Source organism: Marinoscillum sp., assembly GCF_040222955.1.
GTDB lineage: Bacteria > Bacteroidota > Bacteroidia > Cytophagales > Cyclobacteriaceae > Marinoscillum.
Genome location: NZ_JAVKCA010000011.1, coordinates 1 through 230,686, shown reverse-complemented (window position 1 = coordinate 230,686; position 230,686 = coordinate 1). Strand labels below are relative to the sequence as shown.

The 230,686-nt window shown below is 46.1% G+C and carries 177 protein-coding genes and 2 tRNA genes (1 of these 179 cut by a window edge); 93 read left to right on the top strand and 86 right to left on the bottom strand.

Going from position 1 to position 230,686, the window contains the following annotated elements; translation table 11 throughout:
* A protein-coding gene (locus RIH33_RS10845) for an aldehyde dehydrogenase family protein (protein ID WP_406654757.1) crosses the window boundary here: on the bottom strand, nucleotides 1-342 show its start. The gene continues 1,062 nt to the left of window position 1, outside the view; only the first 342 of its 1,404 coding nucleotides appear in the window; the start codon lies at nucleotides 340-342; its stop codon lies off the left edge, out of view.
* A 121-nt stretch (nucleotides 343-463) separates the two neighbouring features.
* Here RIH33_RS10845 and RIH33_RS10840 point away from each other — a divergent pair, with 121 nt between their 5' ends.
* Complete coding sequence (locus RIH33_RS10840) at nucleotides 464-1,243, top strand: hypothetical protein (RefSeq protein WP_406654756.1); 780 nt, start codon at nucleotides 464-466, stop codon at nucleotides 1,241-1,243.
* Nucleotides 1,244-1,245: 2 nt separating this feature from the next.
* On the opposite strand, the gene RIH33_RS10835 is transcribed toward RIH33_RS10840, so the two are convergent.
* From RIH33_RS10835 to uvrA, 9 genes are all read right to left on the bottom strand, one after another.
* Nucleotides 1,246-3,306: an OmpA family protein gene (locus tag RIH33_RS10835; RefSeq protein ID WP_406654755.1), complete on the bottom strand. Its 2,061-nt coding sequence runs from the start codon at nucleotides 3,304-3,306 to the stop codon at nucleotides 1,246-1,248.
* Nucleotides 3,307-3,317: 11 nt separating this feature from the next.
* Nucleotides 3,318-4,007: an OmpA family protein gene (locus tag RIH33_RS10830; RefSeq protein ID WP_406654754.1), complete on the bottom strand. Its 690-nt coding sequence runs from the start codon at nucleotides 4,005-4,007 to the stop codon at nucleotides 3,318-3,320.
* 71 nt (nucleotides 4,008-4,078) lie between these two features.
* Nucleotides 4,079-5,377, bottom strand: a complete 1,299-nt coding sequence (locus tag RIH33_RS10825; RefSeq protein ID WP_406654753.1) for a peptidoglycan DD-metalloendopeptidase family protein — start codon at nucleotides 5,375-5,377, stop codon at nucleotides 4,079-4,081.
* A 20-nt stretch (nucleotides 5,378-5,397) separates the two neighbouring features.
* A complete protein-coding gene (locus RIH33_RS10820; protein WP_406654752.1) occupies nucleotides 5,398-7,350 on the bottom strand; it encodes a protein-disulfide reductase DsbD family protein in 1,953 nt (650 codons plus the stop codon).
* A 34-nt stretch (nucleotides 7,351-7,384) separates the two neighbouring features.
* Nucleotides 7,385-8,752 (bottom strand): dipeptidase, encoded by a 1,368-nt coding sequence (locus RIH33_RS10815; RefSeq protein ID WP_406654751.1) that lies wholly within the window; start codon nucleotides 8,750-8,752, stop codon nucleotides 7,385-7,387.
* Between the two features lie 50 nt (nucleotides 8,753-8,802).
* Nucleotides 8,803-13,704 (bottom strand): hypothetical protein, encoded by a 4,902-nt coding sequence (locus RIH33_RS10810; RefSeq protein WP_406654750.1) that lies wholly within the window; start codon nucleotides 13,702-13,704, stop codon nucleotides 8,803-8,805.
* A gap of 30 nt (nucleotides 13,705-13,734) precedes the next feature.
* Nucleotides 13,735-14,553, bottom strand: coding sequence for a 50S ribosomal protein L11 methyltransferase (gene prmA / locus RIH33_RS10805; RefSeq protein ID WP_406654749.1), 819 nt, complete (start codon nucleotides 14,551-14,553; stop codon nucleotides 13,735-13,737).
* Entirely contained in the window at nucleotides 14,553-15,314 is a 762-nt protein-coding gene (gene tpiA, locus RIH33_RS10800) for a triose-phosphate isomerase (RefSeq protein WP_406654748.1), read from the bottom strand. Before tpiA ends, prmA begins: the two co-directional genes overlap by 1 nt.
* 57 nt (nucleotides 15,315-15,371) lie before the next feature.
* The gene (gene uvrA, locus RIH33_RS10795) at nucleotides 15,372-18,167 is read right to left on the bottom strand and encodes an excinuclease ABC subunit UvrA (RefSeq protein ID WP_406654747.1); all 2,796 of its coding nucleotides are present in this window, start codon (nucleotides 18,165-18,167) and stop codon (nucleotides 15,372-15,374) included.
* Nucleotides 18,168-18,370: 203 nt separating this feature from the next.
* Between uvrA and RIH33_RS10790 the strand changes: the two genes are divergently transcribed.
* From RIH33_RS10790 to RIH33_RS10775, 4 genes are all read left to right on the top strand, one after another.
* Entirely contained in the window at nucleotides 18,371-18,970 is a 600-nt protein-coding gene (locus tag RIH33_RS10790) for an RNA polymerase sigma factor (RefSeq protein WP_406654746.1), read from the top strand.
* On the top strand, nucleotides 18,945-19,178 hold the full coding sequence (locus tag RIH33_RS10785) for a hypothetical protein (protein WP_406654745.1): 234 nt from the start codon (nucleotides 18,945-18,947) through the stop codon (nucleotides 19,176-19,178). Before RIH33_RS10790 ends, RIH33_RS10785 begins: the two co-directional genes overlap by 26 nt.
* A 43-nt stretch (nucleotides 19,179-19,221) precedes the next feature.
* Nucleotides 19,222-19,878 (top strand): endonuclease III, encoded by a 657-nt coding sequence (gene nth, locus RIH33_RS10780; RefSeq protein WP_406654744.1) that lies wholly within the window; start codon nucleotides 19,222-19,224, stop codon nucleotides 19,876-19,878.
* Between the two features lie 144 nt (nucleotides 19,879-20,022).
* A complete protein-coding gene (locus RIH33_RS10775; protein ID WP_159582505.1) occupies nucleotides 20,023-20,196 on the top strand; it encodes a hypothetical protein in 174 nt (57 codons plus the stop codon).
* A 97-nt stretch (nucleotides 20,197-20,293) separates the two neighbouring features.
* Here the strand turns inward: RIH33_RS10775 and RIH33_RS10770 are convergent, their stop codons facing one another.
* On the bottom strand, nucleotides 20,294-21,847 hold the full coding sequence (locus RIH33_RS10770; protein ID WP_406654743.1) for a hypothetical protein: 1,554 nt from the start codon (nucleotides 21,845-21,847) through the stop codon (nucleotides 20,294-20,296).
* Between the two features lie 83 nt (nucleotides 21,848-21,930).
* Here RIH33_RS10770 and RIH33_RS10765 point away from each other — a divergent pair, with 83 nt between their 5' ends.
* Nucleotides 21,931-23,136, top strand: a complete 1,206-nt coding sequence (locus tag RIH33_RS10765; protein WP_406654742.1) for a glycosyltransferase family 4 protein — start codon at nucleotides 21,931-21,933, stop codon at nucleotides 23,134-23,136.
* Here RIH33_RS10765 and RIH33_RS10760 read toward each other — a convergent pair.
* On the bottom strand, nucleotides 23,102-24,085 hold the full coding sequence (locus RIH33_RS10760) for a hypothetical protein (protein ID WP_406654741.1): 984 nt from the start codon (nucleotides 24,083-24,085) through the stop codon (nucleotides 23,102-23,104). The two genes, RIH33_RS10765 and RIH33_RS10760, sit on opposite strands and share 35 nt — an antisense overlap.
* Nucleotides 24,086-24,131: 46 nt before the next feature.
* Between RIH33_RS10760 and RIH33_RS10755 the strand changes: the two genes are divergently transcribed.
* On the top strand, nucleotides 24,132-24,794 hold the full coding sequence (locus RIH33_RS10755; RefSeq protein ID WP_406654740.1) for a porin family protein: 663 nt from the start codon (nucleotides 24,132-24,134) through the stop codon (nucleotides 24,792-24,794).
* Here the strand turns inward: RIH33_RS10755 and RIH33_RS10750 are convergent.
* The 3 genes from RIH33_RS10750 to RIH33_RS10740 form a co-directional block, all read right to left on the bottom strand.
* Entirely contained in the window at nucleotides 24,791-26,341 is a 1,551-nt protein-coding gene (locus tag RIH33_RS10750; protein WP_406654739.1) for a ribonuclease E/G, read from the bottom strand. The genes RIH33_RS10755 and RIH33_RS10750 overlap by 4 nt on opposite strands.
* A gap of 147 nt (nucleotides 26,342-26,488) precedes the next feature.
* Nucleotides 26,489-27,271, bottom strand: coding sequence for a tetratricopeptide repeat protein (locus RIH33_RS10745; RefSeq protein WP_406654738.1), 783 nt, complete (start codon nucleotides 27,269-27,271; stop codon nucleotides 26,489-26,491).
* A gap of 6 nt (nucleotides 27,272-27,277) precedes the next feature.
* On the bottom strand, nucleotides 27,278-27,568 hold the full coding sequence (locus tag RIH33_RS10740; RefSeq protein WP_159582498.1) for an HU family DNA-binding protein: 291 nt from the start codon (nucleotides 27,566-27,568) through the stop codon (nucleotides 27,278-27,280).
* Between the two features lie 104 nt (nucleotides 27,569-27,672).
* Between RIH33_RS10740 and mutY the strand changes: the two genes are divergently transcribed.
* Genes mutY through RIH33_RS10710 form a run of 6 tightly spaced genes read left to right on the top strand, consistent with a single transcriptional unit; the run spans nucleotide 27,673 to nucleotide 33,799 of the window.
* Nucleotides 27,673-28,728 (top strand): A/G-specific adenine glycosylase, encoded by a 1,056-nt coding sequence (mutY, locus tag RIH33_RS10735; protein ID WP_406654972.1) that lies wholly within the window; start codon nucleotides 27,673-27,675, stop codon nucleotides 28,726-28,728.
* Nucleotides 28,729-28,742: 14 nt separating this feature from the next.
* Nucleotides 28,743-29,198, top strand: a complete 456-nt coding sequence (locus RIH33_RS10730) for a single-stranded DNA-binding protein (RefSeq protein WP_406654737.1) — start codon at nucleotides 28,743-28,745, stop codon at nucleotides 29,196-29,198.
* A 22-nt stretch (nucleotides 29,199-29,220) separates the two neighbouring features.
* A complete protein-coding gene (gldE, locus tag RIH33_RS10725) occupies nucleotides 29,221-30,582 on the top strand; it encodes a gliding motility-associated protein GldE (protein ID WP_406654736.1) in 1,362 nt (453 codons plus the stop codon).
* A 2-nt stretch (nucleotides 30,583-30,584) separates the two neighbouring features.
* The gene (gene gldD / locus RIH33_RS10720; protein ID WP_406654735.1) at nucleotides 30,585-31,166 is read left to right on the top strand and encodes a gliding motility lipoprotein GldD; all 582 of its coding nucleotides are present in this window, start codon (nucleotides 30,585-30,587) and stop codon (nucleotides 31,164-31,166) included.
* A gap of 51 nt (nucleotides 31,167-31,217) precedes the next feature.
* Nucleotides 31,218-33,311, top strand: coding sequence for an ATP-dependent DNA helicase RecG (recG, locus tag RIH33_RS10715; protein ID WP_406654734.1), 2,094 nt, complete (start codon nucleotides 31,218-31,220; stop codon nucleotides 33,309-33,311).
* Between the two features lie 53 nt (nucleotides 33,312-33,364).
* The gene (locus RIH33_RS10710; protein ID WP_406654733.1) at nucleotides 33,365-33,799 is read left to right on the top strand and encodes a hypothetical protein; all 435 of its coding nucleotides are present in this window, start codon (nucleotides 33,365-33,367) and stop codon (nucleotides 33,797-33,799) included.
* 30 nt (nucleotides 33,800-33,829) lie between these two features.
* Here RIH33_RS10710 and RIH33_RS10705 read toward each other — a convergent pair whose 3' ends face one another.
* On the bottom strand, nucleotides 33,830-34,216 hold the full coding sequence (locus RIH33_RS10705; protein ID WP_406654732.1) for an Hsp20/alpha crystallin family protein: 387 nt from the start codon (nucleotides 34,214-34,216) through the stop codon (nucleotides 33,830-33,832).
* 197 nt (nucleotides 34,217-34,413) lie between these two features.
* On the opposite strand from RIH33_RS10705, the gene RIH33_RS10700 reads away from it, so the two are divergent.
* Nucleotides 34,414-35,070, top strand: a complete 657-nt coding sequence (locus tag RIH33_RS10700; protein WP_406654731.1) for a LiaF transmembrane domain-containing protein — start codon at nucleotides 34,414-34,416, stop codon at nucleotides 35,068-35,070.
* A 1-nt stretch (nucleotide 35,071) separates the two neighbouring features.
* On the opposite strand, the gene RIH33_RS10695 is transcribed toward RIH33_RS10700, so the two are convergent.
* The 4 genes from RIH33_RS10695 to RIH33_RS10680 form a co-directional block, all read right to left on the bottom strand.
* Nucleotides 35,072-35,353 (bottom strand): DUF427 domain-containing protein, encoded by a 282-nt coding sequence (locus RIH33_RS10695; RefSeq protein ID WP_406654730.1) that lies wholly within the window; start codon nucleotides 35,351-35,353, stop codon nucleotides 35,072-35,074.
* Between the two features lie 71 nt (nucleotides 35,354-35,424).
* Nucleotides 35,425-36,129, bottom strand: a complete 705-nt coding sequence (locus RIH33_RS10690; protein ID WP_406654729.1) for a hypothetical protein — start codon at nucleotides 36,127-36,129, stop codon at nucleotides 35,425-35,427.
* 72 nt (nucleotides 36,130-36,201) lie between these two features.
* Nucleotides 36,202-37,101, bottom strand: coding sequence for a hypothetical protein (locus RIH33_RS10685; RefSeq protein WP_406654728.1), 900 nt, complete (start codon nucleotides 37,099-37,101; stop codon nucleotides 36,202-36,204).
* Between the two features lie 100 nt (nucleotides 37,102-37,201).
* Complete coding sequence (locus tag RIH33_RS10680; protein ID WP_406654727.1) at nucleotides 37,202-37,816, bottom strand: HupE/UreJ family protein; 615 nt, start codon at nucleotides 37,814-37,816, stop codon at nucleotides 37,202-37,204.
* A gap of 103 nt (nucleotides 37,817-37,919) precedes the next feature.
* Here RIH33_RS10680 and RIH33_RS10675 point away from each other — a divergent pair, with 103 nt between their 5' ends.
* Nucleotides 37,920-38,384, top strand: a complete 465-nt coding sequence (locus tag RIH33_RS10675; RefSeq protein WP_406654726.1) for a DUF6702 family protein — start codon at nucleotides 37,920-37,922, stop codon at nucleotides 38,382-38,384.
* A 34-nt stretch (nucleotides 38,385-38,418) separates the two neighbouring features.
* Here the strand turns inward: RIH33_RS10675 and RIH33_RS10670 are convergent, their stop codons facing one another.
* The 7 genes from RIH33_RS10670 to RIH33_RS10640 form a co-directional block, all read right to left on the bottom strand.
* A complete protein-coding gene (locus tag RIH33_RS10670; protein WP_406654725.1) occupies nucleotides 38,419-41,007 on the bottom strand; it encodes a two-component regulator propeller domain-containing protein in 2,589 nt (862 codons plus the stop codon).
* Nucleotides 41,008-41,012: 5 nt separating this feature from the next.
* The gene (locus RIH33_RS10665; protein WP_406654724.1) at nucleotides 41,013-41,981 is read right to left on the bottom strand and encodes a hypothetical protein; all 969 of its coding nucleotides are present in this window, start codon (nucleotides 41,979-41,981) and stop codon (nucleotides 41,013-41,015) included.
* On the bottom strand, nucleotides 41,978-43,243 hold the full coding sequence (locus tag RIH33_RS10660; protein WP_406654723.1) for a PKD domain-containing protein: 1,266 nt from the start codon (nucleotides 43,241-43,243) through the stop codon (nucleotides 41,978-41,980). Before RIH33_RS10660 ends, RIH33_RS10665 begins: the two co-directional genes overlap by 4 nt.
* A 5-nt stretch (nucleotides 43,244-43,248) precedes the next feature.
* Nucleotides 43,249-45,357 carry an OmpA family protein gene (locus RIH33_RS10655; RefSeq protein ID WP_406654722.1) on the bottom strand — a complete coding sequence of 703 codons (2,109 nt, stop codon included), beginning with the start codon at nucleotides 45,355-45,357 and terminating at the stop codon, nucleotides 43,249-43,251.
* Between the two features lie 31 nt (nucleotides 45,358-45,388).
* Nucleotides 45,389-46,300 (bottom strand): type IX secretion system membrane protein PorP/SprF, encoded by a 912-nt coding sequence (locus RIH33_RS10650; RefSeq protein ID WP_406654721.1) that lies wholly within the window; start codon nucleotides 46,298-46,300, stop codon nucleotides 45,389-45,391.
* The gene (locus RIH33_RS10645) at nucleotides 46,297-55,707 is read right to left on the bottom strand and encodes a gliding motility-associated C-terminal domain-containing protein (RefSeq protein WP_406658709.1); all 9,411 of its coding nucleotides are present in this window, start codon (nucleotides 55,705-55,707) and stop codon (nucleotides 46,297-46,299) included. Before RIH33_RS10645 ends, RIH33_RS10650 begins: the two co-directional genes overlap by 4 nt.
* A gap of 293 nt (nucleotides 55,708-56,000) precedes the next feature.
* Complete coding sequence (locus RIH33_RS10640; protein ID WP_406652186.1) at nucleotides 56,001-56,561, bottom strand: 2'-5' RNA ligase family protein; 561 nt, start codon at nucleotides 56,559-56,561, stop codon at nucleotides 56,001-56,003.
* A gap of 71 nt (nucleotides 56,562-56,632) precedes the next feature.
* Here RIH33_RS10640 and RIH33_RS10635 point away from each other — a divergent pair, with 71 nt between their 5' ends.
* Together RIH33_RS10635 and RIH33_RS10630 are read left to right on the top strand one after the other, a co-directional pair.
* A complete protein-coding gene (locus tag RIH33_RS10635) occupies nucleotides 56,633-57,100 on the top strand; it encodes a hypothetical protein (RefSeq protein ID WP_406652184.1) in 468 nt (155 codons plus the stop codon).
* Between the two features lie 184 nt (nucleotides 57,101-57,284).
* Nucleotides 57,285-59,723, top strand: a complete 2,439-nt coding sequence (locus tag RIH33_RS10630; RefSeq protein WP_406652182.1) for a zinc-dependent metalloprotease — start codon at nucleotides 57,285-57,287, stop codon at nucleotides 59,721-59,723.
* A gap of 58 nt (nucleotides 59,724-59,781) precedes the next feature.
* On the opposite strand, the gene RIH33_RS10625 is transcribed toward RIH33_RS10630, so the two are convergent.
* Entirely contained in the window at nucleotides 59,782-61,326 is a 1,545-nt protein-coding gene (locus RIH33_RS10625; RefSeq protein ID WP_406652181.1) for a DUF4301 family protein, read from the bottom strand.
* 122 nt (nucleotides 61,327-61,448) lie between these two features.
* Here RIH33_RS10625 and RIH33_RS10620 point away from each other — a divergent pair, with 122 nt between their 5' ends.
* On the top strand, nucleotides 61,449-61,907 hold the full coding sequence (locus RIH33_RS10620; protein ID WP_406652179.1) for a hypothetical protein: 459 nt from the start codon (nucleotides 61,449-61,451) through the stop codon (nucleotides 61,905-61,907).
* On the opposite strand, the gene RIH33_RS10615 is transcribed toward RIH33_RS10620, so the two are convergent.
* A complete protein-coding gene (locus RIH33_RS10615) occupies nucleotides 61,904-62,668 on the bottom strand; it encodes a S1/P1 nuclease (RefSeq protein WP_406652177.1) in 765 nt (254 codons plus the stop codon). The two genes, RIH33_RS10620 and RIH33_RS10615, sit on opposite strands and share 4 nt — an antisense overlap.
* Nucleotides 62,669-63,018: 350 nt before the next feature.
* Here RIH33_RS10615 and mfd point away from each other — a divergent pair, with 350 nt between their 5' ends.
* On the top strand, nucleotides 63,019-66,378 hold the full coding sequence (gene mfd, locus RIH33_RS10610) for a transcription-repair coupling factor (RefSeq protein WP_406652175.1): 3,360 nt from the start codon (nucleotides 63,019-63,021) through the stop codon (nucleotides 66,376-66,378).
* 142 nt (nucleotides 66,379-66,520) lie between these two features.
* Nucleotides 66,521-67,843, top strand: coding sequence for a gliding motility lipoprotein GldJ (gldJ, locus tag RIH33_RS10605; protein ID WP_406652173.1), 1,323 nt, complete (start codon nucleotides 66,521-66,523; stop codon nucleotides 67,841-67,843).
* 50 nt (nucleotides 67,844-67,893) lie between these two features.
* Here gldJ and RIH33_RS10600 read toward each other — a convergent pair whose 3' ends face one another.
* Nucleotides 67,894-68,442: a ComF family protein gene (locus tag RIH33_RS10600; protein WP_406652171.1), complete on the bottom strand. Its 549-nt coding sequence runs from the start codon at nucleotides 68,440-68,442 to the stop codon at nucleotides 67,894-67,896.
* A gap of 177 nt (nucleotides 68,443-68,619) precedes the next feature.
* Here RIH33_RS10600 and RIH33_RS10595 point away from each other — a divergent pair, with 177 nt between their 5' ends.
* From RIH33_RS10595 to RIH33_RS10560, 8 genes are all read left to right on the top strand, one after another.
* On the top strand, nucleotides 68,620-68,982 hold the full coding sequence (locus RIH33_RS10595) for a hypothetical protein (protein ID WP_406652170.1): 363 nt from the start codon (nucleotides 68,620-68,622) through the stop codon (nucleotides 68,980-68,982).
* Between the two features lie 30 nt (nucleotides 68,983-69,012).
* Nucleotides 69,013-72,387: a DUF4175 family protein gene (locus RIH33_RS10590; protein WP_406652169.1), complete on the top strand. Its 3,375-nt coding sequence runs from the start codon at nucleotides 69,013-69,015 to the stop codon at nucleotides 72,385-72,387.
* On the top strand, nucleotides 72,384-72,785 hold the full coding sequence (locus RIH33_RS10585; protein ID WP_406652168.1) for an ATP-binding protein: 402 nt from the start codon (nucleotides 72,384-72,386) through the stop codon (nucleotides 72,783-72,785). The genes RIH33_RS10590 and RIH33_RS10585 overlap by 4 nt, the downstream gene beginning before the upstream one ends.
* Before the next feature lie 4 nt (nucleotides 72,786-72,789).
* Nucleotides 72,790-73,215 (top strand): rRNA maturation RNase YbeY, encoded by a 426-nt coding sequence (gene ybeY / locus RIH33_RS10580; protein ID WP_406652166.1) that lies wholly within the window; start codon nucleotides 72,790-72,792, stop codon nucleotides 73,213-73,215.
* A 72-nt stretch (nucleotides 73,216-73,287) separates the two neighbouring features.
* Entirely contained in the window at nucleotides 73,288-75,153 is a 1,866-nt protein-coding gene (mnmG, locus tag RIH33_RS10575) for a tRNA uridine-5-carboxymethylaminomethyl(34) synthesis enzyme MnmG (RefSeq protein ID WP_406652164.1), read from the top strand.
* 2 nt (nucleotides 75,154-75,155) lie between these two features.
* A complete protein-coding gene (locus RIH33_RS10570) occupies nucleotides 75,156-76,034 on the top strand; it encodes a class I SAM-dependent methyltransferase (protein ID WP_406652163.1) in 879 nt (292 codons plus the stop codon).
* Nucleotides 76,031-77,737 carry an Ig-like domain-containing domain gene (locus tag RIH33_RS10565; RefSeq protein WP_406652162.1) on the top strand — a complete coding sequence of 569 codons (1,707 nt, stop codon included), beginning with the start codon at nucleotides 76,031-76,033 and terminating at the stop codon, nucleotides 77,735-77,737. Before RIH33_RS10570 ends, RIH33_RS10565 begins: the two co-directional genes overlap by 4 nt.
* Nucleotides 77,738-78,143: 406 nt before the next feature.
* Entirely contained in the window at nucleotides 78,144-79,964 is a 1,821-nt protein-coding gene (locus RIH33_RS10560) for a tetratricopeptide repeat protein (RefSeq protein ID WP_406652161.1), read from the top strand.
* Here RIH33_RS10560 and RIH33_RS10555 read toward each other — a convergent pair.
* Nucleotides 79,961-80,527 (bottom strand): hypothetical protein, encoded by a 567-nt coding sequence (locus RIH33_RS10555; RefSeq protein ID WP_406652159.1) that lies wholly within the window; start codon nucleotides 80,525-80,527, stop codon nucleotides 79,961-79,963. The two genes, RIH33_RS10560 and RIH33_RS10555, sit on opposite strands and share 4 nt — an antisense overlap.
* 93 nt (nucleotides 80,528-80,620) lie before the next feature.
* Here RIH33_RS10555 and RIH33_RS10550 point away from each other — a divergent pair, with 93 nt between their 5' ends.
* From RIH33_RS10550 to RIH33_RS10540, 3 genes are read left to right on the top strand one after another with little or no spacing between them, the layout of a single operon-like run.
* Entirely contained in the window at nucleotides 80,621-81,094 is a 474-nt protein-coding gene (locus tag RIH33_RS10550) for a MarR family winged helix-turn-helix transcriptional regulator (RefSeq protein ID WP_406652158.1), read from the top strand.
* Nucleotides 81,078-83,477, top strand: a complete 2,400-nt coding sequence (locus RIH33_RS10545; RefSeq protein WP_406652157.1) for a 3-hydroxyacyl-CoA dehydrogenase NAD-binding domain-containing protein — start codon at nucleotides 81,078-81,080, stop codon at nucleotides 83,475-83,477. Before RIH33_RS10550 ends, RIH33_RS10545 begins: the two co-directional genes overlap by 17 nt.
* A 39-nt stretch (nucleotides 83,478-83,516) precedes the next feature.
* Entirely contained in the window at nucleotides 83,517-84,689 is a 1,173-nt protein-coding gene (locus RIH33_RS10540; RefSeq protein WP_406652155.1) for a thiolase family protein, read from the top strand.
* Nucleotides 84,690-84,717: 28 nt separating this feature from the next.
* On the opposite strand, the gene RIH33_RS10535 is transcribed toward RIH33_RS10540, so the two are convergent.
* Both RIH33_RS10535 and RIH33_RS10530 read right to left on the bottom strand, forming a co-directional pair.
* Nucleotides 84,718-85,119 (bottom strand): hypothetical protein, encoded by a 402-nt coding sequence (locus RIH33_RS10535; protein WP_406652153.1) that lies wholly within the window; start codon nucleotides 85,117-85,119, stop codon nucleotides 84,718-84,720.
* Between the two features lie 444 nt (nucleotides 85,120-85,563).
* Complete coding sequence (locus RIH33_RS10530; RefSeq protein ID WP_406652152.1) at nucleotides 85,564-86,223, bottom strand: response regulator; 660 nt, start codon at nucleotides 86,221-86,223, stop codon at nucleotides 85,564-85,566.
* Nucleotides 86,224-86,673: 450 nt separating this feature from the next.
* Between RIH33_RS10530 and RIH33_RS10525 the strand changes: the two genes are divergently transcribed.
* Nucleotides 86,674-88,575, top strand: coding sequence for a CASTOR/POLLUX-related putative ion channel (locus RIH33_RS10525; protein WP_406652151.1), 1,902 nt, complete (start codon nucleotides 86,674-86,676; stop codon nucleotides 88,573-88,575).
* An 11-nt stretch (nucleotides 88,576-88,586) separates the two neighbouring features.
* Here RIH33_RS10525 and RIH33_RS10520 read toward each other — a convergent pair whose 3' ends face one another.
* Entirely contained in the window at nucleotides 88,587-88,763 is a 177-nt protein-coding gene (locus RIH33_RS10520; protein WP_406652150.1) for a hypothetical protein, read from the bottom strand.
* A gap of 187 nt (nucleotides 88,764-88,950) precedes the next feature.
* Between RIH33_RS10520 and gdhA the strand changes: the two genes are divergently transcribed.
* The gene (gene gdhA / locus RIH33_RS10515; protein WP_406652149.1) at nucleotides 88,951-90,303 is read left to right on the top strand and encodes an NADP-specific glutamate dehydrogenase; all 1,353 of its coding nucleotides are present in this window, start codon (nucleotides 88,951-88,953) and stop codon (nucleotides 90,301-90,303) included.
* 332 nt (nucleotides 90,304-90,635) lie between these two features.
* On the opposite strand, the gene RIH33_RS10510 is transcribed toward gdhA, so the two are convergent.
* Nucleotides 90,636-90,764 (bottom strand): hypothetical protein, encoded by a 129-nt coding sequence (locus RIH33_RS10510; protein WP_255465342.1) that lies wholly within the window; start codon nucleotides 90,762-90,764, stop codon nucleotides 90,636-90,638.
* Nucleotides 90,765-90,809: 45 nt separating this feature from the next.
* Between RIH33_RS10510 and RIH33_RS10505 the strand changes: the two genes are divergently transcribed.
* On the top strand, nucleotides 90,810-91,136 hold the full coding sequence (locus RIH33_RS10505; RefSeq protein ID WP_406652148.1) for a Rieske (2Fe-2S) protein: 327 nt from the start codon (nucleotides 90,810-90,812) through the stop codon (nucleotides 91,134-91,136).
* On the opposite strand, the gene RIH33_RS10500 is transcribed toward RIH33_RS10505, so the two are convergent.
* Nucleotides 91,133-92,329 carry a sodium:calcium antiporter gene (locus tag RIH33_RS10500; protein WP_406652147.1) on the bottom strand — a complete coding sequence of 399 codons (1,197 nt, stop codon included), beginning with the start codon at nucleotides 92,327-92,329 and terminating at the stop codon, nucleotides 91,133-91,135. The genes RIH33_RS10505 and RIH33_RS10500 overlap by 4 nt on opposite strands.
* Before the next feature lie 114 nt (nucleotides 92,330-92,443).
* On the opposite strand from RIH33_RS10500, the gene RIH33_RS10495 reads away from it, so the two are divergent.
* From RIH33_RS10495 to RIH33_RS10475, 5 genes are all read left to right on the top strand, one after another.
* Nucleotides 92,444-92,878, top strand: a complete 435-nt coding sequence (locus RIH33_RS10495; protein WP_406652145.1) for an ABA4-like family protein — start codon at nucleotides 92,444-92,446, stop codon at nucleotides 92,876-92,878.
* A 65-nt stretch (nucleotides 92,879-92,943) separates the two neighbouring features.
* Entirely contained in the window at nucleotides 92,944-93,705 is a 762-nt protein-coding gene (locus RIH33_RS10490; RefSeq protein WP_406652143.1) for an SDR family NAD(P)-dependent oxidoreductase, read from the top strand.
* Nucleotides 93,706-93,769: 64 nt separating this feature from the next.
* The gene (locus RIH33_RS10485; protein ID WP_406652141.1) at nucleotides 93,770-94,183 is read left to right on the top strand and encodes a TerB family tellurite resistance protein; all 414 of its coding nucleotides are present in this window, start codon (nucleotides 93,770-93,772) and stop codon (nucleotides 94,181-94,183) included.
* 67 nt (nucleotides 94,184-94,250) lie between these two features.
* Nucleotides 94,251-94,646, top strand: coding sequence for a TerB family tellurite resistance protein (locus tag RIH33_RS10480; RefSeq protein WP_406652140.1), 396 nt, complete (start codon nucleotides 94,251-94,253; stop codon nucleotides 94,644-94,646).
* Nucleotides 94,647-94,729: 83 nt separating this feature from the next.
* Complete coding sequence (locus tag RIH33_RS10475) at nucleotides 94,730-95,545, top strand: hypothetical protein (RefSeq protein WP_406652139.1); 816 nt, start codon at nucleotides 94,730-94,732, stop codon at nucleotides 95,543-95,545.
* On the opposite strand, the gene RIH33_RS10470 is transcribed toward RIH33_RS10475, so the two are convergent.
* Both RIH33_RS10470 and RIH33_RS10465 read right to left on the bottom strand, forming a co-directional pair.
* Nucleotides 95,522-96,343 carry an arylamine N-acetyltransferase gene (locus tag RIH33_RS10470; protein WP_406652138.1) on the bottom strand — a complete coding sequence of 274 codons (822 nt, stop codon included), beginning with the start codon at nucleotides 96,341-96,343 and terminating at the stop codon, nucleotides 95,522-95,524. The genes RIH33_RS10475 and RIH33_RS10470 overlap by 24 nt on opposite strands.
* On the bottom strand, nucleotides 96,343-97,446 hold the full coding sequence (locus RIH33_RS10465; protein ID WP_406652136.1) for a hypothetical protein: 1,104 nt from the start codon (nucleotides 97,444-97,446) through the stop codon (nucleotides 96,343-96,345). The genes RIH33_RS10470 and RIH33_RS10465 overlap by 1 nt, the downstream gene beginning before the upstream one ends.
* Nucleotides 97,447-97,504: 58 nt before the next feature.
* Here RIH33_RS10465 and RIH33_RS10460 point away from each other — a divergent pair, with 58 nt between their 5' ends.
* Both RIH33_RS10460 and RIH33_RS10455 read left to right on the top strand, forming a co-directional pair.
* On the top strand, nucleotides 97,505-98,074 hold the full coding sequence (locus RIH33_RS10460) for a DNA-3-methyladenine glycosylase I (RefSeq protein ID WP_406652134.1): 570 nt from the start codon (nucleotides 97,505-97,507) through the stop codon (nucleotides 98,072-98,074).
* Nucleotides 98,071-98,277 carry a Kazal-type serine protease inhibitor domain-containing protein gene (locus RIH33_RS10455; protein WP_406652132.1) on the top strand — a complete coding sequence of 69 codons (207 nt, stop codon included), beginning with the start codon at nucleotides 98,071-98,073 and terminating at the stop codon, nucleotides 98,275-98,277. The genes RIH33_RS10460 and RIH33_RS10455 overlap by 4 nt, the downstream gene beginning before the upstream one ends.
* On the opposite strand, the gene RIH33_RS10450 is transcribed toward RIH33_RS10455, so the two are convergent.
* Entirely contained in the window at nucleotides 98,278-98,928 is a 651-nt protein-coding gene (locus tag RIH33_RS10450) for a DUF3365 domain-containing protein (RefSeq protein ID WP_406652130.1), read from the bottom strand.
* A gap of 47 nt (nucleotides 98,929-98,975) precedes the next feature.
* Between RIH33_RS10450 and prfA the strand changes: the two genes are divergently transcribed.
* From prfA to RIH33_RS10435, 3 genes are read left to right on the top strand one after another with little or no spacing between them, the layout of a single operon-like run.
* Complete coding sequence (prfA, locus tag RIH33_RS10445; RefSeq protein ID WP_406652128.1) at nucleotides 98,976-100,049, top strand: peptide chain release factor 1; 1,074 nt, start codon at nucleotides 98,976-98,978, stop codon at nucleotides 100,047-100,049.
* A 27-nt stretch (nucleotides 100,050-100,076) separates the two neighbouring features.
* The gene (locus RIH33_RS10440; RefSeq protein ID WP_406652127.1) at nucleotides 100,077-101,453 is read left to right on the top strand and encodes a right-handed parallel beta-helix repeat-containing protein; all 1,377 of its coding nucleotides are present in this window, start codon (nucleotides 100,077-100,079) and stop codon (nucleotides 101,451-101,453) included.
* Complete coding sequence (locus tag RIH33_RS10435; protein ID WP_406652126.1) at nucleotides 101,450-101,872, top strand: secondary thiamine-phosphate synthase enzyme YjbQ; 423 nt, start codon at nucleotides 101,450-101,452, stop codon at nucleotides 101,870-101,872. The genes RIH33_RS10440 and RIH33_RS10435 overlap by 4 nt, the downstream gene beginning before the upstream one ends.
* A gap of 1 nt (nucleotide 101,873) precedes the next feature.
* Here the strand turns inward: RIH33_RS10435 and RIH33_RS10430 are convergent, their stop codons facing one another.
* On the bottom strand, nucleotides 101,874-102,872 hold the full coding sequence (locus RIH33_RS10430; protein ID WP_406652125.1) for a glycoside hydrolase family 5 protein: 999 nt from the start codon (nucleotides 102,870-102,872) through the stop codon (nucleotides 101,874-101,876).
* 107 nt (nucleotides 102,873-102,979) lie between these two features.
* The gene (locus tag RIH33_RS10425) at nucleotides 102,980-103,873 is read right to left on the bottom strand and encodes a YitT family protein (RefSeq protein ID WP_406652124.1); all 894 of its coding nucleotides are present in this window, start codon (nucleotides 103,871-103,873) and stop codon (nucleotides 102,980-102,982) included.
* 153 nt (nucleotides 103,874-104,026) lie between these two features.
* On the opposite strand from RIH33_RS10425, the gene RIH33_RS10420 reads away from it, so the two are divergent.
* The 8 genes from RIH33_RS10420 (at nucleotide 104,027) to RIH33_RS10385 (ending at nucleotide 110,333) form a co-directional block, all read left to right on the top strand.
* The gene (locus tag RIH33_RS10420; protein WP_406652123.1) at nucleotides 104,027-104,422 is read left to right on the top strand and encodes a hypothetical protein; all 396 of its coding nucleotides are present in this window, start codon (nucleotides 104,027-104,029) and stop codon (nucleotides 104,420-104,422) included.
* A gap of 144 nt (nucleotides 104,423-104,566) precedes the next feature.
* The gene (locus tag RIH33_RS10415; RefSeq protein ID WP_406652122.1) at nucleotides 104,567-106,132 is read left to right on the top strand and encodes a SulP family inorganic anion transporter; all 1,566 of its coding nucleotides are present in this window, start codon (nucleotides 104,567-104,569) and stop codon (nucleotides 106,130-106,132) included.
* Nucleotides 106,133-106,138: 6 nt separating this feature from the next.
* Nucleotides 106,139-106,759: a carbonate dehydratase gene (gene can, locus RIH33_RS10410; RefSeq protein ID WP_406652121.1), complete on the top strand. Its 621-nt coding sequence runs from the start codon at nucleotides 106,139-106,141 to the stop codon at nucleotides 106,757-106,759.
* Between the two features lie 105 nt (nucleotides 106,760-106,864).
* A complete protein-coding gene (locus RIH33_RS10405) occupies nucleotides 106,865-107,308 on the top strand; it encodes a DoxX family protein (protein ID WP_406652119.1) in 444 nt (147 codons plus the stop codon).
* A 185-nt stretch (nucleotides 107,309-107,493) separates the two neighbouring features.
* Nucleotides 107,494-108,033 carry an RNA polymerase sigma factor gene (locus RIH33_RS10400; protein WP_406652118.1) on the top strand — a complete coding sequence of 180 codons (540 nt, stop codon included), beginning with the start codon at nucleotides 107,494-107,496 and terminating at the stop codon, nucleotides 108,031-108,033.
* Between the two features lie 4 nt (nucleotides 108,034-108,037).
* Entirely contained in the window at nucleotides 108,038-108,781 is a 744-nt protein-coding gene (locus RIH33_RS10395) for a hypothetical protein (protein WP_406652117.1), read from the top strand.
* Between the two features lie 91 nt (nucleotides 108,782-108,872).
* The gene (locus tag RIH33_RS10390) at nucleotides 108,873-109,652 is read left to right on the top strand and encodes a DUF4097 family beta strand repeat-containing protein (RefSeq protein ID WP_406652115.1); all 780 of its coding nucleotides are present in this window, start codon (nucleotides 108,873-108,875) and stop codon (nucleotides 109,650-109,652) included.
* 27 nt (nucleotides 109,653-109,679) lie between these two features.
* Nucleotides 109,680-110,333, top strand: a complete 654-nt coding sequence (locus RIH33_RS10385) for a DUF4097 family beta strand repeat-containing protein (RefSeq protein ID WP_406652114.1) — start codon at nucleotides 109,680-109,682, stop codon at nucleotides 110,331-110,333.
* Nucleotides 110,334-110,411: 78 nt separating this feature from the next.
* Here RIH33_RS10385 and RIH33_RS10380 read toward each other — a convergent pair whose 3' ends face one another.
* The gene (locus RIH33_RS10380; protein WP_406652113.1) at nucleotides 110,412-111,458 is read right to left on the bottom strand and encodes an SMP-30/gluconolactonase/LRE family protein; all 1,047 of its coding nucleotides are present in this window, start codon (nucleotides 111,456-111,458) and stop codon (nucleotides 110,412-110,414) included.
* A 112-nt stretch (nucleotides 111,459-111,570) separates the two neighbouring features.
* Between RIH33_RS10380 and RIH33_RS10375 the strand changes: the two genes are divergently transcribed.
* Entirely contained in the window at nucleotides 111,571-112,020 is a 450-nt protein-coding gene (locus RIH33_RS10375) for a MarR family winged helix-turn-helix transcriptional regulator (protein ID WP_406652111.1), read from the top strand.
* Nucleotide 112,021: 1 nt separating this feature from the next.
* A complete protein-coding gene (locus RIH33_RS10370; protein ID WP_406652110.1) occupies nucleotides 112,022-112,993 on the top strand; it encodes a zinc-binding alcohol dehydrogenase family protein in 972 nt (323 codons plus the stop codon).
* Between the two features lie 81 nt (nucleotides 112,994-113,074).
* Here RIH33_RS10370 and RIH33_RS10365 read toward each other — a convergent pair whose 3' ends face one another.
* The 4 genes from RIH33_RS10365 to RIH33_RS10350 all read right to left on the bottom strand — a co-directional run bounded on the left by RIH33_RS10365 (nucleotide 113,075) and on the right by RIH33_RS10350 (nucleotide 118,059).
* Entirely contained in the window at nucleotides 113,075-115,147 is a 2,073-nt protein-coding gene (locus RIH33_RS10365; protein ID WP_406652109.1) for a glycoside hydrolase family 97 protein, read from the bottom strand.
* 161 nt (nucleotides 115,148-115,308) lie between these two features.
* The gene (locus RIH33_RS10360) at nucleotides 115,309-116,142 is read right to left on the bottom strand and encodes a universal stress protein (RefSeq protein ID WP_406652108.1); all 834 of its coding nucleotides are present in this window, start codon (nucleotides 116,140-116,142) and stop codon (nucleotides 115,309-115,311) included.
* A 105-nt stretch (nucleotides 116,143-116,247) separates the two neighbouring features.
* A complete protein-coding gene (locus RIH33_RS10355) occupies nucleotides 116,248-117,078 on the bottom strand; it encodes a universal stress protein (protein WP_406652107.1) in 831 nt (276 codons plus the stop codon).
* A 96-nt stretch (nucleotides 117,079-117,174) separates the two neighbouring features.
* The gene (locus RIH33_RS10350) at nucleotides 117,175-118,059 is read right to left on the bottom strand and encodes an MBL fold metallo-hydrolase (protein ID WP_406652105.1); all 885 of its coding nucleotides are present in this window, start codon (nucleotides 118,057-118,059) and stop codon (nucleotides 117,175-117,177) included.
* A gap of 110 nt (nucleotides 118,060-118,169) precedes the next feature.
* Between RIH33_RS10350 and RIH33_RS10345 the strand changes: the two genes are divergently transcribed.
* Together RIH33_RS10345 and lgt are read left to right on the top strand one after the other, a co-directional pair.
* A complete protein-coding gene (locus tag RIH33_RS10345) occupies nucleotides 118,170-118,652 on the top strand; it encodes a PaaI family thioesterase (RefSeq protein ID WP_406652102.1) in 483 nt (160 codons plus the stop codon).
* Nucleotides 118,653-118,686: 34 nt separating this feature from the next.
* Nucleotides 118,687-119,460, top strand: a complete 774-nt coding sequence (gene lgt / locus RIH33_RS10340) for a prolipoprotein diacylglyceryl transferase (RefSeq protein ID WP_406652101.1) — start codon at nucleotides 118,687-118,689, stop codon at nucleotides 119,458-119,460.
* A 7-nt stretch (nucleotides 119,461-119,467) separates the two neighbouring features.
* Here the strand turns inward: lgt and RIH33_RS10335 are convergent, their stop codons facing one another.
* From RIH33_RS10335 to RIH33_RS10310, 6 genes are all read right to left on the bottom strand, one after another.
* On the bottom strand, nucleotides 119,468-120,346 hold the full coding sequence (locus RIH33_RS10335) for a diacylglycerol/lipid kinase family protein (RefSeq protein WP_406652099.1): 879 nt from the start codon (nucleotides 120,344-120,346) through the stop codon (nucleotides 119,468-119,470).
* A gap of 31 nt (nucleotides 120,347-120,377) precedes the next feature.
* The gene (locus RIH33_RS10330) at nucleotides 120,378-121,325 is read right to left on the bottom strand and encodes a threonine/serine dehydratase (protein ID WP_406652097.1); all 948 of its coding nucleotides are present in this window, start codon (nucleotides 121,323-121,325) and stop codon (nucleotides 120,378-120,380) included.
* A gap of 21 nt (nucleotides 121,326-121,346) precedes the next feature.
* Nucleotides 121,347-124,106, bottom strand: coding sequence for a DNA polymerase I (gene polA, locus RIH33_RS10325; RefSeq protein ID WP_406652096.1), 2,760 nt, complete (start codon nucleotides 124,104-124,106; stop codon nucleotides 121,347-121,349).
* 44 nt (nucleotides 124,107-124,150) lie between these two features.
* Nucleotides 124,151-125,023: a dienelactone hydrolase family protein gene (locus RIH33_RS10320; protein WP_406652095.1), complete on the bottom strand. Its 873-nt coding sequence runs from the start codon at nucleotides 125,021-125,023 to the stop codon at nucleotides 124,151-124,153.
* A gap of 72 nt (nucleotides 125,024-125,095) precedes the next feature.
* Nucleotides 125,096-126,460: an ATP-binding protein gene (locus tag RIH33_RS10315; RefSeq protein ID WP_406652093.1), complete on the bottom strand. Its 1,365-nt coding sequence runs from the start codon at nucleotides 126,458-126,460 to the stop codon at nucleotides 125,096-125,098.
* A 69-nt stretch (nucleotides 126,461-126,529) separates the two neighbouring features.
* A complete protein-coding gene (locus tag RIH33_RS10310) occupies nucleotides 126,530-129,703 on the bottom strand; it encodes a CHAT domain-containing protein (RefSeq protein WP_406652092.1) in 3,174 nt (1,057 codons plus the stop codon).
* 270 nt (nucleotides 129,704-129,973) lie between these two features.
* Here RIH33_RS10310 and RIH33_RS10305 point away from each other — a divergent pair, with 270 nt between their 5' ends.
* Nucleotides 129,974-151,690: a LamG-like jellyroll fold domain-containing protein gene (locus tag RIH33_RS10305; RefSeq protein ID WP_406652091.1), complete on the top strand. Its 21,717-nt coding sequence runs from the start codon at nucleotides 129,974-129,976 to the stop codon at nucleotides 151,688-151,690.
* Between the two features lie 84 nt (nucleotides 151,691-151,774).
* Complete coding sequence (locus RIH33_RS10300) at nucleotides 151,775-152,200, top strand: hypothetical protein (protein ID WP_406652090.1); 426 nt, start codon at nucleotides 151,775-151,777, stop codon at nucleotides 152,198-152,200.
* 69 nt (nucleotides 152,201-152,269) lie between these two features.
* Here RIH33_RS10300 and RIH33_RS10295 read toward each other — a convergent pair whose 3' ends face one another.
* Together RIH33_RS10295 and RIH33_RS10290 are read right to left on the bottom strand one after the other, a co-directional pair.
* Entirely contained in the window at nucleotides 152,270-153,754 is a 1,485-nt protein-coding gene (locus RIH33_RS10295) for a RagB/SusD family nutrient uptake outer membrane protein (RefSeq protein WP_406652089.1), read from the bottom strand.
* Between the two features lie 32 nt (nucleotides 153,755-153,786).
* On the bottom strand, nucleotides 153,787-156,795 hold the full coding sequence (locus RIH33_RS10290; RefSeq protein ID WP_406652087.1) for a SusC/RagA family TonB-linked outer membrane protein: 3,009 nt from the start codon (nucleotides 156,793-156,795) through the stop codon (nucleotides 153,787-153,789).
* Between the two features lie 225 nt (nucleotides 156,796-157,020).
* Between RIH33_RS10290 and RIH33_RS10285 the strand changes: the two genes are divergently transcribed.
* Nucleotides 157,021-163,689 (top strand): LamG-like jellyroll fold domain-containing protein, encoded by a 6,669-nt coding sequence (locus RIH33_RS10285; RefSeq protein ID WP_406652086.1) that lies wholly within the window; start codon nucleotides 157,021-157,023, stop codon nucleotides 163,687-163,689.
* 17 nt (nucleotides 163,690-163,706) lie between these two features.
* On the opposite strand, the gene RIH33_RS10280 is transcribed toward RIH33_RS10285, so the two are convergent.
* Together RIH33_RS10280 and RIH33_RS10275 are read right to left on the bottom strand one after the other, a co-directional pair.
* Nucleotides 163,707-164,432, bottom strand: a complete 726-nt coding sequence (locus RIH33_RS10280) for a methyltransferase domain-containing protein (protein WP_406652085.1) — start codon at nucleotides 164,430-164,432, stop codon at nucleotides 163,707-163,709.
* Complete coding sequence (locus tag RIH33_RS10275; protein WP_406652083.1) at nucleotides 164,429-165,529, bottom strand: type III polyketide synthase; 1,101 nt, start codon at nucleotides 165,527-165,529, stop codon at nucleotides 164,429-164,431. The genes RIH33_RS10280 and RIH33_RS10275 overlap by 4 nt, the downstream gene beginning before the upstream one ends.
* Before the next feature lie 50 nt (nucleotides 165,530-165,579).
* Between RIH33_RS10275 and RIH33_RS10270 the strand changes: the two genes are divergently transcribed.
* A complete protein-coding gene (locus tag RIH33_RS10270; RefSeq protein WP_406652082.1) occupies nucleotides 165,580-166,434 on the top strand; it encodes a UbiA family prenyltransferase in 855 nt (284 codons plus the stop codon).
* Here the strand turns inward: RIH33_RS10270 and RIH33_RS10265 are convergent.
* The 5 genes from RIH33_RS10265 to rbfA all read right to left on the bottom strand — a co-directional run bounded on the left by RIH33_RS10265 (nucleotide 166,427) and on the right by rbfA (nucleotide 173,639).
* Nucleotides 166,427-167,545 carry an NAD(P)/FAD-dependent oxidoreductase gene (locus RIH33_RS10265; protein ID WP_406652081.1) on the bottom strand — a complete coding sequence of 373 codons (1,119 nt, stop codon included), beginning with the start codon at nucleotides 167,543-167,545 and terminating at the stop codon, nucleotides 166,427-166,429. The two genes, RIH33_RS10270 and RIH33_RS10265, sit on opposite strands and share 8 nt — an antisense overlap.
* Before the next feature lie 35 nt (nucleotides 167,546-167,580).
* Entirely contained in the window at nucleotides 167,581-168,894 is a 1,314-nt protein-coding gene (locus RIH33_RS10260; protein ID WP_406652079.1) for an aspartyl protease family protein, read from the bottom strand.
* Nucleotides 168,895-168,967: 73 nt separating this feature from the next.
* Nucleotides 168,968-171,898, bottom strand: a complete 2,931-nt coding sequence (locus RIH33_RS10255) for a DEAD/DEAH box helicase (protein ID WP_406652078.1) — start codon at nucleotides 171,896-171,898, stop codon at nucleotides 168,968-168,970.
* Between the two features lie 137 nt (nucleotides 171,899-172,035).
* On the bottom strand, nucleotides 172,036-173,262 hold the full coding sequence (locus RIH33_RS10250; RefSeq protein WP_406652077.1) for an ABC transporter permease: 1,227 nt from the start codon (nucleotides 173,260-173,262) through the stop codon (nucleotides 172,036-172,038).
* Complete coding sequence (gene rbfA, locus RIH33_RS10245) at nucleotides 173,259-173,639, bottom strand: 30S ribosome-binding factor RbfA (RefSeq protein ID WP_406652076.1); 381 nt, start codon at nucleotides 173,637-173,639, stop codon at nucleotides 173,259-173,261. The genes RIH33_RS10250 and rbfA overlap by 4 nt, the downstream gene beginning before the upstream one ends.
* Before the next feature lie 194 nt (nucleotides 173,640-173,833).
* Between rbfA and RIH33_RS10240 the strand changes: the two genes are divergently transcribed.
* The gene (locus RIH33_RS10240; RefSeq protein WP_406652075.1) at nucleotides 173,834-175,177 is read left to right on the top strand and encodes a hypothetical protein; all 1,344 of its coding nucleotides are present in this window, start codon (nucleotides 173,834-173,836) and stop codon (nucleotides 175,175-175,177) included.
* A 9-nt stretch (nucleotides 175,178-175,186) separates the two neighbouring features.
* Here the strand turns inward: RIH33_RS10240 and rpiB are convergent, their stop codons facing one another.
* Genes rpiB through glyA form a run of 3 tightly spaced genes read right to left on the bottom strand, consistent with a single transcriptional unit; the run spans nucleotide 175,187 to nucleotide 177,736 of the window.
* Nucleotides 175,187-175,621, bottom strand: coding sequence for a ribose 5-phosphate isomerase B (gene rpiB / locus RIH33_RS10235; RefSeq protein ID WP_406652074.1), 435 nt, complete (start codon nucleotides 175,619-175,621; stop codon nucleotides 175,187-175,189).
* Nucleotides 175,614-176,459, bottom strand: a complete 846-nt coding sequence (gene tatC, locus RIH33_RS10230) for a twin-arginine translocase subunit TatC (RefSeq protein WP_406652073.1) — start codon at nucleotides 176,457-176,459, stop codon at nucleotides 175,614-175,616. Before tatC ends, rpiB begins: the two co-directional genes overlap by 8 nt.
* A gap of 5 nt (nucleotides 176,460-176,464) precedes the next feature.
* Complete coding sequence (glyA, locus tag RIH33_RS10225; protein ID WP_406652071.1) at nucleotides 176,465-177,736, bottom strand: serine hydroxymethyltransferase; 1,272 nt, start codon at nucleotides 177,734-177,736, stop codon at nucleotides 176,465-176,467.
* A 159-nt stretch (nucleotides 177,737-177,895) separates the two neighbouring features.
* On the opposite strand from glyA, the gene pheA reads away from it, so the two are divergent.
* A complete protein-coding gene (gene pheA / locus RIH33_RS10220) occupies nucleotides 177,896-178,957 on the top strand; it encodes a prephenate dehydratase (RefSeq protein WP_406652069.1) in 1,062 nt (353 codons plus the stop codon).
* A 6-nt stretch (nucleotides 178,958-178,963) separates the two neighbouring features.
* On the opposite strand, the gene RIH33_RS10215 is transcribed toward pheA, so the two are convergent.
* Complete coding sequence (locus RIH33_RS10215; RefSeq protein ID WP_406652068.1) at nucleotides 178,964-179,560, bottom strand: porin family protein; 597 nt, start codon at nucleotides 179,558-179,560, stop codon at nucleotides 178,964-178,966.
* An 88-nt stretch (nucleotides 179,561-179,648) separates the two neighbouring features.
* Here RIH33_RS10215 and radA point away from each other — a divergent pair, with 88 nt between their 5' ends.
* Nucleotides 179,649-181,022: a DNA repair protein RadA gene (gene radA, locus RIH33_RS10210; protein ID WP_406652067.1), complete on the top strand. Its 1,374-nt coding sequence runs from the start codon at nucleotides 179,649-179,651 to the stop codon at nucleotides 181,020-181,022.
* Here the strand turns inward: radA and RIH33_RS10205 are convergent.
* The 3 genes from RIH33_RS10205 to RIH33_RS10195 are packed head-to-tail and all read right to left on the bottom strand — an operon-like array spanning nucleotide 181,019 to nucleotide 185,079.
* A complete protein-coding gene (locus RIH33_RS10205) occupies nucleotides 181,019-182,560 on the bottom strand; it encodes a DUF5723 family protein (RefSeq protein WP_406652066.1) in 1,542 nt (513 codons plus the stop codon). The genes radA and RIH33_RS10205 overlap by 4 nt on opposite strands.
* Nucleotides 182,557-184,149 (bottom strand): hypothetical protein, encoded by a 1,593-nt coding sequence (locus RIH33_RS10200; RefSeq protein WP_406652064.1) that lies wholly within the window; start codon nucleotides 184,147-184,149, stop codon nucleotides 182,557-182,559. The genes RIH33_RS10205 and RIH33_RS10200 overlap by 4 nt, the downstream gene beginning before the upstream one ends.
* A gap of 24 nt (nucleotides 184,150-184,173) precedes the next feature.
* Nucleotides 184,174-185,079 (bottom strand): 1-aminocyclopropane-1-carboxylate deaminase/D-cysteine desulfhydrase, encoded by a 906-nt coding sequence (locus tag RIH33_RS10195; protein ID WP_406652063.1) that lies wholly within the window; start codon nucleotides 185,077-185,079, stop codon nucleotides 184,174-184,176.
* 26 nt (nucleotides 185,080-185,105) lie between these two features.
* Between RIH33_RS10195 and RIH33_RS10190 the strand changes: the two genes are divergently transcribed.
* Nucleotides 185,106-186,143: an RluA family pseudouridine synthase gene (locus tag RIH33_RS10190; RefSeq protein ID WP_406652062.1), complete on the top strand. Its 1,038-nt coding sequence runs from the start codon at nucleotides 185,106-185,108 to the stop codon at nucleotides 186,141-186,143.
* Between the two features lie 219 nt (nucleotides 186,144-186,362).
* Nucleotides 186,363-187,571, top strand: a complete 1,209-nt coding sequence (locus RIH33_RS10185) for a hypothetical protein (protein WP_406652060.1) — start codon at nucleotides 186,363-186,365, stop codon at nucleotides 187,569-187,571.
* Nucleotides 187,572-187,575: 4 nt separating this feature from the next.
* Here RIH33_RS10185 and RIH33_RS10180 read toward each other — a convergent pair whose 3' ends face one another.
* Genes RIH33_RS10180 through RIH33_RS10165 form a run of 4 tightly spaced genes read right to left on the bottom strand, consistent with a single transcriptional unit; the run spans nucleotide 187,576 to nucleotide 191,819 of the window.
* Entirely contained in the window at nucleotides 187,576-189,066 is a 1,491-nt protein-coding gene (locus tag RIH33_RS10180; protein WP_406652059.1) for a GH3 auxin-responsive promoter family protein, read from the bottom strand.
* Between the two features lie 32 nt (nucleotides 189,067-189,098).
* Nucleotides 189,099-189,830: an LPS export ABC transporter ATP-binding protein gene (lptB, locus tag RIH33_RS10175; protein WP_406652057.1), complete on the bottom strand. Its 732-nt coding sequence runs from the start codon at nucleotides 189,828-189,830 to the stop codon at nucleotides 189,099-189,101.
* 21 nt (nucleotides 189,831-189,851) lie between these two features.
* Nucleotides 189,852-191,555 carry a single-stranded-DNA-specific exonuclease RecJ gene (recJ, locus tag RIH33_RS10170; protein WP_406652056.1) on the bottom strand — a complete coding sequence of 568 codons (1,704 nt, stop codon included), beginning with the start codon at nucleotides 191,553-191,555 and terminating at the stop codon, nucleotides 189,852-189,854.
* Between the two features lie 42 nt (nucleotides 191,556-191,597).
* The gene (locus RIH33_RS10165; protein WP_159585312.1) at nucleotides 191,598-191,819 is read right to left on the bottom strand and encodes a hypothetical protein; all 222 of its coding nucleotides are present in this window, start codon (nucleotides 191,817-191,819) and stop codon (nucleotides 191,598-191,600) included.
* Nucleotides 191,820-191,976: 157 nt separating this feature from the next.
* Between RIH33_RS10165 and RIH33_RS10160 the strand changes: the two genes are divergently transcribed.
* From RIH33_RS10160 to hemH, 3 genes are all read left to right on the top strand, one after another.
* Nucleotides 191,977-192,621 (top strand): hypothetical protein, encoded by a 645-nt coding sequence (locus RIH33_RS10160; protein ID WP_406652054.1) that lies wholly within the window; start codon nucleotides 191,977-191,979, stop codon nucleotides 192,619-192,621.
* Nucleotides 192,622-192,706: 85 nt separating this feature from the next.
* The gene (locus RIH33_RS10155; protein WP_406652053.1) at nucleotides 192,707-193,300 is read left to right on the top strand and encodes a YqaA family protein; all 594 of its coding nucleotides are present in this window, start codon (nucleotides 192,707-192,709) and stop codon (nucleotides 193,298-193,300) included.
* Nucleotides 193,301-193,320: 20 nt separating this feature from the next.
* Nucleotides 193,321-194,331: a ferrochelatase gene (hemH, locus tag RIH33_RS10150; protein WP_406652052.1), complete on the top strand. Its 1,011-nt coding sequence runs from the start codon at nucleotides 193,321-193,323 to the stop codon at nucleotides 194,329-194,331.
* Between the two features lies 1 nt (nucleotide 194,332).
* Here hemH and RIH33_RS10145 read toward each other — a convergent pair whose 3' ends face one another.
* Both RIH33_RS10145 and RIH33_RS10140 read right to left on the bottom strand, forming a co-directional pair.
* Nucleotides 194,333-195,757 (bottom strand): N-acetylmuramoyl-L-alanine amidase, encoded by a 1,425-nt coding sequence (locus RIH33_RS10145; protein WP_406652050.1) that lies wholly within the window; start codon nucleotides 195,755-195,757, stop codon nucleotides 194,333-194,335.
* Complete coding sequence (locus tag RIH33_RS10140) at nucleotides 195,750-196,892, bottom strand: cysteine desulfurase family protein (protein ID WP_406652048.1); 1,143 nt, start codon at nucleotides 196,890-196,892, stop codon at nucleotides 195,750-195,752. Before RIH33_RS10140 ends, RIH33_RS10145 begins: the two co-directional genes overlap by 8 nt.
* Nucleotides 196,893-196,966: 74 nt before the next feature.
* On the opposite strand from RIH33_RS10140, the gene RIH33_RS10135 reads away from it, so the two are divergent.
* The gene (locus RIH33_RS10135) at nucleotides 196,967-197,578 is read left to right on the top strand and encodes an NUDIX hydrolase (RefSeq protein WP_406652047.1); all 612 of its coding nucleotides are present in this window, start codon (nucleotides 196,967-196,969) and stop codon (nucleotides 197,576-197,578) included.
* Here the strand turns inward: RIH33_RS10135 and glmM are convergent.
* On the bottom strand, nucleotides 197,575-198,957 hold the full coding sequence (gene glmM, locus RIH33_RS10130; RefSeq protein WP_406652046.1) for a phosphoglucosamine mutase: 1,383 nt from the start codon (nucleotides 198,955-198,957) through the stop codon (nucleotides 197,575-197,577). The two genes, RIH33_RS10135 and glmM, sit on opposite strands and share 4 nt — an antisense overlap.
* A gap of 99 nt (nucleotides 198,958-199,056) precedes the next feature.
* Nucleotides 199,057-199,287 (bottom strand): hypothetical protein, encoded by a 231-nt coding sequence (locus tag RIH33_RS10125; protein ID WP_406652044.1) that lies wholly within the window; start codon nucleotides 199,285-199,287, stop codon nucleotides 199,057-199,059.
* 82 nt (nucleotides 199,288-199,369) lie between these two features.
* Between RIH33_RS10125 and mazG the strand changes: the two genes are divergently transcribed.
* The 3 genes from mazG (at nucleotide 199,370) to RIH33_RS10110 (ending at nucleotide 201,165) form a co-directional block, all read left to right on the top strand.
* Entirely contained in the window at nucleotides 199,370-200,185 is an 816-nt protein-coding gene (mazG, locus tag RIH33_RS10120; protein ID WP_406652043.1) for a nucleoside triphosphate pyrophosphohydrolase, read from the top strand.
* Nucleotides 200,186-200,260: 75 nt separating this feature from the next.
* On the top strand, nucleotides 200,261-200,680 hold the full coding sequence (locus tag RIH33_RS10115; protein ID WP_406652042.1) for a DUF1761 domain-containing protein: 420 nt from the start codon (nucleotides 200,261-200,263) through the stop codon (nucleotides 200,678-200,680).
* A 38-nt stretch (nucleotides 200,681-200,718) separates the two neighbouring features.
* Complete coding sequence (locus RIH33_RS10110) at nucleotides 200,719-201,165, top strand: hypothetical protein (RefSeq protein WP_406652041.1); 447 nt, start codon at nucleotides 200,719-200,721, stop codon at nucleotides 201,163-201,165.
* Nucleotides 201,166-201,208: 43 nt separating this feature from the next.
* Here the strand turns inward: RIH33_RS10110 and RIH33_RS10105 are convergent, their stop codons facing one another.
* The 3 genes from RIH33_RS10105 to RIH33_RS10095 all read right to left on the bottom strand — a co-directional run bounded on the left by RIH33_RS10105 (nucleotide 201,209) and on the right by RIH33_RS10095 (nucleotide 204,516).
* Nucleotides 201,209-201,838: a thioredoxin family protein gene (locus RIH33_RS10105; protein WP_406652040.1), complete on the bottom strand. Its 630-nt coding sequence runs from the start codon at nucleotides 201,836-201,838 to the stop codon at nucleotides 201,209-201,211.
* 8 nt (nucleotides 201,839-201,846) lie between these two features.
* Nucleotides 201,847-202,314, bottom strand: a complete 468-nt coding sequence (locus RIH33_RS10100) for a TlpA family protein disulfide reductase (RefSeq protein WP_406652038.1) — start codon at nucleotides 202,312-202,314, stop codon at nucleotides 201,847-201,849.
* 441 nt (nucleotides 202,315-202,755) lie between these two features.
* Nucleotides 202,756-204,516, bottom strand: a complete 1,761-nt coding sequence (locus RIH33_RS10095; RefSeq protein ID WP_406652037.1) for a chloride channel protein — start codon at nucleotides 204,514-204,516, stop codon at nucleotides 202,756-202,758.
* 93 nt (nucleotides 204,517-204,609) lie between these two features.
* Here RIH33_RS10095 and RIH33_RS10090 point away from each other — a divergent pair, with 93 nt between their 5' ends.
* Nucleotides 204,610-204,999: a VOC family protein gene (locus tag RIH33_RS10090; protein WP_406652036.1), complete on the top strand. Its 390-nt coding sequence runs from the start codon at nucleotides 204,610-204,612 to the stop codon at nucleotides 204,997-204,999.
* 5 nt (nucleotides 205,000-205,004) lie between these two features.
* Here the strand turns inward: RIH33_RS10090 and map are convergent, their stop codons facing one another.
* The 3 genes from map to fumC all read right to left on the bottom strand — a co-directional run bounded on the left by map (nucleotide 205,005) and on the right by fumC (nucleotide 207,979).
* Nucleotides 205,005-205,796: a type I methionyl aminopeptidase gene (gene map / locus RIH33_RS10085; RefSeq protein ID WP_406652034.1), complete on the bottom strand. Its 792-nt coding sequence runs from the start codon at nucleotides 205,794-205,796 to the stop codon at nucleotides 205,005-205,007.
* A 100-nt stretch (nucleotides 205,797-205,896) separates the two neighbouring features.
* Nucleotides 205,897-206,499, bottom strand: coding sequence for an Ezrin/radixin/moesin family protein (locus RIH33_RS10080; RefSeq protein WP_406652033.1), 603 nt, complete (start codon nucleotides 206,497-206,499; stop codon nucleotides 205,897-205,899).
* Between the two features lie 76 nt (nucleotides 206,500-206,575).
* Complete coding sequence (gene fumC, locus RIH33_RS10075; protein ID WP_406652188.1) at nucleotides 206,576-207,979, bottom strand: class II fumarate hydratase; 1,404 nt, start codon at nucleotides 207,977-207,979, stop codon at nucleotides 206,576-206,578.
* Nucleotides 207,980-208,117: 138 nt separating this feature from the next.
* Between fumC and RIH33_RS10070 the strand changes: the two genes are divergently transcribed.
* The 17 genes from RIH33_RS10070 (at nucleotide 208,118) to RIH33_RS09990 (ending at nucleotide 225,764) form a co-directional block, all read left to right on the top strand.
* Complete coding sequence (locus RIH33_RS10070; RefSeq protein WP_406652032.1) at nucleotides 208,118-208,759, top strand: LuxR C-terminal-related transcriptional regulator; 642 nt, start codon at nucleotides 208,118-208,120, stop codon at nucleotides 208,757-208,759.
* Nucleotides 208,760-208,833: 74 nt separating this feature from the next.
* Nucleotides 208,834-209,052: a FeoA family protein gene (locus RIH33_RS10065; RefSeq protein ID WP_159585352.1), complete on the top strand. Its 219-nt coding sequence runs from the start codon at nucleotides 208,834-208,836 to the stop codon at nucleotides 209,050-209,052.
* A gap of 1 nt (nucleotide 209,053) precedes the next feature.
* The gene (gene feoB / locus RIH33_RS10060; protein WP_406652031.1) at nucleotides 209,054-211,027 is read left to right on the top strand and encodes a ferrous iron transport protein B; all 1,974 of its coding nucleotides are present in this window, start codon (nucleotides 209,054-209,056) and stop codon (nucleotides 211,025-211,027) included.
* Complete coding sequence (locus tag RIH33_RS10055) at nucleotides 211,024-211,161, top strand: hypothetical protein (protein ID WP_406652030.1); 138 nt, start codon at nucleotides 211,024-211,026, stop codon at nucleotides 211,159-211,161. Before feoB ends, RIH33_RS10055 begins: the two co-directional genes overlap by 4 nt.
* A 243-nt stretch (nucleotides 211,162-211,404) precedes the next feature.
* Nucleotides 211,405-211,755 carry a hypothetical protein gene (locus tag RIH33_RS10050; RefSeq protein WP_406652028.1) on the top strand — a complete coding sequence of 117 codons (351 nt, stop codon included), beginning with the start codon at nucleotides 211,405-211,407 and terminating at the stop codon, nucleotides 211,753-211,755.
* Nucleotides 211,756-211,835: 80 nt separating this feature from the next.
* Nucleotides 211,836-212,366 carry a ferritin gene (locus RIH33_RS10045; protein ID WP_406652027.1) on the top strand — a complete coding sequence of 177 codons (531 nt, stop codon included), beginning with the start codon at nucleotides 211,836-211,838 and terminating at the stop codon, nucleotides 212,364-212,366.
* A gap of 218 nt (nucleotides 212,367-212,584) precedes the next feature.
* A complete protein-coding gene (locus RIH33_RS10040; protein ID WP_406652026.1) occupies nucleotides 212,585-214,912 on the top strand; it encodes a TonB-dependent receptor in 2,328 nt (775 codons plus the stop codon).
* Between the two features lie 28 nt (nucleotides 214,913-214,940).
* The gene (locus RIH33_RS10035) at nucleotides 214,941-216,200 is read left to right on the top strand and encodes a DUF4374 domain-containing protein (RefSeq protein WP_406652025.1); all 1,260 of its coding nucleotides are present in this window, start codon (nucleotides 214,941-214,943) and stop codon (nucleotides 216,198-216,200) included.
* Nucleotides 216,201-216,272: 72 nt separating this feature from the next.
* Nucleotides 216,273-217,010, top strand: a complete 738-nt coding sequence (locus RIH33_RS10030; RefSeq protein ID WP_406652024.1) for a DUF4198 domain-containing protein — start codon at nucleotides 216,273-216,275, stop codon at nucleotides 217,008-217,010.
* Between the two features lie 4 nt (nucleotides 217,011-217,014).
* Entirely contained in the window at nucleotides 217,015-217,344 is a 330-nt protein-coding gene (locus RIH33_RS10025; protein ID WP_406652022.1) for a hypothetical protein, read from the top strand.
* A complete protein-coding gene (locus RIH33_RS10020) occupies nucleotides 217,344-217,640 on the top strand; it encodes a hypothetical protein (protein WP_406652021.1) in 297 nt (98 codons plus the stop codon). The genes RIH33_RS10025 and RIH33_RS10020 overlap by 1 nt, the downstream gene beginning before the upstream one ends.
* Nucleotides 217,637-219,256, top strand: coding sequence for a PepSY-associated TM helix domain-containing protein (locus RIH33_RS10015; RefSeq protein WP_406652020.1), 1,620 nt, complete (start codon nucleotides 217,637-217,639; stop codon nucleotides 219,254-219,256). The genes RIH33_RS10020 and RIH33_RS10015 overlap by 4 nt, the downstream gene beginning before the upstream one ends.
* A gap of 2 nt (nucleotides 219,257-219,258) precedes the next feature.
* A complete protein-coding gene (locus RIH33_RS10010; RefSeq protein ID WP_406652019.1) occupies nucleotides 219,259-219,429 on the top strand; it encodes a hypothetical protein in 171 nt (56 codons plus the stop codon).
* A 111-nt stretch (nucleotides 219,430-219,540) separates the two neighbouring features.
* Nucleotides 219,541-220,662 (top strand): DUF4856 domain-containing protein, encoded by a 1,122-nt coding sequence (locus RIH33_RS10005; RefSeq protein WP_406652018.1) that lies wholly within the window; start codon nucleotides 219,541-219,543, stop codon nucleotides 220,660-220,662.
* 49 nt (nucleotides 220,663-220,711) lie between these two features.
* Nucleotides 220,712-221,806, top strand: a complete 1,095-nt coding sequence (locus RIH33_RS10000; RefSeq protein ID WP_406652016.1) for an imelysin family protein — start codon at nucleotides 220,712-220,714, stop codon at nucleotides 221,804-221,806.
* Nucleotides 221,806-223,143: an HTTM domain-containing protein gene (locus RIH33_RS09995; protein ID WP_406652014.1), complete on the top strand. Its 1,338-nt coding sequence runs from the start codon at nucleotides 221,806-221,808 to the stop codon at nucleotides 223,141-223,143. The genes RIH33_RS10000 and RIH33_RS09995 overlap by 1 nt, the downstream gene beginning before the upstream one ends.
* A 161-nt stretch (nucleotides 223,144-223,304) precedes the next feature.
* Entirely contained in the window at nucleotides 223,305-225,764 is a 2,460-nt protein-coding gene (locus tag RIH33_RS09990; protein ID WP_406652013.1) for a TonB-dependent receptor domain-containing protein, read from the top strand.
* Here the strand turns inward: RIH33_RS09990 and RIH33_RS09985 are convergent.
* The 3 genes from RIH33_RS09985 to RIH33_RS09975 are packed head-to-tail and all read right to left on the bottom strand — an operon-like array spanning nucleotide 225,761 to nucleotide 226,997.
* Nucleotides 225,761-226,108 (bottom strand): DUF86 domain-containing protein, encoded by a 348-nt coding sequence (locus RIH33_RS09985; protein ID WP_406652012.1) that lies wholly within the window; start codon nucleotides 226,106-226,108, stop codon nucleotides 225,761-225,763. The two genes, RIH33_RS09990 and RIH33_RS09985, sit on opposite strands and share 4 nt — an antisense overlap.
* Nucleotides 226,101-226,400: a nucleotidyltransferase family protein gene (locus RIH33_RS09980; protein WP_406652011.1), complete on the bottom strand. Its 300-nt coding sequence runs from the start codon at nucleotides 226,398-226,400 to the stop codon at nucleotides 226,101-226,103. The genes RIH33_RS09985 and RIH33_RS09980 overlap by 8 nt, the downstream gene beginning before the upstream one ends.
* 60 nt (nucleotides 226,401-226,460) lie before the next feature.
* On the bottom strand, nucleotides 226,461-226,997 hold the full coding sequence (locus RIH33_RS09975) for an RNA methyltransferase (RefSeq protein WP_406652010.1): 537 nt from the start codon (nucleotides 226,995-226,997) through the stop codon (nucleotides 226,461-226,463).
* A gap of 99 nt (nucleotides 226,998-227,096) precedes the next feature.
* Here RIH33_RS09975 and mutS point away from each other — a divergent pair, with 99 nt between their 5' ends.
* On the top strand, nucleotides 227,097-229,676 hold the full coding sequence (gene mutS, locus RIH33_RS09970) for a DNA mismatch repair protein MutS (protein WP_406658542.1): 2,580 nt from the start codon (nucleotides 227,097-227,099) through the stop codon (nucleotides 229,674-229,676).
* A gap of 9 nt (nucleotides 229,677-229,685) precedes the next feature.
* Here mutS and RIH33_RS09965 read toward each other — a convergent pair whose 3' ends face one another.
* A complete protein-coding gene (locus tag RIH33_RS09965; RefSeq protein WP_406652008.1) occupies nucleotides 229,686-229,910 on the bottom strand; it encodes a hypothetical protein in 225 nt (74 codons plus the stop codon).
* Between the two features lie 428 nt (nucleotides 229,911-230,338).
* Here RIH33_RS09965 and RIH33_RS09960 point away from each other — a divergent pair.
* Nucleotides 230,339-230,411: transfer RNA gene (locus tag RIH33_RS09960), tRNA-Gly, on the top strand.
* 67 nt (nucleotides 230,412-230,478) lie between these two features.
* A tRNA-Leu gene (locus RIH33_RS09955) sits at nucleotides 230,479-230,564 on the top strand.
* Nucleotides 230,565-230,686 lie beyond the last annotated feature (122 nt).

Here is a 230,686-nt window from a genome sequence, read left to right as displayed (position 1 = left end):
AGAGGTGCCCTTGGGCTCATACTGAACGTACGCTGATGTCCCCAGAAACGAAAGACTCCCGTCTATGGGCTCCGGAGCTGTCCATCTCTTCAGGTTGCTGATGGCATGACGGCACTCCGTCAATACAGGATATACCTCCGTAATGTCCACCTCAGATGCAGGTTTCCCAAGGTCCTCAAACTCTGCCCTGTGTATTTCATCACGATGCTCCAATACCCATTTTTTCAACTGGTGGAGCCTCCCTCGCCGATCCTTCCAATCGCTTGTTCTGTTCAGTAAAGCTGTCCTTTTCTGGCGCTCAAAGAGTGTGGCGACGTGTGAATTTTTTGTTGTGGGGTTCATTGGGCTGACGTGGTTTATTAATGATTTGTTAACATATTAACATTTTGTTAACTTTAGCGTAATATTAAAGCAAACAAACCCTAACACTACCAACCAAAAGTGCGACATCAAAAGCTTACGAATGAAAGGTTTTATCGGCATATTGTTAATTTCATTTCTGGCAGCGGGCATAGCCCATGGTCAGGATACGCCGTTATTTCATTCCGCCTTTGAAGAAAGTGCATTCACCTCAGGCGACCCCATTCAGATTCTGCTCGCCTCAGACCACCAGGTAGATCACAATAAATATAGTGCTTATAGGGATGAAATAGAGCAGCTGGTTCTCAAGCTAAAGAATAAACAGCGAGGCAAAAAAAACATCGCCCTGATTGAAAAGGCCTTCTACTACACACACCGAAAAAACCTGGACTGGTATGAAAACTATGTGACCTTGAGTGATCTACTCCAAAAAGGGAAATACGACTGCCTCACGGGTACAGCACTTTACGCCATTATTTTGACAGAGTTGGATGTGGAGTACTCAATCTATGAATTTGACTTTCACGTTTTTCTGGTGGCAAAAGTCAATGAGGACAGTGTGTTGTTGGAATCTACCGATCCTTATTATGGCTTTGTGAAACGATCAGACGAAATATCAGAACATATCGCCCAATACCTTACCGGAGACCAGTCTCCGGAAAACTCAAAGGCTCCTGTGGGTAGCAATGCCAGCCAATATTCCAGCCATATCAATAATAGGATTACCCTGAACGAGCTCGCAGGTTTGCAATACTTCAACCTCGCCATCAATGCTTTCAATCAGGGCCAGGTTGAGTTGGCCACCAGCCTCCTGAATAAAGCAAATCTCCTTTACCCAAGTCATAGGATAAAGGAGATTCAAAAGGTCTTCGCAGATCGTTAAAGCTATTCTGCAATCTTAAATTCTACCCTTCTGTTCTTTTGCCTGCCCGCACTTGTGTCATTGGTATCTATGGGTTTGGTCTCGCCATATCCCATCGTCACGATCCGATCGGCTGTGATCCCGTTTTGTCTCAGGTAGTCGGTCACTGCCTGAGCCCTTCGTTGTGACAGTTTCTGGTTATAGTCTGCCTCTCCTCTGGAATCAGTATGTCCGGAGACTTCCACTTTCTGGATTTCTCCACTCTGCATGTATTCCAAAAGCCTGCTGAGTTCAGGGTAAGACGAGGTTTTAAGCACAGCCTGGTCGAAATCAAAGAAAATATTCTTGAGTACGATGCTCGCTCCCTTCTTAATCTGTGACAGATAGATATCCACCACGATTGAGTCATTGGAGGCCAGTTTGTTCAGGTCAAAGTTTTCGTTGGTGGAAATATAGCCCGGGTGCTTTGCCAGCAACCCGTATCGGGCGCCTCCGCGCACCGTCATTTCAAAAATTCCATTTTCATCGGACCTTACCTGGCCAATGTCAACACCATCGGGTAAACGCTCCAGCACCATGTGCACTCCCGGCATCAGCATGTTGGTTCCCTGCTCCATCACACGACCCTTGATGGTCGCAAAATAGGCATCCGGCTGATCTGTGGTGAGGTGTCCCACGCTTTCCATGAGGGCACTGCCCTTATCCAAAAAGATGTCATCAGCCTTGAACCTGAAGATATCGGTATCATCATCGATCGTACCCCTTGAAAAATAGATGTGCTTTCCTGAAGAGGGGATACTAAAATACTGATCGTCCCCTTTTGAGTTTACACTGGACCCCAGGTTTTCCGGTTCAGACCAGCGCTCCCAGGTTTTATCCAAACGAATGGTCACGTAGATATCAGACCCGCCATATCCACTCAGGCCTGAAGTAGAATAATAGAGGGTTTTCTCATCAATTCCCAAAAAAGGAGAGAAATCATCCGCCGCGGTATTGATCTCATTTCCAAGGTTCTTGGGCTCGGACCAGGTACCTCCCTGATCAAAAGAAACGTATAAATCTCGCCCGCCATAGGAATCATCTCTTTCCGCAGCTATCACCATGGCTTTGCCTGAGGCAGCCAGAAAATAATCCACCTTTGGTGAATAGTTATAGTCATTAGTGACTTCCACGGCCGCAGGATCCTCAAACCCATTGCCCTTGCGCTTTGACACAGATACTCCCGTGTACATTCTGCCCTTCTTACCATACCGGTTACCCAATACCAGCACTTCCTCTCCACCCACCATGGTAATGGAAGAAATAAAGTTTGGCCCTTCTGTATTGAGTGGCGGGCCCACATTTTTAGCTGGCAACCATTCGCCAGTCTTAGGGTCCAGATCAGAAACCCAGATATCTTCTACATCATCCACCCCGCCCACATTGTCCGGATGGTACCTTCGACTAAAATAGAGGTGCTTCCCGTCAGGTGAAATAATGGGGCTGTGCTCGATGTATTGACTGTTTACATTGGTAGAGAGTTTGTCTGCCTCCTTATTCTGTGCCATCCCCGGAACCAGGTTGATCAGCACTGAAATAGGCAAATTGGAAGCTGAGATTCCTATGGCATCGATGGCATTGTAGCCTGGCACCGCCTCTCCGTCAATAAATACCTTAATGGCGTAAATTTCATACGGGGTATCATCGAAGAAAAGATTCAGCAAGCGACTGTCAATAGGAATAGACCGTGGGCTAAGCTCAAACAGGGTGTATTCGTTGTATTCATTATCATAGGCATAGACCCTGGTTACTGCACCAGGATTTTCTGATTCTGCAATGGCCACCTGCTTGGCCCTTATCGGTTTGTCGAAAGAAACCATGATGAACTCCTCCCCATTCTCAGACTTTGGTCTCCAGGCATTAGGGTTATCCCCACCGGAAGGCATCACATTAGGCTTGTGCAGGGCCTGAATGGCGGAGTATTCCAATGGCGAATACTCACTGGAGACATCCACCACTTGTGATCCCCACACCACTGTTTCCTGAGCGAAGGTAGAAAGTGTAACAAAACATGCAAAAAGGTAAACGGCGATTGATTTTTTCATAAGGCTAGGCATTATCTACTGATGACACGAACTTCAACCCGGCGATTCTTGGTCTTCGCTTCATCTGTCCTTTCAGTATAAAGTGGCTGGCTACCACCAAAGGCTTTAGTTAAAACCCTGTTCTTTTTTACTCCCTTGCTCACAAGGTATTCTTTTACAGCCACTACTCTGGCTTCTGATAGTGACATGTTGGCTTCCGGATTTCCCGCAAAATCCGTATGCCCTTCCAGCTGTATAATCAGAGAGGGCCTGCTCTCCAGGTAATTCACCAGGTTATCCAGTTCCTCAAAAGAACTCTCGGTGATCACGTCACTACCTCTGGCAAAGATCAGGTTATTCAATGCGATAAGGTCGGGCTCCTCTTCCGGCTCCAGATAAAAATCCAGATTCATAGAGCCATCACCATTCGCATTGGTGATCGCTAATTCACGGGTGAGCTCTAAATACCCACTGAGGGTAATCCGAAAATTGTATTTATCCCCATTGATCAAATAGAATTCATAGTTGCCTTGTGGTCCACTCTTGGCGGTACCCATGTCATCGTAGTACGGGAGTTTTTCATAGTAAATGGATGCTGAGATGCCTGAGGAATCCTTTTGGCTAAGCACTTTCCCATTAAACCTTACATATTTATCGATGGCCTGACCCTGCGATGTGAATACTGCGGTGATCAAAATCAGACTCAGTAAAGCTTTGTACATGATTTTAGGTTTGGTTTTTAACCAAATTAACGGAAATAAATCTAAATATTAAAATCTAGTCGCCGCAATGGTTACTTCTGAGAAAGGGGAATCTGAGCAAGCATTGGCTTTGCCGAGTCCTCTTTGATCTTCATCAGTTTGTTGATCATCACATTTTTTACGTGCAGGAAGTCTTTTAATTTCTTGGGATCAATAGGCTCTGAGGGTGGTAAATCCACCTTTAAGGCATCTACCTGAATGCCGTTTTTCCAGAATCTGAAACACAAATGAGGCCCGTTGGCCAGTCCGGTACTGCCTACATATCCGATGGTTTGACCCTGCTTCACTGTCACTCCAGGTCGTATGCCTTTGGCTATTTTGGACATGTGCAAATACTGTGTAGTATAGTTACTGTTATGCTTCACCTTGACATAGTTTCCATTGTACTGACCATACTTTGCCTCCAGGATAACGCCATCACCCACACTGCGTATTTCTGTCCCTACTGGTGCAGCGTAATCCGTTCCCAGATGCGCCTTGTAGCGCTTTTGCACAGGGTGGTATCTGCGGGGGCTGTACCGTGAGCTGATTCTGGAGTAATTGAGCGGGGCTCTCAGGAATGTCTTTCTCAGACTGTTGCCATCTTCATCAAAATAGTCCTCCTGACCATCCTGATTATAGTAGACTGCAAAGTACTCTTTGTCAAAATGCTTAAAGTAGGCACCTAATATCCTGTCAACGCTTATCACCTCCCCGTCTACACTTTTCTGGTCATAAATGACCCTGAACTCATCTCCCTTTTGGATTCGGAAAAAGTCGACCTGCCAGGCAAAAATATCCACCAGCTTATTGACCAAAAGTGGAGAAGCGCCTTCAGCAAGAACAGCCTCATACACACTTGACTCGATTTTTGCGGTGAGCACACGCTCATCGTGAGTCACAGGTTTGGCCACACTCTGCACAAAAATGGAGTCCGAAAGATTAAAAATAACATACTGGGTCGGGTCCGGTTCAAAGATGAACTGACGGGCTGTCTTCAACTCGTCCCGCTCATGTATAATGGTAAATGGATACCCGGCCTTAAGCTTCCGTACGTCAAATACACCTTTTGAAGCATTCGCCAGGGCGTAGATGTCTTCCCGGGAGATGTTGAAGTTGGAAAGAATTTCTGAAATGTTCTGACTCCATTTTACTTTCCCTTCAAACACATCAAAAGAGTCAATAGCAATGCCGTATAAGAGGGTTGGCTCAGGCAGGATTTCCTGAAATAAAGAATCCGGCTCCTCTAGTGAAATAGTTTCCACATCAATGGCAGATGTGCTACTCCCATAGAAGTATACCAACATCACGGCCAACACCACACCAATTCCAAATACAATTTTCTTCAACATATCAGCTCAAACGCTCAGTATCACATTGCAGTCTTTCCCTGCTCCAAAAACTCCACAAAGTTATCAACATTTAGATCATATGCCTTCGGTTCGGTAAGAATCGTACCATCCGGAGAAAGAATGAGATAGTAAGGCTGGGCATTGTTGCCATACCTGGTTATCTGAAAATCCGCGTTTTGCTTACCAATGGTTTTCTTAATCTTGCCATCATACTCAGACTTATACCACTGGTTTTCCGGTAGCTCCGTCTTGTCGTCTACATAAAGGGCCAGCAATACAAAATCATCTCTTAGTCGATTCAACACGGCCGGTTCTGACCAGACTCGGGCCTCCATTTCACGGCAGTTTACACACCCATGCCCGGTGAAGTCCACAAACACGGGTTTATTCACCTTTTGGGCACAGGCCAACGCCTGATCGTAATCGAAATAGCCCCGAAGGCCATGTGGCCAGTGAAGAAAATCATCATAAAGGGGATCTTCGCAGCCCTTCGGGGTATCCAGGGCCAAACCAGAATCCCGTATTTCGCTTACCAGATCAAAATCGTGTGTAGAAACCGGGGGCAGGTAGCCTGCCAGTGCTTTCAGCGGCGCGCCAAACATACCTGGGATGAGGTACGCCACAAACGTAAAAGTGGCCATGCTCAGCATGAGCCTGGACACCGATACCGTCTTTAGCTCAGTGTCTCCGGGAAGCTTAATTTTTCCCAAAAGGTAAAAAGCCAACATGGTGAAGATAACAATCCAGATGGCCAGGTAAATCTCTCTATCCAAAATCCCCCAATGGTAGGCCTGGTCGGCAATGCTGAGAAACTTAAAAGCCAATGCAAGCTCCAGAAACCCTAACACCACCTTGACCGAATTCAGCCAGCCACCCGACTTGGGGAGCGACTTGAGCCAATTGGGAAAAAGCGCAAATAGTGAAAATGGAATAGCAAACGCGGCGGAGAAGGCAAACATGCCCAGTACGGGTTTGAGGGAAAGACCTCCGGCGGATTCCACCAAAATGCTCCCCACGATAGGACCCGTACAGGAAAAAGAAACCAACACGAGGGTAAGGGCCATAAAGAATATGCCAATCAATCCACCCTTGTCTCCCAGCTGATCCACATTGTTCACCCACCTGTGTGGCAGGGTGATCTCAAACAATCCAAAAAAGGAAAGTGCAAAAACCACAAAAACGACAAAAAACAATACATTAGGAAGCCAGCCTGTCGCCAGGTCGTTGGCAGTCTCAGGCCCCATAAAGGGAGACAAAACTGCCCCAATGAGGGAGTAAATCAGTATAATGCAGAACCCATAAAAGAAACTGTTAATAAGACGCCCCTTTTTGTGGTTGTCCTTACCCGTGAAGTAGGTCACCGTCATAGGAATCATGGGAAAGACGCATGGTGTGAGCAATGCCGCCAATCCGGCCAAAAAAGCCACCAGCATAAACGAAAGCAGTGAATAAGGGTCTGTAGAGTCACGCTTCTGCAGCAACCCGGCAGATTCTTTTTCCCCTTTGGTCACTTCTTTCCTTCCCCGGAATTCAAACTCACCATCGCCGGGAATACATTTTCCAGTAGCATCGGTACACACCTGATATTCGTAACTACCTCTGATCACATAACCGGGATCCAGGATTTTGAGCTTTTGCGTAAACCTCGCTTTTTCATAAAAGATGCTTACTTCTCCCTCCCAAAGAGAGTCATATTTACGCTTCGGGTTGATGGGGAGTGTTTCTCCCACCAGCTCATATCCTGCATGAGGCTCAAAAATAAACTCTGCCAACATCGGCCCAAGATCCGGGTCAAAATCATTGGAATAGAGGTACCATTTCTCATCAATTTTCACATCAAAAGAAATGATCACCTCTTCTCCGGCTTGGGGAGCTGATGGTGACATTGAGACTTGCCAGGTAGCTGGGTGAAGGACCTGCGCCTGAGAAAAACTCCCCCAGAGCACAGCGGTCAAAAACAATATTTTCCTCATTGAGTGTTCATTTTACAAAATCGGTGGGTCTGTCCTATTTTTCTAATTCACTGAAAAACCGATAAAAATGCGAAATCGTTTCTATGCCTTTGTAAAAATTGAACAGCCCGTAGCTTTCATTGGGTGAATGAATGGCATCTGAGTCCAGTCCGAAGCCCATAAGAATCGGATCAAGCTCCAGTTCTTTTTGAAATAAAGCCACAATGGGAATACTCCCACCCTCCCTTGTAGGGATTGGCTTTTTTCCCCAGGCCTCCTCAAAAGCCCTGCTGGCTGCCTGGTAGGCCGGAGACGTGGTAGAAATGACCGCTGGCTCTCCGCCATGGTGGGGCGTCACTTTCACCCTCACAGATTTTGGAGCTATTGATTCAAAGTATTTGGTGAAAATCTCCGTAATTTCATCACTGTCCTGATGTGGCACCAACCTCATAGAAATCTTGGCATTGGCCCTGGACGGCAATACGGTCTTGGCGCCCTCGCCAATGTATCCGCCCCAGATGCCATTTACATCCAGCGTAGGTCTGATCCCTGTGCGCTCAATGGTAGAAAACCCTTTTTCTCCTTTCACATCAGCGATTTTCAAATCTTTCTTGTAGGCCTCCAGGTCAAAGGGGGCCTTGGCCATTTCGGCTCTCTGCGCCGCACTTAGTTCCTCTACTTTATCGTAAAAACCAGGAATGGTGATGTGGCCATCTGCGTCCTGCATACTGGCAATCATATCACAGAGTATATTGATCGGGTTGGCCACCGCTCCACCATACACCCCAGAGTGCAAATCCCTGTTTGGGCCGGTCACCTCCACTTCCAGGTAGCTGAGCCCTCGCAGGCCAACTGTAATAGAGGGTGTGTCGTTGCTGATAATTGACGTGTCGGAGATCAAAATCACATCCGCAGCCAGTTTCTTTTTATTCTCTTTGACGAAAGTCTCCAGATGAGACGAGCCCACTTCCTCCTCACCTTCTATCATAAACTTGGCATTGCACGGCAATGACCCGGACTTCACCAAAGATTCAAAGGCCTTCACATGCATATACATCTGGCCTTTATCATCACAGGCACCACGTGCATATATGCGATCATTTTTAATCACCGGCTCGAAAGGAGGAGAATCCCATAGCTCATAAGGATCCGCAGGCTGCACGTCGTAGTGGCCATAAACCAGTACAGTAGGTAGTTTTGGATCCAGTATTTTTTCGGCATATACGATGGGGTGGCCCGGGGTTTCTACCAGCTCCACCGTATCTGCGCCGGCTTCTTCAAATTTGGTTTTGATAAACTCTGCGGCCTTTCGCACATCGCCCTTAAACTTAGAGTCTGCACTCACAGAGGGGATTCTGAGCAGGTCGAGCAATTCTTCCAGGTATCTTTCTTTATTGGATTGAAAATGTTGGATTGCGTCCATTAGGGTTTTCTGTTTTGTTGATTATTTGAGCTGCAAATATAGGCCTTGTCTCAAAAGCCAAAGCCATCGTCATCAGACTCTTCTATGGTATCGAAGGTTTCGTCATCCAGATTTACCTCGTCCGGAGATACCAGGTCGTAAGGATCAGTGATACCAAAGTATTTCTCGCGGAAATCATTGATGAATGAAAGGGTCTCATTCTCATCTCCCAGTACCAACACCAGCTCTCCGGGTTTTGATTTTCCAAAATTTGACTTGGCGGTCACCTCATCATTAAACTTACTGTTGGATGAGTACATCAACAGGTTGTTGGAAGCATAACTTATAAAATACCAGGTGCCGGGTGCCGCCTGAATGAAAATGTTCATCGCATCATTATTGGAATCATCTTTTTTGATTTCAATGAACCCGTCGAGCTTGGCATTTACATCATTGTCGTAAATATTGGAGATGGCCAGCTTGGTCGTATTGTAAAAAGACTTGTGTGCCTGTGACCATTTCATTTTCACTCCGGAAATGACCAAGGATTTCTGAAGGTTGTCTGCGGAAGTATACAGAGGTTTATAATCCTTCAAACTCGCTTTCTCATAAGCCTTAGCCACTTTATCTGAGGTAAAGTTGGCCAGCTTGTAAAGCAGCTCCAGTGAAATATCATTCGCCAGAGGAGGGCCCAGCCTTTCAATGATGTCCAGCAGATCTTCTGACATCAGATCCATGAAAGTCTGAGAATTTTCGAGTGAAATGGCCAAAAAGGCGTCTATGTTATACTCATTGGTTTCCGAGTTTCCGTTTCCTAAAACACTGGCATCTATTGTCACTTTTCGGCCAAATGGACTAAAAAAACTTACAGGGCCTTCAAAAATGATGTTTTTTGTTTGATCATTATAAATCAGAGTATGCCCATCATAGCTTTCTCCAAACGTCTTGGAAGGTTTCTCAATCCGGTAACTCAATGATGCCGTATCATAAGTAAGCACTCCTTTGGCCTTGAAAAAGTCTTCATCCGAATCATTTCTCTTATCTGCCAAGAAAGTCGAATATAAACTTCCCCTGAGGTCATACTGGAGACCTGCCACGACCGGATCTTCATTGTCGTACAGCGCGGTTTCTATATCTACAGCTACCTCCGGATTGTTATCCTTGCGCTCATACAGGATCCAATAATCATAACCCGGGTCAGAAAGTATCAGTTTCACAGCACCATTGAGTTCAAGGGCCTTTTTGTTGGCATACATTTTTGCAGCGCCCTTATAATAAAAACCCGGCGCAATGATGAGGTTCTCCTTGGCCAGGACCTCTCCACCGGATGTGGTCATGAGTTTTGGCTTGCCATCCACGAATACCTCTTCGAGCACAAACCGATCAAACTTAATAGCGAATGTGTCTGATCCAGACACCAACCGGTACATGGCCGTACCAACAAATTCATTTCTCGAAAGGATTTTTATCTCCCCGCTATAGAGATAATGGTACTCATTGAGCGTGTCAATAATCAACTCCGCATTGTTGAAAGATTGCAGCTCAAAATTTTCGAGTATCGTAGTTTCGTTGTTTTCAGGAATGATTTTGGCATCCGCCACAATGATGTAGGGGATTCCCTTCACGTTCAGCTCCCTGCTGTTGAAATCATAGGTGGCCTGCTCGGCATTGAATGCCAGAGAATCCAGCTCTTTCCTGGTGGTATAGAAGTAAGAGCTTGCTATAGGCACATTCTTGGGCTTGGTCATCGTCACAGTAGAGTCATCCAAATTCCAAATGGCATTGGTAATAGAGGTTCTCATCTGGGCATACGGAAAAGAGAGGGCCGCCACCCCGGCTTTCTCCGGTTGAATGAGGGCTGTGCGGTTTTTGAGATCAAAGTTGAGGCGGATGTCATCTCCGGCCATGGCAGGCTTATCCGGGTTATTGGTGAGCACGGCAAACTTGGCATGCCTGGCGCTGTATGAAAATTCTTTGAAGGTAAGCTCCTGCGACACGGCTCTGGATCCACGGGTAAGCATAGTGCCCACTCCGAACACTCCCCTTGAAGTGATGTTTACCGCCCCATCCAGTTCTGCGGTAGCGTTGTAAAACTTGAAAGGTTTACGAATATTTCTCAGAAACATGCTGTCAATTCGAGGTTCCCAGTGCATACGGTAAGGGCCCAGTACAGCTTCCGGGTAACTGGAGCCGTTGGCCTCACCGGGGCGAATCACCCCTCCTGTGCCGTAAGCTGCCACAGAATCTGGATAATAAACAAAGTCCTTGGAATAAATGGTGGAGGTAATAAAATCGATCTTCCCCTGCCCTCGCATCCCCTGATTACTCAATCGGATGTTTTCATAAGTACGGGCCGCAGTGCCGTAGAGGGTGTACCCTTCCGGGGGGATCTGATGGATAAAGCCCAGTGATTGATCTGGCTGTAATTTCAGTGTCTCTTCAAAATTGGGGAAAATCCCACCTGAATTGAATGTCCCATCGAATTTGATTGCTTCCTGGCTGCTCAGACTGTCTGAATCAAAGGGTGGGATAATAAACTTCACAGACCTGTCGTACGCTCCATTGAGTACCTCGGGGCCATCAAAGTACACGATGGCATCAGACTCAGACACAAAATCAGGAAAGGCAGGTGAAGATTTCAATCCCGACTTATTTCTCGGATCATCCAGATAGAGGGTGCCGGAGGTCTCATTGAGGTGATTTTGTAAAGAAACTTTTTCCTGGCCCGCCTGCTTCAGCGAATCTGGTAATTCCACCTGAATCCGGATGGAATCCACCTCCTGGAGATTGATCAAAAACTGATCATAGTCAAAGAGGTAATTTTTCCCTTTGTATTGAAAATCCCCCGCATTCACCATACCATCCATTTCAATATTTCGGCCCCTCAGCAGGGTCATTACCTGATCCTTTGGTTCGGCATATACCTTGAAATCCGAGGTGTAATAAAAACGACCGACTCCAGTCACCTTCATATCTCCGGAGTCCAACCTCCAGGTGGCATTGGCCTGATTCGGAGACAGGGATGGGATCAGCAGGTTATCATAATCCACTTTCTGGCCAGAGGCATCGTGGTAGTGAAATGCTTTATCGTTCAACTGTACCAGACCAGTCTCCGGATTGTACTTTGCAAAACCATATTGCTTTAAAACTTTCATGGCGCCCTTTACCTGCTTAATGGGGACATTAAAGTGGTTGGCGATTTCCTCATCCGCAAATTCCCGGGTGTTGAATTTATTGGCGTAAAACACACTGGTAATCACCGGGTGGAACTGGAAACCAGCGCTGAGCCTGCTGAAGCGCTCCTGGTTAAAAAAGTCCCTGGACTCTATAGTGACAGGAATCAGATCTTTCCCATTGAGAATGGAAAAGTTGACAGAGTCGGTTTTCATGTCCCAATTGATGATCTGGGCATTTACATTCACTTGAAAATAACTACTCACAAATGGGGTGACGTTGTATTCCTTGGTTCGGAGCACTGCCAGCTCTCTTGTTTTGGTATTGTAGAAAACCTCTACTGATGGGTGAATAAGGGAGTCACTTCCATGCTTGATGGTGAGTCGGGCATTGGCTGAAGTGATGACACTATCTTCTCTAAATTCAAACCGCTCACTCCGGAGTATGGCCTGATTACCCTTGCCATCCAATAGTGTCAGTTTTCCTGGCTTTCTGGAAACAGAAGCTCCGGACAATCTATTTCCGCTGATTTCGATCCCTCCTCTGTACCTGACATTGGTCATTGGGAGGATCAGGTCAATATTGGATTCGTTGGAGGTGAACTTCGGGAAGTTACTAAGCTGGTTGGGCTTGCGGGTCTGGCTTTTGAACTCATAAGCTCCACTTACCGTTCCCTGAAATAGTTTCGGGAATGTCAGGGTGGCATTTGGTGACCAAAAATCTGCCCGATCAGCACGGATATAAAATTTTCCAAGGTTTACCACGGCTCCTTTGAAGTTTCTGTTGTCTGCCGGCCAGTTGATCACTGCATTCTCTCCGGCGTATACACGGTTCTTCAGTAAAAATGTACCGTCTGTCTCTTTGATCCTTACGGAATCATAAGGAGTGACGATGAGCATGCTGTTATTCTCCAGTTGAATAGCCGGCCCTTCCAAAACCGGATGTCGGTACTTCGCCTGCAGCCCCGCGACGTAATCCTGTGCAATGGTTTCCACAAATTGCCTGTCTGCCTTCTCTTCAAATACTTCTCCCGAGTCGTCATAGCCCCAGACATTTTCACTATCCACCCAGTTGTCATCATAGGAAGACTTCCCGTCGTCTGCCCAGGGGTCAGAATCATCCGCCCAGGGGTCATCCTTCTGGTCTCCCCACGGATCTGCATCCTCTGCCCAGGGGTCATTTTGTCCTGAATTCCAGTCATCATTCTGTGGCCCGCTCCATAGACTTCCTTTGTTATCAGGAGGGTTTATGGGTTCCTTTTCCTCTATCGGTTCTTCTATTTGCTCCACTGGTACGATGTATTCGTCCAACAGTTTAAACTGGAAAGTGCCATTCTCTGTGAGGGCAAGCACGTTTTTGGATTTGCCAATGATCCGTCTTGCCATGAACATATTCAACCCCAGAAGAAAATTGCGATACTCCTCCCTGTTCATGGTCTTCACCATCTGGTCATTAATTTTGAGAACCTGAGCAATGTCGCTGGAGGGCAGTTTTGCCTGAGCATCCGCAAAGGCCAGGTAACTAAAGTAGTACCAGAAAAACGGATCGAACCCATAACCCTTCTTGTCCATTTGAAGGGCAATGGAATGAATCATGTCCTGATTGGCTGAGGTAAAAGCGCCAGTCCAGGCGTTGTTAAAATCGAACGCGACTTTTCGGGCAGGCTCGGTATCCAAAGCCCTCAACCGGGTCATGGCCTGGTTGAAGAATGTAGCTTTGTCATCCGAGAACGATCGCTGTGCCTGAACCTGCAAAAAGAGGATCATTCCAATAAAAACAAACAGGCACAAGCGCTTCATGATGATAAATTTAGAGAAATGCTCAGAGAATTATTCTTTTTTCAATGCCAACATGGCCCAGCGGTTCCGCTCTGTCTGCTCCTGATCCTCCAACCCAAATTTCCTGGCCTCGGCCATCAGGTCTGCAATGTCTTCTGAATAAAAACCACTCAACACCAAAATGCCCTTGCTTTTCAATCGCTGACTATAGGCCCCAATCTGATCCAGCAGTACATTTTTGTTAATATTTGCCAGAATAATGTCATAAGGATCTTCCTCCTGCACCGTTTCTATTCCCCCGAGAGAGAGCTTCACATGAGCACATCCATTTAACGAGAAATTCTCCTCACTATTTTCAATGCACCACTCATCTATGTCCACCGCGGTAATATCCGTTGCGCCACGCTTATGAGCCATGATGGCCAGTGCTCCTGTGCCACAGCCTACATCCAATACCTTTTTGCCCTTGTGATCCAGGTTCAGCTGGTGTTTCAACACCTGATAGGTGGTGGCATGGTGACCAGTACCGAATGACATTTTGGGGGTAATGATGATTTCGTACGGGAAGTCCGGCCTGGGCTCATGAAATGTCGCCCGAACGATACACTGGTCTTCCACGATGACAGGATCATAATTTTTCTCCCACTCTTCATTCCAGTTCACTTTCTCCACTTTCTCCACCCTGCATTCCACCTCATACCTGGTCAGCACTGCCCAAACCGGCTCCTCGTCCCAATCGGTCTCCTCGCAGGATACCAGCAATCCGGTCTCCGTTTCTTCGAAAGCATCAAAAGGAAAAAGAGAGAGCTCTGCAATCAGAAGCTCTCTCTTTTCTTCACTACATGTGATATTGAGGGTAATAAAACTCATTAAAATGATTTGATAATGTCAGTAAAATCTCTTGACTTCAAGCTGGCCCCGCCGACAAGACCCCCATCCACATCCGCCTGAGAGAATAGTTCTTTGGCATTGTCTGGCTTCACGCTTCCTCCATAAAGGATCGAAATACTGTCCGCCGTTTCCTGGTCATACTTTTCAGCTATGAGCCCACGGATAAACTGATGCATCTCTTGCGCCTGTGCTGAAGAAGCAGTAACACCGGTGCCAATGGCCCATACAGGCTCATAGGCTATGACCACTTTCTTAATGTCTTCTTTTGAGAGGTCAAACAAGCCCTCTTCTATTTGCACTTTGTTCAGTTCAAAATGCTGATTGGCTTCTCTGGTTTCAAGTTTCTCACCACAGCAGTAAATCGGCTTAAGGCCCTGAGCTAAAACCGCTTTGGTCTTGGCTGCCAGTAAGGCATTGTCCTCTCCAAAAATCTCTCTTCGCTCACTGTGACCTACGACTACATATTCTACCCCCACAGAATGCAACATTTCGGTAGATATCTCCCCCGTAAAAGCCCCTCCTTTTTGATCGCTACAGTTCTGCGCTCCCAGATGCACGTTGGTCGATGACCCGATCAGTTGCTTGACCACCGTAAGGTGGGTAAATGGCGGGATCAAAATCACCTCCGCATCATTTCGAACCTCATCATTAACCATGTTGATGACTTCTGAGGCCAGTTTCTTACCACTGGCAATGTCTAAATTCATTTTCCAGTTTCCCGCTGCAATGTTCTTTCTCATTTCAGTTTAATCTTTTGTTTTTAAATGCTTACAAGTCATCTCTGGGTTGGGGTGCATTTAAGATGGTAGTTTCTCTTTCAGATACCTCGCGGTATGATTTTCGGCTAATTTAACCATATCCTCCGGCAAACCAGCAAAACAGACATTTCCTCCGTTTTCGCCACCTTCCGGTCCCAGGTCTATGATCCAGTCAGCGTTTTTCACAATTTCCATATTGTGCTCTATGATCAGTACGGAGTTCCCGTCGTTCACCAGGGCATTAAGGGCATCCAGCAACTTTTTGATGTCATGGAAATGCAACCCTGTTGTGGGTTCATCAAAGATGAACATCACATGGTCTTTTTTGATGTTCCCGCCTTTGCCCAAAAAGGAGGCCAGCTTTACACGCTGCGCTTCGCCGCCACTGAGGGAGCTGGAAGACTGACCAAGCTTCACATAGCCCAGTCCCACATCAAAAAGGGGTTTGATTTTATTCACGATGCCCGCTTTGTCATCAAAAAACTCAATGGCCTCCTCCACTGTCAGGTCAAGTATTTCGGAGATGTCTTTCTCCTTATATTTGACCTCCAGTATTTCTTTCTTGAACCGCTTTCCTTTACAGTTTTCACATTCCAGGTTCAGGTCGGCCATGAACTGCATCTCTATTTTCACAGTGCCTTCTCCCTCACATACCTCACATCGCCCGCCATCCACATTGAATGAAAAGTGCGCCGGCTTGAATCCATTGTTTTTGGACTGCGGCAGCTCACTGAACAACTGACGGATGGCATCATAGGCTTTCACATAAGTGACCGGGTTAGACCGGGAGCTCTTGCCGATCGGGTTTTGATCTACAAATTCTATCTGATCAATTCGCTTGTAGTCACCGGAGATTTTATCATGCTTACCAGTAGCTTCGCCGGTTATTCCCAGCATTTTACCAATGGCAGGGTATAAGATTTTCTTCACCAAAGTAGACTTTCCTGAACCGCTCACTCCCGTAATCACCGTCATCACCCCAAGTGGAATTTCCACACTGATATTTCGGAGGTTATTTTCGCGAGCCTTCTCTATGGTAAAGGACTGATTCCATTTTCTTCTTCTGGTCGGCAGCTCTATTTTCTCCTCTCCGCGCAGGTATTTAGCGGTATATGAATTCGTTTGCCCATTCATCTGGTCTATTCTTCCCTGATAGACCAGCTCTCCTCCATGTACCCCAGCAGCGGGGCCAATGTCAATAATCTGATCGGCGGCTTCCATTACCTTTTCCTCATGCTCTACCACTATGACAGAGTTGCCCAGTTTTTTGAGCGAGCGCAACACTTCAATGAGCCTGTCGGTGTCTCTTGGGTGGAGGCCTATGCTCGGCTCATCCAAAATATACATGGATCCCACAAGCGCGCTCCCTAATGAGGTGGCCAGTTTGATTCGCTGAAATTCACCACCCGATAAGGTATTGGTAAGCCTGTTGAGCGAGAGGTAACCCAAACCTACTTTCTCCAGGTAGGAAAGCCTGTTGGTGATCTCACTCAGTATTCGTTTGGCTACTGCTTGCTGGTGATCCGTCAACTCAAGGGTTTCAAAAAAACCGGACAGTTGGTCTACTGGCTTTAAGACCAGGTCCGTCAGAGAGGAACCATTGATTTTCACATAGCCGGCATCTTTTCGCAGGCGAGTGCCCCGACAGTCTGGGCAGACCGTCCTCCCCCGATACCTGGAAAGCATGACCCGGTATTGAATTTTGTGGGTTTTGGACTCCAGGTGCCTAAAAAACTCATTGAGTCCCTCGAAGTATTCATTGCCTGTCCACAACAGCTCATATTCGGCGTCTGTGAGCTCATTCACCGCCCGGTGAATGGGAAAATCGAACCGAATGCCATTCTTCACCAGGGGTTCGTTCCATTTTTGCATGGTCTCTCCACGCCAGGGAGCTATGGCCCCTTCATATATTGAAAGGTTCGGGTCGGGGATGACCATCTCCGGGTCAATGCCCAAAATCTTACCAAACCCCTCACAGCGTCTGCAAGCCCCATACGGGTTGTTGAAAGAAAAAAGATTGATGGTTGGCTCTTCAAATCGAATGCCGTCCAGCTCAAAAATGTCAGAAAATTCCCTGGTTTCCTTGCCTACGATATTCACTTTGCAGCGGCCCTCTCCCTCAAAAAACGCAGTTTGCACAGAATCTGCCAGGCGAAACTGGTTCTCCTCATCATTCTTCACCACTGCCCGATCTATCAATATCTCAAATGCATGCTTCTTATTGAGCCTGGTTTGCAGAAGGTCTTCTATATAAGCTGTTTCATCATCCAGCAAAATTCTTGTATACCCTTTGCTGAGTAAGATTTTCAACTCCTCTTCTACGGTACGGTCTTTTTTAATATTTAAGGGAGCGGAGATGATCAGTTTTTCACCCTCTTCATGACTCAGCATGAAATCCACCACATCCGTGACACTGTCTTTCTTTACCGCCGTTCCGCTTACAGGGGAGTAGGTGATCCCAATACGGGCAAATAGCAGCTTCATGTAATCATAAATCTCCGTGGTGGTGCCCACCGTAGACCTGGGGTTCCGGCTGGATACCTTCTGCTCAATGGCGATGGCCGGCGCCACTCCTTTGATATAATCCACCTCCGGTTTCTCCATGCGGCCCAGAAACTGGCGGGCATAGGAGCTGAGGCTTTCCACATACTTTCGCTGGCCCTCCGCAAAAAGCGTATCAAAAGCCAGGGACGATTTGCCTGATCCGGACAGGCCCGTGATGACCACCAGCTGATCCCGAGGGATGGCCACATCCAGATTTTTAAGGTTATTCACCCGGGCTCCTTTGATAATGATGAATTTCTTGGGATCGTACTGATCGATAGATTTGGCCATGCTGAATGCTTCGTGTTCGCAGGTACAACTAATGTCTTTGCGCTTTGATTATAAAAGAATGCAAAATTAGAAATTCGAATGGAGATTTGTTTGTAAAATAATATTCATATAGTTTTGATTGTACACGAGTAAAAAATTTAACCTACACATCAAACCCTGACAATATGTAATAGACCTCTACGTTAACTAAACAGGTGACTTTAATGCACAAGACTAAATTGACCGACGGCCAATTGCTGTCTCAGTACAAAACCGGTAACGAAGAGGCGTTTGCAGTTTTACTCGAGCGACACAAGGACAGGGTGTTTACCACTATTTATTTGATTGTAAAAGATCGCTATCAGGCAGAAGACCTGATGCAGGATGCTTTTATCAAAGCGATCAAGACAATTAAAGCTGGGAAGTACAACGAGGAGGGGAAGTTTCTTCCATGGATGTTGCGCATTGCTCACAATCTGGCGATTGATCATTTCAGAAAAGCCAAGCGCAATCCTGAAATCGTGATGGAAGATGGTAGCAATGTGTTTAACACACTGGATTTTTCTGAGGCATCAATTGAGGATGAACATATAAAACGAGATACTTACAATCTGCTAAAGCAGTATATACAGGAGCTCCCTGACGCTCAGAAGGAGGTATTAGTGATGAGGCATTATATGCAAATGAGTTTTCAGGAAATCGCGGACACCACCGGGGTGAGCATCAATACCGCTTTAGGCAGAATGAGGTATGCTTTAATCAATTTGAGGAAAAAGCTACAACATACAAATATTGCCTATGATCAAAACTTTTACAGAAAATGACCTGGTAAGGTTTCTTTATGACGAACTAAATGAAAACGAACGAGAGGTGCTCGAAAAAGCACTTTTAACTGACAGCTACTTACGGTCCGAACTGGACAAGTTGCAGGCAGTGAAGAAAGATCTTGGTAAGGTGTCTTTCTCTCCTTCGAAAAGCTCCATTGATAAAATCCTTAATTTCTCTAAGGGATATCACAAACAGTCTGTATAGTTTTAGGTTCGGTTTTTGACTTGCCCGAACTTTAAAATCAAACATGACCAAAAAGGAGCGCTTCGAAGCGTTTGTATCATACTTCAAGGAAGCATTTCCCGAGCCTCAGACCGAGCTCAACTACAACAGCCCTTTCGAATTGGTGGTGGCAGTGGTATTGAGTGCGCAGTGCACGGATGTGCGAATCAATAAAGTAACTCCCGCCTTATTCAAAGCATTTCCCACACCGGAGCATATGGCCACCGGCACTTTTGATGAAATCTTTGAACTCATCAGGAGTGTGTCCTACCCAAACAACAAAAGCAAACACCTGATGGGTCTGAGTAAGATGATCATGGAGGACTTTGGCGGAGAAGTCCCTCACAGGCACGAAGATCTTCAAAAACTCCCGGGTGTTGGAAGAAAAACAGCCAATGTAGTAGTATCAGTCCTTTATAACCAGCCTGCCATGGCGGTAGATACCCATGTGTTCCGTGTATCGAAGCGGCTGGGACTGGTTACTCAAACCGCAAAAACTCCACTTGAAGTGGAGAAGCAACTGGTCAGACACATTCCCAGTGAATATGTACACAAGGCGCACCATTGGCTGATTCTTCACGGACGATATGTCTGTCTGGCACGTAAGCCTAAATGCGAGGAGTGCAAGATCACCCACTTTTGTAAATATTGGGAAAAGGAAATCCGTCGAAACATAGTTTGATCACAACGGATCGTATAATAGAGAAAATTGCTGCTTAAGGCATCATTTGCTCTGACTCGTCGAAGAATTGGGCCGTTTCTCCGAATAATACTATTGTATAACAAATGCTTTATATACTGTTGTCTAACCAAATAGCTAAAGTCTATGACAGCATTAGACACATTGATACAGGAAGCGAAACATTTACCCCTAGACCAAAAGAGCTCGCTCATCAAATATCTCTCACACGCGCTGATCGAAGAGCAGATCCTGGATTTGCAGAAAAGACGCGGAATGGAACAAATCCGAACAGCGCTCAGACGAGGATATTCCTTCTAATTTCAAGATTTCTTATAAGTGGTTCATTAAGTATTCCCGGCAGATTCTCGTCGGGATTACTTTTTTAGAGCCTTTCTAAAATAAGCCTTCCACGGAATCACCTCAACCGCACAAAACCTGAAGGCTCGCGTTTATAGCTGATCCCTTCTATTCTTATTATTTCTTTTTGCAGGTCCAAGATATCTGTCTGGAGCGTATGGAGGCTAAATCCATATTTTCTGGCCAGGTCCAGGTACTGAGTATTTAGGCCCTTTTCTGTGTGACACAAAATGATTTTGAGTTTTCCTGAATACCTCGCCAGCAATTGTTCATCCCTGGGATACGAGTAATTATCAGCAATCATCACCACCTCTCCAGTGGGTTTGGCTACTTTTTCCCCGTATAGTAATGCTTCAAAATTATTCTCCGGCAAGTCACCCCCTCCTCCGGCACGCATGGCCTCAAACATTTTCTCTTTTGCCACACCAAGATCATTCGTCTTGATATGATAAAGCCCTCCCGTTTTCCCCATCACTTTCTGGTTGGTCGGCAAATCATTTCCATCATTGAAAAAAACAAAGTCTGTTTCCTTTTGCAGCGAGGAGAGTTTGATCCACTTCAGTAAATCTGCAGTGAAAGGGTACATACTCCCTGTCACATCCACAATCACCAGGTCAGGACTCCACCGATTTCTGAAAAGGACCTTTGAAACGACTTTCTGGTTGACTTTGGGAAGAATATCGACATAGCTGGTATCGGTTTCATAAGCCACACACTGGGAATACTGCTGTAGCATTTTATACTGCTCCACCAGGTTCTTTGAGATCTCAAAACTGGTAATGTTCACACTTTCCTTTTTTATGGGAAAACTCACATAGCCTTTAGCCAGCACATTATATTGTCTTCGCCCGATCACCAGTCCCCGCTTCCATTTCAGGATATACTTCAGTGCAAATGCCAACCTCTCCTTGCAGGGAAACAGGTTCCCATTGACGGTCACTTCCTGAGGTCGTCCGTTATAGTCCAACTCCACCTCAAAAAACACCCTTCCCTTGTAACTCTCCGCACAATCATAAATTTTCTCCAACTGTTCCCCCAGATATTCCGCAGAATACACTGACTCTGGATATTCACAGTCAATGCGCCGATAGTCTACTTTAAGTAATTTTTGGAGCTCCCCAATGCGCTGATCCAGAGCTGAGAGATCTGACCGAACACTATCAATCTCTGCCAGAGCGGTTTTTTTGGTAAAATATTCCTCATAGTAAATTACAAAACCATGAAAAAACTCCAGACAGGCTGGAGATGAAGCACATCCGGTCTGACCAATGATGTTCCAGTCAAAGAATTTGTTAACGACAATCTGAGGGTTGATCGCTATGAGCTTATCCAGTCGGGCCAGATCCAGCTGCTTTTGATCAAACTCTTTCGACTCACGAAAGGTCGTATATACAAGGTCTATTTTGAGGATTCGCCGATCTGTAAACGGAAGCCTGCGAATGTCATCTTTGGAAAAGCTGGATGGCAAAACCAAATACTCATAGCGGCTATCGAAAGTGTACTGAGGCAGCGTGGTGTGCCGTGCCGTTTCATAGACATTGAGCGCCTCCGGGCTCTGTGCCCGGAGCCCATTAACCAGTACTATCAAAATTAATGTGATGAGATACCTCAAAGTATGGATAATTCTATAGATACGTCGAAAATCATTAACGAAATTATAAAACCTAAAATTCTATTTTCATCTTTATATAAGAAATGAAGATTTTATACATCCATCAGTATTTCAAAACACCCGCAGAAGGTGGATGTGTTCGCTCCTACCATTTAGCCCGAGGCCTGATCAGCCAGGGCCATGAGGTCACTATGATCACTGCGCACAATGAATGGTCAGGTCTTCACGAGATAGACGGCCTCCATGTACACTACCTACCTATTCCCTACGCGAATCACTTTGGGTTTATGCGGCGTGTCTGGTCGTTCCTGAAGTATGTGTCCATGACTAAAAGGAAGGTAGCTTCCCTACACGCCAGATTTGATCTTGCGTATGTGATGACCACTCCGCTCACCACAGGGCTGATTGCACTTCATCTCAAAGAAAAATATAATCTCCCCTTCTATTTTGAGGTGGGAGACCTTTGGCCGGAGGCCCCCATCAAAATGGGTGCCGTTAAAAACGGGCTGATCAAAAACCTGCTTTATCGCTTTGAGAAAAAATGCTATTTCGAGGCGCAAAAAGTGATTGCCCTCTCTCCAGCCATCAGGAATTACATTGAATCCAACTCACCAGAAACCAAGGTGCATGTGGTTCCGAATTTTTCGGATGTCACCTTTTTTGAAGCTCATTACAAAATCCAGCGATTTTCCTCTGAGAACCCTCTCAAGGTCGGATACATTGGCACCTTTGGGGCTGCCAATCACCTGGACTATCTGTTGGATGCCGCCAGGCTGTGTGAAGAGCGGAAGCTTCCGGTAGTATTTAACCTCATGGGAGATGGGGCTCACTTCAACCGGATAAAAAAGATAAGCCGACAAATGAAAAACCTGACGGTACATCCATTTGGCACTACCCACGCCGTGAAAAGTCTGCTGGAAAGTCAGGATGCTGTATACGTGTCATTCAAAAACCTGGAGATACTCAATACAGGCAGCCCCAATAAGTTTTTCGATGGTTTGGCTGCCGGGAAACTCATTATTATCAATTTCGGGGGTTGGATCAGACACATCATTGAAGAGAAAAAATGTGGGTTTTACCACGATCCGCTTGACCCTGGCGAACTGACCAGAAAACTTTCCGTTTTTCTGAAAGAACCTGAAATGCTCTATCAGTATCAAAGAAATGCCCGCGCCCTGGCGGAAAAATATTACAGCAAGGACCTACAGGTGCAAAAACTGGGCAAAATTCTGACCAATCAAAAACATCTGAGCGTCAGCGACTCTGAGGTTTATATCCTGACAGCCTGAATATTTTTTCATTGTCCGTGTCCGCCAGCAATGCCTCAATACTCACCTCATTATTCTTCATATAGCTTTCCACTATTCTCCAGCCCACCCATGCGCCTATCCTGCCGGGACACTCCTGGCTGATTTCGTATACATTGGGTCGCTCTCCCAGGAAGCGTCTTTTGGTGATGTGATTGGTCTCATAGAGTACCTCATTCTCCAGCAGATTTGCCCAGATCACCGCCTCATTTTCATCAATTACCTCCATGTCCCGGGAGGTATACCCCAACCAAACAGAGTCCTGAGTACACGGAACGAGTCTGCTCGCCAGATAATAAGTCTTACCAAAATCCACCATTTCTGAAAGAAGACTTGAGCTCTTGCCCTTATAGACCTGATTGCCAGCAAGGAACTTCACAATGATACTCGCCAGATGTTCCTTATTATACCTTTTGAGGACATAACCGGGTATTTCCAGCGGCTTGTAAGTCGCCTTGTTGCCAATAAAAAAATCCAGCCCAATCAGGATAAGAGAGTCGGAAATAAAGAGGTCCTTATAAAGTCCGGAGACGGTTGTCTGCACTTTGGGTACCCGGGTTTCAGGGAAAAGTGTTTTCATTTTTCCTATGGCCATTTCGAGATCCTCCCGAATCGGGTCAAAGTCTGAATATTCAGCTTTGGCCTCATTGTACAAGGTATCAATGGACGGATTTTGGATCAACCGGAAAATCTTTGCTGCCAGAATAGAATCTGTAGGATACTGATCCGAATCGAGAAACAGACGAGCGAATTCCCGGTGTTCATTCAGCAGGTTCTCAATGCCTTCCGGTGAGCTTTGACCAAAAAATGCTGGCTCCAACCGCTCGACCTCTATACTGACAGGAGTGGATACAATGACATTTTCGTTTTTACATTCGGGCCCGCAGGCAAAAAATAAAAGAAAAGGAATCGTTATGATAACTGTGCGCATACACCTTAATTTTAAGCTGATAAATTTAGACATTTAAGTACTCCGCATGAGAAAGATTAAACTATTAGTTATACTTCTTACCATCTCTTCCATGAGCGCTTTCGCTCAGTCAAAACTGGGACTGAAGTTTTCTCCTTCAGTATCTTCTAATAGAATTTCTTTGATAGACAGTCTTTATGATGTGGAACCAGACGGTTCTGTGTTTAAGTTTTCGATGGGATTGATTTATGATCATGAGCTTACCGAGACTTACTACTTCAGTACAGGGCTGATTTTCGTGCCGAAGCAAGTGGCTTTTACGGTGAGTCCAGAGGATGACCAGCCCACAGCCAACTACACCAAAAAATCGCCGTATGAATCTTACCGGCTGAACTACCTGCAAATACCAGTGAGTCTCAAGCTTTTTACCAACGAGGTTCAACCTGATACACGGGTTTTCTTTCAGGTAGGCATGGCTCCTGAAATTAAAGTGTTCAGTGAGCCTACCGAAGAAGATTATGATTTGATTGAGGAATTCAAAGGGTTTGATGCGACGATACTTTTTGGTGGGGGAGTGGAATACCGTGCCGGTATAAACACAACCCTCTTTGCCAGTGTGACCTACCAAAGAGGGTTGAATAATGTGATCAAAACAGAAACCTGGGGATTTCAGGAAGAGCTATACATCCGCAATACCCTGGTCTCTTTTGATTTAGGAATTAAATTTTAAGTCTCTATGGCTTCACCCCTATTATTCAGCACGCTGAATTCGGTGAGGGCCAATGAAGAATCTTCGATCAGGTGTACCCATTTTAGGTATTTCAGGAACCATTTCACTCTTCGGGAGAAAATCCCTCTGGTGAAGTAGGCATGAATGTATGGGTGCAAACTTACGGTGATCTTCTTCTCGTTCTGAGCCGTAAGGATGTGATCCAGAGTCTTCTCGATCTGATCCGCAATAGAGATTGCCGCAGTGATCTGACCGGTACCATTACATGTAGGGCAAACTTCCCTGGTAGCAATGTTCAGTTCAGGTCTGACCCGTTGTCTGGTGATCTGCAATAAGCCAAACTTGGACAGTGGAAGTACCGTGTGTTTAGAGCGGTCGTCCTTCATCACTTCCTTGATCCGATCATAGACTTTCTTTCTATTCTCAGATTTCCGCATATCGATGAAATCCACCACAATGATACCGCCCATGTCCCTCAGCCTCAACTGACGAGCCACTTCTGAGGCCGCTTCCAGATTAACCTTCAGAGCTGTTGTCTCCTGATTATCTTCCTGATTGGATTTATTCCCACTGTTCACGTCAATGACGTGCAACGCCTCTGTGTGCTCAATGATCAGATAGCCACCGTTGGCAATACTGACTGATTTGCCGAAAGAAGTTTTGAGTTGCTTCTCAATATTGAAAGACTCGAAAACCTTGACCCGGTTTTGATAAAGCTTTAAGATTTTCTCTTTGTCAGGAGCAATCTTATTGACATAGCTCCTTACTTCTTCGTAAAGCTCTTTGTCATCTACCACGATGCTATCAAAGGATTCGTTGAGCACGTCCCGCAAAATTGAATTTGCGCGGTTCATCTCACCGATCACTTTATCTCTAGTGTTGGCTGTTTTGAGATTTTTTACTCCGTCGATCCAGATTTGTAGAAGGTTTTTAAGGTCTTTGTCAAGCTCCTTTACGTCTTTTCCCTCTGCTACTGTCCTGATGATAACGCCAAAATTTTCTGGTTTTATTGAGCTTATTAGCCTGCTCAATCTTTTCCTTTCGTTGGCGTCTGCTATACGTTTAGATACATTTACCGCATTTGAAAACGGTACCAATACCAGGTATCTCCCGGCTAATGACAACTCGCAAGAAAGTCGAGGCCCTTTTGTGGATATAGGTTCTTTTACGACCTGAACCAATATTTTCTGGTTCTTGGTCAAAACCTGGCTGATTTTACCAAGCTTATTGATGTCCGGTTCATGCTTGAACCCACTCAATTTGGCACTCATCCCATTTTTAGAGAGTGCGAGTTTGGTAAATTTATTGAGAGACTGAACCTGCGGGCCCAAATCAAGGTAATGTAAAAAAGCATCCTTTTCGTACCCAATGTCGATAAATGCGGCATTGAGTCCCTGAACGACCTTTTTTACAGTACCCAGATATATATCTCCAACGTTGAACCTGTTTCCATCAGACTCCTGATGGAATTCAACCAGTTGTTTGTTCTTAAGAAGGGCAATTCGACATCCATTTTGAGTTGAGTTGATGATTAGTTCATTACTCACTATATACTCAATTTAGATGTGTACTAATTACTTCTTCTTATGTCTGTTTTTTCTAAGTCTCTTCTTCCTTTTGTGAGTAGCGATCTTATGTCTTTTTCTTTTCTTACCGCAAGGCATAATCTTTAATTTTTTAGTTACTTAAATATTCTAAAGTTCTTCTATATAAGAAGATGCGGTGGCTTTCAACGCCGGATCTGCATCTGCTTTATTCATTAGTTTTCCGAAAACGGCCTTCGCTGCTTCCGTGTCTCCTGACTCAGACAGAACCACGCCGTAATAAAACAACGATTCATCATCTGTCGAATCCATTTCCAGGAGCTTTTCAAAACGCTCCTTTGCCCGATCAAACTGACCTGACCTGATCGCGAGCAAACCGAGATTAAGAATGGTTTCCCTGTTATCCGGTTCGTCTTCCAGCACTTCTCTGAGTAGTTGCACTCCCGCCATGGGCGTTTCTGTGACCATCAGGGTCATTGCCAACTTATTCTTCAAAGTACTGTTTTGCGGGTCTTCTACCAGCAAATCCTGAAACAACTCCTGAGCCTTCTGAGCGTGCACCATTGCCTTTTCCGGTTCGGTGCTCATCTGAAAAGCCTGATAATAAATCATCGCAGCCTTCAGTCTGGAGCTTTTCCCTGTATCCAAAGTAAGAATTAGTGCTGCATAACTGTCAGCACTGTCTACCATCTGATACTTCAGGTACAGCTTAGCCAAAGAGTCCGCAAAGTTAACACTTTTTTTTATTTCTGAAACAGCGTTAAGTTGCTGTCTGAGAGACATAAGCAGGCTTTGATCTTCAGTGGAGATCGAAAAGTCGTGAGGCTTCACCTCCACCCCTGTCTCATTCTCCACCACCACCCTTGGCAGTTGATAAATCAGCACAACAGCCAACACCCCCGCCGCAATCAAAAATATCTGCTGTCGGTTCATTTAGCGCTATTTCAACTTTTTGCTGCTCTTGATTTTCTCGGTGAAAATCTTAGAAGGCTTGAAGCTGGGTACGTGATGCTCATCTATGACGATGGCGGTGTTTTTGGAAATATTTCTGGCAATCTTTTTTGCCCTTTTCTTATTCACAAAGCTCCCAAAGCCTCTTACGTATATATTTTCCCCTTCTGCCATAGAGTTTTTCACCACGGTGAAAAATGCTTCTACTGTCACCTGAACATCAGCTTTATCAATTCCTGTTTTGTCAGATATTTCGTTTATAACATCGGCTTTAGTCACTATAATTGTCGTTTAATTGATGTTTCGATCATTTTTGAGCGGTCAAATTTAATTTTGGTCCCCGTAAATAAAAAACTAAAATCCATATTTAAACCAAATACTTTATCAACACTCCTCACAGTTTTACCAAATCGCTAATTAGTTGGTACTCAATAGTTAAGCGAGACCTCCCCTGGAGGAGGAGCAATGATCCGTATAAAATTTGGCTATCCGAAATTATCCTTCAACAAACTCGCATTGACCAGGGTCTTCCATACTACAATCGTTTCGTTTCTTTGTTTCCCACAGTGCGAGACCTGGCGGAAGCCCCGAGTCAAACCGTTATGAAAACCTGGGAGGGTCTTGGCTACTACTCCCGCGCCCGAAATCTTCATGAAACCGCTCAACGCATCAATGCTGATCTCGCGGGGAACTTTCCCTCCACCTATTCTGAACTGCTAAAGCTCAAGGGAGTGGGTCCATACACCGCCGCGGCCATTGCCTCCATGGCGTTTGGTGAGGCTACTCCGGTCGTTGATGGAAACGTCTTCCGGTTTGTTTCGCGATACTTTGGGGTGGAAAAAGATATTGCCGACCAAAAAAACCGCAGGTTTTTTATGGAAATCCTTGAAGACCTGATTTCCGTGGAGGATCCGGGTACCTTCAATCAGGCAATGATGGAGTATGGCGCTACAGTGTGCAAACCCAGCCCTGACTGTGAAAGCTGTCTTTTCAGGCTTTCATGCTATGCCTACAAGCACCAAAAACAGCAAGTGCTGCCCGTCAAAACCAAAAAAGTGAAATCCAGGGAGGTGTTTTTTTCCTACCTCATCTTTCAGCACGAGGGGGCCACACTCATGCGACAAAGAACTGAAAGTATCTGGACCGGCCTTTTTGAGTTTCATAACATCACCCATGAGCAGGATCAGGGAGAGGAAAAAATCACACGTTTTTTATCTAAGTACCCCCACGTAAGGGTTCAACAAAAGTTTGAGCCCGTTCAGCATATTCTCACCCACAGAAAGCTGTGGGTCACTTTTTACCACATTGAGGTAACGATGAATGAGACATTCCGTATGCTCAGTAAAGATTTAGGTTTAAATCTGTATAGCTGGGAAGAAGTGTTAACTTTGCCCCGACCAAAAGTGATCGTCAACCACTTGCAACAAGCGGGTTTTTAAGTTATTTTTATTTTATGGCTGGAGTAAACAAAGTAATTCTTGTAGGAAATTTGGGCAAAGACCCTGAGGTGAGACATCTGGAAAGTGGTGCTGTGGTAGCGAGCTTTTCCATTGCCACTTCCGAGACCTACAAGGATCGAACTACAGGAGAAAGACGCGAACAAACCGAATGGCATAACATTGTGCTTTGGAGAGGTTTGGCTGAAGTAGCGGAAAAGTACCTGAAAAAAGGTGATCAGGTCTATGTAGAAGGCAAACTAAGAACCCGATCATGGGAAAAAGACGGAGTAACCCGTTACACCACAGAAGTGGTGGGTGACAATATGACCATGCTGGGTAGCAGGTCTGGTGGATCTACCGGTGGATCGGGGAACACTTCGCAGCAATATGAGGAGCAGCCATCAGCGTCTACCCAAAGCACTGGCGGCAGCCCCATGGAAGAGGGTGTTACAGATGACCTCCCCTTCTAATGTTTAACTTAAAGACATCTCCTTGGAGACTGCATTAGACGACCCTTATCCCTCGGCACTTTTTCTGGCAATCACACAGCTCCCTCTTTCGTTCTTTTTGATCAACGGAATTGGGATATTGTTGCTCCTTCTTCTTTCGGGGTTGATCTCCGGATCTGAAGTGGCCTTTTTTTCACTCAGCCACGATCAAATCCAGGATGCCAAGACATCCGGCAACAAGAACGATAAGTACATTTCCAATCTGGTACTGGATCCCAAGCGCCTACTCGCCACTATTCTTATCCTGAATAACCTGGCAAATATTTTCATCGTCACCATTTCCACTTTTGCCACCTGGAAGATTGTGGGCAGTAAAGATGCCGGCGGTATCATCATCGTGGTACTCACTGTGAGCATTACTGTGATGATCATCTTTTTTGGGGAGATCGTGCCCAAAGTATATGCCAACCACAACAACCTGAGTTTTGCGAGAATGACGGCCCCCTTGCTGACATTCGCAGACAAAATCCTGCGTCCGATTTCCTGGTTTTTGATGGCCCTTAGCAACATCATTGAAAGCCGGATTCAAAAGAAAGGTTACAACCTGTCCGTAGACCAAATCAACCAGGCCCTGGAAATCACGGCAGACAAAGAAGTGAGTGATGAGGAAAAAGGCATACTTAAGGGTATTGTAAACTTCAGTACTCTTTCGGTGCGGCAGATCATGAAATCCAGGATTGACATCACCGCGCTGGATGTCGACACCGACTTCCATGACCTTATGGATAAGGTGAATAAAACGGGCTATTCGCGGATTCCCGTCTATGCCGAAACGGTCGATAAGATTGAAGGAATTCTCTATATCAAAGACCTGCTCCCTCATTTGGATAAAAAAGAAGAGTTCAAATGGCAAACACTCCTCAGGCCGGGGTTTTTTGTACCTGAGAGCAAAAAAATAGATGACCTGTTCCGGGATTTTCAGGAGAAGCAAGTGCATATGGCCATCATCGTAGATGAGTATGGTGGCACCTCCGGGCTCATCACCCTGGAAGATGTAATCGAAGAAATAGTGGGCGAGATCAATGATGAGTTTGATGAGGAAAATGAAATAGCCTACAATAAACTTGACGCCAATACGTACATTTTTGAAGGTAAAACATCGCTCAACGACTTTTGTAAGATTGCCGGTGTGGATTCCGACGTATTTGAGAAAGTGAAGCGAGAAAGTGAGTCACTCGGTGGCCTTCTCCTCGAACTCAATACCAAGTTGCCTCCGGCCGGTGAAAAAATTACGTTTCAGCAGTTTCTGTTTACCGTAGTGGCGGTGGATCAGAAGCGAATAAAGCGAGTGCGGGTGTACATCAACCCCGAACATTCCGATCAGATCAAAGATTTTGAGGACTGAGCATGATAATTAGAATTCCTATTTTACTTCTTGTTCCCATTTTGATATGGTCCTGCGGACAGAACCCCTATCTGCCTAAACCAAAGGGATATAACCGCATCGATCTGCCAGCTCATGAGTACACGGCACTTGCCGATAGTTTTCCCTATCAGTTTGAGTACTCGAAACACGCCAAAATCCTGAAGGACAGTTCATGGATTACTGAGCGCTATTGGATTGATATATTCTATCCGGCCATGGATGCCAATATCCAGCTCACCTACAAGCCGATCAAAAATAAAGCAGAACTGATGCAGGAGTATCTGAGCGATTCGTACAAGCTCACTTCTCAGCACAATGTAAAGGCCTACGCCATAGATGAAAAAGTGCTCGAATTACCCAATGGAGACTTTGCTTCCTTTACGGAGCTGGAAGGCGAAGTACCTACCCAGTTGCAGTTTCACGTTTCTGACAGCACCGCGCACTTCCTGCGGGGAGCACTCTACTTCAAGACGGCCACCAAGAACGATTCCCTGGCTCCGGTTATCCGTTATTTGAAGGAAGATGCTCTGCACCTGCTGGAGACGCTGGAGTGGAATGATTAATCCATACCGATTCTTAACCCTTCTTTTATAAATTAGCGGAAACCTCTGCCAATGACCTCTTTTTTTGAGCGAAGTATTGAATTTCTGAAAGGCGTGGGCCCCCAAAAGGCCGAGCTACTCAAAAAAGAACTGGAAATTTTCACCTTTGCCGACCTCCTCCAGTATTACCCGTTTCGGTATGAAGACCGGACACAGTTTTACAAAATCAATCAGGTACGTGAAGACCAGGCATACATTCAGATCATCGGCAAGTTTGTTTCTTTCCAAACAGTGGGTGTAGGCAGTAAACAACGTCTGGTGGGTCAGTTTGCCGACGAAACCGGCATCATCGAGCTGGTTTGGTTTCAGGGAGTCAAATGGGTCAAAAGCCGGGTAGGGGTAGGGATCCCCTACATTGTATTCGGAAAGCCCACTCGCTTTGGAAGTAAGTACAATATCGCCCACCCCGAAGTGGAGCCCCTGACTGAAAAAAGCAAACAGGGCAGTTACCTCCATCCGGTGTACACCACCACAGAAAAACTTAAACGCCGGTTCATAGACAGCAAGGCCATCAGCAAAATGATGAAAATGCTGCTTATAGAGGCGGTGAATCACATCAACGAAACGCTGCCTCCGAGTATCATCCAACAGTATCGGCTGATGGATAAAAAATCAGCGCTGGTGCAAATACACTTTCCCAGAAACACCCAGGAACTTCAGAAAGCGCAATATCGGCTGAAGTTTGAGGAGCTCTTTTACATCCAGCTACGCCTCCTCAAGCTCAAGATCACCCGAATTGAAAGTTTTCCGGGCATTCGGTTTGACAATAGCGAATTGCTTAATGAGTATTACAAAAATCATTTGCCCTTTGAGCTCACGGGAGCCCAGAAGAAAGTGGTGAAAGAAATTTATCAGGACTTCCGCTCCGGTAAGCAAATGAACAGGCTGGTGCAGGGAGATGTGGGCAGCGGAAAAACCATGGTGGCCTTTCTAAGCATCTTGATTGCGATCAGCAATGGTACGCAGACCGCATTCATGGCACCCACGGAAATTCTGGCGGAGCAGCACTACAACGGACTGAAGGAATATGCTGACCTTTTGGGTATTCACATTGGGCGACTGACCGGCTCCAGTAAAAAATCTGAACGAAGGGTAATCGATGAAATGCTTCAATCCGGAGATTTGCCCATTATCGTGGGGACTCACGCTTTGCTGGAAGACAAAGTGAAATTCAAAAACCTCGGGCTGGCAGTGATCGATGAGCAGCATCGCTTTGGGGTGGCTCAGCGTGCTCAGCTCTGGAAAAAGGGTCAAAAAGCTTATCCACACGTGCTGGTGATGACTGCCACACCTATCCCACGCACCTTGGCCATGACCCTGTATGGTGATCTGGACATTTCGGTGATTGATGAGTTACCCGCTGGCAGAAAGCCTATCCAAACACACCACATGCGGGACAGCCACCGGCTGAAGATGTTCAGCTTTATGGAAAAAGAGATCCAGAAAGGTCGCCAGGTCTATGTGGTATATCCCCTAATAGAAGAATCGGCTACTCTGGATTATAAAGACCTGATGGACGGCTATGAAAGCGTAAGTCGGCGGTTTCCGGACTATCCCATTTCTATCGTACATGGCAAAATGAAGGCTGACGACAAGGAGTGGGAAATGCAACGCTTCGTAAAGGGAGAAACCAAAATTATGGTGGCCACCACTGTGATCGAAGTAGGTGTGAATGTGCCCAATGCCTCTGTGATGGTAATCGAAAATGCCGAGCGTTTCGGGCTCTCCCAGCTTCATCAGCTCAGGGGACGGGTGGGTCGGGGAGCTGACCAGTCGTATTGTATCCTAATGACCGGCAACAAGCTCACCTCAGAGGCCAAGTTGAGGGTACAAACCATGGTGGACACGACGGACGGTTTTAAAATAGCCGAAGTGGATTTAAAAATTCGTGGGCCGGGTGACCTGATGGGCACACAACAAAGCGGGCTCATGGACCTGATGATTGCTGATTTGGGGAAGGATACGGAGATCCTGAAACTGGCCAGGTCCGTGGCAACAGAGGTACTCAATGCCGATCCGGATCTGAAAGATCCCAAAAACGCGCTGATCAGAAAACAGGTGGCAGCTCAGAGAAAAAGCACCGTTAACTGGAGTAGAATTAGCTAAAGCGGCATGAGGTGAGTGGATTACTAAGGAAATCAGTAACTTCCATATCAGCCATGAAAACAAAATACATTCAATTACTTAAAAGTCAGGTTGAAAAACTGGACGTTTCCGATTTTGATTTGGAAGCATGGAAAAGTTCGGCAATCTCTGCCCTGGAGCGGGTGTTTGGAAAATCCGACTCCAGAATAGCCCATATTGAGGGCCTGAAAATTGACTATAGCAGCTGGGCACTGCGTGACTCCAATTCCCAGTATAAGCCGGTAGAGTCCTGTAAGCGCAAAGGCAAAGAAATCTTTAACTCTGCTATTGAGGAGCTTGAAATATTCGGAATGCCCACCGGCAAGGAATCTATCCTGGAAGTTTACTTTGGACCCGAGGACCTGAAAATCCTCCTCTCTGAATCGGACAAGAAAAAGGAGGTCATCAAAAAACTCAAAAAGGAGGAGCTATTACTGCTGACACTCAGACTCATTGAAGGCTCCCCCTGAAGCTACCTAACCATTAAATGCGGCCAGCTTCTATTTTTTAAAAATCTCAATGTCCCGCTCGTAACCGCTGGCTGTTTCATCCAGAGGCAAGTGGATAAAGAGCTCTCCTGCCGCATACTCAGCCATGATCCTATCAAAATCTACCTGATTTGTGAGCTTTATCGCTGAGAGCAAATAGGGTAACTCTATATCGGCCGTTGTCTCCTCAGAAATGATATGAAACAAAAACATCTCATAATCGCGCACCTCAATTTTTAAGTGCTCGGCACTCACACCAGGCACCTTTACCTTCACGGTCCATTCGGTTTCTTTCTTATCAATTTTGATTCTAGGCTCTGTCATCCCACCATTGATGGTATTGATGATCTCTGCTGTATGCGCCAGGTTTTTAATTAACATTCTATCTTCTACTCGCATAATCTGTCTCCGTTTGCCCTGGTTTTAGCAATAGCCATACCAGGCGTGTTTCATTCTAATAACTATGTCAGTTTGACTATGTTGTGTTCTAAACAGTCATTTTGTCATTCCTAGGTCAGGGGATCAACGTGAATTTCATTCCCTTTCACTATTTTTCTACTTAAAAAAACCCCTCTTTTGTCTAAACAATGGCAAAAATGAATTCGCAAAAACGTCCTCTTTTCGGGTTGCTCCTGGTGCTGATCGGGCTGGTTTTACTTCTGAACAACCTTGGTGTGATCAGCGGGCTACCGGGTTACGTTTTTTCCTGGATCAACATTTTCCTGCTTCTGGCCATTGCCAACTTATTCTCTGGGAATTTTCGTGGCGCATTATTATTTGGCGTGCTTTGGAGCTTCTTTATGCTCCAGCAGTATACCGATATACGCCTGAGAGATTACTGGCCATTGATTTTGGTGGTTATTGGCCTCTCCATGCTGCTGCGTAAACGACTCCAACCACAGGTCACTGCCACATCCGATGATTCCTTTGATGAAATCAACATTTTTGGCGGAAGCACAAAAAAGTATACCAGCTCGTCCCTCAAAGGAGGGAAAATCACCAACATCTTTGGCGGATCAGAAATCGACCTGCGCGATTGCCAACCCGAAAGTGTGGTGGTTATTGAAGTTTTAACTCTTTTTGGCGGATGCGACCTGATTGTGCCCAAAGAATGGAACATTTCCGTAGATACTACGGCCATTTTTGGTGGGTTCGACGACAAACGAGAGGCTTCATCACACAAAGACCCCGCTATGGTCTATATCAAAGGGATCACGATCTTTGGTGGGGGTACTCTCAAAAGCTCCAAGTAGTTTACTCCTTTACTTCCACTCCTTTCCAGAAAGCCACATAGCCTTTAATGTGCTTTGCCAGTTCGCTCGTTTCCGGATAATACCAGGCCGCATCCGTATTTGTCTTTCCATCTACCTCCAGTGTGTAATAGCTGGCAGTACCTTTCCATGGACATACTGTGTGGGTATTGCTTGGCTTGAAAAACGTCTGTTTAATGGCCGATGAAGGAAAGTAGTGATTATTCTCTACCACCACTGTTTCGTTGCTCTCAGCAATGAGCTGCCCGTTCCAAAATGCTTTCATCTTTTAGTCCTTTTCATGAGTTAACCCCGGACGCTCAAACAAGGTTTGCACAAGCAGTCACAGATGTCGCGTCATTGACCATTGGGCATTTCGAACAAATCATCATTGGCGCCCATTCCTACATAGATCTCGTCAAATACCAGCTCCCTTTCGAAATCCTCTCCCTTAAAATAAACTGCTGTGGGGACAAGGAGCCCATTGTACAGTTTATACTTCTCGATGGTTTTTAATATACTCACGGGTGTGCCATCAAATTTCGATTCTATTTTTTCATAATAGAGCCTATAGTTCTTCTGGTCGATATAAAATGTCCGCCGATAAGAGGCCTCGTCCATGAGAAATGTAAAATAGAGCACCCCTTCTATATCCGAAAGACCCAAAAAGCTGAGGTGATCTCTGAGTGGATCGAGGGGGCTGCCCCTGGAAAAACTGTTTTTAATAACGATCTCCTCTGACGTGCCCATCTGCTGCACTTCGTAGCGTGACTTCCATGGTGCAACGATCCAGGAGAGCTCGCCATTGGTAGCCTCTGCGTAGCGTTTGTTTTCGTAAGTTCCCTCCAGGCGGATTTTACCTGGATATTTATAGGTGAGCTTCATCGGATACGAGTGATAATCCTCATCTACCCACTTGCCATCCACAATCACACTATTCATTTCCTTCCACAGGTCCTGACCATGAGCCTTGAAGTGCTTTCGTAAAATTTCCCTGGCCTCCTGGGCCATTGAAGCCTGAGAAACAAGTAGCAGAATAAAGATGAAAAACTGTCTGATCATTTTATGATTCCTGATGAAACAAAGGGCCGTCAATGATGACCACCCCTATGAACGAAATGTTTTGGCAATTATTTACAGTGTCAGTGGGTCCGGGTTGTCAAAAGCTCCTTTGGGTACTGTCTTTAACACTTTGATCTCCGTAAGGTCCCTGTCTCCGCGCTCGCCTGATAGCAACAGTCCGTCATAGTCTTTATAGTCAGTCCACGGCAGCACAAAATTAGGTTCTTCCTGTGTGGCCTCTTTGTAATATGCCCACTGCTGAATCAGGCGGGTATCAAAGTCGACCCACACGTCATAGGCATTGTCTGGCGTAACGCCCACATTTTTGAAAGTGAGTCTCAGTACATCTGCCCGAGCTCCCTGCCGGGTGGTGTCTTCACCCACATAGGTGAGTGTCACGCCGGAATCCTTTAATTTGAAAGGCATCACCAACCAATATGAATCATTGATCCACATTTTGCGGCCCTGCTCCAGGTACTTACTGATGGAATCCGGTTGCATGTACTTGACTTTATCCTTCCATACACTCCCAGTCATGTCATTCAAATCCAGTGCAATCACCATTTTACTGGAGGGGATATCTATACGAACCTTGTTATTGGCCTTGTCCCAAAGCAAAGTTCTTACTCCCAGAAAATTCCAGGATATCACATTGGTCTGATCCCATTTCTCCCGACCACCCATGGCATTCATGATCTGATCGGCCATGACAATGGCATGAGGAGTAGAACCCTCAATATCGAAACCGTCCGCAGGAGGATTATTGTAGACCACAATCTCCGTGGGCTCCCCGCTGGCATCATCACCAAAACCTGCTTTATCAGCAGGTTTGCATGATACCAATATAGCCAGGGAGATAATAAAGGCATAGAAAAGCCTGCTTGCCTGTCTTTTCTTCGAAATTTTTAACTCGTGACCGTACGCTGATTCGAGGGAAGGAATTGTTATTGATCTCCACATCTGCTGTTTCATTAAATGGGTTATACTTCAAGCTAACAACTTTTTTTCTTTAGTAAAGCGCTTTGTCTCATCTGTTTCGCTCAGGCTCCAAATTTTGGCAGGAATTTCTCAACTATAAATAATTCGATTCTATAATAAGCACCAGAGAGATGCCGGCCACTGCTGCACTAATGACCATCTTCCAATCTCTCCTGCTCACCCCGGCCATGCTCACCAGCACAAAGCCAACTACCAATAGCGATGCTACAATAATTAATTGCCCAACCTCTAAACCAATGTTGAATGCAAAAAGTTGGGTGATGATGCTTTCATCCTTTCCCAACAGGGTTTTGAGGTAGTTAGAAAATCCCAGACCGTGAATCAGTCCGAAAAAACCCGCGAAAAAATAATTCCGGATGCTCACGTGTGTGTTTTCTGAGCGGGTAAACAAGTTGAAAACTGCCGTAATGAAAATGGTGATCGGGATCAGAAATTCGATCAGGTCGGGATCTACCTCCACAATGGAAAAAGTGGCCAGTGCCAGTGTAATGGAGTGACCAAGCGTAAAGGATGTGACGAGCGTAAGGACACTCTTCCAATCGTCGGCCTGGTAAAGCGCACAAAGGGCAATCACAAAAATGATGTGATCGTATCCATTTTTATCCAAAATGTGATGCAGCCCTAAGTCGTAATAAATCTGAAACTCTGACATATGAAATGCGAAAGTATTGAACATGGCAGATTTCATCAGGTCTGGCCTTCGAAAATTTGATGAATGGTTACTGTCAAATGCATTTTCATTTACTTTGATGAAAGAAACCCTGCTTTTTTAAAACTGACCAATTCCAAAAATGTACCTGATCCTTTGGCTCCTGCTCCACCCTTATCATGTCAGCGTTTGTGAAATAGTGGTAGATCCAGAGGCTACCACCATTCAAATCACACACCGCCTGTTTGCTGAGGACCTGGAGTTGGCCTTGAGAGCACATACAGCAAACCCGTCACTCAATGTATTTGAGGACTCATTGCCGGTGATGAGTGGGTTGAAATCCTATTTTCTCAAAAACCTCTCTCTCCGTGTGAATGGAGAGAATATGAACTGTACATTCCTTCGCTTCGAGGTAGAAGACGATCTGATCTGGTGCTATCTGGAGGTTACCTATCTAAAGGGCCCCGGGCTGCTGGACGTGCATAACTCTGTCCTTCTTGATCAATTTGACGATCAAAAAAACCTGGTTCATATCAAATCAGGTGACCTGAAAAAAAGCTTCCTGCTCGACGCTGACACCCGATCAGCAAGTTTCAACTTAGAATAACCCGTCAGCCAGAGGCAAGTCAATCCTCTTTTTTTTATACCTCTTCCTCACCTTGCACAGCTCCACTGCGCTTATAGATAAACTTGGAAACAATGGTTTCCACTGGAAACAAAATAAGACCCAATATGGTGTGCATCAGTACCTGAAAAATGGGTGCCCCACCAGCATAATGCTCCAGATATGGCTCCAGCTGAGTGTGAATATATTCAAAGGTGATAAAGAGGCTTACGTAGATCATAAACTTGATCAAAAATCGATTGCTGGTATTTTTACTAAAGACGAATGTCATCGCAACGAGCAGCACCAGAAAGGCGATTTCTCCAGAGGAAAACCACCAGGTTTCCCAGTATGGCAGGTTCACTATAAATGAGGCTGAATATATATTGTCTTCACTCCAGAATTCCCGGTGATTAGAATGTCTTACCTCAAATGTATATTCTCCCGGATCGAGGTTGGTATAGGTCATATTGGTCTGTGACGTGGGTGGTGACCACTCTGAATCATAACCAATCAGTCTATATTCATACAGGTTTTCAGCAGGCTCTCGCAGGTTGATCGCGATGTAGTCAAATGTCAGTTCATTTTGATCATAATTGAACTCCAGCCCGTCTGGAATAGTTGTGCTATTAATTGGTTCTGAGGTGAATGACGCCATGTCTATTTCCTCATAGAACAGCCGGATGTTGGTAATCTCAGTCTTCAGCTGCCTGTAAGTGAACTTCTTATGAGGGAGCGATAGAAAAGTGACGCCATTCAGGTTCCCAATCCACAAGTTATGGTCCCAATCAGCAAAAGCGCTGCCCATCAGGAAATCAACCTCCTGAAGCCCTTGCTTCTTAGTGATCTGAGAGATCGAAAGGTCAGACTCGTCCACTCGGCTCATCCCTTTTCGATGACCTACCCAGATATGATCATCCTGATCTGCGATAACTGAGCTACAATAATCAGACATCAGGCCGTTGTCCTGGTTAAATCTCACAAAATTTTCTCCATCATACTCAAACAACCCGTTTCCATAGGTAGCAATCCAGATATTTCCGGAGCGATCCATGGTGATGTCATTGATCTCCCGCGATGGGAAAATCTTTTCCTTAGTTAGGAGATCAACAGACCCATTGACCTTGATCACAGCGAGTCCGGAAGAATGTGCACCAGTCCAGACATTTCCTTCTCTATCCGCCAGAAGTGCATAGACTTCATTGTGGTAGAAACCGGTGGTCGTTGCATACTGGATCTGAAAAATCCCCTTTTTATCAAACTTGAATATTCCATTTCCTGAAATGGACACCCATATATTCCCAAACAAGTCCACCTCTATGGCCCTTATGGGTGAGCTAGCATAGTTCACGTCGATTGGTAAGGGACGGATATTTTTCATTTCTTCGTCGGCCAGAAAAACACCCTTGTTTTTTGTGCCAATAATGAAGGAGCTGTCCTGCGCATACGACAGAGAAGTAATAGGAGTATTGGCCATCTCTCCACCCAGCATTTGGAATCTCAGGCTATCGGACTGTCCACCGTAGTAGCCTTTGACCATCCCCTGATCTGTTCCAAAAAACATTTCATGCTTTCTGTTTTGGATCGTCGCATTCACACTGGTTACACCAAGTTGCTTGAAAGAAAAATAATGTAGTGACTTTTCCACCAACTGAGCCATGCCATCACCCAGGGTTCCGGCCCAGGCTGTTTCTTCATTGTCCACCAGTATCGCTCCTATCTGATTTCCGGGAAATCGTGTCTTGGTATTGAAATGGCTATATAGTGCCGGCAGGGAGTTCTCGTAGTTGAAGTTAATTTTGTAGAGTCCCCGATAAGATGTGCCAAGCCACAAATCACGCTCCTCTGTTTCCCCAATGGCCACTATGCTCTCGGTCTGCAGAATCTGGGTTCTGATACAAATATCCTTATGCTTTCCACTTCTGTCTCCTGAGGCATTGAGCAAATACAGGCCATTTCCTTCGGTCCCTACCCAGAATCCCTTTGAAAACCTTCTGGGCTGTATTGAGCGTACAGTGACATAGTCCAACTCCTCAACAGATCCAATGGCCTGCGGGGTTCCGCTGGCAATGTCGAATTTAAAAAGCCCATCAGAGGTTCCGATGTATAGAATATCATTGAAAATGGTCATTGAGTATGCAATGAGGCCGGCTAATTCAGGATTAGTGTGAACGGTGACTTCATCCCCATTAGACTTCTTACTGATCAACCCATTGTTTTGAGTGAGAAACCACATGGTCAGATCAGATGCTTCGCAAATCGCCTTGATTCCGCTAGCAGTATTACTCGCGGGTGCCACCTCTATAAAAGATCTGCCATCCCATTTGATTATAGCCCCCTTACTTTGTCCGAAATAGAGATAACCATCGTTTGGACTGACATAAGAAGCCGTATACGCATCTGGCAGAGAATCCTTTTCCAGATACCCTTTGAATTCCTGACCGTCGTACCGATAAATACCGTTCTCTGTGCCGATCCACAAAAATCCATCACGATCCTGAGTCAAAGAATAAATATAAGCGCCAGATAAGCCGTCCTCGGCTGAAAAAACGCGGGTGTCGAAAAAATTGGCAATAGCATTGGTACTCACAAGAAGTGAGAATAGCAGTAAAAAAACTTGTCTCATAGTAGCTAGTCTTTGATGTAGGAAAGGTTGACTTTGTATCTGTATTTTGGAGCTCCTCCAATTGGTATGGTAAAGAAAGGAATGGCCTTGTCGTACTGATTTCTGAGATAAAAAACCATGTCATTGTTCACCCGGCCATGCTTAAGGATCTGGATATCGATGGTGGTGTTTTGTTCCTCCTTAGAAATATCGTGGGTGCTGTGGGCCCACCCCAGGTTGGGTGATCTCGCCATTTTGTGCCTGTTTTTGGCCACCGAATACAATACGATCTCACCATCATAGTCAAAATCAAAATTGTGCTGGGTAATTGAAATAACATCCTCGTCCACAAAAGGATAAATATGAGCAATGATTCGCTCCTCCTGTGGGAGCCTGAAAGAATACTCATAAGTAAAGGCATTCGCACCTTCCACCGGGATATTCTCCGTGGGACTCAGACTAAAAAAGTAGCGGTAAAGGTTTCCGTCATCTCCTTTGGCTCCTTCACAGATCACTTTAAATACGCGCCCGTTCATAGCAGGATCATTCTCTCCCTGGGTAGGATTGAATGGCCCGAAAGTATACCAGTCTGCATCATATCGTACCTCATTCCTAAAAGACTTGGTAGCCAGCAGGGTGCCACTTTTGAAGTTTCCAATGGGGTCGATTTCCTGAGCATCCGGTTCGGTATGCGCCCGCTCACCCCCATAAATTGAAAATTTAGTGATGGAGTTAAAAGCCCCTTTGGGCTCATCGAATTTACCTCCCACATCCGGGTCAAACACCCTCAGGTAAACAGGCTCCGTAAAAGTATAAGGCACCACAAAGAAAAATGTCTGTGTGTAGTCGTCGTCTCCCCAGGACAGGGGCGATTCTTTGCTAAACGTAACCAAAAAGTCGACCTTCTCTACTTCATTGGGCACGCGCTGCGCCTGAAGATCAAAGCATGAAGTGATCCCCAGTAAAAACAATACATATACATAGCCGCTCTTCATTCTCCTTCCACGTTTAAACCCATAATTTTAAAATCTGTCCTTCTGTTGAGTGATTCATCTTCATAGTCGCATCCCTTGGTCACGCAGGTGTTGATCAGCGCGCGTTGGTCTGATGGGTCTGCCGGAATGAGTCTGGAAGCCTCGATGCCTGCTTCTACCATATAATCTCTAACCTCCCCGGTTCTATTATTAGAGAGAGTGATGTTGCGCGAATAGCTTCCGCCGGTATGGGTGTATGACCCTATGAGCACCTGAAGGAATGAATACTTCTGTAGAAGGAGGACATTAGCGTTGATAGATTTTTTTACCTTTTTGGAGAATTCCGTGGCGTTGAGTTCAAAAATAACCGGCTTGAACATCGTAGGCTTTTTGCTTAAAATGGTTTGGGCGGCTGCCTTCAGGGCTTCGTACTTCTGCAAGTTGGTATCACTGCTTCCTACCCTGAACGGGTCCGACTCTATCAGGAAGTTTCCCTTGAAGACCAGCAGGCTGTAAACAGGACCCACTTTCATTGAATCCATCGCATTTACCTGATTGTAGACCCCATTGAGGTTCTCCAGTATTTGATATTTCGAACTGCCCTGCAGAAACCTTGAACTCACTTTTAACTGATCAAAGTAGGCTTCCAGATCGCCTCCCGTGGGGTCGGGAAGTTTCACATCCAGAAGCTTCTGAGCGCACATGTATACAGTATCTGTTTTGTCCACCAATTCAACATTTAAAATCAGGGGAAATCTGTTCGCCGAATAATAGACAACTTCTGGCTGCGTTCCACATTCAAAACGCCCGTCTCCGAGCGACCAGAAATAATTTGTCGGTGTAAAGTTGTCTGGAAAACTCAAGGTATAATCCGGTACAAATGCCGCTCCAGCCTTTGGTTCCATCTCATTGAAGCCCAATGAGAACTCTCCCCGAATGAAAACATCCACCTGCAATTCATCCTCCATCACCACCTTTGTCACCAAATCAGTCACTGTGAGAGAAGCCTCGTATTTCCCAGGCTTTTGGTAGCAATGCTTAATTTCCAGTCCCTCCTGGGTTTGCCCGTCGCCCATTTTCCACATGAACTCCATCTCCAACCCATCAAAGTCATATGATTGCGTAATGTCCAGGTTAATGCATTTGAGAGGCTCGATATAATCCGTGCACGCCTTTCCACCTGAAATATAAAACCGCTCTGCTCCACAGTCCTGTGCTGAGGTATTCATCACCATGATCATCATGGTTAAAAATATTACACTTAGTATCCTGAGTCGTTTCATACTTATCACCTTATAATCACGTTAAACTCTGCTCTCCTATTGACGGCATGCTCTACCTCAGAGCATTTGGTATTGTTGTCGCAGCCATTTAAAATTCCCTGCTCGCCGTAGCCATTGATAAAAAATCTGGAGCCCTGTACCCCTTTGGACATGAAATAGCGAGCCACCATCTGAGCCCTCTTAAAAGTAAGTTCGTTATTTTCTGCGATTGTGCCACGACTATCCGAAAAGGCATTAATTTCTAGTTTGATTCTGGGAGAGGCTTTCAAAATAGCGACGGCCTGATCCAACTGCGGTTTGTACTTTTCCATAAAACTCTCGTCATCCCTATCAAAGTAAATATTGCTCAGCTCAAAAGTCTCACCCACCTGCATGCCCGAGGCGGTAACCACTTCAATGGCCCGCTCCTTCATTGACATCTCAGCATCCATCGCTATTTTATCAAGCATGATTTTCTCCTCTCCGGCCACAAGGTATTTATAATCACCTAGCTCACGGTATTCATAAACCTGATCTCCCACGGTCAGCACGAGCCTTTCTTTGTTATAGTATTTGGAGTAACGTTTGAAATCTGTGGTGTCTTCTTCTGCCTCCTTGAGCACAGACCTGTCCCTTTTCAAAACTACATCGACCTCCTTGAGCGTGCCTGCATCCTGAAGCACCGTGCCAAGGCGATATTTATGAGATTCATAACCCTTCTTGATCACCTCAAATTCATACTTCTCTCCCGGCATAGCCACAAAATCCATTATTCCGTTCTCATTGGTCGCTCTGGTATCGGTGAGCCTGCCTTCCTTAAACACCTTTATCTCTGCCTCCTTTATTAAGCTTCCTGTTTCATCATCGACCACCACGAACTCAATCGCCACCCAGATCACCCTAAATTTGTAGATATCATCGTCTTCTCCACCTCTCTTTCTATTGGAAGTCAAAAACCCCTCACTCCCCAGCTCATTACTGGTATAACCAAAATCATCCTTGGAAGAATTGAAAGGGAAGCCGAGGTTCTCAAGCACAAGGTTTTCCTGAGACAGGTCCACCCTGAAAAGGTCCCGTCCACCAAGTCCTCCATGGCCATCAGATGAGAATACCAACTCATCCTCATTCATCACGTATGGAAAGGACTCGTTCCCCTCCGAGTTAATCACTGGTCCCAGGTTGATCGGTTTACCCCAACCTTTGCTGGTCCACTCCGATTTATAGAGGTCACTATTTCCATAGCCTCCCTTAAGGTTTGAGGCAAAGTATAACACCTGACCATCCGGAGAGATCGCCGGATGTGCATAGGAGGTAGTTCCCTTACAAAAGGATAATTTTCTCAGGTTTTCAAATTCGTTGGTTTCAGGGTCGAGTTTGGCGCTATACAGCACCAGGTGTCCGCCATCTCCCTTATGTCCATCAGATTCATTCTGGGTGAAGATAATATTATGATCCCCGTAAAAAACCATTGGCCCCTCATGAAACTTTGAGTTCAAATCCGGGTGAAATTTCTCGGGCTCAGTCATTGTACCGTCTTCGTTTTCATGGGTAATGTACATATCAGTATAGCTCTCCACTTTCCAGTTAAGCACATTCTTGAACTTATCACTATTGCCCCGCCCCGAAAGAAACACCAGCTTATTGCCATATCGCGCAGGTGCCCAATCTGCGTGATCTGAGTTTATGTTGACTGGTGTTAGTACCACAGCCTGAGAGTCCTTAAAATGAAAGTGTAGCTGATCCAGGGTCGCTATTTTCTTTTGGGCTCGGGTATCATGAGCCTTCATTTCAGAATACTTGTGAAACCAGATTTTTGCTTCATCATAATGCTCATTATTGGTGAGCGCCTGTGCATAGTGCAGTAGATAAATCGGGTCCACATCTTCATTCTGGCCTATTCCGGTATTGTACCACACTTCAGCATCCAGATAATCATTGATCATTCGGTAACACTCAGCCGTCTTAAGTGCTATCTCCTTGCGCGTCGTATCCCTGCGATAGACCTCACTGAAAAGTTCCGAGGCTTCGCGGTACTTGTATTGTGCAAAGTAATTCTCGGCTCGCTGCTCCTTGTCAGAGAAATTATCTAATAGTTTGACCTTCTGACCAGTAGCTACTACTGAGCAGAATATCATCAATACCAATATTTTGCTTTTCATTGAATTGCTAAAAATGTCGCGGGTTTAAGAGTCTCTTTGCTCCTTTATTGAATCTATAATTTAACACCAGTTCGTGGCTTCCTGAGTTAGTCGACCGCAGGTTGGTAGTGCCCATATCGTAGGAGTATCCCAAACGCAGGTGATGGGAAACCTGCAGTTCAAAAATCAGGTCTATAGACTCCAGGGCTCTGTAGGAGACGCCCAGCCAGATAATGTCGTTGAATAGAAAGCTCGAATTGATATCGACACTAGGCTTACTCCGATCAGCTAACCTCAGCATCATGTTGGGTTTCCACTTGATGGAGTGATTGAGTGTGATCACGCCTCCAGCAGTGAAGAAGTAATGCCTGATCTGACGAGCTCCGTCAGCGTACTCCTGCGAACTGTATGGATTGGTGATGAGCTCAGGAATACTGGCTCCCACGTACAAAGCAGGAAGATAAAAATACGCTCCTACTCCCACATTGGGTAAAAACGACGTAACGTCATTGGCGAGAAAACGCTGATCATTGCTGTTGGTGAGTCTCAACTCCGAAAGGTTAGTGTCATAAACTGAAAAACCACCCTGAATTCCGAAAGACAGGTGATAATCACGGTGATCAATTTTATAGGCATAGGAGCCATAAACGGTATGGTTAGTGGTCACACCTATTTTATCTCTGACAATCAGTCCTCCTATCGCAATGTGTTCTTTGTGAATGGGGGAATGTATTGCCAGTGTCTGAGTATTAGGCGCACCTTCCATGCCCACCCATTGGTGTCTTGTAAACATCGTGAGGCTCAATGCCTCATGGCTTCCTGCATACGCAGGGTTAATAGCCAATCCATTGAACATGTATTGCGTGAACATGAATTGCTGCTGTGCAAGTGCGAATGTGGACCAAATCATCAGCCCAGATATCATTAAAAATTTTCTCATCTGCTGATTACTATAAAGCCCTGAATTCTATTTTCACTTCCTATTGGTCCGGAATGATGTCCGAAACTCACGATATAGAAGTATGTGCCATCTGGAACTCCTTTTTTGGAGTGGTTGTCACCCTTCCAGGCGTTGTCCCCGTTGTTATATCCGGTAGATTCCCAAACAATCATTCCCCACCTGTTAAAGATTTGAACTACGTTGTCCGGGTATTCGTCAATGCCCTCTATGATCCACTCATCGTTGATCCCATCCCCATTGGGAGAAAAGCCCTGAGCTGCCAAAATCCGCTCACAAAGCTCATCCGCATCGATATAGTTGGCAATTCCGTCATTGTCACAATCATCAAACCCTTCTATATGATCAGGTCTGGTGTCATCGTCAGAATCCAGGTCACGATAGTCCGGTAATCCATCTCCATCGGTGTCCACTGGTTCAGTCGGATCATCACCTGCTTCTAGCTGATCCGATAAACCGTCATTGTCAGAGTCTGTATCCTGATAATCAGGAGTGCCATCTTCATCGGTATCCCCAGCTCCAATTTCTACATCATCCGGGATGCCATCACCATCGAAATCCTCCCCAACTACAGTGATAATGATCATGCCCTCAGCACACATAGAAGGTGCCCCTTTGTCACATACGGTATAAAACTGAACATACTCCCCTATGACATCATTGGATCTGAAAATAAAGTTGCCATCCTCTGAGAGTTCAAACTCCGAATGGGTGGTGTTATTCTGGTTAAGTTGAGTGGTAAGCTCATCAGACTCTATGTCAGCGTCGTTCTCTAAAACATTGGCTGTCAAAGTCTCGCCAAGGGCCACTTCAAAAGTATCAGCCATCGTTATTGGTGCGTCATTGACCGGGGTAACCTGAATCATGAATTGAAAAACTTCACTTAATTCTTCTCCGTCATTGACGACTATATTCACAGCTAAGAGGCCGTTGAAGTTCTCGTGAGGTGTGATTGTGAGTCCATCAAACTGATATAAATTTCCCTGCTGAATTTCAATGCTCAACTCATCCTCACTTGAATCCTCATCCTCAATGATCAAATCAGCTTTGGTAAGTGCATAGAAGGAATCTTCCACAATGGTCACAGCCTCTTGCGACCGAATGCTAGGTGGAACATTATCGAGTACCTCTGTATTGACTGTGTATGGATAAGGCTCACTTTCAAGCTCACCATCCGAAACTTTCACCATGACATCCAATGCTCCGGTATATCCTGCATCGATGATGACGGATTTTCCAGTAAAGGAATAGTGGTCACCTTCCAAAACAAAAAGTTTAAATTCTTCCGGGAAGTTGTTGTCAGGGTCTGCCACTACCAGGCTGGTCAATTCTATATCGAAAACCACTCCCGAAAAAACCTCTGGTGCAGTATGTTTGATAATGGTTGGCTGATCATTGATAGGTAGTATTTCCAGGTTAAACACCTGTGGCTCGCTCGTATCAACACCTCCATTGAGTGTGCCTCCGTCATCCTTCAGGATCACGGTTATTTCGGCTGTTCCAAAGGCATTCCATTTGCTCTCAAATGTAAGGTCACCTGACTCATTCATAGATGGCCCTGATTCAAACAAGCCATCGTTAGTAGTAGAAAAAACAAAGCTCAATGTCTGGTTAGACTCATTATTGGCTCCCCAGCTCAACGAGTTTGCCCATCCATCGAGACTTTGTTTTCCTGTATCTTCATCTATGCTAATATCATTTCCTTTTACAAAACTTGGAGCATCGTTTACATCGCTCACGGTTATTTCCAGATCAAATACCTCAGAATCTAACCCTCCATCATTAACAGCTACAGGTACAGTCAGAATACCATTATAGTTTGCCGCAGGGGTGATGGTATTGCCACTGATCGAATAATTACTTCCATTAAAGATGATCAGTTCAAAATCTGTAGGGTATTCATTGTCCACATCACTCACCATCAGGTCCGACAGATCGATGGAGATCGGTGTGTCTTCTGTAGTTTCCAAAAGTACCTGACCAGTGATCTCTGGCTGATTGTTGATGGACACTACGGTAAGATCCACTGTTTGATCCGGCGCATCCAGGTAGAGCGCATCATCAGAAGTGCTTACTGAAATGGTCGATGTTTCTTTTAAATCCTCTAATACACCTGTTTCGGATGCGTTTACTATGATCTCCTGAGCAAGATTCCAGTTGGCCGTGGTAAAGGTGATCTGAACAGGATTGATTTCGAGTGTGGCATCATTAGATAGTGTGATGCTCAAAACAACATCTGAAAGCGGTTCGTGGCTCAGCCTAACGTCGAATATTTCTGACGAGTTTTCATCAACGGATAGACTTTGAGGACTCACAACCAATCCAGCTGTGTCATCATCAGCGATAGAAACACTTACGTCCTGCGCAGACAATCCCACAAATTCCGGGTCGGATGTTGCAGCAACACTCGCCGTTATGATCAGTGCTTCTGACCGAAGATCCATATCCTCTATGCCTGTAACGGTAATCACTCTTGGGCTCTCCCAATTGCCCGCGTCAAAACTGATTCGGCTATAATCGGTTATGCCTGCCGCTGGGTCACTGCTCTCAAAATCTATAAATACCGGAGATGTTGGTTCAATGTTGAGTACCACGTTGAATGTGGCACTACTTCCCTCTGTGGTTGAAATATCTTTCGGTGTAACCGTAAATGCCGCTTCATCAGGATCAGAAACGTTCACCTCCACGTCTTTTGCTGTCAGCGCTGTAAATGACGCATCGGCTGAAGCAGAAACACTTACGGTGATTGTGGCCGTTTCAGATACCATGTTATCGTCTTCAAGAGCAGTAACTATGACCGATTGAGGGGTGTCCCAATTACCAGCAGTAAAGGTTAGTTCAAGCTGATCAAGTGAAATGATTGATTCGTGGCTATTGGCCATGGAGATCGTTACTTCCGCTGATGGTGCTGAGCTAAGTACAACACTCAATGATCCTGCTTCACCTTCTTCCAGGTTGATCAAATCTGGAGTCACTATAAAACCTGCTTCATCATTGTCCGTCAGTGTGATATTGACCTCCTCGTTCGCCAAGGTGTCAAAAGCATCGTCGCTTGAAGCATCCACACTTAAGGTGATAACTGGCGTCTCTGATACCAAATTCGCATCTTCCACCCCAGACACGGTTACCGTTTTGGAAATGTTCCAGTTAGTCGCATCAAAACTCATTCGACTATAATCGGTAATGGCCGCCGTGTGATCGCTGCTGGTGAAATCTATGAATACTTCGTCTGCTGGCTCGGCATCCAGCACCACGGTGAAAGTATTGGTGCTGCCCTCATTCACTGACAGGCTTAATGGCGTGACAGTAAATCCGGCCAAATCATTATCAGCCAGCGTGACATTCACGACCTGATTGTTCAGGGTATCAAAGGCATCGTCACTTGATGCATCCACACTTAAGGTGATAGTTGGTGTCTCTGATACCAAATTCGCATCTTCCACCCCAGACACGGTTACCGTTTTGGAAATGTTCCAGTTAGTCGCATCAAAACTCATTCGACTATAATCGGTAATGGCTGCAGAGTGATCGCTGCTGGTGAAATCTATGAATACTTCGTCTGCTGGCTCGGCATCCAGTACTACCGTGAAGGTGTTAGTTCCGCCTTCATTCACTGAAAGGCTCAGTGGCGTAAGAGTAAATCCAGCCTCATCATTGTCTGCCAAAGTCACATTCACGACCTGATTGTTCAGGGTGTCAAAAGCATCATCGCTGCTTGCGTCTACAATGCTGGCGGTGATGGTCGGGGTTTCTGAGATAACATTGGCATCTTCCACCCCCGTGATGGTCACGGTCCGGGCTACACTCCAGTCGGTATTGTCAAATACTACACTTGAAAGGTCTACGGTCGCAGCGGCAGTATTGCTGCTGGTTAATGATATCGTGACATCACTCGATGGCTCGGCATCCAGTACTACTGTAAAAGTATTTGTGCTGCCTTCACTTACTGAAAGGGTTAATGGTGTGACCGTAAATCCAGCCAAATCATTGTCTGCCAAAGTCACATTCACGACCTGATTGTTCAGGGTGTCAAAAGCATCGTCACTGCTCGCATCTACTACACTGGCGGTAATGGTCGGGGTTTCGGAAATAACATTGGCATCTTCTACTCCGGTTACTGTCACGGTCTGGGCTACACTCCAGTCGGTATTGTCAAACACTACACTTGATAAGTCTACGGTCGCAGCGGCGGTGTTGCTACTGGTCAATGATATCATCACATCACTCGATGGCTCTGCATCAAGCACCACGGTGAAAGTGTTTGTGCTGCCTTCATTCACTGACAGGCTTAATGGCGTGACGGTAAATCCGGCCAAATCATTATCAGCCAGCGTGACATTCACGACCTGATTGTTCAGGGTATCAAAAGCATCGTCACTTGATGCGTCTACACTTATCGTAATAGAAGGTGATTCGGAAATCAGGTTGGCGTCCTCTTCTCCGGTTACTGTTACTGTTTGAGCCACACTCCAGTTGGAGTTGTCAAACGAAAGGTTCGTGAAATCTATGCTTGCTTGCGCGCTGTTGCTGCTCGACAATGTCAGGTTAACTGTTCCTTGTGGTTCATCCCCCAATACAACATCAAAAGTTCCCGTAGTACCTTCATTCATTGAGAGGCTCGTAGGGGTGACAATAAACCTGGCCGTATCATCGTCCTGAATGGTTGCGGCCACATCATCAGGGTTCATCCCGCTATATTTTGAATCTGTTGAAGTAGCAGTAGCCACAAGAATAGTCACCGACGAATTACCATCAACCTGAGTATCGTCCTGGCCGGTCACTGCCACCTGCTTAGGCGTATTCCAAGTTCCAGGAGTAAAAGTCACAGACGAGACATTCACCGTCGCTTCACCCGTATTGCTGCTGGACACACTTATTGATACATTTTGCGTTGGCTGGCTATTGAGCACAATAGAGAAGTTTTCCGGAGCCCCGGATTCCGACATGGTAAGTGAAGTCGGTGAAACCAAAATGCCTGCCACGTCATCATTTTGATTGGTCACACTTACCAATTGATTAGGAACGGCATCATAAACATCGTCAGATGCGGCATCATCAACAGCCAGCACCAGGTTGTACGTGACATCTCCGTCATCCACATTATCATTAACCCCTGTTACGATGATCAGCTGAGCCACATTCCAGTCTGTATCTGTAAACGTGAGCTGAGCGGGGCTCACAGTGCCCTCACTCAAATTCGCAGAAGTCACATCGATGACTACATCGGAGGATGGTTCTGTGTTTAATTGAACCCAGACGGTATCCGTTGTTCCTGTTTCAGAAGTGACTGTTGACCCTCCGGATAGCGTAACCTGGATACCCGAAACATCATTGTCTGCTGTGGTCACAGTAACATCTGCCGGATCCATGTTGTCATAAGTTGGATCACCTGAAACTGCAGGATCCAAGACGATCAGGTAATTAATGTCTCCATCCTCAACAAGGTCATCAGCTCCCGTCACTGTGAAGCTGTTGGCAGCATTCCAGTTCAAATTGGTAAAGCTGAAAGTCTTGGGGTTGACATCCCCTTCCGTCAGGTCATTACTCCACAAGGTAACATCCACAGCGGCGGATGGGCTACTTTGAAGACTAATGGTAAAGTTGGCTGTGGTGCCTGATTCATTCACTGTAATTCCAGAAAGGGGTGTAATCGTAAAACCCGGATCATCGTTGTCTACGTTGAGCGCTGCAATCACCTGATCAGTCATCAGATCAAAGTCGTCATCGGAAGCTCCTGTATTGACAGAAAAGGTAATGGTATATGGATCGTCACCATCCACAGGAGTGGCATCGTCCTGGCCTGTAATGGTAATAACTTGAGGAGTATCCCAGTTGGTGTTGTCAAAAGTCACTGACGCGACATTGACACTCGCCACAGAGGTCGGTGAAATGACGAGATCCAACTGCACATCGGTGGTAGGTTGAACATCCAGCACAATCGAAATAAAATCAGTTCCGCCAGCTTCTGAAGTCACGGTAGTTCCGCCGGATTCAGTGACACTAAAGCCCACCACTTTGATATTGACAGGGATATCCGTGACCGAGTTTGATCCTTCGGAATCCAGCGCCACTATGTCAAATGCAGAAGTAAAGCCCGTAGAAGATGGAGTCCAGTAAGCATTAATAGAAGCATTGATCGTATCATTCGATCCCGCAGCATACGGAGTGGCCACTCCTGAAGAGGTCCCCAGTGAAAGGGTTCCGCCATTTAAGTTGGTTACCAAATACCCCGCAATAGGACCTTCTACGTCAGACGCGTCAGACGCTGCTTCCAGTTCCGCGAAAGTAATTTCGAATTCATCGGTTAGAATTCCCGCTTCCAACGGGGAAGTCAAACTCGTGAAAGTAGGTGTTTCGTTTGGTGTCATAGTCACACTGACCGATTCGAAAGTTTGTCTTCCATTGCTGTCAGTGATGGTGACGGTAATGATACAAGTGGTGACGGTAACCACCGACGGTGAAGTATAAGTAGGTGTGGAAGAGGTGGGATCGTCAAAAGATCCACCACAACCCGAAGACCAGTAATAACTGGGTGTAGAACCATCGCGGGTGGTGGCAGAAATTGACAGGTCGTAATCCTGTGCCTTATCCATGTATGCCGGTACACTGATCGAATCAACAATTGGCACTTTACCCACTGGTGCTAATATGGAGAAATTGAAGAATGCACGCTGAGCCGCAATATTGGCTATGTTTCCACCATCCAGGTCATGACCGCCCTGATACAATACTTTACCATTTCTCGGATCGCCAAATGAGTGACCAAATGCCAATACCGCGGCTTCTCCATCGGTAATAATTCCATTCACCACATCACTCTGATCGGGATCCCATACTGCAATTTTTGTGCTTGATAACCATGAGCTACCCTGGGCCTTGCTGGGAAGATAAACCTGCTCAGAGCCATTGACAGAAGCTGCATCTAGGTCTTGCATAAACTGCATGAATGGATGGGCTGGATAATCATAAGAATAAGGTACACTCCCATCGTCATGAGCCAGATAACTCACCAGTGAATTAGTGGTCAAAAAATTCATCTGTTCAGTAACGTCTGCAGGGTTCACCAGGCTTTCAAGCACACTCACGGCGTGACATCCCGCCCAGATCCATCCACCTTCTCCACCTTCATCTACCGACTTGTTCCAGTTGTAGAGGTTGCCATGATTGGCCCACGACGGATCAGCATGTGGCAAAATGAAAATATCATCCGTACCATCGAGTGCAGATGGGGGCTTGACGGTATAGGATGTCAATGGTATCCCGGCATTGTCAAAGTAATTGGCCGCAATGGCTTCATTGTCCTGATCGACCGTCCAGGTAGTATAGGCAGTAAACGTGACATAAATGGGTACATTCAATGCCTCCGTGGTAGTGGTATATCCTTCTACCCCCTGCAGCTCCCATTCATCCAGCACTGCATTGACAGAATCGGTACGGTATTCGGCAGAAATAATGAACGGTGCTCCACGATAATCTCTACCCTCGTGGCTAAAGTCAATTTCATCCTTTTCCTTGTCCATACGGATGGCAATTTTGACCGGCACCTGGTAATTGCTGGTCAGATCAAAGATTAAGCCATAAGGTTTCAGGGAGTTGCCAATGGTGGGAGACAGAGAGCCCATATCCACGATGTAGGAGCCCGCAGGAATGGTCTCGAGTTTGGACTGGGGCTCATCAAAAACATTGATCTTGAAAGTTTTGGTCGTTTCATCCAAGCCGCCATTGACCGTGCCACCATCATCGGTTACAGTTACGGTAATGTTGGCTACGACGGATACCTTATTGGCCAGTGTAAATGTTAATTCACCCGTACCAAAGTCAATACTCGGAAGAACCGAAAAAATAGACGGATCATCCGTAGAAATTTGGTAAGTCAGATTCTGCGTTAATTCCGGATCACCATCACCCGCACCACTGAAAAAATTGAGATAAGAATAAGAGGCCTGGTTGTCATCTACATTGAGGTCTCCGGTAAGGGTAAATACCGGGCTATCATTGACCGCAACAATGTCAAAAGTAATAGTCGCTGAAGCATCCGAATAAACCTCTCCATCGTTCACATAAAAATCAAATGACGCGTACGAGTTTCCCACTTCCTGACTATCGGGAATATAATTGAACTCATTGTTATCAATTTCTGCCTTTGTAATTGTATCATTCACGCTGAGCTCCTCGCCAACATCATAAGCATTGTTTTGAGGTGCATTATCTTGAAACAGGATCCCCTTCACTGGCAAAGTGCTCACTTGCAGCTTGTCAATATCATCTCCATCATCATCAGCAAAGCCCAAATCAGCAACAGTGATGACGGCCACCGAATCTTCTTTGGACGTAATCGTGCTACCATCCGCTGTAGGGGCAAAAATATTGTAGGTATTTGTACCGTTTAATCCATTGTCTCTATTCAGAACCACAACATCAGGAACTATCATTCCATTGTACTGTAAATCACCTGAAACAGCATTGGATGTAATCAATTCATAAACCCTGGTTCTCTCAGCTACATTGTCATCGGTACCCGTAATGGTAATGACCTGAGGTGTATCCCAATTAAGGGAAGTAAAAGTTATACTTATGGGAGATACCGTACCTTCCGCCACATCGCTGGAGAAAAGGGTAATGGTGACAGGAAGGGTCGGTGAAGCGCCTAGTACGACAGACACATAATCTGAAGGGCCGTTTTCGGCCGTGATGGTATTTCCGTTGGTTTCGGAAACTATAATTCTTTTGGATTGCGTCGGGGGTATATCTGAATAGGTAGGTCCAGAGCCCAGGAAATCTCCCTTTAACCCCTGAAAATCAATTGTATAGAGTGTATTACCACTTTCGTCCAGTTGGATGTTTGAATTATTTCCTTTGTTATCAAATTTACCCAGGTCCTGGGTAACAGAGCTGAAGTCATTCATGATAAACATGGCCGATCCGCCATCTAGGGCTATATCGCCGGCTGGTGAAAGGTGAAGTTGCGCCCCTGTCATTTGGAACACACCAGGATCATTGATGGTCACTTTTCCTTCTGAGGTCACCGACCCAAACATTTCTATGGTTCCCTCATCGGCTATTATGTCATTGGACATACCAGCAATGTCTCCGTAAATAAACAGTTGGCCTCCTGTGTGAACATGGATCTTTCCATCGATGTAGTCTATATTTCCATAGATGTAGAGGGTGGCATTGTTCTCAACAATGATGCTTCCATCTATGAATCCGATATTGACATCTATGATGGCACACTCACCTGATGGTACGTCAAATCCGTCTTCGATAATGATATTGGGATTGAACACTACACCGGAGCAGTCAGTGAGGTCGGTGGCGAGGAGCTGAGACGAGAATGTAGCAGCCCACAAAACCACAGATAAAAGATATGTGCTTATAATTCTTAGCATTAGGGGAGCGTAATGCTTCGAGCCAGTGATGACCCGAATCATCACATTTCTTTTTTCCTGGACTACGAAATTGCTCATTTTCGTCCCCTGGTCGCTCGTAATTTCGTTTCGAGGATTGTTAAACTCGGTGAGTGGGTATAAATTCTCGTTGAGTGATTTGGCCTTTTAAAGAAAAGTTTGCGTTTTCTGTCCGTTATGTTTGAATTGCTGGTGCCAAATGTGACCATGCTGATCCTTGGGGGTGAACAGAATTCTGATCAGTCTCATGCTAACAATCCGCCTGGTCTTTGATCCTAAAAAGCAATCTCCCCCAGTACCGCCCAGTCTTTGCCAGTATGTTTCAGCAAACAAACAGAGGCACATTCCCAGCTTGCATGATAGGCTCTTTGTTCATACTCAGGCCACACCTCCTGAAATATTGGTTTTTTCAGGTCTCTGAAGGCAATGGTCATGTGCGGATGAAACGGCAGGTTTTTATAATCTGCGTTTTGAAGTTTTAGATCCAATCGCATTTGTTTGACCACCTTTTTTTTGAGCTCGTCCAGAGGCGAAGTTTTTTCAACATTTATATAAATCACACGGGGGTCAAAGCATCCAAACCCATTAAGGTTAATTTCTATCGGTGTGGTATTCCTAACGGCTGCCGTCAGACAGGTGATGATTTGATCTTCACGATCTACCCTGAAGGTGAAAGGCATATGAAGTGTAATGTGGGCCGGTGACTTCAATGCCGCCTTAGGTCCATATTTTGTCTTTACTTCTTCCTTCATTTGCCACACCTCAGATTTGACGGGCTCTGGAGGGATTAGTGCCACAAAGTAAAGTCGCTGGATTTTGCTCATAGGTTCTCCCATTCATTCAAAGGTTGGCAAACTGTTTAAATAAAAGTGTTCTATCTTCATCAATTGATAAAACTTTGTTCCTATTGATCAACAAATTCATCATTTCAGGCTTGTATGGCGTCCTTCTCCTTTCGTTGGTGGAGCCTGTCAGTGCTCAGGAAGAACAATGGCAACTGGCCAATCTGACTAATTATACATCATATCCCGAACCAGGAAGTCCCGAATGTCTCGAATACAATGGATGCCAATGGGCCGGGTATTTCGCTTTTGTAGACGGTCAGCAACCCGAAGAATGGGTCAAAAGTCACAATATCATTGCCATACACTCCAAAGACGGAGCCCGCTATCGATTGAAGACTTTTCTACTTAAGCAGGGAAAGCTGCAAATTGAGGCCACCGTGTATGACGTCTGCGCCGATTCTGACTGCAATGGCTGCTGTACGCAAAACAGCAGCGAAACCGGTTTCCTGATTGATATCGAAAAGTACACCATGGAACGATTTGGGTCTGGAGCAGGGGTCGTGCAGTGGCGGTGTCTCGATTGTGAATAAGTCCATGCTTTATGGTTCCACCACTCAACGAGTCATATATCCGAAAATATAATTCTTACTCAAGCTGGTCAATATTAAGCCGGTAGATCTCCTTGAATCTCCCGAATGACTGCTAACTTATCCTGGCCGCAAGGTCATCTTCATGATGTCCTGATTGTTAGTCGACCTCAAAACACAATAACTTATGAAATACCTGACCCTCGCCCTGATTACTGTTGCCGCTTTCGCTTGCTCTCCTAAATCCACTCCCTCCAGCAGCACGGATACATATGAAAGTACAGTATCCAAGCACAAGAAATACGAAGGCTTCTTTGATTTTTATTGGGATGCTGAGAAAGGAAAGGTCTTTTTGGAAGTAGAAAACCTGGGTGAGGAGTTTCTCTACGTCAACTACCTGGCCGCAGGCATAGGATCTAATGACATTGGGCTGGACAGAGGACAGGTGGGAGATAACCGAATCGTGAAGTTTGAGCGAAGCGGACCAAAGGTGTTACTCATCCAACCCAACTATGGATACCGGGCGGTCAGTGAAAATAAAGAAGAAGTACGATCCGTCAACGAAGCTTTTGCACAGAGTGTTCTGTGGGGATTCAAGGTGGAAAAAGAACAAAACGGTAAGGTATTGATTGACATGACGGATTTCCTCCTGGCCGATGCTCACGGCGTGAGCGAAACCCTTAAAAAATCCAAGGAGGGCAGTTACACGCTGGATGCCAGCAGATCTGCCATTTATCTGGAGATGACCAAAAATTTCAAGGACAATTCAGAGTTTGAATCCACCATCACATTCAAGGGTACGCCTACCGGAAGTAACATCAGGTCAGTGGCCCCAACTGCCGAATCCATTACCGTGAGAATGCACCACTCCTTCGTTCGCTTACCTGACAATCAGTATAACCCGCGAAAATTCGACCCACGAAGTGGTTTCTATGCGTCCTCCTATCAGGATTACGCCACGCCCATCGAAGAACCGCTGGTGAAGCAGCTCATTTTTCGCCATCGACTGGAAAAGAAAAATCCAGAAGCCGAATTGAGTGAAGCCGTCGAGCCAATCATTTATTACGTGGATAAAGGTGCCCCTGAACCCGTAAAATCCGCACTGATAGAAGGTGCCAGCTGGTGGAATCAGGCTTTTGAAAAAGCCGGGTTCATTAATGCTTTTCAGGTATATGTATTGCCGGATAGTATTGATCCATTAGACATCAATTACAATGTCATCCAGTGGGTGCACAGATCTACCCGCGGCTGGTCTTATGGCTCGTGGATAGCCGACCCACGAACAGGAGAAATACTCAAAGGTCATGTTTCGCTGGGTTCATTGCGGATCCGTCAGGATTTTCTGATTGCTACTGGTCTGCTACAGCCCTATGAAGAAGGTAAAGAACCCAGTGGAGAAATGCTTGAGATGGCTCTCGCCCGACTCAGACAGCTTGCTGCTCATGAAGTGGGGCATACGCTTGGCCTTTATCACAACTTCGCGGCCAGTGCAGACAATCGGGCGTCAGTCATGGACTATCCGCATCCTTATATTCAAATCAATGAAAATGGTGAAATAGATCTTTCTGATGCCTATGATGTGGGTATTGGGGCATGGGATGAATTTGCGATTCGTTATGGCTACTCTGTTTCAAATGAAAATGATGATTCCCATTTACAAAGCATCATTGATGAGTGGATTTCCGGTGGCTATCACTTTATCATGGATTCGGATGCCCGGCCCAAAGGCGGTGCTCACGCCACGGCACACCTCTGGGACAACGGTGAAAATGCAGTGGACGAACTGGTTCGCCTGGCAGCCATTAGGACAAAGGTACTTTCTACTTTTTCTGAAAAAGCCATCAAAACGGGGCAGCCCATCTCCGCACTGGAAGAGGTATTGGTGCCTATGTACTTCCTCCACAGGTATCAGATAGAAGCCGCCGCCAAACTAGTGGGTGGCCAGCACTATGCCTATAAAACCAAAGGCGACAAATTGCCACTGCCAGAAATGGTGGACCCAGCAACTCAACTAGCCGCCATAGACGCGCTGGTCGGCACTCTTTCTACCGGCTTCCTAAGCGTTCCGCCACATTTACTCCAGCTTTTAAGCCCCAAAGTCCCCGGACATGCCAGAACCCGGGAGAGTTTTAAGTCAAATACCGGGGTCACCTTCGACCCGGTAGCCGCAGCGGAGATGTCAGCAGAAATGACGCTGGAGATGCTCTTTCAGCCTGAGCGAATCGAACGACTCACTCAACAGAACCTTCAAAAAAGCTCATTTCCCGGATGGAAGGAGCTCATTCGTAAAATCAATGATCAGACATGGAGTGCTCCTTATCCGGATGGCTTGGCCAAAGAAATTAAAATGGTGGTGGAAAAACGAGTTCTATACCATCTGATGAACCTATCCACAAGCTCAGGGACAGAGATGACGAAAGCCTTGGCCAACTTTGAGCTGGAGCAATTGATGAAAATGGTCTCCATCAAAAAGAAGACTGCAGTTGATCCCCTGGTAAGTGCGCACTATGCCCATTGCATCCGCCTATATCAGCAGTTTCTGGAGGAACCCGAAGATTTCAAAATCCCCGCAACATTGTCCCCACCGGATGGAAGTCCCATAGGCATGGATTGCATGACGGAATAACTTGATGATGTGTCATCGAGTTTGAATAAACACCTACTGAGATAATGATGGGTAGGTTTTATCCGCCCTGATGCTGCGGCTTCAACAGGTCATTGACAGATTTCACGGGATTGAATGTGATGGCTGGCACTTCCACGAAGACCGTATTCCAATCTGCCATGGAGCCATTCCATAAGCCCGGGAGTTCCTGTGCTTTCAGGTCCTTGCCATCTTTGGATTTTTCGGTAATAAACCCCGTATCCATATCCCGATAGTCCAGGAGGTTATATTTTTTACCTGCTTTGTTTTTCACTCCGCAGACCACATCCACCGGGTTAAAGTGGGTGGATTTGTTGAATATTTCCTTCTGTTTTTCATTGGAGAGGTCGATCTGTGCGGTCTCTACCACCTGTAGTGACACTGATCCATCCTTGGCGGCCACCCAAAAAGGGCCACCGCCAGTGTCACCATCACTTTTCACCATCCCGCAGATTCGAAGTGGTCGGTCAAGTTTCTGAGCCAGAAAGTCTCTTTTTTGAGCATCCGGCAGACCACCAAAGTCCTTTCCAGGCCTGTAGCCAAGGTGATTCTCCAAAAGATTCAGTGCTTCCTCTATGCCTTCACCTTTGTCGAGATCCGTCAGGGCAAGCCTGATTCGTTGCTGATAGTCCAATAATATTCCGGCAATGACCTTTTTGTACCGAATGGTTTCGGTTTTGATTTTATCCGGAACCACATTGTCAATGTTTTTCAGAAAGATCACATCTGCATCTATGTCATTAAGGTTCTCGAGTAAAGCACCATGTCCAGCGGGCCTGAAAAGCAAAGAACCATCGTCTTCACGAAAAGGCTCATTGGCCATGTCTACTGCTATGGTATCTGTAGAAGGTTTCTGTATGCTGTAGCTCACCTCGATCTTCACCCCAAAAAGTGATTCATATCCTGATTGTATTTCAGAAACATGTGCCATGAACTTCTCCATATGGTCGGGGGAAACCGTAAAATGGATTTTTACATTGCCATTCCCATCCTGAGCATATTGGGCGCCTTCCACCATGTGCTCTTCTACCGGTGTTCTTGGTCCTTCCGGGTACTGGTGAAATTTCAGGAGCCCCTTGGGAAGCCCTCCATAGTTCATGCCCGGCTCATTGAGCAATACATCCAGGATTTGAGTGTATTCCCGCTTCAATTGTGCCTCTTCCAGACTGGTCCCGGTAGCCTTTTGATAGGCAGCTTTCAGGTCTTCATAAAAAGCAAACTGATCCAGCTTCTTGAAAAATGTGAAAATGGAACCAGAACCCTGGTCGGAAGTCATCTTTTCATATTCAGCTTCGGTCCCTTTGTAGTCCATCAGGAAAGCAAACAGCGACTTGAACATTCGTGAAGCTGCTCCGGAAGCGGGGACAAATTTGACAATTTCCAGGCCCTCAAGGTGATTCTCATAGAATGTGATCATCTTTTCTGCTTCTTCAGCCGTGAGCTGTTTCAGTCCTTTTCCCATCTGAATGTTCTCTGATAAATCTGAGGGAGGAAAACCAGATTTGAATTTTTCTATCTGAGCAGTGATGCCCTCTTGGGTCAGCTGATGATCTGAAATTTGCTTGAGGTCTGATGCGCTAAACATGAATCTTGCGTTTTGTAGTGATTGGTATGGCTCCCCTGTAAAAATCTCAAAGGATACCAATTATAAAGTTGTACTTTTCTCTTTCAATATTAGTGATTAATTTGAAGTGTAAAAACAATTCTATGAATTCAGATTTAACCAATATCTCTCCCACATTTTACGGGATCAGCATGGTGCCTAAAAACAAATGGCGGGAATACGGCTTTGCTTTATTGACAATTGCGGGTTCCGATGGAATTGTTTCTGACCCTGAACTAGAATGGCTCACCCTGGATATGGCCAAGGAAGTAGGGGTAGATGAGGAAATCGTAGCGGATTGGGAAGAGTTTGATTTTGAAGCTGCCGAACTAGACGACATCTTTTCTTCTTTCAATTCTTCAGCATTGGCAGGATTCAGCAAACTTCTGATTTATGATGCCATACGGATGAGCTCGGCGGACGGAGACTATGCCCTGGAAGAGAAAGAACAGGTATATGATGCAGCCAGAATTCTGAGGGTTCCTCAGGAAGTGGTGATCGCGATTGAGGCGCTGGTAGATTTGGAACAAGCTGCCAACAAACTACGCCTTACTATTCTTTAACCGTATATCTCATTTAAAACACCTGCAAGTCTAATTCCAGCCTGCAAAAGTCTCTTATTCAATAATTCCAGGTTTTCATAATCATACCGATAGCTGATCTTTTTGCTCTCCGGCAGGTTATAGATTTGTGGCCTGAAACTGACAGATTCTGCTGCCCAGTCCCGAATCCCTGCAGTCTGCCATTCACTGATTTCCTTGTCCGTGGCATGGTCCAGCAATTCCACGTATTCGGTATAGCTGTAAACCTGGCCATCGATGATGCCGCTATCCCAAACCCTGTGCAAGTTGGAAGACGACCAGAAATACTCCAGTTTTACGTCATTGCCTCCCTTGTCTTCACCATTACCTACATGCAGTGGCTGGTGGATATCTCCTATCAGATGAACCAGACACTTCAGTGCAAAAGCTTCATCTTCATCTGTGAACTGCTTGGTCTTTAACTCCGAAATGAGGCGATTGAGTGTTTGGATGATGTCTCCTTCTTCCGGTGTGCCGGCCTGCTCATAAGTCATACCGTCCGGAATGGTAGCATAGTGCCAGGGTGACATATGATCGTAAGCATCATTGGATTTGATGAAATCCATATAGTTACTCACCTCCGCCAATGTCTCCGTCTTCAGAATTTTTTCAATATTCTTCCTGGCCTTTTTGGAGAGGTGCTTTTCTGCAATGAGACCCACTATTCTGTGCCCCGTTAAGCCCCAAGGTAGTGCTCGAAATGAAAATGAAATCAGCAAGAGAAGGAGTACAGTCTTTTTCATAGCTCGAATATAATTGATCTCAGGGTTTTGCGTGACGGCTGTAGATTAAGGAATTACAAAAAAAAGGCGCCGTGCATTTCTACACCAGCGCCTTTTACCAACCTAACCTAAAAAAGGATTACTCTTTAAACGAGTAAATCCGCAATTATTGTACGCAACTAAGAATATGTATACTCCTTTGAAAACAAAAATGTTTCAATTTTTTCTCAAAATAATATAATTAATTGCCTGGATTGTGTGTCCTATCTATTCTCGTGGAAGCGAAAAAACACTCCCGCCCCCTTTTTGGTTTCTCCCCCTTGGAGATGGTTGGAGATTATTCAGCTATTTTTGCGGTCTAATTAAGCATTGTGGAAGCAAAGGAAATTTTAAGTTTTTATATCAAGAGCGAACTGATCAAAAGCATATCTGAAGCGGTCAGTACCCAAAAAACGATACGCCTAAAGGGAATGGCAGGGAGTTATGATGCCCTGCTTGGTGCAGCCACCTCATCTATCCACCAGAAAACCAACATTTATATCCTCCATGATAAAGAGGAAGCTGCTTATTTCATCAATGACCTGAGAAATTTCCTCCCGGAAGATCAGCTGCTTCTGTTTCCCAGCTCCTACAAAAAGCCCTATCAATTTGAAGAAACGGAGAATGCGAACATTCTTCAAAGGGCGGAAGTATTGAATAGAATTAATTCCAACAAGCATAAAGGACTCCAGGTAATCACCTACCCGGATGCACTTTATGAAAAGGTGATCAATAAAAGATCCCTTTTGGAAAACACTTTCAAAGCGTCTGTTGGTGAAAAAGTGGATGTAGAATTTCTGACTGAGCTTCTTTCAAGCTATGATTTTGAGCGAAGTGATTTTGTGTATGAACCTGGTCAGTTTTCTGTGCGCGGAGGAATTATAGATGTCTTTTCATTTGCCCACGACTACCCATACCGTCTGGAGCTGTTTGGAGATGAGATAGAAAGTATCAGGGAGTTTGACCCGGAGAACCAGCTTTCGACCCATAGCCTGGATGAAGTCACACTGATCCCCAACGTACAAACCAAATTGCTCAAGGAAGAGCGACAGCCCTTTTTCGATTTCATTCCCAAAGATTCCATTATCTGGATGAAAGACTACCGGGAAACCCTTGACCTGGTGGAAAAGGGGTTCAACAAAGCCGTTGAATCTTTTCAGGGAATCATGAAGTCCGGTGGGTATACTCAAGTGGTCTTCAGCCCGGAGGATCTTTTCGACTCTGAAAAGTCTTTTGACAAACTCCTGGATAACTTTAATCGGGTAGAGTTTGGTAATCGTTTCTACCTGAAGCCAGACAAGGAATTTGACCTGGGCATCAAGCCACAACCGCATTTTCATAAAAACTTTAATCTGCTCGCCGAAGACCTTTTTTCCTTCCAGCTTAAAAATTATCAAAAAGTCATCACTGCAGAATCGCCCAAGCAGTTGGAGCGGCTGGAAACGATTTTTCATGAAATAAACAGTGACCTGACATTCAGTGGTGTGGGAGCCTCGCTGAAAGAGGGATTCATTGATGATTACCATGAGTTTGTTTGTTATACCGATCATCAGATCTTCGACCGGTTTCATCAGTATCGGGCCAAGGAAAAATTTTCCAAAAGTAAGTCCCTTACCCTCAGAGAGTTGAAAACCCTCCAGGCGGGTGACTATGTTGTCCACATTGATTATGGAGTTGGGCGATTTGCTGGCCTGGACACTGTGGATGTGGGTGGAAATAAGCAGGAAGCGCTGAGGTTGGTTTATAGGGATGACGATCTGCTTTATGTGAGCATTCACTCGCTTCACAAAATCTCCAAGTACTCGAGTAAAGACAGTGCGCCTCCTTCCATTAACAAACTGGGTACTCAGGACTGGGAAAACAAGAAAAAGAAAGTCAAAAAGAAGGTCAAGGACATTGCCAAGGACCTCATTGAGCTTTATGCCAAAAGAAAAGCCGCTCCCGGATTTGCTTATCCCGACGATGATTACCTACAGGCAGAGCTGGAATCTTCATTTTTATATCAGGATACACCGGATCAGGCGCTATCTACAGCAGATGTAAAAAAAGACATGGAGCAAAATCACCCCATGGATCGACTGGTTTGTGGGGATGTCGGCTTTGGGAAAACAGAGATTGCCATACGGGCAGCATTCAAAGCTGTCAATTCCGGAAAACAGGTGGCTGTGCTGGTGCCAACCACAATACTCGCCATGCAGCACTATCATACATTTTCCGGTCGACTGGAGGACTTCCCCGTGACGGTAGATTATATCAACCGCTTCAAAAGCACCAAAGAAATCAATGATATCAAGAAAAAACTGAAAGCAGGTCAAATTGATATTCTGATAGGAACTCATCGCATTGTGAACAAGGACATGGACTTCAAGGATCTGGGGCTCATGATTATTGACGAAGAGCAGAAATTTGGGGTGAAAGTAAAAGAGCGCCTGAAAGAAATGCGCGTCAATGTAGATGCACTAACGCTGACCGCTACTCCTATTCCCAGAACGCTCCATTTTTCATTGATGGGCGCACGCGACCTGTCGATTATCTCCACACCTCCACCTAACCGACGACCTGTTACTACTGAAATCCATGAATTTGATGAAGAAATTATACGGGACGCAGTAAGTCACGAGCTGCGCAGAGGCGGGCAGGTATTTCTGGTGCACAACCGGGTAAGTGACATTGAGCATATTGGCAACATTGTATATCGGCTGGTGCCCGAAGCCCGGATTGGGATCGCCCATGGTCAAATGGAAGGAAAACACCTCGAAAAAGTCATGCTCAAGTTCATCAATGCTGAATATGACGTACTCGTATCCACCAATATCATCGAATCAGGCTTAGATATACCAAACGCCAATACCATTATCATTAATCGCGCCCATATGTTCGGCTTGTCAGACCTTCATCAGATGCGGGGGAGAGTAGGCCGATCCAATACGAAAGCCTATTGTTTTCTACTGACGCCCCCTACCTCCACCTTGTCTTCAGATGCACGAAAACGCCTGACCACACTTGAGGAATTCTCCGAATTAGGGGATGGTTTCAAAGTAGCCATGCGCGACCTGGACATCAGAGGAGCAGGAAACCTACTTGGTAGTGAACAAAGTGGGTTTATTAATGATATGGGGTTTGAAGTGTATCACAAAATACTCGATGAAGCCGTGGCTGAATTGAAGGAAACAGACTTCAAAAGCCTCTTTGAAAATGAGCCCGATAGAAAGAAACTACAAGCCATTAAGGAGGACTGCACCATTGAAACGGATTTGGAAATTCTGATTCCCGATCAGTATGTTTCCAATATCTCCGAAAGGCTCAATCTGTATTCCAGAGTGGACAGCATTCGCAGTGAAGACGAACTCACTGAATTTGTGAACACCTTAAACGACAGATTCGGCCCACTGCCAGAACAGGTTACTAACCTCATCACCTCTATTGAGGTACGCTGGAATGCCATTGGGCTCGGTTTTGAGAAAGTGACTGTAAAGAATGAAATCATGAAGTGTGTGGTTTCGGAAAACAAAGATGAATCCTACTTCCAATCAGACCTCTTTGGGCATGTTCTGAGTTTCATCCAGTCCCAACCACGCAGGTGTAGTATGAAGGATCACAAGAAAAAACTGATCATCAGCATCAGGAATGTGGTAGACATAAACGAGGCCCTTAAGGTGCTGAATCACATGAAATCTCCCGTGATCGCCTAAATAATGCTGTGTTTTATACAATAAATCCTTAATTTTCCTATTAATTGACTACTATAGGTGTGAAAGATTGTCAATAAAGGGTATTTTTGAAATATTTGTATTTATTACTATTTTGAAGCGTTTCAATTAAAGTAAACAGGTTATGAAAAAGTTTGTGAGTGTTGTTGCTGGCTCAGCTTCTGTGTTAGCAATGGCTATAGTCCTGAGTTCCTGTGGTTCAGGAACCCCCACGAGTACCAATCCCGGGGCTATTAGTAAGACTACAGGGTTGGAGTTTAACGAAGAAGGGGGATTTCAGGTCAATGATTTCAACGGACAGCCTGAAGGACCAAACCTTATTTTTATAGAAGGTGGTAGAACTGTCCTCGGAACATTCGAGGAAGATGTTCTCAATACCAACGATCATGTGGAAAGAGCCGTTACGGTTGCTTCTTTCTACATGGATGAAACTGAAGTGGCCAACATCAACTGGCTGGAGTACGAGTTTTACATCAAGCAGGACTCTGACGAGTATTATTGGAAAAATAACCTTCCTGATACAACTGTTTGGGCGAAGGATCTTGCCTACAATGACCCTTATGTGGATCATTACTACAGATATCCTGGTTTCAGGTATTTCCCTGTAGTGGGAGTGAACTGGAGACAGGCTGTAAACTATTGCAAATGGAGAACAACCGTGGTAAACGTATCACTGGCAGAAAAGGCGGGACTATACGATGACCTGGGTGGTGGCGGAGATGCTGCGTTTGCCGGAGCTGAAGGTGAGCCTGCAGCAGCTGGAGCTTTCCCAAGAATCCCTCTTGAATCAGGCGTAGTACTTCCAAACTATCGTCTCCCAACTGAGGCAGAGTGGGAATATGCTGCACAAGCTCTCATCGGTACTCAGTGGTTAGATGAAAATCAGACTCACAGAAGACTATACCCTTGGGATGGCCATGCGCTTAGAAATCCGTACGGAAAAAGCATGGGTTACTTCCTTGCCAACTTTAAAAGAGGAAAAGGTGATTATGCGGGTATAGCAGGAAAGCTTAATGACGGAGCCATGATTCCTACCTATGTATATGATTATCCTCCGAATGATTTTGGTCTTTACAACATGGCTGGAAACGTGAACGAATGGGTACAGGATGTATACAGACCGCTTTCTTATCAGGACATGGAAGATATGAACCCTGTGAGAAGAGATGGTACATTGGATTCAGAAACTGGCTATGATGGTGCTTACAATTTCATAGGAAGTGAAACTTCTTATACTGAAGAAGAATGGATAAGCAAAACCGGTTTACAGAAATCTTACAACTCTGATAATCCTCCGATGAAGCGATTGAGGGTGTACAAAGGTGGTTCCTGGGCAGATGTGGCCTATTGGATGTCACCAGGAACACGTCGTTTCTTGTTTGAAGACTCAGCCACTTCTACCATTGGGTTTAGATGTGCCATGATCCGAGCAGGAACCAATTACTAAGAGATAACCTGTTTCTAAAAATACAAAGCCGGCCAAATTGGTCGGCTTTTTTATTTCCCCGCAGCGATGGTCGCTATATAAATGGCTGCAGCGCCACTTTCCGACAAAACCTCCATCAATTCTCCCAGGGTCGCTCCGGTGGTCAGCACATCATCCACCACCAGCAGATTCTTATTCTGTAATTCTGCTGAATTGGTCACCCGGTATATCTCATTCACATTTTCCCATCGCTCTACTTTTGATTTGCGGGTCTGGCTTACTGTACTTTTCTTTCGCTCCACCAAATCAGTCCTTACGGGGATGTTCATACTGCTGGATAAGCCTTCTGCGAAGCAATCAGCCTGATTGTAACCTCGTTTTCTCAGCTTTGACTTATGAATTGGCACAGGAATAATCAGGTCAATCGCCCAACCCGACTTGATCAGATCAGAACCATACCACTCACCCAACATAATACCTACCTCCTGCTGTCCTCTGTACTTTAGTTCATGCACAAGTTTCTGCGCAACACCGCCTTTATTGAAATGTAAATAGGCCACCACATTCATTACCCTGGGCTCGTAAACAAACTTTGGTTTCAGGGGGTTAGCATTTAGCAAGTGATAATTCGTTTTTGGAAGAGAAAGTCTGCATTTGATACAAATGTGTTCTTCCTGATAAACTAATATTGTATTACAGTTAATACATATTCTTGGAAAAATAAGACTCACAAAGTCCTGGAGGTATTCCTTTATAATGCCAACAACATTCATATCACAATATAAGATTTTCGAACAATGGTTTATCAAAAAGATTTGGAGGTTGAAAAAAAATGGAATGCACTGCTCAATTCTCTGGAGAAGGGTATGGGTAAGCGACCAAAGGACCTCAATGCGGTTTTATTTTTGATTGGCGTACAGGAGCTTGGTCTGGGCGCCCGAACCTTTGAAAAAGAGGAGAAGCAGGACTTAATGCACATCGCCATTTGTAAACTTCTTTCGTTTTCCGGGTTTTACGAATTAGAAGGTATAGATGCCCAGGGCTGGCCTCATTGGAATTTACTGAAGCCTTTGCCTCATTTCGACCTGCTGGAACAAGAAAAATTACTTAAAATGCATGCATTAGAGTATTTTAATGAAGAGCTTGGCCTTAGCCTATGATCGTCGCGGTAGAAATTTCGTACTATTGATATGTCTGTAGACCTTCTTAAGAATAATTTAGACAGATTTAAGAGAAAGTATTTTGTGAACAAGCTACTCAAGGGTTCACTTGTTACCGGTGTGCTTTTTGGGTCTATCCTATTGATTATCAGTTTATTAGAGGATTATTTTTGGTTTAGTGAAACCATCCGGCTAGTTCTATTCTCCCTTTTTATCCTCTTGATAGGCTACGGTCTGGTTTTTTGGATCCTATCTCCTTTACTTTCTCTCGTAAGGCTGCGAAAGGGAATAAGCGATAAGCAAGCTGCGGAGGAAATCGGACGGTACTTTCCGGAAATACAAGATAAACTTATCAACTACCTCCAACTTTCAGAGCTTTCTGCTTCAGACTCTTCACTACTGGCTGCAGCGCTTCATCAAAAAACCAGTGAATTAACCATTTTCTCCTTCAAAGAGGCCATTAACTTCAGGGTAAACCTCAAATACGCGTATTACCTCTCAGCCGTAGCGGTTTTTATGTTGCTCGTCTCGTTTATCAACCCCAACCTTTTCATTGACAGCACCACGCGCATCATACACTTCAACCAACCCTTCGAAAAACCAGCACCATTCTCATTTCATGTGCTGAGTGATTTGGTTGGTTACCAAAATGACAGTTACGAACTGAAAGTAGCCATCAAGGGCAATAGTCTTCCGGAAGATGTCTATCTGGTTGAAAACGGGCGTCGGTTCAGGCTGTCTGGAAACGGAGAAGAACTGACGTTCAACTTTCCTGCGCTTTCACAGGACAAACAGTTTAGGCTGGAAGCAGCCGGATATTTTTCCTCTCCTTATGAGATAAAAGTATACCCCCGTCCCGAAATACGGGATTTGAACATTCAGATAAAGTATCCCAAATACACAGGACTCAATGATCAAAAAACTTCCAATGTCGGCAGTCTGATTGTACCTGAGGGGAGTGAATTACTTTTTACCCTGAAATCCTCCGATGCTGATAAGGTGTTTTTCATTACCGGGGGCGATTCCACTAAAATGACATCCAGGGACAATCAAGTATACTCCCTCTCACGTACGGCTCTCAATTCCTTTAACTATGAGCTTGCCCTCAAGAATACCCACGCACGAAACAAGTCAAAAATTGCCTATGAAATAGCGGTTACCAAAGATCAAGCCCCCGAAATTGAAGCCAGCTTCTTTCCCGACACGGTCACCTACCAATCCCTCCTTATTACGGGTAGCATCATGGATGATTATGGTTTCAGTCATCTTAATCTGCACTATCAACGGGGAAATTCAGGGTCTAAAGGCAGAGTAGCCATACCCTATGACCGATCATTGAATAGTCAGCAGTTTATTTATCAGTGGAATTTTGATTCCCTACGACTCACAGATAAAGAATCTTTAGTGGTCTATGTCAGTGTTGGAGACAATGATGCCATCAATGGAACAAAATCTGCACATTCGGCACGTTTCACATTGAGAATGCCGAGTCATGAGGAAATCAAGACCCTTATTGAAAGCAAAAGCGAGAATTCGCAAAACGAGCTGGAGAAATCACTCCAGAATTCCGAAGCCCTGAATGAACAACTCAAGGAACTGGAATCAAGACTGAAAAACAAAAAGGAAATAGGCTGGCAGGATCAAAAAATGCTTGAGGAACTCATCAAGGACAAAAAGAAGTTAGAAAAAAATATTGAAGACCTAAAGCTGAAACATCAGCAACTTCTTGAAAGTCAAAAGGAATTTGGCAAACAAAGCAAAAAGCTTCAGGAAAAGTCTGAGCAACTTCAAAACCTTATCAACGAAGTGCTGGATGAAGAAACCAAAAAGTTATATGACGAACTTCAGAAGCTCCTGAAGGAAGAAAGCAATTCGGAGGAAGTTCTTAAGCAATTGTCCAAAATTCAAAACAAAGAACAAAACCTTGAAAAAGAGCTGGAAAGAGCGCTGGAGTTGTTTAAGCGTATGAAACTTGAAACGCAATTGGAGCAAGCTGCTCAGGAACTTAAGGATTTGGGCGAGAAACAGGAAAAGCTGGGCGAACAAACTCAAAATAAAAAATCAGACGAAAACTCCCAAAGCCTCCAAGAACAGGAAGAAATCAACAAAACATTTGAAGAAATACAAAAAGAACTGGAAGAGGCAGAGCAACTGAATGAAGAGCTCAAAAGTCCGGAACCCCTGGATGACCTGAACAAGGACAGGGAGGAGATTTCCGAGAAACTGGACGAAATCACAGATCAACTATCTCCCGAGGAGCCATCAGACTCCGAAGAAGAGAACAATGAAACAGAAAGTCCAAAAAATGAGCAGGAAAGCAAGGAAAAGATGAACAGCACTGGTCAAAAAATGAAGAATACCGGGCAAAAGATGAAAGCCGCTGCTCAAAAGCTGGAGGACATGCAGGCAGGGGCCGAAATGGTGATGATGCAAGAAAACCTCGATAATCTGCGGGACATTTTGGACAACCTTATCAAACTTTCCTTCGAACAGGAGCGCATTCTCAAAGACATTCAGGAGGTAGATCAGGTGGATCCTCGTTTCATAGAACTCTCTCAGGAGCAGTTAAAGCTCATCGCCAATATAGAAGTCATCGAAGACAGTCTGCTCTCTTTAGCCAGCCGGGTGGCGCAGATCAGCAATTTTGTGACCCGGGAAGTAAGCGAAATCAACAGAAATCTAGAAACAGCCATGTTCGAGCTCCGTGAGCGTAATAAAGGCAAAGCGGCCAGTAATCAGCAATATGCCATGACCTCCATGAACAACCTCGCCCTGCTATTGGATGATGTGCTCAGTCAGATGCAGATGTCAATGGCAGAAGCCATGGGTAAGCCACAAAGTAAAGGGCAGCAAAAGCAGTCTATGCCCAGCATGTCGGAAATGCAGAAACAGCTCAGTGAACAAATCCAGCAATTAAAACAAAGCGGAAAGTCCGGCCGGCAGCTCTCCGAAGAACTGGCCAGACTCGCTGCTGAACAGGCACAACTCCGTCAAGCTCTGGAAGAGATGCAGCAGAACCTGGCCGGACAACCAGGTCAGGAGGGTGAAGAGGGCAAAGATGGCACCGGCAACAAATTGAAAGAGGCCATTCAAAAGATGGAAGAAAACGAAACAGATCTGGTGAACAAAAGAATCACCCAACAGCTTATTAATCGACAGCAGGAAATTATCACCCGAATGCTTGAAGCGGAGGAGTCCATGCGAGAGCAACAAAAATCCCCTGAAAGAGAAGGTGAAACCGCATCTGATATTACACGTAATATCCCTCCTGCCGTAGAAGAGTATTTGAAAGCACGCCGACAGGAAATAGATTTGTTAAAAACAATTCCTTTAGATTTAAATCCTTTTTATAAAAAGGAAGTAAACGATTACTTTAGACGTTTAAGTGGACAACAGCACGAATGAACAGCATACAGATACAAATTCCTTCCTTATCTGAGAACATAAGGATCGTGGAAAGCTTTATTGACAATGCCAAAGAGAAGTTCTCTTTGAATGACGACATCTACGGCAATATTATGATTGCCGTAACGGAATCTGTGAATAATGCCATTGTCCATGGCAACAGGAAGGACTCCAGCAAGAACGTCACATTGCAACTTAAAGTAGACGACAACATTCTGAATTTCACCATCACCGATGAAGGTGAAGGCTTCAACTTCAACCAATTGCCAGATCCCACTTCGCCGGAGAACCTGGACAAACCTGGAGGCAGGGGCATTTTCCTCATGAAACACCTTTGCGATGAGGTGAGCTTCCAGGACGAGGGAAGAGCCGTCATTCTCACCTTCTACCTGAATTAATTCAATGTCCTGCATCAACTACTTCACTGAGGATGTGGACTTCACACTTCAACATGAAGGAACAATAAGCCGCTGGTTGGAGGACATTGCCCTATCCCATGAATATAGCATAGAAACTATCAACTATATTTTTTGCTCCGACGACTACCTTCTTGACATTAACAAGACTTATCTGGAGCATGATTACTACACGGATATCATCACCTTTGACAACTCCACGGAGCCTCTTCGTATCGAGTCGGACATCTTCATTAGTATTGACAGGGTAAAAGACAATGCCCATGAGATGAGTCTCCCATTTGAAGAAGAACTGCACCGGGTGCTTGTACATGGTTTGCTCCACCTTATTGGTTTTGAGGACAAGGGTGACGATCATAAAATGTTAATGAGGCAAAAAGAAGATGCCTGCTTATCTTTGCTCAAAATATAGTTCCACGTGGAACACTCACAACTCCTTGTGTGTTGATGATTGACTGTTCCACGTGAAACACTTACCGATATTATGTTTCCAGAATACGATGTAATTGTTGTTGGTGCGGGCCATGCTGGCTGTGAGGCCGCTGCTGCTGCTGCCAACTTAGGTTCCAAGGTGCTTTTGGCCACCATGAACATGAACACCATTGCCCAAATGTCCTGCAACCCTGCGATGGGTGGTGTGGCTAAAGGCCAGATTGTTCGTGAAATAGACGCGCTGGGTGGGTACTCCGGTGTTATCACCGACAAGTCCATGATCCAGTTCCGCATGCTCAATAAGAGCAAAGGCCCTGCTATGTGGAGTCCACGGGCGCAATCAGACCGGATGCGGTTCGCCGAAGAATGGAGAATGGCATTAGAGAATACACCGAACGTTGACTTCTGGCAAGAAATGATCTCAGGAATCCTCGTGAAGGACAATAGGGCTATAGGTGTCAGAACCAGTCTCGGCATAGAAATCCGATCAAAAGCGGTTGTCCTCACGAACGGTACATTTCTCAATGGATTGATCCATATAGGGGAAAAACAATTTGGCGGTGGGCGCGCCGGTGAACGAAAAGCCACCGGCATTACGGAGCAACTTGTGTCTTTGGGTTTTGAATCCGGACGTATGAAAACCGGAACGCCCCCACGAGTGGATGGCAGAAGCCTGGACTATAGCCGCATGGATGAACAGGAAGGCGATGAAGCGCCTGAGAAATTCTCCTACCTCGACACCACCCAACCCCTTCAAAAGCAACGAAGCTGCTACATCACCTATACCAACCCCGAGGTTCATGCCTCATTGCAGACAGGCTTTGATAAGTCCCCCATGTTCAATGGTCGCATTCAGGGACTCGGCCCAAGGTATTGTCCTTCAATAGAAGATAAAATTAACCGATTCGCAGAGCGTGATCGCCACCAGATATTTGTTGAGCCAGAAGGTTGGGATACCGTTGAGGTTTACGTGAACGGCTTCTCCACCTCACTACCAGAAGATGTACAATACAAGGCCCTCAGGCTCATTCCTGGTTTCGAGCAAGCCAAAATGTTCCGGCCAGGCTATGCCATAGAATATGACTTCTTCCCTCCTACTCAGCTCTCTCAAACCCTGGAGACCAAACTCATCGGCAATCTCTTCTTTGCTGGTCAGATCAACGGCACCACAGGATACGAAGAAGCTGCCTGTCAGGGATTAATGGCCGGAATCAATGCCCATCAAAAAGTACAGGAAAAGGATCCATTTATACTCAGCAGATCCCAGGCCTATATAGGCGTACTCATTGACGACCTCATTAATAAAGGCACCAATGAACCCTATCGCATGTTTACCTCCAGAGCAGAATATCGCCTGCTCCTTAGGCAGGATAATGCTGATCTAAGGCTTACACCCTTATCACACAAATTAGGACTTGCCACCGAGCATAGAAATCAACTCACTTCAGACAAATTGCAAGCCACCAAACAGCTCATCAATAATCTGAAGCAAAAGAAATTTAAACCACTGGAAATCAACCCGACACTGGCAGAACTCAACATGGCACCCATCAAGGACACTTCCTCTCTTTATCAACTCCTCAAAAGACCAGATATAGAGATCAGTACCTTTGCTTCATTCAATGAGTCCACAAGAACGTTCGTTGCTTCTCTTGACAAAGACATTGCTGAACAAGCCTCCATACAAATCAAGTATGAAACCTATATCGTACGTGAACAGGAGAATGCTGAAAAGATGTCCTCATTAGACGAGAAAAAGATTAATCCCGATTTCGACTACCTCAAGATCAGTTCACTCTCCTCAGAAGCCAGAGAGAAACTGCTCAAAATTAAACCAACCACTCTCGGTCAAGCATCACGTATCAGTGGTGTTTCTCCTTCAGATGTATCAGTATTAATGGTTTACCTCACTAAATAATTATGTATCAGAAATTGGACGAATGTCCTGCCTGCAAACACACTTTGCTAACCAACTACCTCATTTGCGAAGATCACGCTGCTTCCGGGGAAAGCTTTGCCCTTGTACAGTGCAAAAAATGTAGTCTTGTCATTACCAATCCCCGTCCGGATCAGGATCACATTGGCGCCTACTACCAGCACAACGACTACATTTCTCATACCAATCAAGCCAATAATCCTGTCAACTGGCTCTATAAACAAGTCAGAACCATAACACTCGCCCAAAAGACTACACTCATCAAATCACACAGTGATCAAAAAAGAATACTGGATTTTGGTTGCGGTACAGGCTTGTTCATTCAGCATTTAAAGAAAAACGGCTTTCTTCCAACCGGTTTTGAGCCGTCTCCCAATGCACGCACAATGGCAGAAAACATCACTGGCCTGCCCATTTTGAATGACCTCAAACAACTGGAACAACAAAAACCATTTGACATCATCACCGCCTGGCACGTCCTAGAGCACGTTCATGATTTAAGACCTACCCTCAAGGCGCTGCGCAAATCACTCACCGAAGACGGGCTCATGTTCATTGCATTACCTAACCACCTATCATATGATGCCAAACACTATGGTAGCCATTGGGCAGCCTATGATGTACCCAGACACCTCTCACATTTCAATCAACAATCACTTGAAAAACTAGCCAAAGAATGCAAACTGAACCTCATCAAAACCTATCCGATGAAGTTTGATGCCTATTACGTTAGCCTTCTCAGTGAGAAATACAAAACTGGTAAAACCAATTACTTAAAGGCGCTTCGAGTTGGACTCAAGTCTAACCAACAGGCACGCCAGACATCAGAATATTCCAGCCTCATTTACGTTCTAACCAAATGAAACAGCTTTTCTTCACCCTTATCCTCATCATCCTTCTGGATCTGTTTCTACACAGCTGTGCCAATCCCATCACCCCAACAGGTGGACCCAAAGACACCATCCCGCCAACATTGATATCGTCAACACCTGTTGATCAATCATTACGCTTCCAGGACCTGTCTATAGAAATGACATTCGATGAATTCATCAATGCTGATAAATTGAAACAAAATCTGGTCATCACACCCATTACAGAAATCAAGTACAAAACCCTCGTCAAGAAAGAAAGTATATCCATCAGATTTGAACAGCCCTTTGAAGACAGCACTACCTACACCCTCAACTTCTTTGATGGCATCACCGACATCACCGAAAAAAATCCTGTAGAAAATCTTGTTCTCGCATTTAGCACAGGAGATTACATCGACTCTCTGGCCATCTTTGGAGCCGTCTCTAATCTCTTCACAGGTGCCATCCCAAAGAAAATAACCATCGGACTTTATAAGCCATCCGATACACTGGATTTCAAATCCATCAAACCTACCTACTTCACTACCTCCACCGACGAAGGAAGCTTCCAAATACAAAATATAAAAGCCAATCCTTACAGGCTCATGGCCTTTGAAGACAAGAACAAAAATCTGCTCTTTGATCCTGCTTCAGAACAATACGCTTTCCTAAAGGACACACTTTATCTCAAAGAAACGATTCTGGACAGTCTTAGGCTACCCATGGTCAACATCAATGCAGCAACGCTCAAACTGATTTCTGCAAGACCCTCCGGCAGGTACTTCGAAATCAGATATACCAAACCAATCAACCAATATTCATTGCTCACGATAGATTCTACCTACCTTCCCAGTACCATAGTGGGAGACAAGGAAACCGTAAGAATTTATCCAACTCCTACAGTAGCCGACAGCCTTCAAACAATCATTACTGCCATTGACAGTCTCAAGAATATGCGAAAAGATACGCTATATGTAAAATTCAGAGAGTCCTCGCGGAAAGCAGATGAATACAAGGTATCATTAAGCCCTAAGCCCAACACCTCTGTGTTTCCCGATCAGAGATACACCATCGAATTTAACAAGCCCAGCAAGCTTCTATCGGACAATTTCATTTCAATACCCGTAGACACTATCATGAATCTTGATTTCCGGCCCAAAGGCGTCCAGTTCAATCACAATTCTACCAAACTCTCATTCAGTCTTGACATCACAGCTGCGCACTATAGGGACAGTCTAAACTCCTATCTAAGCAACCACCCACTCGACAGTACAGCCATGGACTCAGCACAGGCATCCCTCAATCAGAGAATTACCAACCTCAGCAAAGATTCATACACCTTATCAATCAATCCACAATGCTTTATATCATGCGAGAACGACACATCCCAGGTCCTCTCACAGACCTATAAATTTGCCAAAAGTGAAAACTTCGGCATCATCAGAGTTCTCATGACCGCATCAGCACCTTCCTACTTCGTTCAGCTTATCAACAAAGAAACCCCGGTTAAATCACTCAAGTCCTGCACAACCTGTGTTTTCACAGAAATCCCTCCAGGAAATTATTGGGTCAGGATACTGATAGACTCCAACAACGACGGGGAATGGTCACCAGGAAACATACTTACTAACACCGAACCGGAATCAGTTATTTACTTCAAAGAAGAGACTACCCTTCGTGCCAACTGGGACATTGAACTCAATTATTCCTTCTGAATAACCCACAAACCATGTGGACAATTCTGTGTTTAACATTTAAACATTAACATCTATTCACAACCACTTTATCCTTCATCCAGAACCCCAACAATTACTCAGACAAACCCCAGGTTATCAACTTCTATTCCCACAGCTCACTCTCCCAATCTTGTCAACACCCGCGGATCCCAACTTATCTACATATCAAACCTAATCTCCTATAATCCAATCATTTACCCTCACCACCAGCTGTGGAAAGACTCGCCAATTTCTCCAACTTATAAACAAAATGCACCCTCCTAAATAAATCCACTTTTTTTCCCCACATTTCCACAGCCCTAATAATAGAAATAGTCTTTTATTTAAAACTTATATAATACTTATTAAGTACATAACTTAACGTGGATAACCGGTACGTCATCAAATGAAGAAACATACCCTCAAGAATTTTTTAATCATCATACTCTTCTTCCTGCAGGCTACGGGGCATGCTCAAAGCAGCGACGCGAAATTGGCCAATGAGTACTTTCAGGAAGGAGAATACGACAAGGCCAAATTGATGTATGAAGGCCTGGAGAAATCAAAACAGGCCATTCCACTTATTCACGCCAATTATATGCAGCTGCTGTTGGATGCCAATGAATTAAAAGATGCCGAAAGGTATTTGCAGCGTGTGCTAAAATTTTTCCCGTCGAACCTGCAGTATCAGGTCGATTTCGTTTTCTATTATCACTATGCAGGCGAGCTGGACAAAAAAGATAAATTTCTGAACGAGCTAATCAAATCCTACGCAGACAACCAGTATCAACTTAGCACGATCGCTCAAAATCTGGCCACCAGGCAACTTTATGCAGATGCCATCCAGTTCTACGAAAAAGCAAGGGCAGCAAATGGTCGACCGTCCTCTTTTGCGCTGGATATGGCGGCCATCCACCGCCTTACTAACAATAAGCCGGACATGACCAGCGAATACATTAACTATGCGGAGGGTAATCCGGCCAATTTGACGTATGTCAAAAATCTATTTCAAAATATCCTCACAGAGGAAGAGGATCAGAATTTTCTGGAACAAACGCTCATTCAAAAGACACAACGAAATCCCAATGAGACACTCTATTCCGATTTGCTTATTTGGCTCCTACTTCAACGGAAGGATTTCTATTCCGCGTTCATTCAGGGCCGCGCTTTAGACAAGCGAAACCAACAACCCGGAAATGAGTGCATGCGGATAGCGCAAATTGCTTACGACAATAAATCCTGGCAGGATGCTATAGACATTTACCAGTATGTGATTAATACCTATCCCAACTCATATAACTATCCACCGGCTCGTCGCCTTTTGATCAGGTCTAAGGAAAACAAAGTCAAAAATGAATATCCGGTGGATCGACTAGCCATTAGAAATCTGGCCGACGAATACGCCAGACTATACGATGAAATGGGCCCTAACCCAACCACCCTGGAAGCTTTAAGAAACAAGGCCTTGCTACATGCTTTTTATCTCAATGAATTACCACAGGCCATCACCCTTCTGAACACCATCATTCACAATAATCGTAGTCCGGCCTCACTGATCTCCGAGTCAAAACTGGATCTTGGGGACATCTATCTTCTTACCGATCAGCCATGGGAATCCACACTGCTTTATTCTCAGGTGGAAAAGGCCAATAAGGAATCACCATTAGGCTATGAGGCGAAATTGAGAAATGCACGACTTAATTATTTCACAGGAAACTTTGCTTTGGCCAAGAGCCATCTGGACATTCTTAAACTTGCTACCACCCGTACCATTGCCAATGATGCCATTGCTTTGAGTCTACTCATTTCCGATAACACGGTTTTTGACACTACAGATCAGGTCATGAAAGATTTTGCCTCCGTGGAGTTGATGATTTTCATGAATAAGTCAGAAGAAGCCAAAAGAAGACTGAATCAAATTTTGGAGCAGCATCCGGGCCACAGTATTACGGATGAAATCTACTGGCTCCAGGCCAGACTGGAACTCGAGGCTGGTGATTACATGGCGGCCATTCAACAACTCGATAAAATCATTAGTCAGTACAACTATGATATTCTAAGCGACGATGCGTTTTTTAGGAAAGCAATAATCCTGCAGGACCACCTCCACAAGGACCAGGAGGCCATGTCCATCTACCAGGAATTTTTAAAGAAATATCCCGGAAGCAGACACGCAGCTGAAGCCAGAACGCGAATACGAAAACTTAGGGGTGATTTAACCAATTAGATGAGGACCAGTCGCGGATTAGGCTCCATCAGACCTGGGTCGGGAGCAAAGTGCTTATTGAAAAATCCGTCGAGCTCATCTCTTGTTTCCGGAGAAAGCAATTCCGAAATTTCATCAAGCACCTGACCGGAAATCATGTAGGGTGGCATTTGTAAATTGACTTTACTCCCACGACAATACGCGAATATCTGGAACTCTTCACATTCGCTCACTGCACGATTACTCACCAGGCAATGATCCGTATACGACTCTAGAGAAGCTGATTCCCTGGTTCTCATTTTTTGCTGCAGGTGTTCCTGCATGAATTCCTGAATCTTAGTCATCGACTCAGTCGAAAGCCCCTTTTGTACCTCCATGGCACAATCCATGCAGATGGCATAATCAAAAATGACGTCACTCGCTTTGAACCCAGGATAATTGCGAACGGCTTTCTCTATCACATAGTCGCAAGACTCATCCAGAAGAAATCGGTCACACTCTACGCAATGCTGAAAAGGGCCTTCTTCTTTGAATGAATAAAATGAGCTGGGAATATTGACCAGGTGCTTGTTCTCTTGATCCATGTAATCAAATCTAAATATTGCTGCATCACAATCCTAAAAATAGTATGCATGCATAACATATTTTACCTATCTTTGGTTATTACCCTAACGAGAATGAAAAGAGAAGATACCGTAGATTATAATATAAAAGTAGCCTGGCACGCCATTTCCAGGATGTACAATCAATACGGAGCACCTTTTGATGTTACCGCATCCACCGGGTTTGTATTGCTCAATATAGATGCGGAACTGGGAACACCGGCTACCAAAATCGCTCCACTTATGGGACTCGAAGCGCGATCGCTCACGAGAATGCTCAAAACCATGGAGGAGAAAAAGTGGATCTATCGCGAACAGGATCCGAACGATGGCCGCTCTGTCCGAATTTTTCTTACCGCCCTGGGCAAGGAGAAGCGAGAATTTTCCAGGAGAGCCGTAAAAGAATTTAACTCAAAATTAAGAGAACTGGTACCTGAGCAGGACATCCGAACGTTCATAGAAGTGACCCGCTCGGTCACCCAGCTCATAGACGACAAAAACCTATTTGATAAACTAGCAGAAGCCTTCATTTATGAAACGAACCATTAAGAAAGCAGTAGTACTAGGCTCGGGAATTATGGGATCCCGAATTGCCTGCCATTTTGCTAACATCGGTCTGGAAGTCTTGCTTTTGGATATTGCCCCAAAAGAACTTTCGGATGCCGAAAAGGCAAAAGGACTCACGCTTGATTCACCCCACGTAAAGAACCGAATCGTAAATTCATCTTTACAAACAGCAATTGGCTCAAAGCCCTCACCCCTTTATCATCAGGAAAAGGCAAGCCTCATCACTACAGGAAACTTTGATGACGATTTGTCGAAGATCAAGGATTACGACTGGGTACTTGAAGCCGTGGTGGAAAACCTGGAAATCAAGAAATCACTTTTCGAAAAAGTAGAACAATACAGAAAACCAGGGACACTCATTTCCTCCAATACGTCAGGTATTCCGATCGGCTTCATGCTGGAGGGGCGAAGTGAAGATTTTCAGAAGCATTTCTGTGGAACACACTTTTTTAATCCGCCGAGGTATTTGAAACTCCTCGAAATTATTCCTACCAGGAAAACAGACCCTGAAATCGTAGACTTCTTTTTACATTATGGAGATCTGTTCCTGGGCAAGGAAACGGTGTTGTGTAAGGACACGCCTGCATTTATAGCCAACAGAATCGGCATTTACGCGATTATGTCGGGTATGCATACCATTCAGAAAATGGGCCTTACTGTCAATGAGGTAGATAAACTAAGTGGTCCGGTCATCGGTCGGGCCAAGTCGGCTACCTTCCGAACCATGGACGTGGTAGGCCTGGATACTGCCGTGAAAGTGGCAGCAGGTTTGTATGAGGGCCTACCCCATGACGAATCCAGGGAAATGTTTAAACTGCCCAGGATTGTACAGGAACTTTACGATCGCAAATGGTGGGGAGATAAAACCAAACAAGGCTATTATAAAAAAGTAGTCCAAAATGGAAATAAAGAAATCCTGGAACTGAACCTTGAAACGTTTGAATACGAGCAGAAGGCCAAGGTGAAACTGGATGTGCTGGATAAAACCAAGAACGAGGAAGATCTCAAGAAAAGACTCAAAATCGTCATTAATGAAGAAGGTCGGGAAGGAGACTTCTACAGAGCTACATTTTTCGATCTTTTCAGATACTGCACGGTGCGTATACCGGAGGTTGCGGATGAACTCTATCGAATTGATCAGGCCGTAGCGGCAGGCTTTGGCTGGGAGCTCGGCCCATTCGAATCATGGGATGCTATGGGGCTGCAGGCGTGTGTTGATCAAATGAAAAAAATGAATCTGGCACCGGCTCCCTGGGTGGATGAAATGCTGGCTGCAGGTCATCAGTCTTTTTATAAATACCAAAATGGTAAAAAGCACTACTACGACATTCCTTCGAAATCCTACAAAGTGGTTCCCGGTACGGAAGGATTTATTTATTTGGATGCTTTCAAAGAAAACAATGTGGTCTGGTCGAATGACGGTGCCACCATTTATGACATTGGGGACGGCGTCCTGAACGTGGAGTTTCATACAAAAATGAACTCGATAGGTGCGGAGGTTATTGAAGGCATCAACACGGCCATTTCCATGGCTGAAAAAGATTACCGGGGAGTGGTAGTAGGCAACGAAGGCCAGAATTTTTCTGCCGGGGCCAACCTCGCCATGTTGTTCATGTTTGCGGTGGATCAGGAGTTTGATGAGATTGACATGATGATTCGCCAGTTTCAGACTACCATGACCCGAGCCAGGTTCTCGTCAGTTCCTGTGGTGTCAGCCACTTCGGGTCTTGCGCTTGGTGGTGGTTGCGAGCTATCCCTTCATTGTGATGCCATTCAGGCGCACGCCGAAACCTATATTGGTTTGGTGGAAGTGGGAGTTGGTTTAATACCCGGTGGAGGAGGTACCAAAGAGCTCACCCTTCGGGCATCGGACAAGTATATGCCCAACGATCCTGAGTTAAATATTTTGCAGGAGTACTTTATGAACATCGCTACGGCTAAGGTGGCTACTTCGGCACATGAAGCCAGAGGCATGGACATATTGACTGCTTCAGATCGCATTACCCTGAACAGAGCCCGGTTGCTGGCCGACGCAAAAGAGCGGGTACTGGAGTTGGCTGATGCCGGCTATACTCAGCCTAAAGAAAGAACAGATATCAAAGTACATGGGCGTACCAGTATGGCGATGTTTGATGCGGGCATCACGGGTATGAAGTACGGAGCCTATATTTCGGAGCACGATGCCAAGATTGCTAAAAAGCTTGCCTGGGTGATGAGTGGCGGGGACCTTTCGGCACCCACGCTTGTTTCAGAGAAGTATCTCCTTGATCTGGAGCGCGAAGCTTTTCTGAGTTTGTGTGGAGAGCAAAAGACTTTGGAGCGGATTCAGAGCATCTTGTTCAAGGGGAAACCACTTCGTAATTAAAAAAAGACAACATTATTCAAGACCAAAAACAGAAATAAAATGGATGCATATATAGTAGCAGGATATAGATCAGCCGTAGGACGAGCCAAAAAAGGAGGCTTCAGGTTTTACAGACCCGATGACCTGGCCGCTGATGTGATCAAACACCTGGTCAACTCCATTGAGGGCTTTGATGCCAAAAGGGTGGATGACCTGATTGTGGGAAATGCGATTCCGGAGGCAGAGCAAGGCATGCAAATGGGACGGATGATTTCATTGTTATCCCTTCCCATTGAAGTACCAGGTATGATTATCAACAGATATTGTGGTTCCGGACTGGAGGCCATTCACCTCGCTTGTGCGAGGGTGCACTCCGGTACGGCCGATTGTATCATTGCCGGAGGTACCGAATCCATGTCTCTGGTACCTATGCTGGGGTATAAAACCGCCCTTAACTGGAAAATCGCAGAAAACAACCCGGAGTATTATCTGAGCATGGGCCTCACCGCAGAGGAAGTAGCCATTGACTATAACATTTCAAGGGATGATGCCAATGAGTTTGCGATGAAATCACATCAGAAAGCAGCAAAGGCTATCGCAGATGGAAAGTTTAAGGATGAAATCGTTCCGGTAAATGTGGAAGAGATTTACCTCGAGGGGGATAAACGCAAAAAGAGATCTTATGTGGTGGACACAGATGAGTGTGTCCGTGCGGATACCAACATGGATTCATTGAACGGCCTTCGACCGGCATTTAAACAAGGGGGTCAGGTGACTGCAGGCAACTCTTCGCCTACCTCGGACGGTGCTGCTTTTGTAATGGTCATGTCAGAGAAGATGGTGAAGGAATACAACCTTCAGCCGATAGCAAGGATGGTAAGCTATGCTGCTGCGGGAGTTAACCCACGGATTATGGGCATAGGTCCTGTAGCCGCTGTGCCGAAAGCGCTGAAGCAGGCAGGTCTGAAACAAAATGACATTGACCTGATAGAACTCAACGAAGCATTTGCAGCACAATCATTGGCAGTTATTCGTGGGTTGGATCTGAATACCGAAATTCTGAATGTGAATGGGGGTGCCATCGCATTGGGTCATCCCCTCGGGTGCACCGGAGCCAAGCTATCCATTACCTTATTCAACGAGATGAAGCGGAGACAAGGAAAATATGGAATGGTAACTGCCTGCGTTGGTGGAGGCCAGGGTGTGGCTGGTATCTACGAATACCTGAATTAAAATGACACAAGAAAGGGTAGCACGAAGGCTACCCTTTCTTGTGATACTTTCTTTTGATTTTTTGTATTTCAGATTTGAGTTTCACGTTCGCATGAACCTGACTGTACAAGTCCATTACGGCTTCCATTGGGTAGCCTAGTTTCTTGGCCATGTTCATACAGTAACCGATCTCCTCGTCGAAAATTTTTCCATCAACTTTCATCAGATGGACCAAATTGTAAAGCGTATCGAAAGATTCGTCCTCGCTGAGTGTACTGAAGTCAATTTTTTCAGGCGGGTTGTCAAAATATTCCTTCAGCTCCTCTTCAGACAAACCATGCGCCATGCCAATCCTGGAAATCAACCCTTTTTCTGTGTCATCAATGGCTCCATCCATGGAAGCCAGATGGATCAATATTGAGATTTGACTCTTATCCAATTTTTTACTCATTGACCTAAAATAAGAAAGTCTCTCATTATGTGAACCACAAACAAGAGACTTTTCAGTAATCCTCTTCAGATTACGTTTTGACCTGCAACAAGGAAAAGACTTTGGTAAGGCTTCCTTATGACTATGCTTAAGTACCAGTGAAAGACGAAATGGTTGGAATGCGGAGAAAAAATTTTTGAAATAAAAGAAAGAGAGAAAGCTAAAGACCTGAAGAGGTTTGGCATACCAACAGATTAAGCGAAATATCTAGAGCCTCTCTCTTTCTTTCAACCATCAACCTATTGCAGACGAAACTGCGACACTAAAGTATTTCATTTAACAATAACAAAATCGGGTAAAAGGCAGGCATCAATTCATAATCGCGCTTTCAAGGAAATTTGGAGGCTTTTTGCGGGAGACAACCTATAGAAAAGGTGTAAAAAAATACCCAAAATGTGGTAGATGTTAAAAGCTGACAATTTGCTGCTGGATCGCAAATTTTACCAACCCAACGGCATTCTTGGCTTCTGTTTTTCGCATGAGGTTTTTGCGATGCGTATGTATAGTTTGTTCGCTAATGAATAGTCGATCGCCAATTTCCTTCATGGTGAGTTCCTGGCAAATGAGCTCGAGAATTTCAACTTCACGTTTGGTTAGCTGGCTCCTTTCATTGAACAAGGGCTTGTTGATGGCTCCTTTTTGCACTTTCTGATGCAGTGCCCGGGCTACGAGTTGGTTGTAATAAAAATCATTATTCATGACCGAGCTGATGGCTTTCTGCACTTCTTCGGGCTCTGCACTTTTGAGGAGATAGCTATGCACACCTATTTCTATCAAATCGGAAATCAATTTGAGGGAATCATGCATGGAAATCATGATGATGTGAGTATCCGGAAATTTGGTTACCACTTTTTTGGCTGTTTCCCACCCATCAAGCACAGGCATTTCCAGGTCCAAAAGAAGAATGTCGAACTTCTCGGTAGCGAGTAAATCGAGTGCCTTTTGACCATTTTCTACATCCTTTACAGATGTGATGCCAGGGAAAGTTTTGACCATCATGGACATACCTTTTCTAAATAAGGTATGGTCATCCGCCATTAAAATGCTGATTGATTGTTGCTCCATTCTATTCACCGATCTTCCAAATTTAGTTAATAACTAATGGAAACAGAAAATCAGCACTAAATGGATTAAAAAGTGGCCTGCCAGGCCCTTGGTAGCATTATTGGATGGCCTCAGAACGCAATAAACTGCAAGAACAGGCCATCCTAAAGACGAAAATAGGACCGAAGTGAATGAAAATGGTCAAAATTTAAGAGGACATGCACCAACAAGAGATATGACGTATCTGGGAAGGAGCCAAAAAAGATGAGCTCAACACCACAAAGACCACTCCCTCTTTAGTCAGGCCGGCTTCCTGCCGTTTTGGACAAAACAGGTTTTCAGTACACCAGGGAAACGAGCCATAAACCCCTGAATAGTTTGTGCAAACGCATCTTCATCTAGGGTGATTAATTTATATTTTGGTTTAGTTTTGCGTATCTTTTCAAGTCATATTCAATACCGACACTCCAAATGAGTAAATTCCCGCTTAAAACCAGGTTAAACTATAAGTTTGACAACTATTTATCTAAAGGCACGGCGGCCATGATCTATGGCTTGGGGATATTGTCAATGATCATCATTATCGTTTTTGGCTTACTTCTCCTGGTATTCGGGCTGCACCCCGATCACGACAGGGATTTTACCATTTTCGAATCTTTGTGGGTGAACCTCACACACGTACTGGACCCAGGAGTTTTGGGCAATCACGAGGACAATTGGCCATTCAGGATTTTCATGCTGTTCACTACTTTTCTTGGTCTGGTGATCATTTCCACGCTGATAGGTTTGGTTTCCAATGGTATCCTTACCAAGATGGATGAGCTGAGGAAGGGCCGCTCTTTTGTGATAGAAAAAGACCATGTGCTGATTCTGGGTTGGTCATCAAAAATTTTCACGATCATTTCAGAGATAGTGATCGCCAATGAAAACCAACGCCGTGGGGTCATTGTGATTCTGGCAGATATGGATAAGGTGCTCATGGAAGATGAGATCCGGGATAAAGTGGGCAGTACGGCCAATACCGTGGTGATCTGTAGAACAGGAAACCCAATTGATGTCCATGATTTGTACATCGCTAACCCTTTTGACACCAAGTCCATTATTATTCTGGATAAGGATAACGAGAATTCGGATTCCCAAATCATCAAAACCATCGTGGCGATCGTCACCAACCCTGAACGAAGAGAGGCGCCGTACCACATCACTGCGGAGATGGAGGATAAGAAGAACTTTGAAGTAGCCAAGATGGTGGGCAAGGATGAAGTTGAGCTTATTCTTTCAGATGAAATTATTTCCCGGATCATGGTGCAGACTTCTCGTCAGTCCGGATTGAGTGTTGTCTACATTGAGCTGATGGATTTTGGAGGGGATGAAATTTACTTCATGGAAGAAGAGTCCCTGATCGGTAAAACCTTTCGGGAGATATTGTTTGCATATGAAGACTCTGCGATCATGGGCATTCAGTATGCTGACGGATCTGTGGAGATTAACCCTACAATGGATACCATATTCAGAGAGGGCGACAGTGTGATTGGTATTACGGAAGATGATGACACGCTGGTTCCGAACTCCCCGGATGTTATCGAATTACTTGAAGACAAGATTGTCTACACTGAGCCGGAAGTAAAAGACGAAGAAAAAATATTGATTTTGGGCTGGAACAACAGGGCCAGACACATCATCCGCGAACTGGACTATTATGTGCCTCCGGGCTCCCATGTCAAGGTGATGTCTAAATTTGATGATGCAGCCAAGGCAATCAATAAGCTTTCCAACCTGGTGGAGAACATTCACCTGAGTTTTGAAGTGACCGATACCACAGACAGAGAGACCCTACAGAATATGGATTTGGGTCAGTATGATTACATCATGCTACTCTGTTACCAAAATTATTTCCCGATTCAGGAAGCGGATGCTCAGACCCTGATTACCCTGCTTCACCTGAGAAACTTCACCGAGAAGAACGGGCAGAAATACAAGATCGTATCGGAGATGCTGGATATCCGAAACCGACAATTGGCGGACATCACCAGTGCGGATGACTTCATCGTGAGCGATAAATTGATCAGCTTACTGATGAGCCAGGTTTCAGAAAACAAGTTTTTGATGCGTGTATTTGAAGACCTCTTTGATGCGGATGGATCAGAAATCTATATCAAGCCGGCAAAAGAATATGTAAAAGTGGGTGAGCCCATGAACTTCTATACCATCCTCGAATCTGCTGCCAGAAAGAATGAAGTGGCAATCGGCTATCGCGTGATCAAAGAAGCCAAAGAAGCCAACAAAGGATACGGTGTATATGTGAATCCCCGTAAGTCAGATATGTTTACGCTCTCCGATAAGGATATGGTGATTGTACTATCGGAAGATTAATTGAAACCAAATTACTTCTGTCCGCTGAGTGCCTCCCTAATTTGTTTCATGGCCTTTCTTCGGTACATTCTTGTACTATGACTCATTTTTGGAATTTTTTCCAGGTAGTTGAGCATAGCATTTTTTTGATTTCCGTTGAGTCCCTTCATTTTTGAAATGATCTCCGTTTCAAGCTCTGTGTGGTACATGATTTTGGTGGTTTGTTTATCTCCCTAATATAACGTGGAGATGTTATCGAGTGTTTAGATCAGAATCATGATATCATTATGATCTGGTCGCTTCCGTTACCTAAGTTTGACGGAATGGGTCTATGTTTTTCTCCAAAAAAAATTCTATCTTGAATCATCAATTTACCCAAAATACACCCGCAATAATATGGCCAATCGTTCGCAAAAAGTTGATGAGTTCATCCAAAGAGTAAGTCAGCGCAATCCACATGAAAAGGAATTTATTCAGGCAGTAAAGGAGGTTTCTGAAACGATTATCCCATTCATAGAGGATAATCCTAAATATAAACAAACCAATGTATTGGATACCATGTGTGAACCTGAGCGTGTGGTGATGTTCAGAGTTCCCTGGGTGAATGATCAAAATCAGGTTCAAATCAACCGGGGATATCGTGTACAGATGAACTCGGCCATAGGTCCATACAAAGGGGGGCTGAGGTTTCACCCTTCGGTGAACTTATCCATTTTGAAGTTTTTGGCATTTGAGCAAGTCTTTAAAAACAGCCTTACCACCCTCCCACTCGGAGGAGGAAAGGGAGGAAGCGACTTTGATCCAAAAGGAAAATCCAATGGTGAAGTCATGAGGTTTTGTCAGAGCTTTATGACAGAGCTATCCAAACACATAGGAGGTTTTACAGACATCCCTGCAGGGGATATTGGAGTGGGTGGTCGCGAGATTGGCTATTTGTTTGGTCAGTACAAGCGACTCAGAAATGAATTTACAGGAGTGCTCACAGGAAAAGGCCTACAGTATGGAGGGAGCCTGATTCGTACCGAAGCAACGGGATATGGGGTGGTCTATTTTAGTAAAGAGGTGTTGGAAACGCATGGAAATAGTCTGGAGGGCAAGGTTTGTGCCGTTTCTGGAAGCGGAAATGTTGCCCAATACACGATTGAGAAATTATTGGAACTTGGAGCCAAACCGGTTACCGTTTCGGATTCGGGAGGGTGTATATATGATAAAGAGGGCTTCAATGAAGATAAGCTCGCATTCATCAAAGAACTTAAGAATGAGAAAAGAGGTCGTATCAGTGAATATGCGGATCATTTCAAAGGGTCCGAATTTCATGCGGATGTCACACCCTGGAACTTTAAGGTAGATCTGGCGTATCCCTGCGCCACCCAAAATGAGCTTCCGCTGGAAGATGCTCAGCTGTTGGTGAAGAATGGGTGTATCGGCGTTTTTGAAGGGGCCAATATGCCCACAACGGATGAGGCACTCACTTTCATTAGGGAGAAGAAGATTTTCTTCAGCCCGGGCAAGGCATCCAATGCGGGCGGGGTAGCCACCTCTGGTCTGGAAATGTCACAAAATTCACAGCGTCTGTATTGGACACGGGATGAAGTAGATTATCGCCTCAAAATGATCATGAAGAGCATCCACAATAATTGTGAAGAGTATGGTCGTGAGAGCAAAGACTATGTTGATTATGTGAAGGGGGCCAACATTGCCGGCTTTGTGAAGGTCGCCGATGCGATGATTGCTCAGGGAGTGGTTTAAAGTTTGGGGGAATGTTGTGATAAACCTGTCAGTCCGGTTATCTTTACACAAAAAAATAGCGCGCTATGGCCATGTTAGTTTTCATTCTTGTGTTGTTTGTATTGGCGATTATCTGCCCAACTATTTTGCCTAATAGAAAGGTGAGCAACCACGCAAAGGATGACGTATAAATTTCCCCGATTAACGCTTTGAAAAAATATGGGCGTGAGCTTACTGAGAATGTTTCTCAGTGAACTGACGTTCTGCTCATCTCAAAATGAGTATAGGCTTGCCATAGGTAGGTTGTTCTCAGAAACCGGGCGGTTTCTTTCCTGGGAGTACGGCCACAAAAATTAGTCTTTCTTCTGACTTTCCTTTCTCATATCTACCAGAGAAAGAGCTGCCCCAAAAGCGACAAGAAAAATAACGATATTCACGAATAGATTTACACCGTCGGTTACTGCAGGGTTAGTAATGTCCATGATTGTAATTTTTATTATGCGAATATAGAAAACGGTGAAGCCAAAATGAAAGAGGAGGTCATATTATTCCAATCCATTTCCGCTCTCGATGCAGTGTTGAAGGAGCGCAAAATTATCCAGATAAGTTACAACGATCAAAAGTATGCGTTGACCAGGTTCGGGTCAAGGGTTTTTGTGTTTGAAACGAAGTGTCCACACTTTGATTATCCTTTGGTGCAGGCAAACGTCAATAGTGACTGCAGGGTAGTTTGCCCATGGCATGGCTACCAGTTTGACCTGACATCAGGACAAGAATTAATAGACCGGTGCCGCCCGCTCTCTGTTCAGGAGGCCAGATGGAACGCTGAGGGGCAGCTCGTGGCCCTCCTCTAAGAAAAACTAAAATGTCTGACAATAGAAACCAGCCAATCTGCGATGGACTGGGCATATTCGCTACCGGCACCCCTGCCTACCACATAAAGGACGAACAGGAAATATAAAGCCAGCAGCAGGCTGGCCTTAAAGCGACCAATGTATCCACCCACTACGAAAATAATAAGCACAACAGCCGTCAGTAACCAGAGTAGAAACCGTAGTTCGCCGCTGAGATCCACCATTTCCTGAGACATGGCAATAGGGCCGTGTATCAAGGTGAAAACAAACAACGGGAAACCTAGGGCAAAACAGATATCAAAAATATTGCTACCCAGGGCATTAGAGATGGCGTCATCATATTGTCCCCTTTGGGCATCTTTAATGGAGATGATCGTGTCCGGGAAACTGGAGGCGGCCGAGGCCAAAATCAAGGCGACAAACATTACCGGAATCCCGAGCCCTTCAAATTCCCCCAAAAATGGAACCGTGTAGGTATCATCACCAATCCACTCACAGGCGAGCACCAAAAGGTAACAGACCGCAGCAATACACACGGTGGCCGAAACAAGTAATGACCAGGCATTAAGGTTGTTGATTTTTTTCCTGCCAATAAACACTCTGTGGAGATCCAGTGTAAACAATGCGACCAGAAAAGGTTTTTGTTTCGATTCATCCACTTCAAAATCCTCTTCACTGATGTGGCTTTCTTCGAGCATAACTTCCCGCTCTTTTTTGTCCATAGACCAAAACATATAGACGATATAGGCCACATATACGAGCATCAGTAATAAACCATGGTACCAGTCCAAAGAAGAACCACTAATAAGTACTATGAATAGCAACTCCGCGATGAGCAAACTCAGACCATCTCGTAGCATCACTTTTTTAGAAGCCCTTACTTTGTTGGTAAGCCCCATACCGATGACCGCCAGTACTGCCACCGCAGGGATCACCATACTGTTGAAAATGGCGGAACCCGCCGTGGTACCGATCCCTCCAGAAAACCCTTCTGCATCCTGCATGATAAACAGGAAAAAGAATGATGTGAAGACTTCAGGCATGGAGCTGGCGATGGCGTTGATGGTTGCTCCCCTTACCCCGTCAGACAGGTTTCTGCCAATGTACTCTGATGCAGTCATGAAGCCATCACCTGCCCGCCATATAACAGCGCAACAAATGGCTATGAGAATTAAAGGTATGATGATGCCCATTTTTGACGGTTAACTTGATGGAAAATTGTAATATACAGCTGGAGGAGTGACTAATATAGTAATTTTATTTCTCCCGAAAGTACCGCGCGGGGATTAATGACAAAGATATTGAATATGGATTCAAACACTCTTTTTGATCTGGCAAGTGCCATTGCGGCGAGTGCATGGGCGCTTATGATCTTTACGCCGAAATGGAAGTATACCCAGAGGGCCATTCAAACCATGGCGGTTCCTGCTGTATTATCCATTTTCTATTTAGGCATTGTTATCACTCATTTTTCCGGTGGCCTTCCGGATTTCTCATCCCTGGAGGAGATCAGGGCTCTTTTTTCCAATGACTACATGCTTTTGGCAGGTTGGATTCACTACCTGAGCTTTGATCTGCTACTTGGCTCATGGATACTGGCCCGGTCTCAGGCTCAAAACTTTTCACACTGGTTGGTCGCCCCTGTTTTGCTGCTTACCTTCATGATGGGTCCCGTTGGGCTGTTGGCTTTTTTCACGCTCCATTATCTAAAAGTGAGGAAATGGCCTTTGTTAACAAAATGAGCAATGAAGTCTTTATTTGCCAATGTTTGACTAATTTTCGTTCGAGTAATTTTTAGGGATCAGATATGTACATCAACCTTTCAGGTCTAAATATATTGGTGACCGGCGCTAGTCGGGGTATAGGAAAGGCCGTGGCTACCAAGCTGGCGGAAGCGGGCGCTACCATTGCTATTCATTATAATAAAAATGTACGCGAAGCGGAGAATCTCGCTCATATTTTAGGCAATGAGTCAAAGGCTTTTCAGGCGGACCTTTCTCTGCCTGATGAGGCATCCAAGCTTTTCGACCGGATTGCGCTGGAGATGGGAAGTATAGAAATTGTCATCAATAACGCAGGAGTTGCCATTTCAGCACCTCTCAATGCATCAGAGGACGATTGGCAAAAGGCGTGGAATGACACCATGATGGTGAACCTCACTTCTCCGGCAGTCATCTGCAGAAAGGCGATCGATCATTTTCTGAAGCGAAAAGCCGCGGGGCGGATTATCAACATTAGTTCGCGGGCCGCTTTTCGAGGAGATCAGGCAGAATACATGGCCTACGCGGCATCCAAAGCCGGGCTTGTTTCCTTAACTAAGTCTATTGCCCGGGCATATGGCAAAGATGGGATTAAAGCATTTGTGATTGCACCGGGCTTTGTACGAACGGATATGGCTAAAGAATTTATGGATATGTACGGCGAAGAGCACACCAAAGGAGATGTGGCGCTGGAGCGACTGACAGAACCGAAAGACCTGGCACCACTGATCACATTTATTGCCAGTGGTATGGCTGATCATTCTACCGGATCCACTTTTGATATCAATGCGGGGAGCTATATGCATTGAGGTGGCCTTGAGTTACGAGTTTTAATTTTTATATTTAAAACATAACGAGCCAACTTACTTAGCCATGGATAATTTTAAAAGCCACCTGCAATCCCTCATTCAGCTAGCGGTATCTGATCAAAACTTCAATGAGGCCGAAAAACAGCTGATTTACAGCATAGGAAAAGCAAATAAAGTGGAAGAAGCAGAGATAGATGCTTTGATCCATGAAAACATCTCCAGGAAGGGAGAGGTTGATATTTCTTTCTCAGCGCTATCCTTTGATGAGAAATTCCAGTTTTTGTATAACATCATACAGCTGATGAAGATTGATAGCAAAGTTTTCCTCAGCGAGATCAAATACTGTGAGGATCTCGCCCAAAGGCTGGGCTTTGATAAAAAAGTGGTCAAAAAACTATCCTCACAGATATATTCTAACCCTTCTATCACTGGAAACAGGGAGAAACTGATTAAAGAAGCACGTAAATTTGAATTATAGGAATACTTGTTTCTAATCGTGCGTAAATCTATCTTTAAAGTTAATTGATAACTGACCTTACTTAATTATGAGTATACAATCCCAACTAAGTACACTTATTCAGCTTGCTAAGATAGATGGAGAGTTTGCAGGAGAGGAAAGAAGCTTGATAATGATGCTGGGTAAAGCAAATGGTGTTTCGGAGGCAGAAATACTGAATCTCGTGGAAAACCCCCAGCCCCTTCCCCCTTTGTCGACGATGACAGATGAGGATAGGTTCGAGTATCTGTACAACATTGTTCAGTTGATGAAAATCGACAGCCAGGTATATTTGAGTGAGATCAAATATTGCGAGGAGCTGGCTGAAAAGCTCGGCTTCAAGAAAGGAGTGATCTCCAAGCTGAGTTCCAAAGTGTTTACAGACCCTAGCATTACCTCTAACAGAGATGCGTTGAAAAGGGAAGTAATGAAGTATTTGAACTAAATAACAAAAGGCCTTTAAAGGCCTTTTTTGATTTCCGGCCACTATCCACCATGCAAACATTCGAATGGCGACCACTTCAAAAGATGGATCCAGATCATCTTCGTACGGCCAGAGAACAGCTACATCAGGCGATCCAAAATGTGGCCGCTGTTGGCAGAAAATTTTCGCCGAAATCCAGATATGACGAGCATGCGGTGCTCACATGGGTGCCTGGCCTTTCACGACTGGCTGGCCAGTGGGTATCAGGGTCTGTCACATTCAGAAGCTCACTCAGTCTGGAATCGTTTACCATCTATCTTGTAGATCAAAAAGTAAACGTACTGGACTCATATCAGGTGGAGGGTCAGACACAGGTGCAAATGATGATTTGGTTGGAGGAACAAATCGGGAAGCTTGGCCTGAATGCTGCCAACCTGACCATGAACCTACCCTACGAATTGCCGGAATACCCCACTCAGTCGGGAGAACCATTCCACATGGAATATCCGGCAGCTGCCCAGGAGCTGGCCAGGTACTTTCACAACTCATATGTTTCCTTGCGAGAAGTAAAACAGAGGATGGGCATCGAAAACAACATTCAGGTATGGCCCCACCACTTTGATCAGGCGTTGGAAGTGGTACTGAAAAACTCCGGTGACCCGGAAACGGATACCCACATTCTGCTTGGGATGTCACCCGGAGATCAGCTTTTTAGCAGTCCATACTTCTATGTAAGTACCTGGCCATTTACCGATACCTCAAAGTGTGGCCGTCTGAGTAACAATGCCATTTGGGTGAGCGAAGAATGGACCGGGGCGGTGTTGCTGTCAAAACATCTTTTTGAAGGAGATCAAAAGGCAATTCTTGATCTTTTCTATGAGGAAGCCTCAGCCCAACTAATTAAACTTTTGACGGAGTAGCGCCCTCACATTGAGCTTAAAAACCTCTTGAAGCTGTGCCAAAAACTCGTCTTCATTTAGTATTTCGCGTTCCTTCTGCTCTCCGTAAAGAGACCGTTTTATTTTTCGATCGGTAAGTGTGATTCGCCCCTCACTAAAGAGCTGGGTGATCAGTTTTTGTTTGGTAAAGTGTGACTGATCAGATTCCTGGTGAAAATTACATCGTGGGAGGAACTCAATCATCTGTCGTGGTTTCAGCGTGAATACGTAAATGGATTCGTATTGACTGTTGTCATTTGATTTTCTAAGTAGCCACTCTCCATCGACGTTATGCTCAAATTTGAAATAGCGCGTATAGTCTAGCTGGACTTCACCAGTGACCAGCCGCTTTGGTTCGGTGAATAGCTCACCAAAGCCAACATCGCAGAGAAAATCACCCTCTTCCAGAGAAACAAAAACCATCATGTGGTCAAACTCGGGAGAAATGGATACTGCCTGAAAAACCCTGGCCGATCCCAAAAAGACCCGGAACCCAAGACGTGCCAGCAGGTGATAGAGTAGCCCATTCAACTCATAACAAAAACCCCCTCTGCGGTGGCGGATGATTTTGTCATAGATGGAATTGATGTCCAGAACGATTTTTCGATGGTAATGAATATCCAGGTTTTCAAATGGGATCTGGAGGAGATGGGCTCTGTGGATTTTTTTAAGGAAAGCCAGTGAGGGCTGGTCTTTTTGCACCCCAATTCTTTTGAGATACAGATCGGCATCTATTGGAGGCACTTTGGGCCGGGTCTGAAAATAATTGAGGTCTGCCATTACCTAAAGGCCTGATTCAGGTTATAAATGAAGTTTTGAAGGCCCAGCTCCCAGCTCACATCAGCATCCCACACCTTGCCCGGATGGATATCCTTTACGATGGTTTGTTTGATATAGTACTTGGTGACATTAGCGCTGATTGGAATCCGCTTGAGCGCGGGCCGGTTTTGAACGTCAAAAGTACTGGTCATGTAATGCGTTTCGGTGGCTGTGGTTGGGTAGTTGAGTACTTTTTTCACAGAGAGTCCAGTTCTGGACAATGGCATCAGGGCATATTGATAACCAGCTTTGTAGAGTGCGTCCTCGTCGGTTTCGGTGACAATGTCGTATTTGAAAGGATACGCCGCCATGATGGCATCGAGCTGATTGTTTTTCTCTTCTATTTGCTGGTTGTATTCTGCAATTTTTGAGGCTAAGTCGGGATCTTCAACATTGTCACTTGGTACTTTCTGAAATGCCACCACCGCCAGCTTCAGACTTTTCAGGCGACTGGGATAATTTTCAAGCCTTGTTCCCTCAAAGATCACCAGGTGCTGAAGGTATTCTGGCTGTTCAGGTATGAGCAGATTGCTGCGCTCAATTTTCTGTCTGAGAACCTGTCTTCCCAGTCTTACCATCACCTGGTTCAGTTCCTGATCACTTTCTTTCCAGCCGGTCTGGCCATTTTTGATATAATTTTCGGCACCAAACCCGGTGATCACTACCGTATAAGCCTCTTCCGGGAATTCGCCCACTTGATTGATGATAATCAGGTTTTTCACCTTCCGCTTCTGAAAAAGCGATAAATAAGCATTATTCACCTCCGGGCCAGCGTTGAGGTCGTCCAGATAGACGTAGGCGATAGGATCTACTCCTATTTTTCTAAAGGTCTTGTGGGCATTGGCAGCCAGTTTTTTCCAGTCACCTCTTGCTTCAAAACCATCCTTCAATTGGGTAGGAATATCCAGAATCACAACAGATCGCTCAGAAGTGAGGTCTTCCGGGAGTTGCTTGGTAATATTAATAATGGCAGCCCCGCCCACGTTTACCAACTCCGCCTGGGCGTGGGCCTGTTTGATAAGAAAGAAAGAAATGAAAAGAATTATTCCCCGTTTGATTACCATATGCTACTTATGAAATCTAAATTTATATATTAACCAACAAAGCGCAAGCGTATTATCTATGGACAAGAAAAGATGCGAGTGGGCAGAGGGCACTTTTGACCAATACATTCAATACCATGATCAGGAATGGGGAGTGCCGAACCATGACGACCAGGTTCATTTTGAGTTTTTGGTGCTGGAAAGTGCGCAGGCCGGTTTGAGCTGGAGTACTATTCTGAAAAGGCGAGAAGGTTACCATAAGGCGTTTGCCAATTTTGAAGCAGAGCGGGTTGCTGCATTTGATGCCCGGAAGATTAATGAGCTGGTGGAAAATACGGACATCATTAGAAACAGAGCCAAAATAGAGGCTGCGGTAAATAATGCTAAAAGGTTTCTGGAGGTTCAGCGGGAGTTTGGTTCGTTTGATGAATACCTCTGGGGCTTTGTGGGCCACCAGGTCAAAACAGGTTACTGGGAGCAAAAAGGAGCTGTTCCGGCTACTACGGTTGAGTCAGATCTTTTAGCTAAGGATTTAAAAAAGCGCGGCTTCAAGTTTTTGGGGTCGACGACCATTTATGCGCATATGCAGGCCGTAGGGTTGGTCAATGACCATACGGTGGATTGTTTTCGATTCAAAGAACTAACATGAAAGCAGTTTTCTTTTTTCTGGCCCTGGTGGCTGGTTGTGCCAAAACCCCCAACGTGTGCATTGATGAAGACAAAATCAATGAGCAGGCCATTTGTACTATGGAATACAATCCTGTGTGTGGTTGTGACGGACAGACTTACAGTAATGCCTGCCATGCTGAAGCCCGTGGTGTGACCAGTTATGATCAGGGTGCTTGCGAGTAGCTACATCTTGCTTACCACGGCTTTTTTAGGAAGGAGAATTCGCCACATCCCCCTGAAATCCCCTACTTCATAATTGATGGCCTGGTCATCAGGATACTGACTTTTGATCAGGCTGTAATTTTCAGGTGTGATATCGGAGCCTGCTCGTCCATGGCAGTTGAGACACAGGGTGGACCCAATCGTTATGGGCTTGGTGTAAATGAGGTTTTCCGTGTCATACTCCTGAATCTGCCCGTCCAGATTTTCCGGTACATACTCATAGGCTTCCCATATGGCTTTGTCTGATGCTGAAAGCGTATTTACAGGGTTTCTGGGCTTGTCAGTCACGCGGCTGATCGTCACTCCCAGACTATCTTGCAGGTCAGATGCAATCCCTGATGCACTCAGCTGGCAGAAACCAATAGCGCCACTGATCCCATTTTCGACGATCGCTCTTTTGAGTGTATTCAGGTAGGCGCTTGCTGTGGCAGATAAAATTTCTTCACCCAGCTGCTCACCTTTTTGCATCAGATCGGCAGGGGCAATCCGTTTCAATTCGCGTGCAGCTTTTTCCTGGCGAAAGCCCTCTCTGTCTACCGGTTTTTTGGGTGTGCAGGAGTAAATGCAGAGGAAACCAAACACAAGAAGCAAGGTGTTTTTAGTAGGTCGCATAAAAGTCTTTTTGCTTTATATAATTTTGCAGACTAAAGTTAAAGGAGATGATTGATAAACTTGAGGCAATCAAGAAAAGGTTTGAGGAGGTGAGTCAGCTGATTGTGCAGCCGGATGCAATGGCTGATATGGGTAATTACGCCAAGTTGAATAAAGAATATAGTGACCTGGGGAAGGTGGTGAAAAAATACGACGAGTACACACTTCTGGTAGGTAACCTCAAAAGCGCCAAAGAGGTACTGGAGACGGAAAAGGATGAGGAGTTTCGGGAAATGGCCAAAATGGAGCTGGATGAACTGGCACCTAAAAAGGAAGAACTCGAGGAGGAATTGAAGATGATGCTCATTCCTAAGGATCCGAATGACAGCAAAAATGTGATTTTGGAAATACGTGCCGGTACTGGCGGTGACGAAGCGGCCATCTTTGCCGGTGACCTATTTAAGATGTACGAGCAGTTTGCGGCGGATCAGGGGTGGAAGTTTTCCGTCATGAGTCTTACAGAGGGCACAGCCGGGGGCTTCAAGGAAATTGTAACCAGTGTAGAGGGAGAAGATGTCTATGCTAAGCTGAAATTTGAGTCCGGCGCTCATCGGGTGCAGCGGGTACCCCAGACAGAATCCCAGGGGCGGGTGCACACATCGGCTGCTACTGTGGCAGTGCTCCCGGAAGCCGAAGAGGTGGATGTGGAATTGAACATGGGCGATATCAGAAAAGATACTTTTAGGGCTTCAGGAGCCGGAGGTCAGCACATTAACAAAACAGAGTCTGCCGTTCGGCTGACCCACGCACCGTCTGGTCTCGTGGTGGAGTGTCAGGATGGTCGTTCTCAGCACGCCAACTATGATAAGGCCTTGAAAGTACTACGATCAAGACTCTATGAAATAGAACTTAAAAAGCACAATGACGCCATCAGTTCCCAGCGCAAGACCATGGTGGGTTCGGGAGATCGATCGGATAAAATCAGAACCTATAACTATCCGCAAGGGCGTGTCACAGATCATCGCATCAACCATACCGTTTACAACCTACCCACCATTATGAGTGGCGAAATAGGAGAGTTTATAGAGAAGCTGAGAATAGCAGAAAACTCAGAGTTACTAAAGGCCGAAGGTCAGGAATAAAGCCAGCGGTTTTCCGTTGATCTACCAATGAAGAATTTTTTACCCGTTTTATTTATCCTTTTAATAGGTGTACTTGCCTGCGAGCCGGAGGAAGAGAAAATCACGACTTCCCTTGACGTAAAGCTGACGTTTAGTACCGATACCGTACTATTCGACACACTCCTGACCGAGCGCCTGAGTGTGACCAAACGCCTGAGGATTTACAACCCCAATGATAAGGCGGTGAAAATTCATGACATCAGGCTGGGCAAAGGCCGGACGTCTGATTACTCCATGATTGTGAATGGGCAGTCGGGAACCACTATCAAAGATCAGGTGCTGTTCGGAGGCGATAGCCTGCTGATTTTGGTAAGTGTGGAAATAGACCAGCAGAATAAGGACCTGCCTTATCTGGTCAAAGACTCCATCACGGTTTCGTGGGGTAAGTACCTTGCCCATGTAAAGCTGGTGGCCTATGGTCAGGACGCTAATTTTGTGAATAGCCGCCTGATCTGTGATGAGGTGTGGACTGCAGACAGACCCTATGTCATTTACAATTTCGCCCTGCTGGATAGCTTGTGTACACTCACGGTGCAGCCGGGCACTAAAATATACCTCGATAACGGGGCCTCATTTTTCATTCAGGGAAGTCTCAAAGTGCTGGGAGATTCCGGTCAGCATGTTACCATCAGGAATACCCGGTTCGACGCGGATTATCTGGAAGCTCCCGGGCAGTGGGGAGGAATCTACTTTTTGGAGGGCAGCAAAGACAATGAAATCCGGTATGCTGATATAGAGAATGGTGAGATTGGTCTGAGGGTCGGCACTCCTGACGATGACGATAAGTTTGACCTGGAGATTTCTCATACCACCATTCGTCATATGTCGGTGGCCGGTATTCTGGCGTTTTCGTCGGACGTTTATGCATACAATACCCTCATCCACAATGCGGGAGGTTTTCTGGTAGGCAACCTCGCTGGCGGTAACTATAAATATGAGCATTGTACATTTACCAATGTGCCGAGTTTTTTCATCTCAGATGATCCAATGGTCCAGTTTTCGGACAATGTGATTCTGGCTGATGATGAGGTGCTGGTCGGTGACTTGTCTGTGGAGATTACCAACTCTATCATTTGGGGAGAAGGGGTCAATCAGCTCTTTGTGGGAGATGGAGGTGGGGCCACAGTGGTCACCAATATCCAGTCAAATATTATCAAATCAAAAGAAGATTGGCCGGACAACTACGTATCGCAGGAGCGAAACTACCCCGGCTTCAAAGATCCGTTCACGTTCAGTTATGAATTGGATTCACTGGCCTTTGCCAGGGACAAAGGGGTTGATATCGGTATACCGGATGACATCACGGGTCACCCTCGCGATGGAAAACCAGACATTGGAGCATTTGAACGAATCGATCCGAAATGAAGACTTTCCAACAAACGCTTCATCTGACCCCATTCAGTCGTGGTTTTCATTTGATTACGCGCGAAGTACTAAATGCGATACCAGAAATCCGAGAACTGAAAACCGGGATGCTGCAGGTTTTCATACAGCATACATCGGCCTCCCTCACGATCAATGAAAATGCGGACCCAACCGTAAGGATGGACTTTGAGAGCCACTTCAACAAAATGGTTCCGGAAAATGCGCCCTATTATAAGCACAACTATGAAGGCCCGGATGATATGCCAGCCCATATCAAAGCCAGTCTTTTGGGCCCTTCGGTGTTAATTCCTGTAACAAACGGAAGACTCAATCTGGGTACCTGGCAGGGAATTTACCTTTGTGAGCACAGAGATTATGGAGGCTCTCGTCATTTAGTACTCACCGCCTGGGGAACATGACTTAGTCGTATTGGTAGGTATTTAGCTTTGCTTTGAAGTATTTTCCATGGCGCGTGAGTTCCTGAAACTCCCAGTCTCTGAACAGGCTCGGTGCCCATCGGGCATCAAAAACCCACACCACATAAGAGATGTCTTTTTCGTCACAGTATTTGGTGATCGCTTCTCCATAACTTTCATCACTGATTACCGGTACGTGAGCACCTCGTTCTTCTGCCCCTGAGAACCCGATCTCTGTCAAAATCACTGGGTACTTTTCCTTCATCCGACCCCAGTCCTGGGTCCACTGACCTTCCCATGGCTGATTTCGCTTTTGAGGGTAGGGATGACTCACATAGCCGATCCCTACCGCCTCAATAGGACGCTCAAAAGCAGCGGATAAGTCGTATGCCCAGTTGAAGCCGGCAACCAGGGGGATGCCTTTGCCCCCGCAAGCCCGAATAATGGTAATCATTTCTTCATTGATGGATTTCCACTCTTCCCAGAAGCACACCCCTAGCTGTCCGTTGTTAGTGGTGGGCTCATTGAAGAGTTCGTAAAAAGCTACGGTTGGGTTATCGCCATATTTTCTGGCCATGGTTTGCCAAAAGGAAAAGGTTTCTTTCAGGGTGGTTTCATACCCAGGCCTGAAAAAGAGTTCGGATTTGAGGTTGCCTATGCTGTGCCAATCGAGGATTACATACATGCCTTGTTCTGCGGCCCAGTGAATACCACTATCCAGTAACTCAAGGTATGCAGATTCACCTCTTTCACGCCATGCCCTTGGGTGTATGGGGAAGCGCACTACGTTTGAGCCCCAGGCTTTCATTTCCTGAAAGTAGGCTTGTCCCCACTGTCCTTGTTTTTCGAGGTTGTCCGGGTCGCTGGAGTTGTACCCTCTTAGAACCACTTTTTTGCCGGATTCACTAACAAACTGATTTCCACTGACCGTAATTCTTTCCAGGGAATGTTGTGCCACGGCAGTGTTCACTATCAAAAGCAAGGAGCAAACCAAAAGTTTCATATCGTAGCAGGAGTTTATGAAACCAAATGTAAACCGGGCTAAGTTGTGGCCGGGTACTCAAATGTTCAGCAGATAGGGCCAAAAAAGATATACCGGCCTGATGCTGGTTATTTCAACTTCTTGAGTGGAAGTTTTTTGATCATCCCGCCACGTATGTCCTTCACCTTTGACATCACCAAAAAGGCTCCCGGGTCAATTTTTTCAATCTCCCCCTCCAGCTTGGAGACTTCCAAACGGGTAATAACCGTGTAAAGAATGTTGGTTTTGGCTTCTTCTTTTTGCTGTAGGCTGAATCCCTTGCTTCCGTGATAAATGGTAGCCCCCCGCCTGAGTTTAGTGAGGATCATTTCACGGATCTCGGCATGTTGGTCGGAGATGATCGTCACACCAATGTACTCATCAAAGCCCTCCAGCACAAAATCGACTGTGCGGGATGCTGCGAAATAAGTGATAATGGAGTAGAGGGCAGTGTCTATGGACAAGAGGTAAGCAGCCACTGAAAAAATCAAAATGTTAAAGATCAGAATGAGCTCCCCTACAGAGAAGCCTGTTTTTTTGCCCAGGTAGATGGCCAAAACCTCCGTACCATCTATGATAGCACCCCCTCTGATGGAGAAGCCAATGCCCAGCCCTAAAAAGAAACCACCGAATATCGCAATAAGCAAAGGGTCGTCCGTAATGACCGGGAAATCGAAAAAGTAAAGAATCAACGCAAGAAGAGAAATACTTGCAAAACTTTTGATGGCAAACCCGCGACCTATCTGCAACCACCCGAGCGCCAAAAAGGGAATGTTGATCAGGAAAATGAAGACGGAAGGCCGACCGTCTGTTATAATGGCCAGTAAAAGTGAGATACCCGTGACGCCACCGTCGAGGACATCGTTGGGGAGCAGAAAACTTTCCAGTCCGAAGACGGCACACATGACGCCTATAAACATTAGGAAGGCTTGTCTCAGGTAGTGACGCACGGTTATTTTCAGCGAGGAATGGCTTTCTGGCATAGCTTCCAAAAATACTCCCAAACCCTGACATAATCAGGGGAATCAATTTTCCATTTTACCAAAACGGCTATTTTTTCGTGAGGGTTTTTACATCAGAAAACAGACCATTTTAATAAGAAGGCATCAATGGAGGTTATTTTATACATTTGCGAAATGGGGACTAGACAAATCTGTCTGAAAAGTAAAATACTTACGATGATCCTGGTGGTTCTCATTTTTCACGAGGGGCATCACTTTACCGAACTATCCTATAAAGGGGTTGATTTCTCGAGTCACCCGGTGGAGTCATTGGCTGGCATGGTCTGGTCATTTATTACCGGGGATTATGACCAACACTCCCCAGCAGAGCCATTATCGGATACTAGTCACGAACAAAATGAAGAATCTCAGGAAGAATCACCTGAGCAGGACGAGACGAAGAAATTATTTGAATCCAGTGGAGACGGTTTGCTGGATGGTCTTCTGACTGTGAAAAACAAAGATTATTACCATGTTTTGGAGCTAATTAACCATCCAAGGCAGATTCCAACGCCCCCTCCCGAGGGCTAAAATCCTCTTTTCCACCCCTGTTGATTGTCACCAGGGAATTATTCCATTTTCGAGATCCGTGTTTATAGCCTATCAGGAGAGGTGTGCTTTGTAAGTATGCTATGTCCGGGCTATGGGAGGGTTCATTTTTTTTTGCCAACATACATGAATATTAAACAAGATCTATTTAAAGACATAGAAAGAGACATGCTGTCCGGCGTGGTGGTTTTTCTCGTTGCATTACCCCTTTGCCTGGGGATTGCCCTTGCTTCAGGAGCACCGCTGTTTGCCGGAATTATATCAGGTGTCGTAGGGGGGTTGGTGGTAAGCCTTCTCAGCAAATCCCAACTGAGTGTGACTGGCCCTGCTGCAGGGCTGGTGGTGATTGTACTTGGGGCCATAGAAACATTAGGAAGTTATGAGGCATTTCTGACAGCCATCGTGCTGGCAGGTATTCTGCAGTTCTTTCTCGGTCAGATGAAGGCCGGTATTGTAGGAATGTATTTTCCTTCGTCCATTATCAAAGGAATGCTTGCTGCCATTGGGCTCATATTGATCCTGAAGCAGATTCCGCATTTAGTGGGTTTTGATTCTGATGCCTTCGGGGAGATGGAATTTATCCAAAAAGATGGCAGCAACACGATCAGCTCGCTCTTTGCTTCCTTTGAGCATTTAGTACCAGGAAGTGTAACTGTCGGCCTTTTTTCTTTGCTCCTGCTTATACTCTGGGAGCGTCCTTTTATCAAACAGAACAAACTTTTGAAGCATGTGCCCAGTGGTTTACTGGTAGTAGTCTGTGGTATTGCGATCAATCAATTCTTTAAATTTTCGGGCTCTGACCTGGTGATCAATAGCAGCCATATGGTCAATATACCGGTCATCGAGGGGCTGGACTCTTTGAGTACAGTATTCAGGGGACCAGATCTTGGAGTGCTCAGTAATGTGAACGTTTACATCACAGCAGCCACATTGGCCATTGTGGCCAGCCTGGAAACCCTACTGAGCATTGAAGCAATAGATAAGCTAGACCCTCAGAAGCGACGGACGCCGCATAATGCAGAGCTGAAGGCTCAGGGAATAGGGAACGTAATATGTGGTTTGATTGGAGGACTGCCAGTTACCGCAGTTATAGTGCGAGGTTCTGCTAACATAGATGCGGGAGCCAGGACTAAAAAATCAGCGTTTATCCATGGGATGCTTCTGCTGATTTTTGTGGCATTTCTGCCTCAGGTGATCAACGAAATACCTCTGGCGTCATTGGCAGCCATTTTGGTAATGGTTGGATTCAAACTGACCAAGCCGGCACTTTACCGACAGCAATTCGGGCTGGGGCGCGAGCAATTCATTCCATTTATTGTCACCATCATTGCCATCCTCTTCACAGACTTGCTAATTGGCATTCTGATCGGAATGGGAGTGGGCGTGTTTTACATCCTGAGGGCCAACTACCGCGTGGCCTATCATTATGAGGAAAAGGAACAAGACGGTCAACCCCAAATACACCTGCGGTTGAGTGAGCACGTCTCTTTTCTAAACAAGGTGGGGCTACAACTGTCGTTGGATTACCTACCGGAAAACAGTCAGGTGATCATAGATGGGTCACAGTCGCGCCAAATAGATCATGATGCGCTGGAGCTCATTCATAACTTCAAAAAAACAGCGCTGGAGCGCAATATCAATTTTACACTAAAAAATGTCCCGGAGTTATTTCCCGGGGTGATACTTAAATAACAAATCATGGAACGATACTATAGTACTTTATTAGAAAACAACAAGAAATGGGTAGCAAGTAAACTCCAGGAAGATGCGGAGTTTTTTAACAAACTGGCCAAAGGCCAGAAGCCACCAGTATTATGGATAGGATGTGCAGACAGTCGGGTGCCAGCCAATGAAATCACCGGCACAGCGCCGGGGGAAGTGTTTGTACACAGAAACATTGCCAACATGGTAGTGCACACGGACATGAATATGCTGAGCGTACTGGATTACGCAGTGAATGTCCTGGAAGTAAAGCATGTAATTGTTTGCGGTCACTACGGCTGTGGAGGTGTGATGGCAGCCATGGGTACAGAAGAGTATGGAATTATTGACAACTGGATTCGTCATATTAAGGATGTATACAGACTGCATAAAACAGAGCTGGACCAGATCACGGATAACAAAGCCCGAACCAACAGGTTTGTGGAGTTGAATGTACTCGAACAGGTGAAAGACCTGCATGAAACATCTATTGTAAGAAATGCCATCAAATCAGGTAAGGACCTGCAGGTGCATGGCTGGGTTTATGACATAGCCAATGGGCTGGTCAAAGACCTGGAGTATGATTCAGCAGAAAATCAGGCACTGTTGTTTCAATAGTTAAACAGAAGGGATCTAAAAATCCGGAGCGGAAAGGGCTCATCCCTGTGATGAACTTTTCGCTTCTGGTTTTCTTTGTATGGATATGACCAAACATAGATTCCTATGAGCACTATCTTTTCAGAAATTGAGCATTGGGGCGACGCCCATCGGGCCAACTGGCTCGTTGTTTTGCGAGTAGCATTGGGCGGTTTTATTGTTTTTAAAGGGGCATATTTTGCGCTGCACATTGACCAGCTGCAGGAGATGTCTTTGAGCGTGGCTTACCTTTCAGTGGGGTTGGCACATTATGTACTTTTTGCCCACCTCATCGGTGGGCCATTGATTCTTCTGGGGTACTACACCCGCACGGCCAGTATCCTTCAGCTGCCGGTTTTGTTGGGGGCGGTGATATTTGTAAATGCACCCAAGGGACTGGCTTCATTGGGAGGCAACTCTGAGCTGTGGGTATCCGTCATCACCCTATTGCTATTGATTGCTTTCAGCATCTTTGGAGCGGGCAAATACTCGCTGGATGAGATGCGGAGAAAAGAGGAAATGAGGCACTGAAAGTTTCCAGACACAGTGAAACAGAAACCCGGCTTATGGTCGGGTTTTTTTGATTCCGGGAACACTTTTTTGGGATCAAAGAGGGCTGTCTAACCAAAGCCACTCCCCTTTTTTATTTTTCAGTGTAACCTTCCTTCTCTTTTCAGGTAACTTATCCGAATCAACAAAACCTAAACCGATCGATCTTGAGTCAGGAAAGTGATGAGCAGCTAATGTTGGCGGTGCAGACCGGGGCGCTGGAGAAGCTCAATGAGCTTTGTGAGCGCTATCAAAAGCGGATATATAACTACTGCCTCAAGTCGGTATTGGATGCAGATGATAGTGCTGATCTCACGCAGAATATTTTCATCCGGGTATTGAAGTACCGGAAGTCGTACAAGGCAGGAAGCAACTTTGAATTCTGGCTTTTTCAGATCGCCCGCAATCAGGTGAAAGATCATTTTAGAAAAATGAAAATTCACCGGGATCAGTTTCAGGCGGCAGATGTGCTGCCAGACCATGTGGATGATTTGGATGAGGAGCAGCGGGAGAGAGAACAGAGGCTGATGCAGGCCCTGAGCATGCTGCCCGAAGAGAAACGGGAAATACTGGTGCTGAGCAAATTTGAAGGGATGAAATACGAACAAATCGCTGCGCTGAAATCTATCTCTGTATCTGCGGTGAAAGTACAGGTGCATCGCACCATCAAGCAATTGAAGGAATTATACTTTGAGATTAAAAACTGAAGATATGGCACATTTGACGGACGAAGACCTGGTGACCTATTTGGAAGGGGAGCGATCAGCAGAAAGTGAAGAACACCTCCGCTTATGCGATTCATGTCAAAGTCGCTTAAAGGAAATGGAGGAGGTACTCTCGTTAATGGAGAATACACGGCAAGTAGACCCGCCTGCGTCTATTGCCTGGAATGTGGCGGCGGCCGTGAGGCAAGAGAGAACGAAGCAGGCTCCCGCAAGGACCATTGCTTTTTGGCAAATAGCAGCTGCCGTGGCATTGCTGGTTGTGGGTTTTGCGGTGGGCCAGTGGTCAGTGACTGATCACAGAGAGGAAGTAATCGCCCTGCGCTCGCAGGTGGACCTACTCAAGGAGATGTCCATGATCAATGCGCTACAGACCTCTACGGCAAGTCAGCGGCTACAGGTGGTCAACCGGATAGAGGAGGAAAAGTCCGGAGCGAGTGACCAGTTAGTGGCTACTCTGATGAAAACATTAAATACCGACGAGAGCCCCAATGTGCGCTATGCTGCGGCACAGGCCCTGGCCCGATTTACCGACCAGGAGCAGGTGCGCCTGGAGCTGTCTAAATCACTGGAGTACCAGTCTGATCCGCTGATACAAATCGCACTCATCAGCATTCTCATGGAAGCACAGGAAAGAAATGCCGTGCGGCCGCTCAGGAAACTCCTGGATGCCGAGGGGACATCCCCGGAAGTGAAGCAGCAAGCCAAAGTGGCATTGGAAATATTAAGTTGAGCACCGTAGGTGCATATAGAAAGCATTCAAAATGGCCAATTGAATATAGATTAATCATAAAACAAATTGGAAACTAAACATTGAAAAAGAAATGAAACGAGTTTATACACTAACCCTGCTGATGAGCCTGATGGCCCTGGCGTCACACGCCCAGCAGTACAAGTACACACCCAAGGGAAATATTGCTGAGACCATTGTGGTGATACAGAATCTTTATGCAGACATTTCCATAGAGGGAGTATCCAGCAATGAAATCACCATAGAGACCGATGAGTACGAAGGAATACCTGAAAAAGCCAAAGGCCTCAAGCCACTTTCTGCTACAGGCCCCGAAAATACGGGCATTGGCCTTAGCGTAGTCCAGGAGGGAAACAAGATCACCATCAGTGGAGCCAGTAGAAAAGCGGATGGAGAGTACAGAATCAAGTTGCCCAAAAACATCATGCTGAAGGCAGACCTGAATACCTGGCAGGCAGGAGATTTTTTTGCCAAAGGGTTAACGAACGAAGTAGAAGTAAAAAGTCAAAATGGAGACTTGATTTTCGAGGACATCACAGGTCCACTGGTTGCCTATTCTCTGAGCTCCGATATTTCAGTGCGCTTTTCGTCTCTGAATCAGGCCACTCCTACTTCTATCTCTTCCACCAGTGGTGATTTGGACATCACTTTGCCGGCTAGTTCCAAGGGCAACTTCAAACTGTCCTCAGTGTCGGGAGAAATATACACCGATGTGGACTTCCAGTTTGGGGAAGAAAAGGACCTCAAAAGATGGGGAGGCGGGATGTCTGCCAATGCTACCCTGAATGGTGGCGGTGTGGAAATCTCTCTTAAAAGCATCAGTGGGGATGTCTACATCCGCAAAGCCAAGTAAGGCGACTCAGACTTAAACCAAACCGACATGAAAACATTAATGACTGTGCTGCTCTGGGCAGCTTCCTGGGCGGGCTATGCCCAGACCCAGGTGACCGAATCAGCGAATGTGGGAAAACAACAGCTTCTGCAACTCAATTTTGATTTTGCAGATGAGATCACCATCCAGACATGGGATAAAAATGAGGTATATGTAGAAGTGAGGGTTTCCATCAATGATGGTGAATATGATCACATCTTCACCCTGGAGAAGGCTGTGACGGAGGGAACCATTACCATCTCCATGGATAAAGACATGTGGAAGAAAGTGGAGCGAACAGGTAATAACTGTAGTTTTCAGTCCGAAATTGTCTATCAGGTTTTTCTGCCTGGTCAGCTCCGGGTCAAAGCCAATACGATCAACGGAAATTTTATCACCACCCCCATGGCACAGGAGGTGGAATTGAAAACCATTTCAGGGGACATTGACATCACTGTTGCTCCGGAAAAAGGGCTGGACTTCAAAGCAAAAACCATCTCCGGAGAAATTTACTCCGACCTGAAGATCGATTTCCCAGAGGGAAAGGAGGGCCTGCGCCAGGTGGTAGGGATGAACGTAAGAGGTAAGATAAACAGCGGCGGCTCCCCCATGGAGTTGGAAACCATCAGTGGCAATATCTACCTGAGGGGAGGATTAAATTGACGGCTATTAGGAGGAGAATGATAATTAGGGAATGAATACTTAAAACCCCAACCTGCAAAGGGCGGGGTTTTTTTGAAATCATCGCTTCCAGACTACCAGTTCATTATCCATCACATTGCCAATGAAAATCAGGTTCGTAAAGGGAACAGCCACAGTGGACGCAGAGATGATGGCCCCATCATCCAAAAAGACGGAGCTAACCTGATAATCCCCGATACCACGGTAAGTCACTTGAATGACTTCTGAGGGGGCCTTTTCCGATTTCCCTGCGGCGTAGCTGGCAAACTTCATCAGATTTGGATGAGCTCCTATCCACAGGTTTCCGGAATCGTCAAATTCAATGTTATCCACTCCCGTGCCTGCCTGAATATCTTCTATGAATGTGAGGTCCCCCTGCGAATTCACCGAGTAGACCTTGATTAAAAAATCTCTTGGGGATGCCACAAAGAGCAGATTTCGCGTCGGATCGTAGTTGATGCCATTGGCATATGCTATGCCATGATCCACTTCACGGTAAGAGCTGCCGCTGGCGTATACCACATTGGACTGGCGGAGGCCCAGATAATCCTCCATCAAGCGCCAGGTGCCGGAGGTATGCCTGTGATCATTGGTAAAATAAAAAGCATTTTCGGAGATGGCCACCACATCATTGGGGCTGATCATTGATTCGTCAGCCAGGGTTTTTTCGTACACCAGACTATCACCATAGAGGAGAAATACTTCAATAGTATGCCCGCCATTTGCGTGATTAATCGCCAGGATCTGATGCACGGCGGAATCCAGGCGCAGGAGGGAAATCCCGTGAGGGTAGAAAGGGCTGTCGAAAGCTCCCGTGAGGAGTTTCGGTGTGAAAGATTCCGCTGAAAGGTCAATCATGAAAAGGCCTCCTTGCCTGGGCTTACCTTTGCCCCATCGGCTGGCTCGGTCATCTGATGACACAATCAAAAAACGATCTTCTCTACTGATGGCAATGTCTTCAGCACCGGGGAGGTTGATTTTTTGAATGATATTCCCCTCAAAGCCGGGGACAACTTTTCTGAAGAAACCACCCGAGTGAAGGATTTGTAAGACAAATGCTGCCAATAAAATAAGCAGAATCAGGAGTATGCGCAGGAATCTTTTCATGGTAGGTGAATATAAGAGAAAGATAATTCTTTCCGCGCAAAGGTCTCTTTATTCACTTCTTGACAGATCATCAATGATTCATCATAAATTGCATAGAGAATGATCACATTTTATGAAAATTGAAGACGAAATTAAAGGAGAGGACTTTGTGTCTGTTCAGCATAAGCTCAGGGTTAATCTGAATTTCACCTATCTCTGGACCCAGGACCAATTGCAGCATTTTTTTGCCGGGTACGGCCTTACGGCTCAGCAATACAATGTACTCAGAATATTACGTGGTGCTTTTCCACATTCCTACACCACCTCTCAGATTCTGGATCGTATGTTGGAAAAGAATGCCGGCGTTTCCCGAATGGTGGATCGGCTTCTGAAGAAGGAATTGGTGATCAAGGAGGTGTCAGCTAAAGACAAAAGGTTGGTGGATGTCACCATCTCATACAAGGGCCACGCACTGTGTGAGCGCATGGATGAAGAGATGAAGCAGGTGGACAGTATTTACAACAACCTGGACCTTGAGGAGATGGATCAGCTCAATCATTTATTGGATAAACTAAGGGGATAATATGAAAGCAGCCATAACGACCAGGCCCGGTCCGCCATCAGTCATTGAAATAAAGGAAGTGCCGGCTCCTAAGGTGAAAAATGGATGGGTCAAGATCAAAGTGAAGGCTTTCGGCCTGAACAGGTCAGAGATGTTTACCAGAAAAGGAGACTCACCCGGAGTGGAGTTCCCGCGAATACAGGGGATCGAGTGTGTGGGCGTGGTGGAGGAAGACCCTTCCGGAAAAATGACTAATGGCCAACAGGTAGCGGCCCTCATGGGAGGGATGGGCCGTTTCTTCGACGGTGGCTATGCGGAATATGCACTGGTGCCCGAATCAATCGTTTTCCCATTTCAGAGCACCTTACCATGGGAGGTGATTGGGGCGCTTCCTGAAATGTTTCAGACGGTATGGGGCTCACTTCATCTGGCACTGGAAATAGAAAGAAATGAAACTTTGTTGATTCGAGGCGGGACATCCTCCATTGGTATGACTGCTTGTCAAATGGCACGCCATCAAGGACTCACTGTTATAGCCACTACGCGAAATCCGGCTAAGGAGGCCTCGCTGAAAGATAATGGTGCGGATCACGTGATCATAGACGATGGCACGGTGGCAGGGAAACTTCGTGACCTTTTCCCTTACGGTGTGGATAAGGTGCTTGAACTTGTTGGAACCGCGACCCTAAAAGACTCACTGAAGTGTATCCGCCCAAAGGGCGTGGTATGTATGACCGGAATACTTGGCAACGAGTGGACAATGGCAGATTTTACACCCATGGGAGACATTCCTTCGCTTGGCCGGCTCACCGTGTATATGGGTGAAGCCGCCAATCTGCCGGCCAGTGCATTTCAGCAATACCTTGACCTGGTGGAGGTTGGAGAGGTAAAACCCAACATTGATCGGGTGTTTAGGCTCTCAGAGGTAGAGGAGGCTCACTCCTACATGGAGAGCAATCAGGCCACAGGTAAGCTGGTGGTATTGTTGGATTAAAAAAAAACCCAACCGGAGATCGAAGTACAGGCGATTTTGCCAGACCATCCGGTTGGGTTTTTTGGGCAGGTAAAGTATGGTTTATTTGGCCAGAAGGCTCACGGCAAACCCACCAGCTGCTACCATGTTCACAGGGATTTCATCTCCTTTTTTCACCTCCAGCTCCACAATGTCGATGGCCGTAGGGTTAGTGACATAGTCTGTATCTTCAGCGTCTCTGTATACCCTGGCGGTATAAGCTTTTCCTGCTTCAAGAAAATCCAGCTTCAACGTATAAGGTTTTGGATTCTCATCTGTAAGACCGCCTACAAACCAATCATCTGTACCCTTGGCTTGTCTGGCAGTCACCACAAAATCCCCGATCTCTCCATCCAGTACTTTGCTTTGCTCCCAGTCCACCGCCACATCGCGTATAAACTGAAAAGCCGGGTTGCCCTGATAGTACTCTATGAGATCGGCTGCCATCTGAATAGGGCTGTAAATGACCACATACAGTGAGAGCTGCTGTGCTAGTGTCGATTTGATTGGGTGGTCTTCTTTGTAAGGCTTCAGGGTAAGGTTGAAAATACCCGGGGTATAGTCAATGGGCCCGGCCAGCATTCGGGTAAAGGCCACGATAGGCAAGTGCTCGGGAGGACTTGCTCCTTCCCCTGCCCAGGCATTGTATTCCTGCCCTCTGAGCCCCTCACGAGCGATTTCGTTGGGGAAAGTTCTTCGCTTTCCGGTTGCTTTGATCGGCTCGTGCATGTTGATAGCCACCTGGTATTTGGCTCCGGTTTCTACTGTTTTTTGGTAATGGTTGACCATCCATTGTCCATGGTGATATTCTCCATCAGGAATGATCGTACCAACATATCCTGTCTTGACCGAATGGATTCCGAGTCTATTCATGAGTTGATAGGCCGGCTCCATGCGCTCCTCATACCTGGCCACGGCTCCACTGGTTTCGTGGTGCATGATGATTTGCACTCCTTTTTCCTTTCCATATCGGGCCAGCTCCTCCAGGTCATAGTCGGGATATGGCGTGGTAAAGTCGAAAATAGTATCCCGCATGTTCGGATCAGTCCATGTTTCCCATCCGGTATTCCAGCCTTCCACCAGCACCCCACCGATTCCATTCTCTGCAGCAAAATCCATGAGTTCCTTAGTGTACTCAGTAGTTGCTCCGTGGTTGCCGCTGGCGTAATCCCAGGTCTTTCTGCCCAGGTGCATGTCCCACCAGATGCCCACATATTTCATAGGCGTGAACCACGACACATCCCCTACCTGATTGGGATCATTGAGGTTTACAATCATTTTGGATTCAATCAAGTCCCCGGCACGGTCTGCAATCTGCACTGTTCTCCACGGAGTGATAAATGGCGCTGTTACTTTGGCCTTGATCCCACTTTTGTTACCTACCAGTTCACTCACCATGCTGAGGTTGGTGGTGTCTACTTTCAGGGTCATTCCCGGGTAGTTGGTCAAATCTGCCTCGTGAAAGCTGAGGTACACGCCCGCATCACTTTTCATGGTGACTGGGGTGTTAACAGCGTTACTGTGCAGGTAAACCTGACCCAGGTGATCACCCGGGATGAATACGGAGTACGCATTGATTTCGGAAAATCTGGTGGTATTGTAGAGGTACTCATAGATATCCCAGTCGCCGGGAATCCACCATACCTGATGGTCGCCAGTGAGGTTAAACTCTGAGCGTTCTTCCAAAATAATGGTTTCTCCCTCCATAGCAGGTTGTTTGGGAAACTCATACCTAAATCCCACACCATCGTTGAACGCCCTGAAAACCACATCGAATTTACGATGGGGCGCGGAGGTTTCCTCCAGGGATAGTTTCAGTTCATTGTAGCGGTTTTCTACCTGCCGCTGCTCTCCCCAGGGCATTTCCCAGGATTCATTAAAACTACTGGTGACGCCTGAAGTGACTTTCAGGTTTTCTTTTAGGGCTGGCTGATCCTGAAAAACAAAACCAAGGAATGAAGTGTCAATCTGGTTTTGCCCTTTATAAGACACCGCGTAGGCTGGTTGTCCGGCCAGGGTAAAAAAATTCACTTCTATTTGTTTGTCTGGTGAGCTTACCGTCCAGGCCTTTTCTGCTTTACCTCCACAGCCGATCATTATCAGACCGATCAGCGAGAGGCCAAAAAACTTTTTCATACTTACTTCTTTATACTTAAAAATGATTTTACGTGCCGCTAAGCTAATAAAACCAATATGAATTCAGACTTGATGGAGCCGCATGAAAATCACCTGTTTATCCCGGAAGGAAATAGAATGTTCCTTTTGCTGCGAGAGCCTGAACCGGGAGAAAGTTGAGTTTATGTGAGTATAGGAAAACTGACCACCGGTACTTTTACGTGATTGACCACCGTTTCAGTGAGGCTACCAAGAAACGCCCTTGACAATCCTTTGCGATGGTGAGTGGCAATGGCCAACAGCCCTGTTTGGTTTATTTCACAATACTTTTCGACCCCCTCACCAAAGGTATGGCTGTCGACTATTTCTACTTTTTCCAGATTATCGGAGGCCAGCGCAATGAATCCCTCCATGCGTTCTTTTATGACCCAGGAGCGCTGAAACTCCGATGGAGTATTCACAAAGAGCAAATGAATTTTGGCACCGAGTAATTCTGCGAAATCTACGACATCTTCGAATGGGCGCATCATTTCAGCTTCGAAATCAGAGACAAACAGTATGGTGGGGAATGTTGCTCTTTTGAATTTGTGTTTGACAACTAATACGGGTACTTCCGCATGTCGAACTACAGTTTGCGCATTGGATCCGATAAAGAATTCTTTAACACCCCGGGCACCATGTGACCCCATTACGATCATAGAGATGTCGTTGGATCGGGCATACCTGGTGACCGCATCGGTGCTATTGTCAAAGTCCATATAGCCAATGCTTTTTAAGCCATCTGCTTCTGCATCTTTTACAGCGGCATCCAGCAGCTTCTTTACCCGATTAACTTCCTGTGTCACATCCGGATAAATGGTGTGCTGGGCAAAATCAAGGTGTACCCAATCCACGGGGACGGATACAAAGTGATAAAAATGCAGTTCACCATGATAGCGCCTGGCGATTTCCTTGGCCAGGGCAGTTGCATTTTTGGCGCATTCCGAAAAATCAGTAGGGACGAGAATCTTTTTCATTGGGGTAGTATTTTAAGGGTGAAACCATAAAGTATAAAACGCAATACCAGTCCCGACAGCCCAAAAGCACCATATGATTTTGGTCACTTCAGTTACTTGAGACCACTAGGAAATCGGGATACTCACTACCGGGATACCTATGTGATTGACCACCTGCTCTGTGATGCTTCCCATAAACATTCGTGGCAGGCCTTTTCGGTGGTGAGTAGCCATTGCCAGGAGTTCGATTTCGTGTTCCTCGCAATAGTTTTGTAGGCCCTCTTCCAAAAACAGACAATCAACTATTTCCGCCTGGGCCAGGCGATCAGATGCAATGTCGATGAACTGATCCATTCGGTCCCGGATCACCCAGGAGCGCTTGAAATCTGCCGGAGTATTGAGGTACACCAGGTGTATTTTCGAACCCAGTTTTTGGGCATATTTCGCCACCAGCCTGAATGGGACAAGAGCCTCCGAGTGAAAATCTGAGGCAAAGAGTATGACCGGAGCGTCCCGAAATACGGGCTTTTCCTTGATGATGAGCACTGGGATCTTGGCATGTTTTACCACATTCTGAGCATTGGAGCCTATGAAGAATTCTTTGATGCCTTTGGCACCATGAGACCCCATCACTATGAGTGAAATATCGTGTGCAGATGCATACCTGGTAATGGACTCAGAGCTGGTGTCAAAGTCCAGGTGAGAGACACATTTTATCCCCTGGCTAAAGGCTTCACTTTCGAGAATTTTGAGCTGTTCTATAACACCCTTTTCCTCTTCAGAGATGTCGGGCAGGGAGCTACCTTGACCAAAGTCTACAACCACCCAGTCCACGGGGACGAAAAGGTGGTGGTAAAAATGCAACTCGGCGCCAGCGCGTTTGGCTATTTGCATGGCCGTGTCGGTGGCATATCTGGCACATTCCGAAAAATCAGTGGGGACAAGTATTTTTTTCATGACCTTGAAGCTTTATCTGGTAGAAAGCTACTACAAGTCAGGAGTAGAAATATTGACCCTACTCAACCAGCATTATGATTTTGGTCAGGCTGGAGCCTAGGAGACTTTCTTCTTCCAGTACCTGATAAGTCCGGCTACACTCATCCAGCTGGGATTGGCGGCCTCATATTGCCTGACACCATGCGGAGATACGCCTAAAGCGCGGAGCTGGTCTCCGGTATAGTTGGAAAATAGTGGGGTCATTTCATCTGCACCCATCCCGGATTCCCATTGGATTTTTATCCAGTTGGCCCAATCTGTGAGCATCCCCCTGAGCTCCTGAATATGTGATTCGATCTCAGTGATCTGCCCGTAGTGGGTCAGGTACAAGGTTTTGGCTTTTCGCTCCAGGAGGATATCTAACGATCTGTTCCAATCTTCGAGATTGATATCGGGAGGCGGGCAAGGCGGCACCACGGGACCAGCACCTATTTTGACACCTGCCACATCTCCGGTGAAAATGACCTCATCAAGCTCCCAGGCAATGTGATGTTGGGCATGGCCCGGTGTGTGCAGGGCTGTGAAGGTATGGTCACCGATGGTGAGTGCTTCGCAATGCCCGAGCGTGATCAGTTGATCACCGGGAATTTTTTCCATAGCCCCCCAAAGTGGGTCCATCTGATCGCCGTAGATTCTGGCAGCAGATTCGTACAGTCTCGTCGGGTCCTCCATGTGCGTGGCACCAAATGGGTGTAAGTAGATTTTTGCCCCTGTTTTGGCGAATGCCCAGGCCGCTCCGGCATGATCAAAATGGATGTGCGTGAGCAGGACATGCTGAATGTCTGATGGCTGGTATCCATGCCGACCTAGTGCTTTTTGCATGGCCGAAAAGGTGGAATATGGACCCGACTCTATGAGCACCGGTCCGGCGCTGGTCTCTATTAGGAATGAGGCAATGGCGTGATCTATGCCCTGAAATTCAAGATCTAAAACGTGAATCATAAGGAGTACTTTTTGAATATAAAAAGGAGGTGGTCAGTAAATCTAAAGTGATATTTTAATGGTTAAATTTAACGCATCGAAAACGAGCAGACATCTTGAAATCCAGATAAATGAGAAAAGACTATTTTCAACAGCATATGCCGGAAAACGTTTGCTTCGGTTGTGGAGTGAGCAATGAGGATGGCTTGCATGTACAGAGCTATTGGGAAGGGGAAGAAGCGGTGTGTACATGGCATTCTCAGGAAAAGTATCATGGGTGGGCCAATTTGCTGAACGGAGGTATTCTTGCTACCATCATTGATTGCCACTGTATGGGTACTGCTATGGCGGATGCTTATAGAAGAGAGGATCGGCCATTAGATTCGGCGCCCACCTACCGATATGCTACGGGTACCATTACCGTGAAATATCTCAAGCCCACACCCAACGAACACCCGATAGAGCTGCGAGCTCAGGTGACCGAGGTGAAAGGAAAGAAGACAGTAATGACCTGTACGGCTCGGGTGAATGGTGAAGTGACTGCCTCGGCGGATGTCATAGCCATTCGTGTGTTTGACAGCAGTACGCATGACGGTGCCAACCCATTTAAATAACAGAATAACTTAGCTACTTTATCTGACGACCCATATGTACCCAGAACTAGTTACCATTGGCGATTTTACCATTCATACTTACGGCTTCATGATTATGCTGGGAGCTATTGCCGGCTACTTTTATGTGTCCACGGTGGCGAAGCGTGAGCTTGGCATTGCTCCCGAAAAGATCCAAACTCTGGCTATCCTCGTTATTGTAGCTGCATTTGTAGGGGGTAAGTTTTTCTTTTATCTGGAGAAACCGGATTATTATTTCCACCCGATTTCCAATATGTTCAAAGGACTCAGGACAGGTTTTGTGTTTTACGGATCCCTGTTGTTTGTCATTCCCGTTACCGTTTGGTATTTCAGAAAGCAAAAGTGGCCGGTTTGGTCTTTGATGGATCGGATGGCCATCGCAGGCTGTATTATTCACTTATTTGGTCGGATGGGATGTTTTTTTGCGGGGTGCTGTCACGGATTGCCAACAGAGAGTGTTTTTGGAATCACTTTTACAGACCCCGAGAGCCAGGCAGAGCCCTTAAATACGGCCCTGCACCCCACTCAACTTTATGAAGTAGCCTGGATCAGTACTACGCTTGTTATCCTGTGGATGTTCAAGCGATATAAGCGTTTTGAGGGGCGGCTATTTCTGGTTTATATTGTGCTATATGCGATCGGGCGGTCTGTTATAGAAATTTTTCGGGGCGATATCAGACGAGGCTTCATCATTGAGGGCGTGCTCTCACACTCTCAATTCATTTCACTGTTGATCATTGCGGGTGCAGTAGGCACCTATTACTACCTTCGGAAAACTAAAAAAGCATAGCCCCGTACTATCTGAGCATTCGGAGTCTCAAGGCATTGGGGAGCACACCAAACTCGAAGGGTGGATGACCAAAATATTCGCCATCGATGTGGGCTTCCAAAAGAGGGTTTTCCTCTATGCTGAGGTGTTTGCAGCGGGATAGTTTGACTTCAGGTAGTCGATTGTGGGTACCTTCTTTGAGTCTGTGGATATTTAGAAACCTGCGGAGTCCACTGATTTTCCCGATTTCACATACATCCAGGATGGTGTCGTTGATTTCCGCATCCGGGGTGAGTTTAAAACTTCCACCAAAGGTGGTGCCGTTGGCTACACAGAGTAGGATCAGATCTTTTTCCCAGGCAGATTTATCCTGAACAAACTTAAAGCTTCGTGCCTTGTAGGTAGCCAGAATTCTCAGCACATAATAGTAATATTTGGTAGGCCCCTTGAGGAAACTTTTTTTGCGGAGCATGTCGGCCACAATCTGACCATCAAAGCCTACGCCCACGCCATTGACAAACTTTCGTCCATTGCACAGGCCAAGATCTATGGTGTGAATGACTCCTGTCTCCAGTACTTTCAAATAATCATCTATCGAATGGCCGACTGGATAATTTTTCACAAAATCATTACCCGTTCCATTGGGGATAATACTTACAGGCACGTCGTATTGGAGTCCGTTCACTGCCTCATTGATGGTGCCGTCCCCCCCAATAATCAGCAGATCAGTAAATGATGGATCGAAATTCTTCTCCACGATCTTCCAGGCATTGTGCTTTTTGGAGGTTAGGAATACCTCGTATTTGTACTTTCTATCATTCAGAAAATCGATGACATCATTGAGAATATCCTCGAGCCTGGTGCTCCCGGAAGCCGGGTTGGCCACCACGAAAAATTGTCGCTTCACATCCTAAGGTTAGTAGTAATTAAATATAGACTTAGAAAGGCAGATTCCCTAAGTCTACGTTTCCTCCGGTGAGGATTATGCCTACGTTTTTTCCGGCAAACGTATCTTTTCTTTTTAGGAGGGCCGCAAAAGGTACCGCGCAGGAAGGCTCCACGATGATTTTCATTCGTTCCCAGATGATCCGCATGGCAGTGATAATTTCTGCTTCGGAGACTGTAATTACCTCTTTCACTTCTTTTTGAATGATTTCAAAGTTGCGCTTGCCCACAGTAACCTTGAGCCCGTCGGCAATGGTGTTGGGGTTTTTCACAGGCATAATTTTCCCGGCCTTCATGGATTGGTACGTGTCGTCAGCTTTCTCGGGCTCTCCCAGGATCACCTCAATGTTAGGGTCCAGGTATTTGGCAGCGAGGGCGGTGCCAGCAGCCAGTCCACCACCACCCACGGGGGTCATAATGACCTCCAGGGACTCTTCCGCTTCGATGAATTCCTTGGCTACAGTGGCTTGCCCGGCAATTACCCGGTAGTCATCGAAGGGGGGCACAAAAATGGCCCCGGTTTTGGCGATGATCTCATTGCAGGTTTTGATCCGCGATTTTTCGTTGGCTTCACAAAGAATGACCTCAGCTCCATATTCTTTGGTGGCTTTTATTTTCACCTCGGCGCTGTTTTCGGGCATTACCACATAGGCTTTCGTCCCGGACAACTTCGCTGCCAGAGCCACAGCCTGTGCATGATTACCCGAGGAGTGTGTGGCAAACCCATTGACACGCTCCTCCGGCCGAAAGCCCAGGATCATATTGGCAGCACCGCGCATTTTGAATGCTCCGACTTTCTGAAAATTTTCACATTTGAAGAAAACCGTACAACCAGTCATCTCATCAATAGAGTTGGAGGTCATCACGGGGGTTTCCAGTATGATTTTGGAGATGCGCTGATGGGCTCTCTTAATATCGCTTAAGCTTGGTATGCTTTCCATTTATTCGTTGGGATTTTAAAATTAGTGCGCCTCCAGCCAGTTATTGCCTCGGCCAAGCCCTATTTCCATAGGTACCTCCAGCTGGATGGCAGTTTTCATAAACTCATCTACTTTGGTGGTGAGCAGGTCAATTTCACTTTTGTGGGCGTCAAATACGAGTTCATCATGCACCTGCATGATCATTTTGGATTTGAGTTTTTCTTGCTTCATCCAGTTGTGCACATTGATCATGGCCACTTTGATCATGTCTGCAGCACTGCCCTGAATGGGTGCATTGATGGCGTTGCGTTCTGCAAAGCCCCGCATGGTGAAATTTTTAGTGTTGATGTTTCTCAAATATCTCCTTCTGCCCAGAATGGTTTCTACATACTCTTGTTTACGGGCCTTTTCGATAACGTCGTCCATGTAGCCCTTTACTTTGGGAAATTCTGTGAAGTAGGCTTCAATGATTTCACCGGCTTCAGAGCGTGAGATGTTGAGGTTTTGGGAGAGGCCGAAAGCGGAAATTCCGTAGATAATTCCAAAATTCACTTCCTTGGCTTTTCGGCGCATGGCAGACTCCACCTGATCTAAGGGTACTTTGAATACTTTGCTGGCGGTATTGGCATGGATGTCCACACCCTCTTTGAAGGCCTGGGTCATACTTTCATCACCGGAGAAGGAGGCCATAATGCGCAGCTCTATCTGCGAGTAATCCGCTGAGAGTATTTCATATTCTTCACTCCGCGGGATAAATGCTTTTCTGATCTCCCTTCCCTTTTCGGTTCTGATTGGAATATTCTGCAGGTTGGGGTTGTTGGAACTGAGCCGCCCCGTAGCCGCGATGGTCTGACGGTAGTCTGTGTGTACCCGGCCATCGATTTTACTCACCATTTTAGGCAGGGCATCCACATAGGTGGATTTCAACTTTTGGTACTCCCGGAATTCCAGAATTTTGGAGGCAATTTCGTGTTCGTTGGCCAGCCGTGAGAGTATGTCTTCGCCGGTAGCATACTGCCCGGTCTTTGTTTTTTTCGGGTCTTCAATGAGCTTAAGTTTGTCAAAGAGAATCTCGCCGAGTTGTTTAGGAGACCCGATGTTAAACTCCTGACCGGCGATTTCAAAGATTTCCGTCTGAGCTCTGAGGCTCTCCTGCTCCAGTTCTTTGGACATAACAGACAGTGCCTGCTCATCAATTTTCACCCCTTCGTATTCCATGTCTGCCAGCACATAAGACAGTGGTTCTTCCACCTCATGCAGGAGCTTGCCCAGGTTAAACTCCTTGATTTCAGGTTCCAGCTTTTCCATCAGCTGAAAGGTGATGTCTGCATCCTCGCAGGCGTAGTCTTTCACCAGGTTGAGGTCTATGTCGCGAATGTTTTTTTCTTTCTTGCCTTTGCCCACCAGTTCGGAAAATGAAATGGGGGTATAGTTGAGGTAATTCTCAGCCAACACGTCCATGTTGTGTGCAGTTTCCGGGTCTATCAGATAGTGAGCGAGCATGGTATCAAAAATGGCTCCTTTCAGCATGACGCCATAGTTGCGAAGAATCTGCATGTCATACTTCAGGTTCTGCCCGATTTTGGTGGTTTTCTCATTTTCAAAAAGCACCTTGAACTCCTCTACAATGGTCCGAGCCTCTTTCTGATCTTCGGGAATCGTCACATAGAAGGCCTCACCCTTTTTGAAGCAAAACGAAATGCCCACGAGCTCTGCTTCGATAGACTCCAGACTGGTGGTTTCCGTATCAAAGCAAAAGGCATCAAGTTTAGTCAGCTGAGACAAAAGAGATTTTCTGCCATCAGGGCTGTCTACCAGCTGATAGGATACTTTTTTCTCTTCAAAGTTGTCTTTGCTGGAGGCAGGCGGTGCACTGATGGCACCTCCAAAAAGGCCCAGCTGGCCCGACTCTTTCTCAGCAGTAGTGTCACCGAATACCCGCTTGGCAATGGTTCGAAATTCCAGCTCTTCGAAAAGTGGTTTTAAAGCCTCTGGGTTGGGGTCGGAGAGCAGCAGGCCTTCTTCATCAAATTCAATCGGTGAATCCACATTAATGGTGGCCAGCTTCTTGGAAAAAATCCCCTGATCTCCGTGCGTTTCTATTTTGGTTTTCAGCGCACCTTTGAGTTGGTCTACATTGGCAACTATATTCTCAACGGTCCCAAATTCTTTCAAAAGTTTGGAGGCCGTCTTGTCCCCGATGCCAGGGACACCCGGAATGTTGTCTACAGAATCTCCCTTCAGGCCCAATACATCACGTACCTGATCCACATTGTCAATGTCAAATTTTTGCAGTACTTCGGGGATACCGAGTACATCCACGGCATTGCCCATGTAGGCTGGTTTGTAGAGGAAGATGTGGTCTTCTACGAGCTGTGCAAAGTCCTTATCGGGGGTCATCATGTACACCTCGAAGTTTTCACGGGCCGCTTTTTTGGCCAATGTGCCTATGAGGTCATCTGCTTCGAAACCATCCAGTTCGAGAATGGGAATATTGAAGCCGGCAATTATTTTTTTGCAATACGGGATGGCCACACCAATTTCTTCAGGCTGAGACTGGCGTGTGGCCTTATATTCTGCAAACTCTACGTGACGAAAGGTGGGTGCGTGGGTATCAAACGCAACAGCAATGTGGCTTGGTTTTTCCTTGGTGATGATCTCCAAAAGGGAATTGGTAAAGCCCAAAATAGCCCCGGTATCAACGCCTTTGGAGTTGACAATGGGGTTTTTACTAAGGGCAAAGTGAGCGCGATAAATGAGCGCCATGGCATCCAACAGAAACAGTTTTTTCTTTTCACTCATGCGAGTAAAGGTAGTCCAACCGTCACTGAAATGAAATGTGTTTTCTACCGGCGGGCAGTGATAAAATCATACAAATGTTTATAGGCATCCGTTGCTGCCGCCTCGTTGTACACCGGGTTGCTGGGATTGGCAAAACCATGACCAGCATCGTATGACTTGAGGATGAGCTCGTTATCCGTCTTACTCATGTTTTCTTTGAAAGTCGCTGCTACCTCCGGGGTGATCCACTGGTCTTGTTTGGCGAAGATTCCCAGCACATCGCAACTTAACCCCCTAAGGCGTTCTATGTCCGTTTCGGGCATGCCATAAAACATTATGGCCGCTTTGGCCTGAGGGCCTATCTCGATGGCCGCCTGCAAGGACCAGCCCCCGCCAAAGCACCAGCCCACCGTGTAGATTTTAGCATCCTTACCCGTGTAGGTTGTAGCGGCATTGATGATGGCCTGTGCCCGTTCTGTTTGTACAGACTGCATATAGGTTCTCGCATCTTCACTGTTGTCAGCCACTTTACCGTCATAAAGATCGAGGGCGATGACATTCATGTTCTCGAATTTTGAAGCAAACTTATCTGATTCGGTTTTTACGTAGCTATTCAGCCCGTACCACTCGTGAATCACCAGCAGGTATTCTTTTGAGGGCTTTTTGGAGGCAACAAAATAGGCGTTTGCGTCTTCACCGCCAGGTACCTGATAAGTAATCATTTTTCCGGTGAAATCCTGATCAGTATTGGGTAACGGATCCAAGTGAATGTTGAGAAATCCTACATCATTGGCCAGCGAAGCAAAACGCTGCGTGGTAGTGTGGCATGCTGTCATATCAGCATCCAGGCGTGCTGTCGTCGGATGATCACTTATGCTCAGATTCCAAAACATAAGGATCACCGCCAGTACGGGGAGTGTAGTTACTTTGATTTTCATGGTTTTTAAACGTTTAGGACAAGGATGGCACTGAATAAGATAAGTTTAAAAGGAAAAAGAGAAGAATTTTGTTCAGGGTTCCTGAAAAGAAGGGAAATAAACTTTGAAGCATGTACCAGGATCGAGCGGGGTATGTTCGATTTTCCCACCATGCTTTTTGATAATGCCATGGGAAATATACAAACCCAGTCCTGTGCCTTTACCCTCTTCTTTGGTGGTGAAGAAGGGTTCGAATATTTTGGAGAGGTTGGCTGGTGGAATGCCGGTGCCATTGTCTTTTATTTTCACAATACTCTGATCGTTTTCCCAGTAGACCTCCACAATGATTTTCCCTTTTTTACGAGGCTGAACGGCATCAATGGCATTTTTGAGGAGGTTGAGGAGGACCTGATTGATTTCTGTGGTGTTGCCAAGGATGACCAGTTTTTCATTGCGGGCAATCCAGAAGTGGATCTCTGGGTGGGCATTTTGTAACAATATGCACGTGCGACCAACGAGCTCGTTCAGGGAAATCTTAGTCACCTGATTTTCAATGGCCTTGGGAGAGATCTTGAGCAGGTTATCGATCACATCCGATGCACGTTGTGATCCTTCGATGATGTTGAACAGCAAGTTGTGAATCTCCGTGAAAGTTTGCTGTGTCTGCGCCAGTTGTCTATATGTCATGGCCTGTTTGATGTCTTCAAGGTCCTGGATGATGGGCTGCACATTCCCTCCGATATAATTCAGGGGGTTGTTTAACTCATGGGCCAGGCCGGCAGTGAGCCGTCCAATAGAAGCCATTTTTTCGGACTCTATCAGCTGGTCTCTGGTTTGACCCAGCTCATTGATGTACTGCTCTTTCTGGGTGATGGTTTCTAACAGTTTTTCATTCAGGGCCTGGAGCCTGATGTTTTGCTTCACTGCTTTGCGTCGCTCTTTGTCAAACTCAGACTTGACCATATAAGTAATGATCAAAATGGCCATTGAGAAGATGATATAGTTAACCGGGAACACAGAAGTGTCTACGGTACTGTCAATCCAGCTGGTTTGCAGCTGTATGATGACCAGGGTAATGATAAAGGCAGCTGAGAAAAGGAAGAAAAAGATTTTCTTACGGGAAGGAGAAATAACTATGGCCACCAGCCCAACGGAAATACCTGCTGTGGCCGTAGTGCCATAAAAGCCCCCGAGCCGATACCAAAAAAAGACCGATGCAGCAAAGAGGAACCCAATTAGCGGGATTCGGAGGAGGTTGAAATACCCTTTGTATTTGGAGAGCAGGTAAAAGACGATTCCGATCAATGCAACAACGAGATCCATCAATGCCAACGGAGTCCATCCGAAATTCAGCAATGCCCTGCTCATCAGGTAGGTCATAATGACAAACTGAATCAGACAGATATACTCGAAAAGGCGCTTTTCGAGGGCATTTGATTGAGGAAGATGGTCTAGCAAGGTTGAACGGAGTTTCCCGATCAGAAAGAAAAACAAAAAAACCGGACTAAGCCGGTTTTTTGTGAAAAATTAAATTCCTACCATCACGAAGGCTCCCCAGTAATAAGGAGATTTCCATTTGGCCTTAAGTCTTTTCTGAGCGATGATGAATGCGTCCTGTTTGGTTTTACCTCCCAGCCATTCTTCATAAAAGATGGTCATGAGCTCCTGTGTGGCGTCATCATCCACTGTCCACATGGACATGATAATGGCATCTGCACCTGCTACCTGAAAGGCCCGCTGAAGCCCGTACACGCCTTCACCATTTTTGATTTCACCAAGACCTGTTTCGCAGGCAGAAAGTACTACCAACTCTGTTTGATCCAGGTTGAGGTTCATGGCCTCAAAGGCTGTCAGGATTCCGTCTTCATGGTGATACACCTCGTCTGAAATTTTCCCTTCACTGATATAGCTGTTGGCTCCAGCCAAAATGAGTCCGGATCGCAGCAGTGGGTTTTGTACATATTTGTCCTGACCTTCCATTTCTTCTTCTTCACTTTCCAGGAAGAAGCCGTGGGTAGCAATGTGTAATGTACGTGGGCTCTTCATGTTTTTAATGCTGTCTTCCAGTGCGTCATTGCTGAGGTAGGTGGTTACACTGGCATTTTTCAGCTGATAAAGGCTATCAATCAGGTTAACTTCCTTTTTAGTACCAGGCAGCAAGGCCAGCATTTGGTTAGATCGCATGTACCGGAGCATGTTACCTCTGATACCCCTTGGTAAAGACCCGCCCCTGCTCAGCGAAGCAATGTCGGTATCATCCCCTCCGCGGCTTCCTCTTACGCCCCGGCTCATTCCACGTCCTTCACTGGCAGCATCTACAATACCTTTGGCAGTAGATCCACCTTCTTCCTTTTTACTGTCAAGTACACCCATGTTGTAGTTGGGATAACCAAACAGATAGGACTTGTTATCGGTATTAGGATCAGCATTCAGAGCGACCAGATCCTTGGTGTTGGTCACCAGTTGAATTTCTAGCTCATCCAGTGTGAAATTGCCGGTAGCGGGGTTTCTCAGGGTGTAAATACTGATTTGATTGAATACTCCGTCCGGAGAGAAATACACTTTTTTGATCCCTTCTAACTTATTGGCTATGGGTCTCCAAAAGAGTTTGTAAGAAAAGTCCTCATCGATCTTGTACTTAATGGCGTTGCGGTAGTTGGAAAGGTATTTCGTCTCCATGAGTTTACCATTTCTCATCAGTACCATTTCCGGATAGTCCTTGGTTTGATCTGTAATGATCAGTGCAGCATAATAAACCTCATCGGTAAATACACCGGCAGAATCTGGCGTGAAATCCCTAAAACGGATGACTTCCACTGCTGCTTCTCCCGGCTTCAGTTTGGTTTGGATGTCTTTCCAGGTGAGGTTGCGGCTGGCCACGGTCTGTGCGAAAACGGAAGATGCTTTGCTCAGCTCCTTTTCCAATGCATTGGAAGAAGCATTCAGGGAGTCAATTTTCTGATTTCGGATGTTGGCCGGGATCTCAGAGGCACTAAAAAGTTTTGCCAATTGCTCTTTTTGCTCAATCCAGGTCTCGTATTTGCTGATGAGTGCCGGGTCATTACTATTGACGATGGCATCTTTTACCTTGTTGGTAGCATAGAGAATCAAGCCTTTGGTCGCGAGCTGGTAATTATACATTTCGCTGATCAGCTCTTTTTCTTCCCGACTGGTTTCTACGATGAATGAATTATACTGCTCGAAGGCAGGCTTTAGGTTGTTGTAATAAAACTTTGATTTTTCATCTTCACTCAGGATGGGGAAGATCATATTGATCTGGTCGAAGTAGTTTTTGAAGGTTTCTTTGTAAAACCCAAGAGCCGCATCCAATTTGTTTTTGTTCCAGTTCAGGATGGCCATTTTGTTCGTGCTCTTGGCATAGTCTGAGTGACCCGTGCCCACACCTTTTTTTCTCAACTCAAGGGCCTGAGCATGGTATTTTTCAGCCAATGTCACATCACCATCTGTGAAGTAAGCATCACCGAGGTTATAGTATGCAAATGAAACCTGATACAAATTGTCTCCTGCTGCTTTTTCCACCAGTTCAATGGCTTTGAGGCCATTTTCTTTGGCTTTGTCCAGTTGGCGTGTTTGGGTATAGAGGTAAGTGAGGTTTTGCAGTACCCGGGCATAGTAGAGATTTTCCTGGCCCATATCAGCTTTGAATACACCTGCGGCGATCATGAAGTACTTTTCTGCCTTGGCGTATTTTTGTGCATACATGTAGTTGGAGGCAAGGTTGTAGGCTTCCATGCCATAGACAAAGGATTCGGTTCCATAAAACTCCTCATCAGCGGCAAGGTTCTCCAGGTATATTTCTTCAGCTTCGTCATAGTTGCCAAGGAGTTGCAGGATAAGGGCGAGGTTGCCCTTGAGTGCCAGCTGATAATCAGAATAATCTCCCTGAAGTCTGTCCATGATAGAAAGTGCTTCCTGGTACACCTCCTCGGCCACCGGGATTTTGCCGATGATGGTATAGAGACCCCCCATACTGTTGAGGACAGAAACATACTCTACCGAGGCATAAAGTCCATTTTCCTTTAGGATATCCAATGATTCCAGCAATGCTTTTTCGCTCTTGCGATTTGACCCGGACATCTGATAGAAATCACCTGTAAACTTCAAAAGCATGGCTTCTTCGAAGCTTTTGCGATCCACATTCTTTTTGAGGTCTTTGATGAGCTCCAGGCCTTTGTTGAACTCTTCTGTGAATACATAATGATCCAAAAGTGAGGTGGCAGAGATGAAATAGTCTTCACTTTTCACGCCGGAGGCAGCTTCTTCCAGACGTAGGAGCTCCAGGTACAGGCTTTCGGTCTTGCCGTAGAAGCCAAGCTCATCCTGAATGTAACCCAAATTAAAAATCAGGTTTTTGATGTCGCCGCCTTCCGTACCGAGTGCAGATCGCAACTCATATTCTTTCTGGTAAAACCCCAAACTCTTGTTGAGGTCATTTTCCCAGTAGAGATAAGCCTCTCCCAGAAAGCCGTGCATCAAGGCCCCGAGGGTGTCTTGCTTATTCAGAAAGAGGTCTGTGATCTGGCCCTCACTTTTTAGAATTCCCTCATAATCACCTTCAGCGTAATACTGCTCAAGCTTTTCGTAGAGCTTTTCGGCCTTCTTATTTTCAAACTGATACTGTGCTAGGGCAGACCCGAAACAGGTCAACACCAATAAAGCGAAAATGTATAATCGAGTCATGGCGGAATTAAATTTTTTTTATAAGAAATATAAAATAACTAATATTTTTTGAAGCAAACAAATATTGACAGGTTGGTAAAAATAAATAAATACAATGGTTTAAATCAGGAAATCATTCTATCCCACCCAAGACCATGTTGATCGAAAGTTATTAGCAATTCAGCAGAGATGAGGTATCCTTTGGTAGTTATTTGATATTGTAGACCGTGATTGACGGGGAAGGTTTCCAAGGAAAGGGTTATTTTTCCGTTTTTCACTCAACGCCACGCCATGATGACCAAACGCCTAGTCGCCTCTAGATCGGAATCCAGAACTATCTTTCCGCTGCCATTTCTATTGAATTTTTTTACCGTCTCCGGACTCAATGCATTTCTGCGATCCTTGGTCAATAAAAGACCAAATTCTACTATTGGTAAAGCGGTTGGTTTAGTTTTTTTTATTTTAGTTTCATTTCAACTTTTAAGTCAGTCTTCGTCTCAAGACGGAACAACTAATAAAGCTTATGCGATACCCACAAATTCCAATCTTGAAATAAGTGGAGACATAACTTTGGAAGCTTGGTTAAGACCCAATGCTCCACAAACCAACATTGGGAATGTGCTAATGAAGGGGTCTTATGGATATGCTTTCGGCATAATGAATGATGGCACCATTGCCTTCTGGCAAAGTGGAAGTCAAAACTCAGGTCCTGAATCTACAGCAAGTATTGTTCAAGATGGTGTAACGTGGACGCACGTGGCAATTGTTAACCAGGGTGGAGTAGGTACTACATTTTATATTAATGGAGTGGCAGTTGGATCTAATGCCACAGGAGGATCTTTTCAAACACAAGCAGGTGATCTTTATATTGGCCGTCAAGGAGCAGGCTGCAATTGTAATTTTTTCAATGGGTTAATTGATGAGCTTAGAGTTTGGAATGATGTAAGAACCGCTGGAGAAATATCGGCAAATTATGATCAGGTGGTGTCTGAAACTGAACAAGGGTTGGCCGCTTATTATAGATTCAATGAAGGCTCGGGAACAACGATATATGACGAAGTAACCGAAACAGCATATACACCATCGGTAAACGCAATCAGCTGGAATGCTGAAAACGCGCTATCAGGTGCCTCTTATTTTGTTGATGAAACTGCTTCTGGATCAGATGATGGCACTTCATGGGTTGATGCTTTTCCTTACTTACAATCAGCATTGGACATAGCCATTTCGGGAGATAAAATCTTTGTAGCTGACGGAGATTACAAACCATCAACCCAAGTAGCATTAAATGGCACAGGAAATGAGCAAACGTTTTTGATACCGAGCGGAGTTCAACTCTATGGAGGATTTGCCGGAGGTGAGGACATTACTTTACAGTCTAGTTTTGATAATAGAGATTTCCTAGTCAATGAGACCATATTAAATGGAGACATTAACGGTGATGACACTGCGCCGGTTGTGAATACATCCGTTCAACCGCTCACTCTTGATTATGGCACCAACAGATCAGACAATGCACTTCATGTTGTAGCAGTTCAAGACGCAACGACTCAAGTAATTATCGACGGTTTTACTATTCAAAATGGTCACAATGATGGTACTCCGACACAATATGGTGGCGGACTTTATGTAGATGCCAGTGCTGGGGTTAGTTCTGAGGTGAGAGTGGAAAATTGTGTATTTAGATGGAACAGGGCAGATAGAGGAGCAGCCATTGGCGCTTATGAACCTGATGCCGGAGCGATCATTAACTTGACGGTATTGAACTCAGAAGTATATCAAAATAGTGGATATAACTACGGGGCAGTTCATTTTCAGACCAGTGGAACAGCGGTTTCAAATAATTATTTTGTTAATACGATCTTTCGCGAAAACAGAACGGATTATGATGGGGCTGCCATTATGATGATAACACCCGGAGGAGATTTAGATATAATCAACTCACTTTTTTATGAAAATGATGCAAATAGGTTTTACGGCGGTATTTCTGCCGCGAATGTGAAAGACCTAAGAGTAATAAATTCGACCTTTGCTAATAATTACTCTCATACGAATACTTCAGGGGGATTGCACCTGGGAACACATACTAGTAATCTGGTTAGAAACTCGATCTTCTGGGGTAATACAATTAATATTGCAACGGACTATCAAATTACAGTTTCAAGTGGTTCTTTGAATATCGGCTATTCACTTGTTGAAGGGGGAGCTACAAATATTAATGGTACCAACACCTTTAACAGTGGATCTAACTTAACTTCAGATCCGCTTTTTGCAGATGCAGCAAATGGAGATTTTACTCTACAGGTAAGTTCGCCAGCATCGGAAATGGGAGATGCAGCTTCTCTACCTACGGATATCTACGATCTTGATGGTGATGCAGATACTGGGGAGGTATTATCCCTTGATTTAGCAGGAGGCGTGAGAGTGCAAGGTACGGTAGACATGGGTGCGTTTGAAACATTGGGAACGACACCAAACTACGCGCTTGATTTTGATGGAGTCAATGATTATGTAAACACGGATCTGGCCTTTTCAGGGCAGGTTTTTACAGCAGAATTCTGGGTCAACCCTGGGTCAACTCAGGTGAATTACGCTTCAATCCTAGACAACAATCACAATGGTTCTCAAGGATGGACATTTATTCAGAACAATTCAAATCTCAACGAGTATTGGTTTTTTACTCCAAGCAGTGTGAACGCTTATGTAACACTACCTGCTGATACTTGGTCGCATGTTGCACTCGTTCACAACAATGTTTCGCTGGAAAAGAAAATTTACCTCAATGGCGTTTTGGTGGCGAATGTGGCTGTAACAGGGGACATTAATTACGTAACGCCTGACCTCTACATTGGAGATTGGGTTTCAAACACCGGAACAAGACCTTTCAATGGTCAAATTGATGAAGTCCGTATTTGGAACACAGCAAGATCAACTTCTGAAATAGTCGAATATAAGGATGTTAAATTAAGCGGTACAGAACCAAATTTGGTTGCGTATTATGATTTTTCAGATGGTCCTTCTTCTAGTACTTTGACAGATCAATCACTTAATAGCAACAATGGCACATTAAATAACATGGATCCTGCTAATGATTGGATAGATGCAGGTTTTAGTCTTGGAGATCCATACCCTTTTACCATTTATAATTTGGTTGTAACTCCGGACAATAATGATGCACTGGTAGATATTACTACAAGTACTAACGTAGATCTTTATTATGTAATTACAACAACCAATGATGTGCCTTCGCCTGCTCAAATTCAAGCAGGTCTTAATCAGGCTGGTGCCCAAGCGTTCAACTACAGTAATTACGGAGGTGTAACTGGTGCGGCTAACTTTGGTGTAGGAGATACAAATCACACAAGTGGTAATGATTTAATTTCAGGTAACACCTATTTCATCCATTGGGTAGGAGAGAACGCTGGGCAATATTCGAATATTTTATCTGCAGAGTTCACTACAACAACACCTCCACCTCCTTCAGATATCACCATTACCACCATCTCAGTTTCAGGTGGAAATCTTCCTCAAGGAAGTACTGACAATTTGGTATACAGCTTCCAAATGGATGTAGCCACTTCCAATGCAGCGGCTCAAGGATTCCAGTTTAATCTAGCAGGGACAAGTGTAGATGCCGATTTTGAGGTGAATGGTGTTACGCTGGAGGTGAGTACAGTTTCAGATTTCAGTAGTGGAGTAACTTCCCTTCCGGGAACCTATGATCCAACAACCAATTTTGGTGGAGCAGACATTCAAGCATTGGATGCTACAGAATATGTTGCAGGCACTACCTATTACTTCAGGTTGAGTCTGGACATAGCTCCTGGAGCTACTGCCGGAAACACGTTCAATGTGATTGCTCCAGTAGAAGGAAATTTCTTTTTCAGTAATGGAATTGGAACTTTCAATGACGGAGCCATAACCGCTGGAAACACCTTCACAATAGGCACTCCAAACTACACATTGAATTTTGATGGAGTAAGCCACGCCGTTACTACTATTGGTAATGCTCCTATTAGTGGAGCAAGCCCAAGAACACTGGAGTTCCTGTATAAACCACTTAGTAATTCTGGGCTTCAATTCCCCATTTCTTATGGAACAAAGGCAGGAGGAACATACTTTGGCGTTCAGAACAATTCTGGGCAACTGGTCTTTAACGGCTATGCTGCAGACCTTGCTACCGGATTTACATTTACTACTGGCACGTGGTACCATATTGCCATCACTTTTGATGGTACTACTGTAAAGACGTTTGTAGATGGAAACCCAACTCCTACCCCAAGCGCGAATCTCACGTTGAATACTACCGCCACTGCCATAGTCTTTGGAGGGACCACAGATGGTGAGCGAATTACCGGACAACTCGATGAAGTGAGGCTTTGGGATTATGCCAAGTCACAGGCTCAGGTTGCGGCTTTCATGGCTCAGGAATTGGATACAGCAAGCCCGCCACCTGGATTGCTTTCTTATTACGATTTTTCTGATGGACCAAACTCCTCCATTTTGACTGATCAGGTTAGCGGCAACAATGCCAACCTGAATGGTATGGATGCAGCCAATGATTGGGTCATTGCTGATCATGGCATTAGCGGATCAGGAACTACTGATAGCACTAACCCTTCAGTATTAATTACCAGTTCAGAATCCGGCACTACGACTTTAGCCACTATCCCCATCACAATAACTTTCAGTGAGAAAGTAGTCAATTTCGATTTAGCTGATATAACAGTGGGAAATGGGTTGGCATCCAATTTTGCAACAAGTGACACTATTGTTTTCACAGTAGATGTGGCTCCGTCAGTTGGAGGTATTGTTACTGTTGATATTCTTTCATCAGTAACCACCGATCTTACTGGAAACGGCAATGATGCATCAGCACAGTTCAGCATTGATTACATCGCTCCGGAAAATGCATTGGACTTTGATGGTGTTGATGATAACATATTGGGATCAGGAATTAATCTGGCAAATTCTGATTTTACCATAGAAGTTTGGTTTAATACATCATCACCCACAAGTAGCCAAACAATCATTAGTGTAGGAGACAGTGAAACGGCCAATGAGACGCTACATATTAGACTTGAAAATTCAGATGTTAGAATAGGATTGGCGTTTGATGATGTGGTAGTGCCCTGGACGGTAACCACAGGTTGGCATCATCTGGCTGTGATTCATAACACATCCACACTATTTTCAGAACTTTACATTGATGGAGTATCAATTGGTTCAGGAACCCATAGTAATCCTTTTATAGGAAATACGAATTTCAAAATGGGAAGCAATGGGTGGTCAGTATCTGCGCTATTTGAGGGTGAAATGGACGACATCAGAATTTGGAATGTAGCCAGGACTCCAACTCAAATCCTTGGAAATTTAACGACACAGCTCTCTTCAGCATCAGGCTTAGTGGCTTCTTATGGTTTTAATCACCCTTCAGGTTCTTTACTTGCAGATCTTTCAGGAAATGGAAATGACGGAACACTGACCAATTTCGATTTCCTCGGAACTTCTTCAGACTGGGTCGCTTCTACCGTCCCTTCTTGTGCGCCAAGCGGGAAATTCATCGGCAGTGCAAATAGTGATTGGAGTAACCCCGCCAACTGGTGCGGAGGTGTAGTACCTGCGGCCAACAATGTGGTAGAGAATATTGTGGTCTCCATTAATTCTGACATTACCGAAACTCAGGATTTGGTACTGAATGCCAATGATTTTCAGGTGGCTTCAGGAGCAAGCCTTGTGCTTAATTTGAACAGCAACTCAGTACAACTGACCAATAATGCCACATTCACCAACAATGGAACCGTCAATGTTTCTAATGGCACGGGTGTTAACGCTACTGCAGGTTCATTTATAAATAATGGGGTGTTTTTCTTTGACGCAGGTACACAATTGGCTTCTCCTGAAGGCACATTTATCAATTATGGTATATTGAAAGGGTTTTTCACGGTTAACAATAATTTCACCAATCCATCGGCAGGTACCGTGGCCCCGGGAGCTTCTCCCGGATGTGCGAATTTTGTATCCGATTTCACCAACTCCGGAACATTGGAAGTGGAGATAGACGGAACGATCCCCTGCTCACAATACGATCAGATCTCCGTGGGTGGCACCGCCAATTTGGGCGGGACACTCAATGTGACACTTGGTTTCACTCCAGTCAGTGGGAATGAGTTTGTCATCATAGACGCCACAGCTATTTCGGGAACCTTCACCACAGTCAATTTGCCGGATGCCAACTGGTCGATTGCCTATGATTTTCCGGCTACGGGGCAGGTGAGCCTTTCTTATGTCGACCCCACTGAAATGATTGGATCTACCGGACCTGGAGGTGTGGGTGCTACAGACGGTACTTCACCTCTGCAACTTTGGGTAAAGGCGGATGCGGGAACAGGTACAACTACCGATGACGTGACCGTTTCTTCATGGACAGATCAATCCGGATTTGGTAGAAATATGACCGGAGTGAATTCTCCATCATTTAAAAACAATATTATCAATGGCATGCCTGTTCTTCAGTTTGCCGCTGCCCAATCTGATTACTTCCAATCAATTGGATTTACGGATAACTTTGACGCGGCTGGGTTTACGATATTCACTGTAGCCCAAATGACAGGAACTGGTGATCAGGGTTTTATTGGCTTTAAGAGTCAGACGGGTAGTTTTAATGGAAATGTCACCTTCTTTTTGGATGATGTAAATGGAACAGCCACCGACTTGAGAGTGAGCTCTCCATCTACTGGTACATTAGGAAGCACTCAATGGGCTAGTGATAATCGGTCACCAAGGCTACTATCATTTACAAGATCTACATCGCTCTTGAATGCATATGACGGAGGTACTAATGTAGTGAGCAACCTCGCAGAAGGTGCCATATTTAATGGTACTGATCCTTGGATGATTGGTAGATACAATAATGATAACTTAAAACATTTTACAGGAGATGTTGCAGAATTTGTTCTCTTCGAAGGTGTACTGAATACCGCTTCCAGAACCATTGTCGAAAACCACCTTTCTGCCAAGTATGACATTGCGCATTCAGTGGACTTATATGCCGGAGATACCGCCCCAAACGGGGATTTTGATTTTGACGTGATCGGGATTGGTATGGAAGCCGACGGATCCGATCCGGGAGGAGCAGCTGGTGGTATTATTCTGACGAATGCAGGATTCCTTCAGGATGACGGAGATTACCTGTTTGCAGGGCATGATGGGTCCGCGCATGGTTTTGTGCAAACTGACTTACCGGGGAGCTACACTAACAGATGGGCAAGAAGCTGGTATGTGGATGTGACAGATTCAACCACCTTGGGTACGGGAGGTCTGGTTACTGTTACTTTTGATTTTGATGAAGCTGGGTTGGGGTTACCCAATGCCAATCTTGCACTGATTACCAGACCAGGAACTACTGGTAATTACGCGGTGGCATCTACGGACTTTTTGATTGCTGGAAACAAAGTGTCTTTCACGCTCGATGCCTCGGCGATCATAGATGGACATACTTATACCATCGCAGATGATTTTGTGCCGAATAATGCCCTGCTATTTGATGGTGTCGCTGGAAATTTTGTTCAGGGCCCTGACCTGACTGGCCAAATCACGAATGATTTTACGTTTGAAACATGGTTTAGAACTACTGCCAGCGATCATCGCATGATGATAGCCCTTGGCGATCACCTGGGTGGTGCCGGAGCACAGGCACAGTTAAAAGTGAATTCGAATTCGGTAATGTTCGGAGTAAATGCTCTGTCAAGCGTAGTTTCACCCTCAGCAACTTATACTGATGGCAGTTGGCATCATGCTGCTGGAGTGTATTCTGGCACATTACTAACGCTTTACCTGGATGGTGAGTTAATTGATACAACAAGCGCGCCCCTCAGCATGGATTTATCCGCTTTCAAAATCGGTGATCACTCAGGAGGAAACCTGGTTTGGGATGGGGAACTTGATAATATGCGGATTTGGAATGTCGCAAGAACACAATCTGAGATTGTTGCAAATGCTTACAACACCCTGTCGTCCGATTCAACCCTGGTTGTTTCCTATGATTTTAATTCCAGCACCGGAACGACTTTGTTCGACCAGTCAGCGAATAGCCTGAACGGGACATTGGTAGGTACACCGCCTGCCTGGGTAAGTTCTACGGCATGGGATATTGATATATTCGCTCCGACATTCGAAGCGGGCTATCCGACAATTACCAACATCAACCAAAACGATTTTGACCTGACAGTTCAGCTCAATGAAGAGGGAGCGGTTTACTACGTGGTGCTGCCAGACAGTGCTACTGTGCCATCAATTGACGATATAAAAGCAGGTACGGATGGACTCGGAGGGGCTGCTGTGGTGGCATCCAATTTCCCTGTCAACCTCATAGGTTCTGAGGTGATCGCCAATATAACTGGCTTAACAGATGGAACAAGTTATGATGTATACGTAGTGGCCGAGGACAATGAGGGAGCACCAAATACGCAAAAAGTGGCTGTAACATTTGACATCACCACCTTAGCTTTTCCAGAAAACGCACTTTCATTTGATGGAACAGATGACTATGTCGATATAGTTCATAATGCCAGCCAGAACCTTTCCACATTCACACTTGAAGCATGGGTGAAAACCGAGCAGGCTGCTGGTGCTCACATTCGAATTATCATGAAGCCAGTTGCAGGCAACCAAAATTATTCTCTGGCAATCAATAACGGGTATGCACATGTTCGCTTTGATGGTAGTGGAGGTGTGCAGGCTGAGGGGACTACCTTAATCAATGATGGTAAATGGCATCATTTAGCTGGTGTGTTTGACAATGCAAATGATCTGATTTCCATTTATGTAGATGGTGTACTTGAACAACAAAACGCCACTGCGCAAAATCCAGTGACGGGTTCGAGTCCGCTGTATTTAGGATGGTCAGGTGTCGGTCAACATTACGAAGGTGAGATGGACCAAGTGCGCATTTGGAATACAGTCAGAACCCAGGCAGAGTTGATCAATCACATGAACCAGAGTCTCAACGCTGAAGCGGGACTGGTCGCTTCATATGATTTTAACACGGGGATTCCAGGGGGAGACAATACAGGGCTCAATACTCTGGCCGACATTTCCGGAAACGGACATGATGGCACATTAAATGCCTTTGATCTGGTGGGAGACACTTCCAACTGGGTGGCTTCCGGGGCCTTTGCTCCTATTATTTATCAGGTGTCAGCCGCTAACCTTAATAACCTCAGTGTAAACTGGCAACCGACCAACAGAGGACAAGTCTATGTAGACATTAATGACGCCTCCAATTTTGCCGGAGTCCCTCACGCAACAGGGCATCAAATTGGCAATGGGTCCAATTCAACCAGCATAGTTACTGGATTGTCTCTGGCCCCAAACACCCGTTATTTTGCACGCATCTATTATCAGGATGGCGGGTTCACGAGTCCTTACTCTGATACGGTAGAGTTTATGATCAATGCAGGGAGTGCGCTGGATTTTGATGGGACGGATGATTTTATCTCCATACCGGACCACCCAGATCTTAATTTTGGAACTGGGGACTTCACCGTAGAATTTTGGATCAACACTACCACAACAAATAAAGCCATTGTTTCAAAGCGTGTAAGTGATCCAGACTGGTGGAGGGTAGCATTATCTGGAGGCAATGTTTATTTTGAGCTAGGCGTAGGAAATACACCACTTACTTCCACCTCCGTAGTGAACAATGGTTTGTGGCATCATGTAGCGGCCAGAAGAGCAGGAGGAACAGGATACATTTACATTGATGGGGTCTTGGAGGCGACCGGAGCATTTAGCGAAAGTGCCTCTAATTCACACCCGGTTGAAATAGGTTCTTGGCAAAATGGAGCTCAAGCCCTATACCTTGGCCAATTGGATGAAGTTCGAATTTGGAATGTTGATCGAAGTTTGGCCGAAATCCAGTCCAGCATCAACAACACACTCGCAGGAAATGAAAATGGCTTAGTCGCTTACTACCGATTTGATGAGGGAGATACGGCTGCAGTAAACACCGGCATCAGTTCACCGGAGGTTATGGATCTTTCTGGAAATGGAAATGCTGGAACCATGTCTGGGTTTGCCAAAACGGGAGCCACTTCTAACTGGGTGGCATCAGGAGCATTTACTCTGGATAATAATACAGCACCTTTGGCTCCTACAGATGTGATTGCCTTTTCAAATTCGTCCAATAATATTATCCTCCAATGGAAAGACAATGCCTACAATGAGACCGGATACCTCATTGAAAATGCAGATGACTATGATTTCACACTGAATGTAGACACCGTCGTAGCAGACCTGGGGGTGAATGCTACTTCTTTTGTGCATTCAGCGGGAGCAGATCAGGGCTATTTTTATCGGGTTACTCCAGTCAATGGATTTGAAACAGGAGCCAGTACTTCGGAGGTGGAGTTTGCTACTACCAAATCATTCCCGGGATATGCACTGAATTTTGACGGGATAGCGGATTCGGTGGATATGGGATCTACCGGAGACCTTCAGATTTCAGGAGCGTTGACTTATGAGGTTTGGATTAAAACTACGCAGACCCAAGGGTTCATTTTGGGAAAGAGAAACAGCAGTGATTTAGCGGATCTGGCCTCTAACATTGAACTGGATGGAACAGGGAAAATACAAGGACTGGTTTATGATGGAATTGCCGGTTTTCCTGATGTAATTCAGAGTAATGTTGCCGTGAATGACGGAGAATGGCACCATGTGGCTTTTGTGTTTGAGCCGTCAGTAGCCCTCAGGCTTTACATTGATGGCGTGTTAGACAAAACTTTTGGTATCAGTTCTACCAATATCAATGGAGCTTCTTACCCTTTTAGGGTTGGAAAGTATCCTACTTCTAGCTCTGCCTTTTTTGATGGGGAAATGGATGAAATTAGGGTGTGGAATGACGTGCGATCAGACGCTGAGATTTTTGACAATTTATATCATGACCTGAAAGGAGACGAATCGAACCTGGTGGCTTATTATCCTATGGATGAAAACTCAGGCACTAAGTTGGTAGACAGGAGTGTGAATACGAATGATGGAGATATTGGTGGTGCTGGATTTATTGTTTCAGACGTTCCGCTAGGTCCTCCGATGTATCTTTTATCCAGCACACCATTGGTCAACGAGACCAACATTGCAAGAAGCGCCAACATTCAAATGACTTTTGATGCCAATGTAGATGCGGCAACTTTGAATGACAACATTGTAGTGATGGGCAGTCACTCAGGCATCATTACGGGAGTATTTTTTGGAGGAGGCACTTCTGTTATCACGTTTGATCCTGATAATGACTTCCTCGCAGGAGAGTATGTATCTGCTATTATATCAGAAAAGGTAAGGGGACTTAATGGGGAAGTAGCTGTTTCGTACAACCTGCAATTTGCCATTGCAACCGGGCCATTCCAGGGAGCTTTTGTTGAACAAACTACCGGGCTGGAAGGCGTAGTGGATGGTGCGGCCGCCTGGGCAGATTATGACGGTGATGGGGACCTGGATGTAGCTGTCAGCGGTTGGGACTTTGACTACACTTTTGTGATTGCCAAGATTTTCAACAATTCAGGAGGCACGTTCACAGACATTGGCGCATCCCTCACGGGTGTTTACGAGGGTAGTTTAGACTGGGGAGATTATGATGGAGACGGAGATCTTGATTTGTTCGCAACAGGGTTTAATGATGGAGGTAGTCGTACGGCCAGTTTATATCAAAATAACGCCGGAACATTTAGTGATGTTGGTGGATCTTTTCAAGGGGTATCTTACTCCGAGGCAGATTGGGGAGACTTTGACAATGATGGGGATTTAGATCTTGCTGTTCAGGGTGATTACACCGCGTCATTATCTTCCACGTCGATATATGTCAATGAGGGAGGAACTTTTACCACCCTCAATGCAGGACTAGTCGGAGCAAACACAGGAGACTTGTCATGGGGGGACTACGATAATGATGGTGATCTGGACTTAGTAAGTATGGGTTATACCAGCAGCAGCGCCTCTATTATCACCACAATCTATCGAAATGATAATGGCGTATTCACGGATATCGCAGCAGGACTAGAAGGGAAATTTTATGGCAGTGTCAACTGGGGTGATTATGACAATGACAATGATCTCGATTTGCTGGTCTCGGGTTCTAATACAGACAATGCGCCAATTATTTATAGAAATGATGCTGGGACTTTTGTTGACATCAGTGCTGGTTTGTTAGAAAATGCAGAGGGGGAATCAGCATGGGGTGATTTCGATGGTGATGGTGATCTGGATGTTGTGATCAATGGATCGGGAGAAACGAATGATCCTACCACAACCATCTATATCAACAATGCGGGAAGTTTTGTGAATTCAGCGATTCGGGTAGATAACTATCTTTATTCTACCGTTGATTGGGGAGACTATGACAATGATGGTGACTTAGACTTGTTAATGACCGGAACGGATGATTTGAATGGAGGAAGAATTTCATTGTATTCAAATGACTTAGCTCCACCAAAGGTTCTTAACGCAACAAGCGTATCCACCGCAGGGTTTACGCCTAATTTAATTGCCCCTTCCGGAGCTGTCGATTTGATAGTCGATGTATCTACCGATCCTCAATTTGGATCATTTATTTCGCAAGATGTGAGCGTAGGCATATCCGGTGGTGTTGATATCAATACAACATTGACAGCAGGCACTCAATATTTCTATCGGGCAAAAACAGATTTTGGTGGTGGAGAGGAGAGCTCATACTATATATCCAATTCATTCATGATTCAACCAGGTAATGCTTTGCCATTTACTGGAGATGATTATGTAGAGGTATTTGACAATCCTGTTCTGGAGCCGACTGATGATTTCACGATTGAGTTTTGGTTTAATACTAACGTCACTGGAAATAGAGTTTTCGTAGAGAAGGGAACAGGAAATACGGAATACTCAGTGCAACAGTATTCAGGAGATGTCCTGGGGCTCAATGTAAATGGGGCTATGCAAACCAATGGTTCTTATAACGATAGTACGTGGCATCATGCCGCATTTATCTATAGAGGCCCTGGTGATGGTACTATTTATGTAGATGGAGTGGAGGATGTAAATGCCGGTTCGGTAGCAGCACTTGGAGCGCCCACATATTCATTAGGAAGATTGACCATCGGAGATCGAAGATTTGGAGGTAGTTTCAATATTGAAGGAATTATTGACGAAGTAAGGATATGGGACGATGAACGAACACTTACTGAAATCGATGACCACAGATACAAAACCTTAATTGGAGACGAGCAGGGCCTGATTGCGTACTATCAATTTGATGAATTATCAGGTTTAGGGTTGAAAAACCTCTCTGATAACTTGTCCTTGGATGGGTCATTAGAAAATATGGTTGGCAATGAGTGGACAGCCTCCGGAGCATTGGGTGCTTTTGGTACGGTGGTGAGCATTACTGCAGATGAGGCGAACCCGGCAGGGAGTGCGATTGCCTCAGAGTTAGACTGGAATATTCAATTTACCTCACCAGTCACAGGACTTACTCCCGGTAATTTTACGCTGAATAGCTCAGGAATAGGTGGAGGATCATCCGTATCATCCGTAACGGATGTTGATGGATTCAACTGGACGATCACAGCTACTGTAGATGCCGGAGATGGAACGATAGGTGTGGATTTCACGAATGACGCAGGCCTTAATGCAACCATCACTAATGCCCCATTTGTGGGCGAAGTATATACGGTAGATAGAACGGTACCTGCAGCGACGCTTACAAGTTCAGAGCCCGACCCAACGAATTCAGGGAGTTTCACAGTAGACATCATCTTTAGTGAAGGTGTGACCGGTTTGGGGCTCGGCTCAATCATAGTTGGAAATGGGACAGCTAGCAATTTGGTGGACTTAGATGGCATTAGCTATACGGTGGACATTACGCCAGGTACCGATGGTTTGGTATCAGTGGACTTGGGCGCGGGCGCTGCGCAGGATATTGCCGGCAATGACAATTCTGCGGCAAGCACTTTCTCTATCAACTATGATACTACCGGCCCTACTCCTGCAATCTCCAGTTTGGAGTCAGATCCTACCAACAGCTCACCTTTCATAGTCAATATTGATTTTACCGAGCCTGTTACGGGTTTTGACCTTACAGATGTGACAGTGACCAATGGGTCAAAGGCCAACCTGACAGAAGCACAGAATTATGCTTATGACTCTCAATTTGGATCGGCGGGATCAGCCGATGGTCAGTTCAATGATCCCTACGCGGTAGCGGAAGATGGTTCTGGTGATATCTGGGTGGCAGATCGCTTGAACAACCGACTCCAGGAGTTTGATCCTGCCGGAAATTTCATGCAGTCAGTAAGTTTTAGTGCCCCTATTGGATTGGCTGTAGACGGATCAGACAACCTCTATGTAACGAGAACGAATAACCTTGTCTATAAAATAGACCAATCCGGAAGTGCCTTGTTGACAATAGGAACCTCGGGTTCAGGCGCCGGACAATTTGCCAATCCTTCGGACGTGGCCATAGACCACTCTACCGGAGATATTTATGTAACAGATTACAACAATGCGAAATTTCTGAAATACAATGCTGCGGGAGACTTCCAGTGGGAAGCAGGAGGCAATGGCTCCGGAGATGGTCTGTTTAACTACCCTACCGGAATCGTAGTTTTCGGTTCGACCGTTTATGTCACAGATGACAATAACAACAGGGTGCAGGCTTTTGATACCAGCGGTAATTTCCTCTTCATTCTGGGAGGCCCTGGTACGGGCGATGGTCAGTTGCAGGGAGTAGACAAAATAGACGTGGATGGAAACGGGAATGTTTATGTCCTTGATCGAAACAACCATCGGTTTCAGGTTTTCAGCTCCGGAGGTAACTATCTGGGTAAATTTGGAAGTGGGGTTGGTTCATCAGATGGTGAGTTTAATTTCCCAAGAGGGATTGCTGTTTCCGCCAGCGGGGATGTGTTGATTTCTGATGGAGGAAATAATAGAATTCAAAGAATTAAGGGCGGTCCTTCCGGCAATTTTAACTTCGAACTTACCCCAGCCGCTGATGGGCTGATTACCGTGAATGTAGGCGGAAGTGTGGCCACTGATTTGGCAGGAAACCTCAATAACTCTGCTGTTCAGTTTAGCATCACGGCAGATTCTCAGGGGCCGGATGTGACGATCAACCAATCAGGGTCACAGCTTGATCCTACCAATGGAACGATCGTTTACGATGTGATTTTTTCTGAGCCGGTTTCAGGGTTTACGGATGATACCAATGTGGACTTTGCATCAAGCACCGTGGGGGGTGCATTATCTGGCACTGTGACCGAGGAGGCTCCTCTTGATGGCACCACCTATACACTCACCGTATCCGGAATGTCTGGAACTGGGGATGTCATTGTTAACATTCAGGGTGGTGCTGCTTCCGATTTGGCCGGTAATGTTAACTCGGTCAGTACAAGCACTGATAACACGGTGACATATGATGATGTGCCACCGAATTTGACCATTACCACACCCATCGCCACAGACAATTATATAAACAATGCCGAAGCGTCTTCAGTAATCATCAGTGGAGCCAGTGATGCGGAAGATGGGCAGACGGTTACCTTGACCATTTTTGATGGTTCTTCCACATTGAATCCGAGTGCAGTGTTGAGTGGAGGTTCGTGGAGTGTTGCGGTTGACTTTTCGTCACTGGCCGATGGAAATGTAACCATCACGGCCGATGTGACTGATTTGGTAGGCAATGCTGCTACTTCGGTGAATACCAATGTTACGCTGGATCAGACTGCTCCGGTTGTATCATTGAGCACAACAGAACCTGACCCAACGAATTCAGGAGTTATTCCTATCAGTATTACTTTTAGTGAAGGAATGTCCGGATTTGATGTGACGGATTTGACCGTAGGTAATGGCGCTGCAAGCAATTTTGTGGACATAGACGGCACCAACTATTCAGCGGATATCTACCCATCTTCTGATGGTTTGGTAACGGTAGATATCAGTGCAGGAGTAGCATTCGATGCTGCTTCTAATGGTAATGAAGCTGCACCGACACTCTCTATTACTTATGACGCTACCGTACCAACTTTGGATTTTGTGGGAATTTACTCTTCCAATTCCAATTCCATCTGGGCGATGGTAGGTGATGATGTGTTTGTTGATTTTACCTCATCTGAGGGCATTGAGAATGTAATTGTATACATAGCAGGAAATGTGGCCACGATCGATGACCTGGCCGATGCGAATGATCAAACCTGGAGTGCTTCATACACCATGCAGGTTGGTGATACTGAAGGGTCCATTGCATTCAGCATTGATTTTGATGATTTGGCCGGAAATACTGGAGTCCAAGTGACCACTACCACTGATGCCAGTGATGTATCCTTCGACAAGACAGACCCCAATATTACGGGGAATAGTGCCCACAACATTATAGAGAATACCACTGCGATTGGAACCTATTCATCAGGAGAAATTGTGATTTGGAGCCTTTCCGGAGATGATGCAAGTAGCTTGACGATAGATGGGGCAGGTAGTCTGAGTTTTGTTAGCAATCCTGACTTTGAATCGCCAGGGGATTTCAATGGGGATAATATTTTTGATGTCGTAGTGGAGGCTACTGATGAGGCCGGAAACGTGGCCACCCTGGCTGTTTCGATAACGGTGACAGATGAGGATGAAATCAACCCTGTGATCAGTGGAAATATTACACCGTCTGTTCAGGAGAATACGACCTCCGTGGGAACATACACAGCGGATGAGTCTGTGACGTGGAGCTTAAGTGGCACTGATGCTTCAGAGTTCAGTATTTCTTCAGGCGTGTTGAGTTTCCTAAGTCCTCCGGATTTTGAAAGTCCGACAGATGGTGGAGCCAATAATGTCTATGATCTTGTTGTAACCGGTACAGATGCTGCCGGCAATATCGGTACCCTTGCCGTCTCTGTGACGGTGACAGATGTGGACGAAATCAACCCTGTGATCAGTGGAAATACTACACCATCTGTTCAGGAGAATACGACCTCCGTAGGAACATACACTGCGGATGAGTCAGTGACCTGGAGTCTGAGTGGTACTGATGCTTCGGCATTCAGCATTAGCTCGGGCGTGTTGAGTTTCCTAAGTCCTCCGGATTTTGAGAGTCCGACAGATGGTGGAGCCAATAATGTCTATGATCTTATTGTGACCGGAACAGATGGAGCGGGCAATATTGGCACCCTTGCCGTCTCTGTGACGGTGACAGATGTGGACGAAATCAACCCTGTGATCAGCGGAAGTACAACACCATCTGTTCAGGAGAATATGACCTCCGTAGGAACGTATACTGCGGATGAGTCTGTGACCTGGAGTTTGAGTGGTACCGATGCTTCGGCATTCAGCATTAGCTCGGGCGTGTTGAGTTTCTTAAGTCCTCCCGATTTCGAGAGTCCTACAGATGGCGGAGCCAATAATGTCTATGATCTTATTGTAACCGGTACAGATGCTGCCGGCAATATCGGTACCCTTGCCGTCTCTGTGACGGTGACAGATGTGGACGAAATCAACCCTGTGATCAGCGGAAGTACAACGCCATCTGTTCAGGAGAATACGACCTCCGTAGGAACATATACTGCGGATGAGTCTGTGACGTGGAGTCTGAGTGGTACTGATGCTTCAGCTTTCAGTATAAGTTCGGGAGTATTGAATTTCTTAAGTCCTCCCGATTTCGAGAGTCCTACAGATGGCGGAGCCAATAATGTCTATGATCTTATTGTAACCGGAACAGACGGAGCCGGCAATATCGGCACCCTTGCCGTTTCTGTGACGGTGACGGATTTGGATGAAATTGACCCAGTGGTTAGTGGGGACGATTTGCCTGAATTGGTCGAAGGGGAAACCCTGGTTGGGAATTATACTGCGGATGAGACTGTAACGTGGAGTTTGGCGGGTGTTGATGCTTCTTTCTTTACGTTGAGTACTGGAGGAGAATTGAGCTTTGCCAGTGCCCCCGATTATGATACGCCACTGGATGCCGGAAGTGATAATATTTATGAGGTGACGTTGCAGGCTACTGATGGCGCTGGCAATGTGGGTAGTCTGGCAGTAAGCGTTAAAGTGCTTCAGTCTGATGTAGTGCCTCCAGTGATTACAGGGAATGACATTCCTGAACTTCCGGAAAACACCACACTGGTTGGAGCATATACCGCAGATGAGTCGGTGACATGGAGCTTGAGCGGCGAAGATGCCAGCTTGTTTTCGGTGAGTGCATCCGGTGAACTGAGTCTCCTTACTGAGGCAGATTTTGAAGTGCCGTCAGACGCCGATGGCAACAATACATACCTGCTGACAATTACGGCAACGGATGGGCAGGGTAACTTCTCGGACCTGAGCTTGGTGGTCACGGTGACGGATACCAATGACAATACACCTGAAATTGTTGATCCGGGAAGTGTGAGTGTAGATGAGAACAGTGAGGCAGGCACTTTAGTGGTAGGCCTTATGGCTACAGATGCCGATACAGGGACTACTTTCTCGTGGAGTCTGGGTACCGGAAATGAGGACCTGGATGGAGATGGTTCAGCTCCTTTTATCATCGATGAGGCCACTGGTGACCTTATGGTAAATGATCCCGATGACCTGGATTACGAAAGTGGCACCATTTCTTTCAGCCTTCAGGTGATTGTGGAGGATGGAGCAAACGCGCAGGGCATCACCGTATTTATCGAGGTGAATGATTTGGATGAGACCATTGCTGTCAGCTTTGATGAAGTGGTTACTAATGATCCATCGCCTGCACTTACCGGAATGGTGGATGACCTGGAAGCGGGAATCGAGGTGAGCGTGGATGGAAATAGTTACCAGGCGGTGAATAACGGTGACGGAACATGGCAATTAGCTGGTGCTGTCATTGCGGACCTGTCAGATGGTACTTATGAGGTGACTGTTATGGCTACAGGATTGTCTGGTGGACAGTTTGGTTCTGTCACAGGCACGCTTATCATAGATCTTTTGGCTCCGTCCATAAGTATTGATGCTTTGGTGACTAACATCACCAGCCCCGAACTTACCGGTACTGTAGATGATCAGGATGCTGTTATTCAGGTAACGGTTAATGGCATAGACTATGAGGCCAATAATCTTGGAGATGGATCCTGGATCCTGGCTGCCGGAGTAATAGAATCACTATCAGAAGGAATTTATGAAGTGACCGTGATGGCAACGGATGCCGCAACCAATGAGGGAACTGCTGCGGGAACATTGGAAATAGACACTTCTGTACCTGTAGTAACTGTTGACGCCTTGGAGACCTTGAAGGACAGTCCGTCCATAAGTGGTTCTGTAGATGATTCGGAAGCGTCAGTGGAGATCACGGTTAATGGGAACACTTATGAGGCTGTAGTGACTGGCACGATTTGGATGGTGGAAGAGGGCACAATAGCCTCACTGGCGGTCGGCACCTATGATGTACTGGCAACAGCGAGTGATGCGGCAGGTAATTCAGCTGAAGATGCCAGCACAGATGAACTGGTCATTAAGCCGGGAGCACCTACTGCTTTAGCCGCCACAAATGTTGACTACTTCAGCTTCACTGCTAATTGGAAAGAACGAAGTGGTGTGGCAAGCTATCGTCTGGATGTATCCTCCGATGCTGCCTTTGTGAATTTGCTTTCCGGATTTGATAACCTCAGCACCACGGCCACTTCTGTGGCGGTAACCGGATTGAACTACGGTAGCGTTTATCACTACAGAGTTCGTGCAGTCTATGCTTCAGGGGATGTCTCCGGAAACTCTAACGTGATAAGTGTTACCACACCAACGGATGCAGGAACCGTGGCAGATTCATTGGCTCTGCTAAGTATTTATGAGGCAGCAGGTGGTGCCAGCTGGACGAGGACAAACAATTGGAAAACGACTCTGCCGCTGAGACAGTGGAGTGATATTACCATGACAGGCACCCGAGTTACCACGGTGGACCTTTCGTCAAACAATCTGACGGGATCCTTCCCGGAGATTTCGGAAGGTCTGGAGTTTCTTACGACGTTGGATCTGAGTGGTAATTTATTAACCTCCTTGCCTTCGCTCACCTCTTTGTCCGGTCTTACAAGCCTGGATGTTATTGATAACAAACTTGGGTTTGCTTCATTGGAACCCAATGCCGGAATTTCGGGCATTGTTTATAGTCCTCAAAAAGCAGCGGGTGAGCGCATTGAAACACTGGAGCAGCAGGGTACGAATTTCACAATAGACCGTACTGTGTCCGGGTCAGCCAATAGCTATAAATGGTTCAAAGAAAACCTCAAGACCAATGCGGTGACTGAGTTGACCAATACAGGTTCTTCTCTGACGATTGCCATTGAGAGCTTTAATGATGAAGGCGGATACTTTGTGGAGGTAACTAACGGTTTGGTCTCTGGCTTAACGATCACTTCTGAGCCGGTAATTTTGAAAGTAAGTTCATTGGAACGGGATTTTGCAGCATTGCAAAACATCTATGATGCCATGGGTGGCGAATCCTGGTCGGGAGAAGCGAGTAACTGGCCCAATGAAACGGATTTCGCTGATTGGGAAGGTGTGGAGATTCAGAGCGAACGCGTGGTGGGTCTTAAATTGGATTCAATAGACATGACGGGAGAGTTACCCAAGGACATCCTCGATATTGCTGGCCTGAAGGATGTAGACCTGTCCGGCAACCGGATTTCCAAGATTCCAAATATGACCAGCCTGAGCCTGACCAGTCTGAATGTATCAGGAAACAACCTGGAGTTTGACGATCTGGAGCCAAATGTTCAGATTTCAGGAATCAGTTATGCCAATCAGCGCTTAATTGGGGCAGCGAAGAATGACACCATTGTTCATGGCAGTGATTTCACGATACTCCTGGAAGTGGGTGGTAGTGCCAATGCTTATCAGTGGAACCGAACAAACGACCTGGGCACAGGGCCTGTTTCCGGAGCCACCTCCAACAGCTATACCATTGAGGGAATTAGCTATGAAACGATGGGTGTACATACCCTGACGGTGACAAATTCTAAAGTGCCGGGTCTTACACTCACCAGTCGTAAGCAGCGGGTGTTGGCAACAGCTAATCTCACGTTTACCGCACTCGATCTGAATAATGAGCTGTTTACGGAAGGAGATGGTATGGCACTGAGAGTGACGGCTCCTGGCAATCCGTATGATACCATTCAGGTGGTGCGTGGCTCCACCGAAGGTTTTGTTTTTGAGGACCTGATACTGGGCGACTATCTGATTGCCGTTCGTGCGGATGATCTCGTTGAGTTTCTACCTACCTATTATCCAAGCACTGATCTTTGGAAGGAAGCTGAGGAATATATTCTGAGAGAGGATGGGGAGGAAACCTTGCGAATGGCCCAGATACCACCTCCCTTGCCTCCTTTGCCGGATGGAGGAGTGGTTGGTGGAACCATCGAGTCTGATTTTGCAGATGAAGAAGAAGAGGATGAAGGTGGACGAATTGAGTCCCGACGAAAAGTCAAGCGTGCAGGATGTAGTATGCGTAGGTTTGTCAGAAGCGGACGTATTGATCAGGATGGAGAGTTCATCCTTTACGCCTATGTGGAGTCGGACGATGAGGGGCGATTCAACTTTAAGGACATTGAGCCGGGGCTTTATCGCTTCAACATAGAATATCCGGGTATCCCGATGGATCCTGAATCGTTCGTGGAGTTCGAGATTGGAGCCGATGGCAAAGAGCGCAACAGCTTCACATTGGAGGCCACAGTTACAGAAGAGGGCATTGTGGTAGAGAAGATCAATGAGCTGGGATTCTATAGGAAGTACTTCAAGGACCTGAACGTATACCCTAACCCATCAGATGAGGTGATGCATGTGAGCTATGCCAAGATGCTGGCTCAGGGTGTAGTGATGCGTCTGGTCGATCTCAAAGGAAATGTGGTGTTAGAACAGGCAGTAGAGCGCGGCTATGACATGGCATTGGAGCTGGATGTTCGTGAAATACCAGCGGGAGTTTACCTGTTAAACTTTGTAGACACGCTGGATCGCAAACGCTCGGTAGTAACCTACAGGGTGGTGATCAGACATTAGGAGACCCACCTCAAAGCACAAAGCAAAAGGCCACCCGTGGGGTGGCCTTTTTGCTTTTTATATATTTGAGAGTACTCCGGGACTATGTGGACCAACTTATTGTTCGGAACGGTAGCTATTTTGATCATTGAAATCCTGATGATCAGGTCATTTTTCATGGCTGTTAAGCGGACAATTCCCCTGAGTTATGTGGTTGCTTCTTTTGTCTTCTTTAGCGTAGAAGTGTTTTGCCGCCAGTTTGTAAAAAAGCTTGATTATCTGAGCACGATAGGGCAGCTGGATAACTTAGAACTGGAAATTACTGTTAGGATACGAAGGATTTTTGGTGACAGACGGATGCACGAAATGGACGTTATCACCCTTTACGGCTTTTTCATCCTTTCAGCCCTCATTTTTGCGCTAATATTCTATAAGAACAGACCCCTCCATTTTGACTTCCTTAACGCCGCTGGATTGAGTTTTTTACTCGGTCCATTGCTCTATTTATTCAGGTTGTTCTGGTGGGGATGAAATTTAGTCCTAAAAACAAAGCCGATTCTTTTTTGAGAATCGGCTTCAGGTAAATACCCTATGACTTAATTATTTCCACGTGTCGGTTTCTGCCTGTGGGATTGGCAGGATGAACTTACTGTCCAGGGGATCGCTGCCAGCCATGTCCATGTCATCCAGATAAGTGGCACGCCTTTTCAAATCATGAAAAAGGATGCCCTCGTACATGAACTCCCTGTTTTTCTCCAGCACCAGGCTGTCATAAAATGCAAAGGCGTCTCCGCCAAAGTCAGACTCCTGAAGTGCAGGCAGTCCGGCACGCGTTCTGATGGCATTCAGATCCTCCAGTGCGGTGGCATCTATTTCCAGTGTTTGCTCGAAGATGGCCTCTGCCCTGGCGAGATGTACTTCTGCTAATCGTATAACCGGAATCACTTTGTCTGCGGTCATAAACTTAGACGATGAAATGGTACTTGTATTGAGCACGTTGGTATAGAATGCAGTGTTGATCTCCGTGGCACGGGTTGTCTCGTCCACATCGTAGTCCACCATGCCGCGAATATCTTCGTCACTGTACAGTGGACTACCTGAAATGAAGCCGGAATTGAGTGAAAACTCAAGAATTCTCATGGTTCCCAGACCGCTTTCGGTGAGAGAAGAGAAATGATTGGCCAGGCCTGTACCTGTGGATTTATCTCCGGTGGTGTTGGCTGTAGTTTGCTGCACAGCGAGAATATCCTCACTGCTGTTGGTGTTGTTGTTGAAGGCCAGTAAAGGTGAGCCAACCAGCGAGAAAGCGCCGGACTCAATGATGTTATCAGCGTAAACTTCAGCAGACTCAAAGTCACTTTTCTGTAAGGCTACACGCATGAGGTAAGCCTGACAGGCGTAATACGAAATAGCAGTTCCATTTTTCCCGGAGGACTCCAGTAAGGAAGATGCTGTGGTCAAATCGGTTTCTACCTGTGTATAAACCTGCTGCACCGTGGCCAGTTCAGGGGTTTCAATTTCACCTATTTCCGTAATGGGTTCGGTGAGCAATGGAAGAGTGGCTACTGAAAGTGAGCTTCCTCCTTCCTCGTATTGAGGCCCCCAAAGACGCACCATTTCAAAGTAGAGTATTCCCCTGATGGCCTGACATTCTCCCTGAATGCGCCCTTTTGCAGAGGCATTCTCTACATTATCAATGTTGGCCAGAATGCTATTGACCGTATTGATGACTTCATAGGCCCGTCTCCAGTTGGACTCAACCCTTAGGTTGGTTCGAAGAATGTCTTTATCGATAAAATCCGAATACGGAGGCGCGTTTACGTCATCCCATGAGATTTCATTGGAGTTTCTTCTACTAAGGAGCTCCGGGAAGAGTTTGAAATCGCCCCCCAGCAGCTCGCCGCCACCAGTACCGTCATAGATACCCATGAGGTTATAGTAAGCACCGTTAAGGGCCTCCTCAATGGCGGCCTGGTCAGTGAGTACTTCCCCACTAATGGTATTTTCGGCATCTATGTCCAGTAGCCCTTCACAAGAGATGAACGAAAGGGTGAAGAGAAGTATGAAAATTCTGAAAGCTTTCATTGCGGTGTTTTTTAAGGTCAAATTTTTCATGATTACAGCCCGAGTTTAATTCCACCCATAAATATTTTTGGTTGCGGGGCAGTGAAGTTGTCAATGCCGCGACTAATGTTTTGTCCCACCACTCCGTCCAGGGGATCAAAATAGCTGACATCAGGATCATAGCCCGTGTAGTCCGTAAAGGTGAGCAGGTTGGTTCCACCCACATAGATACTCATATATTGCATTCCCCATCCGCTGACCATGTCGCTAGGTAGGTTGTAGGTCAGGGTCAGGGTTTTCATTCTCACATAGCTCCCATCCTGTAGCCATCTGGTCGAGGGAAAAGTGTTTTCCTGAAAAGGATCAAGCACAGGATAATCCGCATCGTCGCCCGGAGCATACCATCTGTCTGCCTGCGTGGCCAGCTGTCCGAGGTTCAGGATTCCACTATTTGCCAGAAACTCGCCGGTTTCGTAATACAAATCGGCCCCACCTACAAACTGAAAGAGCGCGGAAAGTTCGAAGTTTTTGAAACGGAATGAGTTGGTAAACCCACCATAGTAATCAGGGTTAGGATTTCCTACGATCTGTCTTGGAGCACTGGCCCAGTCAGAAGTGGTACCGCCCAGCCCATTGTCATAGAGGGCTTCACCGGTCACGTTGTCCACGCCCACATATTTGCGCATGTAAAACACCCCTGCTGATTCGCCCTCCAGAAAGGCATTGACTCCCACGATCAGGTTGGAACCCTGCAGGTTTGTGACTTTATTTTGATTAAAAGAAATGTTGAAATCCGTCGTCCAGCTAAAATCCCCTGTTTCCACATTCACCGTACTCAGGTTAAACTCATATCCCTTGTTTTCCATGGAGCCCACATTTTTCAGTACAGAGGCAAAACCACTTGTTTGAGATACAGGCACCGGAAACAGCAAGTCTGTAGTGGTTTTCTTATAGTAGTCCACAGAGCCGGAAATGCGATCGTTTAAGAAGGCAAAGTCAAGCCCAATGTCCATTTGTGCTGTGGTTTCCCACTTTAAATTAGGGTTGGCGAGGTTCGAGAGCCTGATACCGTCCCTGCTTCCATAGCGGATGTTATAGTAGTTGCTTCTGTACAGAAAATCATCCTGAGGAGTGTTACCCACCAAACCATATGAAGCTTTCAACTTCAGGAAGCTTACCGGAGATACTCCTTCCATGAATGACTCATTGCTGATATTCCATCCGGTGGAGACTGCAGGGAAGAACCCATATCGGTTATCCGGGCCGAACTTGGAAGAGCCATCCATCCTGCCACTTACCTGCAGTATGTACTTATCCAAAAGGGTATAGTTAAACCGGCCAAAGGTGGAGGCAAATCTGCTCGCCTGGCCGGGTATGTCCACGGTGGTGAGGGACGGATTGTTTTCGGCCAGACCTTCCAGCTGACTCACACTGTTGATGTTGGCTACTCTGTAGCTGGAGGTGGTATTGGATTCCTGATAGGAAGCTCCCAGCATCACAGAAACCTTATGGTCATCGCTGAGCTCCGGCGTGTAGGTAAACCATCCGTTAAAAATATAGTTTTTGAGGTTTTGCTCTCCCAGCTGCGAACGACCAGTGATGGCACCATCGCGTGTTTCCGGGCCTTGTCTGATTTCCTGGCGGGCGTCGTTAAAGTCCATTCCCCCGTTGACATCAAAGCTGAGCTGATCAGAAAAGTCATATTTCAACCCAAGGCTACCTACCAGGCTATTATTGAAACCCAGATTGTCAGAGAAATTGACTTCTGTGAGCGGGTTATACTCCAGGCTCCTTACAATAAGCTGATAATTATTATCGATATTATATCCGTCTGAGGGTGGAAGTACGATCGCTTGAAGTGGCGCTCCCAAATCCTGATCTTCTTTCAATCGGAAATCCTTGGAATAGAAATAGTTCAGATTGAGGTTGGCCGAAAGCTTTGAGGAGATTTTGCTATCCAGCGATAATGAGCCATTCAGTCGGTCGTACTTGTTGCCGATGAGGATTCCCTCCTGAGTGGTGTAAGACATGGAGGCGAAGTAGCCTAATTTTTCAGTTCCTCCTTGCAGACTAAGGTTGGCACGGTGAGAGTAGGCCTTTCGGAAAATCTCATCCTGCCAGTCCGTGTTATAGTTCAGGGAATCGTAAAAGCTTGGAAGGGTAACTGCAGAACCGTTGGGTAAATTGATGGTGCGATCACCGGAAGCTTCCCACTGCTCCAGTCTTTCTTTCGTGACAAACTGATCAAGCGAGAGCGAACGAAGTGTATACTCAATGACCTGCTGATTGTATTCTTCAGGGGTATAGAGGTCTAGTTTTTTGGGTGTTTGGCTGATGCCAAACTGATAATCGGCATCTATCTTCATTTTCCCGGAGCCTCCGGACTTGGTCGTGATCAGGATCACACCATTGGCCGCCCGGGCACCATACATAGCTCCCGCTGAGGCGTCTTTCAGGATTTCTATTTTGGCAATATTGGCCGGGTTGATGTTAGATTGATTGCCAGAGGTCAGCGGCACACCGTCAATCACATAAAGAGGTTGGTTGGAGGCAGAAAGGGACGAGCCCCCTCGAATCCTCACCGTGGTCCCCTCACCCAGCTTTCCACTGCTGTTTTGTACGAACATCCCGGTGGTCTTACCCTGGTTAGCCTGTTCCAGATTGATCAGCGGCGATGGACTCACATCATTAGTTTCAATAGAGGAGATGCTGCTGGTCATCTCTGTTTTAGACTGGGAGCCAAACCCCACAGAGGTGGATTCTTCAGCTTTTCCTGCTTTTAGGGTGACATTTAGCGTGGTTTTACCACCCAAAAATATTTTTTGACTTTGATAACCCTCCAGTGTCACCACCACATTTTCGTAGGCATCGGAGATGGGTAGTTCAAATTCGCCACTGGCATTGGTGATTACAGTTTCATCAGACCCGGAAAGCCTGATGCTTACTCCGCTGAGTGGTTGATTCGTTTTGCTGTCAGTGATTTTTCCCTTCAGGGTCGATTCCTGAGCCCAGCAAAGGTGTGCCAGTAGCAGTAGGGTGAGGCAGGTGAAATAGGATTTCATAAATTATAAGTTTGTCGGCTTCATAAAAATAGGCAGAATGACTATTCGAAAATAGTAATACCCACCCTTTTCATAGTAAACTATAAAAAGCAGTCAGCAAAATACGTGAAAATGGGCACTTCGATGAAAAATCCTTAGTGATACTGATTCAATATACCCTTACCATGGTATTAAATCCCCCTCCGCTGCTCTCTAGCTTTAAACTTGGAAAAAATCAATTCACCGATGAAAGCATTACACAAACTAAAGCACCTTTTAATAACCGGAATTCTCGCCATATTGACTGTGACAGTTCAGGCACAGGATTTTACGGAGGACTTTGATTCCGGACTTCCTCCATCCACAGGAAGTACTGATTTATCACTAAAATCCGGGGACTGGGGAAGAACGGGCGTTCAGAGTGAGGAGACGGGAACAAAAACCCGAAACGCCTCTACGGATGCTGCTTATATTTTCTCCGGATCAGGGAATTTTCTGATCACTCCTAAGCTTTTCAATGCATCTGATATTTCTTTTTGGTATCGGGTGGATGCTCCGGGAGCTGATGGTTTTGTTTTTGATGTGTTGGCTTCTTCAGATGGCGGTACTACGTATGACATTGTAATCGCGGATAATCAAACATCATTAAGTACCACCTACGTTGAGTTTACCCATACTTTCGGAGAGAGCTATACAGGCCCTATTAAAATTGCCACTCAGATAGAAGGTGACTCCCATGGGCTGATCGAGGATTTTTCCGCCAACTTTACAACTGATTTTTCTGAGAATTTCGACACAGGGCTCCCTCCTTCTACCGGGACCACCGACCTCACCCTGACTTCCGGCATTTGGAAGCGTCAGGGGGTACAGTCCGATGAGGCGGGGTCGAGTACTAGAAATGGCTCGACAGATGCGGCCTTTATGTTTTCTGGTGGGGGTAATTACCTTCAGTCACCCACACTGACGGATGTAGCGTTTGTGCAATTCTGGTACAGGGTGAACACCAATAATGCAGACGGCTTTGTGTTTGATGTGCTGGGCTCCTCTGATGGAGGTACCACTTTTGACATCACGCTGGGGTCTGCTGTGACTACTTTTGACCAAACCTATATGCGGTTTGTTTATGAATTTGGGTCGGCATATACGGGCCCGGTGAAAATACAATTCAATGGGATTGGTGATAGTAATGGCTTCATCGATGACTTTATTGCAGGGGCGGGTGTTGCCGAAGCTCCAGATATTTCCTTTATCACGCCTGCTGGCACTGAGGAGGTGAAGTTTGGAGCGGTGATGACCATCCATTGGGACAATGCGTCCCTGGTAGGCACAGATAATTACACCCTCTATTACCGAAAAGTAGGCGCTGCTTCCTGGACTGCCATAGCCAGTCGAACTGGCACGCAGTTAGCTACAGGCACGGGCAATGAAATGTCATATGACTGGACCGTGCCTGATTTTGGATCGGATCTGGACTTTCAGGCGGAATTAAGGGTGGTCAATACCACACAGTCCTGGGATGAGGTAAGTCCTGAATTCAGAGTTTATTTTGAATCAGGTGTGGGGATCAGCAGCCCTGCAGATACGGATCAGAGGAAATTTGGAGAGACGATGGACATCACGTGGACCAATGGAGACATAGGTACTGGTGATTACTATCAACTGTACTACTCCAACGATGGAGGCACGTTTATCAATTTTTACAACGGGTACATTTATAACCTTACCAACTCAGGGTCTGAATCCACTTACACCTGGACGATTCCAGATTTTGGGAGCGATTCGGCCAGTCAGGTGCGTGTCCGGGTGGTGAATGCCACGCGCGCAGTATCAGACACCAGCGAAGCTTTTAGGGTTTACTATGAGCCCAGTGTAACCATCAGCAGTCCTACGGATACGGATCAGTGGAAATTTGGAGAGACGATGGACATCACGTGGATCAATGGAGACATAGGCACAGGTGATTACTATCAACTGTACTACTCCAACGATGGGGGGTCGTTTATCAATTTTTACAATGGGTACATTTATAACCTGACCAACTCAGGATCTGAATCCACTTACACCTGGACGATTCCAGATTTTGGGAGCGATTCGGCTAGTCAGGTGCGTGTACGAGTGGTGAATGCTACACGTGCAGTGTCAGACACCAGCGAAGCTTTTAGGGTTTACTATGAGCCGAGTGTAACCATCAGCAGTCCGACGGATACGGATCAGCGGAAATTTGGTGAGACGATGGACATCACGTGGATCAATGGAGACATAGGCACAGGTGATTACTATCAACTGTACTACTCCAACGATGGAGGGTCGTTTATCAATTTTTACAACGGGTACATCTATAACCTGACGAACTCAGGATCTGAATCCACTTACACCTGGACGATTCCAGATTTTGGGAGCGATTCTGCCAGTCAGGTGCGTGTACGGGTGGTGAATGCCACGCGCGCAGTGTCAGACACCAGCGAAGCTTTTAGGGTTTACTATGAGCCGAGTGTAGAGATTACCTCCCCTATTGCCGGAGAGTATGTTTTGCAGGGAAGTTCTAAGAAGGTTACCTGGACCAACGGTGATATAGGTACGGGAGATTATTTTCAGCTTTACTACTCTAATGGGGGGTCGTTTATCAATTTTTACAACGGGTATATCTATAACCTGACCAACGACGGCAAGAAAAGCACCTATAACTGGACGGTTCCTGCCATTGAAGGGACCAATGTTAAAATTAGGGTAGTCAACGCGACCAGAGCAGTTTCAGATACCACTAAGTCCTTTACCATCTGCAGCAGCTGTCCCGCGCTGGCGGTTTTTTACCCGAACGGCGGGGAAGTGCTTGGTGTAGGCAATAGCGCGGAAATTGGCTGGTCGGTGGGTACTGCCTGGGAGGCCACCGATGAAGTGTTGATTGAACTTTCCCAGGACGGAGGTACTACCTATGAAGCCTCACCCGTGTTCAGCGGCACTTACGCTGAGCTTTCAGGCAATGCGTACGAATGGACCATTCCAGACCTTGTCACTACAGAAGGACTCATCAGGGTTTCAAATGTAACCAAGGAAACAAGTGATGAAAGTGATGCCGAATTTACAATCACCAGGCCACCGGCAGCTCCTACAGACTTCACAGCTACAGAAGACAGCAATGGGGCAGTTATCCTCTCTTGGACAGATAATGCGGATAACGAAACCAGCTACAGAGTTCAATACTCTTCGGATAATGTGTCCTGGGCCAATTACAGTGGCTTTTTGGGGGCGGATACCGAAACATACACTGCAGGGGTCTCAGTCAATTCTGCTTACTGGTGGCGCGTGCAAGTGGCAAGCAGCTCGTTTTCGGAGACTTCAGCGTCTCGGTTTGCAGGAAATATTCTACCCCCGGGTAAAGCATTGTCTTTTGATGGCGGAGATGATTACGTGCAGTTGGCCAATCCCACCAACTTTGATTTTGGTACCGGGGACTTTACCATAGAAGGCTGGGTAAAATCCAGCAATGTGACTTCCACTCAGGTGATTGCCAGTAATTACTCAGGAGGGGATTCGTTTTTCGTATTCTACATGGGTGCCGGCCAGCTCAAAGCATCGCTCTCAAATACCACAGCGGATCTTTCTACCAGCGCCGTATTAGAAAACAATACCTGGCATCATGTAGCCATGGTGCGTTCCGGAGATGCACTCACACTTTACGTGGATGGGGTTTCTTCCGCTAATGTGAGTGGCATGTCGTCCAAAAGCGTTGCATCCGCATCCAATGTGGAGTTAGGCAGACAAGCTTCGGGAAGTCCCTATTACCTCAATGGTGAGTTGGACGAATTCAGGTTTTGGAATGTGGCCAGAACCCAGGGTGAGCTAACCTCCGCTTCTGTCAGTACACTTACGGGAGAAGAACCCGGGCTTGTGGCCTACTATAGGTTTGATCACTCGGCAGGTTCGTCCCTGGCGGATTATGCTTCGGGAAACAACCAGGGTGCATGGACAGGTACCGGTGGTGCCAATACTACCGCTAAATGGGTAACGTCCGGAGCTACCATTAGCAATGACCCGGTCATTACCCTATCTACCCCAAATGGTGGGGAGGAGCTGACTGTCGGTCAGGAGTATGAGATTACATGGACTACAACTAATACCCTCAGTACAGATATGATAGAAATCCGCTTCTCCAGCGATGGAGGGGAAAACTATGAAATGATTGCCGAGGGCACCTCTGAGAGCCTTGGTAGTAGCTATTTATGGACAGTCCCGGATATGGTGACCACCTCTGCCAGAATAGAAGTGGCCAACACCTCCGAAGGTGTGTCAGATGCCAGCGATGCTGATTTCTCCATTGGGGTTAGCCAGCTGAGGGTGACCTTACTGACACCAAATGGGGGTGAATTTTGGGAAATAGGCACCATGCAGGAGATCAGCTGGGAACCTGTAGCGTTTGCCGACACAGACCTATTGGAAATTCGGTTGAGCCTGGACGGAGGAGAAACATTCAATGTGTTGAGTGAGGGAAACAGTAGCAGTTTTCAGAACAATCAACTGACGATTGAAGTCCCTGAGGGAACCTCTGAAATGGCCATCGTGGAGGTGGCCAATATCACTCAGGAAGTAGCCGATGCCAGCGATGAGCCTTTCACCATTGGCACGGTGGATCGCAGCATCACGGTTACCGCACCCAATGGCGGAGAAACCTGGGAAGGAGCCTCTGCTCAGACCATATCGTGGGAGGTGATGAACAAAGAGGACGCGGATCTCATTGAAATTCGATTGAGTACTGATGGCGGAGAAACTTTTTCTATCCTCAATGATGGGACTTTTGGGACTTATCCGGACAATACATTCCAATGGACAGTGGCCGATAGCCCGACAGAATCTGCGCTGATTGCAGTGGTCAATATTTCCAGAAATATTGGCGACACGACCGACGCAGTGTTCACGATTACTCCCGCTCCAGACATCACTGCTCCCAACTTTACCAACTCCTCTGCGGGCAGCGTGGTTGGAGACGATTACAGCATTGATGTGACACTGGATGAAGAAGCTACGGTTTATTTACTCATCTTATCGGATCAAAGTAGTGTTCCGAACGCTACTCAGATCAAGGAGGCTGCCACCGGAGTGAACTCGTTTCAGGGTCAGGTGGCTGTTGGGCAGCTGGATTATACTACTCCTGCTGAATCTGCCGCCCTTGCAGGCACCAGCACTTTTGTGAGAAATTCCCTTTATGATTTTTACCTCACGGCGGAAGATGCTTCGGGTAATCTGAATGCCGGATTGGGCAGACCTAATGTCAGGGCACAGCTTACGCCATTGGAGTCTGATTCGGTGATTGTTTCCACCATTTATGACGTAATGGGGGGTGCCGACTGGTCAGATATTGCAGATGGATGGATAGACCTGCCATTGGCACAACGGGCTGAAATCACCATAGAAGAAGAACGAATCACCGGACTTAACCTGTCAGGGAAATCTGTGACAGGAGTGCTTCCGGACGTGGTGACCGGTCTGGACGCCCTGAAAACCCTCGACCTGAGCAACAATCACATTACCGGACTGGCCAATATGGGTGAGATGTCTAACCTCACCAGCCTGTTGGTGGCTGACAATGCGCTATTATTCGGTGCACTTGAGCCCAACAGTACCTTGTTTTCTGAGCCTGCCGATTATGCACCACAGGCGGTTCTAGGCGAAAAGGATAGCGTGGCCATTCCAAAAGGATCTACTTATGCAATGTCTCACGATGTAGGCGGAAGCAATACGTCCTATCAGTGGTCTGTGGACAAATTCAACACTTACGCTGTGGATTTCAGTGAAGCCACTGGAGGAACCTCCAGTACCTATACCATAGAGGCTATCGATTTCAACAATATGGGGACTTATAAGGTAGAGGCCGTAAACACACTGCTTCCCGGACTCACCCTGGTGTCTGAGCCTGTGCAGGTTTGGGCCACAGCTACCCTGGATATCACCGTAATAGGCGAAAACGATGCCCTGCTGGCAAGTGGAAAGGCATATGCTTTGAGAGACCGGGGACCAGGAGTGCCATATGACAGTATCCCGAAAAGAGCTGATGGCACAGGAGACCCTAATGGTCTGGCGATAATTGATGGCCATGCCTTATTTGAAGACTTGCTACTTGGTAATTATTTAGTGGGCATTCGTGCCGACCCGTCCAAATTCCTGCCGACTTACTATACGAATACTTATTTGTGGGAGGAGGCCGATGTTTTGGATTTCAAAGGAGATCTGGAAGCTACCATGCAAATGACGGTGTTGCCTCCTGAGCTTGGCCCTGGCGATGGTGACGGATCTATTTTCGGAGGCATTGAATCAGATTTTGGCGAAGATGAGGGAGGTAGGGTGAACGCCCGAAGGAAGGTGAAGCGTGCGGGCTGTTCCATGAGGAGGTTTGTGAGAAGCGGAAGACAACTGCAGGATGGTAGCTGGGAGCTTATTGCCTATGTGGAGTCAGATGATGAGGGTCGTTTTAAGTTTGACTTTATGCCTGCGGGCACCTACCGGTTCAACATTGAATATCCCGGTATTCCTATGGATCCGAACTCATTCGTAGAATTTGAAGTAGGTGAAGACGGAGGGAATAACTCCATCGAACTTCAGGCGGTGATTACTGAGGATGGGATTTTTGTGGAGCGCATCAATACCCTTGGATTTACCAAAGGGCAACTAGATCAGCTGAATGTGTATCCAAACCCTGCCAGCGATCAGCTCAATATTGGTTACACCACCTTGCATCGTGGGTTTGTAGTCAGGATGCTTGATCTGTCAGGCACGCTGATCTATGAGCGACAAATAACAGATCAGGGAGCGCGACTGGAGCTGGATACTTATGCGCTGAAAAATGGAATGTACTTTATTGATGTCACCGATCCAGGGAAGCCGGGAGACCGGATTACTTACAAAGTGATCATCAAACACTAATTGGTCAATAGGTGTGGTTAGACCCTGTGCTGATTCGGCACAGGGTTTATTTTTTTAATCACCAGCTGCCACCGGAAGGCCCATCTCCAGGAAAGTTGATAGTTCGTAATGCCTGCTTGTTCCAGTATGGAAATAAGCTCAGACTTTTTAAAACCACGGGCCACGGAAATCGCGGCATCATTGCGTACCATGTAGGATTTTGAGAATAGCCTGGTGAGGAGCCTGATAGAATGATAGGCCAAATAATGACGATGGAGGTCATTGACGATGATGGCGACACGTGCCTGTTCCCTGAAATTTTTGAAAATTGAAACGAGTTGTTTTTCAGTGAAATGATGAAGGAAAAGACAGCAGTGGATGATGTCAAACTGCTGCTGCCTGAATGCGTCGGATAGAATGTTTTCCTGTATGACAGAGATATTTGCCCATTTCCTGGTATGTTGGTTGGCATACTCTACGATGTGCTGGTTGGCGTCTATACCAGTGAATTCAACCTCATGTTTTTTCTGTTTGGCAATCCTGGCCATGGCCATCAGGATATCAGCACCCCCACAGCCCAAATCTGCCACAGATCGGATTTTGTGAGATTTCAGAAGTTTCCTAAACGCACTTAAACTGATTTGATTACCTCCAAGCCGGCGGTTGATGATGTCCAGTTCGCGCAGGGTCTGACCTATGACCTCACCCGAGATGTTAAGGTCATCCATGATTTCTGCTTCTTCAGACCGGTGCTTCAGGGTCATATGGTTTTTATTTTGAGGAGCATACTCTCGAGCGTGAGCCCGGGGCCAAAGGCAAAACTGAGAATGTTTTTATCCTCATCCTGATTGGAAATATTCTTCATCAGCCTCTGGAGTACGAAAAGGACAGTTGGAGAAGACATGTTTCCGTAATTTCTCATGACCTCATAGGCATGACCGTTTTGGTCCCTGGAAACCCCCAGTTCTTCTTCTATCACTTCCAGAATTCGTTTCCCCCCCGGATGAATGGCGAAGTAATCAATGTCCGAGAGGTTTAAGGATAACTTGCTCAGAAGTTTTTGTGTAAGACTGGCAATTCCTGACCGGATGACCTCTGGTACTTGCACAGAAAGCTTCATTTCAAAGCCAAAATCACCAATGTGCCAGGCCATATCTGTCTTTCCGGAGGGCGCCAGGTCGGCATGGAAGGCTGCCATGGCCAACTGCGTTTTGTTTGGATTTTCACCCTCTACGAGCACCGCGGCAGCACCATCCCCAAAAAGGGTATTGGAGAGCAGACTGTCTTCCGCATCACTTTTCAAAACATGGATGCTGCATAGTTCTACGGCCACAATAAGTACTTTATGCTCCGAATTGTTCTTCACAATCTGATCTGCGATTTTCAGCGCATTGAAGGCGGCATAGCAGCCCATAAAGTTGATGGAAGTGCGCTGTGTGGTAGTAGGTAGCTGTAGTTGTTCTATCAGCTCAATGTCGAGGCCCGGAGCATACATGCCCGTGCAGCTTACGGTGATCAGGTGAGTAATGCCCTCGGGCTGACTGGTGCCCACACAATCCTGCACGGCATTCATAGATAACTTAATGGCTTCCTGCTCATACTTTTTCATTCGCTCCCCTAACTTTGGGAAGGGCTCCAGGTGATGAGACTTTGGAAAAAAATTAAAATCTTCGGGATCCTTACCGAAATCTTCAATTACCGAATGGCGGTACTGAATCCCACTGGCCCTGTAAAGCAATGTGAGGAGTTTTTCTTTCTCCGGTTTTAGCCCCAGGTGTTTTGTCATGAAACGCCCAATGTCGGACTGACTGATGCGATTGTCGGGGACTGCGGTACCTATGGAGGAGATGTATGAAGACATAATGCTGTATGAGTAATAATAACTAACTTTTGTGAGGTTCTTACTATCCGATGAAAAAGTCCACTTTACTACATCTCCGAATACCCTTTTCGTTTTTTTTGTCGCCGGTTTTCTTTTTTGCCACGGCGATTGTCTCTGGGTACAACGCTGAAAATTTCTGGCTTGTTTTCTTCATTTTGCATTTTCTCCTTTATCCGGCCAGCAATGGCTATAATAGTTACTTCGATAAAGATGAAGGCAGCATTGGTGGGCTGAAGCATCCGCCTAAGGTCACAAGAGAGTTATTTTATGCTTCATGGATCATGGATGTTGTAGCTATTGCACTTGGTTGGTGGATCTCCTGGCAGTTTGCACTGATGTTGCTGGTATATGGACTGGTGTCCAAAGCATATAGTCATCCAGCTATCAGGTTGAAGAAAATGCCCATAATCGGGTGGCTGGCAGCAGGTGTTTTTCAAGGGTATTTTACTTTTCTCATGGTATGCCTGGCTTTTAGCGGACCTGAAGCACTCGCTGATTTGAAAATTCAGTTTGCCGGAATTTTAAGTACCCTGCTTCTTTTCGGGTCCTACCCCATGACGCAAGTATATCAGCATGAGGAGGATGCCCGCAGAGGTGACCGAACCATCAGCCTCATATTGGGGGTTTTGGGGACCTTCCATTTTACAGCCTTGTTTTTTTCAGTTTCGGTATTGCTGTTTGCTTTCTTCTTTCAGCTTTACTACGATACCTGGGTGGTGTTTTTATTTATCCTGGCCCTTTCACCAATCCTGCTATTTTTTCTGGTCTGGTACATACAGGTGAGAAGAAACCCGGACAATGCGGACTATCAGCGGACGATGTGGTTAAACTTTATTTCGGGGGTCTGTCTGAATGTTTTTTTCATCTGGTTGATCGCTAGCTAAAGGGCTCTCCGTGCGTTTGGCGAATCAGGGCGCGGGCCATGGGCTTCATATATTTTCCGGTGAATACCGCCAGCTCGGAGGCCTGCCCCTTCCCAAAAAGACCCTGAATCTGGCGTCCTGCCCATAGGCGTGTGGCAAACTGATGGTTCCATGTGCGGGTGTAGCTGGCTTCAATGGCTGGCAAGTCAAAGTCATGGCCGGTCTGATTGGTGACGATAATCTCCGAAAGCAGACTGGCTGCATGAATGGCCATGGCCATGCCGTTACCACAAAGGGGGGTGATCATGCCTGCGGCATCCCCGGACATGAGGAGGTGCTCATAGACGGGTTCTTTTTTGACAAAAGTGATTTCATTGATGACCTCCGGATTCTTGAAAAGAAAGTCACTATTTTGGAAAAGAGACTTAAGCCGCGGGTTTCTGAAAAGCACCCCATTTTCCAGTCCTTTTACGTTTTTGTGTTTTCGCATCTGATTACGGTGTACCATGTAGCAGATGTTAAACTTGTCATCTTCAATTTTGCTTACTCCGCAGTAGCCGCCCACAAAATTATGCAGGGCGATGAGGTCGTCAGGAAAGTCTGTCTTCACGTGGTATTTTATGCCCACATAAGGTGAGTGTTCTTTGATAAAGGGGCGACTGAGCGTCTGATCCAGTTTGGCACGTTTGCCATGGGCGGAGATGACCAGTCTGGATTCATAATGTTTGTCCTGATCTGTTTCTACTACGAAATGACCCCCATTGAAAGTGGCATTTATTACGCGAGTTCCTTGTAGTATCTGCGTTCCTGACTCCTGTGACTTTTGGGCCAGCCACTGATCAAAGGTATACCGGCTGATCCCGAAACCTCCCAAATCCAGAGGAGCCGTGAAGGATCGGCCTTTGGTGGATGAGATTTGCAGCCGATGGATGGATGGGGGCTGGCAATGAGCGGGGAAGAGATCATGCGCTTCCAGAAAGGGGATCACCTCATTGGAAACGTACTCTCCGCATACCCGGTGAAAGGGGAAGGTGTTTTTCTCCAGAAGGAGTACATCCAGTCCCGCCCTTGAAAGCAAAATACTGTTGATCAGGCCAGAGAGGCCCCCACCTATAATGATGATGTCATGCATTCGTCGCAGCTATGAGTAAAAGTTAACAACCATACTCATATCATTCGTTTCAGTCGAAATGTTTTTTTCATTTTTCGTCCATCACGCCAAATGCGGATTCGTATTTTCAATCCATCTTTTTTTCTGAGAAGGGCGTTGATTTCTGATACCGAAGAATTCTGTAGGTTGAGACCATTGATCCTGAGAATGATATCTCCCCGCCGAATGTCTACCTCGGTGGCAGGGGTGTCCTCATTCACATCTGACACCACCAAACTGTCAAGTTTTTTGCCTTCTGCGGCAATGATCATCCCACTCATATTGGCCTCAAAGGGCTCATTAAAGGTGCGGCCCTTGCGGAGATAGAGGGTTTCGTGTGGGTAATCGAAGGTAACATCAAATCTCGAAAGCAGGTCACCGCCCAGGGTACCGTGCCTTGATCCTCTTTTGATGGCCTTGATGTAGGCCCCGCTGATGGGGATGGATACCAGGACTTCCTCAAAAGAAAAGTCCCCAATGAGACAGGTATTCATCCGCCCGAGATGCCCGGGAATTTCACCCCCCAGACCGTGCCCCAGCCTGGTGAGAATCACTTTTTCAGGGCGTTTGAGGTCATCGGTATTGTCTACATCCAATAATAAGGCGTGGCTGGCACCAGAGTCTACCATGAGCTTCACCGTATCTTTTTTATTATCCTGGGTAATTTGCATGTGGATAAAGGGCTTGGTATTATACACTGTCATGGGGATGGCGGTGTCCCACTTTCTGGCTTTGAAGGCCTCCGGGCGGTAGATCCGCAGAATGCGTTCATCATAGTCTATGTTGATCACAAACCGATTGAATACCTCATAACCGATAATCCCGTAGATTTCCTCCCCAAGGTTTTTGTTGAGTTCCAGATAATCTTCCTTCAGCACCAGCATATTGAGTCCTTTGCCCTGTATTCCGCCGGGCATACTCATGCGGATACCTGTCGCCACAAACGCCTGAAGAGAGTCTATCAAACCGGGACCCTGTACCTGGATGTCGCGCACGTAGGTGAGCCCCAGAATATCTCCAAAGACTTTTTCGGTGAGTATGGCAGACTCTGCTCCAGTATCCAGAATAAATTTAAGGGTGAGGAAATTATTGATGGTGATGGGTATGACTATCAGGTTGCTGTACTGTTCAAACTTGATCTCCACCATATTGACCCCATCTGGCATGAAAAAGCCAATGCGCTCTTGTGATGACACGCGCAAGCTGACCATGCACATGAGGAGGAGCACCAGTAACAAACGCCTTGAGAATGGGATGAAACGTAGCCAGGTTAGGAGCATATATTCTTCAAACAACAAATAACCACCAATCCCTAGGGATTGGTGCTTCAAATGGGTCTGATAGTAAATTACTCAAAAAACCACGAATCAAAAAGATGTGATTTTGGGCTTGTTGTCAGGCTTTTTAGTCAAAAAGATTGGTGATGTCCTCCTTGCTCAGGCTCTTCACAAAACTTTCCTCTATGGTAATGAGGTTTTGGGCAAGCTTCAGTTTGGACTGCTGCAGTTTGAGGATCTTTTCTTCCACGGTATCCCTGGCGATAAATTTGTAAGTGAAGACCTTATTGGTTTGACCTATCCGGTGGGCCCTATCTACCGCCTGAGCTTCTATGGCAGGATTCCACCACGGATCCAACAGGAATACATAGTCTGCTTCCGTAAGGTTGAGGCCGAGTCCTCCCGCTTTCAGGGAGATCAGGAAAATACGGATGTTCTCATTGTTCTGGAACTTTTCCACCTCTGCCTTTCGGTCTTTCACAGACCCATCCAGGTAGGCATAAGGGATGTTCTCAGCCTGCAGGTACTGTTCCACAATTTTCAGGTGTTTCACAAATTGGCTGAAGATCAAAATTTTGTGGTCCTTGCCTAGCGCATTGGAAACCATGTGTGTGATGTCTTCAAACTTGCCAGAATCACCCTCATAGCCTTCGTCTACCATACTGGGATGGTTGGCGATCTGCCGCAAGCGAGTGAGCCCCTGCAGGAGAATCATCTGAGATTTTTGAAGGCCATCCTGAGCAATGAGATCTAGTATTTTGTTTCGGTAGGCATTTTTTTCCCGATCATAATATTCTCGCTGCTGTACAGAGAGGTCACAGTAGTGGACATTCTCTACTTTTTCCGGCAGGTCTTTGGCCACCTGTGTTTTTTCTCGCCTGAGAATAAACGGCTTGATCAGGGCATTGAGGCGACGCATTTTAGCTTCATCCTTGCGTTTTTCTATCGGAATCTGATACTCCGTTTTGAAGAACTTTTCGGTACCCAGCAGCCCCGGATTCACAAAGGACATCTGCGACCAAAGGTCCAGCGTGCTGTTTTCTATGGGTGTACCAGACAGAATGAGTTTTCTTCTGGACTTGAGCTCTCGTACCGATTTGGAGATGATGGAGTCAGGGTTTTTGATGGCCTGAGACTCATCCAGGATGATGTAGTTGAAATAGAACTGCTTTAGCAGGTCGGTATCTATCCGAGTGATACCATAGCTGGTGATGACCAGGTCATATCGTGCAAAACGTTCGTGATTTTTGTTTCGGTTAGTTCCGGTATAGTTGAGGATTTTCAGTCCGGGAGCAAACTTCCCTGCTTCCATCTCCCAGTTGTAAATGAGGGAAGTGGGCATCACCAGCAGGCTGGTGGAGCCGTTGTCTTTTTCTTTTTCACCCTGTAGCAGGGCCAAGGTCTGTACGGTTTTTCCAAGACCCATATCATCGGCCAGACAGCCACCAAAACCATACTGATTGAGGAAGGACAGCCAGTTGTAGCCAGCCTGCTGGTACGGGCGAAGGGTTCCTTTAAACTTAGCGGGAACCGGCGTATCTTCTATTTCATCAAAATCCAGCAGCTTTTCCAGCTTTCTGGTCATGGCTACTTTGGCGTGGTTGCCATCTTTGAGGTCTTTGACCAGCGACACGTGGATCTTGTTCAGTGTGATGTTTTCTGCTCCGTTGCTGGTGAACGCAAACAGGTCGCTGTACTCTGTCACCCAGTTATCGGGGATAATGGCGTACTCTCCATTGGGTAGTTTAAACTCACTTTGCTTGTTGAGCACGTACTGGCGAATGGTGGTAAATGGGATTTCGAACTCCCCAAAACGGATAATCGCCTTGATATCAAACCAATCGATGTTTTCGGTAATCTCCAGATTGAAATCGGTGGAGCCCACAAAATATTTTTTAACAGAAGCGTCCCGCTGGTCTATGATGAAGCCCTGCTCGCGGAGTGTAGCCAGGTTGTCGTTGAGCCAGGACATCGCATTCGTTTTGCTCAGGGTGGATCTGGAGCTTTTGAGTGGGAGTCCCGAGTTGGTCAGCGTATCGATGAAACTTTTCTCCTGAGTGGAGTCCCGCCTGATCCGGTGAAAAATGTAATCATCTTCCTGCTTTTCTACAGAGACACTCACTTTTTTGAGTTTGTCCGCCTTGTAGGAATAGGTGCCGTAGCGAAAGCTTAGTTCAAATAAGATTTTGGAAACATCGGCACTAACACCGTTGGCCGTGGGGGTGTCAAATAAGGAGCCCGTGCTTTGTGAGGCAGAAGCCAACTCTGAGAATGACAGCACCGGGGTGGGCAGAAGCTTTTCAGACTTGATCTCAAATCCCTGTGCATACACATCGAATGACGCTATGAGCGGAGCCACAAATTTCCGATAGTAGGTTTCCTCTACGTTTTTCGGAATGAGAATAAATTTTTTGTTAAAAAAAGGCTTCAGCTTGTTTCCATTCACCTCTTGCTCGAAGGTGAAGAGGGTATCGTTCACTACCATCCAGGCAGGTTCTTTGCACAGGAGGTAGCTTTCATTTTGAAAGAAATGAACCTTCTCTTCCTTAAGCTTGATGGTAGGAAAATAATGCGTGTTTTCTTCGTTTCTTCGGAAGTGAAAAAGCACCGTAGCTTTTTCATCAGAAATCGTAATCTTTTTCCACGTGGGCTCTCCGTCTTTGCCCATTTCGAAAAGTTGCTTGCCATGAATAAGTGACAGCACTTTGGACCGACGGATTTCCAGGTACCGGTCTATTTCGTCCTGCAGGATCTTATCACCCGCTTTTTTATCATAGACCTTTAGAAAAAACTCATCGAGTTTCATTTTCTTTTTCTGGAAATGATTGAATACAGCCTTTTGCTGCATCTGATCCATGGTCTTGATCAGCTCATAGTCAGCCGCATCCAGCCCCTCGTCAAATTCTTCGGCATTTTGGGCAGAGATGTTCTGGTGAGAATAAGTGAGGTTTCCTTTGTCGTTGACCTGTACGACGAACGACTCAAACAAGAAACCGAGGTACTCATGCTCAAACAGAGAATAGACAATTTGAAAAGGCTGATCAGGGGCTACTTTCATATGATTTGCGACTGGGCAAATTTCGAAACTAATAAAAAAGGAATTAAAAATCACTACCTGCCCAAAGAAGAGATTCTTAAGTTTTATCAGCGGTTAAAAGAAGACTTTCCTTCAGAGAAGGGAAGATGAACTCAAAATCATTGCAGATCCGTCATGGTGATACTTTTGGAGGCACTAAGTGCAGGCTGAATGGAGGTGACAATGGTAATTACAATAATGGACAAAACGGTGAGGAAAACGTCCAGCCACTGCACTTTCACAGGGTAGGCATCTATGATAGCTGTCTGCATGCCCATGGTGACCAGACCAAACTCCTGCTGCACAAAGCTGACCAACAGACCCAGGAGGAGACCGGTAAACGCACCAGTAAAAGCCACAATACAGCCTTCCAGTAAAAATATTTTGGTGATCAGTCCACGGGAGGCACCCTGAGCCGCCAGAATGGCCACATCTTTTTTCTTGTCGAGCACCAGCATATTGAGTGAGAAGAAGATATTGATGGATGCAATGGCTATGATGATGGAAAACGTGAGGAAGACGAAGAACTTTTCATAAGACAACACCCTGTAGAGGTCGCCATGAATCTCGTCATTGGATTGTACCAAAAAGGAAGGTCCAAGTAAATCCTGCAGCTTTTTCTTCACCTCATTGGGCTTGGCTGAAGGAACAAGCTGGAGTTCCAGATGATTTCGCTTCCCCTTTTTGTTAAAGAGGTCTTCAGCAAACCGGATAGGTACATAGACCAGGTTTTCATCATAAGATTTCTCTACTGCAAAGACACCACCAGGCAGGATGTTTTTGAGCCGATACATTTTCTCAGGGTTCAGCATTCCTGGACGTACTTCATCGGGGAAGTACATCTGTATGGTATAAAAATCATTTTTTGGGTTGATGGACAGGTCGTACTGGACACCTCGGCCCACGATGGCGTAGGAGATGTCGTTGGAGGTAAGCTTGAGGTCCCCGAACACCAGATAGTCCTCCAGACGGCCCTGCTCAATGAAGCTTTCACTCACTCCTTTCACCCTGGCCACGCGCTGCGCATTGTTGTACTTGATGAGCACGTTATCTTCCAGTACCTCGGTGATGCTCAGTATTTCTTCGAGGGAGTTTACTTTTTTGCTAATATCTGGCCCATATACAAAGGATTTACCCACATTGGCGGATACCACCAGGTTAGGGTCCACCGTGCCATAGAGGTTTCGAAGCAGGCCTTCCAATCCATTGAAAACTGACAGAACGATGATCAATGCCATGGTACCAATGGCCACCACCAACATGGAAATGATGGAGATCACATTGATGAAGCTTTTCTTCTTTTTAGAGAGAAAATATCTTTTGGCAATGAAATAGGCAAGATTCACTCCTCTTCTTCGGTTTCGTCTGCTGGGGGAATGTTTAAACCATCGATGAGCTGATCCATTCGGGAAGCCCGCTCTTCTGTATCGTCATGAAAGAACGCCAGCTCCGGAATCACCCGGACCTGCTTACCTATTTTATTGCCCAGGTGCTTTCGGATTTCACTTTTCTTTTCGTTCAGGTTAAAGAAAACGTCCTCTGTGTTTTGGATAGGAAATACGCTGAGAAAGATCTTGGCAAAGCCCAGATCGGGAGACATCTCCACTCCGGTGACTGTCACCAGGCTGTGCCCGAAATAGTGACGGGTGTCGCGCTGAAAGATCTCACTAAGGTCCTTCTGGATTTGCCTGCCGTACTTATGTTGTCTTTTGTTCTGTGTCATTGATGCAAATATCCATAATATAGTGTAAGGAGTACACGCCTGTGATTGTTTTGTGGGGCATAGGTGCCTCAATTATTGGAGAGGAAGCAAGGAAAGCGTCTCCTCCATCAATTTATTTGTTAATTTCGAAACGCATAACAGCCAGACTTCATTTCAAATTGCTGCAATTTTTTAGAATTAACGATCCGTACAGGATGATTTTTGTTTTCCTGATCCTGGTAGCGATCAGGGTGACATGGATTGTCGCTGGGCTGCCGCTCTCGCTCCCTGAGCTGAAGTGGTTGCTGGTGGGCGAGCGCCTGAGTGATGGGTTTACCATGTACAAGGACCTGTATGACCATACCGGGCCACTGGCCGCGCTGGTCTATAAGTGGCTGGACTTTATCTTTGGCAGGAGCAGATGGGTTCATCTGGTAGTCAGTACTTTTTTGGTGACTGTTCAGGCAGGTATTTTCAATCGGATTTTGTTAAAAAATAAGGCCTACGATGAAAACAGCTACGTTCCTGCTTTTCTGTACATCGTTCTGATGTCTTCAGTCATGGACTTTTTTGCGCTATCACCACAGCTGATGGCGATCACTTTTATCCTCATGTCACTTAATCATATTTTTAGGCGAATCGATAATGTAGTGACTGATGAGCTTTTCCTTCTTTCTGGCGTTTATCTGGGAGTGGCCACGTGCTTTTATCTGCCAGCCGCAGTATTCTTTGTGATGTTTTTGCTCAGCTTTATACTTTTTTCGTCGGCTGTGCCTCGCAGGTTGCTATTGCTGGTCTACGGAGTGGGAGTGGTGGTTGTGGTAATCTGGGCGTATTTTTTTTGTTTTGGAGCCGGTAGAGATTTCCTTGGAGACTTTTTTCTGGAGGGTGTGACCAAAGCCAGAATTTTTTATGTGAGCTTCACGGAGCTCCTGGGCATTGGTGGGTTTTTGATGGGTGTGACCTTACTTTCTTTAACGGTCCTTTTTTCACTCAGGGTGACGAATTATCAGCAGAAGATGCAGCAGGTAATGGTTTCATTTATGCTGGCGGCATTACTGGCGGTCTTTTTTTCAAGGGACCTCATGAGTGCGGATTTGATCTTTTTTGTGCCGACCGCTACTTTTTTTCTCGTTCATTATTTTTTGGGGCTGAAGCGCAAAGTCTGGAAGGTGCTGATGCCATACCTGGTGGTGATAGGGCTGCTGATATACCCCAATATGTGGCTTAGAAATAATCCGCCCACCGGGTTGCTGGTGAGTGCTTCTGAGGTGAACGTGCCCGGAACCCGACTGATGGGCCTGGGGCTGAATATTTCAGATTATCAGGAGTATAAGTTGGCTGGCCCATTTCTGGACCCGGAGGTAAGTAAGAAAAAACTGGAAGACCTGAATTACTACGATGAGGCGTCAGGAGTTTTTGAGACACTGGAGCGCTCCTCTCCCGATGCTATTATTGATCAGTGGGGCGACATGGAGCGCATATTTGAGAGATTTCCGGTATTCAGAGCACATTATGACGAGACTTCACCCGGGGTTTATCTTCGGGTCAAGCCTTGAAAGACTAATCTAGCAACTGATTTTATCCACCCTTCTTTGGTGTCTTCCTCCTTCAAACTCGGTGTTCAGGAAGGTTTTTACAATGGACTCAGCCAGTTCATAGGCGGTCCATCGGGCGGCCATGCAGACCACATTGGAGTTATTATGTTGCCGGGTGACGGCCGCCAGGTCGGTATCCCAGCACAGAGCGGCTCTTATTTTCTGGTGTTTGTTGGCCGTGATGGTCACCCCCTGACCGGAGCCACAGATGAGCACTCCAAAGTCGCAATCGCCCTTTTCTATGGCGTCACAGGCTGGGTGTACAAAATCAGGATAATCTGCTGAATCGGCGTTGAATGGGCCGAAATCAGTGACTTCATACCCTTCCGATTGAAGCCATTTAACCAATTTTTCCTTGTGATAATATCCGGCGTGATCTCCGCCGATGGCTATTTTTTTACTCATCGTGTTTCTGAATTTCGGTGGTTTCGAGGAGCTCTCTTCTGGTCACCCTCCGGGAGATAAAGATACTTACTTCATACAATCCCAATAAAGGAATGGCGATCAATATCTGGCTGAAAGGATCGGGCGGGGTGAGCATAGCCCCCAAAATCAAAATAACTATAATGGCATGACGTCTGTAGGTTCTTAAAAGTTCCGGCGTGACCAGGCCCGCTTTGGTCAGGAAAAACACCACAATAGGCAACTGGAACAATATGCCGCATGCCAGGATGAGGGTAATAACCGTTGACACATAGGATATGATGTCAAACTCATTCATAATGCTCGGGTCCAGCCGATAGTTAGACAGAAAGTTGATAGAGATAGGTGTGACAATGAAGTAGCCAAAAAACACGCCCATCAAAAAGAGGAGACTTACGTAAAAAGTGGCCCCTCTGGCGGCTTTGCGCTCTTTTGGGTAGAGTCCTGGTTTTACAAAACGCCAGATCTCCCAGAATGCATAAGGAAATGCGCAAATAATACCAATCACAAACGATGACGTGACGTGCATAGAAAACTGACCAGTCATTTGCCGGCTTTGGATGATGAACGGGAGCTCATCAATGCAAAGAGCCGGAGATTTGAGCATCTCAGACAGCCGGCAAAGGGCTTCGTAAGTCCAGAAGTCGATCCGACTTGGGCCTAAAATGATGGTGTGGAAAACCAAAGTTTTGGCAGCAAAAGCCGCTATGGCAAACACCATAATGGCAATGAGCGACCTGATCAGATGCCACCGGAGTTCCTCCAGGTGGTCTAAAAAGGTCATTTCTTGTTCTTCGTCCTCAACTTGGTCCAGAGGCATATGGCTTATGCGTAAAGCGGGAAGTCATTCATCCAGGTATTCACACTGGATTTTACATGTGCAAGGGCCTCATCATCCGTATGGTTGGTGATCACCTTGTCGATCAGATCCACAATTTTTTCCATATCGCCCTCCATCATGCCACGGGTGGTAATGGCTGCTGTACCTACGCGCATTCCAGAGGTGATAAAGGGTGATTTATCATCAAAAGGCACCATGTTTTTGTTCACGGTAATGTCTGCTTTGATGAGTGCGTTTTCAGCGTCTTTTCCCGTTAGTTCCTTAGACCTCAGGTCTATCAGCATGAGGTGATTGTCTGTGCCACCGGAAATGAGGTCATAACCCTTCTTCATAAAAGCATCAGCCATCACCTTGGCGTTTTTCTGCACCTGCATGATATAGGTCATGTATTCGTCAGATAGGGCCTCCCCAAAAGCCACTGCCTTGGCAGCAATGATGTGCTCCAATGGCCCACCTTGGGTGCCGGGGAATACTCCCGAGTCCAGGATAGAGCTCATTTTGCGAATGGTCCCTTTGGCAGTGGTGAGGCCAAATGGATTGTCAATGTCTTCACGCACCATGATGAGTCCACCACGTGGGCCTCTCAATGTCTTGTGGGTGGTGGTGGTTACAATGTGGCAGTGGTCAAGCGGGTCGTTGAGTAACCCACGGGCGATGAGTCCTGCCGGATGTGAAATATCCGCCAGCAATACCGCGCCCACTTCATCAGCGATTTCGCGGAAGCGCTCATAGTCCCAATCTCTGGAATAGGCAGAAGCTCCGCAGATAATCATCTTTGGTTTAACCTGCCTGGCTTTTTCCTCCACTCTATCCATGTCTATCAGGCCAGTGTCCTGCTCCACGCCATAGAAGTTGGCCTGGTAGTATTTTCCCGAAAGGTTGACGGGTGAGCCATGTGACAAGTGGCCGCCGTGAGACAGATCAAATCCTAAGATTTTATCTCCGGGATTGAGACAAGCCAAAAATACCGCGGCATTGGCCTGAGCACCTGAGTGAGGCTGTACATTGGCCCAATTGGCACCGAAAAGTTCTTTGATTCGCTCTATGGCCAGGGTCTCCACTTCATCCACTACTTCGCATCCGCCGTAGTAGCGTTTCCCAGGTAGCCCTTCGGCGTATTTGTTGGTGAGCACGCTACCGGCAGCTTCCATTACCTGCAGAGAAGTAAAATTCTCAGAGGCGATAAGCTCGATGCCTTCATTTTGTCTTCTTTTTTCCTGGTCTATTAGGGCAAATAGTTTGTCGTCTCTTTTCATGGTTAGCTTTAGGTTTTACCTGGTGGGAAAGTCTTTTTTAATTCCTCCTTAGAACGAAGCGCCAAAATTAGTCGATGACCCCCACTTTACCAATGTCATTTTTACTCGTATTTGTGACAGTGTTGGGTTATTTTAGCTTTTTACTTTGTGTTTTGTGAGATGCTAGAAGAGTTTAGAAAAGAAATAGACCAATTGGATGATGAGCTGATCAAGCTGCTCAACAAGCGGATGGACATCGTGCAGGAGGTGGGCAAGTTGAAGCGATCAGACAAGTCTGCGATCTATAGGCCGGAGCGCGAAAAGGCGATTATAGACCGCCTCACGGCCAATAGTCAGGGGATACTGAACAGAGCAGCCATTGAGGCTATTTTCTTCGAGATTTTTGCGGTGAGCAGAAATTACGAACTCCCGGAGCGCATCGCTTATCTGGGACCTGAGGGGAGTTTCACCCATCAGGCGGCAGAGAGCAGGTATGGTGCCATGAGCGACTATATTCCACTGGACTCCATCACCTCAGTCTTTGAGTCTGTGAAAACTTCTCGAGCCAGATTTGGTGTGGTGCCTATAGAAAACAATCAGGAAGGCACTGTGCAGGAAACCATTGATCTTTTGGCGATGCACAAGCTCAGCATTGCGGCAGAAATCGTGCTTCCCATCCATTTTGCCTTTGCTTCTAAGGAGGAAAACCTGGAAAATATTAAAACGGTCTATTCGCGGGACATTGCCTTCCGACAGTGTAAAAACTTTCTGAACGACTACTTCAAACACCCTGTGAAACTGGTGCCCGTGAGCTCCACGAGTCGTGCGTGTCAGATAGCCGGGGAGGAAGATGGAGCGGCTGCTATCTGCGCTCCTATTGCTGCCAGACAATATACATTGCCGATTCTTTATAGCAACATTCAGGATTCGGCCGATAACCAAACCCGGTTTTTGATCATCAGCCAGAATTTTGTTAACCAGGTCAGTGGACAGGATAAAACTTCGGTAATAGCCAATCTGCCCGATGAGCCCGGGTCACTGGTGAGATTCTTGCAAAACTTCCAGAATGCGGGAATCAACCTTTGCAAGGTAGAAAGCAGACCAGCCAAAGAAGGAACCACCTTCAAGTATGTGTTTTTTGTGGAGTTTGAGGGACATTTTAATGAACCCAAGGTTCAAAACACCATTCAGCCATACAAGAACAACATCACCTGGCTGGGGAGCTATGTGCAGTTGTGCTAGAAGGGGTTAGTTGGCTATCTTAAACAGAAGAGATAGCTGGATGTACTGATTGAACAGATTCTTCCGATCGATGATGGCATCCTGATTGGAGACCTGTGTAAGGGCCGTGCTGTACCGCATCCCCAAATCCATGAAATAAGAAACTGACAGGCTGGCTCCGGCTGTAACGGAGGCTTCCCATCGCTTATCGTAAGTTGAAAGGAGGTTCTGACGGGTAGAGTCATTCGCGTGATTTTTGGCACTCAGAAGTCTTGCAATTTCCACTCCCAAACTCAGTTTTAGTCGTTTTACCGGGTACACATCCAACAACAGGGGCATATTCAGGTAATGAAACTTATAGTCGAGTGTGTCATGATCTATTTGGGTACCCTTCAGGATATAGCCCGGCTCCATGGAAAAACCAATGGGCAAGGATTTCAACTGAGTGGAAAGGACAAATGAACTGCCAAAAGTGTTTCTGGGGCTGAGGCTTAGACTGCCCGAGTTTTCACCCTTCAATGTGGTCATGTTGTACCCTACTTTCCACCCAAAGTAGGACTCCTGGGCAACAATCTGGAGAGATAGGAGCAGGACGAGAGCAAAACCAACAAGTCTGGAGTGCATATACAACGGATCGAAATAAATGAATCAAAATTATTTATCGCTGGTGAAGATAAAAATATTTCCTTTGTGTGAATAACATCCTAAACTTTTGGCCAAAACTAAAACTACTTTTTACTGTCAGAACTGCGGAGCCAACTCGGCCAAGTGGGTGGGCAAATGCCCGGCCTGCGGGGAGTGGAATACCTATGTAGAGGAGATCGTGACCAAAGGGACCTCTACAGAAAAAGAAGTGTGGGAAGATGCCAGCGCTCCCCGCAATCAGCCCCGCAAGATTCAGGATGTGGTTTATGATGAGCACCAAAGAATCAAGACACCCACAGGTGAACTCAATCGGACGCTGGGTGGTGGCATCGTGCCCGGCTCGTTGGTACTGATTGGGGGAGAGCCGGGGATTGGTAAATCCACCCTACTGCTCCAGATGGCCATCAGGATGAAAACCACCAAAGTGCTTTATGCCTCTGGCGAGGAAAGTCTGGATCAGATCAGAATGCGTGCGGAGCGCATCGGTATCCAGGCAGAAAACTGTTTTCTTCTGGCCGAGACATCCCTGGCCAATATCTTAAACCATGCGGCGCAGCTCAAGCCGGAGATTCTGATCATTGATTCTATCCAGACCCTGCATACGGAAACCATTGAAGCTTCTGTGGGCTCCATTTCTCAGGTACGGGAGTGTGCAGGCAAGTTGATGAAATACGCCAAACAGACCAATGTCCCTGTTTTCCTCATAGGGCATGTGAATAAAGACGGAGCGATTGCCGGACCGAAAGTGCTGGAGCACATGGTGGACACTGTACTACAATTTGAGGGTGACAGGCATCTTTCTTACCGAATCTTGCGAACCTCCAAAAACCGCTTCGGCTCTACTTCCGAGATTGGCATCTATGAAATGCGTGAGACCGGGCTGCGGGAGGTGACCAACCCCTCAGAAGTGTTGATCTCACCCAGAGATGGTTTCCTGAGCGGTGTGGGCATTGGCGCCACTTTGGAAGGGAACCGACCACTGCTCATAGAAGTGCAGGCGTTGGTGAGCCCTGCCACCTATGGCACTCCTCAGCGGAGTACTACGGGCTTTGATGGTAAAAGGCTGAACATGTTGCTGGCGGTGTTGGAAAAAAGACTTGGGATAAGACTAAGTGCACAGGATATATTTTTGAATCTTGCTGGCGGGATCAAAGTGAACGACCCGGCGCTGGATCTGACCATATGTGCGGCGGTCTTTTCGTCGTTTGATGACATTGCGATCCCTAGTTCCATCTGTTTTGCGGCGGAGGTAGGGCTGGGTGGAGAAATCCGAGCAGTCAATCGCATTGAGTCAAGGATTACGGAGGCGGCAAAGCTCGGTTTTAAAGAGATTTACCTTTCCAAATACAATGTAAAGGGGATCGATACTTCCAAGTTTGACATAGAAGTAAAGGCGTTTACTCGTCTTTCTGAGGCTTTTGAAATCCTTTTTGCCCGCTAGTACCGCTCTTTGGGTGAGCGCTGTTTGAAGCGATTCTTTTCTTTGGGGATGGGATCACCCTCAAACTCGTAATCACGCTTCTTCCTTCTTTCCTGCTTATTGATGATGGTGTAGATACCCTCCTGACCCTTTACTTCCACCTTTTGGCCAAGAAAGCTTTGCGAAGCAGCTTTGGTTCTTTTGACTTTAGGTTTATTTTGTTCGACCAAACTCTCCTGTTCTCTATGGCCAAAGATGAAGTTGATGCCAAACCGCACATCAATGGCTTGAAATTTAGTGAGGTCGTAGTTGACTACCTGATCCACGGCCAGATACATCTGAGCGGGTCCTCCCTTCAGAGCCAGGGCCGCGCCCATATTGAAAAATTGCTGTGGAAGTTTGGTGACATTCACGGTACCCACAAAATACTTCCCAAAAGAGTGTCGATATCCGGCACCTAAAAGAAACTTCATTTGTCCCTGAATGTATCTCGCACCTCCAGTGGCAATCACATCGCCCCCATTGTGTGCATGATAGGTCCAGCTCAAATAAGCCTTCGGGCTGATGAGGGTGGTATAGGGGTCATCGGTTTCACTTTTCCGATTTTTAAACTTATTGATGAGAGAGTCCTCTATGGTCTGCACCAAATCCCCCGGATCTTTAAGGTCGATGCCTGAGTAAGTCATGGTGGTGTCTGCCAGGGTATAATTCTTGATGTCATCTTTCCAAGAGATGAACCCAAGGTCGGTAATTGACCCTGAGATGGAATAATCAGGCCCCATGTTCCAGTTAAATCCAAGGTCAATGGCGGCACCACGATTGTTATTGGAGATGAGGTGTGTCCCCAGGTTGCCGGTATTTCCCTGAAAAATGTCCATTCCACTGGTGCGGAATGTGGCATTTTGTAAATCCAGACTGATGGAATAGTCTTCTTTGTCCGTAGTGAGATCGGCGGTGAAGCCTCCGGGTGTACTTCCATTGAGAAAACCCTGTAGGTATTTCGCCCGGACACCTACAGAAATGTCGCTCGAAATATTGGTGGAATAACCCAATCCAAACTCCCTGAAATAGGTTGTTGACATTTGTGTTTTACCAATTTTGATGGTTTCACCTTTGGAACCTGCGTTGCCTTTGATCACAAATTCCATGAGGGATTTTGGGTACAAAAAGTCCATCTCTATTCGCTCGTTGGCATACAGAGCCAGGGTGGACCCGCCACGCGTAGTGATCCCAAGATGAAAGAGATTAAAAGCAGTCGTCATGCTCACCATATTGTTTTTCTGCAAGCTCTTAAGGTATAGGTTCAAATCTATTTCCTTTTGCGCTTCTCCCTGCACGATGACATCCTTGTAATTGAATTTATTGTTGAAATTCAAATGAATACCCGAAAGCACAGGAAGTCCGATAAACACTTTTCCTTCCGGAATAAGTGCCGGGTTATAGTAGCTGTTTTGAAAGGTAGCATTGCCAAGGTGGTAGAAAGACAGACTGTTCTGGGCCCTGGAGGCCAGCGCACAGACTACAACAAAGGAGAGTGTTATATAAAATCGCCTCATCATAGTTCAGTTTTTAGTTTTCCGACTACAGCCACTTTAATGTCTATTTTATAATCAGCCAGGATCTTCACGTAAACATCCCTGGTGCCCGAAGTGGCGGGCGTATTCAAAATGACCCGCAAGACTACTTTCGATCCCGAGCGGAGCGCATCCACACCTTCGGTAGTGAGGTGAATATCTTCTACGTGGCTTCGTGCCTGCGTTACCAATCCCGATTTGTCTATAAATGGGGTTTCCAGAACCAGGGCTTGTGGCACGGTATGTAACGTGGAGTCCGCATTGTCCCTGATCTCTACTTCCAGTCGTGCAGAAAAAGGAAGGCCGTTCGACGAGATGATGCGCATGGTCAGGCTTTCGGCTTCATCAAAGTCCAGGCCATCACCAAGGCTAAAATCAATTTCACGGGTGACATCCTTCAGGGATAGCTCCATAGGGAGCGAAATCTCAATGGCGGTGGAAATGTAGCTGTCGTCCATTACAAAATTTTGCTGTGTGGGATCATCAGGGTTGGCAATTCCCGTGAGATTGAACCCTATGGATCTTGGGGATGCAGCCAGCAGGTCCCTCAAAGAAGAGTTTTGACTATTGAGTGAGACGGTTGACTGAACAAACTGTCCGGGTCGCTCGGCACCCTCTACCACTTGTGGGTTTACGGTGGCACTACCACTCAGGAAGGTGGTATCCATCCCGCTGGCAGAACTGTCTGCTCCATAAAGGCCTCTAAAAACAATGCCAAGGGGGACACCAAAGGTGCTTTCAAAATGGAAGTTGATTTCAGGGTCACCGAACTTGAAGCCGGATTCTCCCAGGTCTTCAAAGAAGGCAATATTGAGAACTTCGTTACCCACAGCCAAGGTATCCTGCCCAAATTTGCCATAAAGAATGGAAAAGCTCTGGTCAAGATAGCTGAGCGTCATATTCAGGTAATCGGAGGCAGAAGTACTTTCTCCAGGCCCCAGAAAAACCGTGATTTGGGCATTTACCTGAAAGGTGTTGCTGTCTCCTTCTGTGGTAAGGAGGGTTTTATAACCGTCCAGTTCTCGCGACTCTTCGTAGTTGCCAAAACCTCCGAGACTTCCTGCAAATGATACAGGTTCGTTTCCGGTGATTGACCGGGTATTGGTGATATCAAAGGTGAAGTTGATATCACTGCCCATATTGGAGTTTAGGGTTAAGACCAGGTTCCCACCATTATAAAATACTGAGTCAAGGGATTCCTTCTTTTCGGCCGGGTAACCAAAGACCAAAACGGTATCAATAACCGCTTGCTGACTTTCCGGAGCTGGTCCGAGGGCCGGCAGACTGATTCTGGCCTGGTTGCTGATATCGTCAATATTGATCACATCCTCACCCTTGTTGAACTCAGCACTGTCAAAATAAGTGAGCTTGAGCAAGGAAGTACTGTCTTCTTCCAGTTGGAGTGCTTTGTCCCCTATTTCGTTCAGCAGGTCACGCATAGTATAGGAGATTTCGCCAAGCGGCAAGGCTACCTCACTGGTCAAAGTAGGGCCTTTTAGGTTGTCAAAATCAAGTTCATTGACATTACAACTCAGGCAAAAAAGGATCAATAGGGCGGATAGTGATTTTTTCACGTTACTAAAATTGGTAAAATAAGTCTAAAGCAAAATGTTTTTCTCCTGTTTTTCGATGAATCCCGCGATTCCCTGTATCCCACCGGTGTGGATCAGGACTATTTTGGAGTTGGGAGGGAAATAATTGGTCTCTATAAGCTTTGTGACCGCAAAATACATTTTAGCTGTATAAATAGGATCGAACAACACATTGATCTTCTTTTTGGTGTCATTGATGAAAGCCACCAGGTCATCTGAGACCTTCCCGTAGCCTCCAAAATGCCATTGGTCCAGGAGTTCATAATTCTCAAAGGGAATGTCGTGATGTTGAAGCATTTTCTTAAATTCTGAATGTATGAAGTTTCCCTTCAGTGCGGAGATGCCTATCAATTTACTTTTTCCACTCATTTCTTTTAACAACCCGGCCATGGTTCCCCCTGTACCCACCGAGGTGACCACATAGTCAAACGGCTGATCTATTTCTTTCCATATTTCCTGACAGCCCCGGATAGCCAGCTGATTGGTGCCTCCTTCCGGCAGGATCAGATAGTCGGGGTAGGTCATCTGGAGTTGATCCTGGTTTTCTTTGAGGTGTCGGTAATCGCTTCTGGAAACAAACCGGAGTTTCATGCCCTGGTCAGAGGCAAACCGAAGGGTAGGGTTGCTCCCAGGAGAGAGCTCATCTCCGCGGATGATTCCGACAGACTCCAGCTGGTTAGCTGCGCAGGCTGCTGCCGTTGCGGCGATGTGATTGGAGTAGGCTCCGCCAAAGGTCACGATACCGGTTCGATGTGTTTCCCGGGCATGGAGAATATTGTATTTCAGCTTCCGCCATTTGTTGCCCATGATGTGGGGATGAATAAGGTCATCACGCTTGATCCAGACCTTCAGGCCCTTTTCTTCAAAGAGAGGTTCATGAATTTGCTCAATCGGAGAAGGGATGCGATCCATACAGCGAAGTTAGGTAAATTTGCCCCATGATTGACCCACAGGAAGAGCACCAGAACGAGGACTTGTTTGAGCATCACCATATTATTGCTGACCCCAAACAGGCCATACTGCGTGTAGACAAGTTTTTAATGGACAGATTGCCCAATGTCACACGTACCAAGATTCAGTCTGGGATCAAAGATGGTTTTGTTAAGGTGAATGGGGAGTTGGTAAAGCCCAATTACAAGGTGCATCCCGGGGATTCTATCCACATCTATTTATCGGAGCCTCCAAGAGATGAGGATGTAGTGCCTGAGGATATCCCGTTGAATATCGTCTATGAGGACAAATACCTGTTGATCGTGAACAAACCTGCCGGGATGGTGGTGCATCCGGCCTACCAAAACTGGAGTGGTACTCTGGTGAATGCCCTGGCCTTTCACTTTCAGAACCTCCCCGAAATGGAGGGAAATGAAGGCAGGCCCGGCCTGGTGCACCGGATAGACAAGGATACTTCCGGACTATTGGTGATTGCCAAGACAGAAGCTGCAATGACCGGCCTGGCACGTCAGTTTTTTGATCACAGCATCGAACGCACCTATTATGCCCTGGTGTGGGGAGAGCCGGAACCTTCCAAAGGGACCATTGATGTGTTTGTGGGCCGCAGCCTGAAGGACCGGCGGGTTACCACTGCTTTTCCCGAAGGGGACTTTGGAAAAAATGCCGTGACACACTACGAGACTATTAAACAGCTGAGGTATGTGACCCTGCTCAAGTGCAACCTGGAGACGGGACGTACTCACCAGATACGAGCGCACATGAAGTACATCGGACATCCTCTGTTCAATGATGCCACCTACGGTGGAGATACCATCCTAAAGGGCACGGTGTTTACCAAATACAAACAGTTTGTCCATAATTGCTTTAAAATGATCCCGAGACAGGCGCTGCATGCCAAGACCCTTGGCTTTATTCACCCCATCAGCAAGGAACCCATGCGCTTCGACTCAGAACTTCCCGAGGACTTCACCCAGGTACTTGAAAAGTGGGAAAACTATGTCAATCACTACGACGAGGAGCAATAGACGACCATAAAATGATTTTTAGTATTTGGTGAGTTTGTGGATAGCACTTTGTTGGATTTCTGAGAAATTTTAAACGAATGGGCAGAATCTTTCAGGTTTCTTCAAAAGGGAGATACTTCCGAAATGAAAGCGTTGTTCAGAATAATAGCAAATACTACATTTGATATTGTGATTTTTGCATGAAATTGAGTAATTTATTACCATCTAATCAGCAAACAGATGGTAATTCGTGAAAAAATACAATCCATGGGGATGTTCATTTCGGTTGTAGTTTTTCTTCCCTTATTGACCCAGGCCCAAAGTGAAGTAAAAATCTATCAGGACGCAGACGCCTACATGCGTCAGGAAGAGTATGACCTGGCAGTGGACGCTTTTCAGTATATTTCGGACCTCCCGGATGTCAAATACAAATCCACCATCAGCGCTTTACTGAGCAAGAAGTACCGCTATCGCTCCATTGATGCCTATTTGGAATTTGAGGCCGAGAAAGACAAGGATCCACTCTACTACTATTGGCTGGGCAAGATCTACCTGAGAAGAAATATCCTTTCCATAGCCTCCGAAAACCTGAACCAGTTTCTGAAAATGTCAGAAGGGATGAACAAGCTGGATTCATACAGACAGGAAGCACAGTTTAAACTGCAATTTGTCAATGCCGCAGAGACCGCCTATGCCGTGACGCCTATAGAAAGCCCGATCAACTCCAATTTTGCTGAAATGTCCGGAGTATTGTTTGAAGATGAAACCAAGCTCCTCTTTGCCTCTGATCGGCTGGTGGAAGGAAAATTTGACATTTACCTCACTGAAAAGGGTCCCTATGGATGGAATGCGCCAAAGGTGATTTCTCAGTCACCGGTAGACGCTGACCACCTCAACCTGCTCTACGTTCGGGGGACATTTATGTATTACGATCAGCAAACCAACCAGCTCCACGAGATGGAAATTGGTGCCAATGACTGGAAAGCACTTTCGAAAGTGGAGACCCTGGATTTGGCTCAGGTACAGCATATCTACATGAATAAGTATAAGACCCGATTGATTTTTTCAAAGCTGACAGTGGACAACGGGATGGAGATTTTTGAGTCGTTGAAACTACGATCTACCGGTGATTGGATGGCTCCGGTCCTTATTTCGCCTCAAATATCGAGTAGGTACAACGAAGACTACCCATACCTGACAGACGACAATAAGCGGTTGTATTTTACCTCTGACCGCCCCGGAGGACTGGGCAAAAGAGATATCTATTACTCCGACTTTGATGAAGTGAAGAATGTATGGGGACCACCCATCAATGCGGGGATACCCATCAATACCGTAGATGATGATTTCGACTTCCGGCTGAGTTCTAACGACGAGGCGGTTTTCTCATCTGACCGAATAGAATCCACCGGAGACTATGACCTTTTTGTATTAAAGCTCAAAGAATAAGGAATCATCGGGTAACGACCATTTCCAGCAGATCATCCAGGTATTCCCGGTTATTGGCGAGTCGAGGCACTTTATTTTGCCCACCAAGTTTGCCCCGTTTCTTCATCCAATGGTAAAAAGTGCCTTTCGCTACCTGATGCACCAGCGGGGCCACCAGGGCTATGTCTTTGTGGCGCTTGGCATCATAGTCAGAGTTGATTTCACGCAGCTTGGTATCCAGTATTCGCTTGAATTGATCCAGGTCCTCAGGTTGTTTGTTGAACTCAATGATCCACTCATGACTACCTCTGGTGCCAGCCTCCAGATAGCGTGGTCCGGCTGTGAAGTTTTCCATTTCCGCGTCGGTTTGCTCACAAGCCTCCGCAATGGCTTCTTCAGCATTTTCAATGATCAGCTCTTCGCCAAAGGCGTTGATAAAATGCTTGGTTCGTCCACTGATTTTGATCCTAAAAGGGTCGAGTGAAGTAAACCTGATGGTGTCGCCAATCTTGTATCTCCAAAGGCCGGAGTTTGTCGTAATAATGATGGCATAGTTTTTTCCCAGTTCCACTTCGTCAAGACTGATGGTTTTGGGCTGTTCTTTGTCCCATTCTTCCTTTGGGATAAACTCATAGTAAATCCCATAGTCCAGCATGAGGAGCATTTCTTTGGAGTCTGTCCTATCCTGAATGCCGAAAAACCCTTCAGACGCATTGTAGGTCTCCATGTAACGCATATTACCGGAAGGAATCAGGCTATTGAAAAGCTTTTCGTAGGGAGTAAAGGCCACAGCTCCATGGATGAAGGTTTCCAGGTTTGGCCATACTTCCAGGATAGAGCTGGCACCTTTGATTTCCAGTATTCGCTCCAGCAGCACGATGGTCCAGGTGGGCACCCCGGAGATAGAAGTCACATTCTCGTCCAGGGTGTAATGCGCCATTTTTTCTATTTTCTCTTCCCACTCCTCCATCAGCGCTATGTCAAGAGAGGGTGTTCGGACCATCTGCGCCCAGAAGGGCAGGTTTTTGATCAGCACTGCCGACACGTCTCCGTAATAGGATTTAGCGTTTTTATCAAACTGATTTACCTGCTGGCTACCACCGATCACCAGGTTTTTCCCGGTAAACATCTTGGTGTCGGGATAATTATTGACATAAATAGAAAGCAGGTCCTTGCCCCCCTTATAATGACAATCCTCCAGGGCCTCGTTGGATACAGGAATGAACTTGCTACGGGCGTTGGTAGTGCCTGAGGACTTAGCAAACCACCGGATCTCTGATGGCCAGAGGAGGTTTTGCTCTCCCCGCATTAGTTTTTCTATGTATGGAAAAAGGTCTTCGTAGGTGACTATTGGTACCCGTTGGCGAAACTGTTCCCTGGTGGCGATGCTGTCAAAGCCATACTTTTTTCCATATTCAGTTTTGCCACCTCTGGCTATGAGCGACATTAGCAGCTCTTCCTGCACCTCGTGCGGGTATTTCATGAAAAGCTCAATGTCGTGAATCCGCTTCTTCATTACCCAGGTCAATATGGAATTAAGAATCTCCATTATTTCTTTCGCCTGAGTTCAAAGTTTTTACCCAAATAGACCCTGCGGACCTGCTCATCTGCCGCCAACTCCTCGGGAGTGCCGGCTTTCAGCAGATTTCCTTCAAACATGAGGTAGGCCCGGTCGGTGATGGAGAGAGTTTCATCTACGTTGTGGTCAGTGATGAGGATTCCAATGTTCTTATTCTTGAGCTGGGATACAATCGTCTGGATCTCCTCTACGGCAATGGGGTCTACGCCCGCAAAAGGTTCATCCAGCAGTACAAAACTTGGATCTACGGCCAGTGCTCTGGCAATTTCGGTTCGCCTCCTCTCGCCCCCGGAGAGCACCATCCCCAGGTTTTTTCTGACATGGGTCAGGCTGAACTCCTCCAGCAAAGACTCCATTTTTTCTTTCTGCTCCACCTTGGAGAGCTTGGTCATTTCCAGCACTGCCAGGATGTTGTCTTCCACAGAGAGTTTTCTGAACACCGAGGCCTCCTGCGCCAGGTATCCGATTCCTTTTTTGGCCCGTCTGTACATGGCCAGGCCCGTGATATTCTCCTCATCAAGAAATATACTCCCTTCGTTCGGCTTGATGAGCCCCACGATCATGTAGAAGGTGGTGGTTTTCCCTGCTCCATTTGGCCCCAGCAACCCTACTATTTCTCCCTGATTCACTGACACGGAGATGTCGTTAACCACCCGGCGCTTTTTATACTTCTTGATTAAATGCTCTGCTCGTAATTCCATATCTATAGACCTTGCAAGATATCAATCAAATTTAATATCCTTAATGTTTAGCTGTAGGCTTTTGTTTCCCCTGTAAGTGTTTTCCTCTATCTGGTAAGCCACCTGAAAGACCTCATGGTTCAATAGGTCCTCAGACTTTTCCGACAGACCAAAGCCAATGGCTTCATAAACGAGAGGGTTTCCATCCTGGTATAATGAGGCCTTGAGGTGCTCCTCTTTTATTATTTTGGGGGGAAATTTCAGCTTCACATCTTTGGTCACAAAGAGAGGTTTGAGGTTTTGTGGACCAAATGGCGACATCTGCTTGATGATCATATAGTTTTTGTAATTCACAAAACTGAGGTCCACTTCCAGGTCTATTTCCAGTTTGGGCTGCAAGATCTCCAGATTAATGGTTTCAGAAACAATCTTTTCAAATTTTTGCCGGAAGGCTACCACGTTTTCCAAGGGCAGAGTGAGGCCCGCTGCATGTGTGTGTCCCCCAAACTGCTCGAGCAGGTCACTGCAGGAGGAGATGGCCTCATGGATATCAAATCCCTCAATGGAGCGGGCACTACCGGTTGCTTTATTTTTAGATTCTGTGAGGATAATGGTAGGACGGTAGTATTTTTCGATGCATCGGGAAGCCACAATACCGATCACTCCTTTGTGCCAGTCATTCTTGAAAAGGACGGTGCTTTTGGCCAGCTTCAGACTTTCGTCTTCCTCCACCATGCTCAGCGCCTCTTCGGTAATGGTCTTGTCAAAATCCTTTCTTTGGGAGTTTTTAGCATTGAGCACACTTGCAAAGGCCTGGGTTTCGCTATCATTTTCGGCAGTGAGCAGTCGCACCGAGTCATGGGCATGGGTAAGTCGCCCGGTGGCGTTGATCCTGGGCCCCAGGTAAAAAACAATGCTTGAAATGTCAATTTCATTTTTCAGACCGCTCACTTCCATCAGTGCTTTGAGTCCCGGGCACGGCGAATGGTTGAGCTTTTTCAGCCCGTAAAATGCCAAAACCCTGTTTTCTCCTACGATGGGCACAATGTCTGAGGCAATGCTCACTGCCACCAGGTCCAGGTGTTGATAGAGCTGCTCCATTGGGATGGAGTTTTGCATGCAAAAACCCTGGAGTAACTTGAAGCCCACTCCGCACCCCGACAGTTCCTTAAACGGATAGGGACAATCTGCCTGTTTTGGGTCGAGGATGGCGTGGGCTTTTGGTAGCTGCTCCCCGGGGATGTGGTGATCACAAATGATCAGGTCAATGTCATAGGTATTGGCAAGATCGGCTTTATCTACCGCCCTGATCCCACAGTCCAGGCTGATGATGAGCTGGAAGCCATTGTCATGGGCATATTCTATTCCTTTGGTGGAAATGCCGTACCCTTCAGTGTATCGGTCGGGTATGTAATATTCGAGGTGGTCGGAGAAGGATTTTAGAAAGCCATACATGAGGGATACCGAGGTGGTGCCGTCCACGTCATAATCGCCATAGATGAGAATTTTAGCATTGGAGAAAAGGGCTTCACAAAGCCGGTTGACGGCCTTGTCCATATCCTTCATCAGAAAAGGATCATGCAGATGACTGAGTGAAGGTCTAAAAAAGATTTTGGACTGCTCAAACTCCGAAATACCCCGCTGAAGGAGGAGTGCCGTGAGGTCTTTGTTGATATTGAGCTCCTTCGAAAGAGACTCGAGGTAGTCTGTATTTGGAATGTCCCGCAGCTCCCATCTTTTTTCCATTCGGGGAAATTAGAAAATATGGGCCAAAAAGCGAGGGGTGGGTTAAATGATATTGTCCAAATCTTTTTCTCCTACATAGTAGTTTTGGTACCAGTATTCATAATCTTCATACTTCACACAATCATAATCATTGCGCTCTCCGAGTATGATGAAATGAACGGGCTGTAACCATCCGGAAAAGAGAGTAGACTGGGCGAAGGGGAGGTCAGAAAGCCTGACGATTTTGGTGCCTTCGAAGAATATTGGCGATGCTTTACGGGTCATATCAGGGCAAAAGTGTTATGCAAGCATACTAATTTTTTCTAAAAAGGTTGCGCTGTTAGGTGTTATCAATCTATTACCCAGATGAAGTTACTGTTTATCATTGTGGTAATAGTTGGGTTATATTTAGCGCATTTGGATATATTGGCGGTAATTCTCTATGAAGATAACACTGAGTGAGATATGGAATTTTTCTGAGCTGATAAGCTCCGAAGAGCAGGGCTGGTCCTATAAACTGGTGGCTGGCAGTGTGGTGGTGGCGGATATTTCTCAGCAAGTGCTTTTGAGCCTGAAGGGAGATGCAGAGTATGACACGGAGTTATTACCTTCCATTTTCACCTTCAGAGAGATTCTGTGGCAGCCTGATGTGTTCACCGAATCTGTCAAAAGCCTGCCTGGCCTCAGGATATTGAAGGCACATTGTGAGGACATCATTGCCACCTATGAGGAGGGTGGGCTGGAGACTCAGCTACTGTATTCTGCTCTTTTGAGGGGGCTGGCAGCCTGTAGTGAAGAGGCGATCGCCTCATTGGAGAGTGAAAGTGTCTCTGTAAAGAAGGCTTTGGGGGAGTTTAGAACAGCGGCATTCCCTATCGTGAAGTTCTTCATTTTTCATCCCCAGAATAGAATTGATTACTACAAGGATGCAGTGAACAGACTAAACTACGCCGTGAAAATCATGCTCACACAGTTTCATGGAAAATATACCGAATTATCGGATCCATATTGGGAAGTGATCTATAGCCAGCCAGACAAAGAACCAAAGTCTCCCAGGAAAGCTGTCGGAGAAAAGGAAAAATCTTAGTTTTGCGGTTTAAAATTTAACAAATTCACAGAGAATCCGTTTTCTCGTGGGTACCCAAAGAACACTAAATCTGTCCCAAAGATTTATGCAGCCAGATCAGCAAAGGGAGGCCATGGAGCGCACCCGCTTTTTCTTAAAGAACTTATTCAGGGGGATACTCTGGCTGGCGGTGATCGTTGGGGGTTATTTTTATCTGAAAGCAAATTACAATTTTTCGCTAGAGGGAGTTCTGGGCCCACTCTATGACAAGCCCTTGGTTATTTTTGGTATTTTTTTTACCTCAGAGACCATTTTTGGGATCATTCCCCCGGAACTGTTTATGATCTGGTCGCTTCGAAATGAGGTGCTCCAACAATATATCCTAAATGTGGTGGGTCTCTCGGTACTGTCTTATCTGGCGGGCATTATCGGTTATTACATCGGTTCTCACTTTAGCACCACACAGCTTTATCGCACATTACAAAAAAACTATCTGGCCAAATTTGAAAAGCATGTTAACAAATTCGGGGGATTTCTGGTTATAGTGGCGGCCCTGACACCACTGCCATTTGCCGGGATTTGTATGCTGATGGGTGCTGTAAAATACCGATATCGTAGGTTTCTTGTGATTTCTATGACCCGGTTTTTGCGCTTCATGGTCTATGCGATAATCATTTGGGAGGCTAATATTTTTCAGTAGCCAAAACAAAAACAATTTAAATGAAAACAGGAGTTTTGCTGGTCAATCTGGGAACACCGGATTCCACGAAAGTGGGTGATGTAAGAAAATATCTGAGAGAGTTTTTGACTGATAAGCGGGTAATTGATATCCCTGCAGTCTCACGCTGGATGCTGGTGAATCTGATCATCGCACCTTTCAGGGCACCTAAGTCGGCGGCAGAATACAAGCGACTGTTTACTGAGCGGGGTTCTCCGCTGAAATATTATACTGAAGATCTCCTGGAACCCCTTAGGGGAATGTTGGGTGCAGACTATGCCGTGGAGTATGCCATGCGCTATCAAAGTCCTTCCATTCAGTTGGGTCTGGACAAACTGCGAGCACAGAATGTGGGCAAGATTCACGTCATTCCGCTGTTTCCTCAGTATGCTTCCGCATCCACAGGCTCTGTAATCGATAAGGTGATGGAAATCGCTAAAAACTGGCAGATAATCCCCGATATTAAATTCACCTCACAGTTTCTAGAGGAGGATAAGTTTCTGCAGGTGATCGTGAAAAATGGGAAGAAATGGATGGCACAAACGGACTACGACCATTTTGTTTTTAGCTATCATGGTCTACCGGAGCGCCAGATTCTGAAAGGGTCAGTAGGCAACCAGTGTCAGTTGGGCGCTTGCTGCAGTCAGTTTCATGATCGAAACAGGTATTGCTACCGGGCCCAGTGCTACCAGACCACCCGATTGCTGGTGGATCGACTGGGGATTCCCGAAGAAAAATATACCGTCTGTTTTCAGTCCCGCCTGGGCAGAGATCCATGGATCAAACCCTATACCGATCATGTGCTGGAAGAACTGGCTACAAACGGCAAAAAGAAAGTATTGGCTTTCTCTCCTGCATTTGTCTCCGATTGCCTGGAGACTACCGTAGAGGTGGGCGAAACCTACAAAGAGGACTTCATCAAGGCAGGTGGCGAGCAGTGGGACCTGGTAGAAAGTCTGAATGATGACCCATTGTGGGTAGAGTGCCTGGCAGATATAGTCAGAAAGGTCTAGCCTATTGGACCAGAAGCATTTGGGAAGTCCATCGCCCATCCGCCTGAATTCTTACCACGTACACTCCAGCACTTAAATAAGGCAGAGGAATGCCGTTTTCAACTTCGTCGGATGAGTAGTGTGTCCTGCCCTGAAGCCCCAGGATTTCCACGGCGATTACCGCGCCGCTCGTGGACACGTTCAGAGTGGTCAGAGGTTTGGCAGGGTTGGGGAAAATCCGTGGCTCGTCCAGTACCCTGATAGCATTTGGGAAGCTCAGGGTGTCATCACTTTCACCTTTATGTCCTATGAGCGTAATGTCAAAAATTCCCCCATAGTTGTAATGCACTTCACCCCCATCGGGCCATTCCGCAGTTGGGGGATTGCCTCCATCAAAAATCCAGGAGTACCGGTCATAGCCATGACTTGTGTTGGTAACCAGCAGAGATTCACCTGCCTCCAGCGTAAGATCGGAAACCTCAAAATCCAGAGCGACCTCACAGCTGGTGAGTAAATCGTCTACACCAGTTCGTAGCGTTGACAGCCGATCATATACATTTCCTCCCGGGCAAAGCGTGCTGCACCCATCACGGTGACCTGCGATGTGGTCTATCTGACCTAATGGATGCCCAGTTGATCCAAAAGCATCAAGGTTTTCTTTTTGAAGTTTGAAAGCGGCTAGCTCCTGAAGTGTTGACCAGGTGGCACCAGTAGGGGAGGCTGTTTCATAATTTCCTAAAAGACAAACACCCATAGTGCGGCTATTGCTGCCACAGAAGTGGGCACCAAGCACATTGTCTTGCGCTCCGCCAGCGGGATCACGACCGGCATAAAGGGCGCCGTTTTGGGCGATCAGATAGTTGTATCCTATATCCGACCAACCATTCACCTCGGTATGATAGATGTAAATGTCACGTACCACTTGCGTGTAGTTGGTATTGGTATTGGAGCCCGCCGCATGATGCACGATCACGTGCTCTACGTCTGTGAAAGAGCGGCTATAGCTCGGAGGATTCAGTCCGTTGCGCCATTCTACCTGCAGGATAGGGGTTACCGAAAAATCACACTCCTCCTGATTGGACCTCAATTTCCCATCGGATGTCACCGGAGCTTTTCCACTGTTGATCAGAAAAATAGTGAAATCAGGGTGGGCAATAACACTGGTCACCTGAATGGGATCGGGCAAGGAAAGAAAGTAGGTGTACTCAGGCGCATCTGGATCCAGCGGCATTGTTCGGGTCAAACCATTCACCTCCACCTGAACGGAAGAGCCCTGGAAATATGTGCTTTTCAACACGAGCGCCGTGGTATGCTGACCAGCTAATACTTTTCCATTTTCATGGGTATACCTGAACGCACCAAGCTCCTGAGAAGATGGGTTCTTCTGGGCAGGGAGTGAGAAATATTGCAGGAAAAAGAGTAAGAGTATCGCGAGTTTTCTATGCACTGACAGTAAGGATTTCGTTCAGTTTACCTATAACGTAATCTACGTCTGCTTTGGTATTGAATCTACTGAATGAAAACCGTATGGCTCCTCTTTGCGGATCTGACCCTATGGCCGTGAGTACATGAGAGCCTATGTTGGACCCGCTACTGCAGGCACTTCCTCCGGAGGCAGAAATACCGTTGATGTCCAGGTTGAACAGCAGCATATCATTGTCTTCACTTGGCGGAAGGCTCACACTTAGCACCGTATACAGACTATTCTCCAGATCGTCAGAGGTGCCGTTGAAGGATACCCGTTCTATGTGCTGCTTGAGTTGCTCTATCATATAAGACTTCACCGACTCTATCTGCTTTTTATGGTCGTCCATATTTGCATAAGCCAGGTCCAGCGCCTTGGCCAGGCCAATGATTCCATAGACGTTTTCCGTGCCACCGCGCATGTTGCGCTCCTGTGCTCCACCATGGATAAAGGGTTGTATTCTTTTTTCATGATTGACATAAAGGAATCCCACTCCCTTGGGGCCGTGAAACTTATGGGCAGAGCCAACCACAAAATTGGCTTTCAACTCCTGCAGGTCATGACGGAAGTGTGCCATGGACTGCACCGTGTCCGTGTGAAACACGGCGCCATATTCTTTGCTCAGCTCAGCGATGGCATGAATGTCATTCATGGTACCAATTTCGTTGTTGGCGTGCATCAGAGTGATGAGCGTGTTCGGGTCTTTTTTCAGGAGCTGTTCGATCTGATCCAGACTGATCCGACCTTTTTCGTCTACATCCAGGAGGTCCAGGTTCACTTTGCCTTTTTTGGCGAGCATTTCCACGGTGTGAAGTACGGCGTGATGCTCCAGAGGTGTGGTAATGATGTTTTTTACCCCATAATCTTCTATTGTGCAGCGAATAGCCGTATTGTCGGCTTCAGTGCCACCCGAAGTGAAAAAGATTTCGGACGGAGACGTGTTGAGGAGATCGGCAATTTTCTTGCGTGCTTTTTCTATGGCAGATCGCACCTGTCTTCCATGCCAGTGGATGGACGAAGGGTTGCCATAATACTCCAGCATATATGGCTTCATTTCTTCAAATACAGCCTCGTCGAGAGGGGTGGTAGCCGCATTATCAAAATATACTTTTTTCATTTCGAGGACGTATGTTAACTATGCAAAGCACAAAATTAAGCATATTATACCTTAGACCGACAACATCTATGGACATGAATAAGCAGGTACTGGAATATTTGAAAAGGGTGCAGTCATTGGCCAAAACAGGACTGACTTATGCAGAAGATCCATATGATCGCGAGCGCTACGAGGAATTGAAGGAGAGCACCAACAATTTGCTGAGTGAGCTTGTGGGCGTAGAGGTCGGCCGTATAGTTTCTCAGTTTGAAAACCTGGACGACTATCCCACCCCGAAGGTGGATGTGCGCGGTGTGATTATTAAGGCGGGAAAAATACTGTTGATCCGTGAAAAGACCGATGGCAAGTGGGCCATGCCTGGAGGTTGGGCAGACAATGGATATTCACCTTCAGAGAATATCGTGAAAGAAGTATGGGAAGAGTCCGGCCTTAGGGTACGACCCGAGCGGTTGTTGGCAGTATGGGACAAGCGCAAGCATGACCATCCTGCCGATGTAAACAGCGTTTATAAGCTCAATTTCCTTTGTGTAGTGGAAGGCGGGGCGCTCAATCCGGGCCATGAAACCATGGGAGTCCAGTATTTCGGGATTGACGAATTACCGGAATTGTCGCTCATGAGAAATACCGCGGCACAAATCCAACAGCTTTATGAGTTGACGATTTCTGGGAGAGTTGATTTCGACTAAGCCGAAATCAACTCTTTGATGTCCATCATAAGTTTTTGTGCCAGGTGATCGGCCGTAGAAAGGCTGTCAGACTCGGCATAGATCCTGATAATGGGTTCAGTATTGGACTTTCTGAGGTGTACCCATTCATTGTCAAATTCGATTTTCAGACCGTCTATGGTTGAAAACTTGTTTTTGGCATATTTCAGTTGGAGGTTTTCCAATACACTGTCCAAATCCAAATCGGCATCCAGCTCGATCTTATTTTTGGAGATGTGATAGCTCGGATAAGTGGCACGGAGCATGGAGGTGCTTTTGCCAAACTCAGCAAGGTGTGAGAGGAATAAGGCAATACCTACCAGCGCATCCCGTCCATAGTGGAGTTCCGGCAAAATCACCCCACCATTACCTTCACCCCCTATTACGGCGTTTGTTTCTTTCATGGCCGTGACCACATTTACCTCTCCTACTGCAGCGGCCTTGTATGTGTTCCCGTGTTTCTCAGTCACATCCTGTAGCGCGCGGGTAGAAGAAAGGTTGGAAACCGTATTTCCGCTTTTTTTACCCAGTACATAGTCAGCAATGGCTACGAGCGTATATTCTTCACCAAAAGGAACTCCATCCTCACAGACCATCACCAGTCTGTCCACATCCGGATCTACCACAAATCCCAGGTCAAAATCTCCACTGGTGATTTCGTTGCAGATTTGTGTGATGTTTTCCGGAAGTGGCTCGGGGTTGTGTGGAAAAATGCCATTGGGCTCACAGAAGAGTTCTGTCACCTCTACACCAAGCTTGCGGAGCAGTTTGGGCACGGCAATACCTCCGGTGCTGTTGACGCCATCTACTACCACTTTGAAGCCTTTTTCGCGAATGGCCTCTACATTGACCAGGTCTAGCTTCAAAATCTGCTCGATGTGCCAGTCGATGTAGTCATCGTTGGTTTCCACGGTGCCAAATTTCTTTGGATCCATAAAAAGCAGATCAGGGGAATCGGCCCAGGTGAGGACCTTCTCGCCATCAGCGGCAGTGATAAATTCTCCGTTTTCATTGAGCAACTTCAGGGCATTCCACCCGGATGGATTGTGACTGGCCGTGAGAATAATGCCCCCCTGTGCTTTTTCATTGACTACCGCCATCTCCACAGTGGGAGTAGTGGAAAGTCCCAGATCTACCACGTCTATGCCTTGAGCACGAAGGGTATTCTCTACGATGGCCGTGAAGATCACTCCTGAAGGCCTCGCATCTCTTCCGATCACCACTTTGGGCTGCTCGTGTGTTTCTTTGATCCACATGCCAAAGCCGGCTGTGAATTTAGCAACATCTATTGGGGTGAGTGTTTCACCCACTTTTCCGCCTACCGTGCCTCGCAGCCCGGCAATTGATTTAATTAGTGACAATATGATTCTTTTGGTGACAGCACAAAATCAGAAAAGCAGACTTTGCCGTCGGTTAGACATGTGATTAAATAAAAATAGTCAAATGGTAATTCGGTGCAGTTAGTTGAATTTAGCCATGAGTTTGTTGACTTCAGAGTCCGGGTTTCCACAGTTTTCATCCCCGCTCATTGTTTTGCCGCAATAGCCGCAGGTGGCACCTTCTTTATTCAAATAAGGGCTTTGTGAGGCACAGGTTCCTTTGAACTCTCCGTTTTTCTTGAAGATCAGTCTTACTGACATCAAGATGAAGAATATTGCGATAAATCCAATTCCTAGTAATACGGTAGCCATGAGGTTACAATTTGATGCAAAATTAAAGAATATTTGTAATCTTGTTCGTCTACAACACGCTTAGTTCCTTAAAGATTTCCACATGTCCAGACAATTGTCCAAGCCAGATCCCAAACGGGCCGAAAAACTTGTAGCCTTTGACCGGTTGCTTACCATCATGGATGAGCTTCGTGAAAATTGCCCATGGGATAAGAAACAAACCATGGAGACGCTGCGTCATCTGACCATTGAGGAAACCTATGAACTGGGAGATGCCATTTTGGAGAATGATCTGGATGAGGTAAAAAAGGAACTGGGAGACCTGATGCTGCATATGGTGTTTTATGCCAGAATAGGGGCAGAAAAGAAGGCGTTTGACGTCACAGATGTACTCAATGGCATCTGTGACAAATTGATTCATCGGCACCCACACATCTATGGAGATGTGGAAGCAAAGGATGAGCAGGCGGTAAAGGAGAACTGGGAAAAGATCAAACTCAAAGAGAAAGGAAATAAGTCTGTTTTGGGAGGAGTGCCCCCCTCATTGCCCGCTATGGTGAAGGCCATGAGGATTCAGGAGAAGGCCCGGGGCGCTGGTTTTGACTGGGATAAGAAGGAACAGGTGTGGGAAAAAGTGGAAGAGGAAATGCAGGAGTTCAAGGAGGAATTCAACATTGCAGATGAGCGAAAAATCAATAAGGAAAGAGCCCAAAATGAGTTCGGCGACCTGCTGTTTTCTCTGATCAATTACTCGAGGTTCATTGACATCAACCCCGAGGAGGCCCTGGAGCGAACCAACAAGAAGTTTATCAAAAGGTTCAACTACCTCGAATCTGAATCCTCAAAGGACGGCAAAGCACTGAGTGAAATGACGCTGGATGAAATGGATGCGTATTGGAATAGGGCCAAAAAGCTATAGTTTGAGAAGAGCACTTTGGGTGCTCTCCTGATTTTTGATTATTTTCAGTGCTCATTAACCTAAATTTTTTCAACTATGTATGAACTTAAAATCAATCACCTTGCAGTACTCGTTTCCGTCATCTGGATGTTTGTACTTGGTTTTCTGTGGTACGGCCCCCTATTTGGTGAGTCCTGGATGAGCTTGGTAGGACTTACCATGGAGGATGCTCAGGCCAATCCTCCCGGTGCTGGCGTGTGGGTGACCAACGTGATCTCCAGTGTGGTTCCGGTTTACTTAATGGCCTGGTTTTTTGTGAAGATGAATGTGCAATCTTTGGTGACGGGTGCTATTCACGGATTCCTTATAGGCTTTGCTTTCAATTTGCTTCCGGCAATGTCTGGAGGCATGTTTTCAGGTGATCCGTACGCATTGGCCTGGCTTCAGGGAGGATTTCAGGTGGCCGGATGGGCCGTGGCTGGTATGATTCTGGGTGCCTGGACCAAGTCCAAATAATTTTTTAAACTTAATGACTTGCGCAGGGTTTTGAGCCTATGCGCATTGTCATCAGGACTTCAGTATCTGCCGACCTGAAAGAGGTAAAGCAAGGCTTTACGGAGCAACTCTTCCTGTCATTGAACCCACCATTTCCTCCGGTAAAGCTATTGAGGTTTGATGGCTGTGAGAAAGGTGATCAGGTGGCGCTGGAGCTAAATTTTCTGCTTTTCAAACAGCAGTGGATCAGTGAAATCACTGAGTCTGCTGATCGAACCGGCAGTTGGAGTTTTGTAGATGTGGGCAGAAAGTTGCCGTTCTTTCTAAGAACCTGGGAGCATCGGCATGTGGTCATTCAGGTAGGAAAGGGAGCTGAGATCGTGGATGATATTCGATTTTCTACTGGCGCACTCCTGTCCGACGTACTCCTTTATCCGGTCCTATGGGCTCAATTTCTGTATAGAAAACCCATTTATAAGAAGTGGTTTAATAAAAAGCCCTCCTGAAGACTTTCAGGAGGGCTTTTTGCTGATGTGTTTACCTATATTTTTAAGCGTCTTTCCATTTAATGGTGCAACCGATCGCACGCTGTGTGGTGATAGCGGGTTTCTGACCTACTAAAAGGGCATCTATTGCTGATTCAACATATTTTTGTTTGACGTCTGATGCTTCCCTTGGGCTGTCATCTATCGCTCCTATGTATTCTACTCGTAGTTTGCCGTCAGATTCTTTGTTCAGTACATAGACATGAGGAGTTTTGGAAGCTCCAAATGCTGCGGTTACAGACTGGCTGTCATCCCTCAAATAGGGGAAAGAGTACTCCTTTTCTTTCGATCTCGCAATCATCTCTTCCATGGAGTCCCCTGGCTGCTTGCTGACGTCATTGGGGTTGATAGCGATGACCGGAAAGCCTTTAGCGGCGTACTTTTGATCCAGTTGCAGTATTCTCTGCTCGTAAAGCTTTGCATACGGGCAGGTATTACAGGTGAAAACCACAATGAACCCTTTCGCGGATTTGTAGTCTGCCAGTGAAACCATAGCCCCATCTACATTCTTGAGTTTAAAGTCTGAGGCATAGTCACCAACTTCATAACCCTCTTCAGGCGTATCAGTGGCACTCACGAATAAAACCGCCACAGTAACCAGCAAGCCAGTTACCAATAAGAATGTCCTTTTCATATTTTCAGTCATTTTGAAGTTAATTTTTCCACTACATTGTCCAGCTCTTGTTTTTCGAAGCTGCTTTCGTAAAAATATCTATTTCCTTTCTTATCTATAAACAAAGTAGCTGGAATGGCACCACTCCAGCTATTATCTATGGATGTAATGTATTTGTCGTAATCCTTTTCGTCCAGCAGGTAAGTAGAGAGGGCTACTTCTTTTTTCTCTAAAATTTTACGGGCCTTTTCAATGTCCTCAGGGAAGTCGAGGCTTACGAGTATGACTTCTGTGTTGTTGTTGGAAGCCAGAGCATTGAAGTAACCGAGCTCTTTCACACATGGACCACACCATGAAGCCCAAAAGTTGAATACCTTCAGTCCGGCGGTATTCGCACTCATAAGCTGCTGAAGTTCGGGGAGCTTAATGGGGCGTATTTCTTGCGCGGACGCTACGCCGATAAACAGCGTCAAAATGACGATCAGGGTTTTTTTCATTCTATGGTACGCATACGTGAAAACGTACGATTTTGTTTAATATAAAGGGCCTCAATTGCACTATTCCAATAGTTGATTCCATTCAGATTAGCGTTTTTCGGAGCTCGTTTTTTGCATGATCAGGATGGTGTGAGACACGGGGGTGGGGGTATATCAGAAGGGAGATGAGCCGGCATAAATAGTGAGATGAGGTCGGAAGATGGATTAGGCAAGGGCTTTAACAAAAAGAGATCAGTTAGCGAAATTTGATATTTGATATTTATGCACATTTTATTCACTTTATCCACAGCCCCTTAAAAAATGGCCATAATCATCTGTAATACAGATGTTTACACTGATGTACCTCAATGAAATATTTGTGGATAAGTCTGAATTTTTTCTGAAGCACAACATCCAATAGGAATTCTTAAGGTATTGATGTTCAGTCGGTTGAAAATTTGATCACTCTTTCGTCTGACGAATAAGCTTCTTGCGATAGGCATTGAATATCCTGGATTTGGAGATAAATCCCAGGTACTTTCCATTGTCTATAACGGGTAGGTTCCACGCCTGTGTAAGCTCGAACTTATTCATTACTGATTGCATTTTTTCCTGAGGGTTGAGATAGGCCGGAGGCTTCTGCATGATGGTTTTTACCACCACATTGGCCTGTTTTTCCGGGTCAAACATGATTTCTCTGATGTGATCCAGGGTGACAATCCCTTCCAGCTCGTTCCGGTCATTGACCACCGGAAAGATGTTTCGCTTGCTTTTTTTGACCAGGCCTACCAGTTCCTGAAGTTTGGCATCCGGGTGAATGGTCAACAAATCTTTTTCTACAATCTTTTTGAGATCAATCAGGCTAAGTACGATCAAATCACTATCGTATTGGATCAGGTCCCCTTTCTCAATGAGGTTTTTGGTATAAATGCTGTGTTTTTCGAAGTAAGAAATGGTGGTGAAGCTGATGGCTGAGACCAGCATCAGTGGGACAAACAGCATATAACCACTGGTGATCTCCGCGATGAGGAATATGGCGGTAAGTGGTGCATGTAGTACGCCACTCATCACACCACACATGCCTACGAGGGTGAAGTTACTCGCACTGATGTCGCTACTTGGCAGGATGAACTGTACCACTCTGGAAAACAGGAACCCGGTGACACCACCCATAAACAATGAAGGAGCGAACACTCCCCCACTACCGCCGGAGCCCAACGTGAGAGCGGTGGCAAAGGGTTTGGCCAGGATCACGAGCAGCAGAATGCCAATAACAATAAGCTCTTGATCAGCCAGTCCATAAAAAAAACTACCACTGAGAAATTTGACTTCATTTCCTTGTAGCAGACTTTTGATGGACTCGTAGCCTTCACCGTAGATAGGCGGAAAGACAAAGATGATCAGGGCGAGGGCGAGGCCTCCAAAAATTGCCCGGCCGTACTGGTTTCGGATGTTCTCTACCGCCCCTTCCACCAGGTAAGTAATCCGGATGAAGTATAGAGACGCCATTCCCGAGGCTATTCCGAGCAAAACATACCAGGGGGTATCCCGGGCCGAAAAGGTATCAACAAGCTTAAATGAGAACAAGATGTCTTCACCAAGTAAAACGATAGAGACCAGCTGTCCGCTGACCGAGGCAATGAGAATCGGGATGAATTTGCTGATTTTAACTTCCGTCAAAATGACCTCAATCGCAAAAATCACGCCTGCGATGGGAGAATTAAAGATGGCGGAGATCGCACCGGCAGCACCACAACCGATGAGCAGAGTTCTTTTCTTGTAATCGAGGTGGACAAACTGCCCGAAGTTGGAGCCGATGGCAGAGCCCGTAACCACGATGGGAGCCTCCAGTCCAACGGATCCACCGAAACCCACAGTAATCGCACTCTTGAGCATGTTGGACATCATGTATCGCTTGCGAATGCGGCTGGAGCTTTTGGAGATAGCCCGGAGAATGCGGGTGATGCCATGACCCGGAGTATCTCTAACCACAAATTTTCTTACCAACACGGTCAACAGAATGCCGATGATCGGGTATACAATGTAGAGATAGTTGATGCGGGTTACATCGAGATTTTGCTGCAGCAGAAGCTGCACATAATGCACCGTGCTTTTCAGGGTGACAGCCGCCAGACCCGCGGTAAGACCAATCACGCTGGCAACAATCAGAATAAAATTGTTGTCACTGATGTGTTTCAGTCGCCAGACCAAAAACGTCATCATCAAGCCAGAGAACTTTATTTTTTTGTTTGGCACGCTGCCACAAAGGTATAGTTTTCAGATTCAGGATAACTTTAATACAAAGTAAAAAAGACCATGGATTTTACACAAATAAAGGAGACTTGTCTCTACGTTCAGAATTTGGATCGAACCAGGGAGTTTTATGAGGGAGTTTTAGGCTTGAAAGTCATTTCCCACCAGAATCAGCGACATATTTTTTTCAGGCTGGGTACGTCAGTATTGTTATGTTTTATCTCTGAGGCCACCAGAAACGAAACCGTACTGCCGCCACATTATGCCGAAGGCAAACAGCACATAGCTTTTGAGGTGGCCCCCGGTGATTATGAAAGTGTGAAGAGAACCATGATAGAAAGAGGTGTAACCATTACCCATGAGCAGGAATGGAGACCTTTGGTCAATTCTTTTTACTTCGAAGACCCTGATGGTCACGTGTTGGAGATCGTGCCTGCGGGAATGTGGGATTAACGGGATTAGATGAGTAGGCCGTTGACTTTCTCGAGGGCTTCTTCCACATACTTGAAAGTGGAGAGAATTTCAGGCTTTCCGTCCACGACAGCTACATTGTGTTCAAAATGTGCAGATGGCATCTTGTCTGCCGTCACGATGGTCCAGCCGTCAGAAAGCTGAATAACCCGTCGGGTACCCATATTGATCATGGGTTCAATAGCGATTACCAGGCCCTCTTTTATCTTAGAACCATGTCCTCTTTTGCCATAGTTGGGCACCTCAGGAGACTCGTGCATTTTTTTCCCCAGTCCATGACCGACCAGCTCGCGTACTACTCCATATCCAAAACTCTCCGTGTAGTTCTGTATGGCAAAGCCAATGTCGCCCATTCTGTTGCCTGCTACGGTTTGGGCGATACCCAGGTAAAGGCTCTCTTTGGTGACTTTCAGGAGCTGTTTGATGTCGTCAGACACCTCACCTACAGCAAATGTATAGGCATGATCTCCATAATATCCGTTTTTGAAAGCGCCAATGTCCATGCCCACAATGTCTCCTTCCCGGAGAGGCCGGTTGGTAGGGATGCCATGTACCACTTGTTCATTGACAGAGGTAATGATGGTATTGGGGTAATCATAAAGTCCTAAAAAACCAGGAACGGCTCCTGAGTCCCTGATGTATTCTTCTGCGATTTTATCCAGTTCCAAAGGGGTGATACCGGGCCTGATGTGCTCAGCCATGACCGCCAGTGTTTTGGACACTATCAGCGCACTCTGCCGAATGAGTTCTATCTCTTCTTTGGACTTATAATGGATCATATACCGTGAAAAAAATGGGAGCACAAAAGTAATAAAAAAACCCTCCCGATAAAGGCGAGGGTTTTTTGATTTGCTATATGAAAGTTATTTTATAATAAGATTAAGATTTTGTCACACCTTCCAGTACTTCTTTGATGTCAACTCGTTTGCCATCTTTGAAAGACACGATGAAAGCGTCTTTAACACCCATTTCTCTCAGGTATTTCTTGAAAGTATCTGCTTCCCAATAGTCTCTGAATGCTCCGATGGTGAATTTGTTCAGATTGCCATCTTTCTCCTGAGAGAAGTTCTTGGCCTGATCAAATTTGGCCAGATCCTTTTTGGCATATGCCCCGATCTGTACTTTGAAAACCACACCGACGTTTTCGTTGATTCCGCCCTGGTCTGCATTGGCCGGTACAGCAGGTCTTGTGTTGGCCTCCGCCAGCTCATCTCTGAGTTTGGACACCTGAGCCTGATAAGATGAAATTTGCTCATCCTTGTCAGCTAGTTTGTCATCTACACCAGCCAATTCATTCTTCAGACTGGCTGTCTGACTTTTAAGGGATTTATTTTCTTCTATAAGCACTTTATACTGTTCTGGCTCCAGTGCCTTGATTCTCTTTTTCCACTCTTTTTGTTCGCTTTTCGACATTTGAGCTGTGGCATTGAAACCTACAGTTACGAAAAATACCAGGAGTAATAATGTGACGATCCTTTTCATGTTTTAATCTATTGATTCATAATTAATTACATAACTAGTACTAAAGTACTAAAATAACTAAAAAAAACGCAAATTTTTACGACTTCAAGCTACCAATCATATCTTCGGGTTTCACCCACTCATCAAACTGCTCACTGGTGAGCAGGTCAAGCTGAATCGCTGCTTCGCGCAGGGTTGATCCCTCCTTATGTGCTTTTTTGGCGATTTTAGCTGCATTTTCATACCCTATGTGAGTATTCAATGCTGTGACTAACATAAGGGAATTTTCCAGCTTTTCCTTAATCACCGGATAATTTGGTTCTATGCCAATGGCACAATGGTCATTGAAAGATTCGCAGGCATCTCCCAAAAGTCGTGCAGATGTGAGGAGGTTGTACACCATCATCGGCTTGAAGACATTCAACTCAAACTGGCCGTAGATGCCACCCGCAGATACTGCCACATCATTTCCGAGCACCTGTGCACAGACCATCGTGAGCGCTTCACACTGCGTAGGGTTCACCTTGCCGGGCATGATGGATGAGCCGGGCTCATTTTCCGGGATGATGATCTCACCAATACCACTTCTTGGACCGGAGCAAAGCATTCGAATGTCATTGCCGATTTTCATCAGGCTTACAGCCAGTTGCTTTAGTGCGCCGTGGGTTTCTACCATGGCATCATGAGCGGCCAGCGCTTCGAATTTATTTTCGGCAGTGATAAATGGAAGGCCGGCATTCTGAGCTATTTTTTTGGCCACGAGCACATCGTAACCTGCCGGTGTGTTGAGACCAGTACCCACGGCCGTACCACCTAGCGCCAGCTCACTCAGGTGGGCCAGCGTGTTGTTGAGTGCTTTCAGGCTGTGGTCAAGTTGTGACACGTAGCCAGAGAATTCCTGACCCAGGCTCAGTGGAGTGGCATCCATAAAATGGGTGCGCCCGATCTTCACCACATGCTGAAACGCATCAGATTTGGCTTTAAGGGTATCTCTCAGTTTTTTCACACCTGGGATAGTGTGCTCCACTACTATTTTGTAAGAAGCGATGTGCATCGCTGTAGGGAAGGTGTCATTGGACGACTGACTTTTGTTCACATCATCATTCGGGTGAATGAATTTCTTTTCGTCGCTCAACTTGCCTCCCTTGAGTACATGGGCACGGTTGGCAATCACCTCGTTGCAGTTCATGTTGGACTGTGTGCCAGACCCCGTCTGCCAAATGACCAAAGGAAACTGATCGTCCAGCTGACCTGCGAGGATCTCGTCGCAGACTTTACCGATTAAATCAGATTTCTCTTTGGGCAATACGCCCAGTTCCTGATTGGCCTGGGCAGCGGACTTTTTCAGAATGGCAAAAGCCTGAATGATTTCCAGAGGCATAAGCATGTTGGCGCCTCCTATTTTGAAATTGTCCCTGGATCGTTGTGTCTGAGCCCCCCAGTACTTGTCAGCGGGGACCTGTACCTCCCCCATTGTGTCGTGTTCTATGCGAATCTCCATGTTTCGAGAATGTGTTTTCAATGAAATGTCTTAGACAAAATTAACACAAACTTGCTGACGATTACTTCGAAATAGAACTGAATTGTCTCTTTGCCGTTTTAGTAGTAGGTTTGCGTAGTTTAGAATTATTCTAAATAGATGAAAAGTACAAAAGTTCTCATTTCTGACTTTCAGTTTCTAACAAGAGCAGGACTCATTCACCTCATCGGTGAGAAGGAGGAGTTTGAGCTATTGGGTACGGTAGAGGAACCCGAAAACTTGTTGAGTTCAGTCTTACAGCACCATCCCGATGTACTCCTGATGGACTATAAAAGTCAGGATCCGGTGCTCCTTTCCTTGCTGAAGCAAGTAGTCAATTCTCAGGCCACCAATGTGCTCATTATTACCAACGAGGACAACAGGCAAGCCATCAAAGATCTGCTGGAGTTGGGGATCAAGGGGATCGTAACAAAGAACTGCAGCCGTCAGGAGATTTTAAATGCCATTGAATCTGTGGCGCTCAACAGTCGGTTTTACTGCAACAGGATTTTGGATTTGCTGGTGGAGGAAGATAAGCGAACCCGTGAGAATAACTGTGAGCCAACGGACCTGTCACCCAGGGAATACGAAGTGCTCAACCTGATTACGAAAGGATACCGGACTGCTGATATAGCGGAAACGCTCCACCTCAGTGTTCACACCATCAATTCACACAGAAAAAACATTCTGAAGAAACTCAACCTTAAATCACCTACCGAACTTATTGTATATGCCATGGAAAGTGGATTGGTCAAGGCATGATATAAGTCATGGCTTTTCACTATAAATCGCTATTGCTAAAGCCGTAATACCTGAGTTATTTTGCAACCAAATATATGCTGACACTAGATACCTTAAAAACCAACCAAAGTGTGACCATCAAAGCCCTTACTCAAAATGGGCTTACCTCTAAGCTGATGGACATGGGGATGTATCCGGGTAAATCTGTGCAGATAGTTTTTAGGGCTCCGTTTGGAGGACCTATCGCGGTAGATCTGGATGGCTACACGCTCTCGCTAAGAATAGACGAGGCATCACTTGTAGAGGTGGAATAAGATGAAAATTGCATTGGTTGGGAATCCCAACTCAGGTAAAACTTCTGTTTTTAATCAACTCACCGGTCTGAATCAGAAGATCGGTAATTTCCCAGGGGTGACGGTAGATAAGAAATCGGGCACCCTCAAGCGCGCACAAACTCCTCATGAAATCATAGATCTGCCGGGCATCTACAGCCTCTATCCCAAGACACAGGACGAGCAGGTGGTGTATGACATCCTGGGCAATCTGCAGCACGCAGACTATCCCGACAGGATTGTGGTGGTGGTGGATGCATCTAATCTGGAACGAAACCTCCTGCTCTTTACTCAGGTGCTGGATATGGGTGTGCCGGTCACTATGGCACTCAACATGACCGATATTGCCGATAAAAAAGGGCTGGTGATAGATACTGAAAAACTTAGTGAACTACTGGGTGGGGTGAAGATTGTCCCCATTGTAGCCAGAACGGGAACAGGAATCAATGAGTTGGTAGACGAAATCATCAGCCATAAACCTAACCAGGCTTCCCAGCCATTTTTAGGTGGGGAATTTGATAAAGGTCAGTTTCTGATCAGTGACAATATTGAGCAAAAAACAAGGGTAGAGAAACGCTACAGAAAGATTACCCAGATCCTGAAGTTTGTGGTCAAACAAAAGCCCGTCAGAAAATCAATCATTAACCGTCACAGAGCGGTAGATCGCGTGCTTACCCACCCTGTGTTTGGCTATTTGATTTTCCTGGGTATCCTCTTGATGATTTTTCAGGCGATTTATGCCTGGGCCGAGTGGCCAATGGACCTCATCGATACGCTCTTTTTGTCCATGAGTAAATGGGTCAAAAACACCCTGCCTGCTGGACTCCTTACTAACCTGATTGCTGAGGGCATAGTCCCCGGTCTGGGTGGGGTAGTGATTTTCATTCCCCAGATTACTTTACTTTTTGGGTTCATTTTCATTCTGGAGGAGACAGGCTATATGAGCCGTGTGGTTTTCATTCTGGATCGATTCATGCGTCCATTCGGACTGAATGGGCGAAGCGTGGTGCCCCTCATATCGGGTGTGGCGTGTGCCATCCCGGCCATCATGGCTACCCGCACCATCGACAATTGGAAGGAGCGCCTGATTACCATCATGGTCACCCCACTGATGAGTTGCTCCGCGAGGCTTCCTGTCTACACGCTTTTGATTGCTTTGGTGGTGCCGGATACTTTCATAGGTCCTTTTAATCTCAAAGGATTAGTACTCCTGGGCTTATACCTCATAGGTTTGGTGGCTGCATTGCTCATCGCATTGATCTTTAAGTTTTTCATCAAGACCAAAGAGAAAAGCTTTTTGGTGATGGAGCTTCCACTTTACAAAATGCCCAGGTGGAATAATCTGGTGATTACCTTATGGGAAAAAGTAAGGCTTTTTGTGTTTGATGCCGGTAAAGTCATTTTCAGTATTTCAATCATCCTATGGGTGCTGGCTTCTTTTGGGCCGGGCGACCGGATGGAGCAAGCTGTTGCAGCCATCCCTGAACCTACCGCGGAGGTGAGCCAGGAAGCGCAGGAAGAATTTGAACAGAAAGTAGCTTCTGTGAGCCTTGCCAACTCCTACATTGGTATTTTAGGTCATGCCATTGAGCCGGCCATCAGACCATTGGGATACAACTGGCAGATTGGCATAGCGTTGATCACTTCTTTTGCCGCCCGCGAAGTATTTGTAGGCTCCATGGCTACCATTTATAGCGTAGGCGAAAACTTTGATACGGAACGAACGCTGCTTGAACGAATGCGGTCTGAGAAAAATAGCCTGACCGGCCAACCGGTTTATACTTTGGCATCGGGTTTATCATTGATGATCTTTTATGCCTTTGCCATGCAGTGCATGAGCACACTGGCTATCGTGCTTCGTGAAACTAAAAACTGGAAATATCCATTGATACAGTTGGTGTACATGACCGGATTGGCTTATGTCGCCGCATTGATCACTTATCAGTTGTTGAAATGATACAGACCGTTATTGTTATTACCCTTTTTCTGGCTGCCGCCTCCTGGCTGGGCAGGAAGCTCTACCTCAACGTGTCTGGAAAGAAGAGCCCGGGATGTGAAAAGTGTGCAGCCAATGAGCTGGCCAAGCGCTAAAATCCCTCACTACTTCTAGTGATTCATTTGACTATCCATAGCTATTGATTGCTGTGCTTTTTACCTCCAATTTTGCTATTAAGAATTATTCTAAATAATGATTCAAGAAACTACAGAGCAGCAGATCAACTTTTTCAATCCTTTCGAAGGCAAAAGCCTGATGGAGGGAGAAGAGTGTGTGTTCAAAAAATGCTGCAAGAAGTACAAGAAAAAGGGTCGCCACTGTAAAAAGTGTCCTAAACTATGAGTGAGGTCTTAGCGGGTAGAGAGGAGTTGATTTTTCAGACAGAAAATGGGTCGCTAAGTCAAAGTGACACAACTGAGCGGTTTCAGCTGGCGTTTCACCAGGAGGAGCTTTCGTTTCGGGTTTGTGAGTTGATTACTTTCAAACGAAAACTTCAGGCGATAGACCTCCCTGCGATGCTGATGAGTGAAAACCAGGATGTGGAAGTGCTTCACATGCCTCATTGTGACAGACTTTTCGTGCTGACCATTCAAAACATTCTCGAGCTCAAGGAGCTTCTGGCAGGGGCTTTTACCATGCTGGAGCTGAATAGTGTCATCCACAGGCAGCTGGTGCGAAGGCCACTTTAGACTCATTTTAAATTAGCCTTCTTTATGGTAATTGGGGGCTTTTGTAGTTCTTTTACACCCTAAATTAAATTTTTGCGACCATGAAAGACATCCTGAGAAGACACTCGGTATTGAAAGAGGAGATTGTCAATGCCATCAATAAGCAAATAAAAATGGAAGCCCAGTCATCCGCAGCCTACCTGGCCATGGCTGCCTGGTGCGATACCCGTGGGTATGACAATTGTGCCGCTCATTTTTTCAAGCAGTCTGATGAGGAGCGGAAGCACCAAATGAAATTTTTTCGGTACCTGACCGATATGGAATGTGATGCGATTTCTCCTTCCATAGGAGAGTCTCAGCATGAGTTTGCCTCTCTCAGGTCAGTGTTTGAGACCGCTTTAGAAGCGGAAATCGCTGTGACAGACTCTATTCACGACATGGTGAGAGTGTGTAGAAAGGAAGGGGACATTGCTACTGAGGAGTTTCTAAGATGGTTTGTGCAGGAGCAAATCGAAGAGGAATTTGTAGCCCGCAGAACGTTGGAGCTTTTTGACGTGCTGGGTGAGGATAAAATTGCTCTGGGAATGATCGAAGAGCGAGTGCTATCGATTGAGTACAGTGCCGAAGGATAATACAGAGATTAAATAGATAAGTGAAAGGAGAATCGGGTAACGGTTCTCCTTTTTTATTTCACTACTTCTGGGAGCCTTATCGCTAGGACTGGCATCACTATAGTTATACTCCTTAGCTAGATTTAATGAGCATAAAAACCCTCACCTCTAGCGATTGACAGAGAGTGGTGATCTGGTCACATTTGCGTTGTTGTTTAGAATGATTCTAAATAAAGCAAATGAAAAGACTCCTACTTTATTCAGTACAGCTTTTAATCACCAGTACCCTTCTGGCACAGTCTTATCTGGTTCAGGGGATCGTCACCGATGAGGCGGATCAGGGGATTCCCGGAATCACCGTGACCATCAAGGCTACCACATCGGGTGTCTCTACCGACGTTTCCGGATTTTTCTCGCTTCCGCTTGAAGGGAAAGCTACGCTTGTGTTTTCGGGGATCGGATTCGAACCCACAGAGCAGAAGGTGGACGGAGCGGTAAACTTGAAGCTGAAGCTCAAAGCGAGTACCACAGAGCTCAGTGCAGTGCAGATTGTTGGCAAATCAGAGCACACCGAAGTACGGGAGCAACCTTTTGCCGTGTCGGTGGTGGATGTGAAACCATTGAAAGTCCAAAATCTGGATGTTAATCAGATTTTGGGTACGGTATCCGGCGTGAGGATTCGTGAGCAGGGTGGATTGGGTTCCGGTTTTGATTTTTCACTGAACGGCTTTACCGGAAACCAGGTGAAGTTCTTCTTGGATGGCATACCCATGGACAATTTTGGGTCATCCCTGTCGCTGAATAACATTCCTGTCAATATGATCACTGGCATAGAGGTCTACAAAGGTGTGGTGCCCGTGCACCTTGGTTCAGATGCTTTGGGTGGTGCCGTGAATGTTACCACCGATCAGAATGTTAGAAATTATCTCAATGCCTCGTATGCCATCGGGTCATTCAACACCCACCGGGCCTCCGTATTGGCCCGGTATACGGAACCCCACACCGGCCTTTCCTTCAACGCGAACCTTTTTTTGAACTACTCCGACAACAACTATCCGATGCGGGACGTGGAGGTGCCTAGATCGGACGGTTCAGGAAAGCTGGACACGGTGGATGTCAGGCGTTTTCATGATGCCTACCAGTCGCAAACGGCCCAGTTGGAATTGGGGCTGGTCAATAAACCATTTGCTGATCGGCTGTTTGTCGGATTGATCGCAAGCGGCAACGAAAAGGAAGTGCAGACTGGCCTGAACATGCAGGACGTGTTTGGGGAGGTGATGACCACTGATCAGGTGCTGATTCCCACCTTTAAGTATAAAAAGACCAACCTTTTCATTGCCGGGCTGGACCTCCGGGCGTATGCCATGTATACCCGGAGAAAAGCAGTTCGGGCAGATACCAGTTCGCGTACCTACAACTGGTATGGGGATTACAGCACCCGTATCAATAATGCCGGTGAATTTTCCTACAACAAATCTCTCTTTAGCTATGATGATGAGTCCTATCTGGCGACAGCCAATCTGAGTTACCAGTTGGGCAAGAATCATTCAGTTTCGGTCAACAACACCTTCAGTCAATTTTCCAGAGTAGGTAAAGACCCGATGCGAGACCTTAGTGAGGTGCCATTTACCACACCCAATACCATCACTAAAAATAGCTCAGCCCTTTCATACAGCCTGAGCCTGATGGATGATCAATGGAAGACCTCCGTTTTCAACAAAACTTTCATGATGCACTCCAGCACACAGGTGGAGAATGAACAGACAGACAAGTTTGAAGAATATAATATTCGTTTTTTACTTAACGGTTATGGCATTGCTTCTACCTACTTTGTTGCCCCCTGGATGCAGGTGAAACTTTCCTATGAAAATACCTACCGACTGCCTGAAGGTGAGGAGATGTTTGGAAATGGCCTCACTGTATTGCCAAATACTGCTCTGGAACCAGAGCAAAGTAATAACTACAACGCAGGTATCCTGGTGAACAAAATCCTGAAAGATCACTCGTTCAGGTTTGAAGGAAATTACCTCTACCGGCAAGCCTCGGACTTTATACGGCTGGATGCTTCCCAGCCCCGAAACTCCAACTATGTGAATCAGTCCAGGGTGAACCTCACCAGCATGGAAGGCGGAATCCAATATACTTACAAGCGGCTACTCAATCTGGGGATGAATGTCACCAGGCAAAAGAACGTGAATGCAGATAAGAGCGACCGACTGTATCAGGACGACTTACCTAACCAGCCATTCCTATTTGGAAATTTCACAGCCGGGGTTCAATTCCACAACGTGGGACCGGAAGATAGCCGGCTTGCCATCAATTGGCTCTCCTTGTTTGTAGATCAGTTTTATTGGAAATGGCCAAGTCAGGGGAACAAAAAATACAAGTACGACATCCCGCAGCAGCTCTCGCACAACCTGTCGGTATCCTACGCATTTGCAGAAAGGAAATACAGTGCCTCCCTGGCCTGCAACAACATTACCAACACGATAGTGTATGACAATTTCGCCATGCAAAAACCCGGGCGATCATTCAGCCTGAAGCTGAGCTATTTTCTTTCCAACTGATCTTTTAAAAATTTAAACAAATAGAAAAATGAAGAAATTCAAATTGAGTTTATGGGCCCTTTTGAGCTCATTTTTAATCCTTTCGACCATCTCTTGTGAGACCAATGACGAGCCAGATCCCGGTAGAGGAGATGAGGACTGGTCGGGATATGTGGTAGGCCTGCGGGCCACAGAAGGAGATGCGTCTGCAGACTATATTGTAGCTGTGGATGACCTGATGTCCGGAGTGATCACGTCAGAAGGTCAGGGCATCGAGCAGTCTGGTTGGTCGTACTACACTGCGGTGGGGGATAATTATCTTTCCATTGGCTACACCCTCAACGAGTGCATCGGGTATCAGGTGGATGCCGGGGAGTTGTATTTGAACTCCAAGTTTGTTTTTGAAAGAATAGACTGTGTGGGACCTTTGGATGGTGATTCGTTCCTGGCCATTGGCGCTCCCTGGGGCGGAGGGTCATATGACTGTCAGTTGCAAGTGGTGGATGCAGGCGATGTGGCTATCACGAAGACTGTGACCCACCCGATTTATGAATCCTACTTTTATGTGGATTCTTTAGATGAAGAGGTGCGGCTCAATGCCTGGCCTACCAGTACTTATCTGTCAGGAGACAAGTTGTATGTGTCTTTCTATCCACTTCATGGCACCTCATGGGAGACCCCTCTGGTGGATAAGGCATACGTGACGGTGTATTCCTATCCGGAAATGCAGTACATCAAGACTTTTGAGGATGACCGGACGAGCCCGATCGGCTATTATGGTGGCCAGCCGTCCCTTGTGTCCACTGAGAACGGTGACATTTACACCATTTCCTCTTCTTCCTATTTTGCAGGATTTACCCATGTAAGCCAACCGTCTGGGATTCTCATGATCAAGGCTGGGGCCACAGAATTTGATCAGGACTATTTTTTCAATGTGGAGGAAGACTATGGGCACAAAATACACAATGCGGTGTATGCTGGTAGAGGTAAGGCCATCGCCAGGATTTCTGATCCAGAGAATGATACCTCCCGGGATGTACAGTGGGCGGGGTTTGGCAATTATGATGTGATGGAAGTAGCAGTGATCGATCTGGAAGCCCGCACATTGACCAGAGTGACGGATATTCCCGTACATGCGGGCCAGTACCAGACCCCTTACCTGGTGGAAGACGGAAAGGTATACATGTCTATCAGACAAAATGAAACTGGTAAGGCCTATGTGTACCGAATAGACCCGGAGACTGCCACCGCAGAACGAGGAGCTGAAATAGACGGTATAGAGCTACAGGGGATTTTCAAACACAATTAATTATTTCATCACGGAGCTCCGGGTATTGGCCAGTGGCATTTCCCGGAGCGCTCTTCTTTACTTCAATTGACAATGCATAAATCAAAAACAATACTTACACTGGCACTTGTGCTGATGGCCTGTGCCCAATCTTTCGCTCACTACATGTGGCTGGAAACCTCTGAGTCCGGAGCGTTGGGCAAGGCCCACATTGTAAAAGTTTACTTTGGGGAGTACACTTATGGCGTAGTGGAGGATCCAGCAGGGGAGAATTTCGCAGCGGTAAAAAACTTCAGGTTGTGGGTGGTGATGCCTTCAGGACGGAAGGAACGCATCGAAACACAGGCTAAAGGAGACGCTTTTCAAGGAGTTTTTACTCCTGCAGAAAAGGGTACCTACACGGTTGTCCTGAATAATGACGAGATCGACGTAATTGATTATACGCAATATGATTTTGGCATTTTCAAGACGCATTATCACTCCACCGCCAGAGTGCTCGTGGGAGATGAGAACCAGGAAACCAACGCCACAAATGATAAGGGTTTGGTGGTAGTGAACAACTCTGAGAAGAAGGCAGAGAAGGGTGCCGATGTGAACCTCAAGGTCGTATTTAAGGGAAGGCCTTTAGCGGATCAGGAGGTGGTTATTTACGTGGCAGACCTTTGGAGTAAAAAGCTAACAACAGATGAAAATGGGTTGGTGACCTTTACGCTACCCTGGGCCGCCAGGTACACTGTGGAGACTACTAAAAAGGAGGAAGTCCCGGGTACTTATCATGATGAGGAGTATGAGTTTATCTGGCACTGTGCCACTTATGCTATAGCCCTTTGACCGGATGATTACACTTAGTTGCCTGTTCACATTTCTTGGTTTTTGGGTGTGCTACCGAGCCTCCCGAAGAGTTGCCTTTGCCGCTGCCAATAAAGGACCGAAACCCGAAGAATCGGGAGGGCCGAGAGGTGCTTCATTAGGTGTGATGGGCTTGCTCGCCGGCTTTGCGCTCAGCGCACTCCGTTATGGCATTGGTTCAGGCTCGTTTTTCTTTTTGATAATGCTGACTATAGTATCCAGCCTGGTGATCTTACTGGCACCCCTTGGCTTTATGAAGAGAAGAACTATTGGGATGCTTACCATTTTGTCAATGCTCATAGAAATAACCATCTGATGCCAGCCAATAAGAAACATCTGACGAAATCATTTCACCAACGTTTTGCCAAAATCACTGCCGGGTTTTTTGGGGGCTATCTGGTGACTGTTAGTTTGTTCATGGCACTTTCACTGTGGTGTGATCGGGCCGGTACGATGGTGACCTTGATTTTCGGAGGGTTTATCCTCTGGGCTGGTTTGATGGTGAGTGCTTTTTTGTTTAAAAATGGCTGGCTTGCCTGGCTCCTGTACCTTGCTTTGACCGTTGCTTTTTCTGCTGTTTTTTATTTCAATCAATATACCGCCACAGTATGAGCAATCGCATCTATAATGTCCTGTTTCATACCCACACGGTGAGCGGGCTCGTCATCAGTGTGGCCCTTTATGTGATCTTTTTTGCAGGGTCTATCAGTTTCTTTAGGGATGATATCATCGCATGGGAGCGCAATCGGCCGATAGTAGCCCATAGTCAGATGAATGCGGATTTCGATCAGATTCTGGACACGTTAGCCATGAGGTACGGTGAGCTCAGGGGTCGTACCATTAATATCCGGCAGTCGCATCAGGAGCGCAACGTGATCATAAATATTTCGTCCACACAGGATACATCAGCCTCCGAAAACGCCAGACGGAGCGTCTATACCTACCTGGATACCAGGACATATGAGGAGAGTAGCTACTACTCCGGTTATACACTAGGTGAGTTTATTTATCGATTGCACTTTTTTGCACAGATTCCCTATCCGTATGGTTATCTGTTCTCAGGTTTTGTGGCCTTCTTCTTTTTGTTTGCCATCGTCACCGGGTTGATTGTTCACTGGAAAAAAATGGTCAGCAATTTCTACCTGTTCAGACCCTGGGCCAGGCTCAAGACGGTCTGGACCGATGCACACACCGCTTTGGGATTGATTGGGCTGCCTTTTCAGTTCATATTTTCAGTGACAGGTGCTGTACTGATTATCGGCACCACCATCATGCTCGGACCGGCCAGTTCCCTGATCTATGATAAAGATCGGGACCTGATGTACCGTGAGCTGCTGGATCAGCCGCCAGCTCCAGCCTTTGCCAATCATCCGGTTGATTTTGACCTGAGTCTGAATGAGTTGGTAAATGAATCTCAAGCTGCCTGGGGCGATGTGGTTTTGAGCAGGCTTTGCATTCAGAATTTTGGTGATGAAAACATGAACATCCTGGTGGAAGTGAGACCTCAAACCAAAAGCGCACTTCTGGGCCTGGGCAGGGCTACGTTCGATTGGTCAGGCTCACTCACCGCTCAGACAAGTGATGAATCCGTTAATTATATAGTTGGGGCGGATCAATTGATGCGGAGGCTCCATTTTGGGGATTTTGGCGGGTATGGCCTTAAGATTATCTACTTTGTTTTCGGGATCATTACTTGTTTTGTAATTCTCTCCGGTGTGTTGCTCTGGGTAGAGGCGCGCGACAAGAGAAGCACCGCGCCCTGGAAGAGAACTGCCAATCAGTGGGTTGCCAGCATTTTTATGGCGATTTCATTGAGTATGTATCCTGCCATGGCATTGTTATTTAGCATAGTTCGTTTGGCGCATGATCCCGGTAGCCCCACACCTCATGTATTTATATACAAAGTGTTTTTCACCTCCTGGCTGATATTGAGCGTTTGCTTTGCTGCATGGAGAAATAATTACCTGACGAACAAATACTGTTTGTTTTTGGGTTCTATTTTCGGCATGGCCATTCCCATTGTGAATGGGCTAGTTACAGGAAACTGGATGTGGGACACCTATAATGAGGAGCAGCTACAGATTTTTGTCGTGGATGCATTTTGGTTGATTACATCGCTCATTGCGTTGTTGGTTTTTTTTAGGTTGAAAAAAGTACAGCCATCTAACGGCCAGGAAAGCGAGACACGTATCGAAGGACGCAAGTTGGCCGGTGCCAGGATGTTCTGATCATGGGTACCATAGAAGACTTTGACCGGCTACTCCTCACTCTCCAGGAGAAGATTCAAAATAACCCTGCGGATCGGGAGCGCATTTTGCTGTCTTTTCTCAAAGACACCCCTTGCCCATACCTGCAAAGTCGTTTGAAAGCAAGTGCGCTCACTAGTTCTAGGGATTCGTAACTAGGGATAGTGAAATTGCATTTTGCCTATCACTAGCGATTGAAACCTGGCGCCGTTTGGCACATCTTTGCACTTATTTAGAATTAGTCCAAATAAAGAACAATCAACAAAATGAATAAGCTAAACTCACTTTTATTAATAATAGGGGCAGTATTGATGGGCAGTCTGAGCTCATGTAACGATGGAGAGGATGATGAAGTGTCACTGGAGACTCCTTCCACCTATCACTTTACCAGGGATGGTGCTTCCTCTGTAGATTATTCTGGTCAGACTGCAAGACTCGACATGCTGGCTGAGTTAAAGGCCTATATAGGTACTGCCAATGATGGTGAGGTGTTATCTGAGGAGGTTCTCCTCAATATGTTTGCCAATGAAAACAACCCTTTTTCCAGTGCTGGTCTCAACGAGAGTGGTAAGCAGCTTAAGGATAAGACCTTCGCGGCAGATGTGACATTTTTCAGCGGCATTCTGGCTTCAGCGGCATCAGCCAGTGCTTCGGAAACGGGCGCATCGCAAGGAAAGGCGGGGCTTATCTCCCGGGGAGCAGACCGGCAGATTTTGGTAGATGAAAAAGGCTGGGAGTATACTCAATTAGTGGAAAAGGGACTCATGGGAGCGACGTTCCTCAACCAGATATACAACAGCTATTTGACTGATGCCAAAATCGGAAATACTGTGGAAAATACAGAGCTGGAAGCCGACAAAAACTACACGGCCATGGAGCACCATTGGGATGAGGCCTTCGGCTACTGGGGTGTCAATCCGGATTTTGACGTGGATGGTGAAAATCGATTTCTAGGTAACTATACCTATGGACGAGAAAGCTATCTCGGAAGCGCCACGAAGCTGAAGGAGGCCTTCCTGAAAGGAAGAACCGCGATCGTGAATAAGACTTATGAGATCAGAGATGAGCAAAGGGATATTATCTATACTGAGTTCGAGTTGATAGCGGCGGCTACTGCCATTCATTATATCAATGAGTCTATTGCTGACTTAAGTGGGGATGATCAGGGGGCTTTGTTTCATCATGCATCAGAGGGCTACGGCTTTGCCATGGCCCTGAAGTACAGCCCCTATAAGCAGATAACTACAGAGGAACTGGATGAAGTACTGAATGCCGGCTTTGGTACTGATGGTGACTTCTGGACGATTTCAGTTAACAGTCTGAATAATGCCAAGGACATTTTGGCTACAGCTTACCCGTCTTTGAGCGATATTGCGGATGAGTTATAAATGAAGCCATTACCTGGCGCCACATTATAAAGACAAAGTGAAATAATAGATGAGATTATTGACAGTACTGTTTCTGGCATTAGCCATGTTGTCTTCCTGCGTTTCGGATAAGGATCCGTTTGGCAAAATGAATGACTTTGATCAGGGGCCGATGCTGGAAAACCTTGCCAATAATCTCATTTTACCCGCCTATCTCAATTTGAGGGACAAAACAAAGAGCCTGAGAGAAGCAGTCTCGGATTACCGACTTGCTCCGACGATCGAGTCTCTTATGGCTTCACGGGAGGCACTTAAATCCGCAAGACTGGCCTGGCAGGAATGTAGCCCGTATCAGTTTGGCCCCTCGGAATCCAATGGGCTGGCTGGTATTCTTAATATTTATCCGGTAGACACGCTCAAAATCAATCGCAATATTGAGAGCGGAGAATACAATCTGACCACCCTTGCCAATGCCGATGCCCGTGGGTTTCAGACGTTGGGATACCTCCTATATCGTCCTGGTCTGAGCGATCAGGAATTGATTTCTTCTGCCCTGCAGTCAGACCGACTTTATGCGGATGAGGTGGCCCTACTCATGGAGGAGGTTTCGTCAGCGGTGTATGATCAATGGTCTTCACAGGGCGGGAATTATTTAGGAACATTTACCAGCGAAGATTCATATGGTGTGAATGTGGGAAGTTCTGTAGGTAAACTGATCAACGCCATGAACCTTGACTTTGAGCGAAATACCCGTGATGGTAAAATTGGTATTCCTGTCGGAATCCGGTCTTTGGGAGAGCCGATACCCCATGCATGTGAGGCCTATTATGCCGGGTACTCAGCAGAACTGTTCAGCGCCAGCATTGCCACCTATTATACGCTTTACAAGGGCGCGGATGATGTGGGACTGGACGATTACCTTCAGGCCATTGAGGCCACCACCACACAAAACGAGGATTTGTCTGTCAGGATTGACACCCAGTTCAAGGCACTGATAAATGCCGGCAACATGCTGGAAGACCCGCTTCCAGAGCAAATTCTCAACGATCAGGTGACCGTACAAACGGTGTTTGCGGAAATGCAGCGGCTTGCCGTTCTTTTCAAAACAGACATGGCGTCCTCCCTTGGCGTAGTGATCACTTATCAGGACAATGATGGTGATTGATGCTAAGGTCTAAGTCCATGCTCGCAGAGCGGCTGGTCACCGCAAAGGTCTCCATTGCTCCATTAGTGACCTTTAGGCTTTTGTTTGGCCTGCTCATGCTGGCATCTGTTATTCGCTTTTGCGCTTACGGCTGGATTCATCAACAGTACATCGCCCCCAGAGTTTACTTTCCCTTTTTACCGGGCGTTGAGCCATTGCCCGGGGTGGGCATGTATGCAGTTTTCTTCGTGATGGCTTTGGCATCGGCAGGCATTGCATTGGGTTGGTTCTATCGCATTTCCACGGCTACTTTTTTTGTGCTCTTTACCTACGTAGAGTTGATCGATAAGACCAATTATCTGAACCACTACTACTTTTTGAGCCTGATAGCCTTTTTGCTGATATGGATGCCTGCCCATGGCGATTTTTCCATGGATGTACGGCGCGGAGCCCGTAGAGCAACGGATCACGTGCCAGTGGGTTTCATGAATGTCCTGCGGTTTCAGCTGATGGTGGTTTATTTTTTTGCCGGTCTGGCTAAAATAAATTCTGATTGGTTGCTGAGTGCTCAGCCGATGAAAATGTGGTTGTCTGCAAATACCCATCGCCCGGTACTGGGCCCAATCTTGCGTTATAAGCTCACTGCCTATGTGTTTAGCTGGTTTGGGATGGTCTATGACCTCTCGATCGCTTTTTTCCTGTCTCTGAACGTGACACGTCGGTTTGCTTTTTTGTGTGTGGTTGTATTTCACCTGATGACCTGGTGGCTTTTTCCCATAGGGATGTTTCCATTCATCATGATTGGACTCACCACTGTTTTCTTCAGTCCGGAAGAGCACCTAAAAGTCCTTCGTCAGCTCAAATCTCTATTCAGGTGGCAGGATAGTCCCGATGTTCAAAATATCAGAATCTCCAATCCTTTGGTGAAACTGTTTGCTGTGTTCATGGCCCTTCAGGTATTGATTCCTTTAAGGTTTCTCTCTTATCCCGGCGACGTGTTTTGGACTGAAGCAGGCTACAGATTTTCATGGCGGGTGATGCTCATGGAAAAAGCAGGTAGTGCTACCTTCTATGTGCGCGATAGCGATACTGGTCGGCAATCTATGGTGGCCAACTACGAGCACCTCACTCCTCAGCAGGAGAAAATGATGGCCACTCAGCCCGATATGCTCGTGCAATATGCTCATTACCTACACGATTACTACCTTCAGCAGGGAATGACTGACCCGATCGTGACAGCCGATGTGTTCGTTACCCTAAATGGGCGCCCAAGCACACGATTCATCGATCCGGAGGTGGATTTGAGCAAACGTTCAGTCATAGGTAGCCATTCGCTGGTGTTACCTCACACTCACTAGTTCTAGTGATGGCTCCCTAGCTTTAGTGAGTTCCCTTTTGCCTATGACTAGCGATTGAATCACGTCCTTATTACCCCGACCTTTGCGCTTATTTAGAATTAGTCCAAATAGATAAGCGAGGGAAGCAATCATTGACGTATGTCAGTGTGAAAAAAATAAGAATGGTAATACTGAGAGACATATGGAAATGGGGCATCGTACTGGCTTTTTGGCTGGTGTCTTTTTCTGGCATGTCTCAGCGAATCTCTGGAGTGGTCACCAATGAGGCTGATGAACCTATGGAAGGAGTAATGATCTTTCTGGAAGGCTCTTCCATAAAAACCATAACTGACAAGCAAGGGTATTTCCAGCTGAGTGATTTGAATGCGGGAGATCATCGAATTGTCGCATTCTTTCCTGAATATCAGACCGATTTCCGGGATGTATCTGTTCGCGCGGAATCTTCAGAGATCAGGTTTAGCTTAAAGCCAATGAGCCAGGAACTGGAGTCTGTGGTGGTAGAGAATACCCGATCAGAAACCATGGGCATTAGCTGGTTGCAGTCAGTGAGTGGTTCGGCCATCTATGAAGCCAAGAAAACGGAGCTTATCAATGTTGGCGGATTAATAGGCAACAAAGCAGCCAATGTGGGGCGCCAGGTTTATGCGCAGGTTCCAGGGCTGAACATTTGGGAAAGCGACGGTGCCGGTATTAATCTGGGCATTGGCGGGCGGGGTCTGAACCCCAACCGAACGTCCAACTTCAATGTGCGTCAAAACGGTTATGATATTTCGGCGGATGCACTCGGCTATCCGGAAAGCTACTATACACCTCCGGTCTTGGCCCTGGACAAAATAGAGGTGGTGCGTGGAGCTGCCGGCCTCCAGTATGGAACGCAGTTTGGAGGCATGCTCAATTTTGATTTCAAAGAGGGTCCCAGGGATAAGAAGATAGAAGTGACCTCTGCCCAGACATTGGGTTCATTTGGCTTGTTTAATACGTTTAACAGCCTGGGAGGCACCGTGGGCAAGGTGAACTATTATACTTTTTACCAATACAAGCACAGTGAAGGCTGGCGCCCTAATTCTCAGCAGGACCAGCACAACCTTTTTGCATCGGTTACTTACGATTTCACGCCCTTTCTGAGTGCCAAGTTGGAGCACACACACATGACTTACCTGGCCCAGCAGCCGGGGGGACTGACAGATATAGAGTTTTACCAAAACCCGAATCAGTCCAAGCGAGCCCGTAACTGGTTTGATGTGGGTTGGGATCTTACCGCCATGGAGTGGGATTATAGATATTCTTCAAGCCTGAAGTTTAATAACAAAACTTTTATGCTAGGCGCCAACCGGTATGCCGTGGGTAATCTGGAGCGCATAGACAGGCCGGATGATCCGACAGAGAACCGCAACCTGCTGAAGGATCAGTATCAGAATTGGGGCAACGAATTCCGAACGATATATCACTATAATCTGCTGGGTCAAAAATCTGTCTTACTGGTGGGTAACCGACTCTATTTTGGAAAAACACTAAGAGAGCAAGGTGAAGGAGACAATGGCTCAGATGCCAATTTTGAGTTTGAAAACAAGGAGGAGCCCGGGGAATCTGACTTTACCTTTCCCAGTAGGAACGTGGCATTTTTCGCTGAAAACATTTTTAACCTCACACCCCGCCTGAGTATTACCCCGGGGATCAGGTATGAGTACATCCGCACGGATGCAAAAGGATATTACTACGACCGCCGGGAGGATCTGGCGGGCAATGTGATTTATGAGGAAAAGGTGGAGGAGGATAAAAGTAAGCCCAGATCATTTGCCCTGATGGGCATTGGAGTTAGTTACAAATACAGTGAGACGGTAGAGGTTTATGGTAATTTCTCACAAAATTTCAGGGCAATCAACTTCAATGATATTCGGGTGGACAACCCATCACTGAAGGTGGATGAAAATATTGATGATGAAAGTGGTTACAATCTTGACCTGGGCATAAGAGGTGCCGAATCTGGTAAGTTTAGGTACGATGTTTCATTGTTTTATTTATCCTATCAGGGGCGTATTGGCAATGTACTGCGCACCGAGCCGGATCCCCGGTTCAATAACCTGGTGGATCGTACTTTTCGGTATCGCACTAATGTTGCAGATGCGGGCATCCTTGGTCTGGAGAGCTACATAGAAGCGGATTTGTTAAAGCTTTTTTCTTTTCCGGCAGAGAAGAGCACCCTGACGGGCTTTTTAAATTTTGCTATGATTTCATCCCGCTATTTGAACAATGATGAAGCTGGCATAGAGGGAAATAAAGTAGAGCTGGTCCCGCCTGTCAATATCAAATCCGGAGTGACATATAAGCGAGGGAACTTTGGAGTATCCTATCTGTACACCTATGTGATGGAGCAATATTCGGATGCATCCAATGCTGACAGTACCCCACCTGTGCCCACGGCAGTCGAAGGACTCATCCCCTCCTATTTTGTGATGGACCTTTCTGTGAGCTATGGATACAAATTCTGGACATTTGAAGGTGGCGTGAACAATTTTACTGATGAGTCTTACTTTACCAGACGTGCTGCTGGTTATCCCGGCCCGGGCATTATTCCTGCTAACAGTCGCAATTTTTATGTGGGGTTGGGAGTGAAGTTTTAGATACTTCCTATGAGTTTTTGGATGCTTTTTTTCAGGGAAGGAAGGTGATTAATCAAAATTGCCCAAACATTTTCATCTGAGATGTTATCGTAAGCATGAATAACCTGGTTTCGCATACCAATTATATTTCTGGAGTCGTTGATGAGTTTCTCAAAAGCGGCATCTCTCTTGATGATTCTGTTAACTGCCTCTCCGATGATTTCCAGATTCCTCTCTACAGCTCTTTTGAGCATTAGGTTATTTTTGTATTCCAGGAAATCTTTAGGCCTGCCCTCAAAAAAACTGTCAATTTCTGAGATGGCTAAATCAATGTCGTAGAGCCACTTTAAAATACGCTCATCCATAGATTAGTTTTTTGGAACGCTCGATGGACTTGATTAAAATCGGATTTCGAAGGTTTTGGGTCTCTAAAAGGTCTATCCTTCTATTGAGGACGGTTTCGAGAGAAGATTTTAGGGAGATAAAATTTTTGAAATACTGGGCTCTTTCGAAGGGTTCAAATGTGACGAGGAAATCCACATCGCTCGCATCATTGAATGAATGATCCACGGCAGAACCAATAAGATACATTTTATCTACATGATGTTGCTTACATGCTTTCTTAACCTTGTCTATATGCTGACTTAGCTCCAACATGTAACAAAAATAATGAATCCCCACTGTATTTCTGTGATCATTAGATTGCAGATGAGCCAGTTACAAGAGAGGCTGAGATTTCGCCACGAAATCCCAAATGACAATACCCAGGCTGACCGAAATGTTCAAAGAGTGCTTGGTGCCGTATTGTGGGATTTCTAACACCAGATCAGAGTTTTTAACCACTTCATCGTTTACCCCAAAAACCTCATTGCCAAAGACGAAGGCATACTTCTGGTCCGAACCTGGTGCAAAGTCCATGAGCGAGGTGCTTTTATCTGCCTGCTCTACAGACACAATTTGATATCCGTCAACTTTCAATTGCGAAATAAGCGCAGAAATTTTTTCATGATATTCCCAACTCACTGTGTCTGTTGCCCCCAGGGCGGTTTTATTGATATCGCGATGTGGGGGCCGGGCGGTGATTCCGCACAGATAGATTTTCTCCACGCGAAAGGCATCAGAGGTTCGGAATGCACTCCCAATGTTATTCATGCTGCGGATGTCATCCAAAACGATGCAGGCGTGGAGCTTTTCGGATTGCTGAAACTCTTCCTGCTCCATCCTGCCCAGCTCCTCGTTTTTAAGTTTTCTCATGCGCTTGTCTTTCCTTAATATTGCTATCTAATTTTCGATTCAAAACTACCACCAATCCACAGGATGGCGAAATCCGCGAAACCCACTGAGACTCCATTGATGAAACAGTACAATGCCATCAAGGCACGGTACCCCGGAGCATTGTTGCTTTTTAGGGTAGGGGATTTTTACGAGACTTTCGGGGAGGATGCCATCAAAGCCAGCAAGATCCTGGAGATTGTGCTCACTAAAAGGGCCAACGGATCGGCCTCTCACATCGAATTGGCCGGTTTCCCACACCATTCACTGGATGTATACCTGCCCCGGCTTGTGCGCGCAGGCAACAGGGTGGCTATTTGTGATCAGCTGGAAGACCCGAAGAGCGTGAAGGGGATTGTGAAAAGAGGGGTCACCGAGCTAGTGACTCCCGGTCTGTCACTGAATGACAATGTGCTGGAGCAAAAGCGCAACAATTTCCTGGCGGCCATTCATTATGATGATAATACCTGTGGCGTTTCTTTTCTGGACCTGTCCACCGGCGAGTTTTTAGTGGCTCAGGGCAATCCTGACTATGTGGAAAAACTGATTCAGGGTTTTCAACCCTCCGAAATTCTATTTTCAAAATCTGAACGGGATCGGTTCGAAAGAGCATTTGGCAATAACTATATCAATTTCCACCTGGAAGACTGGATATTTAGCGAGGAGTATGGTTATGAAAAATTAACCCGGCACTTCAACACCGCCAATCTGAAAGGCTATGGGGTGGAGGAAATGAGGTCGGGGATCATTGCGGCCGGAGCCATTCTGTTTTATCTGGAGGAGACCGAGCACAAAGAGGTCAAGCACATCGGACAGCTCTCACGTATAGACGAGCAGCAATATGTGTGGCTGGATAAATTCACCATTCGCAACCTGGAGCTGATACAGCCCAGTCAGGGAGATGGTACTGCACTGATAGATATACTGGACAACACCCAAACCCCTATGGGTAGTCGCCTGTTGCGAAAGTGGATGGTGCTTCCACTTAAAAATAAGGAGCAGATAGAGCGTAGGCATCTCACTGTGGAGGCTTTTATGGGCGAGGAAGAGACCCTCAATGAGGTAAGTGCGCACCTTAAGCAAATCGGAGACCTGGAGCGACTGATCTCGAAAGTAGCCACGGGGCGGATTAATCCCCGTGAAATGGTTCAGCTCAAAAGGAGTCTTTCTCAAATCAGGCCGATAAAGGATCAACTTAAGTCCTCAGAAAATGGCATTTTCAAGCAATACCTGGATCAGCTCAACGACTGTGAAGCGCTGCTGGAGCATATTGAGGATAGTATCAAGGATGACGCACCGATCAATCCCAATCAGGGGAACATTCTGAAAGAAGGCGTGAATGAAGAGCTGGATGAGCTGCGAAAAATGGCTTTTTCTGGCAAGGATTACCTCAAGGGGATACAGGAAAGAGAAACCGAACGCACAGGGATCAGTTCGCTGAAAATAGCCTACAACAAGGTGTTTGGCTACTATCTGGAGGTGACCAACTCCCACAAGGACAAAGTACCCGAAGAATGGATCAGGAAGCAAACGCTGGTAAACGCCGAGCGGTACATCACAGAGGAGCTGAAGGTATACGAGGAAAAAATACTGAATGCCGAGAGCCAGATTTTTGTCATAGAGCTGCGACTCTATCAGGAGCTGGTGTCCTTTGCCATGGAATACATAGAGCTGATCCAACAAAATGCAAGGGTAATTGCGGCACTGGATTGTCTCACGGCGTTTGCTTTTTTGGCCAGGCGAAATAACTATGTGCGACCTACCATGAGCGAGGAGTTTTCGCTCGACATCAAGGCCGGTCGTCACCCGGTGATAGAGCAAAATATGCCACCTGAGGAGGATTACATTCCCAATGATGTATTTCTGGATGATGAATCTCAGCAGATCATGATCATCACAGGGCCCAACATGGCTGGAAAATCAGCACTGCTGCGGCAGACAGCGCTCATTGTACTCATGGCTCAGATGGGAAGCTTTGTACCTGCGGGATATGCCCGCATTGGTTTGGTGGATAAAGTGTTCACCAGGGTGGGTGCATCGGATAATCTTTCTCGGGGCGAATCAACATTTATGGTGGAGATGACTGAAACCGCCAGTATTTTGAACAACCTGAGTAATAGGTCTCTGGTGCTGATGGATGAAATAGGCCGCGGTACGAGTACTTACGATGGCATATCTATCGCCTGGTCCATCGTGGAGTTTTTGCACAACCATCCACAATATAAGGCCAAGACCCTATTTGCCACACACTACCACGAACTGAATGAGTTGACCAATGATTTACCCAGGGTAAAGAACTTTAACGTTGCAGTGAAGGAGCTGGAGAACAAGATTATCTTTATCAGAAAACTACAAGCGGGAGGTAGCGAGCACAGTTTTGGAATCCATGTGGCCCAGCTGGCAGGAATGCCCAATCAGGTGGTGATTCGTGCTAATACGATACTGAAGCATCTGGAGGCAGATAAACTCTCAGAAAACGAAAAGGAAAAACTGGCGGAAGTACCTAGCAGTCAGTTTCAGCTCAACTTGTTTGAGTCTGACCCCAGATTTGAAAAAGTAATGAAAATGCTGCGCGAGATAGACATCAATACCATCTCCCCTGTAGAGGCACTACTCAAAGTGAATGAAATGAAGGAGCAGCTGAAAGGATCAAAATCTTAATACGAAAGCTCACTGAGCCAATTTGTATTTGGTCAGTGCCTCTTCATATTGGTAGATAATCTGATTAAGCACGTCCAAATTATTCATGTACCGAACTTTTGAATCTATTCGTACATGTCGTTCAAGATGACGCTTTACTCTCATGGAGCACTCCAGGCCCGCTCTCAGTTCTTCGACTGAGAAGGTAGAAATCACGTACTCGTGATCCAGGGCAATTTTATCCGGTTGGTACATGGTTGGTTGTACTATTTAGGTTGATTGGAATCAAAACAATTTAATAACATTTGGTTAAATAAAAAGTGTTTTATTGAATAATTTGGATAAAAGGTAAAATATTAGTTATCTGTTTTGCTAAAAATGCAGTTAAATATTCTGTTGTTGAAGATTCAATAATGTATGAACGTAACCCGGTGGATTGGGAAATTGACCGAAAATTGAACTATTTGAACATCAGGTTTGATTATTAATGTCCACATGAGTCTTGTCAAGGAGTTCGTGAGGAGTCCCTGGGGGTATAAATGGTATGGAAATCACCCTTTGTGAAAGTGAGATTCGCGGCTTAGTAGGAGGTGTTTTAAATTCTGGCAAAATATTTTAATTCATGAACTTGCAATTAATTCATCATCTGTTAAATTTGCAGTCCCTTAGAACGAAAGGGATAAGCGAGAGTAGCTCAGCTGGTAGAGCACGACCTTGCCAAGGTCGGGGTCGCGGGTTCGAATCCCGTCTCCCGCTCAGGTCCTGACCCGATACTTTCGGGCCGGGACTTTGTGTTTTAGGGCTACCGTGGGTAGTCAGTGTCGCCCGGATGGTGGAATTGGTAGACACGCAGGACTTAAAATCCTGTGACCCTTAAAGGTCGTGCGGGTTCAAGTCCCGCTCCGGGTACAAATGAGCGATTCGAATTATGGATCGCTTTTTTTGTTTAAGAAGAATATAGGAGCATGACCTTTAAGGTCGTGTGGGTTCAAGCGGGGCGCGTAGCCTCCCGCTCCGGGTACAAATGAGCG

Excerpts from the sequence above, each read along its gene's own strand:
- RIH33_RS10840 (WP_406654756.1), top strand. The coding sequence starts at position 464 with ATGAAAGGTTTTATCGGCATATTGTTAATTTCATTTCTGGCAGCGGGC.
- RIH33_RS10835 (WP_406654755.1), bottom strand. The coding sequence starts at position 3,306 with ATGAAAAAATCAATCGCCGTTTACCTTTTTGCATGTTTTGTTACACTT.
- RIH33_RS10830 (WP_406654754.1), bottom strand. The coding sequence starts at position 4,007 with ATGTACAAAGCTTTACTGAGTCTGATTTTGATCACCGCAGTATTCACA.
- RIH33_RS10825 (WP_406654753.1), bottom strand. The coding sequence starts at position 5,377 with ATGTTGAAGAAAATTGTATTTGGAATTGGTGTGGTGTTGGCCGTGATG.
- RIH33_RS10820 (WP_406654752.1), bottom strand. The coding sequence starts at position 7,350 with ATGAGGAAAATATTGTTTTTGACCGCTGTGCTCTGGGGGAGTTTTTCT.
- RIH33_RS10815 (WP_406654751.1), bottom strand. The coding sequence starts at position 8,752 with ATGGACGCAATCCAACATTTTCAATCCAATAAAGAAAGATACCTGGAA.
- RIH33_RS10810 (WP_406654750.1), bottom strand. The coding sequence starts at position 13,704 with ATGAAGCGCTTGTGCCTGTTTGTTTTTATTGGAATGATCCTCTTTTTG.
- prmA (WP_406654749.1), bottom strand. The coding sequence starts at position 14,553 with ATGAGTTTTATTACCCTCAATATCACATGTAGTGAAGAAAAGAGAGAG.
- tpiA (WP_406654748.1), bottom strand. The coding sequence starts at position 15,314 with ATGAGAAAGAACATTGCAGCGGGAAACTGGAAAATGAATTTAGACATT.
- uvrA (WP_406654747.1), bottom strand. The coding sequence starts at position 18,167 with ATGGCCAAATCTATCGATCAGTACGATCCCAAGAAATTCATCATTATC.
- RIH33_RS10790 (WP_406654746.1), top strand. The coding sequence starts at position 18,371 with ATGCACAAGACTAAATTGACCGACGGCCAATTGCTGTCTCAGTACAAA.
- RIH33_RS10785 (WP_406654745.1), top strand. The coding sequence starts at position 18,945 with ATGATCAAAACTTTTACAGAAAATGACCTGGTAAGGTTTCTTTATGAC.
- nth (WP_406654744.1), top strand. The coding sequence starts at position 19,222 with ATGACCAAAAAGGAGCGCTTCGAAGCGTTTGTATCATACTTCAAGGAA.
- RIH33_RS10775 (WP_159582505.1), top strand. The coding sequence starts at position 20,023 with ATGACAGCATTAGACACATTGATACAGGAAGCGAAACATTTACCCCTA.
- RIH33_RS10765 (WP_406654742.1), top strand. The coding sequence starts at position 21,931 with ATGAAGATTTTATACATCCATCAGTATTTCAAAACACCCGCAGAAGGT.
- RIH33_RS10760 (WP_406654741.1), bottom strand. The coding sequence starts at position 24,085 with ATGCGCACAGTTATCATAACGATTCCTTTTCTTTTATTTTTTGCCTGC.
- RIH33_RS10755 (WP_406654740.1), top strand. The coding sequence starts at position 24,132 with ATGAGAAAGATTAAACTATTAGTTATACTTCTTACCATCTCTTCCATG.
- RIH33_RS10745 (WP_406654738.1), bottom strand. The coding sequence starts at position 27,271 with ATGAACCGACAGCAGATATTTTTGATTGCGGCGGGGGTGTTGGCTGTT.
- RIH33_RS10730 (WP_406654737.1), top strand. The coding sequence starts at position 28,743 with ATGGCTGGAGTAAACAAAGTAATTCTTGTAGGAAATTTGGGCAAAGAC.
- gldD (WP_406654735.1), top strand. The coding sequence starts at position 30,585 with ATGATAATTAGAATTCCTATTTTACTTCTTGTTCCCATTTTGATATGG.
- recG (WP_406654734.1), top strand. The coding sequence starts at position 31,218 with ATGACCTCTTTTTTTGAGCGAAGTATTGAATTTCTGAAAGGCGTGGGC.
- RIH33_RS10710 (WP_406654733.1), top strand. The coding sequence starts at position 33,365 with ATGAAAACAAAATACATTCAATTACTTAAAAGTCAGGTTGAAAAACTG.
- RIH33_RS10705 (WP_406654732.1), bottom strand. The coding sequence starts at position 34,216 with ATGCGAGTAGAAGATAGAATGTTAATTAAAAACCTGGCGCATACAGCA.
- RIH33_RS10700 (WP_406654731.1), top strand. The coding sequence starts at position 34,414 with ATGAATTCGCAAAAACGTCCTCTTTTCGGGTTGCTCCTGGTGCTGATC.
- RIH33_RS10695 (WP_406654730.1), bottom strand. The coding sequence starts at position 35,353 with ATGAAAGCATTTTGGAACGGGCAGCTCATTGCTGAGAGCAACGAAACA.
- RIH33_RS10690 (WP_406654729.1), bottom strand. The coding sequence starts at position 36,129 with ATGATCAGACAGTTTTTCATCTTTATTCTGCTACTTGTTTCTCAGGCT.
- RIH33_RS10685 (WP_406654728.1), bottom strand. The coding sequence starts at position 37,101 with ATGAAACAGCAGATGTGGAGATCAATAACAATTCCTTCCCTCGAATCA.
- RIH33_RS10680 (WP_406654727.1), bottom strand. The coding sequence starts at position 37,816 with ATGAAATCTGCCATGTTCAATACTTTCGCATTTCATATGTCAGAGTTT.
- RIH33_RS10675 (WP_406654726.1), top strand. The coding sequence starts at position 37,920 with ATGTACCTGATCCTTTGGCTCCTGCTCCACCCTTATCATGTCAGCGTT.
- RIH33_RS10670 (WP_406654725.1), bottom strand. The coding sequence starts at position 41,007 with ATGAGACAAGTTTTTTTACTGCTATTCTCACTTCTTGTGAGTACCAAT.
- RIH33_RS10665 (WP_406654724.1), bottom strand. The coding sequence starts at position 41,981 with ATGAAGAGCGGCTATGTATATGTATTGTTTTTACTGGGGATCACTTCA.
- RIH33_RS10660 (WP_406654723.1), bottom strand. The coding sequence starts at position 43,243 with ATGAAACGACTCAGGATACTAAGTGTAATATTTTTAACCATGATGATC.
- RIH33_RS10655 (WP_406654722.1), bottom strand. The coding sequence starts at position 45,357 with ATGATATTCTGCTCAGTAGTAGCTACTGGTCAGAAGGTCAAACTATTA.
- RIH33_RS10650 (WP_406654721.1), bottom strand. The coding sequence starts at position 46,300 with ATGAGAAAATTTTTAATGATATCTGGGCTGATGATTTGGTCCACATTC.
- RIH33_RS10645 (WP_406658709.1), bottom strand. The coding sequence starts at position 55,707 with ATGCTAAGAATTATAAGCACATATCTTTTATCTGTGGTTTTGTGGGCT.
- RIH33_RS10640 (WP_406652186.1), bottom strand. The coding sequence starts at position 56,561 with ATGGGAGAACCTATGAGCAAAATCCAGCGACTTTACTTTGTGGCACTA.
- RIH33_RS10630 (WP_406652182.1), top strand. The coding sequence starts at position 57,285 with ATGAAATACCTGACCCTCGCCCTGATTACTGTTGCCGCTTTCGCTTGC.
- RIH33_RS10625 (WP_406652181.1), bottom strand. The coding sequence starts at position 61,326 with ATGTTTAGCGCATCAGACCTCAAGCAAATTTCAGATCATCAGCTGACC.
- RIH33_RS10620 (WP_406652179.1), top strand. The coding sequence starts at position 61,449 with ATGAATTCAGATTTAACCAATATCTCTCCCACATTTTACGGGATCAGC.
- RIH33_RS10615 (WP_406652177.1), bottom strand. The coding sequence starts at position 62,668 with ATGAAAAAGACTGTACTCCTTCTCTTGCTGATTTCATTTTCATTTCGA.
- gldJ (WP_406652173.1), top strand. The coding sequence starts at position 66,521 with ATGAAAAAGTTTGTGAGTGTTGTTGCTGGCTCAGCTTCTGTGTTAGCA.
- RIH33_RS10595 (WP_406652170.1), top strand. The coding sequence starts at position 68,620 with ATGGTTTATCAAAAAGATTTGGAGGTTGAAAAAAAATGGAATGCACTG.
- RIH33_RS10590 (WP_406652169.1), top strand. The coding sequence starts at position 69,013 with ATGTCTGTAGACCTTCTTAAGAATAATTTAGACAGATTTAAGAGAAAG.
- RIH33_RS10585 (WP_406652168.1), top strand. The coding sequence starts at position 72,384 with ATGAACAGCATACAGATACAAATTCCTTCCTTATCTGAGAACATAAGG.
- ybeY (WP_406652166.1), top strand. The coding sequence starts at position 72,790 with ATGTCCTGCATCAACTACTTCACTGAGGATGTGGACTTCACACTTCAA.
- mnmG (WP_406652164.1), top strand. The coding sequence starts at position 73,288 with ATGTTTCCAGAATACGATGTAATTGTTGTTGGTGCGGGCCATGCTGGC.
- RIH33_RS10570 (WP_406652163.1), top strand. The coding sequence starts at position 75,156 with ATGTATCAGAAATTGGACGAATGTCCTGCCTGCAAACACACTTTGCTA.
- RIH33_RS10565 (WP_406652162.1), top strand. The coding sequence starts at position 76,031 with ATGAAACAGCTTTTCTTCACCCTTATCCTCATCATCCTTCTGGATCTG.
- RIH33_RS10560 (WP_406652161.1), top strand. The coding sequence starts at position 78,144 with ATGAAGAAACATACCCTCAAGAATTTTTTAATCATCATACTCTTCTTC.
- RIH33_RS10555 (WP_406652159.1), bottom strand. The coding sequence starts at position 80,527 with ATGGATCAAGAGAACAAGCACCTGGTCAATATTCCCAGCTCATTTTAT.
- RIH33_RS10550 (WP_406652158.1), top strand. The coding sequence starts at position 80,621 with ATGAAAAGAGAAGATACCGTAGATTATAATATAAAAGTAGCCTGGCAC.
- RIH33_RS10545 (WP_406652157.1), top strand. The coding sequence starts at position 81,078 with ATGAAACGAACCATTAAGAAAGCAGTAGTACTAGGCTCGGGAATTATG.
- RIH33_RS10540 (WP_406652155.1), top strand. The coding sequence starts at position 83,517 with ATGGATGCATATATAGTAGCAGGATATAGATCAGCCGTAGGACGAGCC.
- RIH33_RS10535 (WP_406652153.1), bottom strand. The coding sequence starts at position 85,119 with ATGAGTAAAAAATTGGATAAGAGTCAAATCTCAATATTGATCCATCTG.
- RIH33_RS10530 (WP_406652152.1), bottom strand. The coding sequence starts at position 86,223 with ATGGAGCAACAATCAATCAGCATTTTAATGGCGGATGACCATACCTTA.
- RIH33_RS10525 (WP_406652151.1), top strand. The coding sequence starts at position 86,674 with ATGAGTAAATTCCCGCTTAAAACCAGGTTAAACTATAAGTTTGACAAC.
- RIH33_RS10520 (WP_406652150.1), bottom strand. The coding sequence starts at position 88,763 with ATGTACCACACAGAGCTTGAAACGGAGATCATTTCAAAAATGAAGGGA.
- gdhA (WP_406652149.1), top strand. The coding sequence starts at position 88,951 with ATGGCCAATCGTTCGCAAAAAGTTGATGAGTTCATCCAAAGAGTAAGT.
- RIH33_RS10510 (WP_255465342.1), bottom strand. The coding sequence starts at position 90,764 with ATGGACATTACTAACCCTGCAGTAACCGACGGTGTAAATCTATTCGTG.
- RIH33_RS10505 (WP_406652148.1), top strand. The coding sequence starts at position 90,810 with ATGAAAGAGGAGGTCATATTATTCCAATCCATTTCCGCTCTCGATGCA.
- RIH33_RS10500 (WP_406652147.1), bottom strand. The coding sequence starts at position 92,329 with ATGGGCATCATCATACCTTTAATTCTCATAGCCATTTGTTGCGCTGTT.
- RIH33_RS10495 (WP_406652145.1), top strand. The coding sequence starts at position 92,444 with ATGGATTCAAACACTCTTTTTGATCTGGCAAGTGCCATTGCGGCGAGT.
- RIH33_RS10490 (WP_406652143.1), top strand. The coding sequence starts at position 92,944 with ATGTACATCAACCTTTCAGGTCTAAATATATTGGTGACCGGCGCTAGT.
- RIH33_RS10485 (WP_406652141.1), top strand. The coding sequence starts at position 93,770 with ATGGATAATTTTAAAAGCCACCTGCAATCCCTCATTCAGCTAGCGGTA.
- RIH33_RS10480 (WP_406652140.1), top strand. The coding sequence starts at position 94,251 with ATGAGTATACAATCCCAACTAAGTACACTTATTCAGCTTGCTAAGATA.
- RIH33_RS10475 (WP_406652139.1), top strand. The coding sequence starts at position 94,730 with ATGGATCCAGATCATCTTCGTACGGCCAGAGAACAGCTACATCAGGCG.
- RIH33_RS10470 (WP_406652138.1), bottom strand. The coding sequence starts at position 96,343 with ATGGCAGACCTCAATTATTTTCAGACCCGGCCCAAAGTGCCTCCAATA.
- RIH33_RS10465 (WP_406652136.1), bottom strand. The coding sequence starts at position 97,446 with ATGGTAATCAAACGGGGAATAATTCTTTTCATTTCTTTCTTTCTTATC.
- RIH33_RS10460 (WP_406652134.1), top strand. The coding sequence starts at position 97,505 with ATGGACAAGAAAAGATGCGAGTGGGCAGAGGGCACTTTTGACCAATAC.
- RIH33_RS10455 (WP_406652132.1), top strand. The coding sequence starts at position 98,071 with ATGAAAGCAGTTTTCTTTTTTCTGGCCCTGGTGGCTGGTTGTGCCAAA.
- RIH33_RS10450 (WP_406652130.1), bottom strand. The coding sequence starts at position 98,928 with ATGCGACCTACTAAAAACACCTTGCTTCTTGTGTTTGGTTTCCTCTGC.
- prfA (WP_406652128.1), top strand. The coding sequence starts at position 98,976 with ATGATTGATAAACTTGAGGCAATCAAGAAAAGGTTTGAGGAGGTGAGT.
- RIH33_RS10440 (WP_406652127.1), top strand. The coding sequence starts at position 100,077 with ATGAAGAATTTTTTACCCGTTTTATTTATCCTTTTAATAGGTGTACTT.
- RIH33_RS10435 (WP_406652126.1), top strand. The coding sequence starts at position 101,450 with ATGAAGACTTTCCAACAAACGCTTCATCTGACCCCATTCAGTCGTGGT.
- RIH33_RS10430 (WP_406652125.1), bottom strand. The coding sequence starts at position 102,872 with ATGAAACTTTTGGTTTGCTCCTTGCTTTTGATAGTGAACACTGCCGTG.
- RIH33_RS10425 (WP_406652124.1), bottom strand. The coding sequence starts at position 103,873 with ATGCCAGAAAGCCATTCCTCGCTGAAAATAACCGTGCGTCACTACCTG.
- RIH33_RS10420 (WP_406652123.1), top strand. The coding sequence starts at position 104,027 with ATGGGGACTAGACAAATCTGTCTGAAAAGTAAAATACTTACGATGATC.
- RIH33_RS10415 (WP_406652122.1), top strand. The coding sequence starts at position 104,567 with ATGAATATTAAACAAGATCTATTTAAAGACATAGAAAGAGACATGCTG.
- can (WP_406652121.1), top strand. The coding sequence starts at position 106,139 with ATGGAACGATACTATAGTACTTTATTAGAAAACAACAAGAAATGGGTA.
- RIH33_RS10405 (WP_406652119.1), top strand. The coding sequence starts at position 106,865 with ATGAGCACTATCTTTTCAGAAATTGAGCATTGGGGCGACGCCCATCGG.
- RIH33_RS10395 (WP_406652117.1), top strand. The coding sequence starts at position 108,038 with ATGGCACATTTGACGGACGAAGACCTGGTGACCTATTTGGAAGGGGAG.
- RIH33_RS10390 (WP_406652115.1), top strand. The coding sequence starts at position 108,873 with ATGAAACGAGTTTATACACTAACCCTGCTGATGAGCCTGATGGCCCTG.
- RIH33_RS10385 (WP_406652114.1), top strand. The coding sequence starts at position 109,680 with ATGAAAACATTAATGACTGTGCTGCTCTGGGCAGCTTCCTGGGCGGGC.
- RIH33_RS10380 (WP_406652113.1), bottom strand. The coding sequence starts at position 111,458 with ATGAAAAGATTCCTGCGCATACTCCTGATTCTGCTTATTTTATTGGCA.
- RIH33_RS10375 (WP_406652111.1), top strand. The coding sequence starts at position 111,571 with ATGAAAATTGAAGACGAAATTAAAGGAGAGGACTTTGTGTCTGTTCAG.
- RIH33_RS10370 (WP_406652110.1), top strand. The coding sequence starts at position 112,022 with ATGAAAGCAGCCATAACGACCAGGCCCGGTCCGCCATCAGTCATTGAA.
- RIH33_RS10365 (WP_406652109.1), bottom strand. The coding sequence starts at position 115,147 with ATGAAAAAGTTTTTTGGCCTCTCGCTGATCGGTCTGATAATGATCGGC.
- RIH33_RS10360 (WP_406652108.1), bottom strand. The coding sequence starts at position 116,142 with ATGAAAAAGATTCTCGTCCCTACTGATTTTTCGGAATGCGCCAAAAAT.
- RIH33_RS10355 (WP_406652107.1), bottom strand. The coding sequence starts at position 117,078 with ATGAAAAAAATACTTGTCCCCACTGATTTTTCGGAATGTGCCAGATAT.
- RIH33_RS10350 (WP_406652105.1), bottom strand. The coding sequence starts at position 118,059 with ATGATTCACGTTTTAGATCTTGAATTTCAGGGCATAGATCACGCCATT.
- RIH33_RS10345 (WP_406652102.1), top strand. The coding sequence starts at position 118,170 with ATGAGAAAAGACTATTTTCAACAGCATATGCCGGAAAACGTTTGCTTC.
- lgt (WP_406652101.1), top strand. The coding sequence starts at position 118,687 with ATGTACCCAGAACTAGTTACCATTGGCGATTTTACCATTCATACTTAC.
- RIH33_RS10330 (WP_406652097.1), bottom strand. The coding sequence starts at position 121,325 with ATGGAAAGCATACCAAGCTTAAGCGATATTAAGAGAGCCCATCAGCGC.
- polA (WP_406652096.1), bottom strand. The coding sequence starts at position 124,106 with ATGAGTGAAAAGAAAAAACTGTTTCTGTTGGATGCCATGGCGCTCATT.
- RIH33_RS10320 (WP_406652095.1), bottom strand. The coding sequence starts at position 125,023 with ATGAAAATCAAAGTAACTACACTCCCCGTACTGGCGGTGATCCTTATG.
- RIH33_RS10310 (WP_406652092.1), bottom strand. The coding sequence starts at position 129,703 with ATGACTCGATTATACATTTTCGCTTTATTGGTGTTGACCTGTTTCGGG.
- RIH33_RS10305 (WP_406652091.1), top strand. The coding sequence starts at position 129,974 with ATGATGACCAAACGCCTAGTCGCCTCTAGATCGGAATCCAGAACTATC.
- RIH33_RS10300 (WP_406652090.1), top strand. The coding sequence starts at position 151,775 with ATGTGGACCAACTTATTGTTCGGAACGGTAGCTATTTTGATCATTGAA.
- RIH33_RS10295 (WP_406652089.1), bottom strand. The coding sequence starts at position 153,754 with ATGAAAGCTTTCAGAATTTTCATACTTCTCTTCACCCTTTCGTTCATC.
- RIH33_RS10290 (WP_406652087.1), bottom strand. The coding sequence starts at position 156,795 with ATGAAATCCTATTTCACCTGCCTCACCCTACTGCTACTGGCACACCTT.
- RIH33_RS10285 (WP_406652086.1), top strand. The coding sequence starts at position 157,021 with ATGAAAGCATTACACAAACTAAAGCACCTTTTAATAACCGGAATTCTC.
- RIH33_RS10280 (WP_406652085.1), bottom strand. The coding sequence starts at position 164,432 with ATGACCCTGAAGCACCGGTCTGAAGAAGCAGAAATCATGGATGACCTT.
- RIH33_RS10275 (WP_406652083.1), bottom strand. The coding sequence starts at position 165,529 with ATGTCTTCATACATCTCCTCCATAGGTACCGCAGTCCCCGACAATCGC.
- RIH33_RS10270 (WP_406652082.1), top strand. The coding sequence starts at position 165,580 with ATGAAAAAGTCCACTTTACTACATCTCCGAATACCCTTTTCGTTTTTT.
- RIH33_RS10265 (WP_406652081.1), bottom strand. The coding sequence starts at position 167,545 with ATGCATGACATCATCATTATAGGTGGGGGCCTCTCTGGCCTGATCAAC.
- RIH33_RS10255 (WP_406652078.1), bottom strand. The coding sequence starts at position 171,898 with ATGAAAGTAGCCCCTGATCAGCCTTTTCAAATTGTCTATTCTCTGTTT.
- rbfA (WP_406652076.1), bottom strand. The coding sequence starts at position 173,639 with ATGACACAGAACAAAAGACAACATAAGTACGGCAGGCAAATCCAGAAG.
- RIH33_RS10240 (WP_406652075.1), top strand. The coding sequence starts at position 173,834 with ATGATTTTTGTTTTCCTGATCCTGGTAGCGATCAGGGTGACATGGATT.
- rpiB (WP_406652074.1), bottom strand. The coding sequence starts at position 175,621 with ATGAGTAAAAAAATAGCCATCGGCGGAGATCACGCCGGATATTATCAC.
- tatC (WP_406652073.1), bottom strand. The coding sequence starts at position 176,459 with ATGCCTCTGGACCAAGTTGAGGACGAAGAACAAGAAATGACCTTTTTA.
- glyA (WP_406652071.1), bottom strand. The coding sequence starts at position 177,736 with ATGAAAAGAGACGACAAACTATTTGCCCTAATAGACCAGGAAAAAAGA.
- pheA (WP_406652069.1), top strand. The coding sequence starts at position 177,896 with ATGCTAGAAGAGTTTAGAAAAGAAATAGACCAATTGGATGATGAGCTG.
- RIH33_RS10215 (WP_406652068.1), bottom strand. The coding sequence starts at position 179,560 with ATGCACTCCAGACTTGTTGGTTTTGCTCTCGTCCTGCTCCTATCTCTC.
- RIH33_RS10205 (WP_406652066.1), bottom strand. The coding sequence starts at position 182,560 with ATGATGAGGCGATTTTATATAACACTCTCCTTTGTTGTAGTCTGTGCG.
- RIH33_RS10195 (WP_406652063.1), bottom strand. The coding sequence starts at position 185,079 with ATGGATCGCATCCCTTCTCCGATTGAGCAAATTCATGAACCTCTCTTT.
- RIH33_RS10190 (WP_406652062.1), top strand. The coding sequence starts at position 185,106 with ATGATTGACCCACAGGAAGAGCACCAGAACGAGGACTTGTTTGAGCAT.
- RIH33_RS10185 (WP_406652060.1), top strand. The coding sequence starts at position 186,363 with ATGGTAATTCGTGAAAAAATACAATCCATGGGGATGTTCATTTCGGTT.
- RIH33_RS10180 (WP_406652059.1), bottom strand. The coding sequence starts at position 189,066 with ATGAAGAAGCGGATTCACGACATTGAGCTTTTCATGAAATACCCGCAC.
- lptB (WP_406652057.1), bottom strand. The coding sequence starts at position 189,830 with ATGGAATTACGAGCAGAGCATTTAATCAAGAAGTATAAAAAGCGCCGG.
- recJ (WP_406652056.1), bottom strand. The coding sequence starts at position 191,555 with ATGGAAAAAAGATGGGAGCTGCGGGACATTCCAAATACAGACTACCTC.
- RIH33_RS10165 (WP_159585312.1), bottom strand. The coding sequence starts at position 191,819 with ATGACCCGTAAAGCATCGCCAATATTCTTCGAAGGCACCAAAATCGTC.
- RIH33_RS10160 (WP_406652054.1), top strand. The coding sequence starts at position 191,977 with ATGAAGATAACACTGAGTGAGATATGGAATTTTTCTGAGCTGATAAGC.
- RIH33_RS10155 (WP_406652053.1), top strand. The coding sequence starts at position 192,707 with ATGCAGCCAGATCAGCAAAGGGAGGCCATGGAGCGCACCCGCTTTTTC.
- hemH (WP_406652052.1), top strand. The coding sequence starts at position 193,321 with ATGAAAACAGGAGTTTTGCTGGTCAATCTGGGAACACCGGATTCCACG.
- RIH33_RS10140 (WP_406652048.1), bottom strand. The coding sequence starts at position 196,892 with ATGAAAAAAGTATATTTTGATAATGCGGCTACCACCCCTCTCGACGAG.
- RIH33_RS10135 (WP_406652047.1), top strand. The coding sequence starts at position 196,967 with ATGAATAAGCAGGTACTGGAATATTTGAAAAGGGTGCAGTCATTGGCC.
- RIH33_RS10125 (WP_406652044.1), bottom strand. The coding sequence starts at position 199,287 with ATGGCTACCGTATTACTAGGAATTGGATTTATCGCAATATTCTTCATC.
- mazG (WP_406652043.1), top strand. The coding sequence starts at position 199,370 with ATGTCCAGACAATTGTCCAAGCCAGATCCCAAACGGGCCGAAAAACTT.
- RIH33_RS10115 (WP_406652042.1), top strand. The coding sequence starts at position 200,261 with ATGTATGAACTTAAAATCAATCACCTTGCAGTACTCGTTTCCGTCATC.
- RIH33_RS10110 (WP_406652041.1), top strand. The coding sequence starts at position 200,719 with ATGCGCATTGTCATCAGGACTTCAGTATCTGCCGACCTGAAAGAGGTA.
- RIH33_RS10105 (WP_406652040.1), bottom strand. The coding sequence starts at position 201,838 with ATGAAAAGGACATTCTTATTGGTAACTGGCTTGCTGGTTACTGTGGCG.
- RIH33_RS10100 (WP_406652038.1), bottom strand. The coding sequence starts at position 202,314 with ATGAAAAAAACCCTGATCGTCATTTTGACGCTGTTTATCGGCGTAGCG.
- RIH33_RS10095 (WP_406652037.1), bottom strand. The coding sequence starts at position 204,516 with ATGATGACGTTTTTGGTCTGGCGACTGAAACACATCAGTGACAACAAT.
- RIH33_RS10090 (WP_406652036.1), top strand. The coding sequence starts at position 204,610 with ATGGATTTTACACAAATAAAGGAGACTTGTCTCTACGTTCAGAATTTG.
- map (WP_406652034.1), bottom strand. The coding sequence starts at position 205,796 with ATGATCCATTATAAGTCCAAAGAAGAGATAGAACTCATTCGGCAGAGT.
- RIH33_RS10080 (WP_406652033.1), bottom strand. The coding sequence starts at position 206,499 with ATGAAAAGGATCGTCACATTATTACTCCTGGTATTTTTCGTAACTGTA.
- fumC (WP_406652188.1), bottom strand. The coding sequence starts at position 207,979 with ATGGAGATTCGCATAGAACACGACACAATGGGGGAGGTACAGGTCCCC.
- RIH33_RS10070 (WP_406652032.1), top strand. The coding sequence starts at position 208,118 with ATGAAAAGTACAAAAGTTCTCATTTCTGACTTTCAGTTTCTAACAAGA.
- RIH33_RS10065 (WP_159585352.1), top strand. The coding sequence starts at position 208,834 with ATGCTGACACTAGATACCTTAAAAACCAACCAAAGTGTGACCATCAAA.
- feoB (WP_406652031.1), top strand. The coding sequence starts at position 209,054 with ATGAAAATTGCATTGGTTGGGAATCCCAACTCAGGTAAAACTTCTGTT.
- RIH33_RS10055 (WP_406652030.1), top strand. The coding sequence starts at position 211,024 with ATGATACAGACCGTTATTGTTATTACCCTTTTTCTGGCTGCCGCCTCC.
- RIH33_RS10050 (WP_406652028.1), top strand. The coding sequence starts at position 211,405 with ATGAGTGAGGTCTTAGCGGGTAGAGAGGAGTTGATTTTTCAGACAGAA.
- RIH33_RS10045 (WP_406652027.1), top strand. The coding sequence starts at position 211,836 with ATGAAAGACATCCTGAGAAGACACTCGGTATTGAAAGAGGAGATTGTC.
- RIH33_RS10040 (WP_406652026.1), top strand. The coding sequence starts at position 212,585 with ATGAAAAGACTCCTACTTTATTCAGTACAGCTTTTAATCACCAGTACC.
- RIH33_RS10035 (WP_406652025.1), top strand. The coding sequence starts at position 214,941 with ATGAAGAAATTCAAATTGAGTTTATGGGCCCTTTTGAGCTCATTTTTA.
- RIH33_RS10030 (WP_406652024.1), top strand. The coding sequence starts at position 216,273 with ATGCATAAATCAAAAACAATACTTACACTGGCACTTGTGCTGATGGCC.
- RIH33_RS10025 (WP_406652022.1), top strand. The coding sequence starts at position 217,015 with ATGATTACACTTAGTTGCCTGTTCACATTTCTTGGTTTTTGGGTGTGC.
- RIH33_RS10020 (WP_406652021.1), top strand. The coding sequence starts at position 217,344 with ATGCCAGCCAATAAGAAACATCTGACGAAATCATTTCACCAACGTTTT.
- RIH33_RS10015 (WP_406652020.1), top strand. The coding sequence starts at position 217,637 with ATGAGCAATCGCATCTATAATGTCCTGTTTCATACCCACACGGTGAGC.
- RIH33_RS10010 (WP_406652019.1), top strand. The coding sequence starts at position 219,259 with ATGGGTACCATAGAAGACTTTGACCGGCTACTCCTCACTCTCCAGGAG.
- RIH33_RS10005 (WP_406652018.1), top strand. The coding sequence starts at position 219,541 with ATGAATAAGCTAAACTCACTTTTATTAATAATAGGGGCAGTATTGATG.
- RIH33_RS10000 (WP_406652016.1), top strand. The coding sequence starts at position 220,712 with ATGAGATTATTGACAGTACTGTTTCTGGCATTAGCCATGTTGTCTTCC.
- RIH33_RS09995 (WP_406652014.1), top strand. The coding sequence starts at position 221,806 with ATGCTAAGGTCTAAGTCCATGCTCGCAGAGCGGCTGGTCACCGCAAAG.
- RIH33_RS09990 (WP_406652013.1), top strand. The coding sequence starts at position 223,305 with ATGGTAATACTGAGAGACATATGGAAATGGGGCATCGTACTGGCTTTT.
- RIH33_RS09985 (WP_406652012.1), bottom strand. The coding sequence starts at position 226,108 with ATGGATGAGCGTATTTTAAAGTGGCTCTACGACATTGATTTAGCCATC.
- RIH33_RS09980 (WP_406652011.1), bottom strand. The coding sequence starts at position 226,400 with ATGTTGGAGCTAAGTCAGCATATAGACAAGGTTAAGAAAGCATGTAAG.
- RIH33_RS09975 (WP_406652010.1), bottom strand. The coding sequence starts at position 226,997 with ATGAGAAAACTTAAAAACGAGGAGCTGGGCAGGATGGAGCAGGAAGAG.
- mutS (WP_406658542.1), top strand. The coding sequence starts at position 227,097 with ATGAAACAGTACAATGCCATCAAGGCACGGTACCCCGGAGCATTGTTG.
- RIH33_RS09965 (WP_406652008.1), bottom strand. The coding sequence starts at position 229,910 with ATGTACCAACCGGATAAAATTGCCCTGGATCACGAGTACGTGATTTCT.